A 227655-nucleotide genomic window follows, 5' to 3' on the forward strand; every position below is an offset into this window, starting at 1 on the left:
GGTCGTGATCTCTTCCAGCGTGTTCGGCGTCATCGCGTCCTGCGCCTGCGCACCGCCAGCCATCGCAATCGCCCCAAGGCCAGCCGTTCCCGCAATCAGCTGCCGCCGATTCAGAAACAGCGACTTCGGAGTCACGTCGGCGGGGGTCATGTCGTTTGTCCAGCGGTGGGCCATAGGTCTCTCCGATTATAGGTCTTGGGGAATATACGCATAAAACGATTGAAAGGTTTCTCACGTTGGCGCGTGCAAACCGTAATCCCGCACATTTGGCATATCCGCCACCCCGCCAATCACGGCTGCGTGAAACATCTGACACAAACCCCAACCCTAGAACGAAACAATCCGCCGAACAGTGACTGGATGTCGCAATTTTCGCACTGGAAGGGGCAGTTTGCCCGCCCATATCCACGTCATGCAGCCAAGGTTTGGCGCGCAGCAACGCAATTTAGGAGACGACCATTATGCTACGCCGTACGTTCATGACGACCGCCGCCCTGATCACTTTGGGGACAGGCGCTTTCGCAGCCGCCCACTCTTCTGACAAGGACATTGTCGACACCGCCATCGAGGCCGGAAACTTCACCACTCTTGTCGCCGCCGTTGAAGCCGCCGGCTTGGTCGAGACGCTGAAGGGCGAAGGCCCGCTCACCGTATTCGCTCCCACAGATGAGGCATTTGCCGCACTGCCCGAAGGCACCGTAGAAGGTCTGCTGGAAGACCCAGAGGCACTGGCCAAGATCCTGACCTATCACGTTGTGCCCGGTTCCGTGATGGCCGCTGACCTGACCGACGGCATGACCGCCGCCACCGTCGAAGGTCAGGACGTGACCTTTACCGTGGGTGATACTGTCATGGTAAACGACGCAACCGTCAGCACCCCCGACATCGCCGCATCAAACGGTGTGATCCATGTGATCGACTCTGTCATCATGCCGCCGATGTAATCGCTGATTACACCGCATTAAAAAGCCCCGGCAGAGCGATCTGCCGGGGCTTCATCGTTTAGTGGACGACCGCGTCATCCGGTTTTGGCCTGTTGGTGCCCGACACCCGGTCGCCAACGATCAGGCCATCAACCCCCGCGCTGACCGGGATCGTATCCCCGTCATGCACATCGCCTGCCAGGATCATCTCGGCCAGTTGATCCTGCAATGCCCGCTGGATCACCCGCTTTAGCGGACGCGCGCCGAACACCGGGTCATACCCTTCGTCAGCAAGCCAGCCCAGCGCGCCAGCATCCAGATCAAGGTGGATATTCCGCCCCGCCAGCCGCTGTTCCAGCCGCTGCATCTGGATCTTGACGATCCCCGCCATGTCACCCCGTGCCAGACGGTCAAAGATAATCGTCTCGTCCAGACGGTTCAGGAACTCGGGGCGGAAGTGCGCCCGCACCGCGTCCATCACGTCGCGCTTGGCCTGCGCCGGATCGGCACCATCAGGCAGCATCGACAGCGACTGCGCGCCCAGGTTCGACGTCAGGATGATCAGCGTCTGCTTGAAATCGACTGTCCGCCCCTGCCCGTCCGTCAGCACACCGTCGTCCAGAACCTGCAACAGCACGTTAAAGACATCGGGATGCGCCTTTTCGACCTCATCGAACAGCACGACCTGATAAGGACGGCGCCGCACGGCTTCGGTCAGCACACCGCCTTCATCATAACCGACATAGCCCGGAGGCGCGCCAATCAGACGGCTGACAGCGTGTTTTTCCATGAACTCACTCATGTCGATCCGCACCATCGCGTTGTCATCGTCGAACAAATAGCTCGCCAGCGCCTTCGTCAGCTCTGTTTTACCGACACCGGTTGGCCCAAGGAAAAGGAAACTGCCCAAGGGGCGCCCTTCGTCATTCAGACCCGCCCGCGCCCGGCGCACCGCATTGGCGACCGCCCGCACGGCCTGCTTTTGACCAATGACGCGCTTGCCCAGCTCGTCTTCCATCCGCAGCAGCTTGTCCCGCTCGCCTTCCAGCATCTTGGACATCGGAATACCGGTCCACCGCTCGACGACCTCGGCAATCTGTTCCGGCCGCACGGCCTCTTCGACCATCAGCTCGTCATTGCTTTCAGCTTCCGACAGGTGACGTTCCAGTTCAGGGATCACACCGTAAGACAGCTCTCCGGCCTTGGCCAGATTGCCTTCGCGCTTGGCGATCTCCAGCTCGGCGCGCGCGCGGTCCAGCTTTTCCTTCAGCTCGCGGCCCGATTCCAGCTTGTCCCGCTCGGCCTGCCATTTCGCCGTCATTTCCGACGCACGCTCTTGCAGGTTGGCCAGCTCTTCTTCCAGTTTGGCCAGACGGTCCTTCGACGCCTGATCATCTTCTTTACGCAGCGCTTCCTGCTCAATCTGCTTTTGCATGATGTCGCGGTCCAGCGCATCTAGGGCTTCGGGCTTGCTGTCCACTTCCATCCGCAGACGGCTCGCGGCTTCATCCATCAGGTCAATAGCCTTGTCCGGCAGAAAACGGTCCGTGATATAGCGGTGAGACAAGGTCGCCGCCGCAACAAGGGCGCTATCGGAAATCCGCACACCGTGGTGCAGCTCGTACTTTTCCTTGATGCCGCGCAGAATACTGATCGTGTCCACAACGGTCGGCTCTTCCACCATGATTGGCTGGAACCGCCGCGCCAGCGCCGCATCTTTTTCCACATACTTGCGGTATTCGTCCAAGGTCGTCGCACCCACACAGTGCAGCTCGCCCCGCGCCAGCGCCGGCTTGATCAGGTTGGCCGCATCCATTGCGCCATCCGCCTTGCCCGCGCCGACCAGCGTGTGCATCTCGTCGATGAACAAGATGACCTCCCCTGCGGCGGCCTCGATCTCTTTCAGGATCGCCTTCAGGCGCTCTTCGAATTCGCCGCGATATTTCGCACCAGCGATCAGCGCGCCCATATCCAGCGCCATCAAACGCTTGTTACGCAGGCTTTCCGGCACGTCGCCGTTGACGATCCGTAGGGCCAGACCTTCGGCAATTGCCGTTTTACCAACGCCGGGCTCACCAATCAGAACCGGGTTATTCTTGGTCCGGCGTGACAGCACCTGCATCGACCGGCGAATTTCCTCATCACGGCCAATAATCGGGTCAATCTTGCCCTCACGCGCCGCTTCGGTCAGATCGCGGGCGTATTTATTCAGCGCGTCATAGCCGTCCTCGGCACTGGCGCTATCCGCCGTGCGCCCCTTGCGGACGTCGTTGATCGCGGCATTCAGCGCCATCGGAGTAACCTTGCCCGCATCCAGAGCATCCTTGGCCTTAGATTTCACCACGGCTAAAGCCGTCAAAATCCGTTCCACCGGGACAAAGCTGTCGCCCGCCTTGGTCGCCAGCTTTTCAGCCTCGTCCAAAACTTTAGCCGTCACGTTATCCATATAAGTCTGGCCAGCATCGCCAGTCACACGCGCAATCCGCGCGACCGCCGCATCAACATGGTCGCGTACAGCCTTTGCATCGCCGCCGCCGTGACTGATCAGGTTTGCGGCAAGTCCTTCGCTGTCGTCCATCAAGGCTTTCAGCAGGTGTTCCGGCAGCAAACGCTGGTGATTTTCGCGCATGGCGATGGTCTGCGCGGCCTGAATAAAACCGCGCGAACGTTCTGTAAATTTCTCTAGGTTCATGGTGTCTCTCCTGTAAAGCACCCGACGTGCGATGGTGCCCGCTGTGCGGCACACCCTGTGTTCGGGCCTCTTCCCAAATGTGGGATGCCGCGCACCCTGTTGCAAGTATCCCACACCTAAATTTCGCGCCGAAACGCAAATGGCGCGCCCCTTGCGGGACGCGCCATCCATATCGTTTGCGATAGGGCTTTAGTTGGTGGTCAGCGCGTTGCCGTCCGAACCTTCGGGGCCAGAGGGGGTAGGGAATACAGGGGCCGCGCCGCCATCCGGGTTGCTGCCTTCCGGCCCGCCATTGTCAGGATCGACGGTCTGATCAATCACAAGGCCATCTTCACTTTCGTTGCTGGCGTCAGGGTCAATGCCTTCGTCCCGCGTATCGGCTGCGGGCGCATCCTCGGTCGACGCCTCTGGCGCAGGTGCGGGGGCCGCGGCCTCACCCGTCGGGGTTACGGTGTCGGCGGTATCTTCGGGCGTGACGTTGTTGCCCGACTGCTCCTCAACAGCGTCGGCAGGGGCCGGGTTTGCATCCTCGGCTGGTGCTGCATCTTCGGCTGGTGCAGCATCCTCGGCAGGCGCAGCATCCTCGGCAGGCGCAGCTTCATTTTCTGCAGGTGTCGCTTCTGCAGGTGCTTCTTCCTCTGCAGGTGCTTCTTCCGCCGGGGCGGCCTGCGCGGCCGGCTCTTCTGCTTCAGTCATCTCGTCTTCTGCAGCAGCGTCTTCTGCCATGGCAGCATCATCTGCCGCCGCATCACCCTCAGCCTCTGTATGCCCGCCCTCGGCATCATGGGACACAACCGGGCCGGACCCGACGGCCTCTCCGGTGGTGGGGGCTGTGGCGGCGATCGCCAGCGCAATCACCAGCGCGACACCGGCACCAAGGCCGACAATCATGAAAAATGGGTTAGAGGCGAAACCGCCATTCTTATCTGCCACGATATGGCTCCTTCCAAGGTAACGGGCCATGCCCTTTGGCAAAAGACCTAGGTCCAACACCCGCCGCGGTCAATCCACACCGGGCGCATAGCGCACAAAGGCAAAGGACCGGCTGTCCGGTGCCCAGCAAGGCACATTGATTGATCCTTGCCCGCCGAACAGTTCCAATACCATCGCGCTCTCTCCGCCGTCTTGCGGCATAATCCTTAATGCGACATTCAAATCGCGCGGGTGATACGCCGTGCCGCCGGGATAGGCCAAATACAGCACATGCCGCCCGTCAGGGCTGGGATGGGGAAACCAGTCCACCGTGTCCGCCGATACCGTCATCCGCTGCACATCCGACCCATCGCGCCGCATCCGCCAGATCTGCGCCTGCCCGCTGCGGTCGGAATTAAACCAAATCCAGTTCCCGTCCGCACTGAAATCGGGGCCATCATTATGCCCCTCGTCCCCCTGCACACCGGTCAACTGAACTTCACCATTTTGCTGGACGCAAACCTCGTACCGCCCGCCGCGCCGCGCACAATAGGCAATTTCGCCCCCGTCCGGACTGACGCCGTGCCAATAGGACGGCACATCGCGCACGATCTGTTCCGCCGCCCCGCCAGCCACCGGAATGCGATACAGCGTCGACAGCTTGTCCACATGCGAAGAGGCATAGATCCATGCGCCGTCGGGGCTGAACCCGTGATCATTATTACAGGCCTGCGCAATCCCGCTGTCGATCATTGCCACCTCGCCCCCGTCCAGCGGCACCCGCAACAACCGTCCGTCGCGGTTCACCAGCAGCCAGCCATCCGGATGCCAATTCGGTGCTTCGATCAGATCATCGGTCTGCCACAACACGCGGGCCCGTCCCCGCGCCATGTCATACACTTCCAGACTGCTGCGCATCCCGCCCCCCGATTGCCCCTGTGACCGCTTGCGACTAAACCACAGTCAAATCGCGAAAGGAAAGCCCATGACTGCTGCCGATGACCGCCTGATCGTTGCCCTTGATGTGCCAAATGTGGTGGCCGGGATGGAACTGGCCGAAAAACTCGGCGACGCCGTGTCGTTCTACAAGATCGGCCTTGGCATGCTGACCGGCGGCGGCCTTGCGCTGGCCAACGAGCTAAAGCATGAACACGGCAAGCGTATTTTCCTCGATATGAAACTGTTCGACATCGGTGCCACGGTAGAGGCGGCTGTCCGCGGCTTTACCCAGTTCGACATCGACTTTCTAACCGTCCACGGCGACCCGCATGTCGTGCGGGCCGCCAAAGCCGGTGCCGCTGGCAGCAATATGAAAATCCTTGCTGTCACGATCCTGACCTCACTTGATCGGGCCGATCTGGATGCATCGCTGATCCGCGACGGCGCGATCCCCGATCTGGTCGTCGACCGTGCTGGCAGGGCCTTTGATGCCGGTGCCGACGGCATCATCGCCTCTCCGCAAGAGGCGGCAGCGATTCGTGCCCTGCCCGAATCGACGAACCGTTTAATCGTGACCCCCGGCGTGCGCCCTGACGGTGCGGCGCTTGGCGATCAAAAACGTGTAGCGACACCGGCACTTGCCCTGCAGGACGGGGCGGATCACATCGTGGTTGGCCGCCCGATATGGCAGGCCCAAGACCCCCGCGCCGCCGCCCAATCGATTCTGAAACAGATTGGCACCGCAGGTCACGAATCCGGCATGTAAACCACTTAATTAACTTTTTTGGAACTAATCTGCATATTGTGTTGTTACTACCTCAATAGAAGACACCACAGACGCGGTCATCAGGACCCGCTGATCGAGGAGTAAAGAGCATGACACAGATTAACCTTGGCGATGTCCGTTACAACGCAACTGCCGGTGCCTTCGAAGCCCGCGTCGATATTCAGCGCGCTGGCCGCACCTTCCGTTACCCTTGCATGGTCGCAGGGCCGCTGAACATGGACATGGACCGTGTGCGCACTGGCCTGGCCAAGCATGCCCTGCGCATGTCCGACAGCGGCGCATCCCTGATGTCGTCCATCTGATTTCACGTTTCCCGAAGGCCTGCTGCCGCAATCTCTGCCTCTGTCCCGAGTTGATTGCCTCTGGGCGCGACCTTCTAACTGGCGCGGTGTTCTATTGGAACTCCGCGCCGTTTTTATGTGCCCTATCCGCCGGCACTCCGGTGCCGGATTACGGGCACCATGCACTTAATCGTTGATGTCGCGTTCCCAGATTTTCGGCACCTGCCCCGGCAAACCAAAAATCCGCCGCATCGCCAGATAGGCCCCCAGCGACAACGCCGCAAAAATCACCAAAATAAGCGGCATGGATGCAATCGGAACAATTAGCAGCAACAAACCAACAAGGGCGGCCCCGATCGCAAAACCCAGAAAGATATAACCGGGCACGATCACTTCCAGCGTCGCCAGCCCAAGGGCGGCGGACAGCCAGACCCACCAGACAGACGCCAGCATCAGACTTTGCCTTTCAACATGCGGAACGCATTGCCAAAGGCTTCGACCGCATCCGCAGGCAGGATCACGGTCTGCTGGCCCGACCCCTGACTGATTTTCGCAATCGCCTCGACCTGTTTCAGCGCCACCTGATACTGCGCAGCCTCTAATCCGTTTTCCGCAATCGCAACTGCAACAACCTGCGTCGCATAGGCCTCTGCATCCGCCAGAACGCGGCGCGCCTTAGCTTCCTGCTCTGCCGAATACAGATCAGCATCAGCCTGCAATTCGACCGAACGCTTCTTGCCTTCAGCCTCTGTCACCTGGGCGCGGCGGGCACGTTCCGCATTCAACTGCTGCAACATCGCAGCACGCGTTGCGGCGTCCAGATTGACGTCAAGGATCTCGGCCCGCGTCACCTCGATTCCCCAATCGTCCACCTGCTGTGCCAGCTGTTCGCGCACGGCCGCGATAACGCTGCTGCGGTTTGACTGGACCTGATCCAGCTCCATCCGGCCAACCTCTGACCGGACGATGCCGGCCACCGTGGTCGAAATCGCACCGTCCACATCCCGAATACGATAAACTGTCTTTTCAGGCTCTATGATGCGGTAAAACACGCTGGTTTCGACCTGCACCAATACGTTGTCGGATGTGATCGCATCTTGCTGCATCGTGGGCAGCTGGCGTTCCAGAATGCTGACCTTGTGCCGGACCTGATCCAGAAACGGCACAATGAAATTGATGCCCGGCCCCAGAACAGCGCGCAGACGTCCCAGCCGTTCCACCACATATTTTTCGGACTGCGGCACGATGCGTACACCGGCGAAAACGCAGACGATGATGAACACCGCAAGCAACAGCAGGACAAGGTTCTGTCCCAGAAAATCAGTCAGTTGCGCCTGAGGGTCCATGTGCATCGCTCCATTTGTGTTGCGAAACAGCTAAGACCCGCGCGCAGCTGTTGCAATGCAAACATGCCGCCGGCCCCCTTTGCCGCGCAGGGCGCAAACGCTGCGATCGCCTTGCCAAGGGAATGCTAACCCTTTGTCATGAAAAACGATTCTTTTACATAATATGTATCGCACGCGAAACATTTAGTTTTTGAAATGTATTTCACCCGGGTGCCGCTGTTCCGATCTTTCGTCGAAAAATCGGCCTCTACGCTCCCGCCGGCGCGCAAAGCGTCACAACCTCGCCGCCCGCGGCTTCGGCATCCTGCGCATCATGTGTTACCATCAGAACCGGCAGGGCACGGCTGCGGGCACGGGTGAAAACCAACTCGCGCACCTGGGCCCGCAGCGCCGTGTCCAGACGGCCAAAGGCTTCGTCCAGCAACAACGCGCAAGGTTCTGCCAGCAGCATCCGCATCAGCGCCACCCGGGCCTTTTGCCCGCCCGACAGCGTCGCAGGATCGCGATCCGCAAATCCGGCCAGATCAACCTCGGCCAGGGCATCATCGATCCGCTTTTGCCGTGCAGCGCGGGTGCCACCGGGCCGCAGACCAAAGGCAAGGTTGGCCCCGACCGACAGATGCGGAAACAGCAGATCATCCTGAAACAGGATCCCGACCATCCGGCGTTGCGGCGGGGCGTCGGTAATATCGCGCCCGTCCAGCCGGACCCGCCCGGTATAGCGAAAAGCAGGCGGCAGGGTCCCCGTGACAACAGACAGCAGCGTCGACTTGCCGATGCCGGATGGCCCCATCACACTTAGCACCTCGCCGGGGGCAATGTGGTGGTCCAGCGCCACCAGCGGCGCGCCATCCTTGAAAACCGCGATGCGATCCAGTGTCAGGCCCTTATCCATAGCTTAGTCCTTTCCGGTTACGCCAGACCAGCGCGGGAATGATCAGGGCCAGCGCAAAGGGCACTAGCGCCGCGCCGGTTTGCATAAGCCCCCACACCGCAATCGCCTTCCTGTCCCCGCCAGAGGTGAGGGCGACCGCCTCGGTTGTCAGGGTCGCGACACGGCCACCGCCGATCAACAGCGTCGGCAGATACTGCCCCACGCTGACCGACAATCCGACGGCCACCGCAGTTAGAACCGGCCGCAGCAGCATCGGCAAACGCACCCGCCACAAGATGCCGTCCGGGCTGGCCCCCAGCGCAGCAGCGACACTGGCGTTGCGGGAATCCCAAGCACGGAACGGATCGGCGAGGGACAAAAACACATAAGGCAGCACAAAAACCAGATGGGCCAGCATGACAGGCGCGCGGCCAATATCGGCACCCACATTTAGCAACAAGGATTGCAGGCCCGGCAGAAAAGCCGTCTGCGGGATCAACAGCGGCAAATACAGCAGCAACAGGCCGCGCTGCGTAAGGTCGCGCCGCTGGCGGTACTCTGCCTCTAGGCAGCCGATGGTCAGCACCAGCGCCAGCAGTGTGACGCCGCCAGCGATAAAGGCCGTCTCGCCCAGCGCGGCCAGCACGCCAGAGGATTGCCGCATCCATGTTTTGAGAGAGAAGGCATCAGGCAGTGCGTTCGGAAAGCTCCAGAAGCCGGAAAACGACCAAACCGCCAGCACGACAAGACCTAGCAGAATCGACAAGGCGGCAAGCGATGCCGCCGCAAGCGCCGCGATACGCACAGCCGCATCGGACGCGCCGCGATGGCCGCTGGCGATCCAGCGCAAGCCCACAGCCGCCACAAGGATTTCGCCAAGCCGCCAGGACAGCAACGCGCCGATCACCAATGCAAGTTGCACCAGGGCCGCCGAGCTTGCCAACAAGCGCGAGGCGAAATCAGGCTCCCCCATCCAGCGTACGATTTGCACGGACAGCGGCGGGGGAGTGTTGGGACCAAGGATAAGTGCCACGTCAACAACGCTCATCCCGTAGGCCAGCACGACGTAGACCGGCAGGCGGATTTGGGCATAGACCCGCGGGAAAACAGTCTTGAGCCAGCCAGTCGTGCGGCCATAGCCCAGCGCAGATGAAATCGCGCGGGCGCGGGCGGCGTCGGTCTGGCCCAGCGCGGCAAGGGTCATCAGCAGCAGGAATGGCATTTCCTTGACCACCATGCCCAGCATCAAGGTCAGTCCAAGTGGGTCCTGCACGATGAGCCAATCCGGCGGATTGGTCCATCCGGTGATCGCGGGCGACAGCAGCCGGGCAATCCAGCCTGATGGCGCGATGAGAAACGCTAGACCAAAGGCTGCCGCGGCGTGCGGCACGCTCAGCAGCGGCGACAGCAAGCGTTCCAATGCGCGAAAGGCGCGGGTGCCAGACCAACCGGCGACCAGCAGCATGACAAGCGCCAGCGCAATAACCGTGGTGCCGATCCCCGTCGTCAGGGACAGCATCACGCTGCGCGGCAGGCCCGGCCAATCCAGCAGTGCACGAAAGGCGTCCAAATTCGGCCCCACCAACCCGGCAGCAGGCAGATGGCCAAAGGCGGGCAGCACTGTGCCATAAAGCCCGGCAAGCACAGGGCCAAGCATGACAAGCAAGGTCAGCGCGGGAACGACGGGAAGGACGCGATTTTTCATAAGCCGGTCAAGCCCGCCGCAGGCCAAGGCAAAAGCGCCTTCCCGATCGCGGGAAGGCGCTGTGGGCCGACAGATGGTCGCCGTGCAGACAAGTTTACTGCGCCACGCCGTAGCGGGCTGTCCAGTCATCGCTGATGCGGGTCATCCAGCTGGGGTGCGGTTCAGCCTGTACGGCGCCCAGCTCCTCTGGCGACAGGGTCGCAATGCCAAGGTCGAGGGCATCGAACAGCGCCTTTTGGTCCGCGTCCAGCTTGTCCATGGCCAGCACGGTGCCGTAGCCAAGGATATTGGGGTCCTGTGCGCGGGCCTGCGCCTCTGGCGAAAGCAGGGCGTTGGCGACGACCATCGCGCCTTCGACACTGCCGGAATTATAGGGGATGGCCACGAAAGAGGCGTTTCCGATGGTGCCCTTGTCCAGCACAAAGGTGCGCACGGTATCCGGCAGTTCATCATTGGCAATTGCAGCGGTGGCTGCGCCCGGGCTGAAGGAAATCGACAAATCGATTTCACGGTCCGCGATCAGCGGGAACATGGCGGTGCCTGTCGCCGGATAAGCGCGGCCCTGACGCCACAGGGTCGGAGTAAGCGCGTCAAGATAGGCCCAAAGCGGTGCCGTCACTTCATCGTAGTTATCATCCGTCGCGGGCTGTTGCAGCACGCTGGCATCGTCCAGCGTATCGACAAGCACCTGTTTCAGGAATGTCGTGCCCAAGAAATCCGGTGGCTGCGGATAGGTAAAGCGGCCGGGGTTGGCAGTGGACCAGTCAAGGATCGCCTGCATCGACCCCATAGGCTGCACGACTTCGCTGTTATAGTCGAACACGACCTGCGCCATGGCCCAAGGGGATTCGAAGCCTTCGACGGGGACGGTGAAATCGGTTTGCACGGTTTTGCCGTCGACATCGACGTATTTCCAGTTTGGCAGCTGTTCTGCGAAGGGGCCGAACAGCAGGCCCGCGTCCTTCATTGCGGCAAAGTTCGCGCCGTTAATCCAGATCATATCGATCGCGCCGTCCGTATCGGTGCCTGCCTGCTTTTCGGCCAGCACGCGGGTGACAGCGTCGGCGGTGTCGGTCAGTTTGACGTGTTCCAGCGTCACGCCGTATTCGTCCTGCACCTTGTCACCGATCCAGGCGATGAAATCATTGGTCGTCGTCGACCCGCCCCAGGCGTTCCAATAGACAGTCTGCCCTTTGGCGGCGGCGATGACCGCATCCCAATCGGCGGGGTCTGTTTGCGCCTGTGCTGCAAGTGGCAAGGCCATGGCGGCCAGAAGGGCAAGAGATCTCATGTCGGTCCTTTCAAAGAGGGATCAAGTGAAGAGCTTAGATGCGCCGTAGATACGCAAGGCAGCGGTGACGAGACATAGCACACCAAAGCCCCAAGACAGCGGGGCAAAGGCAACAGGAAACACGCAAAGCAGGACGAAGAAGACAATTGTCTCTGTCCCCTCAAGCAGGCCGTTGGAATAGTAGAGCGATTTGATGCCTTGCGCCTGCGTCGTGATCCCGCGCTTTTCCGCAAGGATGGCATAGCCGAGGAAGCTGGTGCCGTTGATATAAAAGGACGCGAGCAGGAAGGCGGCCGAGAGGCCGTTGGCATCATTCAAGAATACAAAAGAAAGCGGAATAGCGGCGTAAAACGCAAAATCGCACGCAATATCCAAGTAGCCGCCAAAGTCGGTATTCTGGGTGGCGCGGGCAACTGCGCCGTCCAGACCGTCTGCAAGGCGGCTCGCCAGAAGCGGGATCAGCGCCAGCAATGGTGCACCAAGGGCAATCATTGCCGCAGCGAGCAAACCCAGCGCGAGTCCAAGCAATGTTACGGTGTTTGCCGTCCACCCCTGCGCCGCCAAAGCGCGGCCCAGCCGGTTCAGCGGCGGGTCGATCAGCTGGCGGGCGGTACGGTCAAGCATGTCAGCAGCCTTTTGCGGGTTGATCTGTTTTGACGCAGCCAACGGGGCCTTGCAATCCGCCTGACGGCAACGTGACGCAGTGAAATAGTGTTAATCGTGCATATCGCGGCTGTCCGCCGGGGCCTCTGCCCGGTCGGTCATGCTGTAGTCGCGCATGACGCCGCACACGCGGATGCGGTAGTCGGCGAACATGTCCGCCCGTCCAGCGGATTGCGCCCCGCGGTGGGCGGTAAGCTTGCGCCATTCTTCCAAGGCGGCCTCGTCCCGGAAGAAGCTGATGGAGAGGAGTTTGTCAGGATTGGTGATGGACTGGAAGCGTTCGACCGACACAAAGCCGTCGATCTGCTGCACCAGCGGGCGCATTTTAACGGCCATGGCAAGGTAGGCGTCGCGCTTGTCTGCGTGAGGCAGGACTTCGAAGATAACTGCGATCATGACGGGCCTTTGGGTCTGGGAATGGGCGGCCATGCTAGCGGGAAAGGGTGGAAGGGGGCCAGCCCCTGTCCCTGCGGGACTCCCCCGGGATATTTTGGACCAGAAGAAGCTAGGACCGGGCAATCCGGGGGCGACCGCGGGCAGTGACGCGCAGGTCTGCGCCAAAGAACATTTCTTGCCCTTCGATGAGGGCGGCGTTGATGTCGCGGGTGACAGTGATTTGCGGATCGGTGACGCCGGCCTGTGCGGCGCGGGCGGTCGCGGTAGCGGTCAGGCTGGCTTCGAGGGCGGCCAGCGCAGCGGCGGAGGTCGGGAAGGTTTGCGGGGCATCATCGGTGTGGACGGTGAAGCGGCCCGCGCCGGGGGTTGTGATCGTGCCGCTGGCCTGCATGACGACCTGCCCGACGACGGCGCCGATGGCGTTGGCGACATCGGCGTGGTCTGGCACAATCATCCGGGTGCCAAGGCGGTCGCCCACTGCGCCATAGTAGCTGGCGGCAGAGGCGCCTAGACCGATGACGGGCACGCCAAGGGACAGTTGCGTTCTGATCAGCCCGTTGTGGTGGTCGAGGCCCGCCATGGTCAGGGGATGGGCGGCAAGGCGGTCCGGTGCGGTATCGCCCCAGTCGCGGGTGTCGTCGGCGAAGGCAGCCTGCAGCAGGCAGTCGGCAGTTTGGGTCGTGACTTGGGCGATGATGGTCTGGGCGAGGCTGGTAGCATCAGTGGCGATGCGTTGCCCGTCGCCGCGCCGGGTGCGGGTAAAGAGTATGAGCGCTTTGGTTGCGGCATTTGCGTCCCATTGATCGGTCAGGCCAAGCACATGGGCGGCGTCGGACGGCGTTACGCCTGCAATCATCGCAAGGCCGCGGGTCACGAGGCGCATCAGCGCTGGGTGGTCGAGGCGCGTTGTCACCACATCGCCCATGCGCGCGGGGCCAGCGGCTAGGCGTTCGGCGACGATGGCTTCGCGCTTGTCCAGATTGCTAGGCAAATGGTGCCAAAGCGGCAAGGCAAACTGACCGCCATCCAGGGGCGGGCCGTCCTGAGCCAGGGCACGGTCAAGCTCTGGATGCACAAGATCGGGGTGGGTTTGTGCGAGCAAGGCGATCGGCATCAGGCGGCGCGGGCCAAGGAGTAGATCGCCGTTCAAGCCAGGCACAATGTTGACAGCGCTGTCCCCGCCAAGGCCCCAGGTGCGCATGGCGACAGCTTCGACCATGGTGCGGAAGCCGCCGACCATTGCGCCCTGCGGATCAATGCGAGGGGCACCGTTTTGCAAATGGCAGATATCCGTCGTGGTGCCGCCGATGTCAGAGATCAGCGCATCGCGCTGCTGCGTCAGCCAGGCGGCCCCGGCAACAGAGGCGGCGGGGCCGGAGAGGATCGTTTCAATCGGGCGGGTGCGGGCCATACCTGCAGGGATCAGGGCACCATCGCCGCGCACGACCATCAGGCGGGCGGTTACACCGATGGCGGTCAGATGTGCCTCGACAGCGGTGATCAGCCCCGCGATCATACCGATGAGGCGGGCGTTCAGCACGGCGGTAAGGGCGCGTTTAGGCCCGCCCAGCGCGGCAGAGAGTTCGTGCGAACAGGTAACCGGCAGGCCGGTCGCGGCGCGGATCAGATCAGCGGCGGCGATTTCATGGGCCGGGTTACGGGTGGCAAAGCTGGCGGCGACGGCGAATCCGGTCACGGCCGGCAGGTCCTGCAGGGCGGTTTGCAGGGCATTTGCGTCGAAAGGCGCAGCCTCGGTTCCGGCGTGGGTGTGGCCGCCGGCAAGGGAGATGACAGGATCACCGCGCAGCGCGTCCTGCAGGCCGGCGCGCGTCAATTCTTGCGGATCGAACCCAATGAAGATCAGGGCGATACGCCCCCCCTGCCCTTCGACCAGTGCATTAGTGGCGAGGGTAGTCGAGAGGGAGACGACGTCGATGTCGGTCGCTGCGACACCCGCCCTAGCGATGGCGGCATCAATCGCCTCTGCAACGCCAAGGGCCAGATCGGGGCGGCTGGTCAGGGCCTTGGCCTTGGCCAATACGGCGGTCGCATCGCCATCCAGCACGGCGGCGTCGGTATAGGTGCCGCCTGTATCAACGCCCAATAGATAGCCCATGACCTGCCCCTTTTATCTGCGGCTAGGGTGTAGCGCCTGCACGGTCTGGCCTTCCAGCCCCAATCGCACGGGGCGCGGCATCAACCCGGCAGGCCGGCAAGTACCGGATCGCTGGCCGGCGCGCCGGATCGCCACAGCGCAAGGCGGTCCTGCAGGGCACCCGCGACGTCGGTCCAGTGCAGGACCGTGTCGACCGTGGCCATGCGCCAGAACTGGCCTTCGTCACCGAAAACGACGTCATTTTGCGTCGATGCAGGCAGGCGGGCCACGAAATACCAGATGATCAGGCCGTCAGAGGCCCGGCGTTCCCGGCGCTGCCAGATGACGGCAGAGGCGGGCAGGATCAGGCCGATTTCTTCTTGCGTCTCTCTTGCGACGGTTTGGAACGGCGTCTCTTCGGGGTCGCGGCCGCCGCCGGGAAAATCCCACATGTCGGGATAGGGAATGTCCGGTTTGTTGTCGCGGCGGATGACGATCAGCCGATCACCCAGAAACAGTGCGACCTTGGCCCCGTCGAAGTCGTCGCTGCTTTGTGCATCAACCGGCGTTGTGACCATCGCCCGCACCCCTTATCCTAACCTCATGCCGAGTCTTTGCCGCGATTGCCTGACGACCTTTGACACCGCGCGGCGGTGTCCGGCTTGCCGCAGCCCGCGTGTGACATCGCACCCGGAGCTGTTCGATCTGACGATTGCCCACATGGACTGCGATGCATTCTATGCTAGCGTCGAGAAGCGCGACAACCCGGCGCTTGCCGACAAGCCGGTCATCATTGGCGGCGGGCGGCGCGGCGTGGTGTCGACGGCCTGTTACGTGGCGCGGATCAGGGGCGTAAAATCGGCAATGCCGATGTTTCAGGCGCTGAAGCTGTGCCCTGATGCGGTGATCGTGAAGCCGCGGTTCGAGGCCTATGTCGAAGCCAGCCGCGCGATTCGCGCGCTGATGGACGAGCTGACCCCGGTGGTGGAGCCGCTGAGTCTGGACGAGGCATTTCTGGATATGACCGGCACCGCCCGCTTGCACGGTGCGCCGCCTGCCGTGATGCTGGCGCGGCTGGTCAAGCGGATGAAGGACGAGCTGGGGCTGACCGGGTCCATCGGGCTGAGTCACAACAAGTTTTTGGCCAAGGTTGCGTCTGATCTGGATAAACCGCGCGGGTTTTCTCTGATCGGCGCGGCAGAGACGACAGAGTTTCTGCGGCCTAAATCGGTACGGCTGATCTGGGGGATTGGCGCGGTCGGGCAGGAAAGTCTGGCCAGCGCGGGGATTCGCACCTTTGACGATCTGCTGCGCTGGGACCGGCGCGATCTGAATGACCGCTTTGGCGGCATGGGGGACCGGCTGTGGCAGCTTGCCCGCGGCGAAGACGGGCGACGGATTAGCGCCCATACGCCCGTGCGCGGCCTGTCGAACGAGACGACGTTTCACGAGGATACCCAGGATGCCGATATCCTTGACGGGCATATCTGGCGGATGGCGGAAAAGGTCAGTTCCCGCGCCAAGGCCAAGGATATCGCCGGGCGCGTTGTGACGCTGAAGCTGAAGCGCAGCGATCACGGGTTGATCACCCGGCGGCAGTCGCTCCGGCATCCGACGCAGATTGCCGACACGATTTACCGCACGGCGCGTGGGCTGTTCGATGCCGCCGCCCCGCATCCGACCTATCGCTTGCTGGGTGTCGGGTTATCCGAATTGACGCCCGGAACCGAGGCGGATCTAAGCGGCGATTTGCTGGACCCGGATGCAGACAAGCGCATCCGCGCCGAACGAGCCGCGGATGCGATCAGGGGCCGCTTTGGCGACGCGGCCATTATCAAAGGCCGCGCCTTGCGGTAGGGGCTGAAACGTCCTTTGGCGGTGCCTAGAACGGAAAGAACAGCGGGATCGCGATCACGGATGCAGCCCCGACGATCAGGTTCATCGGGACGCCGATTTTCAGAAAATCGGCAAAGCGGTAATCACCGGCACCATAGACAAGCGTATTGGTCTGATAGCCGATTGGCGTGGCAAAGCTGGCAGAGGCACCGAACATCACGGCGACCACCAAGGGACGTGGATCAATGCCCGCTTGCGCCGCAAGCCCCACGGCGATAGGGGTCAGGATGACGGCCACGGCAGAGTTCGTCACCATTTCCGTCAGGATCGACGTCACCGCATAGACCGCAGCCAGCAACAGGATCGGCGGCAGGCCGTCCAGCACGGGGGCAAGGGTATCGACGATCAGTTGCACCGCACCCGTTTCCTGCAAGCCCACACCGACGATTAGCATGGCAAAGATCAGGACAAGGATCTGGGCGTCGATGGCACCCCAGGCTTCTTCGCTATCGATACAGCGCAGCAGCAAGATCACGGCGACGGCGACCAGCGACACGATCGCAATCGGGGCGACGTTCAAAGCCGCGAGCCCGACGACAGCCAGCAAGGCTAGCAAGGCAATCGGCGCGCGGCCACGGCGATAGGCCCGGCCAGAGGACAGGGTGACAGTCATCATGTCCCCCGCGCTGGACAGTTGTTCAAATGCACCCTGCGTGCCTTCCAGCAGCAGCGAATCGGCGGCGCGCAGGCGGGCGTTGCGCAGGTCCGGCCCGATCTGGTGGCCGTGGCGATATGCCCCCAGCACGCGCATGCCATGGCGATAACCGATCGACATCTGATGCAGCGTCTGGCTGCCGGCGCGGCTGCCGCCGGTGACCATCGCCTCGGCAATTACCAGATCATCGTCGGGGGCACCTGCCGGTGCGGCCCCGCGCCGATAGCCGGTGACCAGGCCCGGCACGGCGTGCAGCGTCAACAGTTCGGACATGCTGGCACGGATCACGAATTCATCACCAGCGCTGACAGCATGTTCGGCCAGGCCATCGCGGCGCAGGCGGCCGCCCTTGCGAATTGCGGTGACCTGCACACCGGCGTGGGAAAAGGCGGCCACCTCTGGCAGTAGCTTGCCAAGACCAGCAAAGTCTTCGGTGATGCGAACCTCTGTCAGATAGACCGAATCATGCTTGGCCGTATTGTCCATCGTGCCCTGCCGCGCAGGCAGCAGCAACGGACCAAGCACGGCAAGTGTCACAAGGCCTGTGCCGATGGCAATCAGACCAACAGGCATAATTTCAAAGATGCCGAAAGGGTCCAGCCCCTGTTCGGTCGCCACACCGGAAATTAGGATGTTCGTCGAGGTGCCGATCAGGGTCAGCGTTCCGCCAAGGATGGCGACATAGGACAGTGGAATCAGCAGGCGCGTTTCCGCAATACCCAGCGAACGGGCCAGCCGGATCACGACAGGAATCAGCACCAGCACGATGGGCGTATTGTTCACAAATGCAGAGCCGATGACCGTCGCCGCGACGAAAGCCGCGCCGGCGACGAAGGGGCGCTTTGCGGCAAGAGTGATGATGCGGTTCGACAGCTCCTCTAGCAGGCCGGTCCGCACTAACGCACCGGACAACACAAACATCGCCCCAATCGTAATCGGCGCAGAGTTGGAAAATACGCCAAGCACCTGATCCATGGGCACCAGCCCCAGAACAATGAACAGCGCGGCAGCGCCTGCGGCTGTCACCTCTGGCGGGTATTTTTCCCAGATAAATGTTGCAAGCAGCAACACCAAAAGGCCCAGCGCCACCAAGGGCGCCCAGTCGGCAGGGATGAAATCAGTCATGGGGTCCATCAAAAAGAGGGGAAACGGTTTACTGTTTATTCAGCTTATTCTGCCGCGAGGGCATGGTCGTCCGCTGCACCTGCCGCTGCGATCCTGGCGATCACACCGTCCAGAAGGCGGCGCAAATCGTCGAAATCGTCACGCTTTTGCAGCGTCTGCTCGTTCATATAAAGGGCGCGGTCAATTTCGATCTGGATCGCGTGCTGGCGGCGGGCGGGTTTGCCGTAGTGCTGCGCGACATAGGCCCCGGCGAAGGGCGCATTGCGCACGCAGCGCAACCCGGCGTCCGTAAAGGCATTGCACACCTCGTTCACCAGCATTGCACTGGCAGAAGCCCCAAAGCGATCACCGATCACCACATCGGGGCGAGCACCGGCGAAACTGTCCAAGGCTTCGTGCGGCATGGAATGACAGTCGATCAAAACAGACTGACCGAACATCCGCGCTGATTCGTCCAGCAGGGTCTGCAAACGGTCATGCCATGGCCGCCAATGCCCGGTGATGCGCGCATGGGCCTGTTCCAGCGTAATCTTACCGTCGTGAATCACCCGCCCCCCGGCGACGACACGGGGAATCACGCCCAGACCGCTTGCGACTCGGGGATTAGGCGAGATTCGGCGCACACCTTCGATCAAGGCGGGGTCTAATTCTTCGGGGGCGCGATTAAAATCGACATAGGCGCGCGGCGTACGGGCGGCGATCAGGGGGGCACCATGACCCGGAGCGTTCGAGAACAGATCATCGACATACGCATCCTCGGACGACCGGATTGCATCGCTATTCAGCTTTGTTTGCGCTAAAAACGCATCAGAATAGGCTCTTCCGCTATGCGGAGAAGCGAAAACCACGCAGGTCGACCGCACGGTAGGGCTAAAAAGATCGTATGCGGGGTGGGTCATGACTGCTCCTGTTCGTGTCAAACATAGCGCGTTTATAGAAAACACCAAAAGGCCTTGATCCCCCCGAATGATCCTTTTATAGACCGCCTACCCGAGCGGTTCTGCCGGTAGCTCTGATACGTCGGACTGCAGGCAAGACAGCAAACGGAATGGATGATTAGCTCAGCGGTAGAGCACTTCGTTGACATCGAAGGGGTCACTGGTTCGATCCCAGTATCGTCCACCAGAATTCGCAGGGGGCCAGCAATGGTGCCCTTATTTTAACCCAAGGCGCAACCGCCGCGCCGCGACAAGAGGAGCCTTTCGATATGAAAGTACGCAACTCCCTCCGCTCGCTCAAGCAGCGCCACCGCGATTGCCGCGTCGTGCGCCGTAAGGGCCGTGTCTACGTCATCAACAAGACACAACCCCGGTTCAAAGCCCGTCAGGGCTAATATCGGTTATCTATTCGATGCAAAGGCCGTGCCCATTTGGGCGCGGCCTTTTGCGTTTGGGGTGGCGTATTGACGGCACTTCATCCTAGGTTGCGGTCATTCACTTTTTGTTAATGAAGGCCATCCACCATGCCTAAGCTTCACCTCGGCTTTGCCGCCCTTGCTACGCTGATTGCAGCCCCTGCCGTCGCGCAGGACACCTTTTGCGGTGAGGCTGGAACCGGCGGCCAGTGGATCGGCGGCGCGGCCGAAACATCCGACATTGCAACGACCGAAAACTTTGGCGAGCAGATGGCGCTGGTCCTGAACGGTAACCGCTATGTCGGGCTGTTCAGCATCAGCGAAGCAACAGAAGTTCGAATCGAAGCCGCAGGCCGCGGCAACGGCGATCCGACACTGTCGCTGCTGGGACCGGACGGGGCGGAAATCGCGACCGACGACGATTCAGGTGGCAACGGCGCTTCGCGCATCGAAACAACGCTGGAGCCGGGCGATTACTGCGCCGTCGTGCGCAGCTTTGATGATTCGCCCATGACTGCATTTGTGCGTGTCGGACGCACCGATATGGAGGCACTGACAACCGGCGTGGATGACGCCCCCGAAAGCAGCCCCAACAGCACCCCGTCGCCAGAGCGGGTCCAAGGCTGCGCCGATGGGCGCGACCTGGGCGTGTTGAGCAGCGACGGCCTGACTTATCAAGGCAGCGCAGCGGATGCCGGTTTCGCGCGCTTTACGCTGGATGCGCCCACGGCCATCAGTGTCACCGCCAACAATACAGAGGCAGACCCGACCCTGACCTTGATCGGTCCTGACGACGAAACTCTGGGCGAAAACGATGATTTCGACGGGCTGAATTCGCGTATTGATGCCGCGACACCTTTGGCGGCGGGCACATATTGCATTGCACTGGACGCCATCAGCGACCGGAGTTTGCCGATTGATGTGGCCGTCAGTGCCTATGATGCGGCCGCTGCACTGGCCGTCCTGTTCAGCAAAGGCGAAGCTGCGCCGCCGCTGGATGGTTCAGTCGCGATCGTTGACTTGGGTGCCCTGCCGAACCGGCTGCGGCGGGACGAACAGATCACCGGAAACGCCACCTGGTTCAGTTTGACACTGGATGCACCCGGCCTGCTGCTGGTCGAAGCGATTGCAAGCGGTGCAGGCGGCGACCCCTGGCTTGTCATGTACGACGATCTTGGCCGCGAAGTCGCGCAGGATGACGATGGCGGCGATGACACCAATGCCCGTATGGTCGCCCGCACCGTTCCCGGCACCTATCTGATCGGGCTTAAGCAGGTCGGCGACCAGACCGGATTTGTCCGCCTGCTGGCCGAACGCTTCGTGCCCGCCCCCTAACGAAAGGCGTCGGTCAGCATCTGCGATACGGTGGCCTGATCCAGAAATCCGCTGGCGGTCAGCTGGCGATCACGTTGATACCTGCGGATTGCCCCGCGGGTATCGCCGTCGATGCGGCCATCCACTGCCCCGGGATTAAGGCCAAGCTGCTGCAGACGCGCCTCGACCAGGCGCAGGCTGATCGGGTCAAGGGCCAGCTGCTGCTCTGCTGCGGCGGCGGCGGAATTGTCCCGTTCTGCCGCAACTGATTTCTGAAGCTGCGCAATGCGCGCGACCGCGTCGTCACGAAATGCGCCATCGGGTTGTTCCGCGAGGTAGCGGTTATAGGCCGCAACATTATCGGCTTCGACCATACGGTCCCAAAGGACACGGTCCGCGTTCGCCGCGGCAGAGCGGTTCTGCTGGCGTCTTTCGGCCAAAGCCGCCCGCGCCTGATCCGCGAACTGCCCATCCGGATGGGTATCAAGATAGGCGCGCAGGCCGGCTGCGGTTCCGGTTGCGCCCGTCTTTTCCCAATCGGCCCGATCTGCGGCGCGATTGGCTGTGCGGCGTTGTTCGGCCTGCAATTCCAGCTCTGCTGCGCGGCGGGCCGCCTGATCGTTGATCCGCCCGATCGTGTCTGCGGTCAGGTATCCTGTCTGGGCGGTGTTGTTCTGGCCCTGCCACGTTCTGATCGCCCCGCGCGTGCCGGGGCCAAAGATGCCGTCGATCCCGCGTGTGTCAAAACCAAGCACCTGCAAATTGCGCTGGACGGCACGGCGCGCCTCTATGGGTAGCTTCAGGGCATCCTCTGCCTGTTTAAATGCAGAATCGGGATTGCGCAGGGCCTGCAGCCGTTTCACGGCATCGCCGGCATGGGCACCGTCCGGAAAGCGGTCCAGATAGGCGGCGTAGGATGCTTGGGTGTCGGTCTTGCGGGCCTGTTCCCAGGCAGAGCCTTCGAACATTGTCGCCAGATCGGCGGTCACACCTGTCACGACATCGTTGTTCGCCTGCGGCACAGGCGTGGCGGGGGTCTGCTGACCTGCGGGCACCAGTATCAGTTGGCCGGGCACGAAACCGCTGGCCGACAGGCTGTCCGACTTGCGTACCGCCGCGATCACATCGCCGCCCGGCACGGCGATAACATCGCGCAGCAGGTTGCGGGCGGCGGCGACATCACCGCGCACAACGGTCACGCCGCTGGGAATTGTCAGATCACCGATGCCTGACAACAGGCCCGGACCGGCAATATCGGCATCGCTGTCCTGTTCGGCCAAGACCAGCACCGCCGACCCCGGCGTTTGTGCCAGCAGCATCATCGCGGTTTCCACTGACAAGGATCGCTGCCCCACAGTAAAGGGGGCAGGCTGGGGCGAATCCGCGGTCAGTAGCCAGCTGCGCGTGCCGTCGTTGACGAACTGCCCCGCCAGCACAACGACCATGCGATCCGCGTCCGGCGACAGCGCGGCAAAGGCGTTGCCCTGCCCCTGCACGGCTGTGCTGTCCGTTTGGCCGCGCCCGGTTCCGAAAACGCGAAAGCCCGCCTTGTCCAGAGCCGCCCCGGCCTGTGCGACTTCGATTCCGCCGGTCACATCGGGCAAGGCTGCATAATCGGTGATCCCGACGATCAAGGCCGCATCCTGCGCTTGCGCAAGGGACGCGGCACAAATCAAGACAGAAGACAGCAACAGATGGCGCATGGAAACGGTCCTTACAGGGGCTTTATGTGTCGTATGTCCGACGATCCTCGATCACGAGTCCGTCGCGGGGCAAACTGCCGGCAGCGTGAAATGTCACATCACCGCGCAGTTTGAGGATATCTTTGATTGCGCTTGCGGCAGCATCAGGGTCAAGCCCCGCGCCTTCCAGCTGCACGGTCAAGTGATCGGCATCGCCGCTGCGGTCGGCAATCACCCGCGCACGGTCCGCGCCAAGGGCTGTGACCAGCGCCGCAACCTGTTCAGGGCGCACAAACATTCCCTTGATTTTGGTCGTTTGATCCGCGCGGCCCATCCAACCTTTGATGCGCATATTCGTGCGCCCGCAGGGTGACTGGCCATCCATCACGGCACTAAGGTCGCCAGTCGCAAAGCGGATCAGGGGATAATCGGGGTTCAGGGTGGTGACAATCACCTCGCCCACCTCTCCCGCCGGGACGGGATCACCGGTGCCGGGGGTGCAGATTTCAAGGATCACGCCTTCGTCGACGATCATGCCGCTGGTGGGGGATGTTTCATAGGCGATCATGCCCAGATCGGCGGTGGCATAGCATTGCAGGCAGGCGATGCCGCGATCGGCATAGTATTGGCGCAACTGCGGAAACAGCGCGCCCCCGGACACAGCAGCTTTGGTGATATTCAGGGTCACGCCCATCGCGTCGGCCTTTTCCAAGATCACTTTCAGGTAATCCGGAGTGCCGGCATAGGCGGTCACGCCAGCGGCAGCGGCGGCCTGCACCTGCAATTCGGTCTGACCCGTGCCGGCAGGCACGACAACCGCACCCACCGCACGCGCACCGTTTTCGAACATCGTGCCAGCAGGGGTCAGGTGATAGCCAAAGCAGTTCTGCACCACATCGCCCGCACCAATGCCGCAGGCATGCAAAAAGCGGCCAAAGCGCCACCAATCGTGACTGCTGCCGCCCGGTTCATAGATCGGGCCGGGCGATTGAAAGATATGCGTGATATTCTGCACGGGAATGCCGCCAAATGGGGGATTGTCCCGCTGCCAGTCCACAAGCTGCGATTTGCGCAGTACCGGCAGGCGGGGCAGGTCACCTAACTGGTCCACCTGCCCGCCCGCCAGACAAGAGCCCGGAGTGTTCTCCACCCGCTTCATCTGTTCTTGAAGGCCCGCAAGCTGTGCAGCTGCACGCGTCTTGGCGTCACGGGTTTCCAGATCGTCGTATGGGGCGGTCATCACGGTCTCTCCTGTCCGGTGGATGACGGCACTGTGCCGCCCCGGACAGGTCAAATCTAGGGATGCAGGCCGTCGCTATACAATAACGTGGGATTGTCAGGCGATGCGGATTACGCCAGCCAGCGCTTACGCCGGCGATAACTGCGCACATCACGGAATGATTTGCGGCCTTCATCGGAAACGCCTAGGTAGAATTCCTTCACATCGGGGTTTTCACGCAGCTCTGCTGCCGGGCCTTCCATGACGACGCGGCCCGATTCCAGAATATAGCCGTGGTGGGCAAACCGCAGCGCGACATTGGTGTTCTGCTCTGCCAGCAAAAAGCTGACACCTTCGCGTTCGTTCAGATCCTTGACGATGCCAAAGATTTCCTCGACCAGCTGCGGGGCAAGGCCCATCGACGGTTCGTCCAGCAGAATGGTTTCAGGCCGGGACATCAGCGCACGCCCGATTGCGCACATCTGCTGTTCCCCGCCAGAGGTGTAGCCCGCCTGGCTTTTGCGCCGCTCGCGCAGGCGGGGAAAATAACTGTAGACCATTTCAAGATCGGCGCTGACAGCGCCCTTGCCATCACCGCGCGTATAGGCACCGGTCATCAGGTTTTCTTCGATGGTCAGATGTTCGAAGCAATGACGCCCTTCCATGACCTGAATAACGCCGCGCTTGACCAGCGCCTCTGGCGACAGGTCCTGCACCCGCTCGCCGCGGTAGGCAATCGTGCCCTTTGTCACCGCGCCGCGTTCGGAATGCAGCAGGTTGGAAATTGCTTTCAGCGTTGTTGTCTTGCCGGCGCCATTGCCGCCCAACAGAGCCGTAATCCCGCCCTTTGGCACCTTCAGGCTGACGCCTTTCAGCACAAGGATCACGGAATTATAGATCACTTCGATATTGCTGACGTCCAGCAAGGTTTCAGTCTTGGTCCCGGTGTCATCCAGCATGGCGCAACCCTGTCCTCGCTTTGTTGAAAATGCATCAAAACCGGGCGGCCCCTGCAAAGGGCCGCCCGATGCGCCTTACAGGCAGCCCGGCGTGATGCCGTTTTCTGCCGCATAGGCGGCGGCGTCTTCTGCAATCAGCGGATCGATCACGTCCTTGTCGGGCGCGATAAAGTCCGTCAGCGGCACCCAGACCTTGTCGGTCGCGTTCCACTGCTGAACCAGACCTTCACCCGATCCGGAATGGTTCTGGCAAGAAACGGTAAATTCCGGCCCGATGCCTTCCATACCCAGTTCGGCCATGCGGGCGTTTGTGATTTCCAGCGCTTCCATGCCATCACGGACCTGCGCCGGCGTGACAGCAGAAGTCCCCGCCAGCTCTTGCGCCTTGGCAATCGCCTCGGCGGCCAGCATCGCCGCATACATGCCGCGCACATACAGCACCTGACCAATGTTCGATCCGTCGCCCGCGCCCTGACCTGCGTCAATGACAAGGCTCTGGATTTCGTCCAGCACCGGATAATCCTGAATACGGTTCATGTTCAGCGATTTGTAGCCATCCGCCGCCATCCCCGCAGGCAGCACATCTGGTTCCGCGCCAGCCCACCAGTTCCCGATGAACTGGTCCATCGGATAGCCGACGTTCGCGGCTTCCTGAATGGCGACCTGGTTCTGCACCCCCCAGCCCCACATGATGACGTAATCAGGACGCTCGCGGCGGATCTGCAGCCACTGCGATTTCTGCTCCTGCCCCGGTGGATCGACTGGCAGCAAGCTCAGGTCAAAGCCGTGCTTTTGCGACAAGACCTCTAGCGTGCGGATCGGCTCCTTGCCGTAGGCAGAGTTGTGATAGATCAGCGCAATTTTCTTGCCGTCCAGACTGTCGCCATTCTCTCCCAGCAGGTAATTGATCGCCACCGATGCGGCATCCCAATATGTCGCCGGATAATTGAATACCCAAGGAAACGTTTCGCCCGCCGCAGCAGAGGTGCGCCCGTAACCCATCGTGTGCATCGGAATGCTGTCAGCGGTTGCCTTGGGGATCAGCTGATAGGTGATGCCGGTGGACAGAGGCTGATAGATCAGCGCGCTGTCGCCCTTGGTCGCCTCGTAGCATTCCACACCTTTCTCGGTGTTATAGGCCGTCTCGCATTCATCGATGCGGATCATCTCACCGCCGATACCGCCATCGCGGGCGTTCAGCAGGGTCAGATAATCCTGATAGCCATCGGAAAACGGCCCACCGTTCGCGGCATAGGGTCCGGTGCGATAGCTCAGATCCGGCAGAACCAGTTCAGCCAGCGCTGGCCCGCTGGCCAAAAGCCCGGCCAAGGCCGCCGTGGCAAATGTCTTCATTTTCATCTCAAGTCTCCTCCCAAAGATTGATCGATGCGCCGGCATGCGCTCCGGCATGGCCCGGCGGAGATGCCCCCGCCCGGCCGTTAGTAAGGAAACGGCCACATACGCAGCTTCTCCTTTGCGATGCGCCATAGCTGCGCCAGTCCATGCGGTTCCTTGATCAAGAAGAACATGATCAACGCCCCCACAGCGACAAGTTGCAGGTGCGCGACGGTGGAACTGGGCCAACCCAGCACATCCACGCCCAGCACCTTCAGCGCGACCGGCAACAGCACAAGAAACGCCGCCCCGGCAAAGCTGCCAAAGATGCTGCCAAGCCCGCCAATGATGCACATAAACAGCACAAGGAACGATTTCTGGATGCCAAAGGCCTCTCCAACTTCGACCGCGCCTAGATACACGGCAAAGAACAGCGCCCCCGCGATCCCGATAAAAAAGGAAGAAATGGCAAAGGCCGTCAGCTTTGCCTTGAGCGGATCAACGCCAATAATCTCGGCTGCGATATCCATATCCCGGATTGCCATCCACTGCCGCCCCAGACTGCCCCGCGTCAGGTTGCGGGCCAGCAATGCGCAAAGCGTTACAAAAAACAGGCAAATCAGATATTGCGCCCAAGGCGTCGTCGCCGCCCCCGTGACAGCGATATCGCCGACAAACCGCTCTGGTGCGGAAATCTGGCCAGAGGCAGAAGAGTTGTAGAACCAGGGGACCTTGTTGAACAACCACACCAAAAAGAACTGTGCCGCCAGCGTCGCCACAGCCAGATAAAACCCCTTGATCCGCAAGGACGGCAGGCCAAAGGCCGCACCGACCGCCGCCGTGATGAACCCGGCTAGCACGACATGGATCAGGATGCTGACGTCGGGAAAGGACGTCATCAGCTTGTAAACGCTATAAGCCCCCACAGCCATAAAACCGCCCGTGCCCAGCGACACCTGCCCGCAGTAACCGGTCAGGATATTCAGCCCGATCGCCGCAATCGCATAGATCAGAAAGGGTACCAATATGGCATTCGCCCAGTAATCATTGATGACAAACGGGATAACCAGCCAGGCAACAGCCAGCACCGCCCAATAACGCCAGCGGTCGAACTTGATTGGAAAGGTTTGGCTGTCCGCGGCATAGCTCGTCTTGAAATCACCGGCCTCACGATACAGCATGACGCGCCCCCTTTTTCCGGTTCCAAATATCAGCGCCGCAGGCCAGCGCGGTCGGGCGGTCGGGTGCCGCAAGGCCCAGCCTCGCGCCGTCGCTTGCGCGGTCACACACGTTCAATGATCCGCTCCCCGAACAGGCCCTGCGGGCGGAACACAAGAAACACCAGCGCAAGGACATAGGCGAACCAGTTCTCGGTTGCGCCGCCGACCATTGGGCCAATCATGTATTCGAACAGCTTCTCACCTACACCGATGATCAAACCGCCGACGATGGCACCGGGGATCGACGTGAACCCCCCAAGCATCAGCACCGGCAGGGCCTTTAGCGCGATAAGCGACAGCGAAAACTGCACGCCCGATTTCGCACCCCACATCACACCGGCAACCAGCGCAACCATGCCCGCCAGCGACCAGACCAGCACCCAGATAAAGTTCAGCGAAATTCCAACCGACAGCGCCGCCTGATGGTCATCCGCCACCGCCCGCATGGCACGGCCCTGCTTGGTGTATTGGGCGAAAACAATTAGCCCGATCACAAGGATTGCTGCAACAATGCTGGCAGTAATATCCAGCTTATCGATAAAGAAGCCGTAGAAATCATCCCCCCCCAGATGGACCGAGATATTCTCGACCCACATCGACCCGCCCTGCGGGATGCCGATGTCCAGCGTCTTGATGTCAGACCCCCACATCAGATCGCCGACGCCTTCCAGAAAATACGCAAGTCCGATGGTCGCCATGAACAGGATGATCGGCTCTTGCCCGACCAGATGCTTGAACACGAAAGTATGCACCATCCAGGCAAAGGCGATCATGACCACCAGCGTCAGCGCAATCGCCAGCAGCGCCGGCACATGCCAGCCGAAATGGTGGATATCCGTGCCAAAGGTCGCGTTGATGATATGCGAAAACGGCACCTGCCCTTCCATCACACCGACCAGCGTCAGGGCTGCAAACAACGCCATGACCCCTTGGGCATAATTGAAAATACCCGACGCCTTGAAAATTAGAACGAACCCCAGCGCTACCAGCGCATAAAGCACGCCCGCCATCAGCCCGTTGATGACAACTTCCATACCGTACAGAAAATCAGCGGACATGGCGTGCTCCTTCGTTCATGGCTTGCGCGATCGCTTCAATCATGGGCCACCCCCAGATAGGCGTCGATCACCTCTTGATTGCTGCGCACCTCGGCTGGCGTGCCGTCACCAATCTTGCGGCCGTAATCCATGACGACAACCCGGTCGGACAGATCCATCACCACGCCCATATCATGTTCGATCAAGGCAATCGTGGTGCCGAACTCATCGTTCACATCCAGAATAAAGCGGCTCATGTCCTCTTTTTCCTCGACGTTCATGCCGGCCATCGGCTCGTCCAGCAGCAGCAGCTTCGGCTCTGCCGCCAGCGCGCGCGCCAGTTCGACACGCTTTTTCAAACCGTAAGGCAAGCGGCCCACGGGTGTCTTACGGATCGCCTGAATTTCCAGAAAGTCGATGATCCGCTCGACGACGGCACGGTTTTCCACCTCTTCGCGTTCGGCCCTGCCCTTCCAGATAGCCTGAGCCAGCAGCCCGCTTTTCATATGCGTCAGCCGCCCCGTCATGATGTTGTCAAGCACGGACATGCCATCGAACAGCGCGATATTCTGAAACGTACGAGCGATCCCCTGCCGCGCGACCTGATAAGGCTTCATCGGCGGACGCTTGGCGCCGCGAAACCAAACCTCGCCGTCCTGCGGGTGATAAAAGCCCGAAATCACGTTCAGCATTGACGACTTGCCGGCTCCGTTCGGCCCGATGATCGCGCGGATTTCGCCTTCGCGGATGTCAAAGCTGATGTTCTTGATCGCCTCGACCCCGCCAAAGCGCAGGGTGATCCCGCGCATGTCCATCAAGACATCACCAATCTGACGCCCGTCAGCGGTCACGTATGGCGCAACTTGATCCTTCATGGGCGACCATCCCTTTCATCTGGCAAGATAAACTCGCGCCGCAGGCCCTGCGCCAACACCGCCATCATTCCGCAGCCATCCGGCGGGGCGCAGTGACGACGGCATCGCGGATCACCAGCGTCGCCTTGATCGCGCCCTTGCGGCCGTCCTCGTATGTTACCTCTGTTTCGGTATAGATGTCGGGCGATCCGTCATAAAGCGCGGCAATCAGGTCGGCGAACTTGTCACCCACGACGGCGCGGCGCACCTTGCGGGACCGGGTCATTTCCCCGTCATCAGCGTCCAGTTCCTTGTGCAGCACAAGAAAGCGGTGGATCTGGCAGCCCGCCAGCATCGGGTCATCAGCGATACTGGCGTTCACGTCATTCACATGGCCTGCAACCAGTTCCAGCACTTTCGGATGCTGGGACAATTCCTGATAGGACGAATAGGCAATATTGTTGCGTTCCGCCCAGTTGCCGACGGCGGTCAGGTCAATATTGATGAAGGCGGTGCAACGATCGCGGCCCGCGCCAAAGACGACAGCCTCCAGAATATTCGGGTAAAACTTCAGCTTATTCTCGACGTATTTGGGCGCGAACATGGCACCGCTGGCCATCTTGCCCACGTCCTTAGCCCGATCGATGATGCGCAGATGCCCGGTGCTTTCCTCGATAAAACCGGCATCCCCCGTGGCGACCCAGCCATCGGGGTCCTTGGTCGAGGCCGTGCTTTCAGGGTTCTTGTAGTACTCCACAAAAGTGCCGGCAGAGCGGTAAAAGACCTCTCCATTCTCGGCGATCCGCAATTCCACCCCCGGCGACGGCACGCCAACCGTATCGGACCGGACTTCGCCGTCAGGTTGCTGGGTGATAAACACCGTCGCTTCGGTCTGGCCGTAAAGCTGTTTAAGGTTGATCCCGAGGCTGCGATAAAAGTCGAAAATCTCGGGTCCGATCGCTTCGCCTGCCGTGTAACCAACACGCACCCGGGACAGGCCAAGGGTGTTTTTCAACGGACCATAGATCAGCAAATTCCCTATGCCATAGCGGATTCGGTCCAGCAGACCCACTGGCTTGCCGTCCAGCAGATCAGGTCCCACACGGCGCGCCAAGGCCATGTAGTGATCAAACAAACGCCTTTTGATCCGGCTCGCGTCTTCCATCCGGATCATCACGGTCGTTAGCTGGGTTTCGAATACACGCGGCGGGGCAAAGAAATAGGTTGGCCCGATTTCCCGCAGATCTGTCAGCATCGTGTCGGCGCTTTCAGGACAATTCACGCAGAACCCCGTCCACATGGCCTGACCTACAGAAAAGATGAAATCGCCCACCCAGGCCATCGGCAGATAGGCCAGCACTTCATCGCCTGCACGCAGATGATCGAATTCAGAGGAATTTTTGGATGTCTCGATCACATTGCGATTTGACAGCACGACGCCTTTAGGACGCCCCGTTGTGCCAGAGGTGTAGAGCATCACGCAGGTGTCGTCATAACTGCGCGCATCCGTGCGCGTCTGCATGTCAGCCATACGGGTCGAGGCGCGGCCGCGTTCCTGCACATCGGCGAAGGACGTCATGCCGCTGTGGTCGTACCTGCGCAGACCGCGACCATCGAGGTAAATGATATGTTCCAGCGCCACCTGACCGGTGCTGGCATCCGTCAGCTTGTCGACCTGCTCCTGATCCCCCACGACGGCAAAGCGGGCACCGGAATGTTCCAGCGCATAGGCGATTTCCTCGACCGCGGCCTCTTGGTACAGGGGAACGGGGACACAACCGATTTTCTGCGCGGCGACCATAGCCCAATACAGGGCCGGCCGGTTGCGGCCGGAAATGGCAATATGATCGCCAACTTCGGCCCCCATTTCCAGCAGTCCCAACGCCAGGGCATCAATCTGCGCCGCCGCTTCGGACCATGTCCAGCTTTGCCAGATCCCGAACTCTTTTTCGCGATATGCCGCTTTGCCGCCATGTTGCGCGACATTGCGTGCAAGCAGATGCGGAATAGAAACAGGTGCAGCGCCTGGCACAGCAGAAGCCATAGATCCCCTCCCTAGGTGCGGGTTTGCCCGAACCGTCGATGCACCGCCTCCCCGCGCTGCATCTTCTTCACCATACTGAGAGGTCGAAAGCCTTGCGTCAAATATTTTATGAACAGTTGTTCATTTCTTTTAAAATACGGTCCGCAAACGAAATCGGGCGGTGGCTTTCGCCACCGCCCGTCTTCAGTAATAACTTGGAATGCAAACCGAGGTATTAGTTGAAGTTGTAAACGACTGCCACACCCAAGGTGTTGGATGCGTCGCCGAAAGAGTCATCGACTGCGTCATCAAAGGACGTGGACAGCGACGTGCGCAGCGACAGGGAGTTTGTCATTGCAACGTTCAAAGCCAGGTCGTTGGTGACCAGAGTCGAGGTGTCGGAGTAGATGACGTCGGTGTCGTTGGTGACGTAGGACGTCTCGCTCAGCGAACGGTAGTAGTTAGACGACAGCGAAGCAGCAGCTTCGGAGCTGTCATTGCCAGCAACGGTTTCGGTGTAGCGGTAGCCCGGACCAGCCTGGATGGACCACTGGTTGGTTGCATCGTTCATGATGCGGTAGCCAAGGCCAGCGCCGACGAACACGTCGATGTAGTTATCGTCAAGGTTCTCAGCTGCGCGGTCCTGGGACGCGTCCAGCTTTGCATAACCGAAGTAACGCGGACCGAAATCGCGGCGGTAGTCAGCGCCCAGCAGCAGCTGGTTCTGCGACTCGTCGCCGTTGTCTTCGGAGTAATTGTAAGCTGCGGTCACGTCGATGCCGTTCACGCCGTCGAACGTGCCGTAACGCAGGCCCAGACCAACGTTTGCGTTGTCGTCGCCGGAACCATCAACGGAACCGTTGTCATCGTTGTAAGCGGTAGCGCGCAGAGCGACCGAACCGTACGAACCAACAACGCGGCCTTCGTTACCAAAACGGGCAACGTCACGCTCTGCATCGTCAGCGATCTGCTCTTGCAGGTCGTCGAACTGGTCTGCAGCAGCATCTTCGTTCGTGAAGGTGGTTGTTTGTGCGACGGCAGCGCCGGCAATCGTAGCTGCAGCTGCGGCAACGACGAAGATATTGACTGTCTTGGTCATGGCTAATTCCTTATTCTGTAGTCCCGCAGCAGTGCGGGTGTGATTGCTAAATGCGTCCGACCTGTAAAAAGTTCGAGGTGTGGCAGCCATTTTGCTGCCCTCTCACGGAAAATGTATGCTTTTTGTAACATGCGCTAAAATTAGCTTAGTTTAAGGATTTGTTTTTACAGCACTTTCGAATTATCACGGCGCCGTGTTCAAAATAATCAACGCACACTCTTGAATGTGATGGAACCTGACATCGCGTTAGGGCGCAAGTTCTGCCGGGTTGATAGCCGATACACGGACAGCAGCATATTTAAATTCCGGAATTTTTCCATAAGGGTCGATCGACGGATTCGTCAGAAGGTTAGCCGCGGCTTCGACAAACGCAAATGGTAAAAATACCATGTCGGCCGCGACGGCACGATCAGCCCGCGCCATGATGCGGATAGCTCCACGGCGTGTCGCCAACTCAACAACAGCCCCCGGCGCGACCCCCAGACGGCGCAGCGTATCGGGATGCAGGGAACAATTCGCCTCAGGCTCGACCGCGTCCAGCACGCTGGCGCGGCGCGTCATGGAACCGGTATGCCAGTGTTCCAGCTGTCGGCCCGTGGTCAGCACCATCGGGTAGTCAGGGTCGGGCTGCTCTGCCGGCGCGATGACACTGGCAGGCGTGAATTTTGCGCGGCCGCCGTCGCGGGGAAAGCCGTTCGCGAACATGATCGACTGGCCGGGATCAGTGGGCGACAGCGACGGATAGGTCACAGCGCCTCGTTCCAGCCGGTCCCAAGTAATATTGTCCAGCGACGGCATGGTGCCTGCCATTTCGTCATAGATTTGCCGCGGATGTTCATACGTCCAGTCAAGGCCAAGCCGCTGCGCCAGATCAGTAATGATCGCCCAATCCTCGCGCGCATCACCCGGCGGCGGCACGGCCGGGCGCCCCATCTGCACCTGACGGTTCGTATTGGTGACAGTGCCGGTCTTTTCGGCAAAGGCGCTGGCGGGCAGGATCACATCGGCAAAGTTCGCGGTTTCCGTCAAAAAGATGTCCTGCACGACCAGACATTGCAGCTTGGCCAGTGCCGCGCGGGCGTGATCAAGGTCAGGGTCCGACATCGCGGGGTTTTCACCAAGGATATACATGCCCTTGATCTGGCCTTCGTGCACGGCGTCCAGAATCTCGGTCACGGTCAGACCCTTTTGCGGATCAATCGGCGTACCGCCCCAGACCTGCTGGAAATTCGCGCGGATATCAGCGCTGGTGACAGACTGGTAATCCGGCAGGAACATCGGGATCATACCCGCGTCAGAGGCACCCTGCACATTGTTCTGCCCGCGCAGCGGATGCAGGCCAGTCCCTGGCCGCCCGATCTGCCCGGTCATCAGCGCAAGGCTGATCAGGCACCGCGCATTATCGGTGCCATAGGTGTGCTGGCTGACGCCCATCCCCCAGAAGATCATCCCCGCCTTGGCACCGGCAAAGGTGCGGGCCACATCGCGCAACATCTCTGCGTCGATGCCGCAGATCGAAGACATGCTGTCCGGATCATAGGCCTGCAGATGCGCCTGCTCTGCCGCCCAGTTTTCTGTGTAGCCTTCGATATACTGGCGGTCGAACAGCCCTTCGGTGACGATCACGTTGCAGATCGCGTTCAGCATGGCCACATCGGTGCCCGGCTTGAACTGCAGCATATGGGACGCAAACCGCTTCAGCGCATGCCCGCGCGGATCCATGACGATCAACTTGCCGCCGCGTTGGGTAAACTGCTTGAAATACGTTGCAGCAACAGGATGGTTTTCAAGCGGATTTGCCCCGATGACGATCGCCACATCCGCATTCTCGATCTCGTTAAAGGTCGCCGTCACAGCGCCGGACCCGATATTTTCCATCAGCGCCGCCACGGACGACGCATGGCACAGCCGGGTGCAATGATCGACGTTGTTGTGACCAAACCCCTGGCGGATCAGCTTTTGAAACAAATAGGCTTCTTCATTGGTGCATTTTGCACTGCCAAAGCCTGCAACAGCCGCCCCGCCAAATGCAGCACGCAAACCGCCCAGACCATCTGACGCGACACGCATCGCCTCGTCCCATGTCGCCTCGCGAAATACGTCGCCCCAATTGCCGGGATCAACGTTCAGCCCCTTCGCGGGCGCATCATCCCGGCGGATCAACGGCTTGGTCAGGCGATGGGGGTGGTGGATATAGTCAAAGCCAAAGCGCCCCTTGACGCAAAGTCGCCCTTCGTTTGCGGGCCCGTCCAGACCGTCCACATATTTGACCCGCCCATCCTTGACCTTCAGGCTGATCTGGCAACCGACACCGCAGAACGGACAAACGCTGGCGACCTCCTCATCGAAATCCGCACTATCACCCACCTGCGCCGCGTCCAGCACGGATGCCTCCATCAGCGCGCCGGTCGGGCAGGCCTGCACACACTCACCGCAAGCCACACATGTGCTATCGCCCATGGGATCGCCCAGATCGAACACCGGATAGGCATCCGCCCCGCGCCCCGCCATGCCGATCACGTCGTTCACCTGCACCTCGCGGCAGGCACGCACACACAGGTTGCACTGGATGCAAGCATCAAGATTAACGCGCATCGCGACATGGCTGGCATCCAGCAGCGGCACATGCACCGCATCCTTGGGTGCGAAACGGCTCTCCGCAACGCCCACGCGATCCGCCATATCCCACATATGGCTCGACTGATCATGCGCCACGTCCCGCGCCGGCTGATCAGCCAGCAACAGCTCCATCACCATCGCCCGTGCCTGCACTTCGCGCGGCTTGTCAGTCGTCACAACCATGCCGTCCGACGGCACCCGCAGACAAGACGCAGCCAGGGTCCGCTCGCCTTCGATCGCGACCATGCAGGCGCGGCAATTCCCATCGGGGCGATAGCTTTTAGCATCCTTGAAGCACAAATGCGGGATCTCAAGGCCGCGCCCATGCGCCACCTCCCAGATCGTCTCGCCGGGGCGAGCCTGCACCGTTTCGCCGTCCAGCGTAAATGTAATGGTCTCGGTCATGGCGTCCTGCTCCCCCGCATGATCCAAGTCCTAGCGCACCTGCGCCCCCGCGTCACCAAACACCCGCGACCTTCGGTCTCCATTTCGCGGCACTGCACTTGTTGACCCCTTTTCATCTGGCCAAACAAACTCCCGCCGGAGGCATCAGCCCTACCAGCAACCGCCTAGCTCGGATAATCACGCACAAAGGCCCAGCTGTCGCCCTCCGACAGGTCCGCATCAAACTGGTATCCACCAGTCGCAAAATCCTTGATCCCATCCGGATCAGTGACACGCTGCGTGACCAAGAAACGCGCCATCGCACCGCGGGCACGTTTGGCGAAAAAGGACACGACCCGCGGCCGTCCCTCTTTCACCTCCAGAAACTGCGGGGTGACCACGCGCAATTTCAGCGCCTTGCGGTCCACCGCACCAAAGTATTCCTGACTGGCACAATTCACCAATACATTTGTCCCGACCTCATCGGCCCGCGCATTCAGCGCCTTGGCGATGCTGTCGCCCCAATAATCATAAAGGTTCGCGCCCCGGCGGGTTTTCAACCGCGACCCCATCTCCAGCCGATAGGGCTGAATGCCGTCCAAAGGCCGCAGAACACCGTAAAGGCCTGACAGGATACAAAGCCGCTCTTGCGCGATGCTGATATCCTCGGGCTCCAGCGATGCTGCATCCAGCCCGGTATAGGTGTCGCCATTGAACAGCCAGGCGGCAGGTTTTACCGCCTCTGGTGCGGGATCGGCGCTGAATGCCTTGAAACGGTCGCGGTTCAGCTTTGCCAGATCTTCCGACAGTTTCATCAGGCCCCGCAGCTCTGCCAATGTCAGCCCGCGCATGGTTTTTGCCAGCCGCAGGGCGTCATTGGCGAACAGAGGCTGTGTCGGCGCAAGGTCCACGGGGGATAGGTCCAGCGATTTGGCGGGCGAGATGGTGACGAGCATGGGGCCTCCGGGCAGGTTTGGCGTGGTTCTAGCACTCCAGCCGGCGGATACCACCCGGCACCGATGTCGCAGGTCAACGCCGGTTCGCAGTCATCTGGGCCACATAATCCCGCAACATCCCGGCACGGCGCGGGCGAAAGCTGTCATCGGTCAAATTCGCAGTGGTGATGCGGTCCGCCATGAACTTGCGAAAATCCTGCCGCAGGACACACCACGCCAGCACCATGATGCCACGATCAAGATAGACCATCGCCAGTGGTAAAATGCGCCGATCCGAAGCAGCCCCGGTCGCATCGACATAGGCGATATCCAACGCCAGCTCGTCCCAACAGGCCCGGCGGATCAGCGACAGATCGGCAGCGGGCTGGGGCGGGCGTTCGACCCGCCGCACCATGATCGCGGCATGCTGCGCCTGCCGCTGCATCCGGTCGGGAAGCGTGGCGATAATCTTGCCCAGCGCCGTATCCGCCGCCGCTGACAAAGCCGGATCGCCACGATGCTGCGCCTCGGCCAGCCCCAGCACCAGCGCCTCGATTTCCTCTTGGGTAAAGGTCTGGGGCGGCAAGGCGGTGTCTTCGGTCAGGGTATAGCCATATCCCGGCGCGCCATCGATCAGCGCACCGCCGCGGCGCAACGTGTCAATGTCTCGGTACAGCGTGCGCGGCGACACTTCTGTTTCTGCCGCAAGCCGCGCAGCCGTGACCGGCGGCGGCAAACGCCGCAGCGCATCGATAAGGCGAAACAGGCGATCAGTGCGGGCCATGATGATCCTGACGGAAACTGACAGTAGTGCTGCACTTATAAAGGGCCATCACACAGCACTTGAAAAGGAAAAACCATGCTGACGCTTTATCACGCCCCCTTCACCCGCTCGACCGGCATCATCCAACTGTTGATGGCGCTGGATGTGATGGACAAGATTGATATCCGCATCGTCGATATCGTAAAGCAGGACGGAAGTGGTGCCCCCGACCCGGCCAACCCCCACCCCGAAGGCAAAGTGCCACTGCTTGTCCATAACGGCATCGCGATCCGCGAACGCGCCGCCATCATCCAATACCTGACAGAACTGTTCCCAAGCCCCCTTGCCCCCGCTGCCGGCGATGCAAGCCGCGGTGCCTATCTATCCTGGCTGGCCTATTACGGTGCCGTTTTGGAACCCGTGATGGTCACAACCCTGCTTGGCCTTGATCACCCCGGTCTGCACAGCAATTTCCGCGGCGCGCACGAGCTGGGCGACGCCCTGACCGCCGCCCTGACCGATCAGCCCTATTTGTTGGGTGATACCTTCTCCGCCGCCGACCTTCTGGTCAGCTCTCCGTTCCAGTGGATGCCGTCCTTTGCGCCGCAAGCACGGGTCGTGCAGGACTGGCTGGCGCGCTGTCAGGCCCAGCCCAGCGCACAGCAGTCAGCGGCCTATGACGCCAAGCTGGCCGCTTAACCGTCCGACAGGACTACCAGAAAGGCATCGCCAAAGCGTTCCGCGTGGCGATCACCGATCACGCGGGCCACGGCACCACTATCGGCGCTGCGCAGTTGGGCTACCTTGGCCAGCTGCGCGGCGCTACAGCTCATCGGTTTGTCCAAACCGTCCGGCCCCCGCGCCAGATCCGCCTGCACAGCCAGCAGGCGATCATAGACTGCACCCTCACTGCGCCCCGCAAGCTTCAGCCGCGCGGGGTGCACCTCGTCTACGGCACCGGCGATAACCTCCAGAAACGCACGGCCATAGCTCTCCAGCTTTTTGGCACCGACGCCGCCGATGCGGGCCATCTGGTCCAAATTAGCGGGCTTGCGTTCTGCCATCTCGATCAGGGTCTTGTCGTTGAAAATGATATAGGCAGGGCCGCCCGCCGCCTCTGCCAGTGCCCGGCGCTTGGCCTTCAACGCCGACAACAGCGGCGCATCTTCCTCGCTGACCATGGCGCGGACGGCGGGGCTGAACTTGGCGTTCGTGATCGTATCTTTGCGCAGCGTGATCTTTTCCTCGCCCTTCAGGATCGGGATGGCGACGTCGGTCATGCGTAATGCCCCATGCCGCGCCGGATCAGGGCGAAACAAATCGCGCCCCATCATCTGACGGAAAATCGCCTGCCACTGACGTTTGTCGTATTCCTTGCCAACGCCGTAGGTCGGCAGCGCATCATGTCCGCGTTCGCGGATCTTGGCCGTATCCGCGCCCATCACGATGTCGATCAAATGGTTCGCGCCGAACCATTCATCGGTCCGCAGGGCGGCGGACAAGGCCATGCGCACAGGCGTCGTCGCATCGAACAACTCCGCCGGTTTGTCGCATAGATCACAGTTGCCACAGGGCTTCGGGTTTTCGCCAAAATATTGCAGCAGGTTCAAACGGCGGCACTCCAGCGCCTCCGCCAGCCCAAGCAGCGCATTCAGCCGCCCATGATCGGCTGCGCGCCGTTCCGGCGGGGCAATCCCCTCGTCAATCTGCTGGCGGCGATAGCGAATATCTTCTGGACCATAAAGCGTCAGTGTCTCCGCCGGCTCGCCGTCCCGACCGCCGCGCCCGATTTCCTGATAATAACCTTCAATTGACTTGGGCAGATCGGCATGCGCAACCCATCGAATATCCGGCTTATCGATACCCATGCCAAAGGCTACGGTCGCGGTAACGATCAAGCCATCCTCTTGCTGGAACCGCCGCTCCACATCACGGCGCGCTTCCGCATCCATGCCGCCGTGGTAATAACAGGCCGAATGCCCCGCCTGCCCAAGGGCCTGCGACAAGGTTTCCGTCTTCGCCCGCGTACCGCAATACACGATGCCGGACTGCCCCTTTCGCGCGGCGGCAAAGCCTAAAATCTGGTTGCGCGGATTATCTTTCACGGCAAAGGCCAGATGGATATTCGGCCGGTCAAACCCGCGCAGAAATGTCGCCGGTTGCTGCCCGGCGAACAGCTTTTGAATAATCTCGACCTGCGTTTCTGCATCGGCTGTCGCGGTAAAGGCCGCCAGCGGCACATCCAGCATCTCGCGCAGCTCGCCGATACGCAAATAGTCCGGGCGGAAATCATGCCCCCACTGACTGACGCAATGCGCCTCGTCCACGGCAATCAGCGTGACATTCGCCTCGCGCAACATGCGCTGGGTGCCAAAGGACGCCAGCCGCTCCGGTGCCATATACAGCAGCTTGAGCGTGCCCGCCGCCAGCTGCGCCCAGACCGCGTCCGTCTCTTCCTCGGTATTGCCAGAGGTCAGCGCACCCGCCGCCACACCCGCCGCCTGCAACCCGCGCACCTGATCGCGCATCAGCGCAATCAGCGGGGATATCACGACGGTCACACCGGGCCGCACCAAGGCAGGAAGCTGGAAACACAGTGACTTACCGCCACCCGTCGGCATGATCGCAAGGGTATTCTGCCCCGCCACCACGGCATCCACGATCTCTTCCTGACCGGGACGAAACCCGTCGAATCCAAAGACATCGCGCAGCAGCGTGTCGGCCTGCATCTGTACCATAACCCTCTTGTGCCTGAGGCCGCACAATTTCATGCCGGGAATCTGTAAACAAGTCCCGAACGCCACACTGCAAGGCAATGTGATTCCCATTCATCTGGCCGGATAAACTCCCCCCGGAGGGTCCGCGCCCGCCCCGTCCACACCGTTGCCATCAGGGGCGCAACCGCTTAACCCAACGCCAAAGACAAGGAGCCGCACGATGGGTGAAATCACGCTGGTCCGCCACGGCCAGGCTAATTCCGCAGCCACGACAGAGGCCGAATATGACCGCCTCTCTGATCTGGGTCACAAACAAGCTGCCTGGCTGGGCGCATGGATGCGCGAACATGACCGGCCTTATGATGTCGTGCTGTCCGGCACGCTGCGCCGCCAGCGCGAAACCATCGCGGGCCTTGGCTATGCCGACGCGCCCAGCGATCCGCGCCTGAACGAAATTGCCTATTACGACCTCACACACGAGATGAAGGCGAAACACGGCACCGAACGCACCAGCCCGGACGATTTCGTGACGCATTTCCCGGCGACTCTGACCGCATGGCGGGCCGGTGAAATCGGCGGGGCCGAATATTACGACGACTTTCGCCAGCGCGTGCGCGATGTGATGGCGATGGCGGCCCAGCCTGGCAAACGCGTGCTTTGCGTGTCGTCAGGCGGGATCATCGCGCAGGCGATTTCCGACGTGCTGGGGCTTGATATTCCGCAAATGTCCCGTGTCGCCTTGCCGATCCTGAACACCAGCGTGCACCGCATTCAGGTCACCGATCACGGGCCGCTTTTAACCTGCTACAACAGCGCCCCCCACCTGGACACCGCCGCCCGGGCGGACCAGCGCACATTCTACTGAAAGCCGCGCCAATGTTGACCCTGCATTACAATCCCCTGACGATTTCCGCCGCGACTGCCATCATCCTCGAAGAACTGGAGGTCCCATATACCCCTATCCTCGTCGACTTTCGCGAAAGCGCGCAGCAATCGCCCGCCTATCTTGCGCTGAATCCAAAGGGACGGGTGCCGACGCTGCAAACGCCGCAGGGCGTGTTGACCGAAACCGGCGCGATCCTTGAATACCTTGCAGCCCAGCATGGCCCCCATCTGATCCCCGCCGTACCCTTTCAGGCGGCGCGAATGCGGGAAACGATGTACTACCTCGCATCCACCGTGCATGTGAATTATGCCCATGCCATGCGGGGGCCGCGTTGGGCGGATCTGGAATCTTCCTAGGCCGATATGACGGCTAAGGCACCGCACACGATGGCGGCATCGCTGGCCTATCTTGAAGGGCATCTGGACTACGCCCCCTTTGCCATCGGCAACAGCCTGACGCTGGCCGATCCGTGGCTTTTCGTGCTGACGGAATTTGCGACCCGCCTGCAGGTGGACATCGCGCAGTTTCCCAAACTGTCTGCACACCACCTGATGATGAACGACCGCTATGCGGTCCGTAACGCCCGCGTGAAAGGCATGATACCATGACACATCTATGGGTCCGCGCTGAAAGCCGCGACCACGAGGCTCGCGTCGGCATCATGCCCGACGGGGTCGCTGCGCTGATCGCGGCAGGCCTACGCGTCACGGTCGAACACAGCGCCCAGCGCATCGTTCCCATTGCCGACTACGCCGCCGCAGGTGCCGAAATCGCAGCGGAAGGCGCATGGGTGGACGCCCCCCTTGATGCGCTGATTTTCGGGCTGAAAGAACTGCCCGCCGATGGCACGCCTCTGCGCCACACCCACATTATGTTCGGTCACGCCTACAAAGGCCAACCCGACGGGCGCATCCTGCTGGACCGTTTCAAATCGGGCGGCGGCCGCCTGCTTGATCTGGAATATCTGACCGATGACACAGGCCGCAGGGTTGCGGCCTTTGGGTATTGGGCCGGTTACGCTGGCTCAGCAGTCAGTCTGATGTGCTGGATGGCGCAGCAGCAGGGTCGCGTCATGGGACCGGTCCGCGCGGTGCCAACGCAGGCTGACCTGCTGGCCGATCTGCATGGCGAAATGGTTGAAATCGCCGCCCCCGCCCCGTCTGCGCTGATCATCGGTGCGTTGGGGCGGGTCGGCACGGGCGCGGCCGATCTGTGCCGCGATATGGGCGTCGCTACGACTTTGTGGGACATGTCAGAAACAGCCAGCGGCGGTCCCTTCCCGCAAATCCTGACGCGGGATCTGTTCTTGAACTGTATCCTTGCCCGCCCCGGCACGCCGGTTTTTGTGCCGGCCAGCGCAAAGACGGCAGAGCGCAAGCTGACCGTCATCGGCGATATCGCCTGCGATCCGGACAGCGACTTTTCCCCCATCAAGGTCTATGACCGCGTGACGACCTGGGACGCACCGGCACTGCGGGTGCATGACGCGCCCGTGCTGGATGTTACGGCTATCGACAACCTGCCGTCGCTGATGCCGCTGGAAAGCTCTGCCGATTTTGCGGCGCAGCTTTTGCTGCACCTCGGCGCGCCCGGATCTGACGTCTGGGCCCGGGCGTCAAAACTGTTCGATCAGGCGATCGCTTAACCCTTGGGGCGGAAAATACCGTAATAAGCCCAGTCCGGCAGGAATTGCCCCAAGCGGAACAGCCAGGAAAACACCATCGGAAAGCTTTTCTTAAAGCTTTCCGGATTATTCATATGCTCGAAGATGGCGGTCGCCGCCTCTTCGGGTTCCATGATGAAAGGCATATTGAAGTCATTCTTGTCGGTCAGCTGGGTTTTCACGAAACCCGGATTGACCACCTGCACATTCACACCAGTCTTGCGCAGATCAGCATACATACATTCCGCCAGCGACATGACGGCAGCTTTCGACGCGGTGTAACCAATCGTGCCCGGCAGACCGCGGAATGCGGTCAGGCTGGATGTCACGACGATGTGGCCTTGATCGCGGGCGGTAAAATCATTGATGACACTGCCCACCACGCGGGACGCGCCAAGATAGTTGATATTGGCCATCGCCTCTGCCTGCTTGTTGTCCCAAGCGGTAGATTCCATCGGCCAATAGACGCCCGCCAGATAGACAACGCCGTCGATCTCTCCGACCTGTGCGCGGGCGGCTTCGACCGCGTCCAGATCGGACACATCGACGGTGACATAACTGGCCTTGCCGGGCAGTTCATCGACAAGCGACTTGAGGCGATCCTCTGACCGGGCAGAGACGACGACTTCGACACCGACACGGCTTAGTTTATGCGCAAGTGCGCGGCCCAGACCTTCGCTTGCACCTACGATCCAGTATTTTTTGCCTTGCCAGTCCACGTCGCACTCTCCTGTCTTTGTTGTCTTTACAAATAGGTTCGGGTCAGGCGTCCTCAAGCCGGGTGGCTGATAAGAGCGCAATTGCCAGTAATTTGAGCGCGCAGGGCACGCCCGCATAAAGCCACGTCAGCAGGGTCAGCGCCTGCGCCGCGCTGTCGCCGCCGGACCGAAAGCCTGCCTGTTCCAGCAAGGGTAGCAGCAAGGCCGCGGCAAAGGCCAGTGTCAGCTTGTTAACCAATGACCATAGCCCGAAGCCCTGCCCGCCATTGGGCGACACTGTCGACATGCGCCGCGCGAACATCGCGGGCAGCAGCGTCAGGTCGGCACCAATGGATGCCCCGGACAGGACGCAGACCACGGCAAAGGCAACTTGATCCCCCGCACCCAGGCACAGGGTATATCCGAAGGACAGCACCGCCAGCGCCATCGCCGCCAGCAACACAGGCTTTGACCCGAACCGGGCCGCCAAGGCGGACCAGACGGGGGATGACAGGGCCGCGGCAAGGAAGAACAGGACAAGCAAGGGACCTTCCCATCCCGGGGCTTGCAGGCGACTGTCGACGTAAAACAGGAACAGCGTGGATGATACCGCCAGCGGCGTCGCGTTGACCAAGGCCAGCAGCAGCAGACGGCGGGTGATGGTGTCGGACAGGATCGTGCGGATCGGCGTCGCCTCTGCCACAGTGCGGCCCTGCCATTCGGTCCACATCACGGCGGCAGCCAGCAATGCCAGCGCCGCAAAGCCCCAGGCAAATACGGCAAAGGGGGCGGCAACGGTGCCCATCAGAAACGTCGGCGCGATGGCGGCGGCACAGATGCCCAGCAAGGCCCCCGTTTCGCGCCAGGCTGCCAGCCGCACATGGCCATCTGCGCCCGCCTTCGCGATGCCTTGGGCGTAAAAGTTGATGGTCAAAAATGAAAAGGCGCTGAATAGCGCGGTGACGGTCAGGCCGAACCACCACAGCGGCGCAATGGGCGGCGGCACGGCAAACAGGCTTAACATGGCTGCCGCCAACAGCAGCACGCCTGATGTAACCGCCCAGGCCTTGCCCTTGTCCAGCCGTTCGCTGATCCAGCCCAGCGCCGGGTCCTGCACCACGTCCACCAGCCGCAACGCCGCCAACAACGCGCCAAGGGCCGTCAGGCTGACGCCGTAGGTATCGGCATAGTATTTTGGTGCGTAGATATAGATAGGCAGTCCCGCGGCATTGATGATCGCCGCGAACAGCGCAAAGGCGGGCAGCCGGGTCATGTCACGTCGTCGGTTGGTGGTTTCGTCCAGGGTCGAAAGGTTGCGCCCTTCCACCACAGCTTGATCGCCTGCCAATGGATTAGCGCCAACACGCGGCGAGAGCCGAAAGGGCGGCGCAGGATCGCCTTGATGATTCCACCGTTGGTCAGCGGCTTGCGCGCACCGGTCAGCGTGGCAATTAAGCCACCTGCGCCGCGGGTGTAGTCGATGCGCACATCGACTGAAGCCGGTGAAATATCAAAATGGAACACATATCCACCTTCGATTGGCTGGAAAGGTGAAACATGGAATATCTTATCCGCCGTCAGCGGCACGCCCTTTGTAATCGGCGCAAGGTTCGCGCTGCGGCACAGGTAACAGTGGCGGTCGCCAAAGGTATTGCCAACCTCGGCAATGACGCAGCGCAGCACGCCGGCGTCATCATGGATCAGCCAAAAGCTGACAGGATTAAACACATGCCCCAGCACGCGCGGCTGCGCGAGCAAATCGATCCGGCCCGTCAGTGCGATTTCGTTCGCGGCCAGCACGGCGCGGACCCATGCCGCCCCGGTGCCCCCCTTGATCGCGCCGCCATGATCGCTGTCATGAAGCGACATCACACCGCCAGCATTGCGCCCGAACAGAAACGGGGTAGGCACCTCTGCCTCTGCATCGCAGATTACGTAGTCGATCGCATATCGAAAGGCGTTCTTGACCGCACCTTTGCGGCTGTGGAACGTATGCCCCGCGATATGATCGATCCTGGTCATTGGGCGGCCAGCTCCTGCCGCTTTGCCGCGTTCAGGGCTGTGACAACGTCATAAGCCGACGACAGGCCATCCTCGTGAAAGCCGTTTTTCATCCAAGCGCCGCAGAACCACGTCCGGTTAGCACCGTTCAAGGCGCGGGCCTTGTCCTGCGCAGCCAGCGCGGCGGTGTCATAGACGGGGTGGCGCAGGCTGGTCTGATCCCAGATTAGTTCTTCGCGGATTGTCCGCGTCGTGTTCAACGTCACCATGTAATCGGTTCCGGTCAGCCACGGCTGCAGCGAGTTCATCCAATAGGTCAGATCAATCTGGTCGCTGCGCTTTTGCGCGGTTTCCGTATAGATCCAGGATGCCCAAACCTTGCGCCGCTGGGGCATGATCGCAGTGTCGGAATGAAGCACGATACTGTTCGCCTGATACCGCACGGCCCCCAAAATCGCACGTTCATCCGGCGTCGCGTCCGCCAGCAAGGACAGTGTATCGTCAGAATGGGTGGCAAAGACGACCTCGTCGAAATCTTCCCACTCTGCCCCGATGGCGCGGACCTGCGCCCCCGCCGGGGTGCGCTGCACAGCGCCGATGGGCGCACCAAGGCGCACATCCACGCCGCGCTGTTCCAGATCGTCGCCCAGACGGCGAACGTATTGGGTGCTGCCGCCTTCAACCGTGTACCACTGGTGTTGGCCGGTGGCCCCCAGCAGCGCATGGTTGTCGAAAAATTTCAGCAGCGCATATGCCGGAAAATCAAGGATCTTTTCCTTGGGCGTCGACCAGATCGCGCCGGAAAACGGCAGCAGATAAAGATCGCGGAAATAGTCAGACAGCTTTAGCTTTTTAAGCAGCCCGCCGATGGTCAGGTCCGTATCCTGACAGGCGGCAAGGCCATGCTTGTTGAAATGCAGCACGTCGCGGATCATGCGCAGAAAATAAGGGTTCGCCGCGTTGCGGCGCTGCGCGAACAGCGCATCCAGCGAGGTCAGCGCATATTCCAGCCGCCCGCCGTCAAAGGACGCCCCAAAGCTCATGTTGCTTTTGACAACAGGCACCGACAGGTGGTCGAACAAGGCCGTCAGATGCGGGTAGTTGGCATAGTTGAACACGATGAAACCGGTATCGACCGGCGTGTCCTTTTGCGGGCCGGCCATACGTGTGCGGGCATGGCCGCCAAGGCGGTTGCCTGCTTCGAACAACACGACGCGGTGATCGCGGGCCAGCGCATGCGCCGCACCCATGCCTGAAATGCCCGCCCCGATCACTGCGATCTTGCGGGGCAGATGTGTGGAAGTCTCAAATGGCATTACAGGCTCCGTCTCGGGCTTTGGCATGTGTCATGACACATGCCACGCAGGGGCGGGACAAAAGGTTTCAGAAATTCTTGTGGTAATCTGTCGCAGGCTTAGTTCCAAGCAAGCGGCGTCAGCACGCTGCCCCGCCCCATAAAGCCATCGCCGTTGCGATCCAGGTAGAAATCGCGCCCAGCATAAGCACCGCGCACGACATACTGGCCGCCTTCCAGCGTCAGTACGCCAGCCGCGCCGCTGGAAGAGCCGCCACAAACCGCTTTGCCGCCCTGACAAGGCACGAGTTTAAAGCTTTGGATCGTTCGCAGCGGGTCGGTGTCGCGCACCAAGACTGTCACCGCGGCACCGTCTTCGAACGGCGTATCGGCAAAAGCGTCGGTAAAGGCGGCACCGGTTGCGTTCGGCGCATCGGATAGCGGACCGGTGCAGGCCCCAAGCAGCAAGGCGGCAAGGGTCGTCAAAGCGTATTTCATATCGCGTTCCTTTCGGGCTTGGCGTCAGTCTTGGCCGCTGACCTGCGCTGGCGCAAGAGGCAAAGGGTCACTTCTGCCCTCTGGCGACAGTTCCTCAAAATCGAAATTGTCCAGCCTGTCGGCGCGCTTGCCTGCTCGCGTCGCAGCGGTCATCACACCGGACACATCTTCGCTTGCCTGTCGCAAATGCAGTTCCAGTTTGCCAGCCCGTTCACCGATCAGTTCCACATCACGGTGCAGCAGCTTCAAGTTCTTGCGGATTTCGTTAGTGTGGGCGCGCATGCGTGCGTCTTTCAGGATGGCCCGCATCGTGTTCAAGGTCGCCATGCAGGTCGTGGGCGACACGATCCAGACCCGCGCATCAAAACCCGCGCGCACCACCTCTGGCAGGCGGGCATGCAGTTCGGCATAAACCGCCTCTGATGGCAAGAACATGATGGCACCGTCTGCCGTCTCGCCCTCGATGATGTATTTTTCGGAAATCGCCTTGATATGCACCCGCACCGCCAGCCCCAGATCGCGCAGGGCCAGCTTTTGTAGCTCTGGCGTTTCAGCGCGGGACAAGGCTTCGTAGGCTTCGAACGGAAATTTGGCGTCGATGACGATGGGTCCCGGCGGATTTGGCAAATGCACAAGGCAGTCGGCCCGCTTGCCGTTCGTCAGCGTATGCTGAAGCGTATAGCTGTCCGCCGGCAACGCCTTGGACACGATGTCGGTCAGCTGAATTTCGCCAAAGAGCCCCCGCCGCTGCTTGTTCGACAAGATATCCTGCAAGGACAGCACATCGCCTGACAGCTTTTCGATATTGGACTGCGCCTTGTCGATAGTGGCAAGCCGTTCCTGCAGTTCGATCAACTGCTTGGTGGATTTTTCAGAACTGCCGGTCAGCGTTTCCTTCATCCGCTCTTGCAGATCGAACATGCTGCGTGCGGATTTCAACGCGTTGTCCGCCAGCTTTTCCGCCATCTGTGCATTGACCTGCGCCAGACGCGTTTCCATCGTCTGAATGATACGCATCTGCGCCGCCCCCTGCGCATCGCTGACGGTCTGGATGTTGCCCGCAAGCTGGCTTTGACCGTTGCCCAGCGCCTGCATGTAATCGCCAAGCTGCCCCAGTTGCGCGGCCAGTGCATCGACAGTTTGCGTCGTCTGCGCCGCGCGGCGGGCGGCGGCGATCAGCAGCCAGAACAGGAGCATCAGCGCAAAGGCAGCGAACAATGCGGCCAGCACCAACGGATCGGTCAGATCAACGGTCAGCGTCCCGATCTGGATCATGTGCGCCCGAACAGCCGGTCGATATCTGCCATCGACAGTGTGATCGACGTGGGCCGGCCGTGATTGCACTGGCCGGAAAGCGGGGTTGCCTCCATCTCTCGCAGCAGGGCATTCATTTCCGGCCCGGACATGCGGCGCCCTGTGCGTACAGAACCGTGGCAGGCCACCCGCGACAGGATTGCATCAATCCGCGCCTGCAGCGGGGCGGTATCGCCGCCGTCCTGCAGGGCATCCAGCACGTCCAGCACAAGGCGGCGGGCGTCAACAGTCCCGAGGATCGCAGGCGTTTCGCGCACCGCAATCGCGCTGCCACCAAAGGGTTCAATCACAAGCCCAAGGCGCGACAAATCTTCAGCCGCTTCAAGCAAAAGGGCTGCTTCTGTCGGCGTCAGATCAATTATTTCCGGAATCAGCAGCGCCTGGGCTGCGACGCCGCTATCCGCCATCTGCGCCTTTAGCCGCTCGTAGACCAGCCGTTCGTGGGCCGCATGGGCGTCTACGATAACAAGGCCTGCTTCGGTCTGGGACAGAATGTAGTTTTCGTGCAGCTGCGCCCGCGCAGCACCAAGCGGCAGGTGCTGCGGTTCTGGCGCGGCACTGGTGTCCGGCTCCGGCTCGATCCGGGCAGAGGGTTGTTCGGCGAAGCCCGACTGGAATGTCATTGACGCGGCAGTAAAGCGGGGCGCGGCAGAGGGTCGGTCCATCTGATAGATGCGCGGCGCGGCCGCAGGTGCAGGCGTCGCAGCCATTGCGCCCAAAGCGGCATGGCCGACAGTGGACGAACTGCGGTGCCCGGCCCCGGCCAGCGCATGCCGGATCCCAGAAACGATCAGCCCGCGCACGCAGGCCGGATCGCGAAAGCGGACCTCTGACTTGGCGGGGTGGACGTTCACATCAACCAGCGTCGGGTCGCAGTCGATAAACAGGCAGGCGACCGGATGCCGGTCGCGCGACATCACATCCATATAAGCGGCGCGCACGGCACCCAACAGCATCTTGTCCCGCACGGGGCGGCCATTGACGTTCAGATACTGCGCGACGGCAGCCCCTTTGGAATAGGTCGGCAAGGCCGTAAAGCCGGTCAGATGAAAGCCGTCGCGTTCGGCATCCAGCGGCAGGGCATTGTCCGCAAAATCGCGCCCCAGCACAGCCCGCAGCCGCCCGCCGAGCGCGTCGAACATATCGCCGGTTTCACCGTCGGCGCGGAACAAGGTGCGCGTATCGCCCCCCGTCGCATCGCGCAGGATCAGGGTGACAAAGGGTTCTGCCATAGCAAGGCGGCGGATCACATCCACAACGGCCTGTGTTTCGGCGCGATCCGTGCGCAGAAACTTCAGCCGCGCCGGCGTCGCATAGAACAGATCTGCCAGATCGACTTGCGTGCCCCGCGCGCAGGCAGCAGGACGGACGTCACCCATACGGCCACCCGCGACATGGACGCTGGCGCCCTCGTCACTCGCGCGGCTAGTGATTGTCAGCCGTCCGACAGCGCCAAGGGATGGCAGGGCCTCTCCTCTGAAGCCAAAGGAATGGATATTCAACAGGTCGGTGCCGTCAATCTTGGACGTGGCATGGCGCGACAGGGCAAGTGGCAGATCAGCTGCCGCAATTCCGCAACCGTCATCGACGACACGGATTAGCGTCTTGCCGCCATCGGCGATGGTTACATCGATCCGCGTCGCACCGGCGTCAATGCTGTTTTCGACCAGTTCTTTCACGGCAGAGGCAGGTCGTTCCACAACCTCGCCCGCGGCAATGCGATTGATTGCGGATTCGTCCAGTTGACGGATCACGGGACGCGTATCTTGGCGTATCTGGGGGAAAGCGGTTTGCATGCCACAACAGATAGCAGTCGGCCCCCGATTCTGCGAGGGGCAAAACCGGACCGCCCTGTCCCCGCCAAAGAATTTTCATGAAATTCTTTGGCGGTTCAAAGTTGTTGGATGGCGGGCTTTAGTTCGCGCGCGCCTCCAGCCCTTCGGGCTGGCCGACCACGACAAAGTGCAGGTTATCCGGCTGCAACAACTCTTGCGCCACACGGTTTACATCATCCAGCGTTACGGCGTTCAGCATGTCGTTGCGGTTCACGACATATTCCGGCGGCAGGTCAATCATCTGCATTCCAACAAGGATCGCGGCGATTTCCGCATTGCCGTCGAACCGTAGCGGGTAGGCACCGGTCAGATAGGTTTTGACGCGGTCCAACTCCTTTTGCGTCATGCCGTCCTCGGCCAGGCGGGCCCATTCCGCCTTGATCACATCAATCGCCTGAGCAACCGTCGCGTTGGACGATGCGACCTGACCAAGGATCAGATCGGCGTGAAACTTGGACACAAGGAACGTGCTGACGCCATAAGTCAGGCCGCGCTTTTCGCGCACCTCTTGCATGAGGCGGGATTCGAAGCCGCCCGCGCCAAGCGCTTCGTTCAGGATATAGGCGGCAAAATAGTCCGGATCGTCGCGTTCGATCCCTTTGTGCCCGAACAACGCCACAGACTGCGGGGTATCATAGGGGATAACGGTCGTCCCACCATCCAGCGCAAATTGCGCATCTGCGGGCATGTCAGGCCCCGTTGCAGGCAGATCGCCCAACAGATCGTCAAGCATCACCCCCAGTTCATCCGCCGTGATGTCACCCACAGCACCGACATACAGACGATCACGGGTCAGGGCATTGGCATGGGCGGTGACGATATCCTCGCGGGTCAGGGCCGTGACACTCTCAGCTGTCCCGTCAAGCGACGTACCATAAGGATGATCGCCAAAGGCGGCGGCATCAAAGGCGGCACCGGCAATCGCGCTGGGCGTTTTCGCATCCCCTGCGATATTCGAAAGCACCTGTTCGCGCACCCGGTCGACTGCGCTTTGATCAAAGCGTGGATTGATCAGCGCATCGCGCAGCAGGGCCACCGCCTCTTCGCGGTTTTCCGTCAGAAACTGCGCGCTGATTGCGACCGTATCATCGCCGGTATTGAAACCATAGCTGGCCGCAAGCTCCTCTCGTTTGGTCTGGAACGCCTGCGCGTCCAGATCGCCAGCACCTTCTTCGATCAGCGCCATCATCAGATTGGTCGCGCCGCGCTTGCCGGGCAGGTCCAGTGATGCGCCGCCCAAAACGCGGATTTCCAACGCAGTGAATGGAATACCATGCTCTTCAACGAGCCAGGCGTTGATGCCGCCGGGCGAGGTGACCTGTTTGATGTCGACAGCGGCATGCGCGACCGAGGCGACCATCGCGGCACAAAATGTCAGGGCGAGGCGGATCATTGGGCTTGCTCCTTTTCAGCGACGACCCATCCGGTCACGGATTGGTTCAGATCGAACACCTGCGCTGCGGCGGATTTGATGTCTTCGGCGGTCACGTCCTGCAGGATTTGCGGCCAGTCCTGCACGTCCTGCAGGGTCAGCCCTTGTGTCAAAGCAGCGCCATAGCGCTGGGCGCGCCCCTGCACATTGTCCAGCGCATAAATTTCCTGCGCGTTCAGCTGGTTCCTGATCCGGTCAAGCGCGGCCGGATCGATTTCCGCGGCCATAAAATCGGCAACGACCTGATCCATTGCGGCCTCTGCCTCGCTGAGGCTGACGCCGGTGGATGGAACCACAGAGAGCGAAAAAGTCGAAGTATCAAGGCTGGACGGATCATAACCCGCGTTGGTGTAGATCGCTGTCTGCGTGTCGAACTGTAGCGCCTGCCCCAAGGCAGATGTGAAAGGCGAGCCGCCCAGCAGTTCCGACAAATAGACCAGCGCAGCAGCCGTTTTCTGATCGCCCGCGTTACGTTCGGTCGCCAGATAGCTGCGCACCAGATAAGGCTGGCTGACGCGTGGGTCGGTATAGGTCATGCGGCGCGGCGCGGTTTGCGGCGGCTCTGTCGGGCGCAGGCGCGGGGGCAGGTCCGGTTCCGGCGGGATCACGCCATAGTATTTCGCAGCCAGCGCCATCACGTCGTCCGGCTGGACATCGCCCGCAACCACAAGAATCGCGTTATTGGGGGAGTAGTTCAGGGTGTAGAAATCCAGCGCGTCCTGCAGGCTCAGCTCTGCCATTTCGTGCTTCCAGCCGATAATTGGCACGCCGTAGCGCAGGTTTTGGTATTGCGCAGCCATGAACTGTTCGCGGGCCAGTGCGCCAGGGTTGTTGTCGGTCCGCTGGGCGCGTTCTTCGATGATGACATTGCGCTCTGTCTCGATATCGCTTTCAGACAGGCGCAGGTTTTCCATCCGGTTGCTTTCCATTTCCATCATCAGCGGCAAACGGTCCGCCGCAACACGCTGGAAATAGGCGGTGTAATCATAGCTGGTAAAGGCGTTGTCTGACCCGCCGTTTGCCGCAACGGTGGCGGAAAATTCGCCAGGGGCCAGTTTGTCCGTCCCCTTGAACAGCAGGTGTTCCAAAAAGTGCGCAACGCCGGACTGGCCGACCTTTTCATCGGCGGACCCGGCGCGATACCAGACCATCTGGACGACGACAGGGGCGCGATGATCTTCGATCACGACGACTTCCATGCCGTTATCAAGCGTAAAGGTGGTGACGTCGTCGCCGATCTTGACCGGCGCGGTGACGGTGACCGTCTTGCCGTCGACGGTATAGCTGGCACCTTGAGCCGTATCGGTTGCGGTTTGCGCCTGCAACGGGGCAAGGCCCAGAAACAGAAACGGAACGGCCAGCATGCGTGTCATGAATATCCTGCAAGGTTGGTCAGTATTATCGCCAACCTAATCCTTCACAGCCCGACCGCAATCAGCCAAACGGGGTTGTGATGAACGCCCCTTGCCCCGCCTTAAACCGGTGGCCGCAGGCTGACCGTGGCGACAGGGGCCGCGCGCGGCGGCATATCTGCGGGGTTTGTACCGCCCGGCGTTGGAACCGGCAGCGCATTCGTGGCCGGAATGATCAGCGGACGAAAGGTCTCCACGTTGGATTCGTCGGGGCCAGTGGCACCGCGATTGCCGCTACAGGCCGCCAGCGCCCCACAAAGGCACATTCCAATTCCGAACCGCAGCATAGTCACCCTCATTCTCATCTTCGCAGTGTTCTAGCGCAGACAATGGCCCGCGTCACGCCGTTTGGGTGCACCCTGCGATCACGCCTTGGTTTTTTTGCCCGGCGGCGTGCGCCCATCGGGCAAAAGCGCCAGTCCGATGGCACCAGCAAAGATCGCAACGTCCGCCACGTTGAACGAAAACGGATTGTTGATACCGCAACAGGACATGTTGATGAAATCAGCCACCGCGCCATACAGCACGCGGTCAACTACGTTGCCCAGCGCCCCGCCGATCAGCAGGCCCGCGCTGATATAAGTCCATTTTGTCCCGCCCGCGCGCCATAGCCAGACCAGAACGGCAGCGGAAATCGCCAGTGCGACGCCGATCAGCACCCATCGCATATCCGCCCCCGCCCCGATGCCAAAGTTGACGCCCCTGTTCCATGCCATTTGAAAGACAAGGAATGGGGCGGCAATATCGATCTCTTGCCGGGTCATCAGATTCATCATGTGGACGACGATATATTTCGTCGCCTGATCCAGAAGAAACGTCCAGAACCCCGCCCAAAAGACCAATCGCATCACAGTTTCCTAGTGCTTGAAATGACGCATGCCGGTGAAGACCATGGCGATCCCCGCCTCGTCTGCGGCGGCGATCACTTCGCTGTCGCGCATCGATCCACCTGGCTGGATGACGCAGGTGGCACCCGCAGCGGCGGCCTCCATCAAGCCATCGGCAAAGGGAAAGAACGCATCAGACGCCACGGCAGAGCCGATGGTCAGCGGCTGGGGCAGGCCCATCGCTTCGGCCATACGCTCTGATTTCTTGGCGGCGATCAGGGCAGAGTCGAGCCGGCTCATCTGGCCAGCGCCGACACCGACGGTTGCGCCATCCTTGACGTAGACGATGGCGTTGGATTTGACATGCTTGGTGACTTTCCATGCAAACTGCAGGTCGGCCATCTGATCGGCTGATGGCTGCACCTTAGTCACAACGCGCAAATCGTCGGCGGGGACGTGGCCGGTATCTTTGTCCTGCACCAGCATCCCGCCAGCAACTTGGCGATAGGTCAGCTGGGGGGCCTTGGGGTCGGGCAAGCCGTCCGTCGTCAGCAGGCGCAGGTTCTTTTTCGTAGCGAACACAGCCTTGGCGGCGTCCGATGCACCGGGGGCGATCACGACCTCGGTAAAGATTTCGACGATGGCCTTTGCTGTGTCTTCGTCCAGCGGCATGTTCAGCGCGACAATACCGCCAAAGGCGCTGGTGCGATCGCAATCGAATGCCTTGTTATAGGCCTCGATCAGGGTTGCGCCGCGGGCCACGCCGCAGGGGTTGGCGTGTTTGATGATCGCGACAGCAGGGCCGTCTGCAGGATCAAACTCTGCCACCAATTCAAAGGCCGCATCGGTGTCGTTGATGTTGTTATAGGACAACTCTTTGCCTTGATGCTGGGTCGCCGTGGCAACGCCGGGGCGCCCGGTGCCGTCGGTGTAAAAGCTGGCGGTCTGGTGCGGGTTCTCGCCATAGCGCAGTTCCTGACGCAGCTCGCCAGCAAAGGCGCGGCGGCGCGGCGTGGCCAGTTCAATTGCGCCAGCCATCCACGTGCTGACAGCGGCGTCATAGGCACCCGTACGGGCATAGGCGGTCTGGGCCAGCTTTTGGCGGAAGGCCAGCGTGGTCTGCCCGTCATTCGCGGCCAGTTCAGCCAGCAAGGCGTCATAGTCGGCCACGTCAACAACGGTGCTGACAAAGGCATGGTTCTTGGCCGCAGCGCGGATCATTGCAGGACCGCCGATATCGATATTTTCGATGCAATTGTCATAGTCGCCGCCTTTGGCGACAGTTTCTTCGAACGGATACAGGTTCACCACCAGCAGATCGATGGGCGCGATGCCATGATCATCCATAGCCTTCACATGACCCGCGTCATCGCGCAGGGCCAGCAAGCCGCCGTGAACCATCGGGTGCAGAGTCTTGACCCGGCCGTCCATCATTTCCGGAAAGCCTGTGACCTCGGCCACGTCGGTCACATCAAGGCCCGCATCGCGCAGCGCTTTGGCAGTGCCGCCCGTCGACAGCAGCACGACGCCGCGGTCAGCAAGAGCACGGCCAAGGTCAATCAGGCCAGTTTTGTCGGATACGCTAAGAAGTGCGCGGCGGATGGGTTGCAAGGTCATGTGTCGTCCCCGAAATCAGTGTCATCATCCTCCGCCGCGCGCGCAGGGGCCAAGTCACGCACCACGTCGGGTGTGTCCTGCGCCTTGGCCAGCGACCAGCGGATGCGGGTCGCATAGGCCATTGCGACGCCGGATAAAACCACTTGTCGCGCTGCCCGCGGCTTCAATCGCCCTGTTTCCAAATAAACTGACGGCTCCAGCCGCAATTCGGCGTGTCCGTCATGACGCAGCACCCAGATTTCGCCGGATTTCAGCGCCATCGACACAGCGGCCCCGCCCAGATCAACAGTCGCATCCACGTCGGGGTGCAGATGAAAGCGGATTGCATAGGGAATGCCCTGCATCTGCGTTGCATCCAGTGCCCGGTTAAAGCGTTCCTTGTCCGGGGCATCTAGGGTGGTCAACAAATCCTCTCCGGCCAGACCGCGACCGTCTGTCGTCATTTCCAGCGTGCGGGCGTGGGTCAGCCCGTGGGTGATGCGAAAGCCGTCGTGCGACAGCTCTGCCCGGCGGCCATCGTCCAGATGGGTGACAATGCAGTTCACCACATCGGGAAGGTCGACCAGCATTTCCTGCGCCACGCCGCTTGTCGTCACCGACGGGCCAAGCCGCGAGGATGAGTAGCCGCCAATGCCCAGCGTGCTATGGCTTGGCGTTGCGCGCCCCGCCCTGCGCCAATCTACGCCGAAACTGACGCCGGACCCGCAATTCACGATCAGCGGACGGCGTCCCGATGTCATCTCGAACGCAAGGGTCGAGGCATGGGCGTTCAACGATGCCGCCCCTTCCGGTGGACGCGCGCCATCGGCGATCAGGGTTGTGCGCCCCGCGCTGATGCGGGCAAAGCCCATGCACTCCGCGTCGCCGACCTCTTTTTTGCCGCCGATCTGCGCCAAGGCATGATCCAGCCGCCCATCCAGCCCGCGCCCGCCGCCATGGAACCTCGCAAGGCCGCCGTCCGCATGGCGCAGCGCCCGCAAGGTTGGGCCGATCCGGGCGATCGCCTGCGTGATCGCACCCGGCGCAAGCTGTTCACTACTTTCAATCGCGGTCTGCGCCCACAACAGTAGCGTCAAAACATCCAGCAATTCCTCGGGATTGCGCGTTGCGATGCCGCCGTCAGCGCGGATCTGGCTGGCGCAATCAGAGGCGAGCGCGGCAATGGCCGGGGCGGTCAGATGCTCCATCCCCTCCAGCGAGAGACCGGCATAGATCATGCCGGCCAGCGCCTCGAACCGGGCAAGGCCGGGACGAGTGCTGCGCCACCGGCGCGACAGGAACAAGGTTTGCTGCCCAAGCGAGCGGAACAGCCGCGCCTGTGCGTCCTTGTCCTGTCCGCGCAACAGGAAAACCCCATGAGAGATCCAGCGAATCAGGCGCCGCCCGGTCAGGTCAGGCGTCCAGCCGGGGCCGGTGCCGTCCCCGAAAGCGTCGATCCATTCCGCCACCCAAGCCTGCGCCGCATGGCGGGCGCGGGCGTCGCCGACGGCGGCCAGATCATCAAGCCAGGCAAAGCTGTGCAATTCCTGATCGACCATCGCCCTGTCGCCCTGCGCGGCCCAGATCGACCCGCCGGGCGCTGTCGTCAGAACGCCTGCGAACAGAAAGTTACCCGCCAGCAGCTGCCGTCCACGGGCGAAGTGACCGATGCTGCGAGGTTCAGGCTGCGACACGAAACCAGTCGCCGGCCGCGCACGCGCCGCCCACCGCGCATGTGCGCGGTGCACGAAGGCCCGTTGACGGGCACGCCATGAGTCGTGATCGACCAAGCTGCTGCCTCTGAATTGCGGTTTCGCATTCTTCTTGGGGCTCAGGTTAACGCGGTGCCGCGCCCCTGTCACGCAGGCTTTGTCAGCACCGCCATATAGAAGCCGTCCATGCCGCCGATTTCGGCCCAGACATCAGGCCGCAGCCGCAGCCCGCCTTCTTCTGTGATCCATGCGGGGTCAATGCCGGGCAGGTTCAGCGCGGCACGGTCGATGGTCAGGTCGGGGTGACGCTCTAGCGCCTCTTCGATCTGTACTTCACCTTCGTCCGGCAAAAGCGAGCAGGTGCAGAACACCAGACGCCCGCCGGGTTTGACCAGCGACAAGGCATGGTCGATCATTGCGCCTTGCTGGTCGATCAACGCGCCAAATTCTGACCCGTCCTTGGCATAGGGCAGGTCCGGGTGGCGGCGCATCGTGCCGGTGGCGCTGCACGGGGCGTCCAGCAGGACCGCATCCCACTGCCCCGTCACCTCAAAGGCATCGGCGACCTGCACATCAGCCTTCAGCCCCACGCGTGTCATGTTTTGCCCGACCCGTGTCATGCGACTGGCAGAGGCATCGACGGCGGTTACAACAGCGCCGCGTGCGGCCAGTTGCATCGTCTTGCCGCCGGGTGCCGCGCAAAGGTCAAGCACGGACAAACCGCTGACATCGCCCAGCAATTGCACGGGCAGCGCGGCGGCTGCGTCCTGCACCCACCAATCGCCCGCGTCATAGCCTGGCAGCTGCGTGACCTGCCCCGCATCCATCAGGCGCACCGACCCCGTCGGCAGCACCGTGCCGCCCAGCGCATTTGCAACAGCCTGCGCATCGCCCTTAGGCGTGATGTCCAGCGGCGGAGTCGTCGCCTGAACAGCCTCGATCGCCTCGATATCCTTGCGGCCCCATGCGGCGACCAGCGGCTGACGCAACCAACCCGGCATCAGCGGCGCTGGCATCCTGGCCCAAGCGTCCGGGCCTTTATCAGCCACCTTGCGCAGCACGGCGTTCACCAGCCCCTTTAGCCGGGCCGTATGGTGATTGCGGCCGACAATTTCGACATAGGCGTTCACAACGCCATAAGCGGCAGCACCCTGCGCGATTTCGAGCGTGCCAAGGCGCAGTGCGTTTTGCACATAGACCGGCGGTTCCTTGGCCAGGAACGGCTTTAGCATCCGGTCAGCCCGGTCCAGCATCCGTAGCGCATCAGTGGCCAGCCGCTGTGCGCGGGCGCGATCCTCTGGCGCAAGGTGGTCCAGCGCGCCGCCGCCCAGCAATTCGGACAGCAAGCGCCCTTCTTCGATGACCTGTTGCAGCAGGTGATGCGCGGCGCGGCGCGGGGCGATGCCGGTCTGATCCATGGGAAACCCTTGTTTGGTGTCGTAAGCGGGGTATATCAGCAGCACACCCCCGGCAAGGACAAGACCATGACGGACGATCACACAAACCTTCCCCCCGCCGCCCAGCGCGCCCTGGCCGAAGCGGCAGAGCGCCGTGCCAAGGCAGAGGCGCTTGCCCTGCCGCCAGAGCTTGGCGGCCGCGACGGGCCAGAACCCGTGCGCTATGGCGACTGGGAAAACAAAGGCCTTGCGATCGATTTTTAACGCAGGCGCAACGCGGCGGCGCGGCCAGCACCCTGATCGACGGTAAAGCGCACCAGATCGCCATTTTGTTCAACCAATTGGCAATTATAGGGTATTTCGTCCCCGCCCCAGTCCATCTGGCGGCAGAAATAGCCATCCTGCCAGGTCCAGTTCCCCGTCACGGGCCAGCCCAGTGCATCGCCCGTGATCTGACCGTCAGGCGTCACTTTAACAGTTATGTTATAAAATGCATGGGTCAGGTCGCCCTGCTCCATCAGGTTGAGAAAGACATCCTTTTCAGAGACGCGGATATAATCCTGCGCTGCGGCCATTACTGGCAAAAAACTTAATACAGTTGCAAAACGAAACATCATGGCAGTCCTCCTGCCAGAATAAATTAGAGCGTCTTGCGGCAGATCAAGTCACAGGCCCAGCACATCCAGCATGTCATAATGCCCCGGCGCGCGATCCTGCCCCCAAATCGCAGCTTTCAGCGCACCGCGCGCGAAAACGCGGCGATCCGTCGCAACGTGGCGCAGGGTGATCCGTTCGCCATCTGCTGCGAACATCACGTCATGCTCGCCAACGATGTCGCCGCCGCGAATGGCGGTAAAGCCGATGTCGCCGCGCTTGCGCGCCCCGGTGATCCCGTCGCGCCCGCTGTCGCGCACGTCGGCCAGTTCAACGCCGCGCCCTGTTGCAGCAGCCTCGCCCAGCATTAGCGCAGTGCCCGATGGCGCGTCGACCTTGTGGCGGTGATGCGCCTCGATCACTTCGATATCGAAATCTTCGTCCAGCGCAGCAGCCACCTTTTTTGTCAGCTGCACCAACAGGTTGACCCCAAGGCTCATGTTGCCCGCGCGTACGATGACAGCATGATGCGCGGCGCGGTCGATGGCAGCGATATCGTCATCCGACAGACCTGTTGTGCCGATCACATGCACAGCCCGCGCCTGCGCCGCGAGCCCGGCAAAAGCGACTGTCGCGGCGGGGGCGGTGAAATCGATAACGGCCTGCGCCTTGGCGAAGGCTGCGACCGGATCATCCGTGACAGTCACGCCCAGCGCGGCACCGCCCATCGCCGTGCCGACATCCTGCCCGACCCAAACGTGACCTTCGCGTTCCAGCGCGGCGACCAGATGGCAGGCATCCGACTGTGTGACGGCCTGCACCAGCATCTGCCCCATGCGGCCCGACGCCCCTGTAATCACGATTCCCGGTGTGCCCATGATGCCTGTCCCCTGCGCTAGTTTCCGCCAAGCCATACCGCCCCGCGCCGCCCCCGAAAAGGCTTGCTTGGAATTGTTGTGATGCGGCGTTACATGCAGGGCATGGCAAAGACATCATCCTCCGGGGGCGGCGCCCCCAACCAGCGACAGCTACGGCTTGGCGAATTGATCCGCCGGCGTCTGTCAGAACTCCTTCAACGCGGAGAGATCCATGACCCGGAACTCTCTCGCATGATGATCACCGTGGGCGAAGTCCGCTGTTCCCCGGACCTGTCCGTGGCGACTGCGTTCATCCTGCCCCTTGGCGGCGACAAAAAAGAAGAGGCGCTGCTGGCCCTGCGCAAATCCCGGCACGAGATCCGCCGCGAAGTTGCCAAGGTGCTGAGCATTAAGTTCGCCCCTGAAATCCGGTTCGAAATCGACGACACCTTTGATCGCATGGATGCCACACGCGCCCTGTTCGAACGTCCCGACGTCAAGGCGGACCTTGCATCCCCGGACCCGGCGGCAGGCGAATCGACCGAGGCTGACAAGGATAACGACGCATGATCAGGGTGCTGGCGATGCTGCTGGCGCTTGTCGCTGGCCCCGCCAGCGCCGTCACCTGCGCCAACGACACCTTTGAAGGGCACAGTTTTACCACCTGCACCGTCGATGCGGCGACCGAAGACCTGCGCCTGTTCCACCGCAACGCCGACGGCGGTGTGCTGGGCGGCTGGACCGCGCTGGGCACATCGGTTGCCCCGCAGTCGGTGCAATTCGCGATGAATGCCGGTATGTATCACGACGACCGCCGCGCGGTTGGTTTGTACATTCAGGACGGCATCGAAACCGCACCGCTGGTGACAAGCGCAGGGCCAGGCAACTTTGGCCTGTTGCCCAATGGCTTGCTGTGCCTGACCGACGACAGCGCGAATGTCATCGAAACGCTGACGTATGAGCTGACAAAGCCCGTCTGCCGCGACGCCACGCAATCGGGGCCCATGCTGGTGATCGACGGTAAACTTCACCCGCGCTTTATCCCTGATTCGCCATCATTACATGTGCGCAACGGGGTGGGCACGATGGCAGACGGCACGACGGCAGTCTTTGCGATTTCCAATGATGCGGTAAATTTCGACACCTTCGGGCGCTATTTCCGCGACGTGCTGAAAACGCCCAATGCGCTGTTTCTTGATGGCTCTGTGTCGCGGCTTTACGCGCCGGACCTGAACCGGGCGGATTTCGGCTTTGCCGCACTGGGTCCCATCGTGGGCGTTGTGCAATAGCTTGACCCCGGCGCCGTGCGGGCCTAGCAGGCGCCTTCACATCACGACGGAGGCCCCTATGGGACGGCGCAAATCAGGACGTAACATTTCGGGCTGGCTGATCGTGGACAAACCCGCGGGCCTGACCAGCACGACGGTCGTGAACAAGGTGCGCTGGGCATTGAACGCTAACAAGGCAGGCCACGCAGGCACCCTTGATCCCGATGCGACAGGCGTTCTGGCGATTGCGCTGGGCGAGGCGACAAAAACGGTTCCCTATATCACCGACGCGCTGAAGGCTTACACCTTTACAGTCCGTCTGGGCCAATCGACCAACACCGATGACGCCGAAGGTGAGATCATCGCAGAAAGCGACGCGCGCCCGACGGATGAACAGATCAAGGACGCCCTTGGCCAGTTCGTTGGCGACATCATGCAGGTTCCGCCGCAATTCTCTGCCGTGAAAATCGACGGAGAGCGCGCCTACAAACGCGCCCGCGATGGCGAGACAATGGAGATTGCAGCGCGGCCCTTGTGGGTCGAAAGCTTGCTGCTGGATGACCGCCCCGATGCTGACCACGTGACGCTGGAAATGGTTTGCGGCAAGGGCGGCTATGTCCGGTCGATCGCCCGTGATCTGGGCGAGGCGCTGGGCTGCCACGCCCATGTGCGGGAATTGCGCCGCATCTGGTCCGGCCCCTTCAAAGCCGAGGATGGCCTGACGCTGGACCAGATCGACGCCATTGCCCGCACCGAAGAGTTGGACACCCATATCCAGCCGCTGGAGGTTGGCCTTGCTGACCTGCCGATGGTCACCTGCCCCACCGCCAGCGTGACGGCGTTGCGCAACGGCAATGCTGCCATGGTGATCGCGTCCGGCATCGATTATGGCACCGAAGTCTGGGCCGCCCACGAAGGCCGGGCTGTCGCCGTCGGCCGCCTGATGGGCAGCGAACTGCACCCTGCCCGCGTTTTTGTCGAATAACCCACTGCGCAGGGCGCACAGGATCCAAATACCGACAGCCGGATGCGCCGGACTTTGGCAAAATTAACCTATCCTTCATTGGGAGAGTGTAAACCTGACAGCGCGGTGTTAAAAGAATTTCAACACTTCTGGATCGGGGGCGATCCTTACCTGTTGGGGCGCTTAAATGCTTGCTGTTCTTGGTTTTCTTGGCATCGCCATGTCGTCGTTTGCGATGATCGGTCGTAACGAAACCGAAGAAGACGACTCTTTGCAGGAGGCAGAAACTGACACCTCTGGCTTGACCGAAATCGGGCCTGACCTGTTTCAGATGTTATCGGACAGCGATGGCGACGCAGGTGCCGGTGGCCTGTCCGATACGGACGGCGATGCCGGTGCAGGCGGTGTGCTGGCCGAAGGCGCAAGTGCGCACATTGCTATTGATGAAACGCTGACAGACGCTGATTGGGGCGTTGCGGATGGCTCGTCCAGCGGCGCTGCTGACGACATCAGTGCGTTTGGTGCCGATGAACCCACCTTCGCACCCGATACTTTGCCGCAAACGGCGCCAGCCGTCGCAGCAGAGCCTGACCTGGACACAGGTCCTGCCGTTGTCGGCGACGCGCCAGAGGATGAAACGGATGACGTCACCGCGGACGCCGAAGAGCCAGCGGACGATCAGCCGGAAGAGCCGATTATCACGCCGCCGCTGACCCTGACAGGCACAGACGGTAACGATACACTGGATGGCGGGCTTGGCGATGACACGCTGTTTGGCGGTCTGGGTGATGACGACATGACTGGCAACATGGGGCGCGACACCATGTTCGGCGATGCGGGCAATGATACTTTGCAGGCCGGCGCAGGCGACGACACCCTGTTTGGCGGCGACGGTGATGACACGCTTGCCGGTGGATGGGGCGATGACAGTTTGACCGGCGGGAATGGCAACGATCTGTTGCAAGGCGGTTGGGGCAATGATGTGATCGACGGCCGCGACGATGACGATGGCTTTGACTACATCAACGGCGGGGCCGGTGATGACACCTTGCTGGCAGGCGCTGGCGATCACCTGAATGGCGGCGACGGTTTCGACACATTTGTCGTTCAGGCGGATGGCAACAACACCATAGACGACTTTAACCCCGCAGCGGATGTGATCGAAATCACCTATTCTGGCGATGTTCCGCCCGTGTTAACCACAATAACCGACGCGGATGGCACAACGCTGCTGGCAGACGATGCTGTCGTTGCCCGGCTTAGCGGGGTGACGATGCTGGATACGTCCACGATTCTGCTGGTCGCCGCCTGATTTTCCGCCTTCCCTTTCAAGCGAAAACCGCCTAAAGGCACCCATCCGCGTGCGCCGTCTGGTGTGCCGGACCCTCCAAGGGCCTTTCTGGACGACATCCCGGATCGCGCCATTCACCCTTTTCAAAGGAGACCCCGATGTCGATTACGCCCGAAGAAAAAGCCCGCGTCATGAAAGAATTCGCAACCAAAGAAGGCGACACCGGTTCGCCCGAAGTTCAGGTTGCGATCCTGTCCTCGCGTATCGCGACCCTGACAGAGCATTTTAAGTCGCACAAAAAAGACAACCACGGTCGCCGTGGTCTGCTGAAAATGGTCGCTCTGCGCCGCAAGCTGCTGGATTACACCCGCAGCAAGGACGAAGCCCGTTATCAGGACCTGATCAAGCGTTTGGGCCTGCGCCGCTAACCCGGCCAAGCCATCGCGATCCGAACGCCCGCCCTTACCGGCGGGCGTTTTGCGTTTCGGGGTGTCGCCACGTCATGCCGCGCGGTGACTAGACGACTGGTCTATTACGCCTATCTAACGTGTATGACACAGCCCAGCAAATCAGATCAGACGCGCCAGCGCATCCTGTCCACAGGCCGCGACCTTGTGTTGCAGGGTGGCTTTGGCGGCATCGGCCTGTCACGCATCCTGTCCGAATCCGGCGTCCCAAAAGGATCGTTTTATTACTACTTTGCCTCGAAAGAGGCGTTCGGCTGCGCCATGCTGGATGACTATGTCGTTGACTACTTGGCCCGCATCGATGCCCTAACCGCTGGGCCCGGCACCGCAGGGAACAAGCTGGCCACCTTTTGGGCCGCCTGGCTGCCCACCGATGACAGACAAGGCATCGCGACGCGCTGCCTTGTCGTCAAACTCGCGGCAGAGGTCGCCGACCTGTCCCCGGATATGCGCCGCATTCTGGACGACGGCGTGGCGCAATTAACCGGCCGCATTGCAGACCTGCTGCGGCAGGGGGCTGCCGATGGCTCCATCCGCGCCCAGGACGATCCAGATACCACCGCCCGCACGCTCTATGCCCAATGGCTTGGCGCGGCAGTGCTGGCGAAACTTTCATCCGGCGACGCCCCGCTGCGCCTTGCCTTGCAAGACACGACCCGCCGCCTTCACCCCACGCAATAAAGGAATAAACTATGCGCGCTGCAATCCACGACACCTTTGGTGAACCCGCTGACGTCATGAAAACCGAAACCGTCGACACCCCGATCCCGGGTAAAGGCGAAGTTCTGATCAAGACCATCGTGTCCCCCATCCACAACCATGATCTTTGGACGGTGCGCGGCAACTATGGCTATAAGCCAGACCTGCCCGGTGCCATCGGCGGGTCCGAAGCCATCGGCACGGTCGCTTCCGTGGGTGAAGGCGTGGACGAAGCCATGATTGGCAAGCGGGTCACAATCGCTGGCGTGCACGGGACATGGGCCGAGTATTTTACCGCCCCCGCCGCCGGTGTGCTGCCTCTACCTGACAGCATTTCCGACAGCCTTGGCGCACAGCTGATTGCCATGCCCTTTAGCGCAATTTCGCTGCTGGAATTGCTGCAGGCCAAACCCGGTGACTGGATCGTCCAGACCGCCGCCAACGGCGCTGTCGGCAAGATCATGGCGGTGCTAGCAAAGTCCCGTGACATTAACTTGCTGAACCTGGTCCGCCGCGAAGAGGCCGTGAAAGATCTGACCGATCTGGGCATGGAAAACGTCCTGTCTACTAGCACCGAAGGTTGGCAAAAGCAGGCCCGCACCATGATTGGCAAGGCCGGTGCCGTATCCGCCATCGACTCTGTCGGTGGCGAAATGGGTGCAGAACTGGTTGATCTGCTTGGCGTGAACGGAGAGCTTTACGTTTTTGGCACCGCAACAGGTGCGCCGCTGCAACTGAACTCTGGCGCGCTGATCATGAAGCAGATCACCGTCAAAGGCTTTTGGGGCTCCATGGTCAGCAACGACATGGACCCTGCTGACCGCAAGCGCCTGATCACCGAACTGCTGACGCTGGCCGTCAAAGGAGAGTTGGTGTTGGAAGACGGCGGCGCATTCGATCTGGACAATGTAACCGATGCGATGAAGGCCGCCCTGACACCGGGCCGGGCTGGCAAGGTTATGCTGCGGGGGTAAACCATGCAAAATCTGCGGCAGGGTTAAGAAAATCCTGCCGCAGCGCGCGTTTTTGACGACATTGGGAAAAATCGCCCGATGTTTCGCACGCGATACATATTATGTAAAATAGCGGATTGCTGTGACCTCTAGATCCACAGTCCCACCGGGCTTGGCCCATTCCACCACATCCCCGACCCGCGCCCCCAGCAAGGCCCGCGCCAGCGGCGAAAAAGGCGCGATGCGGTGCGCTGCCGGATCGGCTTCGTCCTCTCCGACGATATGCCAATCGGTTTCAACGTCATCCTCGTCCGCGACCGTGACGCAGGCCCCAAAGGCAATGACCTTCGTGTCCTGTGCTGCCGGATCAACGACAATGGCGCGGTTGATGCGCCCTTCTAGAAACCGGATATCCCGCTCTGCCATCGCGCGGGGCAGCTTGTCGTCCAAACTGTCGCGCGGCAGCGCCGATAGATCGGCATGGCGGTCACGCAGGCGCTGCTGCAGCGCCGCCAGACCGGCGGGCGTGACATAATTCGGATGCGGGCTTTGGGGCAGATCATCCAGGCGATCCGCCTGCGGACCTTCGTCTTCTTTGGTGAAAGCTTTGTTCATGTTCATCAACGCGCATTACCGCCCGCGCGTTCCACCGCCGGAACACCCCGCTTTCAATGCAAGGCGTTTTGCTGTATGGCCCGTCCATCTGTGACGTAACGCAAAAGACCCCGGCGTTGTGCAAAGGACAGGGGTCGGCGGCATGGGGCCGCCAATCAACGGGCCACCCGGACCGCCGGGACGCGCCCAATATGAAAGACGATTGATGTTTACTGAAGTTAAAAAATCCATGCAGTGGGGCGAAGAGACGCTCACGCTCGAAACCGGCAAAGTGGCACGTCAAGCTGACGGTTCGGTCATCGCCACGCTGGGCGAGACCTCTGTCATGGCCAACGTGACGTTCGCGCGCAAGCAAAAGCCCGGTCAGGACTTTTTCCCGCTGACCGTTCACTACCAGGAAAAATATTACGCTGCCGGCAAAGTGCCCGGCGGTTTCTTCAAGCGTGAAGCCCGCCCGACCGAAAAAGAAACGCTGACTGCGCGTCTGATCGACCGTCCGATCCGCCCGCTGTTCGTCCCCGGCTTCAAGAACGAAGTTCTGGTGATGTGTACCGTGCTGTCCCACGACATGGTCAACGATCCCGACATGGTCGCGATGATTGCGGCTTCCGCTGCACTGACGATTTCCGGCGCACCGTTCCGCGGCCCGATCGCTGCTTGCCGCGTGGGCTTTGTGGATGGCGATTACGTCCTGAACCCTGAAATCGACGACATGCACAACCTGCGCAGCAACCCCGAGCAGCGGCTCGATCTGGTTGTCGCAGGCACCAAAGATGCCGTCATGATGGTGGAATCCGAAGCCTATGAGCTGACCGAAGACGAAATGCTGGGTGCCGTGACCTTTGCGCACGAGCAGATCCAGCCTGTCATCGACCTGATCATCGATCTGGCCGAAGAAGCCGCCAAAGAGCCGTTCGACTTCACGCCTGACGACTATTCCGAGCTGTCCGCAGCTGTAAAAGCCGCTGGCGAAGACAAGATGCGCGCCGCTTATGCGATCACCGACAAGCAGGAACGCACCTCTGCCGTGGCGCAGGCCAAGGACGATATCATCGCGTCCCTGACCGAAGAGCAGCAAGAAGATAGCAACCTCGGCTCTGCGCTGAAAAAGCTGGAATCAAGCGTTCTGCGCGGCGACGTGGTCAAGAACGGCCGCCGTATCGATGGCCGTGCGCTGGACGAAATTCGCCCCATCGTGTCCGAAGTCGGCATCCTGCCGCGGACCCACGGTTCTGCCCTGTTCACACGCGGTGAAACTCAGGGTTTGGTCGTCACCACGCTGGGTACCGGCGATGACGAGCAGATGATCGACTTGCTGACTGGCATGTATAAGACGAACTTCATGCTCCACTACAACTTCCCGCCGTATTCGGTTGGTGAAGTGGGCCGCGTCGGCTCTCCTGGTCGCCGCGAAATCGGCCATGGTAAGCTGGCTTGGCGTGCGTTGCAGGCTGTTCTGCCTGCCGCGACCGACTTCCCCTACACCATCCGCATCGTGTCAGAGATTACCGAATCCAACGGTTCGTCCTCTATGGCGTCGGTTTGCGGTGGCTCTTTGTCGATGATGGACGCGGGCGTTCCGCTGAAATCCGCTGTGGCCGGTGTGGCCATGGGTCTGGTGATGGAAGATGACGGCAGCTATGCCGTGCTGTCCGACATTCTGGGCGACGAAGATCACCTGGGCGACATGGACTTCAAGGTGGCCGGTACCGAAGCAGGTATCACGTCGCTGCAGATGGACATCAAGATCGCAGGCATTACGCCAGAGATCATGAAAAAGGCGCTGGAGCAGGCGAAAGCTGGCCGTCTTCACATCCTTGGCGAAATGTCCAAGGCCTTGACCGGTGCAGGTTCGTTCAGCGTTCACGCGCCCAAGATCGAAACGATGCAGATTGCCACCGACAAGATCCGTGAAGTCATCGGTTCCGGCGGCAAGGTCATCCGCGAAATCGTGGAAGTGTCCGGTGCCAAGGTCGATATCAACGACGATGGTGTGATCAAGATCGCATCCAACGACGCGGACAAGATCAAAAAGGCCTATGACATGATCTGGTCGATCGTGGCAGAGCCGGAAGAAGGCAAAATCTACAAGGGTACGGTCGTCAAGCTGGTCGACTTTGGTGCCTTTGTAAACTTCTTCGGCAAAAAGGACGGCTTGGTTCACGTGTCCCAGATTGAAAACCGTCGCCTGAACCACCCGTCCGACGTGCTGAAAGAAGGCCAGGACGTTTGGGTCAAGCTGCTGGGCTTTGACGATCGCGGCAAGGTTCGCCTGTCGATGAAAATGGTCGATCAGGCCACCGGCACCGAAATGGCAGAAGAAGCCAGCGAAGGCTGAACACCCTTCCCCTGAAAAACAAGATGCCCCGGACCGAAAGGCCGGGGCATCTTTCATTTGGGTAGGTGGTCCGGGATGTCCGGAAAACGGCGGCGAAAGGTTGCCATGTCGCGCCGGTATCGCCAGACCGCCGTCGCGCCGCGCAACAGGCTGGATATTCGTAGCGGATGCCACGGTTTGTGCGGGCCGTGGAAATGAACCACCATCGGGTGCACGTGCTTGGCCGTGGCGGGCAGATCGCCCTGATGCTTGCGTTGCAACTTCAATCGGCCCCAAGAACAATTCCACGCCGGGTCGAGATGGGTGATCCGGCCTTTGAACAGCAAATTGATGCGATCTTGATCAACCGTTGGAAACCCTGCGGCGGCCCCTACGTCCTCCATCAAATCAACCAGATCAGGGATCGCGCGGATCGCGTCCGTGTCCATGAGCAAGACGCCAGAGTTAATATAGCTTTTGATATCCAGATCATCCGGCAGCACGTCGATCTGCCGCTGAAGCCCCGCATGAGGCTGCTCTGCAAAAAGCCATTTCATCACAGAAAAATCGCGTACGCCCGCAAGCGGATTGCCCTGCATATCAATGGCAGCAGCCTTCGACAGATCGCCCGTCACCATGATGTCGCCATCCAGATACAGCACCCGCCCTGTCGTCAATCGCGGCAAAAACATCCGCCCTAGCGCGGTCGAGGTGATGAAATCCTTGGGGCTGCGGGCATCGGCCAGCCATTCCGGCGGCAGCACTTCGGTCCTGATCTGCGATTGGGGATGCCTGGCCGCAACCTGCGCGACCCAGTCCCACATCTGCGGTGTCAGGTTCGCCCCCAGAAACAAAACCTGTAATCCGTCCGGCGCTTGGCGCAACGCCGCGTCCATAGCCCGCAGGCTGGGCAGAAACAGGCCCGGGTCGGACACGAAGGCGATGGTTAGCGGTGCTTGGGTCATGTCAGTCCTGCGATGGCGTGGAAAGCTGCGGGTCATATGCGATTTCGATATCCAGCAAGGCCGATACGGGCGAGGCGCAGGTCATCATAATGTCGTTTGCACCCGCCAAGTCCCGCGCCAATGCAAAGCCGCCAAGGATGCGGTCCAGCCCGGCGACGATTCCGCTGGCGGCGGCCGCCCCTTTTACCTCGTAGAACCGAGGAGTGTTGGCGGCATTTGTCAGGTCAATGCCGACTAGCAAAATGCGGTTCGGCGTCGCTGCCAAGGCGACTTGCACTGCCGACAACGCCACTGTGCCAAAGATGACAACGCCTGTATCCGGATCGCGTGACAAAGCTGTGCCATTCACCCCGCGCGTCAGAACGGCGTCCAGCGCCGGGTCAGCCAGCGTGCGGCGTGCTTGGTTTACGGGCTTGGCCAGATTGTCGATCAACGCAACACGGCGATCCTTCAATACGGCACTGTCCCGCTCCGCCATGGCGCGCAGGGCGGCGGGCGACAGCAATAGCGGAATGTCCGGGGACAGGCGCGCCAGCATCGCCATGTGACGAAACACAAAGCGTTCGTCTTCGACCATGACAGCGAGAGGAGGAACGCTGCCGGCAAGACTTGCGGCCCCGTTCAGCAAAATCGCGCTGCGCGGCGGCAGGCGCGTCGGATCCTGATCCGCGACAGACGGACCACTGCCGACAATTGCGATCAAGGGCATGTCCGGCGGCACAATTTCAGCAAAGGATAGAAGCGTCAGCAACGGATTGCCCCGCCATGTGACCAGACCGGACGCCCGGTCAACGGCAAGGCCCGGCCAGATGTCTTGCCTGTGGGGCCGCCCTGTCAGACGCGCGGCCAACCGGATCAGCTGGCGAACGACAGGGCGATCAGACATCGGACTTTAAAAGTCCAGATTTTCGACGTTCAGGGCGTTGTCCTGAATAAACACGCGGCGCGGTTCGACCACGTCACCCATCAGCTTGGTGAACAAATCGTCAGCTTCGGCCAGATCTTCGACCTTAACCTGCAACAGGGTGCGGGCGTCCGGATCCAGTGTCGTTTCCCACAGCTGCTCCGGGTTCATCTCTCCCAATCCCTTGTAGCGTTGCAGGGACAGGCCGCGCTCGCCCTCTTCCAGAATGGCGGCGAGCAGGTCCAGCGGGCCGTGGATCAGCTGGCTGCGATCCTTGCGGATCAGTTTGGCCGGCAGGTCATAGACGTCCTGCAGAGCCTGCGTAAAAGTACCGGTCTTGCGCGCCTCGCCGGACCGCAGCAGGCCACCGTCAAGGGTGCGTACCTCTTCAACGCCGCGCAGGATGCGGGCCAGACGAATACCGTGGTCCTGCGTGATCCGGCCTTGCCAGCCGCGTTCCCATTCCAGCGCGATCAGGTTCAGGCGGGTCGCGACCTTGTCAGCCACGCCTTGCAGGTCCGCGCTGACAGCACCGGGCGCAAAGGCACCGGCGATGGCGGCCTGTTCCAGAATGTGTCGCGGGTAATGCGTTGGAAAGGCGTCCAGAACACGCTTCAGCTGACGCGCATCCTCGACCACGCGGCGCAGGTCCGATCCAGTGATTTCCTCGCCATTGCCTTGGCGTAGCATGGCACCTTCGATACCCTGCTCGATCAGGTAGTCGTCCATTGCGGCCTGATCTTTCAGGTACACTTCAGACTTGCCACGCGCCACTTTGTACAGCGGCGGCTGCGCGATATAAAGATAACCGCCTTCGATCAGTTCGGGCATCTGGCGGAAGAAGAAGGTCAGCAAAAGCGTCCGGATGTGCGCACCGTCGACGTCAGCGTCGGTCATGATGATGACCTTGTGGTAGCGCAGCTTGCTGATGTTGAATTCGTCCCGGCCGATGCCGGTGCCAAGCGCCATGACAAGGTTGCCGATTTCCTGACTGCCGAGCATCCGGTCAAAACGCGCGCGTTCGACGTTCAGAATCTTACCCTTCAGCGGCAAAATCGCCTGCGTCCCGCGGTCCCGACCTGTCTGGGCAGAGCCACCAGCGGAATCACCCTCGACCAGGAAAACTTCGGTTTTTGACGGGTCTTTTTCAGAACAATCCTTCAGCTTTCCAGCTAGGAAGTTCACATCCATCGCCGTTTTGCGGCGGGTCAGATCACGAGCTTTGCGGGCGGCCTCGCGGGCCAGTGCGGCCTCTACGATCTTTCCGACAACAACCTTGGCGATCTGGGGGTTCTCCTCGAACCACTCCGCCAGCTTTTCGCCGACCAGGTTTTCGACCGCGGGCCGCACTTCAGAGCTGACAAGCTTGTCCTTGGTCTGGCTCGAAAACTTCGGATCGGGCACTTTGACGGATAGCACGCAGGTCAGCCCCTCGCGCGCGTCATCGCCAGTGAACGATACCTTTTCCTTTTTCGCAATGCCGCTTGACTGCGCATAGGCGTTGATGGTGCGGGTCAGGGCTGCGCGAAAGCCCGCCATATGCGTACCGCCATCGCGTTGCGGGATGTTGTTGGTAAAGGGCAGCACCATTTCGTTATAGCTGTCGTTCCACCACATCGCGACTTCGATACCGATGTCGTCACGCTCGCCGCGCACATAGATCGGCTCTGGCAGGATCGAGGATTTCGACCGGTCAAGGTATTTAACGAATTCCTTTACGCCGCCTTCATAAAACAGCTCTGTCCGCAGGGGTTCAGCGGGGCGTTCGTCTTCTAGGATGATGCGCACACCAGAGTTCAAAAAGGCCAGTTCGCGTAGACGCTTTTCCAGCGTGTGGAAATCGAAATCACGGTTCGAAAAGGTCTCTAAACTGGCCAGAAAGCGCACTTCGGTGCCCTTGCGGCCATTGGCGTCACCTTCGACCCGCAGGGATTCAGTGGTATAGCCACCTTCAAAGCGGGCGTAGTGTTCCTTGCCGTTGCGCCAGATGCGCAGTTCCAAATAGTCGGACAGCGCGTTCACAACCGACACACCGACCCCGTGCAGACCGCCGGACACCTTATAGGAATTACTGTCGAATTTGCCGCCCGCATGTAGCTGGGTCATGATGACCTCTGCCGCGCTGACGCCTTCTTCCTTGTGCATGTCGACAGGAATACCGCGACCATTATCGCCTACAGATACAGAGCCGTCGGCATGAATTTTCACGCTGACGTGGTCGGCGTGACCGGCAAGCGCCTCGTCAATACCGTTATCCACGACTTCATAGACCATGTGATGCAGGCCAGAACCGTCATCAGTGTCACCGATATACATGCCGGGCCGTTTACGAACGGCCTCCAACCCCTTCAAAACCTTGATAGAATCAGCGCCGTAGGCAGTGTTTTCGGCGGTATCGTCGGACATGCGGAAATTTCCTTCTTCTTACCGGGAAAATATAGTCATTTTCCGCCCCACTGTCACGCACGAACCCTATATTTTGTGTCAGATCAGAGGGATGATACAGCCGACCACGATCAGCAGCCCGCCTGCGATCTGGTTGGTGCGCCGCACGGCGGCCGGGGAACGCAAAAGCGCCCGGGCGCGACCAAAGAAATAGGCCAGGATCAGGTTGCCGGTCAGCGGGACGATCAGCGACAAAAAGCAGATCGCTGCAATATCAAGGCCCGTCAGCCCCGTCAGATCAAAAAAGCCAGGCAACACACCCATGTAGAAAAGGATAGCCTTTGGATTGCCCAGGATGACCGCGACTCCGGCCATAAATCCCGCCCACATACCGGGGCGCGTCAGCCGACTGTCAGACCCGATGCTGCGATCCGCATTGCGGATGATCAGATAACCCATGAAGATAAAGATCACGCAGGCCACCCAGCGCAGCACCACCATGAAGTCGCTGTAGACAGATACGATCCAACTGACCCCAAGGATTGCCAGCATCGGCCACAGCACATCGCCCACAACCACCCCCAGAGCCAGCGGCCATGCGGCATGAAAGCCGCCCGACAACGTGCGGGCAATCAGGGCGACCCAAACGGGGCCGGGCGTCAGGAACAGGGCAAACAGGGCGGCTGCATAAAGCGCCATGTCGGCGGCCGTAATCGTCATGTTGCATCCTCTACCGCCGACGCGCCATCCGCTTCGGTGACATGCAAATATTGGCCCCGGTCGCCAAGCGCGTCGAACAACTGCGCCTCTGTTCCCGTCATCCAGGCCTGCGCACCCAAGGCGCAAATTTCGTCATATAGCGCCGCGCGGCGCGCGGCGTCCAGATGGGCCGCAACCTCATCCAGCAGCAGAACAGGCGGCTGGCCGTCCTGCGCGATCAGGGCGCGGGCATTGGCAAGGATCAAGCTGATCAGCAACGCCTTTTGCTCACCTGTCGAACAATCGCGGGCAAGGGTGCCTTTGTCGGCAAATACGGCATCCAGATCACTGCGGTGCGGCCCGACAAGCGTGCGGCCAGCGGCCAGATCCCGGGCGCGACCAGCAGCGAATGCCTCGTTCAACGCTTCCGCGCCCTGAACGTCATCGCCACCTTCTATCAAGGACAGGTTTGCGGTCGGAAAGGCGGTTGCGGCATCGTGCTGCGCCGCCATCAAGGCCGCCACGGTGGCAGCACGATTGGCCTGCACCTGCGCGCCGGCCTCGGCCATGCGGCCTTCAAGTGCAGCATACCAATGGGCGTCCCGCACCATGTCTTTCAGCAGGCGATTACGCTCTCGCATGGCCTTTTCATAGCGCAGCGCCGCTTCGGCATGGCCGGGCACGAAACTCAGCGTCGCCCGGTCCAGAAACCGCCGCCGCCCTTCGGCTCCTTCGATCCAAAGCCTGTCCATAGCGGGCACAAGCCAAAGCACACGCAGCACATTGGCCAGCGCGGTCTGGGTGACGGTTTTGCCGTCTAACTGAACGCTGCGCGATTGGCCGGCCTCGGCCCCAGTTACGATCTCGTGGGTTTGCCGTCCGGCGGTCACATCCGCAAAAATGCGCCAGCCTAATGCCTCAGGCCGGCGCACCAGGTCGTCGGCACCGGCACGGCGCAAACCGCGCCCCGGCGAAAGCAAAGACACCGCTTCCAGAAGGTTGGTTTTGCCCGCGCCATTGGGGCCAAATATTGCAATAGGGCGCGTGTCAGCCGCGACTTCCGCCCGCTTGTGCGAGCGGAAATGCGACAGCTGCAATCTGGTGACCCGCAAGCCCGTCATGCCGGGTCCACCCTTCTTCTGGTCAAAAATATCCCCGCCGGAGGCTCGGTTTTGTCAAAAACCGAAACTTTAAACCCGCATCGGCATGACGACGTATACAGCGGACATATCGTTGCCTTCGCGCATCAGGGTCGGATCACCAGAGCCGTTGAACATGAAAACAGCATTTTCACGGTCCACCTGGTTGGCAATTTCCAGCAGGTATTTCGCGTTAAAGCCGATCTCAAGCCGCTCGTCAGCATAGGCGACGGCCAGCTCCTCTTCGGCCGCACCCGAATCAGGGGCGTTGACCGACAGGATCAGCCGGTCGTCTTCCAGCTGCAGCTTGACGGCGCGGCTACGTTCGCTGCTGACCGTAGCAACACGGTCGACGGCGCGGGCGAATTCAGCGGCGTCGACTTCCATGCGGCGTGTGTTGCCCTGTGGAATGACGCGGGTGTAATCGGGGAACGTGCCGTCGATGACCTTGGATGTCAGGGTCAGATTCGGCGTGGCAAAGCGTACCTTGGTTTCGGACACGGAAACCTTGACCTCAAGCTCGTCATCGTCAAGCAGCTTGCGCAGCTCGCCTACTGTCTTGCGGGGCACGATCACGCCGGCCATACCTTCGGCTCCGGCGGGCAGTTCGGCGTCGATGCGGGCCAAACGGTGACCGTCGGTCGCCACGCAGCGCAGCACCTTGCCGCTATCACCGTCAGAGACGTGCATATAAACGCCGTTTAGATAATACCTTGTTTCCTCGGTGGAAATTGCGAACTTCGCCTTATCGAACAGACGGCGCAGCACCGGGGCGGGCGCGCTAAAATTGGTGGTGTAATCAGATGTCGCCATCACGGGGAAATCTTCGCGTGGAAGGGTTGCTAGCGAAAAATTCGACCGCCCCGCCTCGATTGTAAGGCGACCAGAGGCACCTTCCTCGGTCAGGGTCACCAAGGCACCGTCAGGCAGCTTGCGAACAATTTCGTTCAACGTCACCGCGGCCACGGTGGTCGCTCCGGCACGATCGACCTTGGCGTCGGCACGGTCGACGACTTCAATATCAAGGTCGGTGGCGCGGAACTGAACGCTGTCGCCTTCAGCTTCGATCAGCACATTGGCCAGAATAGGGATCGTGTTGCGCCGCTCCACGACTGACTGCGCCTGCGCCACGGCCTTGAGCAGGCTCGCCCGTTCGATGGAAAATTTCATAGGTCTAGCTCCGCCGTTGCACCCGTGGTCCGGGACCGCGAAGCTACTGCTTTTTGCGTCATGCTCAAGGGTTTTCCAGCGTTTTTCCGCCGGGTGTGGCTCTTACTGCTCCAATGCGCGGCGCAGGATTTCAAGATCGTCGGCAATCTGGGCGTCCGTGTTGCATAACTCTTCGATTTTCTTGACGCCGTGCATGACTGTCGTGTGGTCACGCTTACCAAAGCGGCGGCCGATATCGGGCAGCGAACGGCTGGTCAGAGTTTTGGACAGATACATCGCCATCTGGCGCGGCCGGGCAAAACTGCGCACCCGCTTGGGGCCGACCATGTCGGACAGGCGGATGTTGTAGTATTCGGACACCTTGCGCTGAATTTCCTCGACACTGACTTTACGGTCGTTGGCGCGCAAAATGTCGGACAGGCAGTCCTGCGCCTGTTCAAGATCGATATCGCGGCCCACAAGGCTGGCGTGGGCGAACAGGCGCACAAGGGCACCTTCTAGTACGCGAACGTTGCTGGTGATCTTATGCGCGAGGTATTCCAGCACGCCGGGCGCAATTTTCAGGCCCGGATAGATTTCCTGCTGGCGGTCCACTTTGGACTGAAGCACGCCAAGGCGCAGTTCAAAGTCGGTCGGGTGCAGATCGACAATCAGGCCGCACTGCAGACGCGAGCGCATCCGGTCTTCCATGTCCTTGATTTCGCCCGGCGCACGATCACCAGAGATGATGACCTGTTTGCGTGCATCGACCAGTGCGTTGAAGGTGTGAAAGAATTCTTCTTGGGTGGAATCCTTGCCCGCCATGAATTGTACGTCGTCGATCATCAGGATGTCGACAGACCGCAGGGCATGCTTAAATTCCATCATCTTGCGCTCGCGCAGCGATGTGATGAAACGGTACATAAACCGTTCAGCAGACAGATACAGCACACGCAGTTCCGGCTGGCGGCGCGCCAATTCGTTCGCGATGGCGTGCATCAGGTGGGTTTTGCCCAGACCGACGCCGGAATATAGGAACAACGGGTTAAAGGTCACAGGACCGCCTTCGGCAACGCGGCGGGCTGCGGCGTGGGCCAGTTCGTTCGGCTTGCCGACAACGAAATTATCAAAGGTCAGATTCGGATCAATCGGCAGACCCAGCGGATCAAAGTCCGCACCGAAATCTGCGGTCGATGTTTTCGCAGCGGTGGCGGCCACGGGAATCGGGGTCGCGGCGTCGCGCTTGGCCAGGCTGACGTCAAAGCTTAGCCGTTCGACGGCGCGTCCGGCGCGGTTAAAGCCATAGACGATCTGATCTGCAAAATGCTGATCGACATAGTTACCGATAAAAGTTGTTGGAACCTCGAACCGGGCCACGCGGTCTTCGATCCCGACAAAGGACAAGGAGGCAATCCAGCTTTGGAATTTTGCCTTGCTCATATCCTTTTCAAGTTCCGCCAGCACATGCCCCCACACGTCGTCGCTCATGGTATCCCGATCCGTTTTACACTGCCTGCCAGACAGGCCGGCAGGCCTGCCACGTCCACATATCCCGGACACCACAGCCACATCCGCCGCAGTTGCGGGGCGTGGCAGAGCTGACATTTCTGCGTCTTTGCGCAAGGCGCCGGATGGCCGGCGGCTGCGCAAAAACGCAAAATCAAAGGGGACACAGCGCCACCAACCGTGTGCCACGCATGGCACCCGCAAACGGTCAGGCCGACCAAGTTTCCCGTGGACTCTCCACGGTGTAACAGTCTGGCTGCGTTGATTACGACGACTTACCCGGGCGGCGATCCAAGGGCCATTCCACGACCCCGTTCGCATACTGCCTGCGCCGCAATCCCATGTCCCCCCCGGAACGATGTGAATCGCTTGGGTAAGTTAGCAAGGGGTTTGGGTTGTCCACAACAGAACAACGCGCTTGACTCCTATCCCGGCCATTAAGAATCTCTGACGTCTTTGAAACGTCACACAACTTTTCCCCAAAGCCGGTTGGGCGAAAAAAAACGCGCCCCGAAGGACGCGTTTGGAACCTATGCAACCGGGCAACAGCGTGCCGATCGGCTAAGGATTTAGGCCAGTGCTTTGACGCGGCTGGACAGGCGCGACATCTTGCGCGCTGCGGTGTTTTTGTGGACGACGCCCTTGGACACGCCGCGCATCAGTTCAGGCTGAGCAGCCTTCAGAGCAGCAGCAGCAACGGCCTGATCGCCGGAAGCAATTGCTTCTTCAACAGAGCGCAGGAACGTCCGGATACGCGAACGGCGCATTTTGTTGACTGCAAAGCGGGCTTCGTTCTGCTTTGCACGCTTTTTGGACTGTGGAGTATTTGCCATGATTCTGGGCCTTCTTTTCTAGGTCGATACAATACTATTGCGCGCCCAAGAGGCCCACCGGGTTCATTACCGGAATGATCTGCCAAAGCGGGCATCACGCGCATGTAGCGGGGCCTATAGACCGGCCCCGCCTAAAAGGAAAGCATTACTTGTCGCGGAACTGCGCTTCGCGCTTTTCCTGAAAGGCAGCCATGCCTTCTTTTTGATCCTGCGTTGCGAAGAGGCCGTAAAAAGTGCGGCGTTCGTAATTCAGACCTTCGGCCAATGTTGTTTCGAACGCGCGGTTCACGGCGTCCTTGGCAGCCATCGAGGCCAACAGCGATTTGGCCGCGATCTTTTGTGCGGCGCTTTGCGCCTCCTCCATCAGCTTTTTCGCAGGCACGACACGGCTGACAAGGCCAGAAGACAGCGCCTCTTCGGCGTCCATGAAACGGCCGGTCAGGTTCATGTCCATCGCCTTGGACTTGCCGACATAACGTGCAAGGCGCTGGGTGCCCCCCATACCGGCAATAACGCCGAGGTTGATTTCGGGCTGGCCGAACTTGGCCGTGTCAGAGGCGATGATGAAATCGCACATCATCGCCAATTCACACCCGCCACCCAACGCATAACCGGATACGGCCGCGATGATCGGTTTGCGGATCTGTTCGATCCGACGGGACTGGTTCTGGAAATAGGCTTGCGTCGTCATATCCACGTAGGATTTGTCGGCCATTTCGGTGATGTCAGCGCCAGCGGCAAACGCCTTTTCCGAACCGGTCACAATGATGCAGCGCACCTTGTCAGAGGCATCCGCCTCTTCCAGTGCTGCGCACAATTCGTTCAGCAGCATCTGGTTGAGCGCGTTCAGCGCGTCGGGCCGGTTCAGGCGTATCGTGGCGACGTCGTCGGCGGTGTCGACGATTATGGTCTCATAGGCCATGCGGCCCTCCGTTCAACAGGTCAGACACCATGTGATGCGCAAAACTGCCGCCGCGATCAAGCTATCTTTGGCATTGCGGGCAAAAGAAGGATGAGCGTCCCGACTGCGTAATACGTTCAATCGTGCCGCTACAGCCGGGGGTGACGCAGGGTTCACTTTCGCGACCATAGACGGCGAATCCGTGCTGGAAATAGCCCAACTCTCCATCTGCCTGCCGGTAATCGCGCAGGGATGATCCCCCTGCGGCAATGGCTTCTTGCAGCACCTGGCGGATCAGGGGGACCAATTCAGACAGGTCTTTTTCGGGAATTAGGCCGGCCTTGCGGGCAGGATGAATGCGCGCGCGGTGCAACACTTCGCAGACATAGATATTCCCCAGGCCCGCGACGATGCGTTGGTCCAGCAGGGCCGATTTGATCGGCGTGTTGCGCCCTTTCAGACGGGCGACCAGATAGCATTCATTAAAATCATTGGCAAAAGGTTCTGGCCCCAGGTCCTTCATCAGCCAGTGTTCGGCGGCGGACGCGGTTGGCATCAGGTCCATCGCACCAAAGCGGCGCGCATCGTTGAACGTGACCCGCGCGCCCTGCCCCATGTGGAACACGACATGATCATGTTTTGCCGGCGCGGGGTGGTCGTGATGGAAATCACCCAGCATCGCGCCGGTAATTAACATACGCCCCGACATGCCAAGGTGGATCAGTAAGGTTTCCTGACTGTCCAGGTCTGCCAGTATATATTTCGACCGCCGCCGCAACCGTTCGACCCGCGCACCGGTCAAACGGTCGGCCATACGGTCAGGGAACGGCCAGCGCAGATCTGGGCGATTCACCTCTGCCAGCGTGATGATATGTCCCTCCATGACGGGGGAAAGTCCGCGGCGGACTGTCTCTACCTCTGGCAATTCGGGCATTGGCTGTTCCTTCAGCGGATGCGACATTGTAGGACCGTCGCGGCACACTACATCTGGTGCGACAAGGACAGGACCGCAAGCCATGACCGAAAGCGACAAAACCACCCACTTCGGCTTTGAAACCGTGCGCGAAGAGGACAAAGCCGGACGCGTACAGGGCGTTTTCTCATCCGTGGCCAGTAAATACGACATTATGAACGATGTCATGTCGGGCGGTGTGCACCGCATTTGGAAAGATGCAATGATGGACTGGCTGGCCCCGCGCCCCGGCCAACGCCTGCTGGATGTGGCTGGCGGCACCGGCGATATTTCGTTCCGGTTTCTGAAACGCGCAGGGTCTGGCCATTCGACCGTGCTGGATATTACCGAATCCATGCTGATCGAGGGGCGCAAACGCGCCGAGGCAGAAAGCATGCACGATCAGCTTGATTGGGTTGTCGGTGATGCCATGGCGCTGCCATTCCCGGACAATACGTTTGATGTTTATACGATCAGCTTTGGCATTCGGAACGTGACCCGGCCGCAGGATGCGCTGAACGAAGCGTATCGCGTGCTGCGCCCCGGCGGGCGGTTGATGGTGCTGGAATTTAGCCAGCTGCCAAATCCGATGATGCAAAAAGCCTATGACGCCTATTCGTTCAACGTGATTCCCCGCATGGGTCAAGTCATTGCCGGGGACCGAGACAGTTATCAGTATTTGGTCGAATCGATCCGCAAATTCCCGGATCAGGATACATTTTTGGGAATGGTACGGGCGGCGGGCTTCGATAACGCAAAGTATCGCAATCTGACCCTTGGCGTGGCTGCGCTACATTCCGGATGGAAACTATAAGTGCGCGGTCCTCATAATATCATTCGCCTGATCCGTACCGGCGCAACGCTAGAACGGACCGGCGCCATGAAAGTCATCATGGATGCCTTTGAGGCAGGTCCGTTGCTACGCAGCGTCGTGCGCGGTATTGTCTGGCCATTTCAGTGGCTTGGCTATAGCGGCGATGCAACCATGCCTGCCGCCCCACGTGCCCTCACGGCCCTGGGGCCGGCCTATATCAAGTTCGGCCAGATCCTGTCGACCCGGCCCGATGTTGTTGGCGACGACCTGGCTGTGCAGCTTCGTGTGCTGCAGGACAAGCTGCCGCCGTTTTCTATCGCCGAAGCAAAGGCCGCTGTGCAAAGCGAACTGGGCGTGCCGGTCGAATCGATTTTCTCTAACTTCTCCGAACCGGTCGCGGCAGCATCGCTGGCGCAGGTGCACAAGGCGACACTGATTGAAACGGGCGAAGCGGTTGCCGTCAAAATATTGCGGCCCGGCATTGAGCGCGCGTTTGGCCGGGACATCGACGCATTCTACTTTGCCGCTCGCATGATCGAAGTGCTTTCTCCTGCATCGCGCCGGTTGCACCCGATGGATGTCATAACGCACTTTGAAGGCGTGGTGATGGGTGAACTTGATTTGCGACTGGAAAGCGCCGCCGCGGCAGAGTTTCAAGCCAACACAGCCAAAGATGAGAAATTCAGGGTGCCTGCGATTCGTTGGCACCTGTCCGGCCGCCGCGTCATGACGCTTGACTGGGTGGAAGGAATCGGTGCTGGCGATAATATCGCGCTGGATGCGGCAGGTGTCGATCGCCCCGCTTTGGCCGCGCGCATTTTGCAACTGTTCTTAAATCACGCGCTACGGGATGGCTATTTCCACGGCGACATGCACCAAGGAAACCTGAAGGTCGCGCCAGACGGGACCGTTATTGCCTATGACTTCGGAATCATGGGGCGAATCGATGAATACACCCGCCGCGTTTACGCCGAGATCCTGTTCGGCTTTATCAGGCGAGATTATCAGCGCGTTGCCGAGGTCCATTTTGAAGCCGGCTATGTGCCCGCCCACATGGACGTTGACGATTTTGCCCGCGCCCTTCGGGCCGTTGGCGAGCCGATCTTTGGCATGGATGCCAGCCGCATTTCTATGGCGCGATTGCTGGCTTATCTGTTTGAAGTGACAGAACGCTTTGGCATGGAAACCCGGACCGAACTGATTCACCTGCAGCGTACTATGGTTGTTGTGGAAGGGGTGGCGCGATCGCTCGACCCGCACATGAACATTTGGCAGGTGGCCCAGCCTATCGTGACGGACTATGTCAGCAAAAGCATCGGCCCGCGTGCTTTGGTGAATGATCTGCGCAAAACCGCCCTTGTCTTGGCCCGATTTGGCCCCCAATTGCCACGACTTGCGGAAGAAGCCCTGATCCGCCTGAACAACCCGCCCCCACCACCACGACCGCAACGACGACGGGCGCGGGCCGCATGGATGGCGCTGGGGGGCGTGATCGTTGGAGCTGCTTGGTTCATTCAAAGCCTAGTTTAGGACAAAGCAGCATCGCGCACTGCTGTAACCTCACTCGCTGCGACAGTTCGGCCGCCAGACAAGACGAGGGTATTTGCGCCATTGCGAACCTGAACTTCGCTTACCGTTGCATATATTTCGGCCGTATTGTTGGCAACAACCTCACCAAGGGCGTAACTGACTGTTTCAAAGCGATAATAGCCGTCCGGCATTTGCTGGCCATTCACCCTAAGACCATTCCAGGCAATTGCCTGATTGTCCAAGCCGATATCCAAGCGCTGCACTTCGGCCCCGGTGTCGTTGAAAACAACAAGCTGCGCTGCATCGGCACCGCTCTGGACCTTTGGAACGACACTTACGGGCCCACCATCATAGTACGCTGGAACGGCTGCACGGGCCTGCATTCCGACCCAACCCGCCAGCTGGGCAAGGCCCCCGGTCCCCGATTGCCCCACAAGTGAACGCAACAGATCATTTGTTTGCACCTGCTGTTCAACCCCAGAAAAAGTCGCGAGTTGTGTCGCATAATCCGCTGAATCGACAGGGTTGAGCGGATCCTGATTCTGCATCTGCACCGTCAACATTTTTAAAAACGTTTCGAAATCAGAGCTAATCTTGGTCCCGCTACTATTGTCCGCGGTCTGTATTGAAGTCGACCGTGTCGTACTGGTTGCTATCGTATTAATATCCATTAGTCGCTCCTACCAGCGAAGATCAAGACTGCCGTCCGCATTGCGGAGTGAATCGGCAGGTGCGGCATCTACCGCGTCAACAATTGAAGTCAATTCGGCTTCACCGCTCCCAGCCTGATTATCGGAACCAGTCTCGCCGGACATGCCAAAACCGGCGTTGTCTTGCGCAGAACTGAAATTTAAAGTGACCGAAGTATATCCAAGTGCTTTAAACTCTTGGTTTAATATATCGATATTTCGACGCATAAGATCTACCGTTTCAGGTCGGTCCGCCATAATAGTAAGGACGATTGACTGATCCGTGGCCTTCATTTGCATCTGAACTCTACCCAATTCAACTGGATCGAGCGCGATTTCAGTTGTGCGGTCCGATGCTTGGCGCACACTGACACTAAGCTGTTGCGCCACATGCTGAGCGAGAAGTGGCGTTTGCGGGCGATGCAATCCAGTAATCTGTGGATCCGCTTTCCCCATAGTCACAAGCCCGTTTACAGCCTGCGTCCCTATATCCTTATCACTGACGGTTAGATTTTTTGGTTCAACTTGGAGGTCATCATTTTTCGCAAGATGGGACGGATCAAATGCTGCCTGTTTAGGTGTCAAATCGGACGTTTGTCCGATATCTTGCCTGATCGCGCTAGGTTGTTTTTCGGCACCCTGCGGTTTCGGTCCCTTATCGTCAGATATTGCCAAGACTGCAGGCTTACCATCGCGCGACGCGAATGAAACCGCAGGCGTATTCACATAACTCGCACCATCAGCCCCCCGATTTTGTTCGAAAAATGGAGTGACACTTTTCGCACTTTGCAAGTCGGTCGTTGGGCTGTCGGACATAGGAAGCATTTTCTGCTTAAGGTCTTCAGTCAAAATATGGACCCCCTTGCCACTTTCAGACGCGGCAACAAATTTCTGGGTTTCACAATCTAATTCAGGGAAGGCTATATAAGGTTGGCTTGATAAAGACGCCTTATTATCCACCTGGCTGAATTGAGTATTGTCAGATGCCTTCATGGTTGAACTAATTTCGATTAGGCCAATAGCCCCCATAGCACCGGGCGTATTTTCCCGCACCAACGCCCCCACGTTTGGTTGAACGCTACTAGCATTTTGGACGCTATTTACTGTTTGCTCGCGCGGCAACTCACTCACAATATTGCTAGGCCGAAGCGCCCAAGGCTCATCCCGCGACTCCGATACAGGATTGTCCAGTTTTTCAGTGAGTAGGTCGGCAACCTTATTTTTAGGAAAAATTGGTTCTAGCAAAGGAGGCACGGCAGGCAGACCACGTACTGTTTCAGGTCTCGAATGCGATGAGGCTATGCCAAGATCCTCGGGCACTAACACTTCACGATCCGGCTCTTCCTTTGCCAACGGATCATCGTCAACAGCGTTTCCGCCCACCTGCCCATTCAGCGAATCAGTGTCGCCCTCGGCGAAGTGCCCGGGGGGCGTCGATATCTGAGCGGGCAGCGGCAATCGAAAGAAAACATTAGAGAAATTAGTGGTAACATCATGAGAACTAAGCTTGTTAACGTCGTCCACACCCTTGTTAAAAGATGTCGCAACGACACTGGTAGGTATGACAATCGAAGACTGCATCGCGAAACTTTCTGTACTGATTTCCCCCTTTTGCTCCATGAAGGTTACGAACTTTTTACCGCTCTCGGCCACAACGGAAAAAATGTAATCAAGAGGTTCCAACATGACACCGATGTCCGCAATACCAGCCGCCGTACCGCCACAGGCCCGCAACGTACCGGTAACATCAGATGAAAAATTAATGGCTGCGGCTCAGCAGCTGGAAGCCACCTTTTTGTCCGAAATGTTGAAAGCTTCCGGCTTCGACGCATCAAATGGGGCATTCGGAGGCGGCGATGGCGAAGACGGCTTCGCATCGTTTCTAAGGGACGCTCAGGCAGAAAATATTATTGCTGCCGGCGGAATTGGATTAGCCGAATCTCTATTCGATGCAATGAAGGTTCGCGTTTATGCATGACCCTACTGCCGATGCACTCCTTGAACTATTAAAAAAAGAACGAAAGTCGATTATGAGTGGCGATTTTGATAGCTTGCCAGAATTTGCAAAGCAGAAATATTTATTGTCTCAGTCACTCTCGACAACTGCGCTATCAGCACCAATTAGCGCTCATATTCAAACAGACTTAAAGCGAAATTCCCAACTTCTCTTGGCGATCTGCGACGGCATTAAGTCCGCGCAATCACGGCTAAAGGCTATATCTGAAGTCCGTACGGGGTTAAGTTTGTATAAAGCAAATGGTGAACGCCAGATTGTCGCATGCCGCTACGATACATTAGAGCGCAAAGCTTAAAAAATTAAACTGAAATTTTATTGAAAATACAGCCAGCCGTTAACCTGGTATTTAGAGTAAGACCTTAACCTCAAAGCCAGTTCGAAAACGGACGGTACTGCCGACGAAGATGCGGCTACAAACGTCAGAACGGCGTGTCATAGCCCCAGCGCAGGGGCGCTTTCCCAAAACAAGGGCCGCAAAATGCTGCCCCTAAAGGATTAAATACATGGCAACCTTCCAGGCCCCACCATGGTGCCCGCCACCTTTGACGACCTTTTTGCGCTTGATGATGATCGGTTGGTTCGGGTTACCGCTCATGGGTTCGTTCCTCGCGTTGACGTGCCAAAAGGCATGCAACGCGGGGTATGAAGGCGGCCTTAAACGCGCAATGCGTGCGAATTTGGTTTACAAATCGTTACGGACATAGATTTCGTCCACCCCGCAGAACTCGGTCAGGTTATAGCCGCGCTCCCTCATCAGGGATGCGATTTGCGATCCACCTGTGTTGTTTTCGATTGCCCAGACATCGACACGGCATGTCGCGGGGTCAAAAGCCTGCAACGCGGCCAACTCGCCACCTTCGATATCAAGCGAAACGAAATCGACCTGAGTCAGGCCAAGTTCGGCAAAAAGGCTGTTTAAACTACGGGTTTGCACCGTGATCCGTTCCTCCGCGTGGCGGGGATCGGACCGCACACGCGACAGCAGACCGGCGTCATATGCGCCTTCAATACCGCTCATTTGCGTATAGCCTTGCGTTACGGCGATAAAGGACGCCTCGCCGTCGGCTTCCGCGATGGCATAGGGCAAACAGGGGCTGCTGCGCCAAACCTCTGCCTTGTCGCGGCTTTGCTTGACGGGTTCAACTAGGGTGCCGGACCAGCCCAGATACTTTTCAAAATACAAAGAATTTGATCCAGTCAGCCCGTCATAGGCACCAATATCGACAAATACGCCGCCACGTTTCCCCTGCAGAATGCGCTCTACCGCCTGATCCTGCCCGGATTGTGAGGCATAGGGAAAGCCCGGGATCAGCATTCCTTGAACTTCGTGCATCATCCGCACCATCGGCCCGCGCTTGCGGGTCCGCTCCGTGCGCAGTGCCTCGGTCAGTTCGGCGCGCAGCGCGGATAAATCGCGGCGGGCCGCCTTGATACGGTCGGCAGGGGCACGTTTGGCAGATGTCATCGATTTGTCTCCGGGGCGTAATAGGATTTCTCTTCAACGATAGCAGAGCCAAGCAGAAGGTTAATCCGCTTCTTGATGGCGGCGCGTTCATCGTTGGTCACATAGACAGCCCGCGCAAGCGCGACAAAGCCGGGGCCAAAATCGCCGCGCGCCTCAAAGGCGCGAATATCATCCTCGATCACCCAAAGATCGCCGTTGATGCGATACAGTTCGTCCCACAGCTTTGCCAAAGCATCACTTTGTGGCAGGGCATCGTCAGCAATGGCGGTCAGAACCTGTTGCTCGTGCTGCACGTTCGCCAGTTTTGCGGCATCGTTGATGTGTTCCGCTTTCAGCCGCAAGATTGTCAGCTTGTCGATCAATTCCCCCGGTGCGGTGGGAACAAGGATATCCTTCATGCTTTCGCCTCCGACATGGTCTTCTGCAGGGCATCGGTTACATCCGCCATCACGCCGGACCAATCCAGCGGGCGATGCTGCCGCATCAGGCGCATCTGCGGATACCACGGGGTTGACGCACCGTGGTGGGTATAGACCCAAAAGGCATCCCAATGCAGGATACACCACACCGGCACGCCAAGCGATCCGGCAATATGGGCTGTTGCGGTATCAGAGGTGATGACCAGATCGCAGGCCTGCATCATCGCAGCAGTATCAGCAAAGTCGCGCTCTGTGCTGCCCGTATCAATGATGAAACCATCCGCCCCATCGGCATAATACGCCTTTAGCTCCGGTCCCTTATATAAAGAAAACAGCTGGATGCCCGGCACGTCGGCCAGCGGCAGGACATCGCGGTGACTGAACGACCGGAAACCGTTCCCGCGATAGGTCACCGATCCGGTCCAGACCACACCAACCTTCAGCTTACCTGCATAAGGGGCCACCAACGACCGCGCCCGCTGTCGGGAGTCGTCCGGAACGGTCAGAACGGCAGGAGGCGGCACTGCGCCGCCTTGCTGAAAATACAAAGCCGCAAGGTCCATCATGTTGACCCAGTAATCGACTTTGGTATCCGCCTGTAGACTGTCAAACATCACATCCACGCCCGGCAGATTTGCAAACAGACGCCGTAGCGGTGGCTTCACCGCCATGACGACCCGGCAATCACGCCCTTGCAGCACGCTCAGGAACCGGGCGAATAGCACCGCGTCGCCAAAGCCTTGTTCTGGCAGCACTGCGATCACCTTGCCGGTCAGGCTTTGCCCCTGCCATTCGGGAAACGGCAGATTGCGCGGCTGCAACTCTCCGGCGCGCCAGCGTGCCTTGTAACTTTCCAGCCCCTGCGCGTAATTGCCCTGCCCCAGTTGCGCAAAAGCCAGCTGCATGCGTAACTCTGCGTCATCCGGAAACCGCGCCAGTGCATCAGTCGCGAAACTGATCGCGGCGGCATAATCGCCCTTGCCGCGCAAACAGCGCACAACCATCTGCAACTGCCCCAGATCATCCGGTGTCCGCGCCAATAAGCGGTGCCTTAACGCAAGGGATTCGTCGTATTGGCCGATATCGGACATCACATTGGCCGCATTGTTCATCGTACTGACCCCGTCCGGGTCAAGCGCCAAAGCCCGCTGATGCGCACGCAGCGCCATCAGATGCCGTCCCGCACGGCGGTGTAAAACGCCCAGGTTGGACCAGATACCGCTATCGTCCGGCACCTGCGCCAGATAGCGGGCATAGCTTGCCATTGCGGTGTCAAGCTCACCGTCGCGGTGCGCTTGCTGGGCACCCGCCTTAAGCTTGCTTAGGGTCTGATCCATGATAATCAGTCTGTCCGCGTGCGCTTGACCGGCTGCACCAGCTTCGCCGGCCGGCGGGCCTCTGCCGCTTCGAACAAGGAAAACGTCTGGTTCACATAGTTCACCGCACCGCTGATCAGGTCCATGTAGTCGGTCAGCTCTTCAGTCACTTCAACCTCTGACACCACGACAGACCGATCTGCCGGCGCAACTTCGAAGGTGCAATAAAACAACGGATCGCCGCGGTTTATCTTCAATGGCTTGTCCGTATCCGCCCACTCAAACGCCCACATCAGCGGGCGCGGCCACACGTTGATCGGGAACCGCCCGCCAAAGATCGTACCCGGCAGCGGCACCTTGGCATAGTGCAAGAATGGCGCGACCTGGCTCATGTAAACCGGTTCGTCCGCAATAAAGACGTATGGCAATTCCAGCTGGATCGTCGGCACGCCGGGATAACGCCACTCATGCTCTGCCGTGATATGAAGCTTTTCGCGCAGCTTATTGGCGCGAATACCTGACATATCGCCGTTCAAATTGCGCAGCGCCGGTTTGCCGTCCTTGTCGCGCACAAACGCAAGGTTCAGATCGAACGGGCAGCGCACCATGAAATAGCGGCTTTCCATGTTGATCACCGCAGGGCACCGGCTCGCGCTTTTGGCGTGTGTCTTGTTCATGTCGGCAGAACGTACACGCTCTGGCGGAAAATAGATGATGCCCGCCTTGCGCTGGTTCAGAAACCAGCCGACCTGCACTGGGCCTTTGCCCGGATCTGTCCCTTGCGTGTTTTCGAAATTGACCGATAGCCGCATTGATCTGCCCTTCGCCGTCCGGTTGTCATTTATGCCTGCGCACTGTCCGGATTGAACTGTTGGTGGTCAATATGCGGTTAATTACGGCCTTATTTTGACTCAGGCCGCGTTATACTCAGGTAATCATACTTTGCTAAATACAAAGCAGCGCCAATCGCAAGGTCTAGCCGCATCTTTGCGCCGTTTGCGGCCTGTGCAATCGTGATTGACCTGTTTTCGGCCACAACCTGCAATAACGCCGCCATCCGCGCAGGGGGCATCAATGTGCGTTTATACAGATCCCGCCCGTTCAGCCTGTCCAATACGGCAAGGGCGTTGGCATCCCCGGACCGCCGCTGCGTCACAACCCAGGTACCATCCGGCTGTTCTGTCGGATAACGCCCATAAAGCGTGAACGGATCGACCTGCAGCGGGTTGATCGCCGGGCGCACGCGCGCGCTCTGGCGCCGCGCCGCCAGTTCCTCGGCCAGCGCCAGATACTGCGGGATCACCGCCGACCAATCCAAGGTTGCGGCCACATGGTCCCGCCCCGCCTGTCCCATCTGCGCCCGCAGCCCTGCGTCGCCCAGCGCCACCAAGGCGGCAACATAGGCCGGGATATCAATCTGCGTTTGCTGCTGCATCAGGGACAAATACTGCAAATACCCGTCGGTGCCATCTGCAAACCGCTGCGCCAGATCCGCGCCAATCGGGTGCCCGCCGCCCGTCATGCGCGTCGGGATTAGGAAACCCGTCTTGCCATGCACGACCGTATCCCGAAACCCATCCCAATCCGGCATCACCACCGGCAGGCCAGCAGCCATCGCTTCCACCGGGACAAGGCCAAACGTCTCTTGGATATTATCCACCGGCAGGGTGAAGACATCGGCCCCTGCCCAGATATTGCGCCGCACATCCGCGCTGCGCCCGTCGATGATCTGCATCTTGACCGAAGGTGCCAAGGCGGCCGCGCCATCGCGGTGCAGCGCCTCTTCGTCATCGCGGTTCGCCCAACCGACCATCCACAAATGCACAGGGCGCTGCAGCGCCTGCGCGACCTGTTCCAGCGCGATGAACAGCGGCGCGGGGTTCGCCTTTTCCACGCTTGTCAGCCGCCCCATGGTCATCACGACCAGCCCATCATCCGGCGCACCGAACTGCGCCCGCATCCGCGCGCGGGCACCGTCCACTGGCGCAAAATCCTCGACATGAATCCCCAGCGGGATAACCGGCAGTTGCGGCAGCGGCACGCGGGTCGCACCAAAGCGGTCTTGGATATACGCGGCCTCTTCCTCCAGCTGCCGGGCCACAACACTGTGCACGGCATGGGAAGTGCAGATGATCGCATCCCAGTCCTCGACCGGGTCCAGCATCAGGTGATGCAGCCCCTCGATCACGCGGCGGGTGGACACGGTATGCGTGATGCCGACCAGACTGCATTTGTCCGCGCCGAACCGTTGCCGCCGCCAAGGGGCAGACAGATACCCCGGCCCCGGGAAAAACACGGTCCCAGCCTGCGTGAAATCGCTGTCCCCGCGCAAATTGTGCAGGCTCAGGGCGCGCTCTTCGCCCAGATCACGCGCGACCGTTTCAAACGCTTTTGCCGCCTGCGCGTCCTGCGTCAGCGCGTGGACCCGGTCCCCCGGCACATGCTGCAGAAATCCGCGCAAGAAAGACTGCCCCGCAGACCGGCGACCTACCAGTTCCTTGCCTTCGCCCTCGACCGCGTCCGCATGGAAAAAGATCGCCGGCCCGTCCATCAGATCGCCAGATCCCGGCAACCATCCGCATCCGATGCGACCGCCGCATCCAGCGCCTGCTGCAAGATCGCACCGCGATCAAAGTCAGGCAAAACCGCCTCTCCTGCACGGATCGCGTCGATAAACCGGACATAGTTCGTCTTGACCGCTGGCAGCGGCATGTCCTGCCAGGTCGCCTCTATCAGATCGCCTTCAAGGCAGGCGCGCAGAATGCTCTGGTCATTCTCCCACCGCACATCAAGGCCGCCTTTGGTGCCGAAGATCCGCAACCGCAAATCGTTCAAATGCCCGCTAGCCATACGGCTAGCATGCACCACGCCCACCGCACCGTTGTGCAACTGCACCTGCATCGTGGCGCTGTCATTGGCGTCCAGCGTATACTCACCGATCTGCCCGCCCGGCGCCTTGTCAAAGGTCCGCAGCCGGCACGACATCCGCTCTGTATTCGACCCGGCGACAAAGGTCGCAAAGTCCAGAATATGAACGCCGACATCACCCAACACGCCAAGGCTGCCGTGCTTCGAACTCAGCCGCCACAGCCACTGCGCCTCTTCGTTCCACTTGCCCCAAGCTGGTTGGGTCAGCCAGCTTTGCAGATAGGACGCCTCAAAATGGCGCACCTCTCCGATGGTGCCTTCGCTGACCAGACGCGCGGCCTCCATGACGGCGGGCACATTGCGATAGGTCAGATTGACCATATTCACCACACCTGCATGAAAGGCAGCCTCGGCCATCTGCGCAGCTTCGCTGTGGTTCACCGCAAGCGGCTTTTCACACAGGACATGCTTGCCCGCCGCCAGCAACGGCATCGTGGTGGGAAAGTGAACTGCATCCGGTGTGACGTTGGACACCGCATCAAATTCACCCCATTCCAGCGCATCGACGACGGAATCGAACGCGTGGGTAATCCCGTGCTTGGCGTTAAAGGCGTGCAGGTTGTCCGGGTTGCGGTCCACACCGCCCACCAGCTCCACACCCTCCATGGCGGCATAGGCCTCGGCATGGGCATTCGCCATGCCGCCGGTGCCAACGATCAGAACACGAACCGGCTTCACCGAAAGCCCTCTTCGCCGTCCGCATGCAATTTCAGGCCGCGCTGTTCGATCTTTTCCAGCGCCTCCTCGATCGGCACGTTTGGCGCGTCGTTAACCGCCGTGATACGCGCTGCCGGGTTATGTGCCCAGTTCACCGCATTGCGCAGCACTGTCTGCACATTGGCGTCGAAATATGTCGGATAGGTTTCGTGCCCCGGACGGAAATAGAACACATTCCCCGCCCCGCGCTTGTACGTCAGGCCAGATCGGAACACCTCGCCACCGGCAAACCAGCTGACGAATACCGTCTCCAGCGGCTCGGGCACACCGAAAGGCTCACCATACATCTCTTCGTTTTCCAGCTCGAAATAGTCGCCAATACCCGCTGCAATCGGATGACTGCGGGACGTGACCCAAAGCCGTTCACGCTCGCCTGCCTCGCGCCATGTCAGGTTACAAGGCGTGCCCATCAGCCGCTTGAAGATCTTTGAAAAATGCGCCGAGTGAAGCAGGATCAGCCCCATGCCGCCCCAAACCGCCTCTGCCACGCGTTCGACAACCGAGTCATCGACATCGCCATGCGCCGCATGGCCCCACCACAGCAGCACATCGGTCTCCGCCAGCCGCGCGGCGGTCAGACCATGTTCTGGCTCTTGCAGCGTGGCGGTGGTGGCGCTGATGCCTGCATCTGTATTCAACGCAGCTGCAATCGCCCCGTGAATACCATCAGGGTATAGATCCCCGACTACCTTGTTGTGCGTCTCGTGAACATTTTCGTTCCAGACAACTGCGCGTATAACCATGGCTTCCGCCTTTCCAAATCGTTTCGGGTGCACATTGCGTCGCTTTTTTTACGCTGGCAATCCCGTTTGAACAGCTTGCCGACACATCCCCGTCATCGGAATTTTGCACGCCGATCTAATCCTTCAAACCCCGACCGACTTCGCTTATATCGACGGCGCACCATCGAAAGAAACCATGTCCACATTGATCCCCGCCTGGGTTGACGGCACCCTTCAGCCGGTCGACAAACTTGACGCCCATCTGCGCGGGCTGCGCCACAAGGCGATCAGCGTCTTTGTGCTGCGGGGCGATGACATCCTGATCCAGCGGCGGGCATTGGGGAAATACCACACGCCGGGTCTGTGGGCGAACACCTGCTGCACCCACCCGCACTGGGGCGAAGATTCTGCCACCTGCGCCAACCGTCGCCTGCAAGAGGAACTTGGCATCACCGGCCTGACCCTGCACCACAAGGGCCAGATCGAATACCGCGCCGACGTCGGCGGCGGCTTGATCGAACATGAACTGGTCGAAGTCTACCTTGCGCGCGCGCCGCAGGACCTGCACCTTGCCCCCGCCCCGTCAGAGGTGATGGATACCCGCTGGATCACCCTGCCAAACCTGACCGAACAGATCGCCGCCACGCCGGACTCTTTTACGCCCTGGCTGCGAATCTATCTGGCCGATTATGCCGCAACAATATTCGGAACCGGTTTTCCAGCCTGACCTGCCCAAACAAAAGCCGCGCTGCAGATGATCCTGCAACGCGGCCCTTATTTTTACGTCATCGCTGTTTTCAGTTCAGCGCCTGATCCGTGATCACATGGGTCCAGGCCCCTTCGGGCGCGGCTGAAATCACCGGATCCGACCCGCCAGCAAGCAGCGTATCGACGGTGCGCTGATAATCGGCTTCGTCCAGCGTACCGTTCGATCCGGCTGTCAGCTTGGCAACCTCTTCCATCATGCGCTCTTGTGCCTCAATCGTCTGGGCACCTGTTTCATCGTTATCCAGCACGATCTGCGCCGCTTCCGCCGCATTCTCTTCGGCGTATTTCCAGCCCTTCATGGACGCGCGGACAAACTTGACCATCTTTTCAACAAAGGCCGGATCATTCAGGCTTTCTTCCAGCACATACATGCCGTCTTCCAGCGTCGCGACGCCCTGATCCTCGTATTTGAAGGTCACCAGCTCGTCCGGATTGACGCCCGCATCCAGCACCTGACCATATTCGTTGTAGGTCATGGTCGAAATACAATCCGCCTGACGCTGCAACAGCGGATCGACGTTAAAGCCCTGCTTCAGCACCGTCACACCGTCTTCACCGCCATCGGTCGAAATGCCGGCCTGGCTCATCCACGACAGGAACGGATATTCGTTACCAAAGAACCAGACCCCGATCGTCTTGCCTTTGAAATCCTCTACGCTGGTGATGCCGGTATCTTTCCAGCAGGTCAGCATCAGGCCGGACGTTTTGAAAGGCTGCGCGATGTTCACCACCGGCAAACCCTTTTCGCGGGCCGCCAGCGCCGACGGCATCCAGTTCAGCATCACATCTGCACCGCCGCCCGCCAGCACCTGCGGCGGCGCGATATCAGGCCCGCCCGGCAGGATCGTGACGTTCAGTCCCTCTTCTTCGTAAAAACCCTTGTCCTGCGCGACATAATAGCCGGCGAACTGGCTCTGCGTGACCCATTGCAGCTGCAAGGTCACATCGCTGTCCTGCGCCTGCGCGCCAGTGGCGGCAAAAGCCAGGGTCGCGGCGGTCATCAAATGCTTCATGTCTCTCTCCTTGTTGATAAAAATACGCCGGGTTTTCCCGGTCTGTTATTTACGTTGCGACGGGTGCCAAAAGGTCAGCCGCTTTTCGATCATCGCCATCGCCCCGTAAAAGGCGCTTCCGGCCAGGGCTGCGACAACAATCTCGGCCCAGACCAGATCAAGCGCAAGCTGCCCGACAGAGGTCGATATCCGAAACCCCATCCCCACGGTCGGGGAGCCGAAAAATTCAGCAACAATCGCCCCGATCAGCGCCAGCGTCGTGGCGATTTTCAGTCCGTTGAATACAAACGGCATCGCCGCCGGCACCCGCAGTTTTAAAAGGCTCGGCCAATAACCCGCCCCATAGGTCCGCATCAGATCACGCTGCATCGCACTTGTATCGCGCAAACCTGCGACCGTGTTCACAAGAATCGGGAAAAACACCATTACGCCGACCACAGCCGCCTTGGACGGCCAGTCGCTGCCCAGCCATTTCACAAATATCGGCGCAGTGCCCACGATGGGTAAGGCCGCCATAAAGGCCCCGACAGGCAACACGCCCCGCGTCAGGAAATCCGACCGGTCCACCATCACCGCCACGGCAAACGCCGCCAGTGCGCCCAGTACATACCCCGTCAGCGCACCTTTCAAGATTGTCTGCGCAAAGTCTGCCCACAGGATCGGCAGACTCGCCATAAAGGTCACCGCAATGGCTGACGGCGGCGGCAGAATGATCGGGCTTACCTCGCCCAGCCGCACGCCGACCTCCCAGATCAGCAGCAGCGTCAGACCAAAAATCAGCGGCGCGGCCCAACCGGCACTGCGATGTCCGCCGCGCGACAAAGCCAGATTCATGGTCCAGCCAATGCCCCAGATCACGATGATCGCAACCGCAGCCATCATCGCACCATCCCCATCCGCTTCAGCGACGCCCGCTCTGCCAGACTAAACAATCCGACCAAAGCCGCCGCCGTAATCGCGGCCGCAAACAGCGCAGCCCAAGTGACCAGCGGCTGGCCATATTGATCGCCAACCAGCATCCGCGCCCCAAATCCGGCCCGCGCCCCTGTCGGCAATTCACCAACAATTGCGCCGACCAGCGCGGCGGAAATCCCGATTTTGAGCGAGGCAAACAGGTAAGGCATCGACGCCGGAAGCCGCAGCTTCCAGAACCCTTGCGCGGCGTTCGCATTATAGGTGCGCAGCAGATCCAGCTGCATCCCATCCGGGCTCCGCAGTCCCTTTACCATGCCAACGACGACGGGAAAGAACGACAGATAGGCGCTGATAATCGCCTTGGGCAGCAGGCCTTGAATCCCCAGCGACCCCAGCATCACGATGATCATCGGTGCCAGTGCCAAAATCGGGATGGTCTGACTTGCAATCGCCCAGGGCATCACGCTTAAATCCATCGTACGCGAAAACACGATGCCCACGGCCAGTGCGATCCCCAGCGTCGTGCCAATCACAAATCCCAGCAAAGTCGCCGACAACGTCACCCAGCCATGATAGACCAGCGACTTTTTGGATGTCACCTTTACGCCAAAGGTTGTGTCCCACAGCTCTGCCACGACCTGCTGCGGCCCCGGCAACCGCGGCCGGTCCAACCCATAGGTCATCGGCACAACCGCCGGATTGCGCAGCGCCAGTGCCACAGCGCCGACGTCCTGCCGCGCGACAGGCGTATCAGGCACCACAGCAATCCCGTCGCGCTGCGCCTGATCTGCCGCCAGATGGATATTCATTGGCACCACCGACAGCATCCAGACCCCCAGCAATACGGCGACAACCGTCAGGATCGGCAGGACACCACGCATCACAGTACCGGTCCCCGCTTTGTCCAGAACAAGCCCCCGCAGCGCGTCCAGCGACGCCCCCAAGTATCGCCCTCAATCATTCGCATGCCCTGCCCGCAATCCATCCCGCACCCGGTGCGCGATCGCGATAAATTCTGGCGTATCCCGAATATCCAGCGGGCGTTCGCGCGGCAGCGTGCTCTCGATCACATCCGCGATCCGTCCCGGCCGCGGTGACATAACCACGATCTTGGTCGACAAATACACTGCCTCGGGGATGGAGTGTGTGACGAAGCCGATTGTCTTTTCGGTCCGCGCCCACAACTGCAACAACTGCTCGTTCAGATGATCGCGCACGATCTCGTCCAGCGCGCCAAAGGGTTCGTCCATCAGCAGGATATCAGCATCAAATGCCAGCGCGCGCGCAATGCTGGCCCGCTGCTGCATGCCGCCTGACAACTGCCATGGAAATTTGTTTTCGAACCCCGCCAGATCGACCAGTTCCAACACGCGCGCCACACGTTCCGACTGCTCTGCCTTGGAAAACCCCATGATCTCTAGCGGCAGCTTCACATTTCCGCCGATTGTGCGCCAAGGGTATAGCCCGGCGGCCTGAAACACATAGCCATAAGCCCGCGCGCGGCGCGCTTCATCCGGTGACATGCCATTTACCGTCAGATCGCCCCCGGTCGGCGCCTCCAACCCGGCGATACAGCGCAAAAATGTCGTTTTTCCGCAGCCCGAAGGCCCGATAAAACTGACAAAATCGCCCTTACTGATATCAAGGCTGACATCTTTCAGCGCGTGGACGGGGCCATCATTGGTTTGAAAGGTCAGATCGACGGACCTGGCCGCTATGACAGCAGGGGGCGCTGCCCCCGGTGCCGCAAGCGGCCCCTCCCCCGGAGTATTTTCAGCCAGATGAATGGAAGCGTTCAAGGATCAAACCCCCGTTGCCGGGATACCCGACCGCTCGACCGGGCGAGGTGCCGTCAGTTCTTTCCAAGTTGAAAGTGCCGCATTGACCGCGCCCTTGGGCGCGCGCGGGACGAACTGACCATGTCCCGGCTCTGGGATGATGGCACCATCGGCAAAGGCAAGTCGCCCCCGCGTCAGAGTATACCGCGGCAGGCCTTTGACTTTCTGGCCCTCGAAGACATTGTAATCAATGGCGGATTGTTGACTACTGGTGCTGATCGTCTTTGACTTGTCCGGATCCCAGACCACCAAATCAGCATCTGCCCCGACCAACACGGCACCTTTGCGAGGATAGCAGTTCAGGATTTTTGCGATGTTGGTGGATGTCACGGCCACAAACTCGTTTGGTGTCAGCCGCCCGGTATTCACGCCGTGCGTCCACAGCATCGGCAGGCGATCCTCCAGCCCGCCGGTCCCGTTCGGGATCTTGGTGAAATCGTCTACGCCGTTACGCTTTTGCTCTGTGGTGAAAGCGCAGTGATCCGTCGCAACGCAGGACAATGATCCCGACTGCAAACCAGCCCACAGACTGTCCTGATGCTGCTTGTTGCGGAACGGCGGCGACATCACGCGCCGGGCCGCGTGGTCCCAGTCAGCGTTGGCATATTCGCTATCGTCAAGCGTCAGATGCTGTATCAGCGGCTCACCCCAAACGCGTTTACCCGCCATCCGCGCACGGCGGATCGCCTCGTGCGACTCTTCGCACGATGTATGCACCACATACAGCGGCACCCCCGCCATATCGGCAATCATGATTGCGCGGTTCGTCGCCTCGCCCTCGACCTGCGGAGGGCGGGAATAGGCATGCGCTTCTGGCCCGGTGTTGCCAGCGGCCAACAGCTTGGCCGACAGCTCTGCCACGACGTCGCCATTTTCGGCATGGACCATCGCGATCCCGCCCAGCTCTGATAGACGCGAAAAAGAGGCATAAAGCTCGTCGTCGTTCACCATCAGCGCACCTTTATACGCCATAAAATGCTTGAACGTCGTGATCCCCCGCTCGATGACGGCAGGCATTTCGTCGAAAACCTGCTTGTCCCACCAGGTCACCGCCATATGAAAGGAATAATCGCAATGCGCCCGCGTAGATTTGTTGTCCCACATCTGCAGAGCGTCCAGCATCCCCTGCCCGGGGCTGGGCAGCGCGAAATCAACAACCATCGTCGTCCCCCCCGCAAGCGCTGCGCGGGTACCGGATTCGAAGTCATCAGCCGAATAGGTGCCCATGAATGGCATTTCCAGATGCGTATGCGGATCGATGCCGCCGGGCATGATGTAGCAGCCGGTCGCGTCCAGCACCTCATCCCCTTGCAGTTCCGGCCCGATCGCCGCGATCACATCCCCCTCGATCAACACATCCGCCTTATAGGTTAGATCGGCGGTCACCACCGTCCCGTTCTTGATCACCTTGCTCATATCACATCTCCTCGTCCGGCCTTCATCTGGCCCAAAATACTCCGGGGGAGGCCCCTTGGGGCCGGGGGCAGCGCCCCTATTCCGCCACGCCCGCTGTCTCTACCACCGCATGCAACAGCACGTCGGCACCGGCAGCCGCCCACTCTTTGGAAATGTCTTCCGCCTCGTTATGGCTCAACCCGTCCACGCAGGGGCACATCACCATTGCCGTGGGATACAGCCGGTTGATCCAGCAGGCGTCATGCCCGGCACCGGACACGATATCCATATGACTATAACCCAGCCGCTCTACGGCATCGCGAACGGCGGTAACGCAGCCTTCGTCAAAGGTTACCGGATCGAAATGCCCCACGGGTTCGATTACGATTCCCAGCCCCAAATCAGCTGCAATCTGGGCTGCCTCGGCCTCCAGCTTTTCGCGCATGGACGTTAGCTTCGCCAAATCAGGCGAACGGAAATCAATGGTAAACACCGCCTTGCCCGGGATCACGTTCCGAGAGTTCGGGTACACATTCGCCTGCCCGACAGCGCCGACTGCCGCCGGCTGGTGATCCATCGCGATCCGGTGCACCGCTTCGGTGATCCGCGCCATGCCCAGACCTGCGTTTACCCGCATATTCATCGGGGTAGAGCCTGTATGCGCGTCTTTGCCGGTCAGCGTCACCTCTAGCCACCACAGGCCCTGCCCATGGGTGACAACACCGATCTGCTTGTTTTCAGCCTCCAGAATCGGTCCCTGTTCGATGTGCAGCTCGAAAAAAGCATGCATCTTGCGGTCGCCGACTTTTTCGTCACCCTCCCAGCCGATCCGGCGCAACTCGTCGCCAAAGCGTTTGCCGTCAGCGTCCACCCGGTCCTTGGCCCAGTCTTCCGTATGCATCCCCGCAAAAACTCCCGAGGCAAGCATAGCGGGGGCAAAGCGCGCGCCTTCTTCGTTGGTCCAGTTCGTCACCACGATCGGGTGTTTTGTCTTGATTCCCAGATCGTTCAGCGACCGGATCACCTCTAGCCCGCCCAGCACGCCCAGAATGCCGTCATACTTGCCGCCCGTCGGCTGCGTATCCAGATGCGAGCCGACATAGACGGGCAGCGCATCCGGGTCCGTACCTTCACGCTGAGCAAACATGTTGCCCATGCTGTCGACGCCCATCTTGCACCCGGCCTTGGCGCACCAGCCGGCGAACAGATGCCGTCCTTCGCTATCCTCGTCCGTCAGTGTCTGACGATTGTTACCACCGGCTACACCCGGCCCCACCTTGGCCATATCCATCAAGGTGTCCCACAAACGATCCGGGTTAATCCTCAGGTTTTCTCCGGGGGCTGCCATGGTATTCTCCTGCGTGTTGCCGATTTGACCGGACGGTCAAACAAACGCTAACAGAGGTCCAATGTCAGTCAAGCTTCACGGCCAAAACCGCAGCAAATGCTGAAAAATTGGGCGCTGGTATACAAGATGTCTAGACCATGCCGCGTTTTTTAGCGCATGGTAAAAAAATGGATGACCAGCCGCCCTTGACCCGCATTCAGGCCCGCAACCGCTCTGCTATCATGTCGGGCGGACTTGATGCGTTTTCGACTGCCGGTTTCAAGGGCGCGACCCTAGATCAGATCGCTGATGCAGCCGGACTTTCGAAACCCAACCTGCTTTATTACTTCCCGTCAAAAGAGGCGATTTATACTGCCCTGCTGGAAGAGTTGCTGAAAACCTGGCTCGACCCGCTTGTATCCCTTGATCCGAACGGCAACCCGATCGAAGAAATACTGGCCTACGCTCATCGCAAGCTGGCAATGAGCCGTGATTTCCCCCGCGAAAGCCGTCTTTTCGCGAACGAAATCCTTGCCGGTGCGCCCCAGATCCACAATGTCCTTGCCGGGCCGCTGCGCACCCTTGTAGATGAAAAAGCGCAGGTATTGCGCGGCTGGATGGACGCCGGATTGATCCGGCGGTCCGATCCGCATCACCTGATCTTTTCGATCTGGGCGCTGACCCAACACTACGCCGATTTCGATGTGCAGGTGCGCGCCGTTCTGGGGGATGTCGATCCATTTACCGGGGCCGACAGCTTTGTCGATCACCTTTATCGCACCCTTCTTCAGCCGCCCGATCACGACCACTTGTAAAGGATACCGCGCAGGATTAATTGCGCGCTTGCTGTCCTCATATGGGTCACTGCCATGCCCCCCGTTACTACTGGTCACGCCGCGCGCCCTGCCTCAACCGTCGCCCTTGCGCTTGGGTCAGTCGGGGTCGTTTACGGCGATATCGGCACGAGCCCGCTTTATGCCCTGCGTGAAGGCCTTGCTGCTGCCACCCGCGGCAGCCCGGCGCAATCCGGCGATGTTCTTGGCATCGTGTCGCTGCTGCTTTGGCTGCTGATCCTGATCGCAACCTTCAAATATGTCGTTCTGATCTTGCGCGCCGACAACCGGGGCGAAGGCGGCACGCTGTCGCTGCTTGCCCTTTGCCAACGCGCCCTAGGCAAACGCCGCGGCCTGCTTTTGCTGGGCATCATCGGCACATCGCTGTTCTTTGGCGACGCGATTATCACGCCGGCGATATCCGTGCTGTCCGCGGTCGAAGGTGTCACGCTGATCGTACCTGCATTCGAACCCTATGTGATTCCCGCGACCATTGGCATCATCATCGCCCTGTTTGCCGCCCAGCGCCGCGGCACCGAAGGCATCAGCCGCCTGTTCGGCCCGATCATGCTGGCGTGGTTTGCCATGCTCGCGATCATGGGCTCGCTGCACATCGCCGACGACCCGCGTATCCTGCGTGCCTTCAGCCCAGTCCCCGGCCTTCAGTTCCTATTTACCCACGGGGCCTCTGCCCTGCCGGTCCTTGGATCTGTCTTTCTGGCCATTACAGGGGCAGAGGCGCTTTACGCCGATATGGGCCACTTCGGCCGCCGCCCGATCCGCCTTGCATGGATTTTCGTCGTCTTCCCCTCGCTCGCCCTGTCCTATCTGGGTCAAGGCGCGATGGTGCTTGCCGACCCGTCAGCCGCCCGCGATCCGTTCTTTCTGCTTGCACCGACATGGGCGCTGCCGGCGCTGGTTGCCTTCGCAACTGTCGCGACCGTCATCGCATCGCAGGCCGTCATCACCGGTGCCTTTTCCGTTGCCCATCAAGCCGTGCAAATGGGCCTGCTGCCACGGATGGAGGTGCACCACACTTCTGAAACGCAACACGGCCAGATTTACATCCCCCGTATGAACGCGATTCTGTTGCTCAGCGTCGTCGTGCTGGTCCTTGCCTTCGGCTCTTCGGCCAGCCTTGCAACCGCCTATGGCATCGCGGTGACGGGTGAAATGCTTGTCACAACCATCCTGGCCTTTGCGGTCTATCGCTACCTGTGGAAATGGTCCGTCCCGCTGGCCCTTGCAATGCTGGCACCGCTTGCCGTGATCGAAATCGGCCTCTTGGCCGCCAACCTGACAAAGTTTCTTGAGGGCGGCTACATGCCGGTGGCCGTTGCCGCCCTGCTGGTCATCGTGATGATCACATGGGTGCGCGGCAGCCGGATCATGCAGGAAAAGTCCCGCGGCGATTCCGTGCCTCTTTCGTCGCTGATCACTTCGCTGCAGGATTCAACGCATGTGTCCCACGTCAGCGGCACCGCCATGTTTCTTACGGCGGAATCCGTGGTCGCCCCGCCTGCGTTGCTGCATAACCTGAAACACAACCAAGTCCTGCATGACCGCAACTACATCGTCACTGTATCCACATCCAACGCGCCCCATGTGCCGCCAAACGAACAGGTCGTGACAGAAGTGCTGACTGACGGCTTCACGCGGGTCTTCATCACCTTCGGCTACATGGACGACCCCAACGTGCCCCGCGCCTTGATGATGGCCCGCAAACTGGGCATCAAGTTCGAGATCATGGCCACCTCATTCTTTATCAATCGCCGCAGCTACAAGCTGTCGGACAAAAGCGCGATGCCCGGCTGGCAACAGCGGCTTTATGTTGCCATGACCAAAACCGCGACGAACGCGCCGGCCTATTACCACCTGCCCCCCAACCGCGTGATCGAGCTGGGACAGCAGATCGTCATCTGACCCGGAACCCGGACCGCAAGGTTCGGGTTTACCCTGCAACCCCGCAGGAGATTCCAAGATGACCCACACCCTGACCCTGACCGCCATGACCCCCGTCACCCATGACACATGGCACCTCACCTTCGATCACCCGGCAGATTTCAAATTCCGCCCCGGGCAGGCGACCCACTGGGCCCTAGACAAGGACGGATGGCGCGACAAGGATCGCGCCTTTACCATGACATCGAAACCGGATGCTGACGTTGTAGAGTTCGTCATCAAATCATATCCGGACCACGACGGCGTCACCGAACAGATCCCCCACATGACCCCCGGCGATAAAATCATCGCCCAAGACCCAGCCGGCGCGATTACCGACCACGGCCCCGGCGTCTTTCTTGCCGCAGGCGCAGGCATCACACCCTTTATCGCGATCCTCGACAAACACGACCGCGAAGGCGTCACCGGCGACCGCCTTATCTTTGCCAACAAAGCGGACCGTGACATCATCCTAAAGGACAAGTGGGACACGATGAACGGCGTGTCACCGACCTACGTTATCAGCGATCAGGCCGACACCGACCACGTGCATGGCAAGATTGACAGGGCGATGCTGCAGGACCTTTTGAACGACCTGAACCAGACCTTCTATATCTGCGGCCCCGGCGGTTTTGTTGATGCCGTGCGGGACGCATTGACAGAATTAAGCGTTCCGAAATCCCAGATGGTGATCGAAGACGGCTGGTAACCCTAGGCGAACCCAAACCGGACCAGCAGCGCCCCGCATTGCGCCTTATGCAAAACGCAAAAACGGCCGCGACACGATTGTCGCGGCCGTTTTATAGCAGGCTGACGATGTGTCAGGTTGCGCCGGTCAGCGCATCATTCGGCCGCTACCGCGCCCGGATTGTTCGGGTGGGTCGTCCAGTTGGCATAGTCCGCCTGAACCACCTTACCGGTCCGCGGGTCAACCGTACCCGGTGCCATCGCTTCCATCGTAATGCAGTTTTCGACGGGACAAACATCGACGCACAGGTTGCAGGCGACACATTCCTCGTCAATCACACTAAAGGTGCGATCCGCGCTCATGGCGATGGCCTGATGCGAAGTATCCTCGCAGGCGGCATAGCAGCGACCGCAGGAAATACAGGCATCCTGATCGATCTTGGCCTTGGCCACATAGTTCAGGTTCAAATGCTGCCAGTCGGTGACATTGGGCACAGCCTTACCGACGAAATCCGCGGTCGAGGTGTAGCCCTTCTCGTCCATCCACTGCGACAGGCCTGACTTCATCTCGGATACGATCCGGAAGCCATAGGTCATCACGGCCGTGCAAACCTGCACGTTGCCGCAACCCAGCGCCATGAACTCTGCCGCATCGCGCCATGTCGTCACGCCGCCGATACCGGAAATCGGCAAACCGCGCGTCGCCGGATCGCGGGCAATTTCGGCCACCATGTTCATCGCAATCGGCTTGACCGCAGGCCCGCAATAGCCGCCATGCGTGCCCTTGCCATCGATCATCGGCTCTGGCGCCATGGCATCCAGATTAACAGATGTGATCGAATTGATCGTGTTGATCAGACTGACCGCATCCGCGCCGCCATTCTTGGCCGCCTGCGCGGGCTTGCGCACATCGGTAATGTTCGGCGTCAGCTTCACGATGACCGGGCGGTCATAGTATTTCTTGCACCAGCGCACGACCATTTCGATATATTCGGGCACCTGCCCTACGGCGCTGCCCATGCCGCGCTCTGCCATCCCGTGCGGGCAGCCAAAGTTCAGCTCGATCCCGTCGGCATTCGTCTCTTCGACGCGGGGCAGGATGTCTTTCCAGGCCTGCTCTTCACAAGGCACCATGATCGACGCGATCAACGCGCGGTCAGGATAGTCGGCCTTGACGCGGGCCATTTCCTCCAGGTTCACTTCCAGCGGGCGGTCCGTGATCAACTCGATGTTGTTCAGCCCCAACAGCCGCCGGTCAGCGCCATAAATCGCGCCATAGCGCGGGCCGTTCACGTTGACGACGGGCGGCCCTTCGGCACCCAGCGTTTTCCAAACTACACCGCCCCAGCCTGCCTCAAAGGCGCGGCGGACGTTGTATTCCTTGTCCGTCGGCGGCGCAGAGGCAAGCCAGAACGGGTTAGGGCTTTTGATGCCCAGAAAGTCTGTCGTCAGGTCGGCCATCAGTTGCGCTCCATCAATGTTGCATGGATATCCATCGCCGCATCGCGGCCTTCGGCCACGGCGGTCACAGTCAAATCGTCACCGCCCAGCGCACAGTCGCCGCCAGCCCAGACGCCGTCCCGTGTGGTGCGACCCGCACCGCTGACCTTGATCTTGCGACCTTCAACGGTCAATCCGCCATCCGTTGTCAGGGTCTGGCCAATCGCACGGAACACCTGATCGGCAGGCAGGGACACGACCTCGCCTGTGCCGCGCAGGCCGGTGCCATCGTCAGACGTATATTCCAGATCAATCGCCCCCTCGCGCACGGCATGAGGTTGCACGTGAAACATAAGTTTCACGCCATGGCTTGCCGCCAGATCCTGTTCATACCGGCTGGCACCCATGGCCTCCCGGCCACGGCGGTAGGCAATCGTTACATTCTCTGCGCCCAGCAGCTTTGACTGCACCGCCGCATCAACAGCCGTCATGCCGCCGCCAATCACCACGACATTGCGACCCACAGGCACCGTTGTCAGATCGGTGCTTTGACGCAGATCAGCGATAAAGCTGACGGCGTCCGCAACGCCTGACAAATCATCGCCGGGGATCCCCAGCGCATTCACACCGCCAAGGCCGGTGCCCAGAAACACCGCATCGAATTCCTCTGCCAGCGCATCAAGGCTCAGATCCGCGCCCAGCGCCTTGCCGGTTTGCAAATCAATCCCGCCGATGCCCAGCAGCCAGTCGACCTCGCGCTGCGCGAACCCGTTCGTCGATTTATACGCGGCGATGCCGTATTCATTCAGGCCCCCCGGTTTGATCCGCGCATCATACATCACGACGTCATGCCCCAGCATCGCAAGGCGGTGCGCACAAGACAGGCCCGCAGGCCCGGCCCCGACCACTGCCACCCGCTTGCCCGTCAGGGCCGCCCGCACAAAGGGATGCTCTTGCCGCGCCATGACCGTATCAGTTGCGTGCCGCTGCAAACGGCCGATCTCTACGGGCTTGCCCTCGGCGGCTTCACGCACACAGGCCCCTTCGCACAGGTCTTCGGTTGGGCAAACGCGGGCACACATACCGCCCAGGATGTTCGCATCAAAGATCGTCTGACCCGCCGCCGCCGATGTCCCCGTCGCGATCTGGCGAATGAACAACGGAATATCGATGCTGGTTGGACAAGCCGTGACACAGGGCGCGTCATAACAGAAATAGCAGCGATCCGCGGCGACAAGCACCTCGTGCGGATCAAGCGGGGCGTGCAGATCGGCAAAGCCGGCGGCGATACTCTCGGCGTCAAGCCGGCCAGCGGCAAGTCCGGGGGCGGTGGGTGATGTCATGGTCTACCTCAGGGACTGTGTTACCGACATAGCCTTGCACAGGTTCATTTTTTATCAAACGGTAAATTTTAGGCGAAATGCGAACGCCTTTTTTATATGGAAAATCCGGCACATCCGTCCTGTCTGACCCTTTCCCGAGGCCCGAAAACGCGTTAGCACAGCCGCAACATCACCGCGCTTTGCGCCCGCAAAAGGTCCGCCACCATGTTCACCGCCACCCTGATTGCAAAGCCCGGCAGCCTTGATGCCACGCTCGTGGAAAACCTGCGCAATGCATGGGGCGGCGGGGATGCGGTCTGGCTTTCCGTTGGTGAAGCGGCCGAATTTGCCCTGCCCGCCAAGCCGGAAAACCAGTGGACCGTCTGGGACGACTGTCAGGCTCTTGGCGTTGATTTGGTCATCCAGCCGACCGAAGGCCGCGTCAAAAAAATGCTGCTCGCCGATATGGACAGCACCATGATTCGCCAGGAATGCATTGACGAGCTGGCGGCAGAGGCAGGCGTCGGCGAACGCGTTGCCGCCATCACGGCCAAAGCCATGAACGGGGAACTCGACTTCGAAGGCGCGCTGATCGAACGCGTCGGCCTGCTGAAAGGCTTGCCCGAATCCATCATCGCCCATGTCCTTGACACACGGATCACCCTGATGCCTGGCGGCTATGAATTGGTGCAAACGATGAAATCGCATGGCGGTCACGCCGCACTCGTGTCTGGTGGCTTCACCGCATTCACCGCTCGCATTGCCGCAGCCCTTGGCTTTGACGAAAACCGCGCGAACACGCTTTTGGTGGATGCGGGCAAGCTGACAGGCGACGTCGCCCGCCCGATCCTGGGCCGTCAGGCCAAGGTTGACGCGTTACAAGACATCACCGCTCGCATCGGCATCGCGGAATCGGACGTGCTTGCCGTGGGCGACGGGGCGAACGATCTGGGTATGCTGGGCCGCGCAGGTACCGGGGTCGCCCTGCACGCCAAGCCATCAGTGCAAAAGGAATGCAATGTGCGCATCAATCACGGCGATCTGACCGCGCTGCTGTTCCTTCAGGGCTACGCCCGCACCGATTTCGCATCCTAAGATGTTCGAGGTCACAGGCGACATTGTCGCACTTCTCATGCTTGCCGCCTTTGTCGCGGGCGTTGTCGATTCTATCGCCGGCGGCGGCGGGCTGATCACACTGCCCGTGCTGGTGCTGGCCGGCGCGCCCCCAGTCACGGCCATTGCCACGAACAAGGTGCAGGGCGTCTTTGGCGCAGGCATGGCCGCGATCGCCTATGCGCGCGGCGGTCACGTCGACCTGCGCAAACAGATCAAGCCTGCCCTGATCGCCTTCGTCGCCGCCATCGCAGGCGCATTGCTGACGTCGCATCTGCCGACGGATGTCATCCGCCTTGGCCTGCCCGTCCTGCTGATCGGCATCGCGCTGTTCTTTGCCCTGAAACCGGGCCTGAACGACGTCGACCGCGCCCAGCGCCTTGCGCCGGGGGTCTTTGCCCTGACCATCGTTCCGCTGGTAGCCTTCTATGACGGGCTGATCGGGCCAGGTGCCGGGGCGTTTTATATGTTGGGGTTTGTCGCGCTGGCTGGCTACGGCGTCTTGCGCGCCACGGCCCATACCAAGCTGCTGAACTTCGCGTCCAACCTTGGCGGCATCGCCACCTATGCGCTTGTCGCGCAGCCCTGGTGGGCCGTGGGTCTGGCGATGGGGGCCGCGCAGGTCGCAGGCGCTTGGGTCGGATCAAAGCTGGCGATGCGGGTCGGTTCGCGCCTGATCAAACCGGTGCTGGTGACAGCCGCGACCGCGCTTGCGGTGCGGCTGCTGTGGCAAATCTGGACTTAATCTTCGACAGGGCCACCAGCGTTTTTCCAATCCGGCACACCGCCGACATTGGTGACATCGGTATAACCCATATCTTTCAGTGTCTTACCTGCTAGGGCCGCCTGACCGCCCGCACCGCAAACCAGATAATACTTGTTGCCGGGCTGCATGAAATCCTTGTGGTATTGCGACGCCGGATCGGCGGCAAATTCCAGAAAGCCGCGCGGCAACCGCTGTGCGCCTTTGATCGTGCCGGTTTTGGCAATATCGCTGCTGTCGCGCACATCAATCCAGATGCCGTCGTCGGTGCCGTGCAGCTTGATCGCATCTTCGGTCGGGATGCGGGTCACGACAGCGTTCGCAGCATCCAGATAATCTTTGGCCGTTTTCATGGCGGGGTCCTTTCGAGTGACGTTCCACGCTTAACCTAGTGCGCCCCGCGCAGAGGTTAAGCGCCGCAAAGAAATATTAAACCGCCTTCAGATACGCCTTTGACACATAGCCGGACACGCCGCCCGGCCCGCCCAGCGTGACCTTGCACCAACTGGTGTTGCCTGACGGCTGACAGCTATCAACCCAGACAGAGGTGCCATTCGGTAGCCCAAGCACGATGATATACCCCGTCCCCGGACCTGCCCGCATTTTCAGCATGTCGTCGTCGTCTTCAACCCCTGTGACCTGATACCGCCCCAGCCCGCCCAGTGGTGCATCCACTGCACTGCTGCTACACGCCGCCAGACTGACCGCCATAAGAAAAGAAAATGTTAAGCCGCGCATCGCGTGATCCTGTTTTTATTCGCCTCGGCACCACCCTAGCAAACCTGCCCCCTTGGCGAAACCGGGCGCCGGATCACGGGCGGCCGGGTGCCTCTGCGATGATATCAAGGTCCGCAGAATACTCTGTAAAGCCAGCCGTTCCTTCGACCCCGCGTGATGCGACCCCTTCGCCGCTGCCGGACAGGCCGCGAATTGGAAACACACCCTCTGCTGTCCGGGTGCCAAGGAATTGGCCATCCAACGTGCCATCGACCGCATAGGTGCCATCAGGCAGGGTGATATCGCCTTGATAGTCCACATAGAAATCATTGGGCCGGTTCGTGCGGTTGTCATCCACATCATTGCCGATAACTGACTCGCGCCCGCCGATCTGCAACACGCCGTCAACGGGGATTTCGCGATAGCCGCTTGCCGTAAATCCCGTGGCACCGTTCAGATTGTCGATGCGGCCGCGCATGACGCCGGTGTCGAAATTCGCCGTCGTCGTCAGATCACCAAGCACGACAATATCATCCGCATCCGTCGCAATCACCGGATCAATGAACAGATTCGCCACCCCCGTAAAGGTCGCCTGGCCTGTCGTCGGCATAGCCGTAAACTGCGTCGCCGCGACCCCGTCTAGCCGGTTAACCAACCGTTCCCCCGCCGCGATCTGCGCATCCAGCCCGGTCGGTGCCTGCGTCACAGGTGTCCCCGCGCCGCCGCAGGCAGAAAGCAACGCTAAAACAGGCAAAGTCATGGTTCGCAACATCAATGCAATTCCTATGTTAAATTGCCCGAACGATAGACGGCCCAGGGCCCGCGACATAGTAAATTTTATTCCACAATGCGTTTCCGCACCGCGGCCTATGCAGGTCAAAAAAAAGCCCGGACACAAGGTCCGGGCTAGTCCAACAGGGAGGGTGCCACATTACCCGGTGGCGCGGGATTTCAGTGCTACAACACCATTAAACAGGTTTGGTTCCCGGCAATCTATGCGACTAACCGGTAACCTCCCTGTTCCGTGACCAGCAACCGTGCATTGGACGGATCAGGCTCTATCTTTTGGCGCAGACGGTAAATATGCGTTTCCAGCGTGTGCGTTGTGACGCCCGCGTTGTAGCCCCAAACCTCGTGCAGCAGCACATCGCGGGCGACAACGCCATCTGCTGCGCGGTACAGAAACTTAAGGATATTGGTTTCCTTTTCCGTCAGGCGGACCTTCTTTTCGTCCTCGGTCACCAACATCTTTTGCGCCGGGCGGAACGTATACGGCCCCAGCTGGAATACCGCATCCTCTGACTGTTCGTGAGTGCGCAGCTGGCTGCGGATCCGTGCCAGCAGCACAGGAAACTTGAACGGTTTGGATACATAGTCGTTGGCACCGGCATCCAGACCGTAAATCGTATCTGCATCGCTATCCTGCGCCGTCAGCATCAGGATCGGACATTTCACGCCCTGCTTGCGCATCAGGCGGCACAGCTCGCGCCCGTCTGTATCGGGCAAACCCACATCAAGGATGATCAGGTCGTAAAGCTGTTCCTTGACCTTTGTCATGGCCGAGGCACCGTCATCGGCTTCGAACACATCAAAATCTTCGGTCAACAACAGCTGCTCGCCCAGCGCTTCGCGCAGATCGTCGTCGTCATCTACCAGCAGGATTTTTTTCAACTGGGCCATAGTACCCTCCAATTTCATTCACAACACATGTGATGGACACACGAATTCAACAAGCTGTGCTGCAAAAGGTTCACACGGACGTGTGATTACATTTACAATTATTACATTAAACGCCCGGATGCGCTAACTCCGTCGGACAAATCGCAAAGGTTTTTACGAATGGGCTTCGCACCTGACGACACCGAACGACTGGCCCGCGCCCGCGCCGACCTGCGCATGGGGGTGCCTGTCGTCGTGGCAGACATGGGCGTCATGCTTGCCGCTGAAACATTGCAACCCGCGCGTTTGTCCCTGCTTCACAGCATGGGGGCCGCCGTCGCTATTACCGACTGGCGCGCGCAGACGTTAAAGGTTGCGGCCTATGACGGCGACGTCGCCCGCATCGCTTTGCCAGCGGATGCCGACGCCCGCTGGGTGACAGCGCTTGCCAATCCCGCCGACGATCTGCGCAGCCCGATGAAAGGCCCCCTGCGCGCCCTGCGCACCGGCGGTGCTGACCTTGCCCGCGCGGCAGTGATCCTGTGCAAATCCGCCCGCCTGCTGCCCGCAGCCGTTATCGTGCCATTGGAGGATACCGCAGGTTTCGCAACCGAACACGGCCTGACCATGGTCGACGCTGCCGCCATACGCAAAACCGAAATGTCGCCCCTGCACGGGATCGTCAGCGCTCGCCTGCCCATCTCTGTGTCCGAGGCGGGGCGCCTGCACGTCTTTCGCCCGGACGATGGCGGCGAGGAACATTACGCGGTCGAAATCGGCCAGCCTGACCGTAGCAAACCCGTGCTCGCGCGGCTGCATTCCGCCTGTTTTACCGGCGATCTGCTGGGGTCACTGAAATGCGACTGCGGTCCGCAACTGCGCGGTGCGCTGGCACAAATGGGAGCAGAGGGCCACGGAGTGCTGCTTTATCTGAACCAAGAGGGGCGCGGTATCGGACTTGCCAACAAGATGCGAGCCTATGCCCTGCAGGATCAGGGCTTTGACACGGTAGAGGCAAACCACCGCCTTGGATTTCACGACGACGAACGCGATTTCCGTATCGGTGCCGCGATCCTGAAACAGATGGGCTTTAACGCCGTGCGCCTGCTGACAAACAATCCGGCAAAGATTGCCCGCATGGAAGCCTCTGGCGTGTCGGTCGTTGAACGCGTCCCGCTGAAGGTCGGGGAAAATGCGCATAACCATGCCTATCTGGCGACAAAGGCCGCGAAGTCCGGGCATTTGCTATGACCTTGGGACGCTCCGCGGGGAGTTTATTTTGCCAGATGAAGGGGGGCTGCGGTGAAAAGCACTGATCTGGTTGTGACGCCAACGCATCTGCGGTTTTTAGGGCGGACGTTCCCGTGCACAATCGGGCGCGGCGGATTTACGACTCGCAAGGTCGAAGGCGACGGCGCGACCCCGCGCGGGGTGCACCGGATTGTCGGCATGCTTTATCGTCCTGACCGCATCGCGCAGCCCGCCGATTGGGCCGTCCCGATCCGGCCCGGTGATCTGTGGTCCGATGATGTACGCGACGTCGATTACAACATGATGGTGCGCGCACCGCATGACATGAGCCACGAAGATCTGCGCCGCGCTGATCCGATGTATGACCTAGTCATTATAACCGACTGGAACTGGCCCTATGCGGTCAAAGGGCGCGGATCGGCGATTTTCGTTCACCAGTGGCGCGGCAAGGGGCGACCCACTGCAGGCTGTGTGGCTTTGTCGCGCGCCCATCTGCACTGGATTGCACCAAAGATTAAGCATAACACGCGTCTTGTTATCGCTTAACGCTGGACCTTTGGGGCAAAACACGCCCAAACGAAAGGACCATGCGATGAAACCCCAAGGCCACTTCATGACCCTAGATCAAATTGAACAGCTTCCCTACCGTCCCTGCGTCGGCGTCATGCTGGCCAATCCGCGCGGCCACGTGTTTGTCGGCCAGCGCCTTGATCGTGACAGCGACGCTTGGCAGATGCCTCAGGGCGGAGTCGATGCCGGGGAAAACTGCCGCGACGCCGCCCTGCGCGAGCTGTGGGAAGAAACGGGTGTCAGCGAAAAGCTGGTAAGCGTCGAGGCGGAAACGCGCGGACTGATCCGCTATGACCTGCCGCACGATCTGGTCGGCAAGGCCTGGGGTGGCAAGTACCGCGGGCAAGAGCAAAAGTGGTTCCTGCTGCGGTTTCACGGCACCGATGCCGATGTGAACATCGCGACAGAACATCCCGAATTTTCTGCTTGGAAATGGCTACCCAAGAACCAGCTGGTTGACAGCATCGTTCCATTCAAACGAGCCGTATACGAACAGGTTCTGGCAGAGCTGGGGGCAAAGCTGTGAAATTACCGTTGATCCTCGCCACGCTCCTGACTGCAACCCAGGCGCACGCCCTGTCCTGCAGGCGGCCAGACGCCGCGGCCAGCTTTGACCAGGCCAGCGCAAGCAAATTCCCCTATCTGGTGCTGACCGGGATATTGACCGCCCCTCCGGCCAGCACGACGTCAGGAACCACGCCAGTGTCACTGCTTGGCACCATGACGGGGCACGGCCTGACAGCTGAAGGGTTTTCCACCCCCTATGACGGCGATGTTGTCCTGCAGGTGACCTGCGCCGGCCCTTGGTGCGGCAGCGTGCCCGCATCGGGTCCGGTTCTTGCCTTTGCACGGGTCGACGGGGCAACACCTGTGATCGAGCTCGACGCTTGTAGCAGCTGGCTTTTCACAGCCCCCGATCAGGCCACGCTGGACCGTATGACAACTTGCATGCAAGGCGGCGCCTGTTCAGCGCAGGCGGTCCAATAAGTTCACCCCTGCATAGCCATCCTGCGGCAACCCGCGACTGGCCTGGAACGCACGGATCGCACGGCGCGTAGCCGGGCCAATCTTGCCATCTACGCCGCCGGTATCATAGCCTGCCGCCGTCAGGCGTTGTTGCAGCGCGACCCGCTCGGCGCGTTTCAGGCCCCGCTCTGCCGCGACAAAAGGGTGCTGCAACGGCCCCATTCCCCGGATGCGGTCCCCCAGATGGCCGACCCCGATGATATAGGCTTCCGCGTTGTTATAACGGCCGATGACATCGTAATTGCGGTACACCAAAAACGCCGGGCCGCCGGCCCCCGTGGGGGTGATCAGACTGGCTAAACCGTTATCCATCACGGGGTCACCTCCGGGCAAGGTTACGCCAAGCGCCGCCCAGTCGCCCGCGCTCTGTGTCACACTGCGCGCCGTTGCGCTGTAATCGAAACCATTTGGCAGGCGCACCTCTACCCCCCATGGCTGCCCTTGCGTCCAGCCAAAATGCGCCAGATAGGCCGCGGTTGACGCCAGCGCATCGCTTGGATCGTCGGCCCAGATATCGCGCCGCCCGTCGCCGGTGAAATCAACAGCATAGGCGGCGTAGCTGGTCGGCATGAACTGGGTATGCCCCATTGCCCCCGCCCAGCTGCCAGTCATGCTTTGCGGCACCGTGTCGCCGCGTTGCAATATCTTCAGCGCCGCAATCAATTGCTGCTCAAAGAACCGCCCGCGCCGTCCATCATACGACAGCGTCGCAAGGGTCGAAATCAGCGGCACATCGCCCCGCCGCGCACCAAAGTTGCTCTCCATCCCCCAGACGGCCAGTACGACATGCCGGTCGACACCGTAAGCAGCCTCGATCCGTTTCAGCAGGTCGCCATGCTGCGCCAACATCGCGCGTCCGGTAGCAACGCGGTCATCACTTGCAGCCGTTGCCATATAATCGGCCAATGGCTTAATGAATTCCGCCTGATTACGGTCCAGTGCGATACTGTCAGGAATAAAACCTGCCCCGGCAAAAGCCGCGTCAAAGGTCGGCGCTAATATTTCCGCAGCTAAGGCCCGCGGCCGGAACGCCCGGACCCAGGCATCAAAGCCCGCGTCGGACACCATTGCATAGGTGCGCGCCGACATCACCGCCGGCCGTAATTCGGGCCGCAGGATACTGTCAGGCGCAGCTTGCGCGGCCGAAGACAGGCTAACAGCAACTAAAAAAGCAAAGCGCATAAAATCTAGTCCGGTCAGCCTCGTATCATGCCGCTAACCGTAACACGACACCTTTGTCATCCAACCCGGCAATCCAGCCTCGGCGCATTCGCGCCACCCGCCTGTTCATCTGGCCAGACAAACTCCCGCCGGAGGCAGCTGTCACCACGCACCACCGCCGTAATTGGTGCCCAGCCTTGCCCCAAGGACAGGTTACCGTGCCTTGCGCACCCGGCTGACTTTGCGCGCTGTCTTTACGTTTTTCTTTTTCGCGGACCCTTGTTTGAACCGCGGTGGCTTACCGCGGCCGGCGGGCGGGCCTTTGGGCTGGCTGCGCCCGTCCAGTTCCAGCAACTCTACGATCAGACCGCCTGTGACGGGGGCTGCCTCGACCAGCCTTACTCGGGCGCGTTGGCCCAGACCAATCGTATGGCCCGTTTCGCTTCCGGTCAGGGTCTGGGTGTCGGCGTCGTAATGAAAATACTCACGCCCCAGATTACGGATCGGGATCATGCCATCGGCACCCGTGCCGTCAAGCTTGACGAAGACACCAAATTTGGCAATCCCGCTAATACGGCCGCCGAATTCGGCACCGATATGTTCCGACAGAAACGCAGCAAGATAACGGTCTGTCGTATCCCGCTCCGCCAGCATCGAACGCCGCTCTGTGTCAGAGATTTGCTTGGCCGTTTCGTCCAGATGTTCGATATCCCATGGCGACAAGCCGTCCTTGCCCCAGCCATGCGCCGCGATCAGGGCGCGGTGTACGATCAGGTCGGAATACCGCCGGATTGGAGAGGTGAAGTGCGCGTAGTTCAGCAGCGCCAGGCCGAAATGGCCAAAGTTTTCGGCATTATAATAGGCCTGCGTCATGCTGCGCAGGGTCGCGATATTGATCAGCTCGTCCGCGTCCGTGCCCTGTGCCTGTGCCAGCAAGCGGTTCAGATGCGCGGTCTTCAGCACCTGCCCTTTGGCTAACACAAGGCCAGAGCTTTCCGCCACTTCGCGCAGGGCATCCAGTTTGGTCGGGCTTGGTTCTTCGTGCACCCTGAACAGCAACGGTGTTTTCTTGGCAATCAGGGTTTCGGCGGCACAGACATTGGCCAGAACCATAAACTCCTCGATCAACCGGTGCGCATCAAGGCGTTCCTTGAAGTTCACCGCCGTGACCTTGCCGTCCTCGTCCAGCTCGATCCGGCGCTCTGGCAGATCCAGTTCCAGCGGCTGCCGCGCGGCCCGTGCCTTGGCCAGTGCGGCATAGGCAGCGTAAAGGGGTTTGATGATTGTCTCGACCAGCGGTGCAGTCTTGTCGTCGGGGTTACCGTCCATCGCCGCCTGTGCCTGCTCGTAATTGAGAGAGGCGATAGAGTTCATGATACCGCGGTGGAATTCATGGCTGATCTTGTTGCCCATGCCGTCAATCTTTATCGCGACGGCAAGACAGGCACGGTCGACGTTTTCATGTAGCGAACACAGATCGCCGGACAACGTATCGGGCAGCATAGGCACGACACGGTCTGGAAAGTATGTGGAATTGCCGCGCTTGCGCGCCTCGCGGTCCAGCTCTGACCCCGGGGTGACGTAATGTGCCACATCTGCAATCGCGACCCAGATCGTGAATGTCCCGTCATCACGCGCCTCGACATAGCAGGCGTCATCGCGGTCGCGTGCGTCGACAGGGTCGATGGTCAGCAGGTCGATCTGACGCAGGTCGGTGCGCCCCTTGATGCTGGCAGGCTTGGCGGCGTCCGCCTCTGCCACGACAGCATCGGGGAAATGGTCGGGGATGCCGTGTTGGTGAATGGCGATCAGGCTGACGGCACGCGGACCGGTCGGATCGCCAAGGCGGGTGACAATCTTGGCCTTGGGCAGGCCCATGCGGCCCTTAGGTCCGGTCTGCTCTGCTTCGACCAGCTCGCCATCCTTGGCACCATTGGTGGCACCGGCGGGGATAATGAATTCGTTGGTAGCGCCCTTGTCGATGGGCATGACCCGCCCGCCGTCAGACCCGGCGCGATAAACGCCGAGAATACGTTCCGGGTTCGTCCCAATCCGCCGGATCATCCGCGCGGCATAGGCGTGCGGCTCTCCGGGTGTGGCGGTCAGACGTGCCAGAATACGATCGCCGGCCCCCAGCGCGGGGTCGGTTGACTTCAGCATCATCAGGATGCGCGGCGGCGGGGCGGCGTCATTCCAGTCGACAGGGCGGGCATAGATATCGCCGTCAGCGTCCGGCACCTCGATCTGCAAGACGGACACGGGCGGCAGGTTCTGCGCATCGCGGTAGGAGGAACGACGCTTGGTCAGCGTGCCATCTGCCTCCATCTCGCGCAGGACTTGCTTGAGCAGGACGCGGTCGGACCCTTTAATGCCAAAGGCCCGCGCGATGTCGCGCTTTGCCGCCTGTGTCGGGTTATCCGCGATGAACGCGAGGATGTCGGTCTTGGAGGGGATCTGTGTCATGCTTCGGCATCTAGCACGGCGCGGGATGACTGCCCATAATTTATGTTGCACGGGCGGCAAGCACCTGGACCGGGGCCAGCCCCGGACCCCGGAGTATTTTTCGCCAGATGAAGCAGATCTAGGCGAAGTAGTCGCGCAGGATGCGGGCGTAGATGGATTTGAGGGCGATAATATCGGCGACGGGGACCTTTTCATCGACCATATGCATGGTTTTGCCGACAAGGCCGAATTCGACGACCGGGCAGTGATCCTTGACAAAGCGGGCGTCAGACGTGCCGCCGGAAGTGGAGAGTTCCGGTGTCTTGCCCGTTTCCGCTTTGACCGCCTTGCCGATCAAGTCCGACAGGGCACCCGGCGGGGTCAGGAAGCTTTCGCCGCTGATTTTGATCTTCATCTCGATCCGGATGCCGGTGTCTGCGGCAACGGTGTCCAGTTCCGATTGCATCCAGTCCGTCAGGGCCGCGCCAGTGTGTTCGTCGTTAAAGCGGATGTTAACGGCAGCGCGGCAGGTGGCCGGGATCACATTGGTGGCGGGGTTGCCGGTGTCCATTGTGACGATAGCCAGCGAAGACGGATCAAAGTGGTCGGTGCCATCGTCAAGCGTATGGCTAGCCAGACGGTCCATCAGACGCGCCATGGCGGGCAAGGGATTTTTGGCGCGGTGGGGATAGGCGGAATGGCCTTGCTGGCCCTGAAAGGTGAACCATGCTGTCATCGATCCGCGGCGGCCGATTTTCATCGCCTCGCCCATGTGGTTCGGGCTGGTCGGCTCGCCCACAAGGCAGTCGGTCATTTGTTCGTTGTTGGCGGCCATCCAATCCAGCAAGGCGGTGGTGCCATCAAGGGCGTCCGCCTCTTCATCGCCGGTAATGGCGAGGATTACGGCACCGTCGGGCGGGGTTGTCTGGACGAAGTCGCAGGCGGCCGCGGCAAAAGCCGCGACGCCGGATTTCATGTCGGTGGCGCCGCGGCCCCAGAGGAAGCCGTCTTTGATTTCCGCGCCAAAGGGATCGACGGTCCAGTCATCAGGGTTGCCGATGGGCACGACATCGATATGGCCGTTAAATCCGAAGCTGCGGTTCGCCCCCTTACGGCCCCATCGGGCGAAAAGGTTTGCAATACCGCCGCGATCGACGCGGGTGCAGTCAAAGCCGTTTTCCGTCAAAAGCTGTTCGAGCAGGACCAGCGCGCCGCCTTCAGCCGGGGTAACGGAGTTGCAGCGCACCAGGCGGGCTGTCAGGTCTACGGGGTCGATCGGCGTGGTCATGGCAAGCTCCTGTCGCGGTTGTGACAGGGGTAGCGCCGCGGTGCCGGGGATGCAAATGCTGCTTAGTGGACGGGGGTGTCGCTGTCTTCGTCGCCGAAAAATGGCGTCATCTGCGCAACGATGACGCTGTTTTCGTCCAGGGCCCGCTGCATAAGGGCGCGTTCCGTGTCGTCGATATCGTGGCCTTCGGCAAGGCGTTCGTCCAGCGTGCCGTAGCCGGACACATCGAGCGGCGACAGGTCGGCCTGTTTCAGGATCGCGACTGTTTCACGCACGGCTTCAGCTTCGTCCACGCCAGAGGCGTAGCACATCAAGGCTGCGCCCGTGGCATCCTTGGGCAGGCCGTCATCGACGCTGCGGCCGACTTCGACAAGGAGGGTATAGACCTGTTGCGTGCGTTTATTCATGCGGCGTGGCATCGCGCCTTTGGGACCACCTGTCAAGCGGCGCAACGCAAAACGGCGCGCAAGGTGCTGCGCGCCGTTCCGGATCAAGTGTCGCTTGTAGCCTAGCGGCGGACCATCCGGGCCACCCAGATCAGAATACAGGCACCGATAAAGCCAACTAGCAGGTAGCCGAGGCTAAAGCTTGCGCCAGCCGCATAGAGGCCGAGCAGGGTGCCGAAAATGAAGTTAAACACAATTGCGCCGACGATCCCCAAAAGGATGTTGGCCAGCAGGCCCATGTTGGATTTCATGAATTGTTCAGCAAGCCATCCTGCGATGCCACCGACGATAATTGCTGCGAGCCAGCCCATACTAATCTTCCTTATGCGTTTTTGCCCCCTTTGGGGCATTCTGCGACAGAACGCCTCAGCCAAGGAAAAGGTTCCCGATTGCGTGACTGCCTAGTGAGGATCGGGCTGAGGCGGTGCCTGATCCTGCCACCGGGACCGGGTCGCCCACATGGAGGACGTGATCAGCACCAGTTGTAGCGGGGCAAAAAACAATACGAAGAGAGTGACGATGCGGGCCCAGATCGGCAGCGCCATCAGCGGGCTGTAGCCAAGCCAGAGGGAACCGATCAGCAAGGCAAGAAGAATGACAGTGTCGCAGATGACCGGCACCCAAGCGCCAAGCCAGCTAGGCCGCACCCCGGCCGCGATAGTGCGGCGGGCCAAGGTGCGGCTTAGGATCATTAGTCGCGCAGCAGCTCGTTGATGCCGGTCTTGGACCGGGTCCGTTCGTCGACACGCTTTACGATCACGGCGCAATACAGGTTGATGCCGTTCTTGGATGGCATGGTGCCTGCGACGACGACGGAATAAGGCGGGACTTCGCCGTAAGTGACTTCGCCGGTTTCGCGGTCAACGATCTTGGTGGACTGGCCGATGTAGACGCCCATGCCAAGCACGGAGCCTTCGCGGATGATGCAGCCTTCGACGACTTCGGAACGGGCACCGATAAAGCAGTTGTCTTCGATGATCGTGGGGCCAGCCTGCATGGGCTCCAGCACGCCGCCGATGCCAACGCCGCCGGACAGGTGGACGTTCTTGCCGATCTGGGCGCAGCTGCCGACCGTGGCCCAGCCGTCAACCATTGTACCTTCGCCGACATAGGCACCAAGGTTCACGAAGGACGGCATCAGAACCACGCCGGGCGCAATATAGGCAGAGCGGCGCACGATGCTGCCAGGAACAGCACGGAAGCCTGCGGCGCGCCATTCAGCTTCGCCCCAACCGTCGAACTTGGACGGGACCTTGTCCCACCACGTTGTGCCGCCGGGACCACCCGGGATCGGCTCCATGTCGTTCAGACGGAAGGACAGCAGGACCGCCTTTTTCGCCCACTGGTTCACGTGCCACGACCCATCGTCCTGCTTTTCCGCGACGCGCAGTTTGCCGGAGTCGAGGGCGTTCAGGGTGTCATTGATGGCATCGCGCACTTCGCCTGTGGTGGCGGTGGTGATGGTATCACGGGCGTCCCATGCGGATTCGATGGCGGTTTCCAGGGCGGCGTTGGACATGGGCGGACCTCTTTGCTGGTTCTGACAGTTGGCACGGGCTATAGACGCGGAGGCTCTGCCGCGCAATCTTAAGGACGTTTCATGACCGAAGACCACGAAAACAAATTCCGCCGTTCAACAGAGGACATGATCGCCGCCAAGGACGTGCCCGACACGCCCCAGACCCGCGCGCCGTCCTATGCGCTGGCCTTTGCGGACGGGGCCTTTTTGGCGCGCGAGGATATGCGGCCGGTGCGGTTGCAACTGGAACTGATGAAGCCGGAACTGCTGATGAACGAAGCGGGGGTGAAATCCACTGTCGTGCTGTTCGGCGGAGCGCGGATTCCCGATCCGGTGAACAAGGCGACAGCGCGGACCGAAACGCTGGCCGATCTGACGAAATATTACGACGAAGCCCGGACCTTTGCCCGGCTGATAACCGAACGCGCGCTAGCGAATGATCCTTGCGAAAATATCATCGTCACCGGCGGCGGGCCGGGCGTGATGGAGGCAGGCAACCGCGGCGCGGCCGAGGCGGGCGGCAAGTCGATTGGCCTAAACATCGTGCTGCCGCACGAGCAGGCACCGAATGAATATGTGACGCCTGATCTGTGTTTCAATTTCCACTACTTCGCGATCCGCAAAATGCACTTTTTGATGCGCGCCTCTGCTGTGTGCGTGTTCCCCGGCGGGTTCGGCACACTGGACGAAATGTTCGAGGCGCTGACCCTGATCCAGACCGGCCGCATGGCCCGCGTGCCGTTCCTGCTGTTCGGGCGGGCGTTCTGGGAAAGCATCATCAACTGGCAGGCGCTGGCCGATGCAGGGACGATTGCGCATGACGACCTGAAGCTGTTCCGCTTTGTCGAGACAGCAGAGGAGGCGATTGCCGCGCTGGACGATTGGGACGACAAGGGCAAAAAGCGCCGCGATATTCCGGGGCGGTGATTTTGTTGGTGCGGGGCGGTTTATTGGGCCGTCCCGCAAAATACATTTCAAAAACTAAATGTTTCGCGTGCGATACATATTATGTAAAACGAGGGTGGTTTATTAGGAGAGGTTAAGGAAAGGTTGAGTTTCATTTAGGTTAAAAACCTCGCCGCATATTTTTGTTAGGCAGGTGGGCGTTCAAACAATTAAAATGCTTATGGTGAGATTTTGCAGAAATATACAGTAAGACATGACAAAAACGACCCAAAAGAATCGCTTAGAAGCGACGGGAAACTTGCTTTAGGTATCACAATAGGCGCACTAATAGTCTTGCTGCCAATTATCGGCCTCGAGTCCTACAAATACGGCGACGAAAAACCAGAAATTTTGGCTATAGTTCCATTGATAATCTCACTGCTTGTAGCAGCGGGATCAACCTACTTTGCATCTCGTGCTTTAATCGAACAACGTATGACACGCCAAGCAGGCACTGACCCTGTTCTTATTGCCCACCTCGGCCAGAGAACTGATGCCCGTGAACTTGTGACGTTTAATATTTCGAACGTTGGAGCTGGAGCAGCGATCAATATTAGAGTTGATGTAGATCGCCCAGAGAACGATCTTCAGAAAAGACAAATACTCACGAATATCTTTAAGCGACACCACCCAATTTCTGTCATACTACAATCTAAGTCTATAGAATTTAACTTTGCTATGGGCTGGCATCTACTTGGCGACACCCCTCTACCACCGTTTCAGGCACGGCTAGAATACCAAGATTTAGCTGGCGGTCAGTATGTAAGCTCGTTCACTATTGACGTTCGAGAATTGGAAGGTTTAGGGAGTCAAAAGTCCCCCCAAATGCGCATCGTCAGTGCATTAGAAGAAATCCAAAAGAAGCTTTAACCCCCAAGTATTGAAGATATAATTTATACTTGCCGTTGCTGCCCTGCAGACAGGCCACACTTAATTACCGGCATAGCACTATCTATCAGCAACTTGGCACCCCATTTAACATGCAACGAAAGCGAGGAAAATTGACTTCTGCGGGGGTGGATCAGGAGATAATTTAAAACCTGCAGGTTGCCTTTGGCCGAGCGCACAAATTAACCATTGAGGTAAGCTGTATGAAGCAGGGCTGAATTACAGCCCTGCGTCGGCCTCGATTTGTTTGCGGGATTTGCGGGCGCGTTCCGTCTCGGACTTCAGTTGGCCGCAGGCGGCCATGATGTCTTCGCCGCGCGGTTTGCGGACGGGGGAGGCGTAGCCGGCCTTGTAGATGATATCGGCAAAGGCATGGATACGGTTGTTTGAGGAACGTTTGTAGGGCGCGCCGGGCCATTCGTTGAAGGGGATCAGGTTGATCTTGGCGGGGATGCCTTCGATCAGTTTAACAAGCCGGTGAGCATCTTCGTCGCTGTCGTTTACGCCGTCCAGCATCACATATTCAAAGGTGATCCGTTCGGAATTCGACACCTTGGGATAGTCGCGCAGGGCGTCCAGCAAGGCTTCGATGTTCCATTTCTTGTTGATCGGCACCAGCATGTCGCGGACCGGATCGGTGGTCGCGTGAAAGCTGACAGCCAGCTGGCAGCCGATTTCCTGCGCGGTGCGGGCGATTTCGGGGACAACGCCGGATGTGGACAGGGTAATGCGGCGGCGGGACAGAGCGATGCCTTCGCCATCCATCGCGATCTTCATCGCGTCGCGGACGTTTTCGAAGTTATACAGCGGCTCGCCCATGCCCATCAGGACGATGTTGGACAACAGGCGCGGGCCGTTATCGCCGGACCCCTGCCCCGGCTGCGGCCATTCACCAAGGTCATCGCGGGCCACAAGGATCTGGCCGACGATTTCGGCGGGGGTCAGGTTGCGGACCAGTTTTTGCGTGCCGGTGTGGCAGAAGGAACAGGTCAGGGTGCAACCGACCTGGGACGAAATGCACAGCGTGCCGCGGTCGGTTTCGGGGATATAGACCACCTCGACCTCGTGGCCGCCGGCGATGCGGACAAGGTATTTGCGGGTGCCGTCAGTGCTGACCTGGCGGGTGACGACCTCTGGCAGTTCAATGACAAAGGTATCGGCCAGCATGGCGCGGTAGTCCTTGGCCAGGTTCGTCATCAGGGCGAAATCACGCACGCCCCAGTGATAAAGCCACTGCCACAGCTGGTTGACGCGCATCTTGGCCTGCTTTTCCGCCGTGCCAGCCGCGATCAACGCGTCGCGCATCTGATCGCGGGTCATCCCGATCAGGTTCTGCGGCCCCTCGGGCAGCTTACGCGGGATCGTGTGGACGTCTTGTGTAATGGGCGCGGTGGCGGTCATGGCAGCGGACCTTTCGGGCAATAAAGCGAGGCTGATATAGGCAAAAGGCCCCGGTTTCCAAGTGAAAACCGGGGCCCTTCGATTTTTCGTCGAAAAATCGTCAGCCGGCGCAGCGGTTGGCGGCTTCTTCGACAGCGGCGGTGAAGCCGGAAAGCGAGAAGGTATCGGTCGTGATATTGCCCCGGCCAGAGCGCGCCTTGAGCACGGCGTCCGATCCGCGCTTCATCGCGGCGACGACTTTTGCGTCGTCTTCGGGGGTGGCGGGCCAAGCGTATTCACCTTCGGTGAACAGCTCGAACGTGGTGCCGCCGACGTTCAGGTTGACGGTCGATCCAGGGGCAAAAGGGTAGCCGCCGGTGAACATAATCTGGCCCTTTACGTTTTCGGATGGGCGATAGAATACCATCAGATAAATATCGCCGCGGCGGCCATCCGTGGGGTTGCCCGCGCTGTCGGTCAGCAGGCTTTGCTTTGGTGCGGAGGTGCTGATGCATTCGCGCGGATTTTCCGCTTCGAACGTGCTCCAGTCCGTGTTGGCGGCAACAAGGTTGTCTGTCGTTGCCTGCGCGCCCGCCTGCGTTGCCAGCAAGGTTGCTGCCGCGAGTGTCAGGGTGCGAAATGTCGTCGTAATCATTTTAATGTGGCCTCCAAGCTGCCCATGCCTCTGTGCGTCCCGCGGTGGGGTTTTAGCAACCTTTTCGTCTGGCGGGTCTGAGTTCAACGCGATAGCCATGGTCCTAGCAAAAAATCGCCCAAACTGCAAAGCCCCCATAAACGCACAATGCCGTGGGCGGCGCGATGAAAGGAAATACCTCATGAGCGGTCCTGTTGATCTGGTTGAAGTCTGGCGCGGCGACATTCTGGAGTCCGTTCACCAAGGGCACGCGGTTGTCTGCGGTCCGGATGGCGCAGTGGTTGCGGCCTGGGGCGACGCGGAGGCGGTGATCTTTCCACGGTCGTCCTGCAAGATGATCCAGGCGCTGCCCCTGATCGAAAGCGGTGCCGCCGATGCGCATGGTCTGGGTGTGGAACAGCTGGCGCTGTCCTGCGCGTCGCATCAGGGTGCGCATATCCACACCGACCGCGTTCAGGTCTGGCTGGATACGTTGGGGCTGGCGGACAGTGATTTTCGCTGCGGGCCGCAGTGGCCCGGCGACATTCCGGCGCGCAACGAAATCATCCGCGCCCATGCCGCGCCGTGCCAAATTCACAACAACTGTTCTGGCAAGCATGCCGGTTTTTTGACCCTGAACCGTCATCTGGGCGGGTCGGCGGATTACGAACTGGTGGACCATCCGGTGCAGCAAGCCGGCAAGGCCGCGTTCGAGGAGGTGACGGGCGAGACAAGCCCCGGTTACGGGATCGACGGCTGCTCTGCCCCGAATTTTGCGACATCGGTGCATGGTCTGGCCCGTGCGATGAGCTTTTTCGCAACGGCGCATGATCGCAGCGATGCGCGGTCCAAAGCGGCGGTGCGGCTGCGCGATGCGATGACGGCGTTTCCAGAGCTGGTCGCCGGAGAGACGCGGGCCTGCACCGACCTGATGCGGGCGATGGATGGCCGCGTGGCGATCAAGACGGGGGCCGAGGCGGTGTTCGTCGCGATCATTCCCGAAAAGCGGATGGGCGTCGCGCTGAAGATCACCGACGGCAGCACCCGCGCATCGGAAGCCGCGATTGCGGCCATTCTGGTAAAGCTGGGGGTGCTGGATGCAGATCATCCAGCGACCAAGGCGCGCATGGTGCCCGACATTCGCAACTGGCGCGGCACGTTGTGCGGCCACATCAAGCCCGCCGCGGCGCTGCTGTAAGGATCCGACATGACATTCACGCTTGCCACCTGGAACATCAACTCTGTCCGTCTGCGCGAAGGGCTAGTGGCCCAACTGATGTCGGATGAGGCGCCGGACGTGCTGTGCCTGCAGGAATGCAAAAGCCCGCTGGACAAAATCCCCGTCGCGACATTTCAGGCGCTTGGCTACACCCATATGATTGGGCGCGGGCAAAAGGGCTATAACGGGGTCGCGATCTTTTCCAAAATGCCAATCGAGGAGGTCGGGGCAGCGGATTACGCGGGGCTGGGCCATGCGCGGCATATTGCGGGGCGGTTAAGCAACGGCGTGACCGTTCATAACTTCTATGTGCCTGCGGGGGGCGACAAGCCGGACCGGGAGATTAACGACAAGTTCGGCCAGAAGCTGGATTACCTGACCGACATGCGCGACGCCTTTCACGTCGCACGGCCGGAAAAGGCAATCCTAGTGGGCGATCTGAACATCGCACCGCGCGAAGACGACGTTTGGGATCACAAGAAGCTGCTGAAGATCGTCAGCCATACGCCTGTCGAAGTGGAGCATCTGGCGCAGGTACAGGAAGCGGGTACCTGGGTAGACGTGACGCGGCAGGATATTCCTAATGGCAACTTGTACAGCTGGTGGTCCTATCGGTCGCCCGACTGGGACACGGCGGACAAGGGCCGGCGTCTGGATCACATCTGGGCCACGCCCGATATTGCCAGCGCAGCCCATTCCAGCCGCGTTTTGCGGCACGTCCGCGGCTGGGAACAGCCAAGCGATCACGCCCCGGTATTTGCCACCTTTGACCTATAGAGCAGGGGTGTCCGAATTTTCGTCGAAAATTCGGCGGCCTCCGGCGGGAGTTTTTAGGGCCAGATGAATAAGAAGGGCAGTTTTCCGGCGCTGAAGTTTGCGTTAGGTCATCTGTGAAGTTGAAGGAGAGTTGTCATGTCGATCACCGCGTCCGTTCCCAAGCCCGTTGTCCTTTGCATTCTGGACGGATGGGGATTGCGTGACAGCGCAGAAGCAAATGCGCCTGTGCTGGCAGATACGCCGAACTTTGACCGGCTGATGGCAAATTGCGCGCATGCGACACTTGTGACCTTTGGGCCGGATGTGGGGTTGCCAAAGGGGCAGATGGGCAACTCTGAGGTTGGGCATACCAATATCGGCGCGGGCCGTGTGGTGGCGATGGATCTAGGGCAGATCGATCTGGCGATTGAGGATGGCAGCTATCCCGAGCAGCAGGGTATCCGTGATTTTGCGGCCCGGTTGAAGGACACGGGCGGGCGCGCGCATCTGATGGGGGTCGTGTCCGATGGCGGCGTGCATGGGCATGTTGCGCATCTGGTTGAAACGGCAAGGTTGCTTGCGGCGCAGGGAATTGAAGTCGTTATCCACGCGATTACGGATGGGCGCGATGTCGCGCCGTCCTCTGGCCCTGCGTATATGGCAGATTTGCTGGATCAGCTGCCGGGCGGGGTGCAGGTCGTGACGGTCACGGGCCGGTATTATGCGATGGACCGGGACAATCGCTGGGACCGGGTACAGGCCGCATTTGATGCGATGGTTTTGGGCAAGGGTGTCGCTGTAGCGCAATCGCCGCAGGATGCGATTGCGCAGGGGCATGCGGATGGCAAGACAGACGAGTTCATTCCCGCCACGGTGATTGGCGATTACGACGGCATGAAACCCGCGGACGGGTTGTTTTGCCTGAACTTCCGGTCTGATCGGGCGCGGGAGCTTTTGGAGGCAATCGGCAACCCGGAGTTTGACGGCTTCGCGCGCGAGATGCCACAGCTGGCCGTGCGGCTGGGGATGGTGGAATATTCAGACCGCCATGTGGACTGGTTCGACGCCGTGTTCCCCAAGCGCGATATTCGCAATACGCTGGGCGAATGGGTATCCAAACATGGCAAGACGCAGTTCCGCCTGGCCGAGACGGAGAAGTATCCGCATGTCACGTTCTTTTTGAACGGCGGCAAAGAGGTGCCGGAGGAGGGCGAGGACCGCGAGATGCCAAAGTCACCTAAGGTCGCGACCTATGATCTGCAACCGGAAATGTCATCGGTTGAGGTTACGGATGATTTCGTGGCGGCGATTGAAAAGGGCTATGACCTGATTGTCACGAACTATGCCAACCCCGACATGGTGGGGCATACCGGCGATCTGGATGCAGCGATTGCCGCTTGCGCAGCAGTGGACCGCGGCCTTGGCCGTGTGCTGGAGGCGCTGGAAAAGGTGGGGGGCGCGATGGTGGTTTGTGCCGATCACGGCAATTGCGAAACCATGGTCGATCCGGAAACCGGCGGGCCGCATACGGCCCATACGACGAACCTTGTGCCGGTCATCCTGTATGGCGGGCCTGCAGGGGCGACCCTGCATGACGGGCGACTGGCAGATCTGGCGCCGACCCTTTTGCAGCTGATGGGGCTGCCGCAGCCGGAAGAAATGACAGGCCGGAGCCTGATTGATTGAAACGCCTGGCCGCGATCCTGATGCTTCTGGCCGGACCGGTGGCGGCCCAAAGCCCGAGCGATGCGGCCACGCATGCCGCGGCGCGTCTGGCCGCTGCGCGGGCGCAACTGGATGCGGCGGCGGGGTCGCGGGACCGGGTTGCGGCGCTGACGGAAACGGTGCGCGCCTATGAAGACGGCTTGATCGCCTTGCGCGATGGCATGCGGCGGGTGGCGATCCGGCAGGATACGCTGCAAACGCAGATGGATGCGCGCGAGGCCGAAGTGTCGCAACTGCTGGGGGTGCTGGCGTCCATCGGGAATGCGCCTGCGCCGTTGTTGTTGCTACACCCGTCGGGGCCGCTGGGCACCGCGCGGTCGGGCATGCTGGTGGCGGATGTGACCCCTGCCCTTCAGGCCAAGGTCAGCGATTTGAAGGCGCAGCTGGAGGAGCTTGCACTGTTGCAAGCCTTGCAGGAAAGCGCCGCGGATACCTTGGGCGACGGGCTGCAGGGCGCACAGGAAGCGCGCGCTGCACTTTCGGCAGCGGTATCGGACCGCACGGATCTGCCGCAGCGGTACACCGAGGACAGCGTCCAGACCGCGTTGCTGATGGCAAGCACGGATACGCTTGCGGCCTTTGCCGATGCGCTGGCTGATAGCGTTGATGTGGCTGCGCCTGATCTGGTGCCGCAGGGCGATCTGGCCTTGCCGGTGCAGGGCACCGTTTTGCGCGGCTATAATACGGCGGATGCGGCAGGGATTGCGCGGCCAGGCGTCGTTATCGCGGCCCGGCCACGGGCGTTGGTGACGACCCCGGTGGCGGCGACGTTGCTGTTCCGCGGACCGCTGCTGGACTACGGCAATGTCATCATCCTGGAACCGGCGCAGGACGTGCTGTTTGTGATCGGCGGGTTGGCAGAGGTGTATGGCGAGGCGGGGCAGGTGTTGCCTGCAGGGGCACCTTTGGGCCTATTGGGCGGAGATTTGCCTGATGTTGACGCGATTTTGACTGCCGGAACGCCCGTAACGGGTGCTGCGGCGACACAGACCCTTTATCTTGAGGTCAGAGACGGGCAAAGTCCGGTTAACCCAGGCACCTGGTTTGCACTGGACTAGATAGGAACGCGCATGAAGAAGCTAATGATGGCCGCCGCCGGTGGCACTGTGCTGGGCCTTGTGGCCACCACGCAGTTTGCCGGGCCGCTGATCGCCCAGACCGCCAATGGCGATGCCAACGTCTATGAACAGCTGGATCTGTTTGGCGATATTTTCGAGCGGATCCGTCAAGGCTATGTCGAAGATACGGACGACAAGAAGCTGATTCAGGCAGCGATTAACGGGATGCTGACGTCGCTGGACCCGCATTCGTCCTATTTGTCCGAAGACGATGCTGCCGATATGCAGGTCCAGACGCGCGGTGAATTCGGCGGTCTGGGACTGGAAGTCACCCAAGAAGAAGGCTGGGTAAAGGTTGTGTCGCCAATCGACGATACTCCTGCGGCAGCGGCTGGCATGATGGCGGGCGATTTCATCACCGCTGTAGACGGCGAAAACGTATTGGGTCTGACCTTGGACGAGGCGCTGGAACTGCTGCGCGGGCCGGTCGGGTCTGAAGTGATCATCACCGTCATGCGCGAAGGATCGGCAGAGCCGTTCGACGTGTCAATCATTCGAGACACGATCAAGCTGACGGCTGTGCGCGCCCGTACAGAAGGCAAGGCTGCCGTGCTGCGCGTGACGACATTCAATGCGCAGACCTTTCCCAACTTGGAGGAAGGTCTGAAAGAACAGATCGAAGCGGCTGGCGGGATCGAAAATCTGGACGGGATCGTTCTGGATCTGCGCAACAATCCGGGCGGTTTGCTGAATCAGGCGGTCTATGTCTCTGATGCTTTCCTTGAGGGCGGCGAGATCGTGTCGACCCGTGGGCGTGCGGCAGAGGATGGTGATCGTTACAACGCCACGCCGGGTGATCTGGCGGGGGGCTTGCCGATTGTTGTGCTGATCAACGGCGGTTCTGCCTCTGCCTCTGAAATCGTGGCGGGTGCCTTGCAGGATCATCGCCGGGCAATTGTTGTGGGCACAAAGTCCTTTGGTAAGGGGTCGGTCCAGACGGTCGTGCCGTTACAGGGCAACGGGGCGATGCGGCTGACCACGGCGCGGTATTACACGCCGTCGGGCCGGTCGATCCAGAATCTGGGCATTTCACCCGATATCATCGTCGAACAACCCCTGCCCGTCCCGTCCGAGGAAACGGAAGAGGATCAGGCCGCATCCGCGATGCGGTCAGAAGCTGATCTGCGCGGCACACTGTCGAACGACAGTCTGAGCGAGGACGAGATCAAGCAGATCGAAGAAGACCGCGCGCGCGCGGAAGAGGCTGCAAAACTGCGGGATGACGATTATCAGCTGGCCTATGCCATTGATATTCTAAAAGGTCTTCATGCGCTGGGCCCGCAGGTGAATGTCGACGTCACCGTGTCGGATGCGACAGCTGCCGGAAACTGATCTGCGCTGACTGAACACGAAAACGCCCCCTCGGTTATCCGGCGGGGCGTTTTGCGTTTCAGACGATGGTGTGACCGGCACCCGTGATTGCCTGCGCCAGCGCACGGATATGGGCGGGGCCAACCTCGCAACAGCCGCCGACGATTGTGGCACCGGCGTCGATCCAGCGCATGGCATGCGCGGCGTAATCGGCGGGCGACAGATCGCGGCTGGTCAGGGCATCAACGGTCGGTTTGTCCTTGAGGAAGTCGTCAGAAATTTTCTCGAACCCGTTGGCATAGGCCCCGCAGGGCAGCGACCCACGCGACAGGATCGCAAGGGACGCATGGATCGCCTCTGGCGCGGAACAGTTCACCAGAATGGCCGCAGCCCCTTCGCTGGCGATCGGAAGAATGCCGCCAACAGGTTCGCCGGACCGCAAACGGGTGCCGTCGGTGTCATTCACAGTGATGGATAGCCAGACCGGCTTGCCCGCCTCCAATGCACCATCCATCGCCGCGCGCGCGTGGGCCAGTGACGCGACGGTTTCGCAGATGATGACATCGCAGGCCGGTGCAATCTTTTGCGCGACTTCGGCATAAAGCGGCTTGGCAATGTTGTACGCAGGGTGGATGTCGGGGCGAAAGCTGGCGATCAGCGGGCCAAGGCTGCCGGCGATACGGCCTGATCCGTGGGCGGCGACGGCGACCTGCGCCTCTGTCACGGCGGCGGCCAGCAGGGTGTCGAACTGGCCGTCGAACGGGGTGCCTTTCAGGCGGTCATGATGAACGGCGTAGGTATTGGTGGTCGCAACGGTTGCGCCTGCGGCGAAATAATCGGCGTGGACCTGCTGCACCAATCCGGGGTGGTCGATCATCACCTGCGTGGACCACAGGTTCGTCGGCGCATCGCCTGCGCGGCGGACAAGTTCCTGCCCCATGCCGCCGTCCAACAATGTGATTTCAGTCATGATGCTGTTCCGTTTGATGCAGAAGGGTTCGGTCAGGTCGCGTTTGCAAAGACCTGTGCAAGGATTGCGGTTAGGGCGTCTGCATCGCCTTGCGTAAAGGCGTCAGGCTGGTTGCTGTCGATATCGAACACACCAAGCAGCTTGCCAGCGGCATTGGTCACGGGCAGCACGATTTCAGATCGCGTTGTGCTGGCGCAAGCAATATGGCCCGGAAATGCGTCGACATCGGGCACAAGCTGTACCTGCCCCGTGCGGGCAGCGGCCCCGCAAACGCCGCGGGCAAAGGGGATCACAAGGCAGCCGTGGCCGCCTTGGTAAGGGCCGATCTTTAACAGCTCTGGCGCGGTGACGCGGTAAAATCCGGTCCAGTCAAAGCGGTCATCGGCATGGTGCACCTCGCAGGCGAGGGTCGCCATTAAGGCCACGGTGTCATCTTCGCCTTCGGTCAGGGCGGCAATGGTGCGGGTCAGGTCGTTATAATCAACGTGTTTCATAGGCATTGGCGTAGCGCCTTATTTGCAGCTGAAAAAGCCCCAAAAGCACCCCGATGCAGCCGCGAGATCGGCCAGCGCGCCGTGCAGGGTCGGATATGTGGCTGAAAAGCTATATCGGCACCGCGCGTTCATGCCCCCACCCAGTAGCGCGGTGCCGGACACCGTTCCAAATGCATGATTGTCATTCGCCCCAAAATCATTGACCATTCGGTCAAAGCGAAACGGGAGGGAAGACGTGCGCGATTTTCAGATACCGGGGCGATCACCTACATTCGCCGAAAACGGCATGTGTGCCACATCGCACCCGCTGGCGGCCAAGGTCGCGATCCAGATGCTAGAGGCGGGCGGCAACGCTGTTGACGCCGCAATCGCCGGTGCGGTGCTGCTTGGCATTTGCGAGCCGCAGATGACGGGGATCGGTGGTGACTGCTTTATCCTGATGACGCCGCCGGGGTCGGACAAGATCCATGCGCTGAATGGGTCCGGGCGCGCGCCTGCCGCCTATTCCGCCGGTGATCTGCGCGGCAAGGGTCATAAGGTTGTGCCCCTGAACGATCCGGCGGCCGTCACCATTCCGGGCGCGATTGATGCGTTTTGCACGCTATCAAAGGACTGGGGCAAACTGGGGCTGAAAGCCGTCCTTGCGCCCGCAATCCATTACGCAGATGCCGGTGTTCCGGTTAGCCCGCGCGTGGCCTTTGACTGGGCCAATGATGCCGGTGTGCTGCAAGGGACGGCGCGTGATCTGTATATGCTGGATGGCAAGGCGCCCACGCCGGGGCAGATGTTCCGCGCCCCCAAGCAGGCAGAGGCGCTGCGCCGCATCGCGATGGAAGGCCGCGACGGTTTCTATGAAGGTGAGGTCGCCGAAGACATGGTCGCATCACTGAATGCGATGGGCGGTGTGCATAGCCTTGATGATTTTGCACAGACGCAGTGCACTTGGGGTGATCCCATCCAGGGCGGCTATGGCGGGCTGGATCTGTACGAGCACCCGCCAAACGGTCAGGGTGCAACGGCAATCCTGCTGCTGAACATTTTGTCACAGTTCGATATTGCCAGCATGGACCCCTGGGGGGCCCAGCGCGTGCATATCGAGGCAGAGGCGACAAAGCTGGCCTATGACGCGCGCAACCGGTTCCTGTCGGACCCCGATCATATGACACGGCTGGATCACATGCTGTCGATGGACACGGCCAAGAAGCTGGCGGCGCTGATTGATCCGGCCAAGGCCTTGCCCGGCGGTTTGCCCGGGGCAGAGGCGATTCACAAGGACACGATCTATATCACCGTGGTCGACAAAGATCGCATGGCGGTGTCACTGATCTATTCGATTTTTCACGGGTTCGGGTCCGGCATCGCGTCTGACAAGTTCGGTATCCTGTTCCAGAACCGCGGCGCGGGTTTCAGCCTGCAGGAAGGTCACGCCAACGAGGGCGGGCCGGGCAAGCGGCCGATGCATACGATCATTCCAGGCATGTTGCAGAAGAACGGCAAGACGATGATGCCGTTTGGCGTGATGGGCGGGGCGTATCAGTCCACCGGACATGCCCGATTCGTCACCAACGTTACGGATTTCGGACTAGAACCGCAGGCTGCCATCGACGCGCCGCGCAGCTTTGCCGAACTCGGGCACCTGAAGGTAGAGCGGGGCTATTCCGATGCCGTGCGGGCAGAACTGTCCGATCTGGGCCATGATGTCGTAATTCCGGAAACGGCAATCGGCGGGGCGCAGGCGATTTTGCTGCGCGACGACGGTGTCCTGCAAGGCGGGTCTGACCCGCGCAAGGACGGCTGCGCGCTGGGGTACTGACCCCCGCACCCAAATGCGAAAAGCGGGCCAAGGCCCGCTTTTTTCGTTAGTTCATCTGAACTTGCAAAGGGTAGAGGCCATCCTCAAACGGGCCAAAAATTTCTGGCACGTCGGGGTGTTCGACAGGTTCGCCGGAATAATCGGCCACAAGGTTCTGTTCCGACACATAGGCGACGTAGAAGCTTTGGTCGTTTTCAGCGAGCAGGTGGTAGTAAGGCTGATCCTTGGCCGGGCGCGATTCCTCTGGAATCGCTTCATACCAGGCGTCGGTGTTGGAGAACATGGCGTCCACATCAAACACCACACCCCGGAAAGGGTGTTTGCGATGGCGGACAACTTGGCCCAGATGATATTTCGCGCGCGTTTTGAACATTGGATTTCTTACCCCCAGAGTCGTTACTAAACGCACGCGCCACAAAAAGTCCACATTTGGCGCAGCGATATTGCGGAAACAGTCTGTCAGGTGGCAGCAAGGACCCGCCGGCTGGGGAAAACGTGAACACAGTTGCCGCCTTATTCGTTCACAAAGCCGCACATTTCGGGTAGCGTGGTAAAAAATATAAAAGAAGAGCGAGAGGCAAATGAGCAGTTTCCTTCGCGCACTGGTGTTTCTGACGTTGCTGGGTTCTTGCGCTAGTCGCGAATATTCGGCCCCGCGTGACCTGGATAACGCCTGTGCGATTCTGTCAGAGCGGCCCGAATACCGGCGCGCGTTTAAAAAGGTAGAACAGAAATATGGCGTGCCGATGCCCGCCATGATGGCGATTATTTATCAGGAATCGAAATTCATCGGGAACAACCGCCCGCCGCATCAATATGCGCTAGGGGTGATTCCCGTGGGACGGCAGTCGTCTGCTGTAGGCTATAGCCAGGCACTGGATGGCACCTGGGAAGAGTATCAGGATCAGGTCGGCGGCCGGCGGGCAAAGCGCGAGGATATTCATGCCGCGTCCGATTTCATGGGTTGGTACATGACGGCCACGGTCCGCGAAACCGGCGTGCCACTGACCGATGTGCGCAACCAGTACCTTGCCTATCACGACGGGCGCACCGGTTTTAAGAAAGGCACATGGCGCAGCAAAAGCTGGCTGATCCGCATCGCCGGAGAGGTCGAGGCACGCGCGCTGCTATATGATGCGCAGCTGCGGTCCTGCGGCAAACGCTAGATACGAAAAAGGCGCGCTGAGGGATCAGCGCGCCTTTTGTCCAAAAGAGCTGGTTACTTGGATGCGTTGGCACCGATGAACCATGCGTCCTTGTCGATCGCGCGGCTGACTTCGGTCAGAATGTCGGCGGTGTCTTCGTCACCTGCCTCGCCTGCGGCATCCATGCCTTTGCGCACGGATTCGCCAACGGTCAGGAAACGGTCCTTCAGCGCCATGATATGCGCGTTAATGTCTTCTTCCTCGACCGGATAGGCTTCCATCTTTGCAGTTTCGGCAGCAACTTCCAGCGTGCCGCGGGCAACGCCGCCCAGAATGACAGCGCGTTCGGCCATCAGGTCGGCACCGTCGCGCAGACGGTCTGCGACATCATCCAGCAGTTCGTGCACGCCGATGAAGCCTGCACCCTTAAGGTTCCAGTGGGCCTGCTTGACGGCAAGCGTCAGGGCGATCACCTCTGCCAAATTGTCGTTCAGGATGTCGATGGCTTTTTTGCGGGTCTGGCCGTCAAGGCCGGCAACGAATGCTTCTGGCATGTTGAATTCCTTATATTGGCGCGGCGAAGTTTCGTGCCGCTTCGGTGTGACAATGCAATACCCCCCCTTTCGGTTCCCAAAGGGCGGTTAGTCGCTGACCGGCAAAGGTTATCGCATGTCAAACGCGATATCGGCATGGAAGAGGGGCCTCGGCGGCCCTATGTCGGTGGTCAAGCAACGAAAGGTGAAAGCCATGAACAGACGTACCCTCCTACTTTCTGCTGCCGCTTTGGCGGTCGCAGGTGGTGCTGCCCAGGCGCAGGAATTGTCATTGAACGAAGTTTCCGCCTATCTGAACCAGCTGCAGACCGCGCAGGGCGGCTTTACGCAGATTAACGGGGACGGCACGCTGTCGACCGGTCAGATCTATATCAAGCGCCCGGGCCGCATCCGGTTCGAATACAATGCGCCGGACAATTCGCTGGTCATGGCCGGCGGCGGCCAGGTGGCGGTGTTTGACCCCAAATCCAACACGCCCGCGGATCGCTATCCGCTGAACCAGACCCCGCTGAACATTATTCTGGAACGGAACGTCAATTTGGGACAGGCCCGGATGGTGACGGGTCACACATCTGACGGCACCAAGACGACAATCACCGCGCAGGACCCTGCACACCCCGAATACGGCAATATCCAGATGGTGTTTACCGCCAACCCGGTCGAGCTGCGTCAGTGGATCGTCACGGACGACGTGGGCGAACAGACGACTGTCGTGCTGAACGATCTGGTGAAAGGCGGCAGCATCGGTGATGCACAGTTCAACATCGAAGCAGAAATGCGGCGCCGGGGCCAGTAAGCCCGTACTCAGGATGCGGCGCGGAACCAGCGGGCCAATGTCTGTCGGTCCGCGTCGCTAAGTTCTGTTACATTTGCAGGCGGCATCGCATGGCTGATCGCCGCCTGCACGTAAATCTGGCCGGCATGTTTGGCGATATCACTGTCGGTTTCCAGAAACACGCCCTTGGGCGCCCAACGGATACCTTGCCAGACAGGTTCGCGCGCATGGCACATGGAACAGCGCCCCTGCACAATCTGGGCCGCATCCTCGAACCCGTCGGCCGCGGCAAACCGCTGTTCCGTGGCGGTCAGCGCGCGGCTTTCAGCCTCTTCATAGGTGTCATAGCCGGGGAAGGAAGACAGCCAGGCCATGATGATAAAGATGATCACCGTCGCGGCCCAGGTCCATGTCGGCTGCCCTTTGCGGGCGTGCATGGAATTGAAATAGTGCCTGATCGTGACGCCCAGCAAGAACACCAACGCCGCGATGATCCACGCGTATTGCGTGCCGAACGCCAGCGGATAGTGATTTGACAGCATCAGGAAGATGACGGGCAACGTTAGATAGTTGTTATGCGTGCTGCGCAGTTTTGCGATCTTGCCATACTTAGGGTCAGGCTTGCGCCCAGCCTTCAGGTCGGCCACGACGATACGCTGGTTCGGCATGATGATCAGGAACACATTCGCGGTCATGATCGTGGCGGTAAAGGCCCCCAGATGCAGCAGGGCCGCGCGGCCGGTAAAGACCTGATTGTAGCCGTAGCTCATCACCACCAGCATCACGAACAGCAACAGCATTAATACGGTCGGATGTTCGCCCAGCGGCGATTTGCATAGGAAATCATAGATGACCCAACCGACAGCAAGCGACGCCGCAGATATCAGGATGCCCTGCCAGATCGCCAGATCAGCCTTGGACGGATCGATCAGATACAGGTTCGCACCCGCCCAATAGACCACCATCAGCATGGCAAAACCCGACAGCCAGGTTGCGTAGCTTTCCCATTTGAACCAGGTCAGATGAGCCGGCATGGCGTCGGGCGCGACCAGATACTTTTGGATGTAATAAAAGCCCCCGCCATGGACTTGCCATTCCTCGCCATCTGCCGGGCCGGGAACGTTGCGGTTCAACCCCAGATCAAGCGCGATAAAGTAGAAACTGGACCCGATCCACGCGATTGCCGTGATGACGTGGGTCCAACGCACGGCAAAGGCGACCCATTCCCATAAAATTGCCATGTCATACATCTGTTTGCCCTCTCGCATGCCTCGGATTTGACGGTATAAACAGGTAAACCAAAGGGAAAGACCCAAGATGACCCGCTATCCCCGCGACATGATCGGCTATGGTGCCCAAACGCCAGACCCGATGTGGCCAAACGATGCCAAAATCGCAGTTCAGATCGTTTTGAACTACGAAGAAGGTGGTGAAAACAACATTTTGCACGGCGATGCAGCGTCAGAGGCATTCCTGTCGGAAATCGTCGGCGCGGCGGCCTGGCCGGGTCAGCGGCACTGGAACATGGAAACCATCTATGAATACGGCGCGCGGGCCGGGTTCTGGCGGCTGCACCGGCTGCTGAAGGATCTGCCGATTACCGTGTTCGGCGTTGCCACCGCGATGGCGCGCAGCCCGGATCAGGTCGCTGCGATGCAGGACGCGCCGTGGGAAATCGCATCCCACGGTTTGAAATGGATCGAATACAAAGACGCCCACGAGGAAACAGAGCGCGCCCATATCCAGCGCGCGATCCGGATGCATACCGAAGTGACAGGCGAACGCCCTCGCGGGTTCTATCAGGGGCGCGCATCAATCAACTCGGTTCGATTAGCAGCTGAAGAAGGGTTCGACTACATCGCAGACAGCTATGCGGATGATCTGCCCTACTGGATGGAAATCGGTGCAAGGGACCAACTGGTTGTGCCCTATACGCTGGATTGCAACGACATGCGCTTTGCCACGCCGCAAGGCTTTAACGCCGGCGATCAATTCTATGACTACCTGTGCGCCACGTTCGATGCGCTGTACCGCGAAGGCGTCGAAGGTCAGGCGAAAATGATGTCGGTCGGACTACACTGCCGTCTGGTCGGTCGCCCCGGCCGGATAGAGGCGCTGCACAAGTTCATCGACTACGTTCGCACTCATGATAGCGTCTGGTTTGCAACCCGCGCACAGATCGCAGACCACTGGCGCACCCATCACCCGCACGTCCGGTGGGATCGCCCCAGCCAGATGGCCAAGGCGGATTTTGTCGCCAAATTCGGTGGCATCTACGAACACTCTGCCTGGGTGGCAGAACGGGCGCACGGAATGGAGCTGGGACCAGCGCATGACAGCGCTATTGGTATCGGCAATGCACTCGCCCGCGCATTTCGGTCATCCGCGACAGCGGATCGCCTGAAGGTGCTACGCGCCCACCCCGACCTTGCAGGCAAACTGGCAGCAGCACAGCGGCTGACACAGGACAGCACCGCAGAGCAAGCCTCTGCCGGACTTGATGCACTGACGGACGAAGAACGCGATACATTCCAGAAAGCCAATGCCGCCTATGTGGCAAAGTTCGGCTTTCCCTTTATCATTGCCGTGCGCGACCATACCAAGGACAGCATTCTGCGGGCATTCGAGGCGCGCCTGCAAAACTCGCTCGAGGAAGAGTTCGCAACGGCCTGTTCCCAGGTCGAACGGATTGCCGCTTTGCGTTTGCAGGCCATAATGTGATCATCGCGCAGCCTCTGACCGCCGCAAACTTTGCGCCCTTTGGCGACGTGCTGGAAGCGCGCGGCGCGCCTGACAAGCTGATCAATGCAGGCCTATGCGGGCGCTATCACGACCGGGCGCAGATGGATTTCAGCGATGGCCGCGCAGGCATCAGCATTTTCAATGCGCAGCCCCGCTCCCTGCCCTACACCTGCGACCTGCTGGAACGACATCCGGATGGATCACAAGCCTTTATCCCGATGACAGAGCATCCGTTCTTGATCATTGTCGCCCCCGATCAGAACGGCACCCCCGGCAGGCCGCAGGCTTTCATCACTGAACCCGGCCAGGCGATCAATCTGCACCGCGGCACCTGGCACGGCGTCCTGACCCCTTTGCACGCCCCCGGCCTATTCGCGGTGGTGGACCGCATCGGCGGCGGTGCAAACCTGCAAGAACAGACCGTGCCCCCCTTCACGGTCCAACTTTCTTCTGGTTAAAAATATCCTCGGGGGGCGCGAAGCGCGGGGGCAGACAGCCCCCTCCGCCCTATGCGGTCTAGCGCAGCCCCAGCGGCATGTGCCGGTTCACATCCTTATATAGCAAATAGCGGAACGGCCCCGGACCACCTGCATAGCAAGCCTGCGGGCAAAAGGCGCGTAGCCACATGTAGTCGCCGGCCTCGACCTCGACCCAGTCGGCGTTGAGCCGGTAAACGGCCTTGCCTTCCAGCACATAAAGCCCGTGCTCCATCACATGGGTTTCCATAAACGGTATCGCGCCGCCGGGCTGAAAGTTCACGATATTGACGTGCATGTCATGGGACAGATCGGCCGGGCTGACAAAGCGGGTCGTGGACCATGCGCCATTCGTGCCTTCCATTTCCACGGTGGTCGCATCGCTGACCTGCGTGACGAAGGGATCAGGCGCGGGCAGGCCCGGTGCAGGCACATAGGTCTTGCGTATCCAGTGAAATGTGCAGGGCGCATCATGATCATTAGCAAAGTGCCAGTCGCAGCCGGCGGGCAGATAAGCGTAGGAGCCGGGAAACAGCAAATGAGTTTGATCCCCTATCGTCAGTTCTGCATTGCCGGACACGACAAACAGTACGGCCTGGGCCTGCGGGTCTGTTTCGGGCGATGTGCTGCCGCCACCGGGGGCGACTTCGGTAATGTAATGACTAAAGGTTTCGGCAAAGCCTGACAGCGGGCGCGCGATGACCCACATGCGCATCTTGTCCCAACCCGGCAAAAAGCTGGTGGTGATGTCGCGCAGCGTGCCTTTTGGAATGACGGCATAGGCATCGGTGAACACCGCGCGATCCGTCAAAAGGTCAGTCTGCGGCGGCAACCCGCCAGTAGGGGTGTAATAGTCGGTCATATCCTTGATCCTTTGGGCCCGAATGATCGGTCCGGATCTTTAGATACGGTTTCGGCGCACATGGCAAAGGGGGGAGGGGGGCTGTCTGCCCCCCGCCGCGATGCGGCCCCCCCGAGGATATTTTTAACCAGAAGAATGGGACGCGGTCAGTGCTGTTCCGGAACCAGAATTTCGCGTTTACCAACGTGGTTGGCTGCGCTGACGACGCCCTGATCTTCCATCTGTTCAACCAAGCGTGCGGCCTTGTTGTAGCCAATCGCCAGTTTACGCTGGATGTAAGAGGTCGAACACTTGCGATCCTTGATTACGATGGCGACCGCTGTGTCATAAAGCGCGTTTTCCAAGTCAGAGCCGTCAGCAAGGCCCAGGACTGCGTCGATAGAGCTTTCGGTGTCTTCGTCCGGGCCTTCGATCACACCGGACATATATTCGGGCGGGCCGAAGCTTTTGAGGTAGTTGACGATTTCTTCGACTTCTTCGTCCGAACAGAACGGGCCATGGACGCGGGTCACCTTTGATCCGCCTGCCATGTAAAGCATGTCACCCATGCCGAGCAGTTGTTCGGCACCCATTTCACCAAGGATGGTGCGGGAGTCGATCTTGGATGTCACCTGAAAAGAGATCCGGGTGGGAAAGTTTGCCTTGATCGTACCGGTGATGACGTCGACGGACGGGCGCTGCGTCGCCATGATCAGGTGGATGCCAGAGGCACGGGCCATCTGGGCAAGGCGCTGGATGCAGGCTTCGATTTCCTTGCCGGCGACCATCATCAGGTCGGCCATCTCGTCCACGATGACGACAATATAGGGCAGCACGACGGGCTTGAATTCGTCGGTTTCGAAAACCGGCTCACCGGTTTCATCGTCGAAACCAGTTTGCACGGTGCGGCTGAACATTTCGTCGTTGGCGAGCGCCTCTTTTACGCGGCCGTTGTAGCCGTCGATGTTGCGCACGCCCATTTTGGACATTTTGCGATAGCGTTCTTCCATTTCGCCAACGACCCATTTCAGAGCCACAACAGCTTTTTTAGGGTCTGTCACAACCGGGGACAGCAGGTGCGGGATGCCGTCGTAGACGCTGAGTTCCAGCATCTTGGGATCGATCATAATCATCCGGCATTCTTCGGGCGTCAGCTTGTACAGCAGCGACAGGATCATGGTGTTAATGGCAACCGATTTACCCGAACCCGTGGTACCAGCGATCAGCAGGTGGGGCATTTTCGCTAGGTTGGCGACGATTGGCTGGCCGCCGATATCCTTGCCCAGCGCAAGGGGCAGTTTCATGTTGCTGTCACCGAAATCGCGGGCTGAAATGATTTCGCGCAGGACGACCTTTTCGCGGTTCTCGTTCGGGAGTTCGATGCCGATCACAGTGCGGCCCGGCACCGTGGATACACGTGCAGACAGGGCGGACATGGACCGGGCGATATCATCGGCAAGGCCAATGACACGGGATGCCTTGAGGCCGGGCGCGGGTTCAAGTTCGTACATGGTAACGACCGGGCCGGGGCGGACCGAGACGATTTCGCCCTTTACGCCGTAGTCATCCAGCACAGATTCCAGCATGCGTGCGTTTTCTTCCAGTGCTTCGTCGGACAGGACGTGGCGCTGCACCTCTGAAGGGTTGGTCAGCAGGTTCAGGGGCGGGTGTTCATACCCGGCGTATTTTTCCTCGAAGGTGAGGGAGGGTTGTGCCTCTGCCTTGGCCTGTTTGCTGGGCATGGTAGCGCGCTGCATGCCGTGTTGCACGACCGCCTTGCGCGGGGTGGCGGCGGGAATTGCGGGGCGCGCTTCGGGGTCGAAAAGCGGCTCTGCGGTCAGGGGGGCCGCTTCGTTACGCGGCAAGGCGCTGCGCTGATAGACGGGCGGTGCGGCAACGGGCGCGGGAGCGACCGGCGCGGCGGCGTTGTCCTGTTCGATCGGTTCGTCATCGATCAGCATTTCGGCTTCGTCATCCTGCCAGTCATCCTGCCATTCGTTCTGAAGCACAGGCGCAGGGGCGGCGGATAGCGGGGGGACGACCGGCAGGACCAACGGCTGCGGACGGCGGCCCGCTGTCAGCGAAGGTTCGATCCGGACCCCGGTGACGGGATGCGGCTCTGCCGGCGCGGATGGCATGACCCGCGCCTTGATGGCGTCGGTGATGCGGCTGCGCACGCGGTCCTCTGGCGGGGATTCGATGTCCTGATCGAAGGTATCTGCCTCGATCAGTTCCGGCTCTGGTTCTTTGCGGCGCAGCAGGTTGCCAAGACCGGGCATTTTGCGCGGCGCTGCCATTTCGGGCGCAGGGTGTGGCTGGGGTGCGGGTTCTGCCATGTCATAAGAGCCGTCGGCGCGGATAATCGGCGGCATCTTGCGGCCACCTGCGGCGGCGGTTGTCGCGGCCATCGCGGGTGCTGCGGCGGCGGCAGGGCGGCTGCGCACGGCGGCAATGGCACGGGCTTTTGCATCTACGGGCGGTTTCATGGCACGGCTGGCGCGCGCATCGGCCCGGTCAGCCATACGCGCGGCGACGGTGCCGCGGGCAGCGGTCGCAGCTTGCGTGGCACGCGCCGTTCCCTGCCCAACGATACGCAGGATCATGTCATAGAGCATCACAGTGCCCATCAGCACAAACTGGGTGCCCGTGCGCAGTTCGGGACGGGTAAATCCAAGGGCAAAGCACATGGCGGCCACGGTCAAAGCGCCCAGCAGCAGCGACAGCAGTTTGACGCCAATGACAGGGCCCAGCGGCAAAATCGTCAGTGCCATGCCGAGCACGGTATCGCCAAACAGACCGCCCATACCAAAGTTGGCGGGCCATGCGTCACCACGCGGCAAGGAAGCAGCGTAAAGAGCGGCTACAGCGATCACGACGGGAATATAGATAACGCGACCAATCGCCCGTTCTGACCCGCGGTGCAGCACAAAGCGCGTGCCCCAAGCAATCAGGATCAGGGGCAAGGCATAGATGCCTTTTCCTACAATCATCATCAGCGGCGCAGCGGTGGCGGCACCGAAAACGCCAAGCCAGTTTTGAACAGGCGCATCGCTGGCAGAAATCCACGACGGATCGGTGGGCGAATAGCTAAAACAGATCATCGCAGCCAGCAGGCCCAAGACAATCAGTCCGATGCCCAGCAATTCCTTGCTGCGGCGTTCCAGAACGGCCTGGGTTTCGCTGTCCAGAAGCGGGTCACGATGCCGGGTCTGATAGGATGCCATTTTGCCGTTCCTCACTGGTAAACTGTGTCGCGCAGGCGGGTCAGCCCGCGCTCTACGTCCGATTTGGGGCCGCACAGGGCCACCCGAATGAAACCCGCGCCGGGGTTAAAGCCGCTGACGTCGCGGGACAGATAGGCACCGGGAAGGGTGCGCACCCCTGTTTTTGCCCACAGGGTCAGGGCCGCCTGTTCGCCGTCAGGCACAGGGAGCCAGAGGAAAAAGCCAGCCTCTGGACTGGTATAGTTGGGGACGTCGCCAAGGATGCGATCGGCGATGTCGAACTTTTCCGCATAAAGCGCGCGGGAGGCGGTGACGTGATCTTCGTCGTCCCAGACCAACGCGGAAACGGCCTGAATCGGGCCGGGCAGCGGTGCACCGGCGTAGGCGCGCAGGGCGCGGATCGCTGCGATATTTTTGGGGCCGGAAGCGCAGAAGCCGGACCGCAGACCAGCAAGGTTGGACCGCTTGGACAGCGAATGAAAGATGGCCACGCGTTCGGGATCTGCGCCCATCGCCTGTGCAACCTGCAGCGCGCCGACGGGGGCCGTGCCGCGATAGATTTCTGAATAGCATTCATCCGCGAAAATCTTAAAATCGTGCTTTTCGGCCAGCGCGATCAGATTGCGCCAGTAGTCTTCGGTTGCCACGGCGCCCTGCGGGTTCGCGGGCGAGCAGATATAGGCAATAGCGGTGCGGTCCAGCACATCGGCAGGGACCGCATCGAAGTTTGGCAAGTGACCGGTTTCTGCGGTGGCGGGCAGATAAACAGGCTCTGCCCCAACAGAAAGCGCGGCAACGGCGTAGACCTGATAAAACGGGTTCGGGGTCAGGATGACGGGCGTCTGGCCGTTCTTCACCTCTGGGCACAGCGCCATGGAGGCATTGTAGAGCCCTTCGCGTGTGCCGTTCAGGGACATGATTTCATTGGCGGTGACAGTGATGCCATAACGGCGAGCAACCCAGCGCGAGATCGCATCCAGCAACGCCGGCGCGCCGTCATTATTGGGATAGCTGCCGAAGCCTGCCATCTGCGCGGTCATCGCCTCTGCCAGAAAGGATGGCATGGCGTGTTTCGGATCACCGATGGTCATGTTGATAGGATCGCCGCCCGGTTGGACAGCATCCAGCAGCCCACGGAGTCGGGGCCACGTCGCAACCGGAAGGTTCGCAAACCGCTTGGGGTATTCCATCACTGCCTCGTTACGGGATCATGAACGCCCCGCTTGGCACTAGGTTAAACGTTGGGCGATGGGCCTGTCCAGCGGGGCAGGCCCATAAAATAGGGCTACGGCAGTGTTTGTGTCTTTTGGGTCCTGATAGGTTAGCGCTGCAAGGCTGCCTCTGCCTGTGCGGCGACGCGCAAAAGGCGGTCGTCCTGTCCTGTATGGCCGCACAGCATGATCCCGCAGGACGGGGTGCCGGTGGGCAGGGAAACGGCGGGCAGGTCCATTAGGTTCGCCACGCGCGTGTTGCGCAAAGCCAACAGGTTTTCCGCCTTGTAGTAGTCGTCGTCTTTAAGCAATCGGTCCACATTTGGCGGCATGATCGCCGCAGTCGGCATGATCACAGCGTCAAAAGAGGCGGTCGCGGCGGCATAAGCCTTGCGCAAATCGCGCAGCATCGACCACGCGGCAATGTAGTCCGCCGCGCCAATATCGCGGCCCGCGCTGATGCGGGCATAGATTTGCGGGAACATCGCGGTCGGGTTCGCCTCTATCCGGTCGCGCCACCACGCCCAGCTGTCGGCGGTATAAAGCGCGGCAGAGGCGGCAAAGGCCTGCGCGAGGTCCGGCAGGGCGATGTGGGTGATGTCGGCCCCTGCACTGCGCAGACGGTTTGTCGCATCGGTAAAGGCTTCAAGCGGCTGCTGGCGCACATCCTCCATCGCGATGGTGTCAAGGATCGCAAGGCGCAGTTGGCCACCCGCGCCGCGCAGATCGGGGGCAGTCCTGCCTTCCATCGCGGCGGTCAGCAGGGCGGCATCGCCTACTGATCGGCACAGTGGACCGACTGTGTCAAAAGTGCCGCACAGCGGAACGGACCCGGCCAAGGACAGGCGACCGTGGGTCGTCTTGAACCCGATGATATCATTCCAAGCCGACGGAATACGCACCGATCCGCCCGTATCAGAGCCTATTCCAGCGGCAGCAAGACCAAAGGCAACCGAAGCGGCAGCCCCTGACGACGATCCGCCCGGCACGACATCTGGGTCGTTTACATTAGGCGACGTTGCCGTCATCGGGTTCAGGCCAAGGCCGGAAAACGCGATTTCGGACAGATGGGTTTTGCCAAGACAGACGAGGCCCGCAGCGGTTGCGTTGCGCAGCACTTCGGCGTCAGTGTCTGGAATGCGGCCAGCCATCAGACGGGTGCCCGCCTCTGTCCCTATACCGGCGGTATCAAACAGGTCCTTCCAACTGACCGGCACACCATCAAGGGGGCTACGGCGCAGGCCGGCCTTTGCGCGCTGACTTGCGGCCAGGGCTTCAGCACGGGCGCGGTCCGGAGTCACGCGGGCATAGATGCGGTCGCGGTGTTCGTGGGTATCGATGGCAGCCAGAAAAACTTCGGTCAGGGCGACCGGATCAATGCTGCCATCGGCAATCCTCTGCCCCAGTGCGGTTGCGGTCATCCAGCGCCAGTCGTCCATCGTGATCCCTTTCAATATTTTCGCCACGCTAGCGACCGTGCACCGCATGGACAATCCCGCGCGCGCAGCCATATGTCAGGGTATGGAACAGACAGATATCATCATCGTCGGTGGCGGGCTGAACGGCCCCGTGCTGGCATTGGCCGCTGCGCAATCGGGACTGCGGGTTACGATTGTCGATGCGATAACGCCAGATACGCATCGCGCCCGCGATTTCGACGGGCGATCCTATGCGATTGCGCTGGGGTCGATGCGCCTGCTGCAGGGCGTCGGGGTCTGGGATGCGCTGAAAGGCGACGCGCAACCGATGCTGGACATCAAGGTGACTGACGGCCGCGCGGGCGAAGGCGCAAGCCCGTGGATGATGCATTTCGACCATACTGAGATTGAAGAAGGCCCGATGGGCTGGCTGGTCGAAGACCGCCACCTGCGCGCTGCCTTGCTGGATGCAATCGCGGCGCAGGACCGGATTACCCATCGGACAGGCCACCGTGTTATGACGCAGCAGGTCGTCGGCGGTGGCATTCAAGTGACACTGGACGATGATGAGGTGTTGTCGGCGCGTCTGCTTGTCGGCTGCGACGGGCGCAGCAGCGGCGTCGCCCAGCGCGCGGGGATCAAGCGGACGGGGTGGGATTACGGCCAAACCGCAATTGTTTGCGCCGTCGAACACGCCCTGCCCCATGACGGTATTGCACATCAGTTCTTTATGCCTGGCGGGCCGCTTGCGATCCTGCCGCTGACCGGCAACCGCAGCTCTATCGTCTGGAGCGAGCAATCCAGCCGCGCAAAGGAAGTGTTGGCGCTGGATGATGACGGTTTTCTAGAAGCTCTAAAACCCGCTTTCGGGTCTTTTCTAGGAAAGATTACATTGGTCGGGCAGCGATTTTCATACCCGCTTGGCCTGACCTTGGCCGATAGCCTGATCGCACCGCGTGTGGCCCTGGTTGGCGATGCGGCGCACGGAATTCACCCTATTGCAGGACAGGGACTGAACGCCGGCCTGCGCGATGTTGCAGCCTTGGCGCAGGTGCTGGAAGACGCGAAAATGCGGGGCGAAGATATCGGAAGCGCGGTTGCGCTGGAACGCTACCAAGTCTGGCGCCGGTTCGATGCGACCCGACTTGCGGTGGCGACAGACACATTCAATCGCCTGTTTTCGAATGACAACCCGCTGCTACGCGGCCTGCGCGACATGGGCATGGGCGTCATCAATGCAGTGCCCGGCCTACGCCGCCGCTTTATCAGAGAGGCCGCCGGCCTGAACGGCGAACTGCCCCGCCTGATGCGCTAGTCGTCGATCTGGCGAGCCTCGTCCACCAGCATGACAGGGATCCCGTCGCGGATCGGGAAGGCCAAATGCGCGGACTTGCTAATCAACTCCTGCGCAGCAGCGTCATAACGCAGGCTGCCTTGGGTGCGCGGGCACACCAGTGATTCCAGCATTTGTGGATCGAATTCAGTCATTGCATCACCTCGTCATCGCCGCCGCGCAGGGCGTATTCAATCAGTGTCATCAAGGTTTCGCGCCGCGTTGACAAGCTTGGTGCCTCCAGCAAAGCCTGTTTATCTTCCGGCGGAAAAGGGCAAAGCATTGAAAGCGAATTAATCAGCAACTCGTCCTCTGCCTCTCCCAACTGGTCCCAATCGGTTTTCAGGCCCTGATCATCAAAATAGCGGCAAAGGGCATCCATGAACACGTCACGGGCAAAGTCAGGGTCACGTTCGACCGGGCCGAGGTCGCGGTCAAAGCCGGCCCAGTTGACGCGAAAGCGGCGATAGGGCGTAAAGCCTTCAACTTCTTCCACCACGCGAAAACGGGACACGCCGGACAGCGTAATCATATAGCGCCCGTCTTCGGTTTCGTTGAACGCGGTCAGGCGGCCAGCACAGCCAATGCCGTGCAGCTTGCCTGCCTTGCCTGGCGCGTCATAGGGCTGGATCATCCCGATCAGGCGCGACGGCGTCTTCATCGCGTCCTCAACCATCGCAAGATAACGCGGTTCAAAAATATGCAACGGCAACTTGCCACGAGGCAACAGCAAGGCCCCCGGCAGCGGGAACACGGGAATGGTATCTGGAAGGTCAGTTGTTTTCATGATGACCTTCCAGTTAGCCCGCCAGACCGATCAGGCAAATATCATCGACGAAAGTTTGCGCCGCCCGGTCAGAACGATCGGATCCTTGGCAGGAAGCGCATCAAACACCTTGAAAAGCTGCGTTTTCGCCGCGCCGTCGTTCCATTCACGGTCCCGGCGAAACAGGTCCAGCAGATGATCAACCGCCTCCTGGCTACGCCCCTTGGCATGCAGGGCTGTCGCAAGGTCCAGACGCGCCTGATGGTCGTTTTCATCCGCAGCAATACGCGCCTCAAGCTCGGCCAATGGGCCGGTATTCGCCGCCTCCCGCATCAGGGCAATGCGTGCCGCAACTGCCTCCAGCGCGGGGTCGGTGCTGATCTGCGCAGGGGCGCCGTTCAGGATCGCCTCGGCTTGATCGACATCATCAAGCGCCAGATAAGCACTGACAAGACCGGCATAGGCGGGGGCGCTGTTTGGGTCCTCTTGCAGGATTGCCGCAAAGGTTTCGGCAGCGTCGGCAGCAGCACCTTCGTCCAGCATTTCCTGCGCAGCGGCGATGGCATCGGCCAGGCCATTGTCAGGCTCGCCAGCAAGCGCGGCAATCTTTTCGACAAAGGCGTTAATTTCAGATCCCGGAAGCGCACCTTGAAAACCGTCCACAGGCTTACCCTGCCAAAAAGCATAAACCGTCGGGATTGACTGCACCTGCAGCTGTCCGGAATAGCCGGGGTTGGCATCCACATCGATCTTGACCAGCTTGACGCGGCCATCGGCTTTGGTCACCGCCGCTTCGATCGCAGGGCCAAGCGTTTTGCAAGGACCACACCAAGGGGCCCAGAAATCGACAATCACCGGCACCGACATTGAGGCTTCGACAACCTCGGCCATGAATGTTGCATCTGTGCCGTCGATAATATTTCCCGCCTGGGGGGTGGGTGTCTTGGCGCCGAGCAGGTCCATAGATCGATCTCCTTCATCCGTTTGATGACTTATATGTGCCCGCATGCGGCAAAGGCCAAGGGGGGATTGCACAGCGCGCTAGCGCTACTGCGGATTTGCCGATGGACCCGATCAATTCGGCGCGCGCCAGGACGGCTTCGGCTGCATAGGCCGCGCAAATCTGCCGCTTTGCACACCCGCCGCCGCACCATCACAAAGCGACGCCCCCTTTCATCTGTCAAGATAAACTCCCGCCGGAGGCACCTTCAAACGCGGTGGTAGGGTGATCCGGCTAGGATCGACGCGGCGCGATACAATTGCTCTGCCAGCATCACGCGCACCATCATATGAGGCCATACCATTTTGCCGAATGACATCGCCGCATCGGCGCGGTCACGCAAGGACGGGTCAATCCCATCAGCGCCGCCGATGACAAAGGCAACGTCCTGCCGCCCCTGGTCGCGCCATGTGCCAAGCTGGTTCGCAAAATCAGGGGAGGACATCACCTTACCGCGTTCATCCAACACGCACAGCAGCGCACCGTCAGGAATGGCCTTGGCCAGCAACGGCGCTTCACCCGCCATGCCGCCGCCCTTGCGGTCATCAACTTCGATGATTTCCGCCGGACCCAGCGCAAGCGCCCGGCCCGTGCGGTCAAAGCGGGTCAGATAGTCGGTGATCAGCGCGGATTCGGGGCCGCCGCGCAGGCGGCCCACGGCGCAGATACGCACGCGCATCAGGGGGCCTTGTTCGGGTCCATCGCCAGATCGTCCTGCGCACCCGGGGTCCACATTTTTTCCAGCTGATAAAATTCGCGGACTTCGGGGCGGAACAGGTGAACAATGACATCGCCGGTGTCGATCAGGACCCAGTCGCCGATGTCCTTGCCTTCGATCTTGCTGATAATGCCGTATTCGCTTTTCAGCTTTTCCGTCAGCTTCTCAGCCATTGCCGAAACTTGGCGGGTAGACCGGCCAGATGCGATCACCATCCAATCGCCCATTTCCGACTTGCCGCGCAGATTGATTTTCACAACCTCCTCGGCTTTGTCGTCATCTAGCGATTTCAGGATTGCATCAAGCAGCTGGTCGCTGTCGTAAGAAGCCGCCGCCTTCACAGCGCGGGCTCCCGTGTTGGCAGCGGATGCTGCCGAGGTGGAAAGAGACAGTGCATCGTCCTCCGATGATAGGCACCGGACGGGACGGCCCCGGTGCAAGGCCTGATCCGAACGTAGGCCGGATTTGGTGTCATTTCAATGACCGAAGGCCGCGCGCTAGTCTGCGGCGCGGCAAGTGTCAACGACAAACTGCGTGGATCGCACGGCAAACGCTGCAGCAGCAGGGTTTGCCCCGGCTTTCCGGCGGTGGCCATTTACCGCCGCCCCTGCCCTAGTCGGGCATCGGCGTCCGGCCCGCATCGGCCGTATCTTCACGCAAATCGGAAGATGCGGCCGTTGTGCGCAGCTGCGATCCTTCAAGGACTTTCACCTCGCGCTGGGGGAACGGGATCGAGATGCCGTTTGCAGCAAAGGCATCCCATAGCGCCAGAAACACATTGCCGCGGATGTTGGTCAGGCCGCCTGTCGGGTCGGAAATCCAGAACCGCAGGATATAGTCAACTGAACTGTCACCGAAGCCGACGATGTGGCAGACGGCCGGCCTGCTTTCCAGCACGCGGGGCACGGCCATTGCCGCCTCGATCGCGATGCGGCGCACGTCGTGGGGGTTATCGCCATACGCGGTGCCAAAGTAGATATCGAGCCGGACAAAATCATTGGAATGGGACCAATTGACCACCTGACCGGTGATCAGATCCTCGTTCGGGATCAGGTATTCTTTGCCGTCACGGGTCGTGATGCTGACATAGCGTGCGCCCAGTGAGTTAATCCAGCCAAAAGTATCGCCAAGGCTGATCACGTCGCCGGGCTTGATCGACTTGTCCAGCAGAAGGATAATGCCTGACACAAGGTTCGACACGACCTTTTGCAAACCAAAGCCAAGGCCAACGCCGATGGCACCTGACAGCACAGCCAGGCCCGTCAGGTCGATTCCGATGGTTTTCAGACCAATGAAAACCGCCATGCCGTAAAACAGCAGTTGCATCGCTTTTACCGCCAGCACCTGCATCGAAGGGCTGATATCGGCATTTCCCGCGATCTTGCTGCGCATCGTGTGGGACATGAACCGCGCGGCAATCCACAACACCCCGATAATCAGGACCGCCTGCACCACCAGCAAAAGCGAAATCCGCATCGTGCCAATGGAAAACGCGATGTTGTCCAGCAGGTTCGTAAAGGTATCCGTTTGCCCAAGGATCGACAGCGTCACCCAGACCCAGGCCCCGTAACGCACAATCTTGCGCAGGATCGGGTTACCGATCAACCGCGTCGTCAGCGCGACGACCAACCAGGCCGTCGCCAGATTTGCGATAATCGACAGCTGATAGCTGCGGCTGTTCCACGTCACGTCGCGCATGACGATCACGACCAGCCAGATCAGACCGACAAAAAGGATGGCCCGCAGGCGTTTGTGCAGCACGACAAGCCAGCGGATCCGCCACATCGGCCAGCCTTCACGCGCGCGCATCCAGGCATGTAACCGCGGAGCCAGCGCCATCATCAGCAAGTGGGCGACCGCGAAAATCGCTAGCGCAATTAGTAGCTGGTAACCGACCCAGGGCCGCCACAGCGTCATCATATAAGATTCAATGGACCCGACGATCCCTTGCCACAGGCCGACAACATCGCCTAGCGGTGCGTCAGGACCGGTATCCAATAAATCGTCATGAAGCGCCATTGATCCATCCCTTGCTGCCAGCAGAATGGCACAGGCCGAAGCGGACGCACAACCGCCCAGCGGCAAGCCTTGTACACAATCCATATGGCATCACTGCGAACACTTGCGGCAAACGCGGCAGAGGTATATCTGGACGCCCATGAAACCGATATTCGACATGGATGATCGCGCGCGGCTGCCCTGGCGGTTTTTTGGCGCGACCTGCACGATCCTCGCTCATCTATGATGCGCGCGGCGCTTTTGCGCCCGTATCACGCCTGCCCATCCACGACACCTTTTATACGGGAGAGGACACATGTCCCCCAAGACGCTTTACGATAAAATCTGGGATGCCCACGTCGCCCATGAAGCCGAAGACGGCACCTGCCTTTTGTACATCGACCGCCATCTGGTTCACGAAGTGACCAGCCCGCAAGCCTTTGAAGGGCTGCGCATGTCGGGCCGCACTGTGCACGATCCGTCGAAGACGATTGCTGTTCCGGACCACAACGTTCCGACCACGCTGGACCGCGCCAATGCGGCCACGATGACCGAAGATAGCCGTATTCAGGTTGCGGCCCTTGATACAAACGCCAAGGAATTCGGCATCCACTATTACCCGGTGTCCGATGTCCGTCAGGGCATCGTGCACATCGTCGGCCCGGAACAAGGCTGGACCCTTCCCGGTATGACCGTCGTCTGCGGTGACAGTCACACGGCGACTCACGGTGCGTTCGGCTCTCTTGCACACGGGATCGGCACATCGGAAGTGGAACACGTGCTGGCCACCCAGACGTTGATCCAGAAGAAATCCAAGAACATGAAGGTCGAGATCACGGGCAAGCTGCGCCCGGGTGTTACGGCCAAGGACATCACCATGTCCGTGATCGGCGTCACAGGCACCGCCGGCGGCACTGGTTATGTCATCGAATATTGCGGCGAAGCGATCCGCGATCTGTCGATGGAAGGCCGCATGACCGTCTGCAACATGGCCATCGAAGGCGGCGCGCGCGCTGGTCTGATCGCGCCTGACGAAAAGACCTTTGCCTATTGCAACGGCCGCCCGCACGCCCCCAAGGGCGCCCAGTGGGAAGCCGCACTGACATGGTGGAAGACGCTTTATTCCGATGACGACGCGCATTGGGACAAGGTTGTAACGATCAAAGGCGAAGACATCGCACCATCCGTCACATGGGGCACTTCCCCCGAGGACGTGCTGCCAATCACGGCAACCGTGCCTTCCGCAAGCGACTTTAAGGGCGGCAAGGTGGATGCGGCCCAGCGGTCCATCGAATACATGGGCCTGACGGCAGGTATGCCACTGACCGATATCAAGATCGACACCGTGTTCATCGGGTCCTGCACCAACGGCCGCATCGAAGACCTGCGTGCCGCTGCGGAAATCCTGAAGGGCAAGAAGATCGCCGTTTCCCGCGCCATGGTGGTGCCGGGTTCGGGTCTGGTTCGCGCACAGGCCGAAGAAGAAGGTCTGGCACAGATCTTTATCGACGCCGGTTTTGAATGGCGCATGGCGGGCTGTTCCATGTGTCTGGCGATGAACCCCGACCAGTTGGCACCGGGCGAGCGTTGCGCTGCGACGTCCAACCGCAACTTTGAAGGCCGTCAGGGCCGGGGCGGTCGTACCCACCTGATGTCACCCGCGATGGCTGCGGCTGCTGCAATCACTGGCCACCTCACTGACGTTCGGGAGATGATGTAATGGATAAGTTCGACAAATTAAGCGGCATCGCGGCACCTTTGCCGCTGATCAACATCGACACCGATATGATCATCCCCAAGCAGTTCCTGAAGACCATCAAGCGGTCTGGCTTGGGTGTGAACCTGTTCGACGAAATGCGCTATGACGATGACCGCAACGAAATTCCGTCCTTCGTGCTGAACAAGCCGCAGTACCGGGATGCGGAAATTCTGGTAGCGGGCGACAACTTTGGTTGTGGATCGTCGCGGGAACATGCGCCTTGGGCGATCAAGGATTTTGGCATCCGCTGCGTGATCGCGCCCAGCTATGCCGACATCTTTTACAACAACTGCTTCAAAAATGGCATTCTGCCTATCGCGTTGCCGCAAGAGCAGGTCGACGTGCTGATGAAGGATGCTGAAAAGGGGTCCAATGCCCGGATCGAGATTGATCTGGAAGCGCAGACCATCACGTCGTCCGATGGCGAAGTGTTTAACTTCGAGGTCGACAGCTTCAAGAAGCATTGCCTAATGAACGGTCTGGACGATATCGGCCTGACCCTGGAAAAAGCTGCGTCCATCGAATCCTTTGAAGCGCAGGCAGCGGCGGCCCGTCCTTGGGTCTAAGACGCCGGTAAAAACCATGCACTGCCATATGGGGCCGGAGCAATCCGGCCCCATATTTTGTGTCCACGTCTAGCCTGCCCCAAGTTCGACGCAAAAAGGTTGCAAAGCCGCACCACCCCTGCCGCAAAAATGTCATGCGCATTTACCGATAATTAACAGATAGTTGCGAAGCGATCTTAATCGGGGCAAAATCATGGCAACAAAGAGGCAGCCCGAGATACAATCGCGGGAAAAGAACGGGACAAAGGCGCGGCATCGTATCGCGACTGACCGGGCAGAGGACGCTATGACTGTAAACTCGACCCTCCCGGCGGCGGGAATGCGGGCGCTTTGCGTGGTTGCGCTGATTTCGCTTCCGTCCATATTGCTGCCGTTGCAAAGTCAGGACGGGCTTCAGATTGTCGCGCTTGTCGCGATCTTTGCCGCGGTTTTCACCTTCGTCGAATATTCGGTCGCAAGCCCCAGCTTTATCGAGTTCCGCAGCGCGCCGCCGTTCAACCGGCTTCGGTTCATCGCGTTGTTTGCAACAGTACTGGTGCTGTCACTTATTATGCGTGGATACGAGGCACCGTCGACACTGACGCTGCTGATGCAGTTGCTTGGTGAACGGATTGGCGGATCGCTGGACTTTCCGTTTTCGCCGGTCAGACTGATGGTTCTGATGATGCCCGATGGCACAGACAGCCGCGTTCTGTATCTGATTTCGATCACCGCCGGACTGGCCTATCTGGTGTCCTTGCTGTCCATTGCCATCTTTGGCGTGCTGCTACGGTTTCATCATTGGCCCAAGCGCAGTGGGTCATTCAATGTCTGGGTCAATCTGCCCATGTTCGATCCAACCACCGGCGGCGACGTGGTGAAGCGGTTGAACCGGGATAGCCAAGTCAATCTGATCCTTGGCTTTTTGTTGCCGTTCATATTTCCTGCCCTTGGCAAGCTGGTGTCCCTGCTTTTTACACCGATTGTCTTGAACGATCCGCAAACCCTGATTTGGATGGTTGCTGCATGGGCCTTTCTTCCGGCAAGTCTGTTGATGCGGGGCATCGCCTTGTCGCGCGTTGCGCAGATGATCCATGTGCAGCGCAAACGCGAATACGCGCGCGCAGCGGCAGAGGGATTGCTGCCAGTCTGATCGCCGCGCTGCTGGCCGGCCAGGTCAGCGCACAGGATATCCGCATCGCTACCTTTGCTGCGCCATTGGGGCGCAAAGGCCCCGGCCTGTTGCTGCGCGATCTGGGGCGGGCCGACGACCAGATCGACGCTGTTGCCGCGATAGTAGCGCAAGTTGCCCCCGATATCCTGCTTTTGACCGACGTGGATTACGACCGGGACGGCCTTACCATGCAGGCCTTGGCCGATCGGATGGGGTTTGCGCATAGCTTTGCGCTGCGGCCAAACGCAGGCATGGCCACGGGGCTGGATCTGGACGGCAACGGACGCACCGGCGAAGCGCGGGATGCGCAGGGCTACGGCCTGTTCAGCGGCGATAGTGGCATGGCATTGCTGTCACGCTGGCCCGTCGACGCGAATGTGGTGCAGGATCTGTCGGGGCTGCTCTGGCGTGATCTGGCATGGGCCACGTTGCCACAGGGGCCGCTGTGGACGGACGATATTGCAAATATCCAGCGGCTGTCCACGACAGGACATTGGATTGTGCCGGTCCAAACGCCGGACGGCCCCGTGACCCTCATGGCCTTTTCCGCGACGCCGCCGGTGTTTGACGGACCAGAGGATCGCAATGGTTTGCGCAACCGGGACGAGCTGTTGCTGTGGTCGCATGTGCTGGACGGTGATTTCGGCGCTCCGCCGCAGGACTTCGTCATCCTTGGCAATGCCAACCTTGACCCCATGGACGGCGATGGCTTGCGGGGCGCAATGGCGACGATGCTGGCCGATCCGCGGCTGACGGACCCCCTGCCCCGCAGTAGCGGAGGCCTTGCGGCGGCTGACGCAGATCATTCCGGCGATCCGGCGCTTGATACCGCTGATTGGCCGGATGGCGCTCCCGGCAATTTGCGGGTTAGCTATGTGCTGCCTGCGGCGACCTGGACCCTGACGGGATCGGGGGTATTTTGGCCCCAACCGGATGCGCCTCATGCCAAGGTTGCAGAGGCCGCAGGCCCGCATCGTCTGGTCTGGGTCGACCTGCGCCGCTAGGGTGCGGCTTGAAACCGCACCGCCTTGGCGTTACGCGGTGTCAACCCGTTTGCAGTCAAGGACGTATTCCATGTCGAACCCATCCCTTCTGATCCTCGCCGGTGACGGCATCGGCCCCGAAGTCATGAACGAAGTAAAGCGCATCATCACCTGGTATGGTGACAAACGCGATATGCCATTCGACGTCACCGAAGACCTGGTCGGCGGCTGCGCCTATGACAAGCACGGCACGCCGCTGCACGACGACACCATGGCGAAGGCACAAGAAGTAGACGCCGTGTTGCTGGGCGCTGTTGGCGGTCCCAAGTACGACGATTTGGATTTCAGCGTAAAGCCAGAGCGTGGCTTGCTGCGCCTGCGCAAGGAAATGGATTTGTTTTCCAACCTGCGTCCGGCGCAGTGCTTTGACGCGCTGGCCGACTTTTCATCGCTGAAGCGTGACATCGTGGCCGGTCTGGACATCATGATCGTGCGCGAGCTGACCTCTGGTGTCTATTTCGGCGAACCGCGCGGCATCCATGTCGAAGGCAACGAGCGCGTCGGCGTGAACACCCAACGCTATACCGAGTCCGAAATTGCACGTGTCGCACGGTCGGCATTCGAGCTGGCCCGTCGCCGCAATAATCGCGTGTGCTCGATGGAAAAGGCCAACGTGATGGAATCCGGCGTGCTGTGGCGGCAGGTCGTGACCGAAATTCACGAAAAGGAATATTCCGACGTCGAGCTGTCGCACATGTACGCCGATAACGGCGCGATGCAGCTTGTACGCAACCCCAAGCAGTTCGACGTCATTGTGACCGACAACCTGTTTGGCGATTTGCTGTCTGACGCAGCCGCTATGCTGACAGGCTCGCTTGGTATGTTGCCATCCGCGTCGCTGGGTCAGCCCATGGCCAATGGTCGCCCGAAGGCACTGTACGAGCCGGTACACGGCTCTGCCCCCGACATTACCGGGCAAGGCAAGGCTAACCCGATTGCCTGCATCCTTAGCTTTGCTATGGCGCTGCGCTACAGCTTTGACGCCGGCGCAGAGGCTGACCGTCTGGAAGCTGCAGTAGAAAAAGTGCTGGCCGATGGTGCCCGCACGGCTGATTTGCTGGGGCCGGAAGGCGGATCGCCGATCAGCACCACGCAAATGGGCGATGCAATCTTGGCGGCGCTGGACGCCAGCCTGTAATCGACTGCTGAAAAAATTGGCAGGGCGGCAAGGATCGCCGCCCTGTGTCATAGCTGTCTTGACCTTCTGCGGTGCAGGGTCGACCAAGGTTGCGTTCCGATGTGCAGCCGAACGAGGACCCACTTATGTCATCCAACGCCCGCGGCGCCCTGCTCGCCCTGCTTGCCTTTGCTATCTTTGCGACCCACGATGTCTTTATCAAGGTGCTTGGCGGCAGCTATTCCCCGATCCAGATCGTGTTCTTCTCGGTACTGCTGGCGTTCCCGCTGGCGACCGTTTCGTTAATGCGGGACGCCACGCCGGGCACATTGCTGCCAAAGCATCCCTGGTGGATGCTGCTGCGTACGTTAGCGGCGGTTGTTACCGGATTTTGCGCATTTTATGCTTTTACGGTGCTTCCGCTGGCACAAGTCTACGCAATCTTGTTCGCGTCGCCCTTGCTGATCACCATCCTTGCAGTACCGCTGCTGGGCGAAACCGTCCGCCTGCGCCGCGGATTGGCGGTTATCGTTGGGCTTATCGGTGTTCTGGTCGTACTGCGCCCTGGTAGCACAGAGCTGGAACTGGGTCACGCCGCGGCCCTGCTGTCGGCAATTGGCGGGTCTTTGGGATCGATTATCGTGCGAAAAATCGGCGCGGATGAACGCCCGGTGGTGTTGATGCTATTCCCGATGCTTGGCAATTTTGTCGTCATGGGAATTGCACTGGTGTTTGTCTATCAGCCGATGCCAATCGAACATATCGGGATGCTTGCCGTCATCTCTGTCTTTGCGTTTATCGCGGGCCTGCTGGTGATTGCGGCCTATAAATCCGGCGAGGCCGTTATTGTCGCACCGATGCAATACAGCCAGATCCTGTGGGCCACGGCCTATGGCATGTTGTTTTTTGGCGAAACGCCCGACGGTGCGACCATCCTGGGCGCCAGTATCATCATCGCCTCTGGCCTTTATATCGTGCTGCGCGAAAGCCGGTCGACAGAAAGCGGCACGCCTGTGCTACGCACCCGTGCACGGTTTGAGACGGGAACGTTTCTGCGCCCCCGCCCGCGCGAGATGGAAAAGACAGCGGCAGAGCCGCGCATTGTGCCCCAGTCCGCCCCATCTGCCGGCGCGCGGCCGCATCTGCGTGGTTTGCCAGGGCGTGTCCCGCCCGTGGCAGAACCACGGCGCAAAGACAGCGATTGAGGACTTGGCAAACGCCTTTAGCAGCGTTATGACGCCGCCACGGTCGGGCTGTAGCGCAGCCTGGTAGCGCACCTGCTTCGGGAGCAGGGGGTCGGAGGTTCGAATCCTCTCAGCCCGACCAGTATCTGAACATTTTTGAACGCTACGCCAAATGCCCTTTGTATTGGCAAGCTTGGTGCTTGTGCTGCAGTGCCTGCAGCTTCATGCGCAGGGCGTGACGCGGCTGGTTAGGTTCGATTTAAAGTCAATATGTTGGCACGCTTTCGAAAATACGAAAGCAGGACCGCGCACTTTCGGATGGGGGCAAGATAGCCCGCTTGGCAGGTGCACGCTTCGTGCCGCGTGGGTATTTCGCGTATTTGGATCCGGGGGCAAAGCAAACCATCGGTGCGCCGGGCGTGCAGTTGACCAGCACCGGAATAGAAAAAGGCGGGCTACCATCGTAGCCCGCCTTTCATTTCTAGCGGCCTTAAGCCGGTTCAGAAGCCGATTTCGTAGTTCGCGCCCATTGTGACTGTACCATCTGAATCGACACCCGAGTCGCCGCTTAGCGTACCGATGCCAAGTTCCCGGCTGGCTTTCATGCTCAGGCTTCCCAAGAAGTAGTCGTCGACCCATTCGCCGTCGAGCTCGATCGCGGGTGTGAAATCACCTGTCTCTGCGGCGCTTTCGATACCGATCGATCCGCCGATCCCGCAGGTGCCATCCAGATCACCCAGCGCCTGATAACAGGCAACACGCGGCGTGATCCACAAGTTGCTTTGTCCATTGTCGATCAGACGATCTGTCCGGACCTCGGCAAAGATGCGTCCACCCGACAGGGAATCCAGATCAAAGCTACCCGCTTGCGATAGCCCGTTCAGATCCGCGACCACGTCCACATCGGCGCCGGAGGTGTAGACATAATCAAAGCCAACCCGCGGCGTCACAACGTTTTCACCCCAGTCCAGCTCGCCCGAAAGGGCTGCACCGGTAAAGCCGGCAAGGTAACGATAGTCGCCGGTCGCGATGATCGTTCCCGCTGTGCGGTCGAAATCAAGGTCAAAGCTGTGGCGACCCGTAGCGGCGGCGAGGTAGTAATCAACGAACAACTCATCTTTCAGACGCTTTGCGCCATAGATGCCGCCGTTGATGCCCACACCGCGGATGTCGCCAACCGCCAGGCTCGATACCTCGGTTTGTGTCCCATAAAGTCCGGCAAAGTACCCAAAGACGCTATCGGCACCTTGATACTGTTCCCGGCGATAGGACAGGTTGATCGCCGTTTGCGACAGTCCGTCAGCATAATCGCTAAAGCTGAGCGTACCTTCGAAAACCTCCCGGCGGTCAGTGAAGCAGTTGTGCTGATCACGCAGGAACGAACCGTCACCTTGAACCCCGTCTTCATTCGCAGTCAGGTCGAAATTGCGCGCCTGCTCGGACCCGGTGTCACATGGACCATGATAGTCCGGCTCCAGGCTCAGCGGGCGGAATTCGACCCGCCGGTTCTGGGCTTTGCCTTCAGCTGTGGCGTTGGTCGCAATAGGTTCGCTTTCACCATAACCACGGGCACTGTAGCCTTCGGTTGCAATGCCGCGGACCGCAAGAGCACGCAGGACCGCCTCGACACGACGTTGGCTCAGGTCAAGGTTGTAGGCATCGGAGGCATCAGAATCCGTGTGCCCGGCAATCTCGAACGCGCTTTGCGGACAGGTCGCAAGGATGCCAGCAATTTCATCAAGGGTCTGCGCACTGGCAGGCTTGATGATTGCGCGATCCGTGTCGAACAGGATGTTTTCCACCGAAAGCCGCTCGTTCGCGTCGGCAAGACAGCTGTCGTGCGAACGCTGGCGCAAACGATCGACCGCATCAGCAGAATAACCACTGATTTGACGGCTTTGCATCGTAAGCGTGGCTGCAAGGTCATCTTCCAGGATCGTCGTCAGATCGTCTTCGATTTCAGCAATCAGGCTATCGCTTTCCAGAACGGCGATACTTGCCTCCGCAACAGCACAGTTCGTTGGATTGGCAACTTCGCAGATCTGATACCGAACGGTATACGTACCTGGTGTCGTGCCGGCTGCGACAACAATCTGCCCCTGTGCATTAACAGAAATCGCGCCGTCGGCTGGTTCCGGATTGTCCAGAACGGTCAGCACCACAAGGGTTGGATCAGTGATGGTCAGGCCGTCCAACGTATCGTTGTCCAAAAGCGATACATCCGATGTCGCACCGGCAATGCCATTCAGCATGATCGGCCCGTCATCGTTGGCGACGATTTCCAGCGCCGGAATGATCGCTACCCGCAGGAAAGCTTCGTTCGAAGTACGCCCTAACACATCTGATACTACGTAACCCGCTGGCGTGGGTTCGCCGGAAAAGCCTGCTGCCGGCGTAAAGGTTACTGCACCCGTGCTCCGGTTGACTGTCCACTCGCCTTCACCCGGTACCGTTAGCGTCTTTCCGTCTGCAGACAGCGTAGCACCCTCGGGGGCACCAGTACCCGTCAGTGTAACGGTTGCCGGGTCCAGCGAATTGGTCCCGTTATCATTTACCAGCACATCGATTGTCACCGGACCTGGGCGGGTCGGTGTCACGGTGTCGTCCGTGGCAAGCGGCGGCGCATCCACCACGACCGTCATCACCGCGCTGGCGCAGTTGCCTGCGTTCAGCGCTTCGCAGATCTCATAGGCCACCTCGTAGGTGCCCGCAGGCGTGCCCGCCGCCACAGCCACAAGGCCCGTGGCCGGATCCAGCGTCAGACCCGTCACCGGATCGCCGGTCACCGCATCCGTATAGTCAGCCGCAACCGGATCGGTGATCTCCACCGTCGTCAGCGTGGCAGGATCACCGTTCAGCGTATCGCCGTTCAGCACACCAATATTGGTGTTGCCGCCCGTCGCACCGTTGATCGACGCAGGTGCATCGTTGGCTGCAGTGATCGGCGCGGCATCCACCACGACCGTCATCACCGCGCTGGCGCAGTTGCCTGCGTTCAGCACTTCGCAGATCTCATAGGCCACCGCGTAGGTGCCCGCAGGCGTGCCCGCCGCCACAGCCACAAGGCCCGTGGCCGGATCCAGCGTCAGACCCGTCACCGGATCGCCGGTCACCGCATCCGTATAGTCAGCCGCAACCGGATCGGTGATCTCCACCGTCGTCAACGTGGCAGGATCACCGTTCAGCGTGTCGCCGTTCAGCACACCAATGTTGGTGTTGCCGCCCGTCGCACCGTTGATCGACGCGGGTGCATCGTTGGCTGCAGTGATCGGCGCGGCATCCACCACGACCGTCATCACCGCGCTGGCGCAGTTGCCTGCGTTCAGCACTTCGCAGATCTCATAGGCCACCTCGTAGGTGCCCGCAGGCGTGCCCGCCGCCACAGCCACAAGGCCCGTGGCCGGATCCAGCGTCAGACCCGTCACCGGATCGCCGGTCACCGCATCCGTATAGTCAGCCGCAACCGGATCGGTGATCTCCACCGTCGTCAACGTGGCAGGATCACCGTTCAGCGTGTCGCCGTTCAGCACACCAATGTTGGTGTTGCCGCCCGTCGCACCGTTGATCGACGCGGGTGCATCGTTGGCTGCAGTGATCGGCGGCGCATCCACCACGACCGTCATCACCGCGCTGGCGCAGTTGCCTGCGTTCAGCGCTTCGCAGATCTCATAGGCCACCTCGTAGGTGCCCGCAGGCGTGCCCGCCGCCACAGCCACAAGGCCCGTGGCCGGATCCAGCGTCAGACCCGTCACCGGATCGCCGGTCACCGCATCCGTATAGTCAGCCGCAACCGGATCGGTGATCTCCACCGTCGTCAGCGTGGCAGGATCACCGTTCAGCGTATCGCCGTTCAGCACACCAATATTGGTGTTGCCGCCCGTCGCACCGTTGATCGACGCAGGTGCATCGTTGGCTGCAGTGATCGGCGCGGCATCCACCACGACCGTCATCACCGCGCTGGCGCAGTTGCCTGCGTTCAGCACTTCGCAGATCTCATAGGCCACCGCGTAGGTGCCCGCAGGCGTGCCCGCCGCCACAGCCACAAGGCCCGTGGCCGGATCCAGCGTCAGACCCGTCACCGGATCGCCGGTCACCGCATCCGTATAGTCAGCCGCAACCGGATCGGTGATCTCCACCGTCGTCAGCGTGGCAGGATCACCGTTCAGCGTATCGCCGTTCAGCACACCGATATCGGTGTTGCCGCCCGTCGCACCGTTGATCGACGCAGGTGCATCGTTGGCTGCAGTGATCGGCGCGGCATCCACCACGACCGTCATCACCGCGCTGGCGCAGTTGCCTGCGTTCAGCACTTCGCAGATCTCATAGGCCACCTCGTAGGTGCCCGCAGGCGTGCCCGCCGCCACAGCCACAAGGCCCGTGGCCGGATCCAGCGTCAGACCCGTCACCGGATCGCCGGTCACCGCATCCGTATAGTCAGCCGCAACCGGATCGGTGATCTCCACCGTCGTCAGCGTGGCAGGATCACCGTTCAGCGTGTCGCCGTTCAGCACACCAATGTTGGTGTTGCCGCCCGTCGCACCGTTGATCGACGCGGGTGCATCGTTGGCTGCAGTGATCGGCGCGGCATCCACCACGACCGTCATCACCGCGCTGGCGCAGTTGCCTGCGTTCAGCACTTCGCAGATCTCATAGGCCACCTCGTAGGTGCCCGCAGGCGTGCCCGCCGCCACAGCCACAAGGCCCGTGGCCGGATCCAGCGTCAGACCCGTCACCGGATCGCCGGTCACCGCATCCGTATAGTCAGCCGCAACCGGATCGGTGATCTCCACCGTCGTCAACGTGGCAGGATCACCGTTCAGCGTGTCGCCGTTCAGCACACCAATGTTGGTGTTGCCGCCCGTCGCACCGTTGATCGACGCGGGTGCATCGTTGGCTGCAGTGATCGGCGCGGCATCCACCACGACCGTCATCACCGCGCTGGCGCAGTTGCCTGCGTTCAGCGCTTCGCAGATCTCATAGGCCACCTCGTAGGTGCCCGCAGGCGTGCCCGCCGCCACAGCCACAAGGCCCGTGGCCGGATCCAGCGTCAGACCCGTCACCGGATCGCCGGTCACCGCATCCGTATAGTCAGCCGCAACCGGATCGGTGATCTCCACCGTCGTCAGCGTGGCAGGATCACCGTTCAGCGTATCGCCGTTCAGCACACCAATATTGGTGTTGCCGCCCGTCGCACCGTTGATCGACGCAGGTGCATCGTTGGCTGCAGTGATCGGCGCGGCATCCACCACGACCGTCATCACCGCGCTGGCGCAGTTGCCTGCGTTCAGCACTTCGCAGATCTCATAGGCCACCGCGTAGGTGCCCGCAGGCGTGCCCGCCGCCACAGCCACAAGGCCCGTGGCCGGATCCAGCGTCAGACCCGTCACCGGATCGCCGGTCACCGCATCCGTATAGTCAGCCGCAACCGGATCGGTGATCTCCACCGTCGTCAGCGTGGCAGGATCACCGTTCAGCGTGTCGCCGTTCAGCACACCAATGTTGGTGTTGCCGCCCGTCGCACCGTTGATCGACGCGGGTGCATCGTTGGCTGCAGTGATCGGCGCGGCATCCACCACGACCGTCATCACCGCGCTGGCGCAGTTGCCTGCGTTCAGCACTTCGCAGATCTCATAGGCCACCTCGTAGGTGCCCGCGGGCGTGCCCGCCGCCACAGCTACAAGGCCCGTGGCCGGATTCAGCGTCAGACCCGTCACCGGATCGCCGGTCACCGCATCCGTATAGTCAGCCGCAACCGGATCGGTGATCTCCACCGTCGTCAGCGTGGCAGGATCACCGTTCAGCGTATCGCCGTTCAGCACACCGATATCGGTGTTGCCGCCCGTCGCACCGTTGATCGACGCAGGTGCATCGTTGGCTGCAGTGATCGGCGCGGCATCCACCACGACCGTCATCACCGCGCTGGCGCAGTTGCCTGCGTTCAGCACTTCGCAGATCTCATAGGCCACCTCGTAGGTGCCCGCAGGCGTGCCCGCCGCCACAGCCACAAGGCCCGTGGCCGGATCCAGCGTCAGACCCGTCACCGGATCGCCGGTCACCGCATCCGTATAGTCAGCCGCAACCGGATCGGTGATCTCCACCGTCGTCAGCGTGGCAGGATCACCGTTCAGCGTATCGCCGTTCAGCACACCGATATCGGTGTTGCCGCCCGTCGCACCGTTGATCGACGCAGGTGCATCGTTGGCTGCAGTGATCGGCGCGGCATCCACCACGACCGTCATCACCGCGCTGGCGCAGTTGCCTGCGTTCAGCACTTCGCAGATCTCATAGGCCACCGCGTAGGTGCCCGCGGGCGTGCCCGCCGCCACAGCTACAAGGCCCGTGGCCGGATTCAGCGTCAGACCCGTCACCGGATCGCCGGTCACCGCATCCGTATAGTCAGCCGCAACCGGATCGGTGATCTCCACCGTCGTCAGCGTGGCAGGATCACCGTTCAGCGTATCGCCGTTCAGCACACCGATATCGGTGTTGCCGCCCGTCGCACCGTTGATCGACGCAGGTGCATCGTTGGCTGCAGTGATCGGCGCGGCATCCACCACGACCGTCATCACCGCGCTGGCGCAGTTGCCTGCGTTCAGCACTTCGCAGATCTCATAGGCCACCTCATAGGTGCCCGCAGGCGTGCCCGCCGCCACAGCCACAAGGCCCGTGGCCGGATTCAGCGTCAGACCCGTCACCGGATCGCCGGTCACCGCATCCGTATAGTCAGCCGCAACCGGATCGGTGATCTCCACCGTCGTCAGCGTGGCAGGATCACCGTTCAGCGTGTCGCCGTTCAGCACACCAATGTTGGTGTTGCCGCCCGTCGCACCGTTGATCGACGCAGGTGCATCGTTGGACGGAACAATTGGCCTCGGCGTTACTTCGACCATTTCGTCAACGCCGTGCGCATCAGCGCCGCCGTTAAAAGGCAGTCCAGTCACCGGATTGATTCGAGGGCCATTGTAATCATAAGAAATTTGGAAATTGTTCACTGTCCCGCCAGCGTTGTGAACAACACCGATGAAAGTCGCGACCTGCTGCCCTTGCAAAATAGTTGTGCCAAACGCCCCACCGTCCGCGCCCGGGGCGGAGAGTGTGACAGGACCGGTCTGACCAGACGCGATCGCCAGGCCGTCGGACAGAGTGAACAGCGTCGTGCCGTTCACAGAAACGGCGATGTAGTCTTGGAACGATCCTGCTTGTCCGTGATCAAATATGTCGACGATATTAAACCCTAACGCCTGAACTGGCGTGGAGTCGGTCAAAAGAACCGATCCATCAGTGTCCCCTGTCGCCGGGGTGACCGCTGTTGCTGCCCCGCTTGCTGCGAATACCGACGGCGCTGGCGATAGGCTTAGTGCATAAGTTGAAGAAACCGTCACTCCGTTGCCGTAAACTGTACCACCGGGATTGACTGGATCGGAAAAAATAGACTGATTGCCGAACGCGGCGAAGGACGCTTGGTCATTAATATATACGTCGTAGTCACCAACCGTGAACGTCTGGGCCTGTGTCGCGGAAGCGACGAATACGCCGAATAAGATTCCGACGAATAACAAGGCAACCTGGCCGAAATAACGGCGAAGACCGGTTAGTCGCTTAAGGGCACCACACGGGTCACTTTTTGACAGGTCGACTGTTGTAGTTTGCCGTTCTAGCTGACTGGTGACCAAGGGTATTCTCCGGGAAATATACAAGTTCGGTAGACGCATCTGCGCATAATCTTGCTATTAACCTTAAAGCGAATGAAAATTGTGCTTAAGAGACACTCACTGCAACTTCAGAATATTTTCGGAACTGTGTTATTCGTGCACACATCGGATGCCCGAAGTTCGGCATTGCCGCGGGTATTTGCGCTGCCTGCATGTGCAAGCTTCATCAGGTCAACAGATGACTGGGCGGTTGGACATGTTGCCGCTAATTCGTAAAGCACATGAACATGACTGGATGCGATATGGCTGATCGATATTCCAAACCAGACGCGATTTGCGCCGTGCGCGTCGGAACCTGGTCAACGCGCGCAGCCTTGCCATTTTGCCATCGCAGGCACGGACGCGCATAGCGAATGCAAATGCCCTAAGGCCGCAATGGCGTAGCGACATTAAGTATAGCGTTCAAACGTCAGGGTAGCGTAAGACGTTGCTTTGCCAGATTTCCGTCAATTTCTTGATAATAAAATTCGGCAATTCCGATAGGGTCGGCATCTGCCGCTTGCCAATAGACTGTCGCACTGTGACTGCGTATTTCGTGCATGACGGCGTCATAAGTCAACTGCAAGGGGAAGATGTTGTCGCTGCCTTGATGCGGTGCCGCAAAATTCGCAATCAACATGGAATAGGCACCGTGATCGACGCTTTGATTATTCTGCAGACTTGCCTGCAAAAGCGTCAGTGGAAGGTCGGCCCGATTGGCGGCCAGCTTGAAATGCAGTGCAAAGTATTCGTCGAGCAATGCCAGTTGATCCGCTGGAAGGTCACGATCGGCAGGCAGCTTTTCAAAGCGTACTAACGCGGGGGCTGCAATGATCAATTCATCAACCGGAACTTGCACTGCAACTTTCAATTGATCGTCATCCGCAGACAATATGAGGACAGTGCCCGGTAAGCCGTGGGCTGATACCAGCCCACCGGAAAATGAAAGAAGCGACAGGGCAAGCGCGATGGCTTGCCCTGTCCGACGAAGCGATGCGGGGATCATTCCGTATTGCCACCGTAATCATCGTCAAGGTCGCGCCAGACCGAATGCGGGTGATTACCAGATTCGCCTGTCGATTTATTGGACTGGATGGAAAATTCGATCCACAAGGACGGACCGTGAATACGGACATAATCGTCTTCATCCTTGACCTCTGTCGTGCCGGAAAAACCTAAAACGGTGTCCGGCAATTCATCCATGTATTTTGCCATATAGATCGCGGCATCCGCGTCGTTGATATCGCCGACATAGGTTTGCACCGCCGCCAGAAGCAATGCTTGCTGATCCGCACTCAGCTCACTGACCGAAAGACCCTCTTGAGCTTGCTGAATGGCATCGCCGGCTTGTGGACCGGCCAGAATATCACGGTAAGTGCCTTCCAATGTCGCAGCAGTTGCCTGCTCATCGGACAAGGAACGCAGCAAGGCGGCGAATGCTTCGCGTTCCTGCATCAGGGGCATGTTTTCGCGGCCGTTCATCTCGAACCTCGGGAAAGGTTCTACCCCGCGAAACGACGGCGTGGCCCCGGCCAGCAAACCATCGGTATAGGTATTCGTCAGCGCTAGATGATGTCCGCCATAGTACAGCTGCCAAGTGCCCGTTTCTGCAGGCGTGCCAAGAAACGCGAACTTGGAATTATAAGACGCATAGCCAACACCGTAGTCTGTGCTGATCGAGCCGATATAATCGTCAGCGTTCAGCGTCTGCTCCATCTCGTCATAGCCTTCGTTGTCGGTCAGGCTGGCCGCTTCCATCAGGATCGCCTTGGCAATCCCGCGCTGTTTTACGCTGAATTCGCCGAGGAAAACGCCGGGCCGGGCAGGAAAGGCACCTGCTGGCAAATTGCTCCAGTTTTTGGCCTCGGCGACAGAGTAATCGAGTTGCAGGTTGTCCAGCACCTCGTCAGACACATCTGATTTAAGCAGGTCTGCCAAGCAGACAAGGCGGGCGTGGCCGTCCGTATCAGCGCAGCTTTCAACCTCTGCGGGGATCTGGACTGCCCCCATCAGGATGCTGGTATCGCCAAGGCGTTCATTTGTGTTGTTATCATCACCCGATGGCGGCGGCGGCCCTTTGCCATCGGTGGGTTGTGCGGCGGCAATTTGCGCCGTTCCGATAAAGCTGGCGGCAAAAAGCGCCAATATCCGAGCTACGGACTGGGTGCCCTGCTTCATAGAATTCACCTTTATGGTCGTTTCGGTTGGTGCGATGAAAGCCGTTTTACGACGTTAAAACCAGTGCGGGATGGCGCGTTATAACTTTTGGCATGTCTGGATTAGATGTGTGCGCCGAAATGGCGGGCCGGGATGCGGGATCGGAAGTTGCGATGGCGCAATGCGACGGTAACGATCTACAAGACTTTACCTTTACAGGCGAAGGCACGATCAGCCCGACCTTTGCACCGGATATGTGCCTGACTGTCGGGCAGGAAACGCGGTCCGGGCGCAGCGATGCCAATCAGATCAAGACGCTGACATTGCAAGTTTGCGCCGCCGATGTGGCCGCCTATCAAACCTGGGCCACCCGAAGCGAGTAACGCGCGCGCCGGCAAGCAAGATTTGTGCGACAGGGTGAATGGTTTCAAAGCATTCATCCAACAATTACCGGTTCAAATGGAACTTCCCGGCGCGGCTGCGTGTTTCTTTCCCAACATGAAGGAGAATAAATCATGAGCGGCGAGACAAACGACAACATGACCGGCAACGGTAAAGCAGTCGACGCAACTGAGCGTCAGAAGAACCGGCCAGAGGGTGCGGATCACATCCCCCTCAAGGACGAAAAGAAGTCCGAGGATAAATGATGCAAAGGCCGCCCTAAACCGGGCGGCCTTTTCGTTTAGTGGGATTCTTTGAACGCGGCCTGCGCCTCTGGCGAGGCTTCGGTCTGATGCTTGGCTTGCCATTCTTCGAAGGGCATCCCGTAAAACGCCTCTCGACCTTCGGCTTTGGTCATGTCGATCCCGCGTTCGTTCGCCGCCTCTTGGTACCAGCGCGACAGGCAGTTGCGGCAAAATCCAGCCAGATTCATCATGTCGATGTTCTGCACGTCAGTGCGGTCTTGCATCAGGTGCTGTTGCAAACGGCGGAAGGCGGCGGCTTCCAGTTCCAGTTTGGTTTGATCATCCATCGTACGTCTCCTTCAAAGGCCGGTGTCGGCCAGAATCTGTTGCAGGACCGGGGCAAGGCGTGCGGCCCACGCGGCCTGACCCTGCGGTGTGTCAATCAGATCGTGCCGCACTTCAATCAGCAGATTGGGGCGGCCGTGTCTTAATGCGTGGCGGTCAATACTGTCACCCGGCAGATGCCCGACATATGGTTGGTTATCGCCCGTCGTCCACCCCTGCGCCCGGCAGGCGGCAATGAACGGATGCGCCAGACGCGCATCAGCCGCATAAAGCACCCCGATTTCCCAAGGACGCGGCGGGCGCGCTTTCAACTGTGGCGCAAAGCTATGGATGGCACAGATGACAGGGGCGGTGAGCTGTGCCGCCGTGTCAGCGATCGCCGCATGATAAGGTCGATACAGCCGGTCAAGGCGGGTTTCCTTGTCCGCGTCATCCGTACGCGCATTCGCGGGGATGACAGTGCCGTCGTAAAGCTTCATCAGCAGCGTCGGATCAAGCTCGCCCCTGTTCGGGTCGATTACCAAACGGGAAAAGCACGACGCGATGACAGGTGAATCAAGCGCGGCACCAAGCCCCTGCGCCAGGCCCAAGGCGCCGATGTCATATGCGATATGGCGATCCATATCGGCGGCGGGCAAGCCCAGATCACCACCGCAAACCCAATCAGGCACCGCGTTGCTGGCGTGGTCCACGGTCACAAGCCACCGACCGGGCCGATCAGCGCCGCTTATTTCATAGGCAGATTTAACCATGTCACCTGTCATTCTTTGTTCACTGCCTTTAGGATAGTTGTGGCAGGAATGGAATTAAGCAATAAGGGCGGCGAAAACGGCGTTACCGCTAACACCGTGCAGCCCACCGTAAAAGGGACCCACCTTCGATGAAACGCAATCGTCACGTCAAGATCGTTGCCACCCTCGGCCCGGCATCCAACACCTATGAGATGATCCGCAAGCTGCACGAGGCAGGGGCCGATGTCTTTCGCCTGAATATGTCGCACGGCAGCCACGAAGAAATTCGCGTGCGCCACGCCATGATCCGTCAGGTTGAAGAGGACCTTGGCAGCCCGATTTCCATTCTTGCCGACCTTCAGGGCCCAAAGCTGCGCGTCGGTGTATTCAAGAACGGCGAGGAAATGCTGGAAGTCGGCGCGTCCTTCCGTCTGGACCTGAAAGATGACGAAGGCGATGTGACCCGCGTCAAGCTGCCCCACAAAGAGATTTTTGACGCGCTGGAGCCGGGTGCGCACCTACTGGTGAATGACGGCAAGATCAAATTGCGTGTTAAGGAATGTGGCGCGGATTTCGCAGATTGCGAAGTGATCGTCGGCGGCATGATTTCCAACCGCAAGGGCGTCAACGTCCCTGACGTAATCCTGCCGCTCGCCGCCCTGTCGGACAAAGACCGCAAGGATCTGGAATTCGTGTGCGAACTGGGTGTTGACTGGCTGGCACTGTCCTTTGTCCAGCGCCCCGCCGACGTGGAAGAGGCGCGCGCGCTGTGCAAAGGCCGCGCAGCCATCCTGTCCAAGATCGAAAAGCCAAACGCCGTAAAGGTATTTGACGAAATTCTGGCCGTCAGCGACGGCATCATGGTTGCCCGCGGCGATCTGGGCGTTGAACTGCCCGTTCAAAACGTGCCGCCGATCCAGAAGCAGCTGGTGCGCAAATGTCGTGCAGCGGCAAAGCCGGTAATCGTTGCCACGCAGATGCTGGAATCGATGATCGATTCGCCAATGCCGACCCGGGCCGAAGTCTCTGACGTGGCGACTGCGATCTACGAAGGTGCCGACGCGATCATGCTGTCCGCCGAATCCGCTGCCGGATCGTTCCCGATCGAAGCAGTCCAGACGATGGACAACGTCGCGCAAGAGGTCGAGGCCGATCCGACCTATACCGAAATCATCGAGAGCAGCCGTAAAGCACAGCGCAACACAGTCGCTGACGGTATCGTCGCCGCCGCGCGCGAAATCGCAGAAGCTGCGCATATCGCTGCGATCTGCTGCTATTCTCAAAGCGGTGTAACCGCGCTTCTGGTCGCACGCGAACGCCCACGCGTGCCGATTCTGGCGCTGACCAACGAAATCCGCACCGCCCGTCGGTTGTGCCTGACATGGGGCACCAATTGCGTGCTGTCCGGTCCGGTTGACCGGTTCAAGGATGCCGTGATCGCTGCTGTCCGCGCAGCAAAAGCCGAAGATATGGCGAAAGAGGACGATATGATCGTCATCACCGCCGGTGTGCCGTTCAACACACCCGGTTCGACCAATATCCTTCGGGTTGCACCATGCGCGGAACGGTTGATTTATCAGTCAGAGTCGGAATAACATTCACGAATTGTTAACGACTTAGGGCACGCATATGGATACCGACCTGATTTACGTCGTCGGATTTTTCATCATCGTGCTCGCGATTCCGGCCATCGTCAGTGCCTTTATGGACAGCAGGGTGCCACGCGCACCCATGCTGATCATTCTGATCGGTTCTGCCATGATCGCATATAGCATTCGCGAACGGCCGGGCGCATATACCTATGCCAAATTCCCGGATGTGCTTGTTCGCGTATTTGCTGACGTTACACGCTAACGACTTGCCAAGACTTAAAAGCGGGCCTACAAGGCCCGCTCAACCCGCGCGTCCGGCCAAGTTGGCATGCCGAGTTGCACGTTCACCGCTACCCCAGAGGAGACGGAAATGCCGAAGATGAAGACAAAATCGAGCTGCAAAAAGCGGTTCAGCATGACTGCCAGTGGCAAAGTCAAAGCAGGTCAGGCCGGCAAGCGCCATGGCATGATCAAGCGCACAACCAAATTCATTCGTGACGCACGCGGCACGACCCTTTTGTCAGCTCCTGATGCGAAAATCATCAAGAGCATGATGCCCTACGCACGTTAAGGAGAATTTGATATGCGCGTTAAAGGTGGTACCGTCACGCACCGTCGTCACAAGAAAGTTCTCGACGCTGCAAAAGGTTATTTCGACCGTCGCTCCAAGACCTTCAAGGTCGCGAAGCAGGCCGTCGACAAGGCAAACCAGTATGCAACCCGCGACCGGCACAATCGCAAGCGGAATTTCCGCAGCCTTTGGATCCAGCGGATCAACGCAGGTGTACGTTCGGTTGACGAAGCGATGACATATTCGCGTTTCATCAACGGCCTGTCCCTGGCTGGCATCGAAGTCGACCGTAAGGTTCTGGCCGATCTGGCCGTGCACGAGCCTGCCGCGTTCGAAGCAATCGTGAACAAGGCAAAGGCTGCTTTGGCTGCTTAAGCCATCAGTGACACATTGCTGCGAAGGCCGTCCTTTGGGGCGGCCTTTTGCGTTTCCGCCCCCTCTACTTGCAGGGCGACGGTGGAACGACTAATCACAACCCAACTTACTGCCGCAGGCCCGGAGCGCATGTCATGGACGATCTGAAACAGAAATATCTGACCCTTGTGGCCGCTGCCGCGGATGAATCCGCGCTAGAGGATCTGCGCGTGCAGGCCTTAGGAAAAAAGGGCGAGATTTCCCTGCAGATGCGTGAACTTGGCAAGATGACGCCAGAACAGCGCCAGACAGCCGGTCCCGCGCTGAACGCGCTGAAAGACGAGATTAACTCTGCCCTTTTGGCGAAAAAGACTGCACTGGGCGATGCCGCGCTAGATGCGCGTCTGCGCAGCGAATGGCTGGACGTGACGCTGCCATCGCGGGGCCGCCCGGCCGGTACGATCCACCCGATCAGTCAGGTGACAGAAGAGGTGACGGCCATTTTTGCCGACATGGGTTTTGCCGTCGCCGAAGGTCCGCAGATCGAATCCGATTGGTACAACTTCGACGCGCTGAACATTCCCGGCCACCATCCGGCGCGGGCCGAAATGGACACCTTCTATATGAAGCGGGCAGAAGGCGACGACCGCCCCCCCGCTGTGTTGCGCACCCATACCAGCCCCGTGCAGATCCGCAGCATGGAGGCGTCCGGTGCCCCCATCCGCATCATTTGTCCTGGCCGCGTGTACAGGGCCGACTATGACCAGACGCATACGCCGATGTTTCATCAGATCGAAGGCCTCGCCATCGACAAGAATATCAGCATGGCGAACCTGAAATGGGTGCTGGAAGAATTCGTAAAATCCTATTTCGAAGTTGATAACGTCGACATTCGCTTCCGCGCGTCCCACTTTCCTTTCACAGAGCCATCTGCAGAGGTGGATATCCGCTGCTCATGGGAAGGCGGCACCCTGAAGGTCGGTGAGGGTGATGACTGGCTTGAAATTCTGGGCTCTGGTATGGTCCACCCCAAGGTGCTGCAGGCGGCCAACGTCGATCCGGCGCAATGGCAAGGTTTTGCTTTTGGCATGGGCATCGACCGGATCGCGATGCTGAAATACGGCATTCCCGACTTGCGGGCCTTCTTTGATTCCGACCTGCGCTGGCTGCGTCATTACGGCTTTGCGGCGCTGGACGTTCCGACACTGCGCGGGGGACTGTCACGATGACCGACAAAGACGACGACTATGACGCCATTGTCGATTTGAATGATATTTATCCTGGGGCGGGCACCTTTAAATTTGGGAACAACAAGACGGAATGCCAACAGCAGATTACGCTGGTGCGTCTGGGTGAAAAATCCGCCAACTGCGCCCCGTTTCGCGATTTCAAGGATGACCCGGAAGCCATGCCAGTCGTTGGTAGGTGCGATATCGCGGCGAACTGGGGCGGATCGCCTGCGATCGTCGTACGCACAACCCGGGTCGAACACGTTCGCTTTTGCGACGTCACAGAAGACATGGCTCAGGCCGAAAGCAGCAGCTACACTCTGCAGGGCTGGATGACCTCAAAAGAGGCGTACTTCAAACGCAATGGCGGCTGGTCGCACGACATGCCGCTGATATTTGAATTCTTTGAAATGGTCGAGGATCTGGAAGGCCGCAGCCTGTAAGGCTACTGCCGCACCATTTGAACATTGAAGCCGCCGGCACTGACTGTCACCTGTGACAGCGCGCTGGCGGTATAGGTCGCAGTCATTGCCAGCGATTTAAAGTTAAAGGGCGACAGGTGCCCTTTGCCGGCCGTGACGCGGTAGTACAATTGGCAGGTCACTGTATCGCCGGTTGTGTCCATCGCCGTCGTCGCAAGTTGCACAACCCGGCGACCGTCGTACATCGCAACTGGGTTCGGACAGGTTGTGCCATTAGCAAGAACGCCAAAAACCTCGGCGGTGTTTAGCGTACCGGCTGCCACTTTTTCGATATCTGAAAGGTCGGTCATGTCATCAGCGGGCGTGACCGAAACCGCAGTAACCTTACCGTTTTCCCGCGTGATCGAGATGTCGCGCGTTTTGCTGCCGCGATTTTGGCCAAGGTATGTGACAGTGCCACCCGACGCACGAGAGGTGGCTTCGAATGTGCCATCAGCAACGCCAAGCGGCGTGTTATCAAGGCGTGACAAAAGGCGGGCGTTGCTGCCGTTGCCGTCAAAGCTGAGCGTACCCAGCTGGCGATTTCCAAGCATTAGAGCGAAGCTTTGAGTCTGGGCAACGACTGGTCCCGCCAACAAAGTTGTCAGGGCAGCGATCACAGGCAGGCGGGTCATGGCGGTTATCCGATTCAACGCAAAAGTTACCATGACATACGACAAGGGTCGCGCGTATGCGATAACCGACTACCGTTATCAGAACTTTCCAGCCAATCGGCTGTAGCATCAGCGATGTAGGGATTGTGGTGCCGCACGAGGGATTCGAACCCCCGACCCCATCATTACGAATGATGTGCTCTACCGACTGAGCTAGTGCGGCCTACGCGGGCTGCATTAGCATCCCGCGATGGACTGGAAAAGACCTATTTTTCGTCCACGGACGGATCAGTTGCTACAACGCTATCAATGACGTCTTCGTCGTCAACATTCACGACCGCAGGCGAACGACCAACCATAAGCGGCAACATTTCCGTTCCGGCGGGCATTGCGACTTCACCAGCGGGCGGGCGTTTCCATTCAAGCGTGTCGAAAGCTGCGCAGTTGGTGCAAACGGGGGTCCATGTAGCGTGGATATGCTGACAGTTATCGCAGATCCATTGCGGGCCACGTGGGGCCGTCAGGGCACGGGTCAGCCAGCCACGAACAACGGCATCGTCTGCGCCTTCACCGCGTTCAATCGCGGCCATCAGCGTCAGGCTGCGTGCCGTGGGATCGTCTGTGGTCAGTTGGCCAAGTGCGCGCTTCGCGTCGGGGAAATGTTCTGCAGCAATGTTCAGTTCAGCCAGCAGCATCTGCGTTTCAGGGTGGGTTGAATTCTGCTTGGTCAAAGTGCGGAACCGCTTCAGGCGCGCCTCTGGGGCTTCGTCCGGGGCGATTTCGGCAAAGGTGGCAGCAATATCGGGGTGCGGGTTCACGCCCCAGGTTTTCGCCAGAATGCGGCTAGCACCCTTGGGGTTGTTGTTCGCGATCATCGCCCGGGCCGCCATGACAGTGGCGGGAATCAGATCGGGGGACAACTTGTTGGCCTGAATGGCGGCTTCGCGCGCCTCTATCGACTGACCTTCGTCCAGAATGTCCTTCGCCTCTGACAAGGCAAGCACCGCATCGCGACGTTTATGCACATCGCGCGGCAGGTTCCCTGACTTCAGTTTTGCGCCCAGCGTTTCGCGGGCACCGGACCAGTCAGATTTTTCAGCCTGCAGTTTGAGCAGGGTATTCTGCACCTCTTCGTGCTTTGGGTTGATTTCGAATGCCTTGCGGGCAAGGCCCAGCGCGGTATCGCTATCGCCAATCGCCAGCTTCTGATGCATCAGACCGCGTACACCGACAAAGCGGGTGTCGTCGTTTTCCAGCAGTTTGCGATAGCTTGTTTCTGCCGTGCGGGTATCGCCGGTCATTTCCGCAGCTTGTGCAGTCAAAAGCGTCGTCAGATCCGGACGATCCAGATATTTGTCGGCGCGTTTCGCCTTGGCCATCGCCAGATGCCCTTCGCCGCTGGCAAGGGCGAACAGGCCTTCGGACAGCGCCTCGTAACCTTTACGTTCACGATTGCGGTCGAAATGACGGGAAATCGCGGTTTCGTCGCCATTAAGGAAGTGGAAAATAGCGACAAGCAGCTTTAGCAGCTTCAAGGTTAGCCAGACCGCTACGACCAGCGCGGCAAAGGCAAAAACCAGCTGCAAGGCATTCAGCGTGACTTCATAGCCAGCGACCGAGATATTGGCCCCGCCCCGCACGTCCATCAGTTGTACGGCGCCCCATGTCAGGCCGGTGACGATGGCCACAAAAATCAGGATCTTGAAAAGGGTTGTGATCATGTCTGCGGCCTTTAGTTAGCGGTCAGGGAAGCGTCGAGCTGGTCGGCAGCATCAACAGCGGCGGCGCGCGCTTCGGCCTGCGTTGTCCAATCAGACATCGCGTCGCGCGCAGAGGTAGGCAGCGTGGCAATTTCCGCCAGCGCATCATTCAGGCGACCGTTGCGCAGTGCATCTTCGGCGCGCGACAGGGTGGCGTCGGTGCTTGTACCTTCGCGCACCTCAACGGAACGGACATTCAGCTGGCTGCGCAGGAAAGTTCCAAAGCCGCCGGTGTCATCGCCCGCCTCGCCAGCCGAACGGGCGGCGGCAAGAGCGGCGCGGGACGCATCGGGGAAAGTATCGCGCAGCGCTGCAAGTGTAGGGACCCCATCCGCCACAGCGGTCAACGCTTCCGGCAGCGGATCACTAATCGTATCGGCTAGGTCGTCCAAAGGTTCGCGCATGGGCGCACCGCTTTCCAGCGCGCCTTGGACGCGAGACAGGGCAGCACGGGCTGTTTGATCACGCGCGGCAACCACAGCGGTTTGTTGGATTTGCTCTGCCTCTGCGCGGGTGGCGTCAAGCTGTGCCTGTAAATCCGCGCGCTGTTGTTCCAGGGCGGCCTGTTGTTCGGCAATCTGGTCGCTAAGCTGGGCGACAGCCTGTTGTTGGACCTGTTCGCCTAACACCGGGGCTTGTTGGCCTGCCTGTGCAATACTGTCGTTGACCGCAGCAAAGCGTTCATCAACACTTTCGCTTAAATCAGCTACGCCTTGATCAAGTGCTGTCACGTCCTGCGTAAGGCCAGTAACATCCGGAATAGCGATTGCGTCAACTTCGGTTTGCAGCGCATTCATGCGCGCCTGAAGGGCGTCGATATCGACAGGTGCGGTCTGACCAAACTGCATATAGGCCAAGCCATACCCGATGCCACCCGCGAGTAGACCGCCCAGCAACATGGGAAAAAAGACGCTTTGGCGTTTTTCAGGCTGCCGTGCCGGCGACGGCGCAGCCGGTTCGGATTTGGTTGGCGCAGCCGGCGCCTCGGGCTTGGGCTGCCGCGCAACAGGATCGGGCTTTGGCGTCGGCGTGGCGACTGGGGCGGCCGGTTTGCCTGCAGCCGATGTAATCGACGGTGGCGGCATCGCCATATCGACCTGCACTGGTGTATCATTTGCCTGCGACGGCGCGACGATTTCAGCGTCGGTCACAATGTCCGGCTTCGCCTTTGATTTCGGACTGCGCCCATTTGCCGGTTTTGTCGCCACGGAATTCACCTTCCTGTCCTTGCCGGTCTTGTCCCGGCTATCATCCCAAGACGTTAGCCCGCGCGGCTTCTACGCTCAAGGGCTACTCCGCCCGCGGGTCCAGACTGCGCAAAACGGCAACTGTCATGTCTGTCATATGATTTGCGTCAGGATGCCCGACGGTCAAGATGCGAGCCTGTGGAATATGGCGGAACAGATCCGCCACAGCCGCGCTGATTGCGACCACATGCAGCGGTGCTGCAAATGACAGGGTGCACAAACCCTGTCCCGAGCGTGCGGAAAAAACGGGCACAACGATTGGCTTTGTCCCGGCTACGGCATCGATCAGTGCTTGCGGCATCGGCAGCGCAACCTGGTCATAAACCTCGACTGTAGTGCAGATCAGTCCGGCAGCGGTCAAACGGGCAGCGATAGCGCCACGCCGGTGACGTCCTGCCAGATGGACCATGCGGCCGCCGGGCCGTTCATTAATGATCATGGCAACAAGCGCGTCCGCATCCCCGTCAGCGCTGCGCACGTCATACCCGTTGGCCGTTGCCGCCGCTGCTGTCGCACCGCCAACACACCACGCTGTCTTGCCGCTGCCGTGCGGTGCCTGTGCAACGGCACGGGATGACGTAAAGATCACATGCGCCGCATCGGGTGCCTGAAAGGGCAACGGCTCTATTCGGATGGCAGGGGCGTTCAGAATTGACACGGCCTTGCCTATGCGGCGCGTCACGTCCTGCGCAAACAGAACGCCGGCCGGGTCAGGGCGCGTTATGATCAATATCGGTTGCATCGCGGCCTTGTTGTCTGATTGCCCGGCCAATGTTACGTGCAAGGGGTCCCAATACAACAGGCCTTGCCCATGACACGCACGATCCTTGGTATCGAAAGCAGTTGCGATGACACCGCCGCCGCCGTCGTGCGGCAAAATGATGAAGGAACAGTTATTTTGTCGTCAGTGGTCTTCGGCCAGACGACACTGCACGCGGCGTTTGGCGGGGTCGTGCCAGAAATTGCCGCGCGTGCTCATGCGGAAAAGGTGGATCACTGCGTTGAACAGGCTCTGTTGCAGGCGAATATCCGATTGCAGGACTGCGATGCGATTGCCGTGACTGCGGGTCCCGGACTGATCGGCGGCGTGTTGTCGGGTGTCATGTGCGCCAAGGGACTGGCAGCTGCAACCGGGCTGCCGCTGATTGGCGTAAACCATTTGGCCGGCCATGCCTTGACGCCGCGGTTAACTGACGATGTCGCGTTTCCATACCTTATGCTTCTTGTTTCTGGCGGTCACTGCCAATTCCTGATCGCCCATAGCGATGATCGCTTTGAACGTATTGGCGGCACAATCGACGACGCCCCGGGAGAGGCGTTTGACAAAACCGCGCGCCTGCTTGGCCTGCCGCAACCGGGTGGTCCTGCGGTCGAGTTGGCGGCCGCAAGCGGGGATGAAAAGCGGTTCAAACTGCCCCGCCCTCTGCTGGATCGCGCTGATTGCGATATGAGCTTTTCAGGACTGAAAACCGCCTTGCTGCGCGCTCGCGACAGCGTCATGGGCCCGAACCAAACCCTGAAGGCTGGCGATCAGGCTGATCTGGCCGCCGGGTTTCAGGCAGCTATGACCGACGTACTGGCCGCTAAAACCGCGCGCGCCTTGGACATTTACCTTGCGCTTGCCCCGGCAGACCCTGTTTTGGCCGTCGCGGGCGGTGTCGCGGCGAACATGCCCATCCGAAATGCCTTGACGGACTTATGCGCAACAGCCGGAGTTCGCTTTGTCGCACCGCCACTGGCGCTTTGCACCGATAACGCTGCCATGATCGCTTTCGCCGGCCTGCATCGCCTGGCCCGCGGCGATTACGACGACCTGGGCCTGTCAGCGCGCCCGCGCTGGCCGCTGGATACCAAGGCACCTGGGATGCTGGGGTCCGGCAAAAAAGGGGCGAAGGCATGATTGGTGTTGTTGGCGCGGGTGCTTTCGGGACGGCGCTTGCAATTGCGCTGGCACGCGACGGGCGCAGCGTTACGCTGTGGGCGCGTGACATCGGGGACATGACGCAAACACGGCGCAATCCAAGGCTGCCAGATGTATGCCTGCCGGACAGAATTATCGTCACCCAGAATATGGCTGATATCGCCGCATCAGGGACTGTTTTGCTTGCTACTCCCGTGCAAAGCCTGCGAAGCGTTCTGACCGCGAATGCTACGCAACTGGACGGCAAGCCGTTGGTTGCGTGTTGTAAGGGCATTGACCTAGAAACCCTGACAGGGCCCGCCGCGACAATCAGGCAAATGTTGCCTAACGCCACGCCTGCGATCCTGACGGGGCCATCTTTTGCCGCTGATATTGCGCGCGGGCTCCCGACGGCACTGACGCTTGCCTGCGATGATGAGACCACCGGGACGTATTTGCAGCAGCAATTGTCGACAAATACGCTGCGCCTTTACCGGACAACGGATACCATCGGTGCGGAACTGGGCGGTGCGCTGAAGAACGTGATCGCGATTGCCTGCGGCGTGGCGATCGGTGCAAAACTCGGCGACAGCGCCCGCGCGGCACTCATGACTCGCGGCTTCGCCGAGATGCAGCGCCTGGCGCAGGTCCTTGGCGCAGAACCGCAGACGCTGGTTGGACTGTCCGGGTTTGGCGATCTGGCATTGACCTGCACATCGCCCCTTTCGCGCAACTATCGCTTTGGCCTGGCCATAGGAGCAGGCACTTCCATTGATCCGGCTATGACCGTCGAGGGGGCAGCCACGTCGTGGGCTATCAACCGGCTGGCGCAAGAGCGCGGTATCGACCTGCCAGTTTGCCTGGCAGTTGCTGCGCTGACACGCGGTGAAATCAGCGTCAATACCGCATTGCAAGGCTTGCTTAGCAGACCATTAAAAGAGGAATGACATGGCATTCTGGTTGATGAAATCTGAACCGGATGAGTTTGGCTGGAATGATTTGGTCGCGAAGGGCGTCAGCCCGTGGGATGGTGTACGCAACTATCAGGCTCGTAACTTTATGCGCGATATGGCGGTCGGCGATCAGGCGTTTTTCTATCATTCCCGCACCGGACTGGCGGTGGTGGGGATCATGGAAATCGTCACGGCCGCCTATCCAGATCCCACCGCAGCCGATGACAAATGGTCCTGCGTCGACGTTCGGGCAGCGCAGCGTTTTGAACGGCCCGTTACATTGGATTCCATTAAAACCGATCCGCGGTTGGCGGATATGGTTCTGGTCAGAAATTCACGCCTGTCTGTGCAGCCAGTGACGCAGCCCGAATGGGACATGATCTGCGCGATGGGCTTGAAGCAGTCCTAAGTGGACAGCCCGCCAATCCTGTTGGCGGGCATCCGGCATGGCAAAGGTCAGCCGTATACGGCTTCTTTGCCGAAGTGCTTTGTCAGCAGGTAATACATAACGGCGCGGTATTTGTTGCGGTTCGACCGGCCATAGGTTTCGATCGCTTTTTGCACGCCGCCCATCAGTTCGGGACCGTCGGGCAAGCCAAGTTTTTTGCGCAGAAAACCGTCAACGACGCGCTGAAGTTCTTCGGTATCGCTGCCCGCAACCGTGCTGGCGTCGTCGCTGTAGATCGATGGACCGCAGCCGATCGTCACCTTTTTCAGCAGGTCCATATCCGGCGTCATGCCGCATTTTTCTTTGATGTCTTCTGCGTATTTCGCGATCAGATCGTCACGTTTACCCATGTCGTTCCCCTGTTTTCAGAACGGCCGTTTATCGGCCTTGGCGTAGCCTAAAACGACGTTGCTGCGCCAAACAAGAAAAAACGAGGGGAAATTCTGGCCGCGCAACACCCTTGCGCGGCCAGAGATGGTCAGTATCGGTAATGTTCGGGCTTAAACGGGCCTTCGACGGTGACGCCGATATAGTCCGCCTGTTCCTTTTTCAGCTCTGTCAGCTTAACGCCGATACGGGCCAAGTGCAGGCGCGCGACCTTTTCATCCAGCACTTTAGGCAGGATATAGACACCGGGCTGGTATTCATCGCCCTTTGTCCAAAGTTCGATCTGCGCCAACACCTGATTGGTAAAGGATGCCGACATGACAAACGAAGGGTGGCCCGTCGCATTGCCAAGGTTCAGCAAGCGGCCTTCGGACAGCAGGATCAGACGAGAGCCGGACGGCATCTCGATCATGTCGACCTGTTCCTTGATATTGGTCCATTTGTGGTTCTTTAGCGCGGCGACCTGAATTTCGTTGTCGAAATGGCCGATGTTGCCGACGATGGCCATGTCCTTCATCTCGCGCATATGCTCGATCCGGATGATGTCGCGATTGCCTGTCGTGGTGATAAAGATATCGGCGGTGGCGACGACATCTTCCAACAGGACAACTTCAAAGCCGTCCATCGCGGCCTGCAGGGCGCAGATCGGATCGACTTCGGTGACCTTTACGCGGGCACCGGCGCCGGCCAGCGACGCGGCAGAACCTTTGCCCACATCGCCATAGCCGCAAACGACGGCAACCTTACCGGCCATCATGGTGTCGGTGGCGCGGCGGATGCCGTCGACCAGCGATTCCTTGCAGCCGTACTTGTTGTCGAACTTCGACTTGGTGACAGAATCGTTCACGTTGATCGCCGGGAACGGCAATTGACCTTTCTTGTGCAGGTCGTACAGGCGGTGAACGCCAGTTGTCGTTTCCTCCGACACACCCTTGATCGCGTCGCGGGTCTTGGTGAACCAACCCGGGGATTGCGCCATACGCTTTGCGATCTGCGCCTTGATTGCTTCTTCTTCCTCGGACTGGGGGACGGGAATGATGTCTTCGCCAGCTTCGGCGCGGGCACCCAGCAGGATGTACAGCGTCGCATCCCCGCCATCGTCAAGGATCATGTTCGCGCCTTCGGGGAATTGGAAGGACCGGTCAAGGTAGTCCCAATGCTCTTCAAGGGTCTGGCCCTTGATTGCGAAAACCGGTGTGCCGCCAGCGGCAATCGCGGCAGCCGCATGATCCTGGGTCGAAAAGATGTTGCACGATGCCCAGCGTACGTCAGCGCCCAGCGCCACAAGCGTCTCGATCAGCACGGCGGTCTGGATCGTCATGTGCAGCGATCCGACAATACGCGCACCGGCCAAAGGCTTCGTCGTGCCGTATTCGTCGCGGCAGGCCATCAGGCCCGGCATTTCGGTTTCGGCAATATCCAGTTCTTTACGGCCGTAGGCGGCAAGGGCGATATCCTTGACGATGTAGTCCTGAGTCATGTTGCATGTTCCTTGCGCATCAGCTTTGCGCAAGGCGATAACACACCGGCCAAATCTGGGCAACGCGACACGAGGACCACCATGAAACAACCCCGCGCGTGGCAACGCATGCTATCGGGTCGCAGGCTTGATCTGCTTGACCCAACCCCCATGGATATCGAGGTCGAAGACATCGCCCACGGTCTTGCCTTCGTCGCCCGCTGGAATGGGCAAACGCTAGGCGATTATGCCTATTCGGTGGCCGAGCATTCGCTGCTGGTCGAGCAGATTTTCAGCGTCCAGCAGCCCGCCGCGCCAGCCAAGTGGCGGCTGGCAGCCCTGCTGCATGACGCGCCCGAATATGTGATTGGCGATATGATCTCACCGGTCAAGGCAGCCGTAGGCCCGGGGTATGGAGAGCTTGATGCGCGGCTGACGGCAGCGATCCACCTTCGCTTTGGTCTGCCCGCGGTGCTACCCGTGCGGGTAAAAAAGCAAATTAAGACCGCGGACAATGTGTCAGCTTGGCTGGAAGCCATCCAGATCGCAGGGTTTTCGAGCACAGAAGCAGACAAGCTGTTTGGCAAACAGCCTGCTGCTTTGGTGGAAACGCTAAGTATTGCGCTGCGCCCGCCCGTTGCGGTGCGGCAGGATTATACCGCCCGCGTCGCGGCGCTGCTGGCGCAGATGTAAATCAGCGCGGGCTGCGTTTCGCCAAAATGCGCTGCAGCGTCCGGCGGTGCATGCTGAGGCGCCGCGCGGTTTCACTGACGTTGCGGTCGCACAGCTCGTATACGCGCTGGATATGCTCCCACCGGACGCGGTCCGCGCTCATCGGATTATCGGGCGGCGGCGGCAGTTCGTCCTTGCGGGCCAGCAAAGCGTTGGTCACGTCGGTCGCGTCAGCGGGCTTCGCCAGATAGTCCGTCGCACCAATCTTCACAGCTGCCACAGCCGTTGCGATTGCGCCGTATCCCGTCAGCACAACAATACGCGCATCGGGGCGGCGTTCGCGCAACTGTTCGACAACATCAAGGCCGCTTCCATCTTCCAAGCGCAGATCGACAACGGCATAGGCGGGCGGACGGGCCGTGACGATGGCTTTGCCCGCCGTAACCGACTCGGCGGTTTCGACGACAAAGCCCCGCTTTTCCATCGCTTTCGCCAGACGCTTGACGAAAGCTTCGTCATCATCGACCAGCAAAAGCGTCTTGTCCGGTCCCAAATCGAGAGGCTCTTGGTTCATTGCCGCGCTCCTTGAATGTTTGCTCTGAGTTAGGCTTTTCGCCTCTGCGGTCAACTGGCACCGATGGCGCAGGAAACCTGATCTGCCACCTGCTCCGGGCTTTCTTCGCGGCGGAAAAAGCCGGCAAACCCTGTGTCCGGCATCATCAGGTAGGTAAAGACAGAATGGTTCATCAGATAATAGTCGGGGTCATCATCACCCTTTGAAAAAAAGACGCGGTACGCATCCGCGGCAGCTTTTACCTGTTCTGCGCTACCCGTCAGGCCAATCATCTTATCGGAAAAATTCTGGACATAATCCCCCATGACCTCTGGTGTATCGCGGGCCGGGTCGACGGTAATGAACACGGGTGTGACACTGTGACCCGCCTCTGCCAGCAGATCAGCGGCCTGCGCATTGCGCGCATTGTCGATAGGGCAAACGTCAGGGCAAAAGCTGTAGCCGAAATAAATCAGGGTAGGTTCGGTGATGACGTCAGTGTCAGTCACGGTTTCCCCCGCGCCGTTAACAAGCGTGAACGGGCCCCCAATGTCGGCACCTGCGGCAGTCGACGCGAAACAAGACACTGCGCTATTGCGTCCAGTCGTCACCACCAAAGTCGCCCCAAGCAAGGCGAGCGTTGCGCCACCGGCCAGAATTGCGGTCAATCGTTTCATAGGGGTGTCCTTATCCAAAGCGTCGCATTGATCGCGCATCCCGGCCCCCGTAACAATGGGGTTCGCCAGCACATCCACTTGATCCAGGATTTCATAATGACCAGCGACGACACGGATATTCTGCAAGACCGTGAGCGAAGCAATTGGGTCCGGCTGCGGACTTTGCTGATCCTACGATGGTGCGCTATTGGCGGGCAGATTATCGCGATCGTCATCGCCACCCGTTATTTCGGTATCAAGATCGAAGCGGGACCTTCTGCCATGACGATCGGTGCGGCGATGATCGCCAATCTGGTCACCAGCTTCATATATCCTGAAAACAAACGGCTTTCGGAACGCGAAGCCAGCGCAATGATGGCCTTTGATATCGTGCAGCTTGGGGTGCTGTTGTATCTGACGGGCGGGCTGCATAACCCGTTTGCCTTGCTGATCCTTGCGCCTGTCATCATTGCCGCCACAGTCCTGCATTTACTAAGCTTTGTGCTGCTGGGGCTGCTTGCTATCGGCATGATTACCGCAATCTTTTTCACTTTTGTGCCGCTGCAGGTCGCTGACGGCACGCTTTTACTGTTACCGCCGCTGCTGCACTTCGGTTTTTGGGCTTCGCTGGTGATCGGCGTTATCTTCCTCGGGATCTATGCCCGACAGGTCACGACAGAAATGAACACCATGGGTGACGCCCTGCTGGCAACGCAACTTGCCTTAGCCAGAGAGCAGAAGCTGACCGATTTGGGGGGTGTTGTCGCCGCCGCCGCGCACGAGCTTGGCACACCGCTGGCCACGATCAAGCTGGTCAGTAATGAGCTGATCGACGACCTTGCCGAGCATCCTGACATGCGCGAAGATGCTGAACTGATTCGCTCTCAGGCTGACCGGTGTCGCGATATCCTCCATTCAATGGGCCGCGCAGGAAAAGACGATCTGCATCTGCGATCTGCCCCACTGGAAACGGTCGTGAAAGAAGCGGCAGAACCGCATCTGCAGCGCGGACGGAACGTTAGTTTCGACATTGCGGCGGAAAACGGCTGTACCCTGCCGCAGCCCGTCATTCTGCGCCGGCCCGAAGTCATACATGGGTTGCGCAACCTGATCCAGAACGCGGTCGATTTTTCCCAGACACAGATCGCGATTGATATACGGTGGTCGGATAGCCAGATCTTTGTGCGTATCGCCGACGATGGCCACGGCTTTCCGCAATCGGTCATCGGCCGGATCGGTGACCCATTTGTACAACGCAGACGTGTAACCTTGGATGGACTGCGGCGACCGGGCTATGATGGCATGGGGCTTGGACTGTTTATCGCCAAGACATTGCTGGAACGGTCAGGCGCGCAGTTGCTGTTCGCCAACGGTCAACGGCGCATGCCGGCAGGGCAAAACACCGATCTGGGTACCGGTGCGATCGTCACAGTGACATGGCCGATGAAGGCGTTGACCTCGACCGATCAGGGCAACTATCCGATTTTAGGCAAAAACCAATTAATTCTGGATTGATTTAGATTCGTTAAGCCTGCGTTAACCCGGTTCCTTCAATTTGAAGTTGATACGACCGGGGAGATACGAATGCTTTTAACGGACGAGTTGATACGTTTTTTCGCCGCGGGCAGCTTTGCCCTGTTTGGACTATTCGCAGCATATCAAGCCTTGCGAAACTATGCCTTTGCCGGCCCGAAGGTTCCGGCCAAGTCATTGCCCGACGTGCAAACGCCAGCCTTTTTATTCGAACGTGATACCTTGATTGATGCCTCACCCAGTGGGGCCGCGTTGATTGCCAACAGCCAGGCAGGGCAATCGGACCGCGATGCAGTCATCGCCGTTCTATCGCGCCAGTTTCCAACCTTGAAAGAGACGTTATCGACACTGGGAAGCGGTTGCAGCGTGAACTTGACTGCAACTGGTGATGCCGGACTGGGTCTGACCTTATCTGAACGTCAAGGATTGCTGCGCATTGCCCTACACGCACCCGGTGTTGAAGCCGCCACCCGCCGGTACGAGGATCTGGAACGGGAATCCATTCTGGACGAGTTGAACATGCTGCGTCTTATAACCCGCGACACGCCGCAGCTGATCTGGACGGAAGACCCGCAAGGGCATCTGATTTGGGCAAACGCGGCCTATCTGTCGTATGCTGACCGCCTTATGCCGGACGATGATCGCAGTGGCCGCGTCTGGCCCGGAGAGCGGCTTTTCGTCGACATTCCACCGCCTCTGCCGAACGATCCGCGGACATTCGGCGGGCGTCATGCATTGCAGCTTCCGGGTGAGCGGGCAGAGCATTGGTTTGATATTACCGCTGTGCCGCAGGACGGATCAGTCATTTACTTTGCCATAGATGCTAATGCCGCCGTGCGCGCCGAAAGGGCCCAGCAGGAGTTTCAACAAACGCTTGCGAAAACCTTTGCCCAGCTTTCCACAGGACTGGCCATTTTTAACCGCAAACGGCAATTGGCAACCTTCAATCCTGCCCTTCTTGATATGACCGGCTTGGCCTTTGGGTTCATGTCGACACGGCCCACCATTGATATGGTGCTGCACCGCCTGCGCGAAACGCGGAAACTGCCCGAACCCAAAGATTACAAAACCTGGAAGGAACAGTTTTCCGCCCTGGAAGCTGCCGCCAAGAACGGCACCTATTCAGAGCTATGGGAAATGCCGGACGGGCAGACCTATCGCGTCACCGGACGGCCCCATCCTGATGGTGCATTGGCCTTTTTGTTTGAAGACATCACCGCCGAAGTATCCCTGACCCGTCATTTCCGGGCCGAGATTGAAACTTGCCAAGCCGTCGTGAATGCCCTGCCCGACGCAATCGCCGTTTTCTCGCCCAGCAATACGCTGGTGATGACGAATGCAGCTTATGATACACTTTGGAAGCGAGAAGACGAACCTCAGATGCTGGTCCAGGATCTGCGTGGCGCCTTGCGTGTTTGGAAGGCCCGCTGCGGTCCGTCTGGCCTTTGGCAGAACCTTGAAAACTTTAGCCAGATACGATTTGCCAGCCCCAATGTGTCAGAAGCGCTGGTGCTACCCAACGGAAGCCATCTGGATTGCGCGGTGCAAGCGATTGCAGGCGGTATGACCATGGTGCGTTTTGCTTCTGCCGTGGCGCAGCTGGAAAACAGTCCGCAGCCACCGCGTCAAGTTTATGCCTGACCGTATGATATGACGGATTAGGCTTGCAGCGGCCACGCCGTCAATTACTCTGGTGGCATGGCTTTTCCTTTTAAACGTATCCTGCTGGCTGACGCCGATGCGACCGCCGCATTGGCCGGTCATATCGCATCGGCAGCGGGGGCTGGTGACACGCTTTTGCTGCAAGGCGATATCGGAGCGGGCAAGACCACCTTTGCCCGCGCTTTCATTCGCGCCAAACTGCAATTACCAAAAGAGGATGTGCCATCACCGACCTTTACGCTGGTGCAGACCTATGACGCGGGTGACGTCGAAATCTGGCACTGTGATTTGTATCGTCTGACCGATCCGCAAGAAGTGCTGGAACTTGGGCTTGATGATGCCTTTCGGGACGCGATCTGTCTGATTGAATGGCCTGACAGGCTTGGGCGTGATGTGCCGGCAGATGCGCTGCTTTGCCATTTTACGGCTGAAGTCGACCATCATCTTTTAACGCTGACCGGCGGTGCGCGCTGGCAGGATATGCTAGGAAGCCTGCATGTCTGAACTGTTGGCGCGCGCAGCGGCATTTGTTGCCGGAACACCTTGGCAGGACTGGACCCTAAAACCGTTGGCGGGGGATGCGTCTAACCGCAGATATCTGCGCCTGACAGGGCCGGACGGGGACAGCGTCATTCTGATGGACGCTGATCCAGCCAAGGGCGAAGCTGTTGCGCCATTTGTCGCCATCGCCGAATGGCTTTGCGCAAACGGCCTGACTGCGCCCCGTATCCTGCGCCGGGATACACTACGCGGCTTGCTGCTGATTGACGATCTTGGCCCACAAACCATTGCAGAAGCAGCCAATGCCGTCGCCGAGGATCAGCTTTATGATGCCGCCGTCGATGTGCTGATCGCGCTGGACGGAAAGGCACCACCACCTGATCTGGCACAAATGACGCCTGATGTTGGTGCCGATATGGTCGCTATTACGGCGCAGACCTATTACGCCTGCGATGCTGCGCCGCTGGTCAACGCCGTACACGTTGCGCTGCGCGCCAATGCGCCCGATGCCAACGCAATGGCGCTGCGTGACTATCATGCGGAAAACCTGATCTGGCGATCAGAGCGGATGGGGCTGGACCGTGTCGGGCTGCTTGATTTTCAGGACGCTTTCATCGCGCCCCGCGGCTATGATCTGGCGTCCCTGCTTCGCGATATCCGCAGGCCTGTGCCCCCTGCGCAGGTAACACGGCAGTTGGCGCGGTTTTCTGCTGCGACAAACACTGAACCTGCGTTGTTCGCAGCGCAGGTTGCCACCCTTGGGGCACAACGCAACCTGCGAATTTTAGGCGTTTTTGCGCGGCTGGTCGCCAATGGCAAAACTCGCTACGCCGCATTTCTTCCGTCTGTCTGGGACGCTTTGATGTGCGACCTGCAGCATCCCGCGCTGCATGATTTGCAAAAGGTTGTGGTTGCCACCCTGCCCCCGCCAAAGGATCGCCCATGACCGCAATATACTCTGTCATGTTGTTCGCGGCCGGAATGGGCACGCGTATGGCACCGCTGACGGCAGACCGGCCAAAGCCGCTTATCCGCGTCGCAGATAAAACGCTTTTGGATCATGCGCTGGACCTGACGAATGTGCCGCAGGTCGACCGCCGCGTCGTCAATGTGCATTACAAAGCGGGCATGGTGCGCACCCACCTTGCCGGCCGCAACGTTGCGATTTCGGCAGAGGATCCCTTGATGGAAACCGGCGGCGGGCTGCGCCACGCCTTGCCGCTTCTAGGCACTGGTCCGGTGATGACACTGAATACCGATGCTGTTTGGCATGGGCCGAACCCGCTGGCGCAGCTTGCCGGTGCCTGGCAGCCGCAGATGGAGGCGCTTTTGCTTTTGGTGCCCCCCGCGCGGGTTGCCGGACATGTCGGCAAGGGTGATTTCGCAATCGCACCCGATGGCCGCCTGAACCGCGCCCCGGCACTGATTTACACAGGGGCGCAGATTATGCGCACCGACCGGTTGGGCGATGTGCCGATGGATGCCTTTTCCCTGAACCTGATCTGGAACGAGATGGCACAGCGCGGCGGGCTTTACGGCATCAGCTATGACGGCCGCTGGTGCGATGTTGGCCGCCCCGATTGCATTCCCCTTGCTGAACAGATGCTTCAGGCCCCCGATGTTTGACCCCACCGACCAGCCCCGCGTTTTCGGCCTGCAGCCGGGAGTAGATTTTGCGACGGGCCTTGTGGACGGGCTGACGGAACGATTTGGCGACCTAAGCCGCGTGCGGCTTTTCGTGAACACTTCGCGGATGCAGCGGCGCATCCGGTCCGTTTTTGACGCGGGCCCCGCACGGCTGCTGCCACGCGTGCAGCTTGTCACCGATCTGGCGTTCGAGGGGACACTGGCAGGCCTGCCCGTTCCCGTATCCGGATTGCGGCGGCGGCTGGAACTTTCGCGCGCAGTCAGCCGCTTGCTGGATGCCGCGCCAGAGCTTGCACCCCGGTCGGCCCTGTTCGATCTGTCCGATAGCCTTGCATCCTTGATGGATGAAATGCACGGCGAAGGCGTTGATCCCGCTTCGCTTGCTGATCTGGACGTTAGCGATCAATCGGGGCATTGGCAGCGCTCGCTTACCTTTCTGAACATTTTGCAGGCGTATTTTATCGACGGTTTCGATGCCCCCGACGCCGCCGCGCGGCAGCGGATTGTCGTCAAGGCAATGATCGCCCGGTGGGAGGCGCAGCCACCGGCGGAACCGATCATCATTGCAGGTTCAACCGGATCGCGCGGGGCAACCGCGCTTTTGATGCAGGCGGTGTCGCGGCTGCCGCAAGGTGCCATCGTCCTGCCCGGCTTTGACCGCGATATGCCGCAATCCGTTTGGGACGGGCTGGACGATGCGCTGCATCATGAGGATCATCCGCAATACCGCTTTGCCAAGATGATGCAGGCGCTGAATGTGACTGCCAAAGACGTGCAGGATTGGGCCCCCACCCCGCCGCCTTCATCTGCGCGTAACAAACTGATTTCGCTATCGTTACGCCCTGCCCCGGTCACGGACCAATGGCGGGCAGAGGGCGCGGATTTAGGCGATTTGCGCGATGCCACGACACAAGTCACGTTAATCGAAACCGACAGCCCAAGGATCGAGGCTGAAACGATTGCCCTGCGCCTGCGCCAAGCCGCGGCCGATGGATTAACCGCCGCGCTGATCACCCCTGACCGGATGCTGACACGGCAAGTCGCGGCGGCGCTGGATCGCTGGCAAATCCGCGCCGACGACAGCGCCGGCCTGCCGCTTGCGCTGTCGGCACCGGGACGGTTGCTAACCCATGTGATGGACGCCATGGGCGGGGATATAACAGCAGAGGCGCTGCTGGTTCTGCTGAAACACCCGTTGACGCATACCGCCAGCCCGGACCGCAATCAGCACCTGCTTTGGACTCGAGAGTTAGAGCTGCATCTGCGCCGGCATGGCCCGCCCTTCATTGGTCCGCAAACCGTATCCGACTGGGCGGCAGGGGTGAAAAATGCGCCTGACGAACAGATTGAATGGGGCACATGGGTCGGGCAGGTCGTCACCCTGTTAGGCCATGATGGCACCCTGCCGATTGCCGATCATCTAGAGACACATCTGACCGCGACTGTTATGCTTGCCGCTGGCCCGCACGCCAAAGGCAGCGGCGAATTGTTCCTGCAGGCACCCGGCAAAGCGGCCAAGGGGATTTGCGATGCGCTGGCCCGCGACGCGGATGCGGGCGGCGATTTGGACCTGCGCGACTATACCGCGCTGTTTCGTACGCTGCTGGCCCAAGGACAGGTCCGAGAGCCGGAGGCGACCGACCCGCGCATCCTGATTTGGGGCACGCTAGAGGCGCGAGTGGGCGGCGCCGATCTGGTGATCCTTGGCGGGCTGAATGATGGCGTCTGGCCGGGTACGCCAAAACCAGACCCTTGGCTCAACCGCGCCATGCGGCAAAAGGCTGGCCTGCTTTTGCCAGAACGGCAGATCGGCCTGTCCGCGCATGATTACCAGCAAGCGGCCTGCGCGCCGCAGGTTGTGATCACGCGATCACGGCGCAGCAGCGACGCGGAAACGGTGCCGTCGCGCTGGGTGAACCGCCTGACGAACCTGATGTCCGGCCTGCCCGATCAGCACGGGCCAGAGGCGCTGGAACAGATGCGTGCGCGGGGCAATGAATGGATCGCACGGGCCGTCGCCGTTTCTGCCCCTGTGCAGGAAATCGCCCGCGCCACGCGGCCTGCGCCCTGCCCGCCTGTTGCTGCGCGGCCCAAGGATATCTCTGTCACGCAGATCAAAACGCTCTACCGCGATCCTTTCGTCATTTACGCGCAAAAGGTTCTGCGCCTGCGGGCGCTTGATCCGCTACTGGCGGATGCAGATGTCCCGATGAAAGGCACGATTTTTCACGAGATACTAGAAAAGTTCATCGCCCAGCGCCCGGATGCCAGTGCGCCCGGCGCATACGATCAGTTCATGGGCGTCGCCCGCAACGTGCTAGCCGCGCAGTGCCCCTGGCCGACCGTGCGCCTGCAATGGATGACGCAGTTGCAATCCCTCGCCCACGGTTTTCTGGCGGACGAGGCGCAGCGTCAGCAAGCCGGGCAACTGCTTGCGTTAGAGGCGTGGGGAGAGATCACTGTTCCCGGCCCCGACATGCGCCTGACCTGCAAGGCTGATCGCATGGACGAAACCGCAAGCGGTGCAGTTATTATATATGACTACAAGACTGGTGCGATCCCGACGGAAAAACAGCAGGTGCGATTTGATAAACAGCTACTTCTTGAGGCTGCGATGGTCGAGCGTGGTGCCTTTTCCACAAAACGCGGTGCCTTTGCCGCTGTCGGCACACGCAATGTCGCGGGGGCAGCGTTTCTGGGCTTTAACGCGGCGATGAAAACGGTGCCTGCGCCGCTTGACGATCATCCCCCCACCAAAGTCTGGGCAGAGCTTGTGACGTTTCTGACGATGACCCGGCAAGTGGACTGGGGTTACGTCGCGCGGCGTGCACCTGCAGTGACAAGTTATGACAGCTATTATGACCATCTGTCCCGCTATGGCGAATGGACCGATGCGGATGCGGCTGTAAAAGTGGTGCTGACATGATCCGCGACGATGCGACACAAAACCAGGTCTCTGCCGCTGATCCGACACTGTCGACATGGCTGTCGGCCAACGCCGGATCAGGCAAGACCCGCGTTCTGACGGACCGTGTGGCGCGGTTGTTGCTAGAGGATGTATCGCCGCAAAACATCCTATGCCTGACCTATACAAAAGCCGCCGCAGCCGAGATGCAGAACCGATTGTTCAAACGCCTTGGCGCTTGGGCGATGCTGGACGACAAGGCCCTGCGCCACGATTTGGCGAACCTTGGCGTGAACGGGGTGATTGCGCCGGACAAGCTGTCAGCCGCGCGCCGATTGTTTGCGCGTGCGATTGAAACGCCGGGCGGCCTGAAAATCCAGACAATCCATTCGTTCTGCGCCAGCATCCTGCGGCGCTTTCCGCTAGAAGCCGGGGTCAGCCCCAATTTCAAAGAGATCGAGGATCGCACTGCCGCTTTGATGCGTGATGCGGTGCTGGACGAGATTGCATCGGGATCGCAGGCAGATTTGCTGGGGACTGTGCTGCGGCATTATGGCGGCGGCGACCTAGATAGATTGATCCGCGAACTGGCTGGCCGCGCCCCCGATTTTGCCGCGCCCTGTGACAGGGATGCCTTGCGGGCATCGCTTGGGATTGCGCCGGGGCAGACGATGGATCGTTTGCTTGCGCAGGTGTTTGACGCGGACACAGCCGAAATTATTCGCGACCTGATCACCGCCTGCCGCACGGGCGGTTCAATGGACAACAAAGCCGCTGACAAGCTGGAGGGTGTGAATACATCCACCCCCGGTGTGGCGGATTTGATGATCCTAGAAGACGTATTTTTGTTTGGCGAAAAGACCAAGAACCCCTTTGGCCCCAAGACCGAAAGCTTTCCAACAAAGGGCGTGCGGACGGCGCATCCTGACCTGACGGATGCGCTTGCCGGGTTGATGGAAACGGTCGCCGCCCTGCGCGAGGATCGCCAAGCGCTGATGGCCTTTGACCGCAGCGCAGCGCTGCATGATTTCGCCCATGTGTTCGTGCAGGATTATACCGCGCGCAAAACAGCGATGGGCGTGCTGGATTTCGACGACCTGATCGGCAAGGCACGCGACCTTTTGACAGACAAGGCCGTGGCCGCTTGGGTTCTGTTCCGGCTGGACGGCGGCATCGACCATCTGCTGGTGGACGAGGCGCAAGATACATCGCCCGGGCAATGGGCCGTTGTGCAGCATCTGACGCGCGAATTTGTCAGCGGCGAGGGTGCGCGAGATACGCGCCGCACTGTGTTTGTTGTGGGTGACAAAAAGCAGTCGATCTATTCGTTTCAGGGTGCCGACCCGGCTGAATTCGACCGGATGCGCGACTACTTCGACACCGCGCTGGCGCAAATCGATGACCCGCTACAGACCCGCACGCTGGCGCATTCGTTCCGATCCTCTGCCGCGATCCTGCGGGTTGTGGACGAGACGTTTGTGCGCGATCGCGCCGAGGGGCTTGGCGATGTGTCGCAGCACATTGCGTTCAACGCGGACATGCCAGGGCGGGTCGATCTGTGGCCTGTCATCAGCCCCGAAAAGGCAGAGGTCGACCCCGATGATGACTGGCTCGCCCCTGTAGACGAGGTTAGCGAGGATCATCACCATGTGCAGATGGCTGACCGGGTTGCCGCGCAAATCAAGCGCATGATCCATCACGAGACGCTGCCCGTGAAACAGAAGGACGGCAGCGTTGCGCGGCGGTCGATCCGGGCAGGCGATTTCCTGATCCTTGTGCAGGGCCGTCAGCAGTTGCTGTTTCCCGAGCTTATTCGCGCCTGCAAACAGGCCGGCCTGCCTATTGCTGGTGCAGACGTGCTGCGCGTGGGCGGCGAACTAGCGGTCAAGGATATTGCCGCACTGCTGCGGTTTCTGGCGCTGCCAGAGGATGACCTTTCGCTTGCTTCCGCGCTCCGCTCTCCTCTGTTCGGGTGGAGCGAGCAGGATCTTTTCAGCTTGGCGCATTACCGCCCGCAAGGGGGCTATCTGTGGCCAGCCCTGCGTGATGCAGATGGGTTCGAAAATACGAAAGCCGTTATCCGCGACCTTTTGGATCAGGCCGATTTTCTGCGCCCCTATGATCTGATTGCCCGCATTCTGGTGCGGCACGGCAAGCGGCAAGCCTTGCTGGCGCGGCTAGGAAACGAGGCTGAGGATGGCATTGATGCCCTGCTGGCGCAGGCGTTGGCCTATGAGTCCGATAATACGCCCAGCCTGACGGGTTTTCTAACCTGGATGGATACGGACGATCTGACGGTCAAACGGCAGATCGACGCGCAAAGCGATCAGATTCGGGTGATGACTGTGCATGGTTCCAAGGGGCTAGAAGCACCGATCGTGATCCTGCCGGATACGGCGGAACGCAAGAATGACGTAAAATCACAGGTATTGCCCGGCGATGTCCCTTTGTGGAAAGCGGCAAAGGCGCATATGCCTGCAGCAATGGCGGGCCGCGTGGACGACATGGCAGAAGCGCAGGCCCGCGAGCGGTTGCGCCTGCTTTACGTCGCCATGACCCGCGCCGAAAGCTGGCTGATCGTAGGTGCGGCAGGCGAGACAGGTCGATCCGGCGATGCGTGGTACGATATCGTCACGGCGGGGATGGGCCAAGCCGGCGCGGCAGAGGCGCTGGCCGGCGATTTGACCGTACAACGCGTGGAACACGGCGATTGGTTTGCCGGCCCCGTGCTGCCCCGCGACAATCGCGATGTAACCCGCCGTCTGGCAGAGCTGTTGGAGCCCCTGCCCGACGCTGCAAGGCCAACAACGCTGTCACCATCAGAGCTAGGCGGCGACAAGACGCTGGCTGGTGAATTTAACGATGGCGATGCGGATGCCCTGCTGCGCGGCAGTCTGCTGCATTTGCTACTGGAACACCTGCCTGCCCTGCCTGCCGATGACCGACGCTTTGTTGCTGACCGCTTAGTTGCGGCCTATCCTGACGGGGATACCGTTGAAACGGGCGATCTGATTGATGCGGCGCTTGCCCTGATCGATGCACCGCATTTGTCGGCGCTATATGCCCCGGACACTTTGGCAGAGGTTGATATTACGGCAGATCTACCCGGGCTGGGGCGGATGCACGGCAGTATCGATCGGCTGATTGTTACGCCGGATAAGGTTACGGCCATCGACTTTAAAACGAACCGCAACTTGCCCGCCGGTCCCGATCAGGTACCAGAGGGTTTGCTGCGTCAAATGGGGGCCTATGCCGCTGCGTTGGCGCAGATCTACCCAGACCGCGTTATTGAAACGGCCATTCTCTGGACTCGCGATGCGGTTTTGATGGGTCTGCCCCCTGCCCTGACATCTGCGGCATTGGCCCGGTGCAGCCTTGACCTTCCCTAGCCGCGTTCCTAGGTTCAGCCCCTGATACATTCATCCGATTGGAGAAGCCCCATGGCTACCGTTGCTGTCACCGATGCCACCTTTGACGCCGAAGTGCGCCAGTCCGACATCCCTGTCGTGGTCGACTTTTGGGCCGAATGGTGCGGCCCGTGCAAGCAGATCGGCCCGGCCCTGGAAGAGATCAGCGAAGAAATGGCTGGCAAGATCAAGATCGTTAAAGTGAACGTTGACGAAAACCCGAACTCCCCCGCCCAGATGGGCGTCCGCGGTATTCCGGCGCTGTTCGTGTTCAAGAACGGCGAAGTCGTATCAAACAAAGCCGGTGCGGCACCAAAAGCATCGATCAAAGGCTGGATCGAAGACGCAATCTAAAGATTGCAGCGACAGAACATCAAAGGGCGTCCCGCTTGGGGCGCCTTTCTTTGCGATGTGTTGACAAACGGGCCAACCGTTGTCCCATAAAACACTGGCGATCTTTTCGCGCGCTTCTACGGCAGGTCGCCCTGCGTTGATCGACATGTGTTGCAGAAACCACCAGATATAAGCGTCGAACGCGGCACCACTGCGCCAGTTAGCAAAGGCGCGATCCTCGCCGTCGCGGGGCACATTGCCTGCAATATGGTGGAAATCTATCTGCGCGAACAAAACCGCCGGTTTGTGAAAGAAAAATCCAGCAAACGCGACGCTGGAATTTTGCGTAACAACCAGTTTGCAGGCATTCAGACATGTTACCATGTCCTGACGACTGATCGTGATATTCGGATATTGCGCCGACACATCCTGCAAGGCACGGCGGTCGGCATTGGAATAAACTTCATTCGGGTGAAGGGTCAAAATGACTTCGTTTTCGGCAAACCGTTCTGCCGTTTTTGCAACCATGACCAGCGGGCTGCAGCTTTGAAAGCTGCGATGTTTCCGGATCATGCCTTGCAGCGGGATATAGACCGGCCCGTCTGATACCGGCGCGGTGCTGGCAACCGGATACAACCGTTTGCGCCAGAAATTGGCAAACCGCCGTGCCTCTGCCTGTTCGATGTCATCCGGTCGAAACGAAGTAACGGCAACCTTCCATTCCCAGCGCCGGCCAGAGGATTCAATCTGCCAAAACGGGTAGTAATAGGACCGCCGCAGCGTCAACGCGCGCGGGTGTGTCGGATCATCCATGTGAAACAGGGCATAGCCCGGCAAATCCTGCGAAGCGCGGCGCGCCTTTTCCGAATTGGGATGATAGAACACCCGCATACCGGCATCTGACAGAGTTCTGACGATCAAGTTGATAAAATTATGCTTTCCAGCCTGCGCACTTTCGAGCAGGCCGGGGTCGAGATAAAAGGTCACGTCAAAGGGTTGGTCCATGACGCAGACGCTATGGCCCTGCCTAGGTGCAATCAAGGCCTGACCTTGCCCCGGACAGGTCCGGTGTCCATATAGCCAATGAACTTAACACAAGAGGTATCCATGAGCCGCGAAGATTTCCCTGGCTGGCACGGGACCACGATCATCGGTGTGCGCAAGGGTGGCAAAGTCGTCATCGCGGGCGACGGGCAGGTCAGCCTTGGCCAGACCGTTATCAAGGGCACCGCGCGCAAGGTCCGCAGGTTAAGTGTGAAAGGCAATGATGTGATCGTCGGGTTTGCCGGATCAACTGCCGATGCCTTTACGCTGCTGGAACGGCTAGAAAAGAAGCTGGAAGCAACCCCGGGCCAGCTTCAGCGCGCCAGTGTCGAATTGGCGAAAGACTGGCGCACTGACAAATATCTGCAAAAGCTCGAAGCAATGCTGATCGTCACGGACGGCCGGGATCTTTACGTTATTACCGGTGCAGGCGATGTGCTGGAACCGGAACATGATGTTACTGCGATCGGTTCCGGCGGGAACTATGCCCTTGCTGCGGCACGGGCACTGATGGACAGCGATCTGGACGCCGAGGCGATTGCACGTAAAGCAATGGCGATTGCATCCGACATCTGCGTTTACACCAACGGCAAACTGACGGTGGAGTCCATTCCGGCATGATAGACCGCGACGACCTGCGTGCTGCAACTGCTGCCGGGGTCATCTCTGAGGCGCAGGCCGTGTCTTTGACTGCTTTAGCCCAAAGCCGGCATGCGGCGCAGACCGGCCTACGGCAGATCGACGAACCGTTCGAGCTGTTCAAAGGCTTCAACGAAATTTTTATCGTCGTTGGTCTGTGTATTCTTGCCGCTGGATGGAGCGCGACATTCGGCCTGTTTCTGACGCAGCAAGCGGCCAGCGCCCTAGCGATCGGCGCGCTGACGGCTGCTGTGATTTGGGCGCTGTCGGAATACTTTGTGCGGCGCCGCAGGATGGTGGCACCGTCAATCGTGCTTTGCATATTCTTTGCCATAACGGCGCTAGGCACGTTCACCGCCCACTTTGCCGAACCCTTTATGGTGATGCAACGTGACCTGACAAGCCTGCCCTGGCCTGCCATTTGCGCGACATTTGCCGTTCTAATCTATTGGGTCCGTTTTCGCGTGCCGTTCGCATTGGCAGTGGTTGCCGTTGGTATCTTTGCCAACGCAATCCTTTTTGCTGCAATTGCCCGCGGCACACCCGCAACATGGACCGAAATGTTCAAACTTTCCGCCAGCGGACCTTTTGCTTGGATCACGTTGATCGTTGGCTTCGCTGTTTTTGCCGTTGCGATGTGGTTTGACATGTCTGACCCTCACCGCGTGACGCGTCGGTCGTCCAATGGGTTCTGGTTACATCTGGTCGCAGCCCCGGCGCTTGTGAACACAATTGCGCTGTCGCTGCTGGACCAAGGGTCCGCCACATCGAACTTGATCCTATTGGGCGTGCTCGCATTCTTTGCGGCCGTTGCCATCGTGATTGACCGCCGTTCATTTTTGATCGCCGCTATCGGTTATATCGTCACCCTATCGCTGACGGTGTTTGAACCGGGCAATGCAGCCACGCCGATCCTGATACTTGGTATCGCGCTTTTAACGCTCGGTGCCTTTTGGCAACCCATTCGCGCCATCCTCTTGCGGCCATTGGCAGGGGTTTTGCCCCTGCACCGGTTACCGCCAACCCATTCAACAAAGGACTGATCATGACAGACCTGACCCCCCGCGAAATCGTGTCCGAACTGGACCGTTACATCATCGGCCAGAACGATGCGAAAAGGGCTGTTGCCGTCGCCCTGCGTAATCGCTGGCGGCGCAAGCAGTTGGGCGACGACCTGCGCGACGAAGTGTATCCCAAAAACATTCTGATGATCGGACCGACAGGCGTCGGAAAAACCGAAATCAGCCGCCGTTTGGCAAAACTGGCCCGCGCACCTTTCATCAAGGTCGAGGCAACCAAATTCACGGAAGTCGGTTATGTTGGCCGCGATGTCGAACAGATCATCCGCGACCTAGTGGAAAGCGCCATCGTGGAAACACGCGAATGGATGCGTGAAGATGTGAAGTCAAAAGCTGTTGATGCGGCGATGGAACGCGTCATTACAGCAGTCGCCGGAAAAGACGCGCGCGAAGGTACGCGTGATCTGTTCCGCAAAAAGCTGCGGGACGGTTTGCTGGATGACACCGTGATCGAGTTGGAGCTTACCGACACATCCAACCCGCTGGGCGGTTTTGAAATTCCGGGTCAACAGCCCGGTATGATGAATCTAGCGGATATGTTCGGTAAAATGTCAGGCGGTCGCACTGTGAAAAAGCGCATGACCGTTGCAGAAAGCTATGACGTGCTGATCGCGGATGAAGCGGACAAACTGCTGGACGACGAAAGCGTGACAAAGGCCGCCCTGGAGGCGGTAGAGCAGTCAGGCATCGTGTTTCTGGACGAAATTGATAAGGTCTGCGCGAAATCAGACGCCCGTGGTGCCGATGTTTCGCGTGAAGGTGTGCAGCGTGATTTGCTGCCCCTAATCGAAGGCACAACCGTCAGCACCAAACATGGGCCGATCAAGACGGACCACATCCTGTTTATCGCCTCTGGCGCGTTCCATGTGGCCAAACCATCCGATCTGTTGCCCGAATTGCAGGGCCGTCTGCCCATCCGTGTCGAATTGCAAGCCCTAACAGAGGACGATTTTGTCCGCATTCTGACGGAAACGGACAACGCGCTGACGTTGCAGTATTCTGCCCTTATGAAGACCGAGGATCTGACGGTCACATTTTCTACGGACGGCATTGCAGAGCTGGCAAAGATTGCAGCGGAAGTGAATGAAAGCGTCGAAAATATTGGTGCCCGCAGGCTTTATACCGTCATTGAACGGGTATTCGAAGATCTGTCCTTTACCGCGCCAGACCGGGGCGGCGAAGAGATCGTGATCGATGCGGCCTTTGTTGAAAAGCATGTCGGGGCCATGTCCCGATCCACGGATTTGTCGCGTTACGTGCTATAAGTTACCGCTACGGATCTTGCAGCGCGGACACACTGCTTAAGCGTCATGCATTGTGTTCGCGCCGTCTTGGACCCTGTGTTTCAATGCTGCCGAATTCGTTTGAGCCTACGTTGCAATGCGATCCCGGCAACGTGTGGTGCCGCGGTCATTTCCTGCGGCGCAGGTAGACGTAATAGGCCCCGTCACCACCGTGTTTCAGGTGAGCAGGGCGAACTTCCAATACTGCAGGTGCAAGCGGCTGAAGTTTGAGCCACTGCGGCACATACCGGCGCAACACACCGCGCCCCTCTGGCCCCCAGCCATCATCCAGCCGGCCTTTGCCGGTTATGACCAACACAAGCCGCTTGCCGGCGGCCTGTGCATTCAGGATGAACGCAATCAGTTCCGGATAAGCTTCGTCTTGGTACATGCCGTGCAGATCAAGGCGACCCTCGGGTTTTAGTTTGCCTGCCTTCATTCGCATAAAGTTCTTCGCGTCCATAGTGACAGGAGCGCTGCGTAGGCGTTCGCGCAGGGGCGGCAAGATATCATTGGGACGGGCGACATCGGCCTTGATCCCGGCTTTGAACGCAGCAACAGGCGGGCGTGCTGACATTTTTGCGGCTACGGGTGCAGGCTTTTCCTCTGGCGCAGGTTTTTGGACCGGGTGCAAAGGTTTGACCTGGCTGCGGACGTGATCCCAGACAGCTTTGTCGTCAGGCGAAAGATGCCGGGGCCGTCGCATCAGTAATCCAGCGGGTCAGTTACTTTGGCCAAAGCATACGAAATCGGCATCAGCACGACCATGCGGCCCGGATCCTTGACCGCGCCAGCGGCGGCACCGGCTGCGTCGCCGGTTCCATAATAGACATCGGCACGCTGGGCTCCTTTGATCGCCGATCCGGTATCCTGCGCCACCATCAGGCGGCGTAGGGGCGCAACACCTTCCTTTTCGATCCAGACCGGCGCGCCCAGCAGGGTAATCGCGGGATCGACTGCAATGCTGCGCATCGGCGTAATTGATCTGTTCATCGCGCCAAGCGGGCCTTTTTCCGGCGGAACTTCGTCTATCGGACGGAAAAAGACGTAAGAATCGTTCAGCCAAAGAAGCGATTGGCCTTCTTCTGAGTTATCCTTAACCCATTGGCGAATAACAGGAGACGACACTTGATCCAGCGTATAGATGCCGCGATCAACAAGCGCCCGCCCGACTGAGGTGTAATTGCGCCCATTCTTTCCAGCATAGCCGACGCGGATCATCCGGTTGTCCGGCAACCTGATCCGGCCAGACCCCTGGACCTGCAGAAAAAACAGATCGACCGGATCAGCCAGCCATGCAATTTCTAAATTGCGATTGGCGTAGGGCAGGGACTCCTCAATCTCTCGGCGGCTATAGGTGCCTTCGGTGCCGTCACCCGGCAAGCGATAGATCGGAAAGCGGTAGGTGTCATCGGGCGTCAAACTGCCTGCGATTTCAGGCTCGTAATAGCCCGTAAACAGCATCGGTTCGCCGTCTTCGATCAGGACAGGTTGAAAAAACGTTTCGAAATAATCGCGGGCAGCCGGGCCATCCTTGGCAAAGGTACACAGTTGCGCCCATTCGGGCCGGTCGATATCGCCGCAGGTCTGGGTGAAAACATCCAGCGCAGCGGCGTGATCATCATCGGCCCAGCCATCAAGATCGTCGAAGGTTAAAAACGTATAGCTTGGTTCAGCCATGGCGGCCCCCGTCATGCCAAGGGCCACAAAGGCCGTTCGCGCCAGACTTGCGATCATTCGCCAGTGGCAACAAGCCGCCAGTTCGGATCGTTGCTGTCCATCACGCGTGCAAAGGTCCAGACGTCCTTTTGCCGCTTGATCGCGTTGGCATCACCGTCGACGATATCGCCACCGTGATCGCGGACAACCCACGTCATTTCACCGGTAAAGCGGACCGTCAGCTCTGCCTCTTTCGTCTGAGGGTCAAAGGTCGCTTCCTTCAGCGCCAAATCACTTATGCCAACAAAGGTGGCCGTAACTGTCAGACCTTGATCGGCGCGCTGGTGCACAACGGATTCGAACGCTTCGAATACCTCCGGAGAGATGAAGTTTTTCACCTCGTCCAGATCGCCCCGCTCGAACGCCATGAGGATCATTTCATAAGCGGAACGGGCACCTGTGAGGAATTGAGAGACATTGAACGACGGATCGACCCGCTTCATCGCGGTCAAAGCTTGAGCAGTATCGCTGCCTTCGGCGGCGTGATCGGTAATGTCACGATCAGGCCCGCCTTCGATAACCTCGAAGTTGCTGCGGCGTGGATCGGATTTGATCTGATCAACCGGGACTTTCGGCTTTTCAAAACCCTCGCGCGTGCCAAGAACGCCGCGCAGACGCAGGATCAGGAAAAGGGCAATACCGGCAAGAACAAGCAGCTGGATGATCGGTGCGTTCATAGGATCCTCTTTCGGGAGCGGCTGGAAACCGTCGATTGTGTTTCCTATGTAGGTGTCACAACAGGCCAAGTCCACCTATGCGCCTGCGCCCGTGACCAAAGGACCCACAAATGCGACTGCTTCTGGCTTTTATCGCGATCCCGCTGATTGAAATCGCCCTGTTCATTCAGGTTGGCGGCCTAATTGGCTTGTGGCCAACCCTGGCAATCGTACTGCTGACCGCTGTTCTGGGATCCTATCTGGTACGGACACAAGGTGCCGCCGAGCTGGGGCGGCTGCGCCAATCCTTTTCGACGCTGCAAGACCCGGCAGAGCCACTGGCAAATGGTGCCATGATCCTGTTTGCAGGCGCTTTGCTGCTGACGCCCGGTTTTTTTACGGATGCATGCGGTTTTGCGCTGCTGGTGCCGGGAATCAGGGCCCGCGCGTTTCAGGCTATCAAGTCCCGTGTGCGGTTCGCGCAATTTGAAATGGGACCGCAGGGTCAGCAGCCACGCCCGCGATACGATGGACCAGACGACCGCGTCATTGACGGCGAATTTGAAACCATCGATCCCGACAAGCGTCCAACTCATGAAGCATCGGGCTGGACACGCCATTGAGCAACTTGCGGCTGCCTGTTATGCCTTGCCGTAATTAGAGTTGAGGAGACCTCAGATGGCTGAAAACGAAACATCGCAAGACGCAGCGCCCCAAGACACGGCAACGCAAAAGCCGGCGCAGCCGCCCGTCGTGACGAACCGGATAATCGCGCAATACGTGCGCGATATGTCATTCGAAAACATTCTGGCCCAGAAGGGTATCACTGGCGATGCAACGCCGGATATTCAGGCCCGCGTCGATGTAGATGCCCGCAAGCGCGGTGCCGACGATCAGTATGAGGTCATCACCAAGCTGAACATTACCAGCAAGACTAAGGAAAAGGGCGAAACGCTGTTCGTTCTGGAACTGGACTATGCTGGCGTGTTCCAGATTGGCGGCGTGCCTGACGATCAAATGGGTCCGTATCTGATGATCGAATGCCCGCGCCTGGTATTCCCTTATGTGCGAAAGCTAGTCGCTGACCTGACGCGCGAAGGTGGTTTTCAGTCACTGAACCTAGAGCAATTCGATTACGTCGCGCTTTACCGCGCAAAGCTGGCAGCCCAGATCGAAGCGCAGAAAAAAATGCAGGCCGAACAGCCGGTCAATTAAGCCCGCTTAGTTGAGCCGTTTCCACAACGCACCGTCGCCCAATTTCGCTACAAAAGCATCATGGGCGGCGGCTTCTTCTGCACTGAGACGAGAGGGCAGGGGGGTTTCACGGGGCGCAGCCCGCCACGATGTTGTCGTTTCCGCAGTATCAGTCTTGTTGGATTTTGCAGACAAAGCAAAGTCAGGCTGACGCCCGCCGATCAGTTCCAGATAGACTTCGGCCAATATTTCACTGTCGAGCAATGCGCCGTGCAAGGTTCGCGCGTCGTTATTGATGCCAAATCTGCGGCAAAGTGCATCCAGGGACGCCGGTGATCCTGGAAAACGGCGCCGCGCAATTGCTAACGTATCAAGCGCACGGTCCATGGCGATCAGCGGCTTTTTTACCCAGCCTAGTTCCGCATTCAGAAACTTCATATCGAATGCGGCGTTGTGGATCACCAATTTAGCGTCATCCCCGATGAAATCCAAAAAGTCCTGTGCGATGGCCGCGAAAACGGGCTTGTCACGCAGGAAGTCGTCACCAAGTCCGTGCACCTCGAACGCGCCCTGCGGCATGTATCGTTGCGGGTTGATGTATTGATGATAAGTCCGGCCAGAAGGCATGTGGTTAATCAATTCGACCGCACCGATTTCGACGATACGATCGCCGTCTTCAGGCTCGAAACCGGTGGTTTCAGTGTCTAAAACGATCTCACGCATGCGTATTTCCTGTCAGCTTTAGTATCAGGTTTTGCACGGCGCGGCGGGTGTCGTCCAGTGTCAGCGTCTCGATTACCACATCAGCCCGAACACGCTTTTCAGCATCCGGCATTTGCCGGCTTCGGATCATGTCAAAGGTTTCCTGTGTCATGCCGGGCCGCGCCAGAACCCGCGCTGCCTGAACATTCGCAGGCGCAGAAACCACAAGTACGGTATCGAGCCATGCATCTGCCTTTGTTTCAAACAAAAGTGGAATATCAAGAACGGCAAGCGCGCCGGTTTGCTGGCCCATGAAGGCATCCCGGTCTGTTTTTACCAGCGGATGAACAATGCTTTCCAAAGTTTCTAGGGATGTTGGATCTGCTTTCAAAATATCCTTCAACGCCGCGCGGTTTACAGAACCATCAACGACAGCAGAGGGGAATACCTTACCAATCGCGCCAACGGCAGCCCCCCCTACATCATAAAGGCGGTGAACTGCAGCGTCAGCGTCCCAGACAGGAATTCCGAAATCTCGGAACATATCGGCTGTCGTGCTTTTTCCCATTCCGATTGACCCGGTCAGCCCGATAAAATGGGTCATGCCAGAACAGCAGCCCGTAAGGCATCGTCAACTTCTGGTCGCTTGCCAAACCACCGTTCAAAGCCAGGCACACCTTGATGTAGCAACATTCCAAGCCCGTCTACAGTAACACACCCCATGGCAGCGGCAGTCTGCAATAATGGCGTCTGTAAAGGAGAATAGACAATATCGGTGACAACTGTGTGCGGTTGTAAGTTGTCAAGATTGACGCGCAACGCCGGTTGACCTGTCATTCCGAGTGATGTCGTATTGATGACGATTGCAGCGTCCTCGATGACGTCGCCAACCTTGACCCACTCGACGATGCGAATGCGTTGTCCAAACTCTGCTTTCAACGCTTCTGCCTTTGCGCGCGTACGGTTAGCCAGCAAAATCTGCGGAACGCCAGCATCAGCCAAAGCGACGATGATCGCACGTGCCGCGCCCCCTGCGCCCAGGACAAACGCAGGACCGGACTTCGGATCCCACTTCGGCGCCCCTTGGCGCACGTTGGACATGAAACCATATCCATCAGTGTTGTCTGCAAAAATACTGCCGTCATCCCGAAATGTAAGGGTATTTGCCGCACCGATCAGTGTGGCCCGATCCGATTGGTGGTCGGCAATCTGAAGAGCTGCAGTCTTATGTGGCAGTGTTACATTTGTACCGACAAATCCCATACGGGGCAGGGTGCGAAGAACGCGTTCCAGATCGCCTTCTATCACGTGAAGCGGGACGTAATCACCTGGCAGGCCATAGCGGCGTAGCCAGTGTTTATGCATCAGCGGCGAACGGGAATGACCAATCGGGTTTCCGATCACGCCAGCAAGGGGAAAGTCTGTTTTTATCATGCTGGCACTGTTCCGCGCAGCGTCAGATATGACAAGAGCTCTAACAAAGGCAGACCAAGGATATTGAAATAATCACCTTCAATGCGATGGAAGAGCCGCACGCCTTCTGCTTCGATCTGGTAGGCACCGACGCAGTGCCGAATGTCCTCCCAATTTCGCGATACATAATCGCGCAGATACGCATCACTTGCGTCGCGCATGTGTAAGCGAACCACACCGACATGGCGCCAGATCGGTTTGTCGTTCTCATAAATGACGGCAGCAGACAGAAGCTGATGAACGCTGCCGCGAAGTTGCGAAAGCTGCGCAATTGCATCGTCCTGGTTCACAGGCTTTGACAGGATATGCGAACCCTGTGCCAAAATTTGATCGCAACCGATCACGAGCGCGCCGGGATTGCGCGCCGAGACTTTTGCCGCCTTCATTTCTGCCAAAGCATCGGCAATATCTCTCGACGTGGCTCCTTCGGTCCGCAAAGCATCGCGCATTGCATCCTCGTCGACCCGCGGCAGGGCAGTTGTAAAGTTTAGCCCTGCATTGCGTAAAAGCGTAGCACGGATCGCCGATCCGCTGGCCAAGATCAGGGGTTCAGGCATGTGGAAAACTCTTGAACAAGTTGTGGTTCAAACTGGGGGTCAAGTAACCGCACCTTTGGTTTGATGAAAAGGGTATATGGAAGTTGGGATAAAATTCACCTTCATGAACAATTTCCTAACTTGGGGAAGGGATAAAGACCCTATGTGCGCAAGTCACGTGGTTTAAGTGAGTCAAGGACGACCATGGTAAATATTGCTATGGTGGTATGAGGTTAAATATCTGAAATATCTTGGTGAAATAATTAACCTAGCGTAAACTATGTGCCTTCGTAAGACATAAAGAGTGGGGATAAGTCTGCGTATGAATATTTAATCCACAGATTCTGTGCCTACCTATAACATCATCATCTTTTCTTTCTTTCTTTATTCTTTAAGGAAGTCATGACAACGATCGAGGATAAGTCATGGACTGGCTGGCACCCTACTACTCTTGGATTAAGGCGCTGCACGTCATGGCTGTTCTGGCCTGGATGGCCGGTTTGTTCTACCTTCCACGCCTTTTCGTTTATCATGCAGAGAGGGCGAAAGTCGGATCGGAGCTGGACCTTACCTTCCAAGTCATGGAGACGAAACTGCTGCGCGTGATCATGAACCCTGCCATGATGACAGCATGGGGTTGCGGGCTTTTGATGGTCGGCATGGGTGGCTTGGATTTCAATGCGGTTTGGGGTTGGGCTAAACTGATTGCAGTCCTTGCAATGACTGGTGCCCATATCTGGATGGCAGCGCGACGCCGTGACTTCGCCGAAGGACGAAATACCCGATCCGGTCGGACGTATCGAATCGCGAACGAAGTTCCGACCTTGCTGATGTTTGTTGCGGTTGTCGCTGTGATTGTCAGGCCATTTTAAGCTGCGTTGACTTTGTTCATTTGTTGGAATAGGCGTCTTTTACGCATCCCGTCCGGGATACATGCGCTTTCCCGATCCGATTTTGAAAAACGCCGCATGCGGCGCTGGAACCTTGCCAATGTCCGAACACCGTCTGAACCTTGCTGACTTGAAGGCACAAAGCCCGAAAGACCTTTTGGCGATGGCCGAAGAGTTGGAAATCGAAAACGCATCCACCATGCGCAAGGGCGATATGATGTTCGCAATTTTGCGCGAGCGGGCCGATGAAGAATGGCTAATCGGTGGTGACGGTGTTCTGGAAGTGCTTCAGGATGGATTTGGCTTTTTGCGATCACCAGAGGCGAACTACCTTCCTGGGCCAGATGACATTTATGTCTCTCCTGATATGATCCGCCAGTATTCTTTGTCGACCGGGGATACTGTTGAGGGTACGATGAAGGAACCCAATGATAATGAACGGTATTTCGCTTTAAAGACTGTTGAAAAAATCAATTTCGAGGATCCCGAGAAGACCAAACACAAGGTCGCTTTCGAAAATTTGACGCCGCTTTATCCGGACGAACGGTTAAAGATGGAAGTTGATAGCGAGCACGATAAAAAGGATCGGTCGGCAAGGATCATCGACTTAATTTCGCCAATCGGCAAAGGTCAGCGATCATTGATTGTTGCGCCGCCACGCACGGGTAAAACCGTTTTGCTGCAAAATATTGCGCATTCTATCGAGAAGAACCACCCAGAGATCTATCTGATTGTCCTTTTGATTGACGAGCGTCCTGAAGAAGTGACCGATATGCAGCGGAGCGTGAAAGGTGAGGTTGTTTCATCCACGTTCGACGAGCCGGCTACGCGGCACGTAGCGGTATCAGAGATGGTCATCGAAAAAGCCAAGCGTCTGGTCGAGCACAAGCGCGATGTCGTCATCCTACTTGACTCAATTACACGTTTGGGACGTGCTTTTAACACAACTGTTCCATCATCAGGTAAGGTTCTGACCGGCGGTGTTGACGCAAATGCACTGCAACGGCCGAAACGGTTTTTCGGTGCAGCCCGGAATATCGAAGAAGGCGGGTCGCTGACAATTATCGCAACTGCGTTGATTGATACGGGAAGCCGCATGGACGAGGTTATCTTTGAAGAGTTCAAAGGCACCGGCAACTCTGAAATTGTATTGGATCGTAAAGTGGCGGACAAACGGGTGTTCCCTGCGATGGATATCTTGAAATCCGGTACACGCAAAGAAGAGCTATTGGTAGAAAAGTCGGATCTTGCAAAGACATACGTGTTGCGCCGTATTCTGAACCCGATGGGGACGACAGATGCGATCGAATTCCTAATCGGGAAGTTGAAGCAAACCAAAACGAATGCTGATTTCTTTGATTCAATGAACACCTAGGTTAAATTACTGATAACAGGTTATCTTATGGATACGATCTATGCGCTCGCTACGGCCCCTGGCCGGGCGGGCGTTTCCGTTTTAAGACTGTCCGGCCCGCAAGCATTCGATATTGCGGGATTAATGGTGGGGAATGTTCCAGAATCGCGCGGTCTGCGGAACGTCCGCGACGCCGCCGGCGACATTTTGGATAAGGCGCTCATCCTGAGGTTTCCGGAAAATCGAAGTTTCACTGGCGAAGAGGTCATAGAGTTTCATCTGCACGGCAGCGTTGCCATTACGAAAGCTGTTTCGCAAAGGCTTGCTGCTTTGGGCGCTCGTCTGGCAGAAGCGGGCGAATTTACGCGGCGCGCGCTGGATAATGGGCAACTTGATCTTGCCCAAGTGGAAGGACTGGCCGACCTGATTGACGCCGAGACTGAAGCGCAGCGTAAGCAGGCGATGGCTGTTTTTAGCGGTGTCCTTGGTGAACTTGCAGAAACTTGGCGCAAAGACTTAATACGGGCTGCTGCGCTTGTGGAAGCAACTATCGATTTTGTCGATGAAGATGTTCCAGTTGACGTCTATCCGGAAGTTGGAACGCTTTTGGCGCAAACTAAAGCGAAAATGGCCGAGCAAGTTAACGGGGTTGTTGCCGCAGAGCGGATCCGCAACGGGTTCGAGGTTGCAATTATTGGAAGGCCAAATGTTGGGAAGTCAACTCTCCTCAATCGATTGGCGGGACGTGCCGCTGCTATTACCTCGGAAATTGCAGGTACGACCCGCGATGTTATTGAGGTGAGAATGGACTTGGGCGGGCTACCGGTCACGCTACTTGATACCGCTGGTGTGCGGGACACTGATGATATCGTTGAAGCACTTGGTGTGACATTGGCTATTGATCGCGCGCGTTCGGCTGATCTGCGAGTATTTTTAGTCGAAGACGAAACTGATTTACCATTCGAACCAGAGAACCATGATGTTACTGTGAAGGCGAAGGTCGATGGTACAGGTGAGGGGGTCTCAGGTCTCACTGGTCACGGCGTCGATAAGCTGGTTCAGAATATCACAGATCGTTTGGCGCGTTTGAGTTCCGGTGCGAGCGTAGCTATACGTGATCGCCATCGGCAAGCGATGGAAACGGCTGTTAAGCATATTACAGATGCGGAAGAGATGATCGAACATGGCGGTCCAACAGATTTGATCGCCGACGACCTTCGGTTTTCAATACGCGCAGTTGACATGATCGTTGGTCGGGTAGATGTAGAGGACCTTCTAGACGAAATATTTCGCAGCTTTTGCATCGGGAAGTGAGGTGTTTCACGTGAAACATTTTGACGTAATTGTAATCGGCGGGGGACATGCGGGCTGTGAAGCAGCTCTTGCAGCAGCTCGATTTGGTGCAAATACAGCTCTTGTCACGATGTCGTTCGATGGTATCGGCGTTATGTCCTGCAACCCTGCTATCGGGGGGCTCGGCAAAGGGCATCTCGTCCGTGAAGTTGATGCCCTCGGCGGCGCAATGGGTCAGGTGGCTGATGCATCAGGAATCCAATTCCGACTGCTGAACCGGACAAAAGGCCCTGCAGTTCAAGGACCTAGAACCCAATCTGACCGTGTGCTTTATAAAAGCAAAATGCAGATGGTCGTTCGTGGACAGAAAAACCTTGTGACCATCGAAGGCGAGGTTGTCGATTTTTCCGCTGATTCAGACGGCGTTAAGTCGGTGATATTAGCTGATGGATCGGAAATATCCACAAAGGCAATTGTTCTTACGACGGGAACGTTTCTGCGCGGCGTCATTCATATTGGTGACAAGCAGCATGAAGGCGGACGCATGGGCGATCGCGCTTCTTTGCGTATGGCACAGCGCCTAGATGATCTTGGCTTGCAGATGGGACGGTTGAAAACTGGAACGCCGCCACGTCTAGACGGAAAGACAATAGACTGGACGTCGCTGGAGCACCAAGCAGGCGATGCAGAACCCGTACTATTTTCGTTTTTAAGGCAGGGGGAACTCGTCCGGCAGATTTCGTGCGGCATTACGCATACGACAAATGAAACGCATGATATTATCAGGAACAATCTAGATAAGTCGGCGATGTATGGCGGTCATATTAGCGGGGTTGGCCCCCGATACTGCCCCTCGATTGAGGATAAGGTCACAAGGTTTGCCGATAAATCCTCTCATCAAGTCTTTTTGGAACCAGAGGGACTTTCGACAGATACTGTGTATCCAAATGGAATATCGACTTCTTTGCCGATAGACGTCCAAGCAGCGTACATCAAGTCCATCCCTGGTTTGAAAAATGCGGTTATTCAGCAACCTGGTTATGCGATCGAATACGACTACGTTGACCCGCGCAACCTAACAGCTGGATTGGAATTGCGTGAATGCTCAGGCCTGTTTTTGGCAGGCCAGATCAATGGGACAACCGGTTACGAAGAAGCAGCTGCGCAGGGTCTAGTCGCAGGCCTGAATGCCGCGCGTAAAGCTGGTGGCGAAACTGAGTTCGTTTTCAGCCGGACGACTTCTTATATCGGTGTGATGATCGACGACTTGACCACAAAGGGTGTGACCGAGCCGTATCGCATGTTTACGTCAAGGGCAGAGTTCCGTCTTGCTTTACGGGCTGATAATGCGGATCAAAGGCTTACGCCGACCGGAAGAGAGTTAGGTCTGGTCCCCGAATATCGCTGGCAAGTCTTTTCCGAAAAGATGTCCGCTATCCGGAATGCTGAAGATACCCTTTCGAAGGTGTTTCTAACGGGGGGCGAACTTGCAGCTGCTGGCATAAATGTTAATTCACATAGTCAAAAACGATCAGCGCTTGAAGCTCTTTCGCTTGCTGATTTTGACTTCGAAGCGCTGCAGAAAATTTGCCCCGATGCAAATAGAATTCAACCTGACGTTGGCCGACAGATTAAGAACGATGCCCTCTATGCACACTACATCAAGCGCCAACAGCGTGATGTAGACGCGCTACAGCGTCACGAAGATATGGTAATCCCATCCGACTTTTCATTCCAAGGGCTATCGGGGCTTTCGAATGAATTGAAATTGAAGCTTGTTCTCCTGAAGCCACGCAATATGGCGCAGATTAATCAAATGGAGGGGATGACGCCAGCGGCTGCCCTTTTAATTGTCGCAGCCTTACAGCGTGCGGTTGTAAAGGATGCGGTCTGATGGCGGATAACTTGGCGTTGTCAGATGTTTCACGTGAAACAATGACCCAGCTGCAACTTTATCAGGATTTGCTTGTTAAGTGGACTTCTAAAATAAATCTGATTGCACCATCGACGATCGAAAGTTCATGGGAAAGACATGTCATCGACTCTGCACAGGTTTTTAAATACGTTCCATTAGGTGCCTTACACCTCGTTGATATTGGAAGCGGCGGTGGCTTACCCGGATTGGTAATTGCAATCTTGGCCAAAGAACGCATGCCTGGGTTAGCAATTACTCTTATCGAAAGCGATCAGCGAAAGGCCGCTTTTTTACGCACGGTCGCGCGAGAATTGGACCTAGCTGTTTCAATAAAAGCAGAACGGATCGAGGCTGTGACAGATGTTCGGGCAGATGTTTTGACTGCCAGAGCTCTCGCACCTTTGCTAAATCTGTTGTCTTATGGAAAGCAGCTTTTGAACGACGACGGTCTAGCACTGTTTCAAAAAGGAAAGTCGTTCCAACAAGAGATATCTCAGGCTCGGACAAGTTGGAGTTTTGATTTACAGGAATTTCCAAGCGAGACCGACGACGAAGCCCGTATTTTGCAGATCAAGGATATCCGCCGTGTCATCAACTGATCAAATCAGTGCAAAAATAATTGCAGTAGCTAATCAGAAGGGGGGGGTCGGCAAGACTACGACCACTATTAACCTCGGTGCTGCACTTGCCGAACATGGCCAAAACGTGTTGCTGATTGATCTCGACCCACAGGGTAATGCATCGACTGGTTTAGGTGTTACGCCTGATCGTCGTGCTATTACGACTTATGACTTTCTTGTCGGTGATGCTTCACCATCAGAGGCTATTCAACCCACGTCCGTTACAAACCTATCTATTATTCCAGCGACCACGGATTTAAGTTCCGCCGACATTGAACTTATCTCAAACGAAAAAAGATCGTTTCTTCTATTTGATGCACTACGCCAACTTCCGATGGATGCATTCGCGTTCGATTACATTCTTATCGACTGCCCGCCATCTTTGAACATTCTTACGGTCAACGCGATGGTTGCCGCCCACGCCGTGATTGTCCCCCTGCAGAGCGAATTCTTCGCCCTTGAAGGCCTTTCACAACTGATGCTCACGATCAGAGAGGTACGGCAAACCGCGAATAAATCACTTCGCATCGCCGGGATCGTTTTAACGATGTATGATCGACGCAATAATCTTTCACAGCAGGTCGAAGCAGACGCGCGGGAAAACCTGGGCGGACTTGTTTATACGACAGTTATTCCCCGTAACGTCCGGCTAAGCGAAGCGCCTTCCTATGCTTTGCCTGCACTGGTGTATGATTCAAACTCTGCCGGTTCACAGGCATACCGTGAACTTGCTTTGGAAGTGATGGCTAAAGATAATATACAATTGAAAAGGGTCAGCTGATGGCGACGCCACCTAAATCACGCGGCTTGGGCCGCGGCCTTTCAGCACTTATGGCAGATGTAGCGGTTGACGAATCTGCTGATACACCATCTGGTCCCCGCCGTGCCGATATGATGGTTCCAGTCGAAAAAATCCGCCCGAATCCGGACCAGCCGCGCCGAACCTTTGATCCAGAAGCACTCTCCGATCTTGCGGATTCCATTCGCGAAAAAGGAGTGATTCAGCCGCTTATCGTTCGGGTCGCCCCCGAAGATCCCGACCTCTTTGAGATTGTCGCAGGAGAGCGCCGTTGGCGCGCGTCTCAAATGGCGCAGCTTCATGAACTGCCCGTTCTGGTAAGAGACTTTAATGATACGGAAGTTCTCGAAATTGCAATTATCGAGAACATTCAACGTGCTGACCTAAACCCGGTGGACGAGGCTGCCGGATACCGGCAACTTATGGATCGCTTTGGGCATACCCAAGAGCAACTGGCGACGGCGCTTGGTAAAAGCCGCAGTCATATTGCGAACCAGATGCGTTTGTTACAGCTGCCGGCAGAGGTGCTCGATTGGCTTTCCGACGGAAAATTAACTGCCGGACACGCGCGCACGCTTGTTGGTCATCCCGAAGCCAAATCCTTAGCCCAGCAAATCATTGGCAAACAAATGTCGGTGCGCGAAGCCGAACGGCTTACGAAAAAAGGGCCTCCCACAGAACGCCGCAGCTCTCAAGCACGAAGCAAGGACAAGGATCCCGATACGGTCATGTTGGAAAAAGAGCTGTCGGCGGCGCTTGGTATGGGTGTCAGCATTGACCATGCAGCTGGGCAAGAGGGCGGTAAACTTACCGTAACTTACAAAACGCTGGCGCAGCTTGATGATTTGATGCGCCAGCTGACTGGCGATTAATCTGCCAATATTTCGCGCAGGACGCCGTTCAAAACGGGGCGTCCTGCGTCGGTGACGCGTAGTCGTTCTGAATCATCCGCGACCAGACCCAATTCCACCATATGACGGATGCGTTTTGAAGCAACGTCGACGCCATTTGACGTAAGCCGGGTTTTGTTTAAGCCTTCGCGCAGCCGTAATCCCATTAGCAGCATTTCAGTTCGATGATCGGAAGCTGTGACAATCTCCCGCGCGGCTTCGCCCGATCCGGTCTGTTCGACCTGTGTCAGCCATGCCGTTGGGCCAAGGGGCGTCGACGTCGACCAACGCGTCTGACCAAGTGTTAGCCGGCCATGTGCGCCGGGCCCCATACCAATATAGTCACCAGATTGCCAATAAATGCGGTTATGAACGCTTGATGCGCCAGCACGGGCATGATTTGAAACTTCGTAGCCGTCGAAACCGGCACCGCCACACATGTCCTGGGTCATCAGGTACATATCGGCACCCAAGTCATCTGTAGGCAGCCCTGAAAGTTGTCCGGCTGCCGCCCGGGCACCAAATACTGTCCCGTCTTCAATTGTCAGCTGGTAAAGTGAAAGGTGATCGACAGCCATCGACAGTGCCTGCGACAGTTCGGATTCCCAATCAGCAAGGGATTGATCTTGCCGCGCATAAATCAGATCAAAGCTGACGCGCTCAAACACATTACGCGCAATAGTAAAGGCTGCTTGGGCTTCCCGCGCCGTATGCATCCTGCCAAGACGACGAAGATCGAGATCGTTCAAAGCCTGAACACCCAAGGATACGCGATTGACCCCCGCGTCGCGATATCCGGTAAACCGTCCCGCTTCGACAGAGGTTGGATTGGCCTCGAGAGTAATTTCGATGTCGTTGGCAAACGGCCAACATGCTCTGATTTCACGCAAAACTGAATCTACAAGCTCGGGGGACATCATGCTTGGCGTGCCACCGCCAAAGAAAACAGACTGCAAAACCCGACCTTCAGTCTGGGCGGCAAGGCGACGAATTTCGCTCAGATAGGCCGCCTGCCAACGCGCTTCGTCGATGTTTGCAACGACATGTGAATTAAAGTCGCAATAGGGGCACTTTGCTTTGCAGAATGGCCAATGCAGATACAGGCCGAACCCGCCTTCGCGCCAATCGTCTGCCGGGATAAGATCAGTCAAAGCAATCCGCCAATAGTTTAGCAAAGGCATCCGCGCGGTGGCTGATCTTGTTCTTTTCCCAGCGGTCCATCTCTCCAAATGTCACGGCGTAGCCGTCAGCCTGAAAGATTGGGTCATAGCCGTGCCCTTGATCGCCACGTGGCGGCCAAACAATTTGGCCGGGTATCACGCCGGGGAAAACCTCTTCATGACCATCAGGCCAGGCTAAAACTAATGTGCAGCAAAATTGCGCAGTTCTGGGGGCAGGGGGCCCAACCGCCATCAGTTCGCGCCATGCCCGGTCCATTGCCATCGGAAAATCACGACCACTTGGCGTTTCAGCCCAATCCGCCGTATAAACGCCGGGCGCGCCAGCAAGGGCATCGATCATCAGTCCACTGTCATCAGCCAGTGCGGGAAGCCCGGTCGCTTTTGCTGCCGCATGTGCCTTGATGCGTGCATTGCCGACAAAGGTCGTTTCAGTCTCATCCGGCTCTGGCAGGCCATAATCTGCGTTGCACGTTAATACGACGCCATAGGGCGACAGCAGGTCGGCGATCTCTTCCAGTTTGCCTTTGTTGTGGGTGGCAATAACCAGCTCTTTTCCCTGAAACTTCCTCATTTTACGGCGTCCAGTTGAACGCTGTTCAGCGCGGCAATGCCCGTTTCCGCGAGGTCCAGAAGCTTGTCCATCTGGCTCCGGCTAAAGGTTGCCCCTTCAGCAGACATCTGCACTTCGACCAGCTTGCCCGCCGTCATGATGAAATTGCCATCAACACCGGCTTCGGAATCTTCAGGGTAGTCCAGATCAAGTATTTCTTGCCCGGCATAGATTCCGCAGGAAATTGCAGCAACCGGATCGACCAGCGGGTCGCTGATGACAATTCCAGCCTTCATCAACTGGTTGACGGCCAGTTTCAAAGCAACCCAACCCCCTGTGATAGAGGCACAACGTGTGCCGCCGTCAGCCTGGATGACGTCACAATCGACTGTAATCTGACGCTCGCCAAGTGCGACGCGGTCAACACCTGCGCGCAGCGAACGTCCTATCAGGCGCTGAATTTCCTGTGTGCGGCCGCTTTGCCCATTCTTCGCTTCGCGGCGCATCCTGGTGTGCGTTGCACGCGGTAGCATGCCATATTCTGCCGTAACCCAGCCAAGACCAGAGTTTTTCAAAAAGGGCGGGACGCGCTCGTCGATCGTCGCAGTGCAAAGAACATGGGTATCCCCCATACGGATCAGACAGGACCCTTCCGCATGACGTGTGACGCCGGTTTCAATGCTGACATCACGCATTTGATCGATCTTACGGCCGGATGGGCGCATGGGTCTGGTCCTTTCTAGGTTGCGTTCGTCGGATACGCCGCCCATCTATGAAATCCAAGCCCGATTGACGCCGTGTGCTGACACGCTTTAATGACATCGCCTTGAATTGGACGCCCATGCCGCACCTGACGCCACTTATCGATGACATGAACGCCCGCTCTCGCGAGGTGTTTCGCCGCATTGTCGAAGGCTACCTTGAAACCGGTGCGCCCGTCGGCAGCCGGACATTGACACGAACCTTGTCAGAACAGGTCAGCGCGGCAACGATCCGCAATGTGATGAACGATCTGGAATACCTGGGTTTGCTTGGGAGCCCTCATGTCTCTGCTGGCCGCGTGCCGACACAGCTTGGGCTGCGCATGTTTGTCGATGGCTTGCTTGAAGTAGGCGATCTGTCGGGTGAGGATCGTTCCAGGATCGATCAGACACTAGGCGGTAACGATGATGACGTTGGTGCGATGCTTGACAGGGTCGGATCTGCTTTATCGGGCGTGACTCAGGTTGCCAGCCTTGTCCTGACGCCGAAACACGAAGCTCCGATCCGTCATATCGAATTTGTTTCCTTGTCTTCGACACGAGCGTTAGTTGTGCTGGTCTTTGCTGATGGTCATGTCGAAAACCGGATTTTTACGCCCCCTGTAGGTCAAACCCCCAGTTCCATGCGTGAAGCAGCCAATTTTTTGAATGCCATTGCAGAGGGGCAAACCCTGTCCAGCCTCGGCGGCGTCATCACAAGAGAGATCAAGGCAAGGCGCCGTGAAATCGATGCGCTGGCCGCAGAACTTGTCCAGTCCGGTGCAGTGCTGTGGGAAAATGAAGGTGAACACAATGAACGCCTAATCGTCCGTGGTCGGGGTAACCTGCTCGGGGATGCGGACCAGGCCGGGGATATTGACCGGATCCGAAGTCTTTTTGATGATCTTGAACGCAAACGCGATATTGCACAGTTCCTCGAATTAGCAGAGGACGGCGACGGCGTTCGTATTTTTATCGGCTCCGAAAACAAACTTTTCTCACTTTCGGGTTCCTCTTTGGTCGTTTCTCCTTATATGAACGCCGACCGTAAGATCATCGGCGCCGTGGGCGTCATTGGTCCGACAAGGCTGAATTACGGGCGCATCGTGCCCATCGTGAATTATACCGCACAGCGGGTCGGCCAGATGATCGCCGACCGCACCTGACAGGAAGTGACAATGTCCGACGAAAATACCGAACCAATGTCCCTTGATGATCTGGCCGCCGAAGGCGATGCCATGGACGCCGCAGGCGACGACGTTTTGGCCCGTATTGCGACGATCGAGGCAGAGCGTGACGACATGCGCGACAAGTGGATGCGCGCATTGGCTGATGCGGAAAATACGCGCAAGCGTGCCGATCGTGACCGTAAAGAGGCAGAAAACTATGGCTCGTCGCGACTTTCACGCGATTTGTTGCCGGTTTACGACAACATGCGGCGTGCCTTGCAGTCCGCCGAAGAAGCCGAGAAGGCCGTGAATGCCGCCCTGCTGGAAGGGGTGGAGTTGACGATGCGCGAGCTGATTTCTGTTTTCAAGAAGCATGGCATCGACCCGATCGTTCCCGAGGTCGGCGACAAGTTTGATCCGAACGTGCACCAGGCCATGTTCGAGGCACCCGTTCCCGGTACGAAAGCCGGCCACATCATTCAGGTGTCAACAGAAGGTTTCATGCTGCACGACCGCCTGCTGCGTCCTGCCCAGGTCGGCGTATCGTCGATGCCGGCAAGCTGATTGATCGCCGCGTGATGCGCGGCAATCGGCCGGGGGCTTTGCCCCCGGACCCCCAGGATATTTAAAACCAGAAGAAGTGCAGGACCCAGCCGCTGCTGCGTCGTTATTTGTCTGGCTGCGTCAAAAGTCCGCGTAATTCATAGACGAGCGCCAGCGCGTCTTTTGGTGTCAAATCGTCCGGCATGATATGGCGCAGGCGATCCTCAATTACTGATTGCTTTGCGGGCGCGGGCGCCGAGGCTGGTGGTGTCGCCGCAAACAGGGGCAAATCGTCGATGACGGCGCGGCGCGTGGTACCGCCTTCGCGTTCACCCTTTTCAAGAGCTTCCAGTACGACCTTTGCCCGTGCCACCACGGCTTGCGGAAGGCCGGCAAGGCGGGCGACCTGCACGCCATAGCTGCGGTCAGCTGTACCTTTCCTGACTTCGTGCAGGAATATGACGTCGCCATCCCATTCCTTAACGCTTACCGTGGCATTATCGACGCCATCAAGTTTGTTGGAAAGGTTGCTCATTTCATGATAGTGGGTTGCGAACAGTGCGCGACAGCGGTTGACGTCGTGCAAATGTTCCAGCGTCGCCCATGCAATGGAAAGACCGTCGTAAGTCGCGGTGCCGCGGCCGATTTCATCGAGGATTACCAAGGCACGATCGTCCGCCTGGTTAAGGATCGCTGCAGTTTCAACCATTTCAACCATAAAGGTTGATCGCCCGCGTGCCAGATCATCCGATGCGCCGACGCGGCTGAAGATTTGGCTGACGATGCCGATATGCGCCGTCGCGGCGGGAACAAATGCACCAATTTGAGCTAGGACAGCAATCAATGCGTTCTGGCGTAGATACGTGGATTTACCGGCCATGTTTGGGCCAGTCAGCAGCCAGATGGGCGTTTCGGTCAGTTCACAATCGTTGGCAACGAAGGGCGTGCCTGATTTGCGAAGCGCTTCCTCTACCACGGGGTGTCTGCCGCCGGTAATGTGGAATGCACGACTGTCGTCAATCACGGGGCGCACCCAGCCGTCCTGCCGCGCCATATGCGCAAAAGAGGCGGCAAGATCGATTTCCGCAATGGCGCAAGCAAGCTGACCCAATGTTGCCTGATGCGACAATATGTGCGCCGACAGGTTGGAATAGAGCCGTTTTTCAACGTCGAGTGCCTCGCCTCCGGCATTCAGGATGCGCGACTCGATTTCGTTAAGCTCAACCGTCGTGAAACGGACCTGATTGGCGGTGGTTTGCCGGTGAATGAAGATGTTGGATAGCGGCGGTGCCAGCATCCGGTCAGCGTGGGCTGCAGTGGTTTCAATAAAATAACCAAGCACATTGTTGTGCTTGATCTTTAGCGCGTTGATACCGGTCTGCGCGATAAAGTCGGCCTGCATTTGCGCAATCACGCTGCGACCTTCGTCCCGAAGCTGCCGTGCAGAATCCAGCCCTTCATCGTAGCCTGGCGCAATGAAGCCGCCATCCCGGGCCAGCAGCGGGGGCTCTGCAACGAGGGCTGCATCCAGCAGGTCAAGCAGTTCGTCGTGACCGATCAAATCGCGTTGCGCAGCCGAGAGTAGGTCCGGCAAATCGGCTTGGCTCAGCGTCTGGTGCAGGATAACAGCCTGAGCAATCGTGTTGCGAATGGCGGCCATGTCGCGCGGACCGCCGCGTTCCAGCGCCAGCCGTGACAGGGCGCGGTCCAGATCATGGACGCCGCGCAGTTGATCGCGCAGATCGGCGGTCAGCGCGGGGTTTGCGCACAGCGCAGCAACGGCTTCTTGTCGCGCGCTGATCACATCCATCCGCCGCGATGGGGCAGAAAGCCTACGGTCCAGAAGGCGCGCCCCTGCGGCTGTCATTGTCCGGTCGATTGCGTCCAGAAGCGACCCGGTGCGGCCACCGGCCATGGTCTGCGTCAGTTCAAGCGATCGACGGGTTGCGGCATCAATCTGCATAATTGCGGCGCGTTGTTCCTGTACCGGGGGGCGCAGCAAGGGCAAGTTGCCTTTTTGCGTAATCTCTAGGTAAGCTGCAAGGCCCGCGAGAGCCGCCACTTCTGCCCGGCTAAAACTGCCGAAGGCGTCCAACGATCCGACGGTAAAAATGGCGCACAGCCGCTTTTCGCCCTGCGTGCTGTCGAATGCGGAACGCCCAAGCGATGTCAGGCTGCCGCCTGCGTCATCCACGATATCGCGAAAGTCCGGCTCTGTGCCATCCGCGACCAGCACTTCCTTTGGGGAAAGGCGGGCGAGTTCGGGGCCAAGGTTCACCGCGGGGCATTCCATGACGCGCAACGCACCGGTCGAAATATCGACCCAGGCCAGTGCCGTGATGTCGCGCACCTGTGCAATCGCGGCCAGAAAATTGTGCCGGCGGGCATCCAGCAGCGTGTCTTCGGTCAATGTGCCGGGCGTAACTAGTCGCACGACGTCGCGGCGAACAACCGATTTCGACCCGCGCTTTTTCGCCTCTGCGGGGTCTTCCATTTGCTCGCATACGGCAACGCGAAACCCCTTGCGGATCAACGTAAGCAAATAACCTTCGGCGCTGTGCACGGGCACGCCGCACATTGCAATATCGTTGCCTAGATGCTTGCCCCGTTTCGTCAATGCAATGTCCAGCGCAGCGGCAGCGGCGACGGCATCATCGAAGAACATTTCGTAAAAATCACCCATCCGGTAGAACAGGATGGCATCAGGATAGCCCTGTTTCAGGTCCAGATATTGCGCCATCATCGGCGTCACAGTTTCGGTCATAGTATCCCCCGGCATTGCTGTTTTGCTATCACCCGATCCCCCGCGATGAAAGCCGTGCTTGAGCGGTGAAGGCACCCGCGCTACACCTGATCGTTCATGACCGGGAGGGGTTTATATGACACGGCAAAAGATCACGCGCGAAGACGCACTTGGCTTTCACATCGCGCCGACCCCTGGCAAGTGGGAGGTGACGGCAACTGTCCCCATGACGACACAGCGCGATTTGTCGCTGGCGTATTCCCCCGGTGTGGCAATTCCGTGCGAAGAGATCTTTGCGAACCCTGCAACGGCCTATGATTATACAAACAAGGGCAATCTGGTTGCTGTCATTTCAAACGGCACAGCAGTGCTTGGTCTTGGGAACCTTGGGGCGTTGGCGTCCAAGCCTGTGATGGAAGGCAAGTCGGTGCTGTTTAAGCGCTTCGCTGACGTCAATTCGATAGATATCGAACTGGATACCGAGGATCCCGATGCATTCTGCAACGCTGTGCGTCTGATGGGGCCGACCTTTGGTGGCATTAACCTTGAGGATATCAAGGCACCCGAGTGCTTTATCATTGAGCAGCGGCTTAAAGAGGAAATGGATATTCCCGTTTTCCACGACGACCAGCATGGCACCGCCGTGATCTGCGCCGCCGGACTGCTGAATGCGCTGCATATCAGCGGCAAAAAGATCGAAAATGTTCGCATCGTTCTAAACGGGGCGGGGGCGGCGGGTATTGCCTGCCTAGAACTGCTGAAATCCATGGGCGCGACCCACGATAATTGCATCATGTGCGACACAAAAGGCGTCATTTATCAGGGTCGGACCGAGGGGATGAACCAATGGAAGTCCGCCCACGCGGCGAACACGCCGGCCCGTTCCTTAGCAGAGGCGATGAAAGACGCTGACGTGTTCCTTGGTGTCAGTGCGAAGGGGGCCGTAACCCCTGAAATGGTGTCTGATATGGCACCAAATCCTGTGATTTTTGCGATGGCGAACCCTGACCCGGAAATCACCCCGGAAGAGGCGCATGCCGTACGTCCTGATGCGATCGTGGCCACCGGCCGCAGCGATTATCCTAATCAAGTCAATAACGTGCTGGGCTTTCCTTATTTGTTTCGCGGTGCCCTTGATATTCATGCCCGTGCCATCAACGACGAAATGAAAATTGCCTGCGCCCATGCCCTTGCGCAACTGGCGCGAGAGGACGTGCCAGAGGAAGTTGCCGTCGCTTACGGCAAAAAGCTGACTTTTGGCCGGGATTACATCATTCCAACCCCCTTTGATCCCCGCCTGATCCACCGCATTCCGCCCGCAGTGGCAAAGGCCGGCATGGCGACAGGCGTGGCGCGGCGCCCCATTATTGACATGGACGCCTACGAGGCGTCGCTTAAATCCCGCATGGACCCCACGGCGAACATGTTGCGCGGTCTGAATGCCCGGGCGCGAGCGGCACAGTCGTCAGTGATTTTCACCGAAGGCGACGATCCACGCGTGCTGCGCGCAGCCATCGCCTATCAGCGGCAGGGACTGGGGAAGGCGCTGGTCGTCGGGCGGACGAAAGACGTCGCTGACATGCTGCGTGCAGAGGGGCTGTCTGACGCGATCGAAGAGCTGGAGGTCGTCAATGCCGCCAATACACCCCATTTAGAGACGTATAAGGCGTTTCTTTACGATCGTTTGCAGCGCAAAGGCCACGACCGGCAGGACGTGCATCGCCTTGCTGCACGTGACCGTCATGTCTTTGCCGCGTTGATGCTGGCGCATGGTCATGCCGATGGCATGGTAACTGGCGCGACGCGCAAATCGGCGCATGTGCTGGAATTGATCAACCACGTTTTTGATGCGGGGCCCCACGACGGTGCGGTTGGTGTAACGGCTGTGCTGAACCGGGGACGGATTGTGCTGATCGCAGATACGTTGGTGCATGAATGGCCTGACCAAAACGACCTTGCCGATATTGCTGAACGCGGTGCCGCCGTTGCCCGCGATCTGGGCCTGGATCCGCGCGTGGCTTTTCTGTCCTTTTCGACCTTCGGTTATCCGGTGTCAGAGCGTGCGGAAAAGATGCATCAAGCACCGCGCGTTCTGGACAGTCGCGGCGTCGATTTTGAATACGAGGGCGAAATGACCGTCGATGTTGCGCTAAATCCCGCAGCGCAGGCACACTATCCTTTCAGCCGTCTGACGGGCCCGGCAAATGTGCTTGTTGTGCCAGCACGACATTCTGCGTCAATATCGGTAAAACTGATGCAGGAAATGGCGGGCGCAACGGTGATCGGGCCAATTCTGTCGGGCATCGACAAGCCGATCCAAATCTGTTCGACCGTCAGCACAGTAAACGATATTTTGAATATGGCGGTAATAGCCGCCTGTAAGGTGGGTTAAATCATGGCGATCTGGAACTTAGGCTCGATCAATATCGATACCGTTTTTTCCCTCCCGCATATGCCCAGCCCGGGTGAAACGCTGCCGTCGACCGGGCGCAACGTTTTTCTGGGTGGTAAGGGTACCAATATGTCAGTGGCTGCCGCGCGCGCTGCAGCTATCGTTCACCACATCGGGGCCGTTGGCGACGATGGCGAATGGACTGTGGATCGGCTGATGGAATACGGCGTTGATACGCGGTTCATCGCACGTGTAGATGATGATACTGCGCAGGCCATCATTATGGTGGACCCGTCCGGCGAAAATATCGTGATCCTGCATCCGGGTGCCAATGTCGCCATTCCGCAGGTCATCTTGCAAGAAGCGATGGCCGAGGCGCAGACTGGCGATTGGCTGCTGATGCAGAACGAAACGAACCTGCAACGCACAGCAGCGAAGCTGGGTAAGCAGATGGGTTTGCAGGTCGCCTATGCAGCGGCACCGTTCGATGCGGACCGGGTTACGGCGGTGCTGCCTTATCTGGATATGCTGTTTCTGAACGCTGTCGAAGCTGCGCAGCTAGAAAAGGCGACCGGCAAGCGGCCACAGGATCTGGGGCTGCGTGATGTAATTGTTACCCGCGGCGGTGATGGTGCCGATTGGTTCGGGCCGGACGGGCATCGCCATTTTGATGCCGTTCCCGTCACGCCCGTGGATACCACCGGTGCGGGTGACACGTTTACGGGTTACGTGCTGGCTGGTCTTGATCGGGGGCATCCCATGGCACAGGCTATCAATCTGGCAACACGCGCCGCCGCATTGATGGTCACACGCCACGGAACGGCAGATGTCATCCCGGACCTAAGAGAGCTAGAGGATTTCCGGCCCTGAATTTCGGTTCAATGATGTAGAAATGGTGCGTCAGCGCCCCATAGCTGCTGGACACGCGCATCGCGGCCGCAACCTTTGCGATAAAAATCATAGGCATCGCTTTGACGCTTGGCCCCGCCGCGCGTCAATACCAGGTTTTTCCCCTTGTAATAATCCTGGTGATAGGCTTCGGCCTTATAAAAGGTGCTGGCCTGAATGATCGGTGTCACGATCTGCCGGCCCAATTCATTTTGTGCGGCTGCTTTGGCGGCGGCGGCGGTATCTGCCTGGGCCTGTGTCATCGCAAATATTGCGGTGCGGTATTGATTGCCGCGATCGCAAAACTGGCCCCCCGCATCAGTTGGATCAACGCTGCGGAAAAACAGGTCCATAATCTGGCGGTAGCTTATGATGCTGTCATCGAATGGGATCATGACCGCCTCGTAATGGCCCGTTGATCCGCGGCCAACCTGTCCATAATCCGGATTTTCCGTACGCCCGCCAGTGTAGCCCGATACGACGTCACCTACGCCCGGGACACTTTCAAAGTCGGATTCGACACACCAGAAACATCCACCCGCAACAATTGCAGTCTGCTGGGCGGCCTGTGCGCCCGACGGTACCAGACCTCCGGCGCTGCCAAGGGCAACACACAGTGCAGCAGTTTTCAAACGATTGATGATGTTGGCCATTTCAGCTCCTCCGATTAAGGGAAAGGTGCATGGCATCCCGCGGCAGAGCAAGTCATGCCACAGCCAGTCACGTGGGTGTGAACCCGCGTTATGTAAGCGTTCAGATTTTTAGTGTTTAGTTGAAACTCTTTGAACCGCGCTTTCGTGACTAAAGCGTAAACGGCTTAAAGTTGCTCCGGGCTGTTGGTTTGTTACGCATAGCCGTGTTGCGAGCCTGCGCGTGACTAATAGTTTTTAACGATTATCCGGTTAAGCCCCGCCTGCATCCTGTGATGCAGGCGGGGTTGTTTTTATTTCAGGCGGCGATTGCGTGCAGCCAGCAGCTTCAGGCGCAGTGCATTCAGCTGGATGAAACCTTGCGCATCGGTCTGGTCATAGGCACCGGCGTCGTCTTCGAACGTGACATGCGCTTCGGAATACAGGCTGTGATCGGACCAGCGTGCGACGGTACGGGCGGACCCTTTGTACAGCTTTACACGGACCGTACCGCTCACGTGCTCTTGGCTCTTGTCGATCAGCGCTTGAAGCATCTCGCGCTCTGGCGAGAACCAGAAGCCGTTGTAGATCAGCTCTGCATAACGGGGCATGATGCTGTCTTTCAGGTGACCGGCGCCGGAATCCAGCGTGATCTGTTCGATGCCGCGGTGCGCTTCCAGCAGGACAGTACCACCGGGCGTTTCATAGATGCCGCGGGATTTCATGCCGACGAAACGGTTTTCGACCAGATCAAGGCGACCAACGCCATGCTTGCCGCCAAGTTCGTTCAACTTGGTCAAGATGGTCGCGGGCGACATTTCCTCGCCGTTGATCGCCACGGCGTCACCTTTTTCAAAGGTGATCTCGACCATCTCTGGTGTATCGGGGGCCTGCTCTGGATCGACGGTGCGCTGGTAAACGTACTCTGGCGCCTCATCGGCGGGGTTTTCCAGCACTTTGCCTTCAGACGACGTATGCAGCAGGTTCGCGTCCACGCTGAACGGGGCTTCGCCGCGCTTGTCTTTAGCAACTGGGATTTGGTTCTTTTCGGCAAACTCCAGCAACTTGGTGCGGCTGGTCAAATCCCACTCGCGCCAAGGCGCGATGACCTTGATGTCGGGGTTCAATGCATAGGCAGCCAATTCGAACCGAACCTGATCGTTACCTTTGCCGGTAGCACCGTGCGCGACAGCGTCGGCACCTTCGGCAGCAGCAATTTCGACCAGTCGCTTGGAAATCAGCGGGCGCGCGATCGACGTGCCTAGCAGATAAAGCCCCTCGTACAATGCGTTTGCGCGGAACATTGGAAAAACGAAATCGCGCACGAACTCTTCGCGCAGGTCTTCGATGTGGATGCTTGACGCGCCCATCATCTCTGCCTTGGCGCGGGCTGGCTCCAGCTCCTCTCCCTGGCCCAGATCGGCGGTAAAGGTCACGACTTCGCAGCCGTATTCCGTTTGCAACCATTTCAGGATGATAGATGTGTCCAGACCGCCCGAATAGGCGAGGACGACTTTCTTAGGGGCGGTCATGGGCGCGGCCTTTTTGTCAATGTTACTTGACCCAGCGCGATACTGGTTTTCCGCAAAGGGGGCAAGGTTTGGTGGGCGCTGCCGCGCGACCAAAGCCGCCGCGCGTTACATACCTGCCAAATAATGCGCCAAGAACGCCGCATCACCTGCGTTTGCCATTAAATCCAGCGCGTTTTCCGGATCAATCCACAGTGCGGTATGGTTCGGTTCGGTTGGTAGGCTGATCCGGCGGACCGGGTGTGCGACGTAAACGTGGCACAGCTTTTCGGCAAAGCGGTCGTATTCCGGCATATAGGTGAAACGGCGAAATGCGCCCAGCCGGCGGGGACTGGCGATGTGCCAGCCGGTTTCCTCGAACACTTCG

General features: G+C 59.4%; 217 protein-coding genes and 3 tRNA genes (2 of these 220 cut by a window edge). 91 read left to right on the forward strand and 129 right to left on the reverse strand.

Going from position 1 to position 227655, the window contains the following annotated elements:
* Positions 1-174 carry the start of a protein-methionine-sulfoxide reductase catalytic subunit MsrP gene (msrP, locus tag SJY10_RS01060; protein WP_386679167.1) on the reverse strand. 726 nt of this gene lie to the left of the window's left edge, so 174 of the gene's 900 nt are visible here — the first part of the coding sequence; it begins with the start codon at positions 172-174; its stop codon lies off the left edge, out of view.
* Positions 175-461: 287 nt separating this feature from the next.
* On the opposite strand from msrP, the gene SJY10_RS01065 reads away from it, so the two are divergent.
* Positions 462-944 (forward strand): fasciclin domain-containing protein, encoded by a 483-nt coding sequence (locus tag SJY10_RS01065; protein WP_386679168.1) that lies wholly within the window; start codon positions 462-464, stop codon positions 942-944.
* A 58-nt stretch (positions 945-1002) separates the two neighbouring features.
* Here the strand turns inward: SJY10_RS01065 and clpB are convergent, their stop codons facing one another.
* The 3 genes from clpB to SJY10_RS01080 all read right to left on the reverse strand — a co-directional run bounded on the left by clpB (position 1003) and on the right by SJY10_RS01080 (position 5445).
* Positions 1003-3615 (reverse strand): ATP-dependent chaperone ClpB, encoded by a 2613-nt coding sequence (gene clpB / locus SJY10_RS01070; protein ID WP_386679169.1) that lies wholly within the window; start codon positions 3613-3615, stop codon positions 1003-1005.
* A gap of 189 nt (positions 3616-3804) precedes the next feature.
* The gene (locus SJY10_RS01075) at positions 3805-4548 is read right to left on the reverse strand and encodes a hypothetical protein (RefSeq protein WP_386679170.1); all 744 of its coding nucleotides are present in this window, start codon (positions 4546-4548) and stop codon (positions 3805-3807) included.
* 69 nt (positions 4549-4617) lie between these two features.
* Complete coding sequence (locus tag SJY10_RS01080) at positions 4618-5445, reverse strand: TolB family protein (protein ID WP_386679171.1); 828 nt, start codon at positions 5443-5445, stop codon at positions 4618-4620.
* 67 nt (positions 5446-5512) lie between these two features.
* Here SJY10_RS01080 and pyrF point away from each other — a divergent pair, with 67 nt between their 5' ends.
* Entirely contained in the window at positions 5513-6232 is a 720-nt protein-coding gene (gene pyrF / locus SJY10_RS01085) for an orotidine-5'-phosphate decarboxylase (protein WP_386679172.1), read from the forward strand.
* A 110-nt stretch (positions 6233-6342) separates the two neighbouring features.
* A complete protein-coding gene (locus SJY10_RS01090; RefSeq protein WP_090190119.1) occupies positions 6343-6555 on the forward strand; it encodes an orotidine 5'-phosphate decarboxylase in 213 nt (70 codons plus the stop codon).
* Positions 6556-6720: 165 nt separating this feature from the next.
* On the opposite strand, the gene SJY10_RS01095 is transcribed toward SJY10_RS01090, so the two are convergent.
* The 9 genes from SJY10_RS01095 to SJY10_RS01135 form a co-directional block, all read right to left on the reverse strand.
* A complete protein-coding gene (locus tag SJY10_RS01095; RefSeq protein ID WP_386679173.1) occupies positions 6721-6987 on the reverse strand; it encodes an NfeD family protein in 267 nt (88 codons plus the stop codon).
* Positions 6987-7880, reverse strand: a complete 894-nt coding sequence (locus SJY10_RS01100; RefSeq protein WP_386679174.1) for an SPFH domain-containing protein — start codon at positions 7878-7880, stop codon at positions 6987-6989. Before SJY10_RS01100 ends, SJY10_RS01095 begins: the two co-directional genes overlap by 1 nt.
* 247 nt (positions 7881-8127) lie before the next feature.
* A complete protein-coding gene (locus tag SJY10_RS01105; RefSeq protein WP_386679175.1) occupies positions 8128-8775 on the reverse strand; it encodes an ATP-binding cassette domain-containing protein in 648 nt (215 codons plus the stop codon).
* On the reverse strand, positions 8768-10459 hold the full coding sequence (locus tag SJY10_RS01110; RefSeq protein WP_386679176.1) for an ABC transporter permease: 1692 nt from the start codon (positions 10457-10459) through the stop codon (positions 8768-8770). The genes SJY10_RS01105 and SJY10_RS01110 overlap by 8 nt, the downstream gene beginning before the upstream one ends.
* Positions 10460-10553: 94 nt before the next feature.
* Positions 10554-11750 (reverse strand): ABC transporter substrate-binding protein, encoded by a 1197-nt coding sequence (locus tag SJY10_RS01115; protein ID WP_386679177.1) that lies wholly within the window; start codon positions 11748-11750, stop codon positions 10554-10556.
* Between the two features lie 21 nt (positions 11751-11771).
* A complete protein-coding gene (locus tag SJY10_RS01120; RefSeq protein WP_386679178.1) occupies positions 11772-12374 on the reverse strand; it encodes a CDP-alcohol phosphatidyltransferase family protein in 603 nt (200 codons plus the stop codon).
* Positions 12375-12464: 90 nt separating this feature from the next.
* A complete protein-coding gene (locus SJY10_RS01125) occupies positions 12465-12809 on the reverse strand; it encodes an antibiotic biosynthesis monooxygenase family protein (RefSeq protein ID WP_386679179.1) in 345 nt (114 codons plus the stop codon).
* A 109-nt stretch (positions 12810-12918) separates the two neighbouring features.
* Complete coding sequence (locus tag SJY10_RS01130) at positions 12919-14925, reverse strand: hydantoinase/oxoprolinase N-terminal domain-containing protein (protein ID WP_386679180.1); 2007 nt, start codon at positions 14923-14925, stop codon at positions 12919-12921.
* 80 nt (positions 14926-15005) lie between these two features.
* Complete coding sequence (locus tag SJY10_RS01135; protein ID WP_386679181.1) at positions 15006-15482, reverse strand: NUDIX domain-containing protein; 477 nt, start codon at positions 15480-15482, stop codon at positions 15006-15008.
* A 25-nt stretch (positions 15483-15507) separates the two neighbouring features.
* Here SJY10_RS01135 and SJY10_RS01140 point away from each other — a divergent pair, with 25 nt between their 5' ends.
* Positions 15508-16761: a DNA polymerase IV gene (locus SJY10_RS01140; RefSeq protein ID WP_386679182.1), complete on the forward strand. Its 1254-nt coding sequence runs from the start codon at positions 15508-15510 to the stop codon at positions 16759-16761.
* Between the two features lie 25 nt (positions 16762-16786).
* Here SJY10_RS01140 and SJY10_RS01145 read toward each other — a convergent pair whose 3' ends face one another.
* Both SJY10_RS01145 and SJY10_RS01150 read right to left on the reverse strand, forming a co-directional pair.
* The gene (locus SJY10_RS01145; RefSeq protein WP_386679183.1) at positions 16787-18580 is read right to left on the reverse strand and encodes an SLC13 family permease; all 1794 of its coding nucleotides are present in this window, start codon (positions 18578-18580) and stop codon (positions 16787-16789) included.
* Positions 18581-18624: 44 nt separating this feature from the next.
* On the reverse strand, positions 18625-19479 hold the full coding sequence (locus SJY10_RS01150) for an N-formylglutamate amidohydrolase (protein WP_386679184.1): 855 nt from the start codon (positions 19477-19479) through the stop codon (positions 18625-18627).
* A gap of 151 nt (positions 19480-19630) precedes the next feature.
* On the opposite strand from SJY10_RS01150, the gene SJY10_RS01155 reads away from it, so the two are divergent.
* The 3 genes from SJY10_RS01155 (at position 19631) to SJY10_RS01165 (ending at position 21269) form a co-directional block, all read left to right on the forward strand.
* Positions 19631-19705 (forward strand) — tRNA-Val (locus SJY10_RS01155).
* An 82-nt stretch (positions 19706-19787) separates the two neighbouring features.
* Positions 19788-19913, forward strand: coding sequence for a type B 50S ribosomal protein L36 (gene ykgO, locus SJY10_RS01160; RefSeq protein WP_072857948.1), 126 nt, complete (start codon positions 19788-19790; stop codon positions 19911-19913).
* Positions 19914-20042: 129 nt separating this feature from the next.
* Positions 20043-21269 (forward strand): ABC transporter substrate-binding protein, encoded by a 1227-nt coding sequence (locus SJY10_RS01165; RefSeq protein WP_386679185.1) that lies wholly within the window; start codon positions 20043-20045, stop codon positions 21267-21269.
* Here the strand turns inward: SJY10_RS01165 and SJY10_RS01170 are convergent.
* The 12 genes from SJY10_RS01170 to SJY10_RS01225 form a co-directional block, all read right to left on the reverse strand.
* Positions 21266-22951, reverse strand: coding sequence for a peptidoglycan-binding protein (locus SJY10_RS01170; RefSeq protein WP_386679186.1), 1686 nt, complete (start codon positions 22949-22951; stop codon positions 21266-21268). The genes SJY10_RS01165 and SJY10_RS01170 overlap by 4 nt on opposite strands.
* A gap of 22 nt (positions 22952-22973) precedes the next feature.
* Positions 22974-24170, reverse strand: coding sequence for a phenylacetate--CoA ligase family protein (locus tag SJY10_RS01175; RefSeq protein WP_386679187.1), 1197 nt, complete (start codon positions 24168-24170; stop codon positions 22974-22976).
* Between the two features lie 110 nt (positions 24171-24280).
* A complete protein-coding gene (locus SJY10_RS01180) occupies positions 24281-25108 on the reverse strand; it encodes an ABC transporter ATP-binding protein (protein ID WP_386679188.1) in 828 nt (275 codons plus the stop codon).
* Between the two features lie 75 nt (positions 25109-25183).
* The gene (locus SJY10_RS01185; RefSeq protein ID WP_386679189.1) at positions 25184-26467 is read right to left on the reverse strand and encodes an ABC transporter substrate-binding protein; all 1284 of its coding nucleotides are present in this window, start codon (positions 26465-26467) and stop codon (positions 25184-25186) included.
* 80 nt (positions 26468-26547) lie between these two features.
* Positions 26548-27624 (reverse strand): branched-chain amino acid ABC transporter permease, encoded by a 1077-nt coding sequence (locus tag SJY10_RS01190; protein ID WP_386679190.1) that lies wholly within the window; start codon positions 27622-27624, stop codon positions 26548-26550.
* Between the two features lie 101 nt (positions 27625-27725).
* Positions 27726-28721: a branched-chain amino acid ABC transporter permease gene (locus tag SJY10_RS01195; protein ID WP_386679191.1), complete on the reverse strand. Its 996-nt coding sequence runs from the start codon at positions 28719-28721 to the stop codon at positions 27726-27728.
* 35 nt (positions 28722-28756) lie between these two features.
* On the reverse strand, positions 28757-29575 hold the full coding sequence (locus SJY10_RS01200) for an ABC transporter ATP-binding protein (RefSeq protein WP_386679192.1): 819 nt from the start codon (positions 29573-29575) through the stop codon (positions 28757-28759).
* Between the two features lie 64 nt (positions 29576-29639).
* Positions 29640-31598, reverse strand: a complete 1959-nt coding sequence (locus tag SJY10_RS01205) for an AMP-binding protein (protein ID WP_386679193.1) — start codon at positions 31596-31598, stop codon at positions 29640-29642.
* 214 nt (positions 31599-31812) lie between these two features.
* Positions 31813-32676 carry a YdiY family protein gene (locus SJY10_RS01210; protein WP_386679194.1) on the reverse strand — a complete coding sequence of 288 codons (864 nt, stop codon included), beginning with the start codon at positions 32674-32676 and terminating at the stop codon, positions 31813-31815.
* A 246-nt stretch (positions 32677-32922) separates the two neighbouring features.
* Complete coding sequence (gene fdhF / locus SJY10_RS01215; protein WP_386679195.1) at positions 32923-35700, reverse strand: formate dehydrogenase subunit alpha; 2778 nt, start codon at positions 35698-35700, stop codon at positions 32923-32925.
* 164 nt (positions 35701-35864) lie between these two features.
* Positions 35865-36635, reverse strand: coding sequence for a peroxide stress protein YaaA (yaaA, locus tag SJY10_RS01220; RefSeq protein ID WP_386679196.1), 771 nt, complete (start codon positions 36633-36635; stop codon positions 35865-35867).
* Positions 36636-36708: 73 nt separating this feature from the next.
* A complete protein-coding gene (locus SJY10_RS01225; protein WP_386679197.1) occupies positions 36709-37398 on the reverse strand; it encodes a helix-turn-helix transcriptional regulator in 690 nt (229 codons plus the stop codon).
* 75 nt (positions 37399-37473) lie between these two features.
* Between SJY10_RS01225 and SJY10_RS01230 the strand changes: the two genes are divergently transcribed.
* Positions 37474-38076 (forward strand): glutathione S-transferase family protein, encoded by a 603-nt coding sequence (locus SJY10_RS01230; RefSeq protein WP_386679198.1) that lies wholly within the window; start codon positions 37474-37476, stop codon positions 38074-38076.
* Here the strand turns inward: SJY10_RS01230 and recQ are convergent.
* Positions 38073-40106 (reverse strand): DNA helicase RecQ, encoded by a 2034-nt coding sequence (gene recQ / locus SJY10_RS01235; RefSeq protein ID WP_386684438.1) that lies wholly within the window; start codon positions 40104-40106, stop codon positions 38073-38075. The genes SJY10_RS01230 and recQ overlap by 4 nt on opposite strands.
* Positions 40107-40314: 208 nt before the next feature.
* On the opposite strand from recQ, the gene SJY10_RS01240 reads away from it, so the two are divergent.
* Genes SJY10_RS01240 through SJY10_RS01255 form a run of 4 tightly spaced genes read left to right on the forward strand, consistent with a single transcriptional unit; the run spans position 40315 to position 42625 of the window.
* Positions 40315-40959, forward strand: a complete 645-nt coding sequence (locus SJY10_RS01240) for a histidine phosphatase family protein (protein ID WP_386679199.1) — start codon at positions 40315-40317, stop codon at positions 40957-40959.
* 11 nt (positions 40960-40970) lie between these two features.
* Positions 40971-41336 (forward strand): glutathione S-transferase family protein, encoded by a 366-nt coding sequence (locus SJY10_RS01245; protein ID WP_386679200.1) that lies wholly within the window; start codon positions 40971-40973, stop codon positions 41334-41336.
* Positions 41337-41342: 6 nt separating this feature from the next.
* Positions 41343-41588, forward strand: coding sequence for a glutathione binding-like protein (locus SJY10_RS01250; RefSeq protein WP_386679201.1), 246 nt, complete (start codon positions 41343-41345; stop codon positions 41586-41588).
* On the forward strand, positions 41585-42625 hold the full coding sequence (locus tag SJY10_RS01255; protein WP_386679202.1) for a saccharopine dehydrogenase: 1041 nt from the start codon (positions 41585-41587) through the stop codon (positions 42623-42625). The genes SJY10_RS01250 and SJY10_RS01255 overlap by 4 nt, the downstream gene beginning before the upstream one ends.
* Here the strand turns inward: SJY10_RS01255 and SJY10_RS01260 are convergent.
* The 14 genes from SJY10_RS01260 to SJY10_RS01325 all read right to left on the reverse strand — a co-directional run bounded on the left by SJY10_RS01260 (position 42622) and on the right by SJY10_RS01325 (position 58680).
* Entirely contained in the window at positions 42622-43362 is a 741-nt protein-coding gene (locus SJY10_RS01260; protein WP_386679203.1) for an SDR family NAD(P)-dependent oxidoreductase, read from the reverse strand. The two genes, SJY10_RS01255 and SJY10_RS01260, sit on opposite strands and share 4 nt — an antisense overlap.
* Before the next feature lie 43 nt (positions 43363-43405).
* The gene (locus SJY10_RS01265; RefSeq protein WP_386679204.1) at positions 43406-44614 is read right to left on the reverse strand and encodes an MFS transporter; all 1209 of its coding nucleotides are present in this window, start codon (positions 44612-44614) and stop codon (positions 43406-43408) included.
* Entirely contained in the window at positions 44611-45363 is a 753-nt protein-coding gene (locus SJY10_RS01270; protein ID WP_386679205.1) for a DUF1365 domain-containing protein, read from the reverse strand. Before SJY10_RS01270 ends, SJY10_RS01265 begins: the two co-directional genes overlap by 4 nt.
* Positions 45360-46658 carry an NAD(P)/FAD-dependent oxidoreductase gene (locus SJY10_RS01275; RefSeq protein WP_386679206.1) on the reverse strand — a complete coding sequence of 433 codons (1299 nt, stop codon included), beginning with the start codon at positions 46656-46658 and terminating at the stop codon, positions 45360-45362. Before SJY10_RS01275 ends, SJY10_RS01270 begins: the two co-directional genes overlap by 4 nt.
* A 98-nt stretch (positions 46659-46756) precedes the next feature.
* Positions 46757-47134, reverse strand: coding sequence for a hypothetical protein (locus SJY10_RS01280; protein ID WP_386679207.1), 378 nt, complete (start codon positions 47132-47134; stop codon positions 46757-46759).
* Positions 47135-47158: 24 nt separating this feature from the next.
* Positions 47159-48409, reverse strand: coding sequence for a DNA recombination protein RmuC (locus SJY10_RS01285; protein WP_386679208.1), 1251 nt, complete (start codon positions 48407-48409; stop codon positions 47159-47161).
* On the reverse strand, positions 48406-50244 hold the full coding sequence (gene mutL, locus SJY10_RS01290) for a DNA mismatch repair endonuclease MutL (RefSeq protein ID WP_386679209.1): 1839 nt from the start codon (positions 50242-50244) through the stop codon (positions 48406-48408). Before mutL ends, SJY10_RS01285 begins: the two co-directional genes overlap by 4 nt.
* A gap of 118 nt (positions 50245-50362) precedes the next feature.
* Positions 50363-51676, reverse strand: a complete 1314-nt coding sequence (locus SJY10_RS01295; protein ID WP_386679210.1) for a M16 family metallopeptidase — start codon at positions 51674-51676, stop codon at positions 50363-50365.
* Positions 51673-53088, reverse strand: a complete 1416-nt coding sequence (locus tag SJY10_RS01300; protein WP_386679211.1) for a M16 family metallopeptidase — start codon at positions 53086-53088, stop codon at positions 51673-51675. The genes SJY10_RS01295 and SJY10_RS01300 overlap by 4 nt, the downstream gene beginning before the upstream one ends.
* Positions 53089-53189: 101 nt before the next feature.
* On the reverse strand, positions 53190-53414 hold the full coding sequence (locus SJY10_RS01305; RefSeq protein WP_386679212.1) for a DUF3035 domain-containing protein: 225 nt from the start codon (positions 53412-53414) through the stop codon (positions 53190-53192).
* A 78-nt stretch (positions 53415-53492) separates the two neighbouring features.
* The gene (gene lspA, locus SJY10_RS01310) at positions 53493-53975 is read right to left on the reverse strand and encodes a signal peptidase II (RefSeq protein WP_386679213.1); all 483 of its coding nucleotides are present in this window, start codon (positions 53973-53975) and stop codon (positions 53493-53495) included.
* Positions 53976-53984: 9 nt separating this feature from the next.
* Positions 53985-55571 (reverse strand): bifunctional phosphoribosylaminoimidazolecarboxamide formyltransferase/IMP cyclohydrolase, encoded by a 1587-nt coding sequence (gene purH / locus SJY10_RS01315; RefSeq protein WP_386679214.1) that lies wholly within the window; start codon positions 55569-55571, stop codon positions 53985-53987.
* Positions 55568-57298 (reverse strand): heparinase II/III family protein, encoded by a 1731-nt coding sequence (locus SJY10_RS01320; protein ID WP_386679215.1) that lies wholly within the window; start codon positions 57296-57298, stop codon positions 55568-55570. The genes purH and SJY10_RS01320 overlap by 4 nt, the downstream gene beginning before the upstream one ends.
* Positions 57299-57408: 110 nt before the next feature.
* Positions 57409-58680, reverse strand: coding sequence for an RsmB/NOP family class I SAM-dependent RNA methyltransferase (locus SJY10_RS01325; RefSeq protein WP_386679216.1), 1272 nt, complete (start codon positions 58678-58680; stop codon positions 57409-57411).
* A 66-nt stretch (positions 58681-58746) separates the two neighbouring features.
* On the opposite strand from SJY10_RS01325, the gene SJY10_RS01330 reads away from it, so the two are divergent.
* A complete protein-coding gene (locus tag SJY10_RS01330) occupies positions 58747-58923 on the forward strand; it encodes a DUF1674 domain-containing protein (RefSeq protein ID WP_386679217.1) in 177 nt (58 codons plus the stop codon).
* Here the strand turns inward: SJY10_RS01330 and SJY10_RS01335 are convergent.
* Entirely contained in the window at positions 58920-59276 is a 357-nt protein-coding gene (locus SJY10_RS01335) for a dihydrodipicolinate reductase (RefSeq protein ID WP_386679218.1), read from the reverse strand. The two genes, SJY10_RS01330 and SJY10_RS01335, sit on opposite strands and share 4 nt — an antisense overlap.
* 48 nt (positions 59277-59324) lie before the next feature.
* On the reverse strand, positions 59325-60134 hold the full coding sequence (dapB, locus tag SJY10_RS01340) for a 4-hydroxy-tetrahydrodipicolinate reductase (RefSeq protein WP_386684440.1): 810 nt from the start codon (positions 60132-60134) through the stop codon (positions 59325-59327).
* A gap of 99 nt (positions 60135-60233) precedes the next feature.
* Between dapB and rbfA the strand changes: the two genes are divergently transcribed.
* From rbfA to SJY10_RS01375, 7 genes are all read left to right on the forward strand, one after another.
* Complete coding sequence (gene rbfA, locus SJY10_RS01345; protein ID WP_386679219.1) at positions 60234-60680, forward strand: 30S ribosome-binding factor RbfA; 447 nt, start codon at positions 60234-60236, stop codon at positions 60678-60680.
* A complete protein-coding gene (locus tag SJY10_RS01350; protein WP_386679220.1) occupies positions 60677-61399 on the forward strand; it encodes a phosphodiester glycosidase family protein in 723 nt (240 codons plus the stop codon). Before rbfA ends, SJY10_RS01350 begins: the two co-directional genes overlap by 4 nt.
* Positions 61400-61457: 58 nt before the next feature.
* The gene (truB, locus tag SJY10_RS01355; protein WP_386679221.1) at positions 61458-62363 is read left to right on the forward strand and encodes a tRNA pseudouridine(55) synthase TruB; all 906 of its coding nucleotides are present in this window, start codon (positions 61458-61460) and stop codon (positions 62361-62363) included.
* Between the two features lie 166 nt (positions 62364-62529).
* On the forward strand, positions 62530-63654 hold the full coding sequence (locus SJY10_RS01360; protein ID WP_386679222.1) for a calcium-binding protein: 1125 nt from the start codon (positions 62530-62532) through the stop codon (positions 63652-63654).
* A gap of 137 nt (positions 63655-63791) precedes the next feature.
* Complete coding sequence (gene rpsO / locus SJY10_RS01365) at positions 63792-64061, forward strand: 30S ribosomal protein S15 (RefSeq protein ID WP_090190203.1); 270 nt, start codon at positions 63792-63794, stop codon at positions 64059-64061.
* A gap of 84 nt (positions 64062-64145) precedes the next feature.
* Complete coding sequence (locus SJY10_RS01370) at positions 64146-64781, forward strand: TetR/AcrR family transcriptional regulator (protein WP_386679223.1); 636 nt, start codon at positions 64146-64148, stop codon at positions 64779-64781.
* 11 nt (positions 64782-64792) lie between these two features.
* Positions 64793-65773, forward strand: coding sequence for a zinc-binding dehydrogenase (locus SJY10_RS01375; protein ID WP_386679224.1), 981 nt, complete (start codon positions 64793-64795; stop codon positions 65771-65773).
* A 99-nt stretch (positions 65774-65872) separates the two neighbouring features.
* On the opposite strand, the gene SJY10_RS01380 is transcribed toward SJY10_RS01375, so the two are convergent.
* Entirely contained in the window at positions 65873-66373 is a 501-nt protein-coding gene (locus SJY10_RS01380) for a GreA/GreB family elongation factor (protein WP_386679225.1), read from the reverse strand.
* 199 nt (positions 66374-66572) lie between these two features.
* On the opposite strand from SJY10_RS01380, the gene pnp reads away from it, so the two are divergent.
* A complete protein-coding gene (gene pnp, locus SJY10_RS01385) occupies positions 66573-68705 on the forward strand; it encodes a polyribonucleotide nucleotidyltransferase (protein ID WP_386679226.1) in 2133 nt (710 codons plus the stop codon).
* Positions 68706-68758: 53 nt separating this feature from the next.
* On the opposite strand, the gene SJY10_RS01390 is transcribed toward pnp, so the two are convergent.
* The 10 genes from SJY10_RS01390 to mutM form a co-directional block, all read right to left on the reverse strand.
* Complete coding sequence (locus SJY10_RS01390) at positions 68759-69649, reverse strand: glycosyltransferase family 8 protein (RefSeq protein ID WP_386679227.1); 891 nt, start codon at positions 69647-69649, stop codon at positions 68759-68761.
* 1 nt (position 69650) lies between these two features.
* On the reverse strand, positions 69651-70535 hold the full coding sequence (locus tag SJY10_RS01395; protein ID WP_386679228.1) for a glycosyl transferase: 885 nt from the start codon (positions 70533-70535) through the stop codon (positions 69651-69653).
* A gap of 6 nt (positions 70536-70541) precedes the next feature.
* Positions 70542-72959: a DNA topoisomerase (ATP-hydrolyzing) subunit B gene (gyrB, locus tag SJY10_RS01400; RefSeq protein ID WP_386679229.1), complete on the reverse strand. Its 2418-nt coding sequence runs from the start codon at positions 72957-72959 to the stop codon at positions 70542-70544.
* Positions 72960-73037: 78 nt separating this feature from the next.
* Positions 73038-73658 (reverse strand): LysE family translocator, encoded by a 621-nt coding sequence (locus SJY10_RS01405; RefSeq protein ID WP_386679230.1) that lies wholly within the window; start codon positions 73656-73658, stop codon positions 73038-73040.
* Positions 73655-74758 (reverse strand): DNA replication/repair protein RecF, encoded by a 1104-nt coding sequence (recF, locus tag SJY10_RS01410; RefSeq protein WP_386679231.1) that lies wholly within the window; start codon positions 74756-74758, stop codon positions 73655-73657. Before recF ends, SJY10_RS01405 begins: the two co-directional genes overlap by 4 nt.
* 69 nt (positions 74759-74827) lie before the next feature.
* Positions 74828-75946, reverse strand: a complete 1119-nt coding sequence (gene dnaN / locus SJY10_RS01415; RefSeq protein ID WP_386679232.1) for a DNA polymerase III subunit beta — start codon at positions 75944-75946, stop codon at positions 74828-74830.
* 102 nt (positions 75947-76048) lie between these two features.
* The gene (gene dnaA, locus SJY10_RS01420; protein ID WP_386679233.1) at positions 76049-77413 is read right to left on the reverse strand and encodes a chromosomal replication initiator protein DnaA; all 1365 of its coding nucleotides are present in this window, start codon (positions 77411-77413) and stop codon (positions 76049-76051) included.
* Positions 77414-78000: 587 nt separating this feature from the next.
* On the reverse strand, positions 78001-78264 hold the full coding sequence (rpsT, locus tag SJY10_RS01425) for a 30S ribosomal protein S20 (protein WP_386679234.1): 264 nt from the start codon (positions 78262-78264) through the stop codon (positions 78001-78003).
* Positions 78265-78409: 145 nt separating this feature from the next.
* Positions 78410-79186 carry an enoyl-CoA hydratase gene (locus tag SJY10_RS01430; RefSeq protein ID WP_386679235.1) on the reverse strand — a complete coding sequence of 259 codons (777 nt, stop codon included), beginning with the start codon at positions 79184-79186 and terminating at the stop codon, positions 78410-78412.
* Positions 79187-79247: 61 nt separating this feature from the next.
* Positions 79248-80099, reverse strand: a complete 852-nt coding sequence (gene mutM, locus SJY10_RS01435) for a bifunctional DNA-formamidopyrimidine glycosylase/DNA-(apurinic or apyrimidinic site) lyase (RefSeq protein WP_386679236.1) — start codon at positions 80097-80099, stop codon at positions 79248-79250.
* Between the two features lie 82 nt (positions 80100-80181).
* Here mutM and ubiE point away from each other — a divergent pair, with 82 nt between their 5' ends.
* Together ubiE and ubiB are read left to right on the forward strand one after the other, a co-directional pair.
* Positions 80182-80931, forward strand: coding sequence for a bifunctional demethylmenaquinone methyltransferase/2-methoxy-6-polyprenyl-1,4-benzoquinol methylase UbiE (gene ubiE / locus SJY10_RS01440; protein ID WP_386679237.1), 750 nt, complete (start codon positions 80182-80184; stop codon positions 80929-80931).
* Positions 80932-82461, forward strand: coding sequence for a 2-polyprenylphenol 6-hydroxylase (ubiB, locus tag SJY10_RS01445; protein WP_386679238.1), 1530 nt, complete (start codon positions 80932-80934; stop codon positions 82459-82461).
* On the opposite strand, the gene SJY10_RS01450 is transcribed toward ubiB, so the two are convergent.
* Both SJY10_RS01450 and SJY10_RS01455 read right to left on the reverse strand, forming a co-directional pair.
* Positions 82458-83132 (reverse strand): flagellar hook capping FlgD N-terminal domain-containing protein, encoded by a 675-nt coding sequence (locus tag SJY10_RS01450; RefSeq protein WP_386679239.1) that lies wholly within the window; start codon positions 83130-83132, stop codon positions 82458-82460. The two genes, ubiB and SJY10_RS01450, sit on opposite strands and share 4 nt — an antisense overlap.
* A gap of 9 nt (positions 83133-83141) precedes the next feature.
* Positions 83142-84836: a flagellar hook-length control protein FliK gene (locus SJY10_RS01455; RefSeq protein ID WP_386679240.1), complete on the reverse strand. Its 1695-nt coding sequence runs from the start codon at positions 84834-84836 to the stop codon at positions 83142-83144.
* A gap of 7 nt (positions 84837-84843) precedes the next feature.
* Between SJY10_RS01455 and SJY10_RS01460 the strand changes: the two genes are divergently transcribed.
* Entirely contained in the window at positions 84844-85128 is a 285-nt protein-coding gene (locus tag SJY10_RS01460; protein ID WP_386684442.1) for a rod-binding protein, read from the forward strand.
* On the forward strand, positions 85121-85462 hold the full coding sequence (locus SJY10_RS01465) for a hypothetical protein (protein ID WP_386679241.1): 342 nt from the start codon (positions 85121-85123) through the stop codon (positions 85460-85462). Before SJY10_RS01460 ends, SJY10_RS01465 begins: the two co-directional genes overlap by 8 nt.
* A gap of 387 nt (positions 85463-85849) precedes the next feature.
* Here SJY10_RS01465 and SJY10_RS01470 read toward each other — a convergent pair whose 3' ends face one another.
* The 7 genes from SJY10_RS01470 to SJY10_RS01500 form a co-directional block, all read right to left on the reverse strand.
* The gene (locus SJY10_RS01470) at positions 85850-86632 is read right to left on the reverse strand and encodes an FkbM family methyltransferase (RefSeq protein WP_386679242.1); all 783 of its coding nucleotides are present in this window, start codon (positions 86630-86632) and stop codon (positions 85850-85852) included.
* A complete protein-coding gene (locus tag SJY10_RS01475; protein WP_386679243.1) occupies positions 86629-87030 on the reverse strand; it encodes a DUF6165 family protein in 402 nt (133 codons plus the stop codon). Before SJY10_RS01475 ends, SJY10_RS01470 begins: the two co-directional genes overlap by 4 nt.
* The gene (locus tag SJY10_RS01480) at positions 87027-88388 is read right to left on the reverse strand and encodes a tetratricopeptide repeat protein (protein WP_386679244.1); all 1362 of its coding nucleotides are present in this window, start codon (positions 88386-88388) and stop codon (positions 87027-87029) included. The genes SJY10_RS01475 and SJY10_RS01480 overlap by 4 nt, the downstream gene beginning before the upstream one ends.
* Positions 88389-88393: 5 nt before the next feature.
* A complete protein-coding gene (locus SJY10_RS01485; RefSeq protein ID WP_386679245.1) occupies positions 88394-89179 on the reverse strand; it encodes a hypothetical protein in 786 nt (261 codons plus the stop codon).
* Between the two features lie 89 nt (positions 89180-89268).
* Positions 89269-90939, reverse strand: coding sequence for a glycosyltransferase family 4 protein (locus SJY10_RS01490; RefSeq protein WP_386679246.1), 1671 nt, complete (start codon positions 90937-90939; stop codon positions 89269-89271).
* Positions 90918-91973 (reverse strand): Gfo/Idh/MocA family protein, encoded by a 1056-nt coding sequence (locus SJY10_RS01495; RefSeq protein WP_386679247.1) that lies wholly within the window; start codon positions 91971-91973, stop codon positions 90918-90920. Before SJY10_RS01495 ends, SJY10_RS01490 begins: the two co-directional genes overlap by 22 nt.
* Positions 91970-92755: a ThuA domain-containing protein gene (locus SJY10_RS01500; RefSeq protein ID WP_386679248.1), complete on the reverse strand. Its 786-nt coding sequence runs from the start codon at positions 92753-92755 to the stop codon at positions 91970-91972. Before SJY10_RS01500 ends, SJY10_RS01495 begins: the two co-directional genes overlap by 4 nt.
* Positions 92756-92930: 175 nt before the next feature.
* Between SJY10_RS01500 and idi the strand changes: the two genes are divergently transcribed.
* Positions 92931-93461 (forward strand): isopentenyl-diphosphate Delta-isomerase, encoded by a 531-nt coding sequence (idi, locus tag SJY10_RS01505; RefSeq protein ID WP_386679249.1) that lies wholly within the window; start codon positions 92931-92933, stop codon positions 93459-93461.
* Between the two features lie 70 nt (positions 93462-93531).
* On the opposite strand, the gene SJY10_RS01510 is transcribed toward idi, so the two are convergent.
* The 6 genes from SJY10_RS01510 to SJY10_RS01535 all read right to left on the reverse strand — a co-directional run bounded on the left by SJY10_RS01510 (position 93532) and on the right by SJY10_RS01535 (position 100011).
* Positions 93532-94515 (reverse strand): ABC transporter substrate-binding protein, encoded by a 984-nt coding sequence (locus SJY10_RS01510; protein WP_386679250.1) that lies wholly within the window; start codon positions 94513-94515, stop codon positions 93532-93534.
* A gap of 45 nt (positions 94516-94560) precedes the next feature.
* Positions 94561-95397, reverse strand: a complete 837-nt coding sequence (locus tag SJY10_RS01515) for an ABC transporter permease (RefSeq protein ID WP_386679251.1) — start codon at positions 95395-95397, stop codon at positions 94561-94563.
* Positions 95394-96311, reverse strand: a complete 918-nt coding sequence (locus SJY10_RS01520) for an ABC transporter permease (protein ID WP_386684444.1) — start codon at positions 96309-96311, stop codon at positions 95394-95396. The genes SJY10_RS01515 and SJY10_RS01520 overlap by 4 nt, the downstream gene beginning before the upstream one ends.
* A gap of 72 nt (positions 96312-96383) precedes the next feature.
* Positions 96384-97148 carry an ABC transporter ATP-binding protein gene (locus SJY10_RS01525; protein WP_386684446.1) on the reverse strand — a complete coding sequence of 255 codons (765 nt, stop codon included), beginning with the start codon at positions 97146-97148 and terminating at the stop codon, positions 96384-96386.
* Positions 97149-97232: 84 nt separating this feature from the next.
* A complete protein-coding gene (hydA, locus tag SJY10_RS01530; protein ID WP_386679252.1) occupies positions 97233-98684 on the reverse strand; it encodes a dihydropyrimidinase in 1452 nt (483 codons plus the stop codon).
* 76 nt (positions 98685-98760) lie between these two features.
* On the reverse strand, positions 98761-100011 hold the full coding sequence (locus tag SJY10_RS01535; protein ID WP_386679253.1) for a Zn-dependent hydrolase: 1251 nt from the start codon (positions 100009-100011) through the stop codon (positions 98761-98763).
* A 137-nt stretch (positions 100012-100148) separates the two neighbouring features.
* Here SJY10_RS01535 and SJY10_RS01540 point away from each other — a divergent pair, with 137 nt between their 5' ends.
* The 3 genes from SJY10_RS01540 to SJY10_RS01550 are packed head-to-tail and all read left to right on the forward strand — an operon-like array spanning position 100149 to position 103473.
* Positions 100149-100805 (forward strand): TetR family transcriptional regulator C-terminal domain-containing protein, encoded by a 657-nt coding sequence (locus SJY10_RS01540; protein ID WP_386679254.1) that lies wholly within the window; start codon positions 100149-100151, stop codon positions 100803-100805.
* 54 nt (positions 100806-100859) lie between these two features.
* The gene (locus SJY10_RS01545; RefSeq protein ID WP_386679255.1) at positions 100860-102746 is read left to right on the forward strand and encodes a potassium transporter Kup; all 1887 of its coding nucleotides are present in this window, start codon (positions 100860-100862) and stop codon (positions 102744-102746) included.
* Positions 102747-102804: 58 nt separating this feature from the next.
* Positions 102805-103473, forward strand: coding sequence for an FAD-binding oxidoreductase (locus tag SJY10_RS01550; protein WP_386679256.1), 669 nt, complete (start codon positions 102805-102807; stop codon positions 103471-103473).
* A 134-nt stretch (positions 103474-103607) separates the two neighbouring features.
* On the opposite strand, the gene preA is transcribed toward SJY10_RS01550, so the two are convergent.
* Entirely contained in the window at positions 103608-104912 is a 1305-nt protein-coding gene (gene preA / locus SJY10_RS01555; protein WP_386679257.1) for an NAD-dependent dihydropyrimidine dehydrogenase subunit PreA, read from the reverse strand.
* Positions 104912-106234, reverse strand: coding sequence for an NAD(P)-dependent oxidoreductase (locus tag SJY10_RS01560; RefSeq protein ID WP_386679258.1), 1323 nt, complete (start codon positions 106232-106234; stop codon positions 104912-104914). Before SJY10_RS01560 ends, preA begins: the two co-directional genes overlap by 1 nt.
* Positions 106235-106438: 204 nt before the next feature.
* Here SJY10_RS01560 and serB point away from each other — a divergent pair, with 204 nt between their 5' ends.
* Positions 106439-107308: a phosphoserine phosphatase SerB gene (serB, locus tag SJY10_RS01565; protein WP_386679259.1), complete on the forward strand. Its 870-nt coding sequence runs from the start codon at positions 106439-106441 to the stop codon at positions 107306-107308.
* Between the two features lies 1 nt (position 107309).
* The gene (locus SJY10_RS01570; protein ID WP_386679260.1) at positions 107310-108071 is read left to right on the forward strand and encodes a TSUP family transporter; all 762 of its coding nucleotides are present in this window, start codon (positions 107310-107312) and stop codon (positions 108069-108071) included.
* Here the strand turns inward: SJY10_RS01570 and SJY10_RS01575 are convergent.
* The 4 genes from SJY10_RS01575 to SJY10_RS01590 form a co-directional block, all read right to left on the reverse strand.
* Complete coding sequence (locus SJY10_RS01575) at positions 108068-108442, reverse strand: rhodanese-like domain-containing protein (RefSeq protein WP_386679261.1); 375 nt, start codon at positions 108440-108442, stop codon at positions 108068-108070. The two genes, SJY10_RS01570 and SJY10_RS01575, sit on opposite strands and share 4 nt — an antisense overlap.
* Positions 108443-108518: 76 nt before the next feature.
* Positions 108519-108827, reverse strand: a complete 309-nt coding sequence (locus tag SJY10_RS01580) for an SH3 domain-containing protein (RefSeq protein ID WP_386679262.1) — start codon at positions 108825-108827, stop codon at positions 108519-108521.
* 73 nt (positions 108828-108900) lie between these two features.
* The gene (locus tag SJY10_RS01585; RefSeq protein ID WP_386679263.1) at positions 108901-109578 is read right to left on the reverse strand and encodes a hypothetical protein; all 678 of its coding nucleotides are present in this window, start codon (positions 109576-109578) and stop codon (positions 108901-108903) included.
* A 221-nt stretch (positions 109579-109799) separates the two neighbouring features.
* Positions 109800-110486, reverse strand: coding sequence for a response regulator transcription factor (locus tag SJY10_RS01590; protein ID WP_386679264.1), 687 nt, complete (start codon positions 110484-110486; stop codon positions 109800-109802).
* Positions 110487-110645: 159 nt separating this feature from the next.
* On the opposite strand from SJY10_RS01590, the gene ribA reads away from it, so the two are divergent.
* The 4 genes from ribA to SJY10_RS01610 all read left to right on the forward strand — a co-directional run bounded on the left by ribA (position 110646) and on the right by SJY10_RS01610 (position 113273).
* Positions 110646-111716: a GTP cyclohydrolase II gene (gene ribA, locus SJY10_RS01595; protein ID WP_386679265.1), complete on the forward strand. Its 1071-nt coding sequence runs from the start codon at positions 110646-110648 to the stop codon at positions 111714-111716.
* A gap of 51 nt (positions 111717-111767) precedes the next feature.
* A complete protein-coding gene (locus SJY10_RS01600; RefSeq protein ID WP_386679266.1) occupies positions 111768-112262 on the forward strand; it encodes a L,D-transpeptidase in 495 nt (164 codons plus the stop codon).
* Positions 112263-112329: 67 nt separating this feature from the next.
* Positions 112330-112812: an RNA pyrophosphohydrolase gene (locus tag SJY10_RS01605; protein ID WP_386679267.1), complete on the forward strand. Its 483-nt coding sequence runs from the start codon at positions 112330-112332 to the stop codon at positions 112810-112812.
* Entirely contained in the window at positions 112809-113273 is a 465-nt protein-coding gene (locus SJY10_RS01610; protein ID WP_386679268.1) for a hypothetical protein, read from the forward strand. Before SJY10_RS01605 ends, SJY10_RS01610 begins: the two co-directional genes overlap by 4 nt.
* Here the strand turns inward: SJY10_RS01610 and SJY10_RS01615 are convergent.
* The 7 genes from SJY10_RS01615 to dapD form a co-directional block, all read right to left on the reverse strand.
* The gene (locus SJY10_RS01615) at positions 113253-114494 is read right to left on the reverse strand and encodes a lytic murein transglycosylase (RefSeq protein WP_386679269.1); all 1242 of its coding nucleotides are present in this window, start codon (positions 114492-114494) and stop codon (positions 113253-113255) included. The genes SJY10_RS01610 and SJY10_RS01615 overlap by 21 nt on opposite strands.
* A 192-nt stretch (positions 114495-114686) precedes the next feature.
* Complete coding sequence (gene rnr, locus SJY10_RS01620) at positions 114687-116936, reverse strand: ribonuclease R (protein ID WP_386679270.1); 2250 nt, start codon at positions 116934-116936, stop codon at positions 114687-114689.
* Between the two features lie 118 nt (positions 116937-117054).
* Complete coding sequence (gene dapE, locus SJY10_RS01625; protein ID WP_386679271.1) at positions 117055-118203, reverse strand: succinyl-diaminopimelate desuccinylase; 1149 nt, start codon at positions 118201-118203, stop codon at positions 117055-117057.
* A 62-nt stretch (positions 118204-118265) separates the two neighbouring features.
* Positions 118266-118610 (reverse strand): hypothetical protein, encoded by a 345-nt coding sequence (locus tag SJY10_RS01630; RefSeq protein WP_386679272.1) that lies wholly within the window; start codon positions 118608-118610, stop codon positions 118266-118268.
* A 101-nt stretch (positions 118611-118711) separates the two neighbouring features.
* Entirely contained in the window at positions 118712-118960 is a 249-nt protein-coding gene (locus SJY10_RS01635; RefSeq protein ID WP_386679273.1) for a GlsB/YeaQ/YmgE family stress response membrane protein, read from the reverse strand.
* Between the two features lie 90 nt (positions 118961-119050).
* Positions 119051-119341, reverse strand: a complete 291-nt coding sequence (locus SJY10_RS01640) for a hypothetical protein (protein ID WP_386679274.1) — start codon at positions 119339-119341, stop codon at positions 119051-119053.
* Positions 119341-120168, reverse strand: a complete 828-nt coding sequence (gene dapD / locus SJY10_RS01645) for a 2,3,4,5-tetrahydropyridine-2,6-dicarboxylate N-succinyltransferase (protein ID WP_386679275.1) — start codon at positions 120166-120168, stop codon at positions 119341-119343. Before dapD ends, SJY10_RS01640 begins: the two co-directional genes overlap by 1 nt.
* Positions 120169-120249: 81 nt before the next feature.
* On the opposite strand from dapD, the gene SJY10_RS01650 reads away from it, so the two are divergent.
* Together SJY10_RS01650 and SJY10_RS01655 are read left to right on the forward strand one after the other, a co-directional pair.
* Positions 120250-121095 carry a TIGR00730 family Rossman fold protein gene (locus tag SJY10_RS01650; RefSeq protein WP_386679276.1) on the forward strand — a complete coding sequence of 282 codons (846 nt, stop codon included), beginning with the start codon at positions 120250-120252 and terminating at the stop codon, positions 121093-121095.
* Between the two features lie 210 nt (positions 121096-121305).
* Positions 121306-121983: a hypothetical protein gene (locus tag SJY10_RS01655; RefSeq protein WP_386679277.1), complete on the forward strand. Its 678-nt coding sequence runs from the start codon at positions 121306-121308 to the stop codon at positions 121981-121983.
* A 237-nt stretch (positions 121984-122220) separates the two neighbouring features.
* Here the strand turns inward: SJY10_RS01655 and rlmN are convergent, their stop codons facing one another.
* Both rlmN and SJY10_RS01665 read right to left on the reverse strand, forming a co-directional pair.
* Positions 122221-123402 carry a 23S rRNA (adenine(2503)-C(2))-methyltransferase RlmN gene (gene rlmN, locus SJY10_RS01660; RefSeq protein WP_386679278.1) on the reverse strand — a complete coding sequence of 394 codons (1182 nt, stop codon included), beginning with the start codon at positions 123400-123402 and terminating at the stop codon, positions 122221-122223.
* Positions 123403-123502: 100 nt separating this feature from the next.
* Positions 123503-124036, reverse strand: a complete 534-nt coding sequence (locus SJY10_RS01665; protein ID WP_386679279.1) for an invasion associated locus B family protein — start codon at positions 124034-124036, stop codon at positions 123503-123505.
* Between the two features lie 181 nt (positions 124037-124217).
* Between SJY10_RS01665 and SJY10_RS01670 the strand changes: the two genes are divergently transcribed.
* The 5 genes from SJY10_RS01670 (at position 124218) to SJY10_RS01690 (ending at position 130165) form a co-directional block, all read left to right on the forward strand.
* Positions 124218-125213, forward strand: a complete 996-nt coding sequence (locus tag SJY10_RS01670; RefSeq protein ID WP_386679280.1) for an asparaginase — start codon at positions 124218-124220, stop codon at positions 125211-125213.
* A 9-nt stretch (positions 125214-125222) separates the two neighbouring features.
* A complete protein-coding gene (locus SJY10_RS01675; protein ID WP_386679281.1) occupies positions 125223-126011 on the forward strand; it encodes an exodeoxyribonuclease III in 789 nt (262 codons plus the stop codon).
* 135 nt (positions 126012-126146) lie between these two features.
* Positions 126147-127676 (forward strand): 2,3-bisphosphoglycerate-independent phosphoglycerate mutase, encoded by a 1530-nt coding sequence (gpmI, locus tag SJY10_RS01680; RefSeq protein ID WP_386679282.1) that lies wholly within the window; start codon positions 126147-126149, stop codon positions 127674-127676.
* Positions 127673-128773, forward strand: coding sequence for a murein hydrolase activator EnvC family protein (locus tag SJY10_RS01685; RefSeq protein WP_386679283.1), 1101 nt, complete (start codon positions 127673-127675; stop codon positions 128771-128773). The genes gpmI and SJY10_RS01685 overlap by 4 nt, the downstream gene beginning before the upstream one ends.
* A 12-nt stretch (positions 128774-128785) precedes the next feature.
* Positions 128786-130165 carry a S41 family peptidase gene (locus tag SJY10_RS01690; protein WP_386679284.1) on the forward strand — a complete coding sequence of 460 codons (1380 nt, stop codon included), beginning with the start codon at positions 128786-128788 and terminating at the stop codon, positions 130163-130165.
* A gap of 58 nt (positions 130166-130223) precedes the next feature.
* Here the strand turns inward: SJY10_RS01690 and SJY10_RS01695 are convergent, their stop codons facing one another.
* Together SJY10_RS01695 and SJY10_RS01700 are read right to left on the reverse strand one after the other, a co-directional pair.
* Complete coding sequence (locus tag SJY10_RS01695) at positions 130224-131114, reverse strand: homocysteine S-methyltransferase family protein (protein ID WP_386679285.1); 891 nt, start codon at positions 131112-131114, stop codon at positions 130224-130226.
* A gap of 32 nt (positions 131115-131146) precedes the next feature.
* Positions 131147-131614: a GAF domain-containing protein gene (locus SJY10_RS01700; protein WP_386679286.1), complete on the reverse strand. Its 468-nt coding sequence runs from the start codon at positions 131612-131614 to the stop codon at positions 131147-131149.
* Positions 131615-131843: 229 nt separating this feature from the next.
* Between SJY10_RS01700 and SJY10_RS01705 the strand changes: the two genes are divergently transcribed.
* Positions 131844-133421, forward strand: coding sequence for a gamma-glutamyltransferase family protein (locus SJY10_RS01705; protein ID WP_386679287.1), 1578 nt, complete (start codon positions 131844-131846; stop codon positions 133419-133421).
* Between the two features lie 46 nt (positions 133422-133467).
* Here the strand turns inward: SJY10_RS01705 and hspQ are convergent, their stop codons facing one another.
* Entirely contained in the window at positions 133468-133794 is a 327-nt protein-coding gene (hspQ, locus tag SJY10_RS01710) for a heat shock protein HspQ (protein ID WP_090188422.1), read from the reverse strand.
* A gap of 208 nt (positions 133795-134002) precedes the next feature.
* Here hspQ and SJY10_RS01715 point away from each other — a divergent pair, with 208 nt between their 5' ends.
* Entirely contained in the window at positions 134003-134587 is a 585-nt protein-coding gene (locus tag SJY10_RS01715) for a transglycosylase SLT domain-containing protein (RefSeq protein WP_386679288.1), read from the forward strand.
* A 53-nt stretch (positions 134588-134640) separates the two neighbouring features.
* Here SJY10_RS01715 and dps read toward each other — a convergent pair whose 3' ends face one another.
* Positions 134641-135120: a DNA starvation/stationary phase protection protein Dps gene (gene dps, locus SJY10_RS01720; protein ID WP_386679289.1), complete on the reverse strand. Its 480-nt coding sequence runs from the start codon at positions 135118-135120 to the stop codon at positions 134641-134643.
* Positions 135121-135313: 193 nt separating this feature from the next.
* Between dps and SJY10_RS01725 the strand changes: the two genes are divergently transcribed.
* Positions 135314-135916, forward strand: coding sequence for an outer membrane lipoprotein carrier protein LolA (locus SJY10_RS01725; RefSeq protein WP_386679290.1), 603 nt, complete (start codon positions 135314-135316; stop codon positions 135914-135916).
* 8 nt (positions 135917-135924) lie between these two features.
* On the opposite strand, the gene SJY10_RS01730 is transcribed toward SJY10_RS01725, so the two are convergent.
* A complete protein-coding gene (locus tag SJY10_RS01730) occupies positions 135925-137145 on the reverse strand; it encodes a urate hydroxylase PuuD (protein ID WP_386679291.1) in 1221 nt (406 codons plus the stop codon).
* Positions 137146-137212: 67 nt separating this feature from the next.
* Here SJY10_RS01730 and puuE point away from each other — a divergent pair, with 67 nt between their 5' ends.
* On the forward strand, positions 137213-138616 hold the full coding sequence (puuE, locus tag SJY10_RS01735; RefSeq protein ID WP_386679292.1) for an allantoinase PuuE: 1404 nt from the start codon (positions 137213-137215) through the stop codon (positions 138614-138616).
* Positions 138613-139095 (forward strand): ureidoglycolate lyase, encoded by a 483-nt coding sequence (locus SJY10_RS01740; protein ID WP_386679293.1) that lies wholly within the window; start codon positions 138613-138615, stop codon positions 139093-139095. Before puuE ends, SJY10_RS01740 begins: the two co-directional genes overlap by 4 nt.
* A 58-nt stretch (positions 139096-139153) precedes the next feature.
* On the opposite strand, the gene SJY10_RS01745 is transcribed toward SJY10_RS01740, so the two are convergent.
* The 4 genes from SJY10_RS01745 to SJY10_RS01760 form a co-directional block, all read right to left on the reverse strand.
* Positions 139154-139975 carry a bifunctional allantoicase/(S)-ureidoglycine aminohydrolase gene (locus SJY10_RS01745; RefSeq protein WP_386679294.1) on the reverse strand — a complete coding sequence of 274 codons (822 nt, stop codon included), beginning with the start codon at positions 139973-139975 and terminating at the stop codon, positions 139154-139156.
* Between the two features lie 146 nt (positions 139976-140121).
* Positions 140122-143178, reverse strand: a complete 3057-nt coding sequence (locus SJY10_RS01750; protein ID WP_386679295.1) for a DNA translocase FtsK — start codon at positions 143176-143178, stop codon at positions 140122-140124.
* Positions 143179-143189: 11 nt separating this feature from the next.
* Positions 143190-144368, reverse strand: a complete 1179-nt coding sequence (locus SJY10_RS01755; protein ID WP_386679296.1) for an aminotransferase class I/II-fold pyridoxal phosphate-dependent enzyme — start codon at positions 144366-144368, stop codon at positions 143190-143192.
* A gap of 131 nt (positions 144369-144499) precedes the next feature.
* Complete coding sequence (locus tag SJY10_RS01760; RefSeq protein ID WP_386679297.1) at positions 144500-145828, reverse strand: amidase; 1329 nt, start codon at positions 145826-145828, stop codon at positions 144500-144502.
* Positions 145829-145874: 46 nt separating this feature from the next.
* Here SJY10_RS01760 and SJY10_RS01765 point away from each other — a divergent pair, with 46 nt between their 5' ends.
* Positions 145875-147122, forward strand: a complete 1248-nt coding sequence (locus SJY10_RS01765) for a UbiH/UbiF/VisC/COQ6 family ubiquinone biosynthesis hydroxylase (protein ID WP_386684447.1) — start codon at positions 145875-145877, stop codon at positions 147120-147122.
* On the opposite strand, the gene SJY10_RS01770 is transcribed toward SJY10_RS01765, so the two are convergent.
* The 6 genes from SJY10_RS01770 to SJY10_RS01795 all read right to left on the reverse strand — a co-directional run bounded on the left by SJY10_RS01770 (position 147119) and on the right by SJY10_RS01795 (position 151643).
* On the reverse strand, positions 147119-147295 hold the full coding sequence (locus tag SJY10_RS01770) for a Trm112 family protein (protein ID WP_386679298.1): 177 nt from the start codon (positions 147293-147295) through the stop codon (positions 147119-147121). The genes SJY10_RS01765 and SJY10_RS01770 overlap by 4 nt on opposite strands.
* Positions 147292-147927, reverse strand: a complete 636-nt coding sequence (locus SJY10_RS01775) for an LON peptidase substrate-binding domain-containing protein (protein WP_386679299.1) — start codon at positions 147925-147927, stop codon at positions 147292-147294. The genes SJY10_RS01770 and SJY10_RS01775 overlap by 4 nt, the downstream gene beginning before the upstream one ends.
* 30 nt (positions 147928-147957) lie before the next feature.
* Entirely contained in the window at positions 147958-148869 is a 912-nt protein-coding gene (locus SJY10_RS01780) for a tetratricopeptide repeat protein (protein ID WP_386679300.1), read from the reverse strand.
* Between the two features lie 245 nt (positions 148870-149114).
* Positions 149115-149585: a 23S rRNA (pseudouridine(1915)-N(3))-methyltransferase RlmH gene (gene rlmH / locus SJY10_RS01785; RefSeq protein WP_386679301.1), complete on the reverse strand. Its 471-nt coding sequence runs from the start codon at positions 149583-149585 to the stop codon at positions 149115-149117.
* The gene (gene rsfS / locus SJY10_RS01790) at positions 149585-150064 is read right to left on the reverse strand and encodes a ribosome silencing factor (RefSeq protein ID WP_386679302.1); all 480 of its coding nucleotides are present in this window, start codon (positions 150062-150064) and stop codon (positions 149585-149587) included. Before rsfS ends, rlmH begins: the two co-directional genes overlap by 1 nt.
* A gap of 172 nt (positions 150065-150236) precedes the next feature.
* Positions 150237-151643, reverse strand: coding sequence for a mechanosensitive ion channel family protein (locus SJY10_RS01795; protein ID WP_386679303.1), 1407 nt, complete (start codon positions 151641-151643; stop codon positions 150237-150239).
* A gap of 295 nt (positions 151644-151938) precedes the next feature.
* Between SJY10_RS01795 and leuC the strand changes: the two genes are divergently transcribed.
* The 7 genes from leuC to SJY10_RS01830 all read left to right on the forward strand — a co-directional run bounded on the left by leuC (position 151939) and on the right by SJY10_RS01830 (position 158586).
* Entirely contained in the window at positions 151939-153342 is a 1404-nt protein-coding gene (gene leuC, locus SJY10_RS01800) for a 3-isopropylmalate dehydratase large subunit (protein WP_386679304.1), read from the forward strand.
* Positions 153342-153947: a 3-isopropylmalate dehydratase small subunit gene (gene leuD, locus SJY10_RS01805; protein ID WP_386679305.1), complete on the forward strand. Its 606-nt coding sequence runs from the start codon at positions 153342-153344 to the stop codon at positions 153945-153947. The genes leuC and leuD overlap by 1 nt, the downstream gene beginning before the upstream one ends.
* Before the next feature lie 193 nt (positions 153948-154140).
* The gene (locus SJY10_RS01810; RefSeq protein ID WP_386679306.1) at positions 154141-155079 is read left to right on the forward strand and encodes a hypothetical protein; all 939 of its coding nucleotides are present in this window, start codon (positions 154141-154143) and stop codon (positions 155077-155079) included.
* Between the two features lie 89 nt (positions 155080-155168).
* Entirely contained in the window at positions 155169-156104 is a 936-nt protein-coding gene (locus tag SJY10_RS01815) for an endonuclease/exonuclease/phosphatase family protein (RefSeq protein ID WP_386684449.1), read from the forward strand.
* Between the two features lie 70 nt (positions 156105-156174).
* Entirely contained in the window at positions 156175-157281 is a 1107-nt protein-coding gene (gene leuB / locus SJY10_RS01820; RefSeq protein WP_386679307.1) for a 3-isopropylmalate dehydrogenase, read from the forward strand.
* 125 nt (positions 157282-157406) lie between these two features.
* Positions 157407-158465, forward strand: a complete 1059-nt coding sequence (locus SJY10_RS01825; protein ID WP_386679308.1) for a DMT family transporter — start codon at positions 157407-157409, stop codon at positions 158463-158465.
* A gap of 44 nt (positions 158466-158509) precedes the next feature.
* Positions 158510-158586, forward strand: a tRNA-Pro gene (locus tag SJY10_RS01830).
* Between the two features lie 358 nt (positions 158587-158944).
* Here SJY10_RS01830 and SJY10_RS01835 read toward each other — a convergent pair.
* From SJY10_RS01835 to SJY10_RS01845, 3 genes are all read right to left on the reverse strand, one after another.
* Positions 158945-165709 carry an OmpA family protein gene (locus SJY10_RS01835; RefSeq protein ID WP_386679309.1) on the reverse strand — a complete coding sequence of 2255 codons (6765 nt, stop codon included), beginning with the start codon at positions 165707-165709 and terminating at the stop codon, positions 158945-158947.
* Positions 165710-166565: 856 nt separating this feature from the next.
* Positions 166566-167141 carry a hypothetical protein gene (locus tag SJY10_RS01840; RefSeq protein ID WP_386679310.1) on the reverse strand — a complete coding sequence of 192 codons (576 nt, stop codon included), beginning with the start codon at positions 167139-167141 and terminating at the stop codon, positions 166566-166568.
* Entirely contained in the window at positions 167138-168313 is a 1176-nt protein-coding gene (locus SJY10_RS01845) for a DUF3500 domain-containing protein (RefSeq protein WP_386679311.1), read from the reverse strand. Before SJY10_RS01845 ends, SJY10_RS01840 begins: the two co-directional genes overlap by 4 nt.
* Before the next feature lie 92 nt (positions 168314-168405).
* On the opposite strand from SJY10_RS01845, the gene SJY10_RS01850 reads away from it, so the two are divergent.
* Together SJY10_RS01850 and SJY10_RS01855 are read left to right on the forward strand one after the other, a co-directional pair.
* Positions 168406-168675, forward strand: coding sequence for a ricin-type beta-trefoil lectin domain protein (locus tag SJY10_RS01850; RefSeq protein WP_386679312.1), 270 nt, complete (start codon positions 168406-168408; stop codon positions 168673-168675).
* Between the two features lie 132 nt (positions 168676-168807).
* Positions 168808-168939, forward strand: coding sequence for a hypothetical protein (locus tag SJY10_RS01855; protein ID WP_386679313.1), 132 nt, complete (start codon positions 168808-168810; stop codon positions 168937-168939).
* A gap of 35 nt (positions 168940-168974) precedes the next feature.
* On the opposite strand, the gene SJY10_RS01860 is transcribed toward SJY10_RS01855, so the two are convergent.
* Together SJY10_RS01860 and SJY10_RS01865 are read right to left on the reverse strand one after the other, a co-directional pair.
* The gene (locus tag SJY10_RS01860) at positions 168975-169265 is read right to left on the reverse strand and encodes a DUF1244 domain-containing protein (protein WP_386679314.1); all 291 of its coding nucleotides are present in this window, start codon (positions 169263-169265) and stop codon (positions 168975-168977) included.
* Between the two features lie 12 nt (positions 169266-169277).
* Entirely contained in the window at positions 169278-170015 is a 738-nt protein-coding gene (locus SJY10_RS01865) for an N-formylglutamate amidohydrolase (protein WP_386679315.1), read from the reverse strand.
* Positions 170016-170143: 128 nt separating this feature from the next.
* Here SJY10_RS01865 and pyk point away from each other — a divergent pair, with 128 nt between their 5' ends.
* The 6 genes from pyk to SJY10_RS01895 all read left to right on the forward strand — a co-directional run bounded on the left by pyk (position 170144) and on the right by SJY10_RS01895 (position 174183).
* Positions 170144-171589, forward strand: a complete 1446-nt coding sequence (gene pyk / locus SJY10_RS01870) for a pyruvate kinase (protein ID WP_386679316.1) — start codon at positions 170144-170146, stop codon at positions 171587-171589.
* Positions 171590-171623: 34 nt separating this feature from the next.
* Positions 171624-171848 carry a hypothetical protein gene (locus SJY10_RS01875; protein ID WP_386679317.1) on the forward strand — a complete coding sequence of 75 codons (225 nt, stop codon included), beginning with the start codon at positions 171624-171626 and terminating at the stop codon, positions 171846-171848.
* Positions 171849-171956: 108 nt separating this feature from the next.
* A complete protein-coding gene (rpmI, locus tag SJY10_RS01880; RefSeq protein ID WP_090188508.1) occupies positions 171957-172157 on the forward strand; it encodes a 50S ribosomal protein L35 in 201 nt (66 codons plus the stop codon).
* Positions 172158-172169: 12 nt separating this feature from the next.
* Positions 172170-172532 carry a 50S ribosomal protein L20 gene (gene rplT / locus SJY10_RS01885; protein ID WP_386679318.1) on the forward strand — a complete coding sequence of 121 codons (363 nt, stop codon included), beginning with the start codon at positions 172170-172172 and terminating at the stop codon, positions 172530-172532.
* Between the two features lie 134 nt (positions 172533-172666).
* Positions 172667-173740 carry a phenylalanine--tRNA ligase subunit alpha gene (gene pheS, locus SJY10_RS01890; protein ID WP_386679319.1) on the forward strand — a complete coding sequence of 358 codons (1074 nt, stop codon included), beginning with the start codon at positions 172667-172669 and terminating at the stop codon, positions 173738-173740.
* Positions 173737-174183, forward strand: a complete 447-nt coding sequence (locus tag SJY10_RS01895) for an ASCH domain-containing protein (protein WP_386679320.1) — start codon at positions 173737-173739, stop codon at positions 174181-174183. The genes pheS and SJY10_RS01895 overlap by 4 nt, the downstream gene beginning before the upstream one ends.
* Before the next feature lie 2 nt (positions 174184-174185).
* Here the strand turns inward: SJY10_RS01895 and SJY10_RS01900 are convergent, their stop codons facing one another.
* The 5 genes from SJY10_RS01900 to SJY10_RS01920 all read right to left on the reverse strand — a co-directional run bounded on the left by SJY10_RS01900 (position 174186) and on the right by SJY10_RS01920 (position 178564).
* Complete coding sequence (locus SJY10_RS01900; protein WP_386679321.1) at positions 174186-174836, reverse strand: hypothetical protein; 651 nt, start codon at positions 174834-174836, stop codon at positions 174186-174188.
* 126 nt (positions 174837-174962) lie between these two features.
* A tRNA-Thr gene (locus SJY10_RS01905) sits at positions 174963-175038 on the reverse strand.
* Between the two features lie 43 nt (positions 175039-175081).
* Entirely contained in the window at positions 175082-176536 is a 1455-nt protein-coding gene (locus SJY10_RS01910) for a heme biosynthesis protein HemY (protein ID WP_386679322.1), read from the reverse strand.
* A gap of 11 nt (positions 176537-176547) precedes the next feature.
* A complete protein-coding gene (locus SJY10_RS01915; protein ID WP_386679323.1) occupies positions 176548-177783 on the reverse strand; it encodes a hypothetical protein in 1236 nt (411 codons plus the stop codon).
* An 82-nt stretch (positions 177784-177865) separates the two neighbouring features.
* On the reverse strand, positions 177866-178564 hold the full coding sequence (locus tag SJY10_RS01920) for a uroporphyrinogen-III synthase (RefSeq protein ID WP_386679324.1): 699 nt from the start codon (positions 178562-178564) through the stop codon (positions 177866-177868).
* 69 nt (positions 178565-178633) lie between these two features.
* On the opposite strand from SJY10_RS01920, the gene tsaD reads away from it, so the two are divergent.
* The 3 genes from tsaD to SJY10_RS01935 are packed head-to-tail and all read left to right on the forward strand — an operon-like array spanning position 178634 to position 181084.
* Entirely contained in the window at positions 178634-179722 is a 1089-nt protein-coding gene (gene tsaD, locus SJY10_RS01925; RefSeq protein WP_386679325.1) for a tRNA (adenosine(37)-N6)-threonylcarbamoyltransferase complex transferase subunit TsaD, read from the forward strand.
* Entirely contained in the window at positions 179719-180669 is a 951-nt protein-coding gene (locus SJY10_RS01930) for an NAD(P)H-dependent glycerol-3-phosphate dehydrogenase (RefSeq protein WP_386679326.1), read from the forward strand. The genes tsaD and SJY10_RS01930 overlap by 4 nt, the downstream gene beginning before the upstream one ends.
* 1 nt (position 180670) lies before the next feature.
* Positions 180671-181084 carry an EVE domain-containing protein gene (locus tag SJY10_RS01935; RefSeq protein ID WP_386679327.1) on the forward strand — a complete coding sequence of 138 codons (414 nt, stop codon included), beginning with the start codon at positions 180671-180673 and terminating at the stop codon, positions 181082-181084.
* A 47-nt stretch (positions 181085-181131) separates the two neighbouring features.
* On the opposite strand, the gene SJY10_RS01940 is transcribed toward SJY10_RS01935, so the two are convergent.
* Positions 181132-181473, reverse strand: a complete 342-nt coding sequence (locus tag SJY10_RS01940) for a DUF2853 family protein (RefSeq protein ID WP_386679328.1) — start codon at positions 181471-181473, stop codon at positions 181132-181134.
* Between the two features lie 128 nt (positions 181474-181601).
* Entirely contained in the window at positions 181602-182990 is a 1389-nt protein-coding gene (ahcY, locus tag SJY10_RS01945; RefSeq protein WP_386679329.1) for an adenosylhomocysteinase, read from the reverse strand.
* A gap of 81 nt (positions 182991-183071) precedes the next feature.
* Here ahcY and SJY10_RS01950 point away from each other — a divergent pair, with 81 nt between their 5' ends.
* Positions 183072-183662, forward strand: a complete 591-nt coding sequence (locus SJY10_RS01950; protein WP_386679330.1) for a hypothetical protein — start codon at positions 183072-183074, stop codon at positions 183660-183662.
* 1 nt (position 183663) lies between these two features.
* Here the strand turns inward: SJY10_RS01950 and SJY10_RS01955 are convergent, their stop codons facing one another.
* Both SJY10_RS01955 and SJY10_RS01960 read right to left on the reverse strand, forming a co-directional pair.
* On the reverse strand, positions 183664-184215 hold the full coding sequence (locus SJY10_RS01955; RefSeq protein WP_386679331.1) for an ActR/PrrA/RegA family redox response regulator transcription factor: 552 nt from the start codon (positions 184213-184215) through the stop codon (positions 183664-183666).
* A gap of 50 nt (positions 184216-184265) precedes the next feature.
* Positions 184266-184871 carry an SCO family protein gene (locus SJY10_RS01960; RefSeq protein ID WP_386679332.1) on the reverse strand — a complete coding sequence of 202 codons (606 nt, stop codon included), beginning with the start codon at positions 184869-184871 and terminating at the stop codon, positions 184266-184268.
* Positions 184872-184967: 96 nt separating this feature from the next.
* Here SJY10_RS01960 and regB point away from each other — a divergent pair, with 96 nt between their 5' ends.
* From regB to trxA, 8 genes are all read left to right on the forward strand, one after another.
* Positions 184968-186365, forward strand: a complete 1398-nt coding sequence (gene regB, locus SJY10_RS01965) for a sensor histidine kinase RegB (RefSeq protein ID WP_386679333.1) — start codon at positions 184968-184970, stop codon at positions 186363-186365.
* Positions 186366-186452: 87 nt separating this feature from the next.
* Positions 186453-188024, forward strand: coding sequence for a PAS-domain containing protein (locus tag SJY10_RS01970; RefSeq protein WP_386679334.1), 1572 nt, complete (start codon positions 186453-186455; stop codon positions 188022-188024).
* A 57-nt stretch (positions 188025-188081) separates the two neighbouring features.
* Entirely contained in the window at positions 188082-188549 is a 468-nt protein-coding gene (gene tsaE, locus SJY10_RS01975) for a tRNA (adenosine(37)-N6)-threonylcarbamoyltransferase complex ATPase subunit type 1 TsaE (RefSeq protein WP_386679335.1), read from the forward strand.
* Positions 188542-189492: an aminoglycoside phosphotransferase family protein gene (locus tag SJY10_RS01980; protein ID WP_386679336.1), complete on the forward strand. Its 951-nt coding sequence runs from the start codon at positions 188542-188544 to the stop codon at positions 189490-189492. The genes tsaE and SJY10_RS01980 overlap by 8 nt, the downstream gene beginning before the upstream one ends.
* Positions 189489-190172, forward strand: a complete 684-nt coding sequence (locus tag SJY10_RS01985; RefSeq protein ID WP_386679337.1) for a nucleotidyltransferase family protein — start codon at positions 189489-189491, stop codon at positions 190170-190172. Before SJY10_RS01980 ends, SJY10_RS01985 begins: the two co-directional genes overlap by 4 nt.
* A complete protein-coding gene (gene addB, locus SJY10_RS01990; RefSeq protein WP_386679338.1) occupies positions 190165-193119 on the forward strand; it encodes a double-strand break repair protein AddB in 2955 nt (984 codons plus the stop codon). The genes SJY10_RS01985 and addB overlap by 8 nt, the downstream gene beginning before the upstream one ends.
* Positions 193116-196487: a double-strand break repair helicase AddA gene (addA, locus tag SJY10_RS01995; protein WP_386679339.1), complete on the forward strand. Its 3372-nt coding sequence runs from the start codon at positions 193116-193118 to the stop codon at positions 196485-196487. Before addB ends, addA begins: the two co-directional genes overlap by 4 nt.
* A gap of 51 nt (positions 196488-196538) precedes the next feature.
* Entirely contained in the window at positions 196539-196859 is a 321-nt protein-coding gene (gene trxA / locus SJY10_RS02000) for a thioredoxin (RefSeq protein ID WP_386679340.1), read from the forward strand.
* On the opposite strand, the gene SJY10_RS02005 is transcribed toward trxA, so the two are convergent.
* Positions 196797-197843, reverse strand: a complete 1047-nt coding sequence (locus SJY10_RS02005) for a hypothetical protein (protein WP_386679341.1) — start codon at positions 197841-197843, stop codon at positions 196797-196799. The genes trxA and SJY10_RS02005 overlap by 63 nt on opposite strands.
* A 102-nt stretch (positions 197844-197945) precedes the next feature.
* Between SJY10_RS02005 and hslV the strand changes: the two genes are divergently transcribed.
* From hslV to hslU, 3 genes are read left to right on the forward strand one after another with little or no spacing between them, the layout of a single operon-like run.
* A complete protein-coding gene (hslV, locus tag SJY10_RS02010) occupies positions 197946-198503 on the forward strand; it encodes an ATP-dependent protease subunit HslV (protein ID WP_386679342.1) in 558 nt (185 codons plus the stop codon).
* Positions 198500-199564: a hypothetical protein gene (locus tag SJY10_RS02015; RefSeq protein ID WP_386679343.1), complete on the forward strand. Its 1065-nt coding sequence runs from the start codon at positions 198500-198502 to the stop codon at positions 199562-199564. Before hslV ends, SJY10_RS02015 begins: the two co-directional genes overlap by 4 nt.
* Positions 199565-199566: 2 nt before the next feature.
* On the forward strand, positions 199567-200865 hold the full coding sequence (gene hslU / locus SJY10_RS02020; protein ID WP_386679344.1) for an ATP-dependent protease ATPase subunit HslU: 1299 nt from the start codon (positions 199567-199569) through the stop codon (positions 200863-200865).
* Between the two features lie 145 nt (positions 200866-201010).
* On the opposite strand, the gene SJY10_RS02025 is transcribed toward hslU, so the two are convergent.
* Genes SJY10_RS02025 through SJY10_RS02035 form a run of 3 tightly spaced genes read right to left on the reverse strand, consistent with a single transcriptional unit; the run spans position 201011 to position 203279 of the window.
* On the reverse strand, positions 201011-201589 hold the full coding sequence (locus SJY10_RS02025; RefSeq protein WP_386679345.1) for a Smr/MutS family protein: 579 nt from the start codon (positions 201587-201589) through the stop codon (positions 201011-201013).
* Entirely contained in the window at positions 201589-202620 is a 1032-nt protein-coding gene (locus SJY10_RS02030) for a murein transglycosylase A (protein ID WP_386679346.1), read from the reverse strand. The genes SJY10_RS02025 and SJY10_RS02030 overlap by 1 nt, the downstream gene beginning before the upstream one ends.
* Complete coding sequence (locus SJY10_RS02035; RefSeq protein ID WP_386679347.1) at positions 202617-203279, reverse strand: Tim44/TimA family putative adaptor protein; 663 nt, start codon at positions 203277-203279, stop codon at positions 202617-202619. The genes SJY10_RS02030 and SJY10_RS02035 overlap by 4 nt, the downstream gene beginning before the upstream one ends.
* Before the next feature lie 110 nt (positions 203280-203389).
* Here SJY10_RS02035 and SJY10_RS02040 point away from each other — a divergent pair, with 110 nt between their 5' ends.
* On the forward strand, positions 203390-203881 hold the full coding sequence (locus SJY10_RS02040) for an FxsA family protein (RefSeq protein ID WP_386679348.1): 492 nt from the start codon (positions 203390-203392) through the stop codon (positions 203879-203881).
* Positions 203882-203936: 55 nt separating this feature from the next.
* Positions 203937-204473 (forward strand): protein-export chaperone SecB, encoded by a 537-nt coding sequence (gene secB / locus SJY10_RS02045; RefSeq protein ID WP_386679349.1) that lies wholly within the window; start codon positions 203937-203939, stop codon positions 204471-204473.
* A gap of 6 nt (positions 204474-204479) precedes the next feature.
* On the opposite strand, the gene dnaQ is transcribed toward secB, so the two are convergent.
* The 4 genes from dnaQ to SJY10_RS02065 are packed head-to-tail and all read right to left on the reverse strand — an operon-like array spanning position 204480 to position 207184.
* Positions 204480-205175 (reverse strand): DNA polymerase III subunit epsilon, encoded by a 696-nt coding sequence (dnaQ, locus tag SJY10_RS02050; RefSeq protein ID WP_386679350.1) that lies wholly within the window; start codon positions 205173-205175, stop codon positions 204480-204482.
* A complete protein-coding gene (coaE, locus tag SJY10_RS02055) occupies positions 205168-205758 on the reverse strand; it encodes a dephospho-CoA kinase (protein ID WP_386679351.1) in 591 nt (196 codons plus the stop codon). The genes dnaQ and coaE overlap by 8 nt, the downstream gene beginning before the upstream one ends.
* Entirely contained in the window at positions 205755-206588 is an 834-nt protein-coding gene (locus tag SJY10_RS02060) for a shikimate dehydrogenase (protein ID WP_386679352.1), read from the reverse strand. Before SJY10_RS02060 ends, coaE begins: the two co-directional genes overlap by 4 nt.
* The gene (locus SJY10_RS02065; RefSeq protein ID WP_386679353.1) at positions 206585-207184 is read right to left on the reverse strand and encodes a Maf family protein; all 600 of its coding nucleotides are present in this window, start codon (positions 207182-207184) and stop codon (positions 206585-206587) included. Before SJY10_RS02065 ends, SJY10_RS02060 begins: the two co-directional genes overlap by 4 nt.
* A gap of 404 nt (positions 207185-207588) precedes the next feature.
* On the opposite strand from SJY10_RS02065, the gene hemJ reads away from it, so the two are divergent.
* From hemJ to SJY10_RS02100, 7 genes are all read left to right on the forward strand, one after another.
* Entirely contained in the window at positions 207589-208035 is a 447-nt protein-coding gene (hemJ, locus tag SJY10_RS02070) for a protoporphyrinogen oxidase HemJ (RefSeq protein ID WP_386679354.1), read from the forward strand.
* A gap of 118 nt (positions 208036-208153) precedes the next feature.
* Positions 208154-209428: a transcription termination factor Rho gene (gene rho, locus SJY10_RS02075; RefSeq protein ID WP_386684451.1), complete on the forward strand. Its 1275-nt coding sequence runs from the start codon at positions 208154-208156 to the stop codon at positions 209426-209428.
* Between the two features lie 27 nt (positions 209429-209455).
* Positions 209456-210721 (forward strand): tRNA uridine-5-carboxymethylaminomethyl(34) synthesis GTPase MnmE, encoded by a 1266-nt coding sequence (gene mnmE, locus SJY10_RS02080; RefSeq protein WP_386679355.1) that lies wholly within the window; start codon positions 209456-209458, stop codon positions 210719-210721.
* 1 nt (position 210722) lies between these two features.
* A complete protein-coding gene (gene mnmG, locus SJY10_RS02085) occupies positions 210723-212594 on the forward strand; it encodes a tRNA uridine-5-carboxymethylaminomethyl(34) synthesis enzyme MnmG (RefSeq protein ID WP_386679356.1) in 1872 nt (623 codons plus the stop codon).
* A complete protein-coding gene (gene rsmG, locus SJY10_RS02090; protein ID WP_386679358.1) occupies positions 212594-213214 on the forward strand; it encodes a 16S rRNA (guanine(527)-N(7))-methyltransferase RsmG in 621 nt (206 codons plus the stop codon). Before mnmG ends, rsmG begins: the two co-directional genes overlap by 1 nt.
* Positions 213201-214016 (forward strand): ParA family protein, encoded by an 816-nt coding sequence (locus SJY10_RS02095; protein WP_386679360.1) that lies wholly within the window; start codon positions 213201-213203, stop codon positions 214014-214016. Before rsmG ends, SJY10_RS02095 begins: the two co-directional genes overlap by 14 nt.
* Positions 214016-214906, forward strand: coding sequence for a ParB/RepB/Spo0J family partition protein (locus SJY10_RS02100; protein ID WP_386679362.1), 891 nt, complete (start codon positions 214016-214018; stop codon positions 214904-214906). The genes SJY10_RS02095 and SJY10_RS02100 overlap by 1 nt, the downstream gene beginning before the upstream one ends.
* On the opposite strand, the gene hemW is transcribed toward SJY10_RS02100, so the two are convergent.
* The 3 genes from hemW to rph are packed head-to-tail and all read right to left on the reverse strand — an operon-like array spanning position 214903 to position 217380.
* Positions 214903-216105: a radical SAM family heme chaperone HemW gene (hemW, locus tag SJY10_RS02105; RefSeq protein WP_386679364.1), complete on the reverse strand. Its 1203-nt coding sequence runs from the start codon at positions 216103-216105 to the stop codon at positions 214903-214905. The two genes, SJY10_RS02100 and hemW, sit on opposite strands and share 4 nt — an antisense overlap.
* Complete coding sequence (rdgB, locus tag SJY10_RS02110; protein WP_386679366.1) at positions 216068-216676, reverse strand: RdgB/HAM1 family non-canonical purine NTP pyrophosphatase; 609 nt, start codon at positions 216674-216676, stop codon at positions 216068-216070. Before rdgB ends, hemW begins: the two co-directional genes overlap by 38 nt.
* Complete coding sequence (gene rph / locus SJY10_RS02115) at positions 216673-217380, reverse strand: ribonuclease PH (RefSeq protein ID WP_386679368.1); 708 nt, start codon at positions 217378-217380, stop codon at positions 216673-216675. The genes rdgB and rph overlap by 4 nt, the downstream gene beginning before the upstream one ends.
* 116 nt (positions 217381-217496) lie before the next feature.
* On the opposite strand from rph, the gene hrcA reads away from it, so the two are divergent.
* Positions 217497-218561, forward strand: coding sequence for a heat-inducible transcriptional repressor HrcA (gene hrcA / locus SJY10_RS02120; protein ID WP_386684453.1), 1065 nt, complete (start codon positions 217497-217499; stop codon positions 218559-218561).
* A 12-nt stretch (positions 218562-218573) separates the two neighbouring features.
* Positions 218574-219128 (forward strand): nucleotide exchange factor GrpE, encoded by a 555-nt coding sequence (locus SJY10_RS02125; protein ID WP_386679370.1) that lies wholly within the window; start codon positions 218574-218576, stop codon positions 219126-219128.
* A gap of 103 nt (positions 219129-219231) precedes the next feature.
* Here SJY10_RS02125 and mutS read toward each other — a convergent pair whose 3' ends face one another.
* Entirely contained in the window at positions 219232-221871 is a 2640-nt protein-coding gene (gene mutS / locus SJY10_RS02130) for a DNA mismatch repair protein MutS (RefSeq protein WP_386679372.1), read from the reverse strand.
* A 115-nt stretch (positions 221872-221986) separates the two neighbouring features.
* On the opposite strand from mutS, the gene SJY10_RS02135 reads away from it, so the two are divergent.
* Both SJY10_RS02135 and SJY10_RS02140 read left to right on the forward strand, forming a co-directional pair.
* Positions 221987-224242 (forward strand): NADP-dependent malic enzyme, encoded by a 2256-nt coding sequence (locus SJY10_RS02135; RefSeq protein WP_386679374.1) that lies wholly within the window; start codon positions 221987-221989, stop codon positions 224240-224242.
* A gap of 3 nt (positions 224243-224245) precedes the next feature.
* Positions 224246-225112 (forward strand): ribokinase, encoded by an 867-nt coding sequence (locus SJY10_RS02140; RefSeq protein ID WP_386679376.1) that lies wholly within the window; start codon positions 224246-224248, stop codon positions 225110-225112.
* Positions 225113-225120: 8 nt separating this feature from the next.
* On the opposite strand, the gene msrA is transcribed toward SJY10_RS02140, so the two are convergent.
* From msrA to SJY10_RS02155, 3 genes are all read right to left on the reverse strand, one after another.
* On the reverse strand, positions 225121-225783 hold the full coding sequence (msrA, locus tag SJY10_RS02145) for a peptide-methionine (S)-S-oxide reductase MsrA (protein ID WP_386679378.1): 663 nt from the start codon (positions 225781-225783) through the stop codon (positions 225121-225123).
* A gap of 290 nt (positions 225784-226073) precedes the next feature.
* Positions 226074-227291: an argininosuccinate synthase gene (locus tag SJY10_RS02150; protein WP_386679379.1), complete on the reverse strand. Its 1218-nt coding sequence runs from the start codon at positions 227289-227291 to the stop codon at positions 226074-226076.
* A gap of 105 nt (positions 227292-227396) precedes the next feature.
* Positions 227397-227655, reverse strand: the 3' portion of a protein-coding gene (locus tag SJY10_RS02155) for an NUDIX hydrolase (RefSeq protein WP_386679381.1). The gene runs 185 nt beyond the window's last position; the window shows 259 of its 444 coding nt (coding positions 186-444); its start codon lies off the right edge, out of view — the gene reads right to left on this strand; the stop codon is at positions 227397-227399.

Source organism: Loktanella sp. R86503, from assembly GCF_042466455.1.
Taxonomy (GTDB): Bacteria; Pseudomonadota; Alphaproteobacteria; order Rhodobacterales; family Rhodobacteraceae; genus Loktanella.

What these genes read in the sequence shown, in the direction of transcription:
- SJY10_RS01065 (WP_386679168.1), top strand. Translation starts at nt 462, where the DNA reads ATGCTACGCCGTACGTTCATGACGACCGCCGCCCTGATCACTTTGGGG.
- clpB (WP_386679169.1), bottom strand. Translation starts at nt 3,615, where the DNA reads ATGAACCTAGAGAAATTTACAGAACGTTCGCGCGGTTTTATTCAGGCC.
- SJY10_RS01080 (WP_386679171.1), bottom strand. Translation starts at nt 5,445, where the DNA reads ATGCGCAGCAGTCTGGAAGTGTATGACATGGCGCGGGGACGGGCCCGC.
- pyrF (WP_386679172.1), top strand. Translation starts at nt 5,513, where the DNA reads ATGACTGCTGCCGATGACCGCCTGATCGTTGCCCTTGATGTGCCAAAT.
- SJY10_RS01090 (WP_090190119.1), top strand. Translation starts at nt 6,343, where the DNA reads ATGACACAGATTAACCTTGGCGATGTCCGTTACAACGCAACTGCCGGT.
- SJY10_RS01095 (WP_386679173.1), bottom strand. Translation starts at nt 6,987, where the DNA reads ATGCTGGCGTCTGTCTGGTGGGTCTGGCTGTCCGCCGCCCTTGGGCTG.
- SJY10_RS01100 (WP_386679174.1), bottom strand. Translation starts at nt 7,880, where the DNA reads ATGGACCCTCAGGCGCAACTGACTGATTTTCTGGGACAGAACCTTGTC.
- SJY10_RS01105 (WP_386679175.1), bottom strand. Translation starts at nt 8,775, where the DNA reads ATGGATAAGGGCCTGACACTGGATCGCATCGCGGTTTTCAAGGATGGC.
- SJY10_RS01110 (WP_386679176.1), bottom strand. Translation starts at nt 10,459, where the DNA reads ATGAAAAATCGCGTCCTTCCCGTCGTTCCCGCGCTGACCTTGCTTGTC.
- SJY10_RS01115 (WP_386679177.1), bottom strand. Translation starts at nt 11,750, where the DNA reads ATGAGATCTCTTGCCCTTCTGGCCGCCATGGCCTTGCCACTTGCAGCA.
- SJY10_RS01120 (WP_386679178.1), bottom strand. Translation starts at nt 12,374, where the DNA reads ATGCTTGACCGTACCGCCCGCCAGCTGATCGACCCGCCGCTGAACCGG.
- SJY10_RS01125 (WP_386679179.1), bottom strand. Translation starts at nt 12,809, where the DNA reads ATGATCGCAGTTATCTTCGAAGTCCTGCCTCACGCAGACAAGCGCGAC.
- SJY10_RS01130 (WP_386679180.1), bottom strand. Translation starts at nt 14,925, where the DNA reads ATGGGCTATCTATTGGGCGTTGATACAGGCGGCACCTATACCGACGCC.
- SJY10_RS01135 (WP_386679181.1), bottom strand. Translation starts at nt 15,482, where the DNA reads ATGGTCACAACGCCGGTTGATGCACAAAGCAGCGACGACTTCGACGGG.
- SJY10_RS01140 (WP_386679182.1), top strand. Translation starts at nt 15,508, where the DNA reads ATGCCGAGTCTTTGCCGCGATTGCCTGACGACCTTTGACACCGCGCGG.
- SJY10_RS01145 (WP_386679183.1), bottom strand. Translation starts at nt 18,580, where the DNA reads ATGACTGATTTCATCCCTGCCGACTGGGCGCCCTTGGTGGCGCTGGGC.
- SJY10_RS01150 (WP_386679184.1), bottom strand. Translation starts at nt 19,479, where the DNA reads ATGACCCACCCCGCATACGATCTTTTTAGCCCTACCGTGCGGTCGACC.
- ykgO (WP_072857948.1), top strand. Translation starts at nt 19,788, where the DNA reads ATGAAAGTACGCAACTCCCTCCGCTCGCTCAAGCAGCGCCACCGCGAT.
- SJY10_RS01165 (WP_386679185.1), top strand. Translation starts at nt 20,043, where the DNA reads ATGCCTAAGCTTCACCTCGGCTTTGCCGCCCTTGCTACGCTGATTGCA.
- SJY10_RS01170 (WP_386679186.1), bottom strand. Translation starts at nt 22,951, where the DNA reads ATGCGCCATCTGTTGCTGTCTTCTGTCTTGATTTGTGCCGCGTCCCTT.
- SJY10_RS01175 (WP_386679187.1), bottom strand. Translation starts at nt 24,170, where the DNA reads ATGACCGCCCCATACGACGATCTGGAAACCCGTGACGCCAAGACGCGT.
- SJY10_RS01180 (WP_386679188.1), bottom strand. Translation starts at nt 25,108, where the DNA reads ATGCTGGATGACACCGGGACCAAGACTGAAACCTTGCTGGACGTCAGC.
- SJY10_RS01185 (WP_386679189.1), bottom strand. Translation starts at nt 26,467, where the DNA reads ATGAAAATGAAGACATTTGCCACGGCGGCCTTGGCCGGGCTTTTGGCC.
- SJY10_RS01190 (WP_386679190.1), bottom strand. Translation starts at nt 27,624, where the DNA reads ATGCTGTATCGTGAGGCCGGTGATTTCAAGACGAGCTATGCCGCGGAC.
- SJY10_RS01195 (WP_386679191.1), bottom strand. Translation starts at nt 28,721, where the DNA reads ATGTCCGCTGATTTTCTGTACGGTATGGAAGTTGTCATCAACGGGCTG.
- SJY10_RS01200 (WP_386679192.1), bottom strand. Translation starts at nt 29,575, where the DNA reads ATGAAGGATCAAGTTGCGCCATACGTGACCGCTGACGGGCGTCAGATT.
- SJY10_RS01205 (WP_386679193.1), bottom strand. Translation starts at nt 31,598, where the DNA reads ATGGCTTCTGCTGTGCCAGGCGCTGCACCTGTTTCTATTCCGCATCTG.
- SJY10_RS01210 (WP_386679194.1), bottom strand. Translation starts at nt 32,676, where the DNA reads ATGACCAAGACAGTCAATATCTTCGTCGTTGCCGCAGCTGCAGCTACG.
- fdhF (WP_386679195.1), bottom strand. Translation starts at nt 35,700, where the DNA reads ATGACCGAGACCATTACATTTACGCTGGACGGCGAAACGGTGCAGGCT.
- yaaA (WP_386679196.1), bottom strand. Translation starts at nt 36,635, where the DNA reads ATGCTCGTCACCATCTCGCCCGCCAAATCGCTGGACCTATCCCCCGTG.
- SJY10_RS01225 (WP_386679197.1), bottom strand. Translation starts at nt 37,398, where the DNA reads ATGGCCCGCACTGATCGCCTGTTTCGCCTTATCGATGCGCTGCGGCGT.
- SJY10_RS01230 (WP_386679198.1), top strand. Translation starts at nt 37,474, where the DNA reads ATGCTGACGCTTTATCACGCCCCCTTCACCCGCTCGACCGGCATCATC.
- recQ (WP_386684438.1), bottom strand. Translation starts at nt 40,106, where the DNA reads ATGCAGGCCGACACGCTGCTGCGCGATGTCTTTGGATTCGACGGGTTT.
- SJY10_RS01240 (WP_386679199.1), top strand. Translation starts at nt 40,315, where the DNA reads ATGGGTGAAATCACGCTGGTCCGCCACGGCCAGGCTAATTCCGCAGCC.
- SJY10_RS01245 (WP_386679200.1), top strand. Translation starts at nt 40,971, where the DNA reads ATGTTGACCCTGCATTACAATCCCCTGACGATTTCCGCCGCGACTGCC.
- SJY10_RS01250 (WP_386679201.1), top strand. Translation starts at nt 41,343, where the DNA reads ATGACGGCTAAGGCACCGCACACGATGGCGGCATCGCTGGCCTATCTT.
- SJY10_RS01255 (WP_386679202.1), top strand. Translation starts at nt 41,585, where the DNA reads ATGACACATCTATGGGTCCGCGCTGAAAGCCGCGACCACGAGGCTCGC.
- SJY10_RS01265 (WP_386679204.1), bottom strand. Translation starts at nt 44,614, where the DNA reads ATGACCCGGCTGCCCGCCTTTGCGCTGTTCGCGGCGATCATCAATGCC.
- SJY10_RS01270 (WP_386679205.1), bottom strand. Translation starts at nt 45,363, where the DNA reads ATGACCAGGATCGATCATATCGCGGGGCATACGTTCCACAGCCGCAAA.
- SJY10_RS01275 (WP_386679206.1), bottom strand. Translation starts at nt 46,658, where the DNA reads ATGCCATTTGAGACTTCCACACATCTGCCCCGCAAGATCGCAGTGATC.
- SJY10_RS01280 (WP_386679207.1), bottom strand. Translation starts at nt 47,134, where the DNA reads ATGAAATACGCTTTGACGACCCTTGCCGCCTTGCTGCTTGGGGCCTGC.
- SJY10_RS01285 (WP_386679208.1), bottom strand. Translation starts at nt 48,409, where the DNA reads ATGATCCAGATCGGGACGCTGACCGTTGATCTGACCGATCCGTTGGTG.
- mutL (WP_386679209.1), bottom strand. Translation starts at nt 50,244, where the DNA reads ATGCAAACCGCTTTCCCCCAGATACGCCAAGATACGCGTCCCGTGATC.
- SJY10_RS01295 (WP_386679210.1), bottom strand. Translation starts at nt 51,676, where the DNA reads ATGATCCGCCTCGCCCTGACATTTTGTGCCGCGATGGTCGCCTCGGTC.
- SJY10_RS01300 (WP_386679211.1), bottom strand. Translation starts at nt 53,088, where the DNA reads ATGACACGCATGCTGGCCGTTCCGTTTCTGTTTCTGGGCCTTGCCCCG.
- SJY10_RS01305 (WP_386679212.1), bottom strand. Translation starts at nt 53,414, where the DNA reads ATGCTGCGGTTCGGAATTGGAATGTGCCTTTGTGGGGCGCTGGCGGCC.
- lspA (WP_386679213.1), bottom strand. Translation starts at nt 53,975, where the DNA reads ATGCGATTGGTCTTTTGGGCGGGGTTCTGGACGTTTCTTCTGGATCAG.
- purH (WP_386679214.1), bottom strand. Translation starts at nt 55,571, where the DNA reads ATGACCTTGCAACCCATCCGCCGCGCACTTCTTAGCGTATCCGACAAA.
- SJY10_RS01325 (WP_386679216.1), bottom strand. Translation starts at nt 58,680, where the DNA reads ATGGATCAGACCGGCATCGCCCCGCGCCGCGCCGCGCATCACCTGCTG.
- SJY10_RS01330 (WP_386679217.1), top strand. Translation starts at nt 58,747, where the DNA reads ATGACGGACGATCACACAAACCTTCCCCCCGCCGCCCAGCGCGCCCTG.
- SJY10_RS01335 (WP_386679218.1), bottom strand. Translation starts at nt 59,276, where the DNA reads ATGATGTTTCGTTTTGCAACTGTATTAAGTTTTTTGCCAGTAATGGCC.
- rbfA (WP_386679219.1), top strand. Translation starts at nt 60,234, where the DNA reads ATGGCAAAGACATCATCCTCCGGGGGCGGCGCCCCCAACCAGCGACAG.
- SJY10_RS01350 (WP_386679220.1), top strand. Translation starts at nt 60,677, where the DNA reads ATGATCAGGGTGCTGGCGATGCTGCTGGCGCTTGTCGCTGGCCCCGCC.
- truB (WP_386679221.1), top strand. Translation starts at nt 61,458, where the DNA reads ATGGGACGGCGCAAATCAGGACGTAACATTTCGGGCTGGCTGATCGTG.
- SJY10_RS01360 (WP_386679222.1), top strand. Translation starts at nt 62,530, where the DNA reads ATGCTTGCTGTTCTTGGTTTTCTTGGCATCGCCATGTCGTCGTTTGCG.
- rpsO (WP_090190203.1), top strand. Translation starts at nt 63,792, where the DNA reads ATGTCGATTACGCCCGAAGAAAAAGCCCGCGTCATGAAAGAATTCGCA.
- SJY10_RS01375 (WP_386679224.1), top strand. Translation starts at nt 64,793, where the DNA reads ATGCGCGCTGCAATCCACGACACCTTTGGTGAACCCGCTGACGTCATG.
- SJY10_RS01380 (WP_386679225.1), bottom strand. Translation starts at nt 66,373, where the DNA reads ATGAACATGAACAAAGCTTTCACCAAAGAAGACGAAGGTCCGCAGGCG.
- pnp (WP_386679226.1), top strand. Translation starts at nt 66,573, where the DNA reads ATGTTTACTGAAGTTAAAAAATCCATGCAGTGGGGCGAAGAGACGCTC.
- SJY10_RS01390 (WP_386679227.1), bottom strand. Translation starts at nt 69,649, where the DNA reads ATGACCCAAGCACCGCTAACCATCGCCTTCGTGTCCGACCCGGGCCTG.
- SJY10_RS01395 (WP_386679228.1), bottom strand. Translation starts at nt 70,535, where the DNA reads ATGTCTGATCGCCCTGTCGTTCGCCAGCTGATCCGGTTGGCCGCGCGT.
- gyrB (WP_386679229.1), bottom strand. Translation starts at nt 72,959, where the DNA reads ATGTCCGACGATACCGCCGAAAACACTGCCTACGGCGCTGATTCTATC.
- SJY10_RS01405 (WP_386679230.1), bottom strand. Translation starts at nt 73,658, where the DNA reads ATGACGATTACGGCCGCCGACATGGCGCTTTATGCAGCCGCCCTGTTT.
- recF (WP_386679231.1), bottom strand. Translation starts at nt 74,758, where the DNA reads ATGACGGGCTTGCGGGTCACCAGATTGCAGCTGTCGCATTTCCGCTCG.
- dnaN (WP_386679232.1), bottom strand. Translation starts at nt 75,946, where the DNA reads ATGAAATTTTCCATCGAACGGGCGAGCCTGCTCAAGGCCGTGGCGCAG.
- dnaA (WP_386679233.1), bottom strand. Translation starts at nt 77,413, where the DNA reads ATGAGCGACGACGTGTGGGGGCATGTGCTGGCGGAACTTGAAAAGGAT.
- rpsT (WP_386679234.1), bottom strand. Translation starts at nt 78,264, where the DNA reads ATGGCAAATACTCCACAGTCCAAAAAGCGTGCAAAGCAGAACGAAGCC.
- SJY10_RS01430 (WP_386679235.1), bottom strand. Translation starts at nt 79,186, where the DNA reads ATGGCCTATGAGACCATAATCGTCGACACCGCCGACGACGTCGCCACG.
- mutM (WP_386679236.1), bottom strand. Translation starts at nt 80,099, where the DNA reads ATGCCCGAATTGCCAGAGGTAGAGACAGTCCGCCGCGGACTTTCCCCC.
- ubiE (WP_386679237.1), top strand. Translation starts at nt 80,182, where the DNA reads ATGACCGAAAGCGACAAAACCACCCACTTCGGCTTTGAAACCGTGCGC.
- SJY10_RS01450 (WP_386679239.1), bottom strand. Translation starts at nt 83,132, where the DNA reads ATGGATATTAATACGATAGCAACCAGTACGACACGGTCGACTTCAATA.
- SJY10_RS01455 (WP_386679240.1), bottom strand. Translation starts at nt 84,836, where the DNA reads ATGTTGGAACCTCTTGATTACATTTTTTCCGTTGTGGCCGAGAGCGGT.
- SJY10_RS01460 (WP_386684442.1), top strand. Translation starts at nt 84,844, where the DNA reads ATGTCCGCAATACCAGCCGCCGTACCGCCACAGGCCCGCAACGTACCG.
- SJY10_RS01465 (WP_386679241.1), top strand. Translation starts at nt 85,121, where the DNA reads ATGCATGACCCTACTGCCGATGCACTCCTTGAACTATTAAAAAAAGAA.
- SJY10_RS01470 (WP_386679242.1), bottom strand. Translation starts at nt 86,632, where the DNA reads ATGACATCTGCCAAACGTGCCCCTGCCGACCGTATCAAGGCGGCCCGC.
- SJY10_RS01475 (WP_386679243.1), bottom strand. Translation starts at nt 87,030, where the DNA reads ATGAAGGATATCCTTGTTCCCACCGCACCGGGGGAATTGATCGACAAG.
- SJY10_RS01480 (WP_386679244.1), bottom strand. Translation starts at nt 88,388, where the DNA reads ATGGATCAGACCCTAAGCAAGCTTAAGGCGGGTGCCCAGCAAGCGCAC.
- SJY10_RS01485 (WP_386679245.1), bottom strand. Translation starts at nt 89,179, where the DNA reads ATGCGGCTATCGGTCAATTTCGAAAACACGCAAGGGACAGATCCGGGC.
- SJY10_RS01500 (WP_386679248.1), bottom strand. Translation starts at nt 92,755, where the DNA reads ATGGTTATACGCGCAGTTGTCTGGAACGAAAATGTTCACGAGACGCAC.
- idi (WP_386679249.1), top strand. Translation starts at nt 92,931, where the DNA reads ATGTCCACATTGATCCCCGCCTGGGTTGACGGCACCCTTCAGCCGGTC.
- SJY10_RS01510 (WP_386679250.1), bottom strand. Translation starts at nt 94,515, where the DNA reads ATGAAGCATTTGATGACCGCCGCGACCCTGGCTTTTGCCGCCACTGGC.
- SJY10_RS01515 (WP_386679251.1), bottom strand. Translation starts at nt 95,397, where the DNA reads ATGATGGCTGCGGTTGCGATCATCGTGATCTGGGGCATTGGCTGGACC.
- SJY10_RS01520 (WP_386684444.1), bottom strand. Translation starts at nt 96,311, where the DNA reads ATGCGTGGTGTCCTGCCGATCCTGACGGTTGTCGCCGTATTGCTGGGG.
- hydA (WP_386679252.1), bottom strand. Translation starts at nt 98,684, where the DNA reads ATGAGCAAGGTGATCAAGAACGGGACGGTGGTGACCGCCGATCTAACC.
- SJY10_RS01535 (WP_386679253.1), bottom strand. Translation starts at nt 100,011, where the DNA reads ATGGCAGCCCCCGGAGAAAACCTGAGGATTAACCCGGATCGTTTGTGG.
- SJY10_RS01540 (WP_386679254.1), top strand. Translation starts at nt 100,149, where the DNA reads ATGCCGCGTTTTTTAGCGCATGGTAAAAAAATGGATGACCAGCCGCCC.
- SJY10_RS01545 (WP_386679255.1), top strand. Translation starts at nt 100,860, where the DNA reads ATGCCCCCCGTTACTACTGGTCACGCCGCGCGCCCTGCCTCAACCGTC.
- SJY10_RS01550 (WP_386679256.1), top strand. Translation starts at nt 102,805, where the DNA reads ATGACCCACACCCTGACCCTGACCGCCATGACCCCCGTCACCCATGAC.
- preA (WP_386679257.1), bottom strand. Translation starts at nt 104,912, where the DNA reads ATGGCCGACCTGACGACAGACTTTCTGGGCATCAAAAGCCCTAACCCG.
- SJY10_RS01560 (WP_386679258.1), bottom strand. Translation starts at nt 106,234, where the DNA reads ATGACATCACCCACCGCCCCCGGACTTGCCGCTGGCCGGCTTGACGCC.
- serB (WP_386679259.1), top strand. Translation starts at nt 106,439, where the DNA reads ATGTTCACCGCCACCCTGATTGCAAAGCCCGGCAGCCTTGATGCCACG.
- SJY10_RS01570 (WP_386679260.1), top strand. Translation starts at nt 107,310, where the DNA reads ATGTTCGAGGTCACAGGCGACATTGTCGCACTTCTCATGCTTGCCGCC.
- SJY10_RS01575 (WP_386679261.1), bottom strand. Translation starts at nt 108,442, where the DNA reads ATGAAAACGGCCAAAGATTATCTGGATGCTGCGAACGCTGTCGTGACC.
- SJY10_RS01580 (WP_386679262.1), bottom strand. Translation starts at nt 108,827, where the DNA reads ATGCGCGGCTTAACATTTTCTTTTCTTATGGCGGTCAGTCTGGCGGCG.
- SJY10_RS01585 (WP_386679263.1), bottom strand. Translation starts at nt 109,578, where the DNA reads ATGTTGCGAACCATGACTTTGCCTGTTTTAGCGTTGCTTTCTGCCTGC.
- SJY10_RS01590 (WP_386679264.1), bottom strand. Translation starts at nt 110,486, where the DNA reads ATGGCCCAGTTGAAAAAAATCCTGCTGGTAGATGACGACGACGATCTG.
- ribA (WP_386679265.1), top strand. Translation starts at nt 110,646, where the DNA reads ATGGGCTTCGCACCTGACGACACCGAACGACTGGCCCGCGCCCGCGCC.
- SJY10_RS01605 (WP_386679267.1), top strand. Translation starts at nt 112,330, where the DNA reads ATGACCCTAGATCAAATTGAACAGCTTCCCTACCGTCCCTGCGTCGGC.
- SJY10_RS01615 (WP_386679269.1), bottom strand. Translation starts at nt 114,494, where the DNA reads ATGCGCTTTGCTTTTTTAGTTGCTGTTAGCCTGTCTTCGGCCGCGCAA.
- rnr (WP_386679270.1), bottom strand. Translation starts at nt 116,936, where the DNA reads ATGACACAGATCCCCTCCAAGACCGACATCCTCGCGTTCATCGCGGAT.
- dapE (WP_386679271.1), bottom strand. Translation starts at nt 118,203, where the DNA reads ATGACCACGCCGATCGACCCCGTAGACCTGACAGCCCGCCTGGTGCGC.
- SJY10_RS01630 (WP_386679272.1), bottom strand. Translation starts at nt 118,610, where the DNA reads ATGAATAAACGCACGCAACAGGTCTATACCCTCCTTGTCGAAGTCGGC.
- SJY10_RS01635 (WP_386679273.1), bottom strand. Translation starts at nt 118,960, where the DNA reads ATGGGCTGGCTCGCAGCAATTATCGTCGGTGGCATCGCAGGATGGCTT.
- SJY10_RS01640 (WP_386679274.1), bottom strand. Translation starts at nt 119,341, where the DNA reads ATGATCCTAAGCCGCACCTTGGCCCGCCGCACTATCGCGGCCGGGGTG.
- dapD (WP_386679275.1), bottom strand. Translation starts at nt 120,168, where the DNA reads ATGTCCAACGCCGCCCTGGAAACCGCCATCGAATCCGCATGGGACGCC.
- SJY10_RS01650 (WP_386679276.1), top strand. Translation starts at nt 120,250, where the DNA reads ATGACCGAAGACCACGAAAACAAATTCCGCCGTTCAACAGAGGACATG.
- rlmN (WP_386679278.1), bottom strand. Translation starts at nt 123,402, where the DNA reads ATGACCGCCACCGCGCCCATTACACAAGACGTCCACACGATCCCGCGT.
- SJY10_RS01665 (WP_386679279.1), bottom strand. Translation starts at nt 124,036, where the DNA reads ATGATTACGACGACATTTCGCACCCTGACACTCGCGGCAGCAACCTTG.
- SJY10_RS01670 (WP_386679280.1), top strand. Translation starts at nt 124,218, where the DNA reads ATGAGCGGTCCTGTTGATCTGGTTGAAGTCTGGCGCGGCGACATTCTG.
- SJY10_RS01675 (WP_386679281.1), top strand. Translation starts at nt 125,223, where the DNA reads ATGACATTCACGCTTGCCACCTGGAACATCAACTCTGTCCGTCTGCGC.
- gpmI (WP_386679282.1), top strand. Translation starts at nt 126,147, where the DNA reads ATGTCGATCACCGCGTCCGTTCCCAAGCCCGTTGTCCTTTGCATTCTG.
- SJY10_RS01690 (WP_386679284.1), top strand. Translation starts at nt 128,786, where the DNA reads ATGAAGAAGCTAATGATGGCCGCCGCCGGTGGCACTGTGCTGGGCCTT.
- SJY10_RS01695 (WP_386679285.1), bottom strand. Translation starts at nt 131,114, where the DNA reads ATGACTGAAATCACATTGTTGGACGGCGGCATGGGGCAGGAACTTGTC.
- SJY10_RS01700 (WP_386679286.1), bottom strand. Translation starts at nt 131,614, where the DNA reads ATGCCTATGAAACACGTTGATTATAACGACCTGACCCGCACCATTGCC.
- hspQ (WP_090188422.1), bottom strand. Translation starts at nt 133,794, where the DNA reads ATGTTCAAAACGCGCGCGAAATATCATCTGGGCCAAGTTGTCCGCCAT.
- SJY10_RS01715 (WP_386679288.1), top strand. Translation starts at nt 134,003, where the DNA reads ATGAGCAGTTTCCTTCGCGCACTGGTGTTTCTGACGTTGCTGGGTTCT.
- dps (WP_386679289.1), bottom strand. Translation starts at nt 135,120, where the DNA reads ATGCCAGAAGCATTCGTTGCCGGCCTTGACGGCCAGACCCGCAAAAAA.
- SJY10_RS01725 (WP_386679290.1), top strand. Translation starts at nt 135,314, where the DNA reads ATGAACAGACGTACCCTCCTACTTTCTGCTGCCGCTTTGGCGGTCGCA.
- SJY10_RS01730 (WP_386679291.1), bottom strand. Translation starts at nt 137,145, where the DNA reads ATGTATGACATGGCAATTTTATGGGAATGGGTCGCCTTTGCCGTGCGT.
- puuE (WP_386679292.1), top strand. Translation starts at nt 137,213, where the DNA reads ATGACCCGCTATCCCCGCGACATGATCGGCTATGGTGCCCAAACGCCA.
- SJY10_RS01745 (WP_386679294.1), bottom strand. Translation starts at nt 139,975, where the DNA reads ATGACCGACTATTACACCCCTACTGGCGGGTTGCCGCCGCAGACTGAC.
- SJY10_RS01750 (WP_386679295.1), bottom strand. Translation starts at nt 143,178, where the DNA reads ATGGCATCCTATCAGACCCGGCATCGTGACCCGCTTCTGGACAGCGAA.
- SJY10_RS01755 (WP_386679296.1), bottom strand. Translation starts at nt 144,368, where the DNA reads ATGGAATACCCCAAGCGGTTTGCGAACCTTCCGGTTGCGACGTGGCCC.
- SJY10_RS01760 (WP_386679297.1), bottom strand. Translation starts at nt 145,828, where the DNA reads ATGGACGACTGGCGCTGGATGACCGCAACCGCACTGGGGCAGAGGATT.
- SJY10_RS01765 (WP_386684447.1), top strand. Translation starts at nt 145,875, where the DNA reads ATGGACAATCCCGCGCGCGCAGCCATATGTCAGGGTATGGAACAGACA.
- SJY10_RS01770 (WP_386679298.1), bottom strand. Translation starts at nt 147,295, where the DNA reads ATGACTGAATTCGATCCACAAATGCTGGAATCACTGGTGTGCCCGCGC.
- SJY10_RS01775 (WP_386679299.1), bottom strand. Translation starts at nt 147,927, where the DNA reads ATGAAAACAACTGACCTTCCAGATACCATTCCCGTGTTCCCGCTGCCG.
- SJY10_RS01780 (WP_386679300.1), bottom strand. Translation starts at nt 148,869, where the DNA reads ATGGACCTGCTCGGCGCCAAGACACCCACCCCCCAGGCGGGAAATATT.
- rlmH (WP_386679301.1), bottom strand. Translation starts at nt 149,585, where the DNA reads ATGCGCGTGCGTATCTGCGCCGTGGGCCGCCTGCGCGGCGGCCCCGAA.
- SJY10_RS01795 (WP_386679303.1), bottom strand. Translation starts at nt 151,643, where the DNA reads ATGGCGCTTCATGACGATTTATTGGATACCGGTCCTGACGCACCGCTA.
- leuC (WP_386679304.1), top strand. Translation starts at nt 151,939, where the DNA reads ATGTCCCCCAAGACGCTTTACGATAAAATCTGGGATGCCCACGTCGCC.
- leuD (WP_386679305.1), top strand. Translation starts at nt 153,342, where the DNA reads ATGGATAAGTTCGACAAATTAAGCGGCATCGCGGCACCTTTGCCGCTG.
- SJY10_RS01810 (WP_386679306.1), top strand. Translation starts at nt 154,141, where the DNA reads ATGGCAACAAAGAGGCAGCCCGAGATACAATCGCGGGAAAAGAACGGG.
- leuB (WP_386679307.1), top strand. Translation starts at nt 156,175, where the DNA reads ATGTCGAACCCATCCCTTCTGATCCTCGCCGGTGACGGCATCGGCCCC.
- SJY10_RS01825 (WP_386679308.1), top strand. Translation starts at nt 157,407, where the DNA reads ATGTCATCCAACGCCCGCGGCGCCCTGCTCGCCCTGCTTGCCTTTGCT.
- SJY10_RS01840 (WP_386679310.1), bottom strand. Translation starts at nt 167,141, where the DNA reads ATGATCCCCGCATCGCTTCGTCGGACAGGGCAAGCCATCGCGCTTGCC.
- SJY10_RS01845 (WP_386679311.1), bottom strand. Translation starts at nt 168,313, where the DNA reads ATGAAGCAGGGCACCCAGTCCGTAGCTCGGATATTGGCGCTTTTTGCC.
- SJY10_RS01850 (WP_386679312.1), top strand. Translation starts at nt 168,406, where the DNA reads ATGTCTGGATTAGATGTGTGCGCCGAAATGGCGGGCCGGGATGCGGGA.
- SJY10_RS01855 (WP_386679313.1), top strand. Translation starts at nt 168,808, where the DNA reads ATGAGCGGCGAGACAAACGACAACATGACCGGCAACGGTAAAGCAGTC.
- SJY10_RS01860 (WP_386679314.1), bottom strand. Translation starts at nt 169,265, where the DNA reads ATGGATGATCAAACCAAACTGGAACTGGAAGCCGCCGCCTTCCGCCGT.
- SJY10_RS01865 (WP_386679315.1), bottom strand. Translation starts at nt 170,015, where the DNA reads ATGGTTAAATCTGCCTATGAAATAAGCGGCGCTGATCGGCCCGGTCGG.
- pyk (WP_386679316.1), top strand. Translation starts at nt 170,144, where the DNA reads ATGAAACGCAATCGTCACGTCAAGATCGTTGCCACCCTCGGCCCGGCA.
- SJY10_RS01875 (WP_386679317.1), top strand. Translation starts at nt 171,624, where the DNA reads ATGGATACCGACCTGATTTACGTCGTCGGATTTTTCATCATCGTGCTC.
- rpmI (WP_090188508.1), top strand. Translation starts at nt 171,957, where the DNA reads ATGCCGAAGATGAAGACAAAATCGAGCTGCAAAAAGCGGTTCAGCATG.
- rplT (WP_386679318.1), top strand. Translation starts at nt 172,170, where the DNA reads ATGCGCGTTAAAGGTGGTACCGTCACGCACCGTCGTCACAAGAAAGTT.
- pheS (WP_386679319.1), top strand. Translation starts at nt 172,667, where the DNA reads ATGGACGATCTGAAACAGAAATATCTGACCCTTGTGGCCGCTGCCGCG.
- SJY10_RS01895 (WP_386679320.1), top strand. Translation starts at nt 173,737, where the DNA reads ATGACCGACAAAGACGACGACTATGACGCCATTGTCGATTTGAATGAT.
- SJY10_RS01900 (WP_386679321.1), bottom strand. Translation starts at nt 174,836, where the DNA reads ATGACCCGCCTGCCTGTGATCGCTGCCCTGACAACTTTGTTGGCGGGA.
- SJY10_RS01910 (WP_386679322.1), bottom strand. Translation starts at nt 176,536, where the DNA reads ATGATCACAACCCTTTTCAAGATCCTGATTTTTGTGGCCATCGTCACC.
- SJY10_RS01920 (WP_386679324.1), bottom strand. Translation starts at nt 178,564, where the DNA reads ATGCAACCGATATTGATCATAACGCGCCCTGACCCGGCCGGCGTTCTG.
- tsaD (WP_386679325.1), top strand. Translation starts at nt 178,634, where the DNA reads ATGACACGCACGATCCTTGGTATCGAAAGCAGTTGCGATGACACCGCC.
- SJY10_RS01930 (WP_386679326.1), top strand. Translation starts at nt 179,719, where the DNA reads ATGATTGGTGTTGTTGGCGCGGGTGCTTTCGGGACGGCGCTTGCAATT.
- SJY10_RS01935 (WP_386679327.1), top strand. Translation starts at nt 180,671, where the DNA reads ATGGCATTCTGGTTGATGAAATCTGAACCGGATGAGTTTGGCTGGAAT.
- SJY10_RS01940 (WP_386679328.1), bottom strand. Translation starts at nt 181,473, where the DNA reads ATGGGTAAACGTGACGATCTGATCGCGAAATACGCAGAAGACATCAAA.
- ahcY (WP_386679329.1), bottom strand. Translation starts at nt 182,990, where the DNA reads ATGACTCAGGACTACATCGTCAAGGATATCGCCCTTGCCGCCTACGGC.
- SJY10_RS01950 (WP_386679330.1), top strand. Translation starts at nt 183,072, where the DNA reads ATGAAACAACCCCGCGCGTGGCAACGCATGCTATCGGGTCGCAGGCTT.
- SJY10_RS01955 (WP_386679331.1), bottom strand. Translation starts at nt 184,215, where the DNA reads ATGAACCAAGAGCCTCTCGATTTGGGACCGGACAAGACGCTTTTGCTG.
- SJY10_RS01960 (WP_386679332.1), bottom strand. Translation starts at nt 184,871, where the DNA reads ATGAAACGATTGACCGCAATTCTGGCCGGTGGCGCAACGCTCGCCTTG.
- regB (WP_386679333.1), top strand. Translation starts at nt 184,968, where the DNA reads ATGACCAGCGACGACACGGATATTCTGCAAGACCGTGAGCGAAGCAAT.
- tsaE (WP_386679335.1), top strand. Translation starts at nt 188,082, where the DNA reads ATGGCTTTTCCTTTTAAACGTATCCTGCTGGCTGACGCCGATGCGACC.
- SJY10_RS01980 (WP_386679336.1), top strand. Translation starts at nt 188,542, where the DNA reads ATGTCTGAACTGTTGGCGCGCGCAGCGGCATTTGTTGCCGGAACACCT.
- SJY10_RS01985 (WP_386679337.1), top strand. Translation starts at nt 189,489, where the DNA reads ATGACCGCAATATACTCTGTCATGTTGTTCGCGGCCGGAATGGGCACG.
- addB (WP_386679338.1), top strand. Translation starts at nt 190,165, where the DNA reads ATGTTTGACCCCACCGACCAGCCCCGCGTTTTCGGCCTGCAGCCGGGA.
- addA (WP_386679339.1), top strand. Translation starts at nt 193,116, where the DNA reads ATGATCCGCGACGATGCGACACAAAACCAGGTCTCTGCCGCTGATCCG.
- trxA (WP_386679340.1), top strand. Translation starts at nt 196,539, where the DNA reads ATGGCTACCGTTGCTGTCACCGATGCCACCTTTGACGCCGAAGTGCGC.
- SJY10_RS02005 (WP_386679341.1), bottom strand. Translation starts at nt 197,843, where the DNA reads ATGGACCAACCCTTTGACGTGACCTTTTATCTCGACCCCGGCCTGCTC.
- hslV (WP_386679342.1), top strand. Translation starts at nt 197,946, where the DNA reads ATGAGCCGCGAAGATTTCCCTGGCTGGCACGGGACCACGATCATCGGT.
- SJY10_RS02015 (WP_386679343.1), top strand. Translation starts at nt 198,500, where the DNA reads ATGATAGACCGCGACGACCTGCGTGCTGCAACTGCTGCCGGGGTCATC.
- hslU (WP_386679344.1), top strand. Translation starts at nt 199,567, where the DNA reads ATGACAGACCTGACCCCCCGCGAAATCGTGTCCGAACTGGACCGTTAC.
- SJY10_RS02025 (WP_386679345.1), bottom strand. Translation starts at nt 201,589, where the DNA reads ATGCGACGGCCCCGGCATCTTTCGCCTGACGACAAAGCTGTCTGGGAT.
- SJY10_RS02030 (WP_386679346.1), bottom strand. Translation starts at nt 202,620, where the DNA reads ATGATCGCAAGTCTGGCGCGAACGGCCTTTGTGGCCCTTGGCATGACG.
- SJY10_RS02035 (WP_386679347.1), bottom strand. Translation starts at nt 203,279, where the DNA reads ATGAACGCACCGATCATCCAGCTGCTTGTTCTTGCCGGTATTGCCCTT.
- SJY10_RS02040 (WP_386679348.1), top strand. Translation starts at nt 203,390, where the DNA reads ATGCGACTGCTTCTGGCTTTTATCGCGATCCCGCTGATTGAAATCGCC.
- secB (WP_386679349.1), top strand. Translation starts at nt 203,937, where the DNA reads ATGGCTGAAAACGAAACATCGCAAGACGCAGCGCCCCAAGACACGGCA.
- dnaQ (WP_386679350.1), bottom strand. Translation starts at nt 205,175, where the DNA reads ATGCGTGAGATCGTTTTAGACACTGAAACCACCGGTTTCGAGCCTGAA.
- coaE (WP_386679351.1), bottom strand. Translation starts at nt 205,758, where the DNA reads ATGACCCATTTTATCGGGCTGACCGGGTCAATCGGAATGGGAAAAAGC.
- SJY10_RS02060 (WP_386679352.1), bottom strand. Translation starts at nt 206,588, where the DNA reads ATGATAAAAACAGACTTTCCCCTTGCTGGCGTGATCGGAAACCCGATT.
- SJY10_RS02065 (WP_386679353.1), bottom strand. Translation starts at nt 207,184, where the DNA reads ATGCCTGAACCCCTGATCTTGGCCAGCGGATCGGCGATCCGTGCTACG.
- hemJ (WP_386679354.1), top strand. Translation starts at nt 207,589, where the DNA reads ATGGACTGGCTGGCACCCTACTACTCTTGGATTAAGGCGCTGCACGTC.
- rho (WP_386684451.1), top strand. Translation starts at nt 208,154, where the DNA reads ATGTCCGAACACCGTCTGAACCTTGCTGACTTGAAGGCACAAAGCCCG.
- mnmE (WP_386679355.1), top strand. Translation starts at nt 209,456, where the DNA reads ATGGATACGATCTATGCGCTCGCTACGGCCCCTGGCCGGGCGGGCGTT.
- rsmG (WP_386679358.1), top strand. Translation starts at nt 212,594, where the DNA reads ATGGCGGATAACTTGGCGTTGTCAGATGTTTCACGTGAAACAATGACC.
- SJY10_RS02100 (WP_386679362.1), top strand. Translation starts at nt 214,016, where the DNA reads ATGGCGACGCCACCTAAATCACGCGGCTTGGGCCGCGGCCTTTCAGCA.
- hemW (WP_386679364.1), bottom strand. Translation starts at nt 216,105, where the DNA reads ATGCCTTTGCTAAACTATTGGCGGATTGCTTTGACTGATCTTATCCCG.
- rdgB (WP_386679366.1), bottom strand. Translation starts at nt 216,676, where the DNA reads ATGAGGAAGTTTCAGGGAAAAGAGCTGGTTATTGCCACCCACAACAAA.
- rph (WP_386679368.1), bottom strand. Translation starts at nt 217,380, where the DNA reads ATGCGCCCATCCGGCCGTAAGATCGATCAAATGCGTGATGTCAGCATT.
- hrcA (WP_386684453.1), top strand. Translation starts at nt 217,497, where the DNA reads ATGCCGCACCTGACGCCACTTATCGATGACATGAACGCCCGCTCTCGC.
- SJY10_RS02125 (WP_386679370.1), top strand. Translation starts at nt 218,574, where the DNA reads ATGTCCGACGAAAATACCGAACCAATGTCCCTTGATGATCTGGCCGCC.
- mutS (WP_386679372.1), bottom strand. Translation starts at nt 221,871, where the DNA reads ATGACCGAAACTGTGACGCCGATGATGGCGCAATATCTGGACCTGAAA.
- SJY10_RS02135 (WP_386679374.1), top strand. Translation starts at nt 221,987, where the DNA reads ATGACACGGCAAAAGATCACGCGCGAAGACGCACTTGGCTTTCACATC.
- SJY10_RS02140 (WP_386679376.1), top strand. Translation starts at nt 224,246, where the DNA reads ATGGCGATCTGGAACTTAGGCTCGATCAATATCGATACCGTTTTTTCC.
- msrA (WP_386679378.1), bottom strand. Translation starts at nt 225,783, where the DNA reads ATGGCCAACATCATCAATCGTTTGAAAACTGCTGCACTGTGTGTTGCC.
- SJY10_RS02150 (WP_386679379.1), bottom strand. Translation starts at nt 227,291, where the DNA reads ATGACCGCCCCTAAGAAAGTCGTCCTCGCCTATTCGGGCGGTCTGGAC.